178 protein-coding genes, 12 tRNA genes, 2 rRNA genes and 3 pseudogenes are annotated in these 198426 nt (G+C 38.5%); 68 read left to right on the top strand and 127 right to left on the bottom strand.

Annotated features, from left to right (window positions below; all coding sequences use genetic code 11):
• The 4 genes from GWJ05_RS01265 to GWJ05_RS01250 all read left to right on the top strand — a co-directional run.
• A partial coding sequence (locus GWJ05_RS01265) for an RHS repeat domain-containing protein (protein ID WP_202612549.1) occupies positions 1 to 1165 on the top strand: 1165 nt, incomplete at its 5' end.
• Positions 1166 to 1173: 8 nt separating this feature from the next.
• Positions 1174 to 1971 (top strand): hypothetical protein, encoded by a 798-nt coding sequence (locus tag GWJ05_RS01260; protein ID WP_161680918.1) that lies wholly within the window; start codon positions 1174 to 1176, stop codon positions 1969 to 1971.
• A gap of 234 nt (positions 1972 to 2205) precedes the next feature.
• A complete protein-coding gene (locus tag GWJ05_RS01255; RefSeq protein ID WP_141124218.1) occupies positions 2206 to 2562 on the top strand; it encodes a deaminase in 357 nt (118 codons plus the stop codon).
• On the top strand, positions 2559 to 3017 hold the full coding sequence (locus tag GWJ05_RS01250) for a hypothetical protein (protein WP_103005227.1): 459 nt from the start codon (positions 2559 to 2561) through the stop codon (positions 3015 to 3017). The genes GWJ05_RS01255 and GWJ05_RS01250 overlap by 4 nt, the downstream gene beginning before the upstream one ends.
• Positions 3018 to 3175: 158 nt before the next feature.
• Here the strand turns inward: GWJ05_RS01250 and GWJ05_RS01245 are convergent, their stop codons facing one another.
• On the bottom strand, positions 3176 to 3568 hold the full coding sequence (locus tag GWJ05_RS01245; RefSeq protein WP_161680916.1) for a hypothetical protein: 393 nt from the start codon (positions 3566 to 3568) through the stop codon (positions 3176 to 3178).
• 187 nt (positions 3569 to 3755) lie between these two features.
• Between GWJ05_RS01245 and GWJ05_RS18760 the strand changes: the two genes are divergently transcribed.
• The 3 genes and pseudogenes from GWJ05_RS18760 (at position 3756) to GWJ05_RS01230 (ending at position 5240) form a co-directional block, all read left to right on the top strand.
• The gene (locus tag GWJ05_RS18760) at positions 3756 to 3857 is read left to right on the top strand and encodes a hypothetical protein (RefSeq protein WP_158482385.1); all 102 of its coding nucleotides are present in this window, start codon (positions 3756 to 3758) and stop codon (positions 3855 to 3857) included.
• A gap of 40 nt (positions 3858 to 3897) precedes the next feature.
• Positions 3898 to 4005, top strand: a pseudogene (locus tag GWJ05_RS18650) (hypothetical protein); the annotation flags it as partial.
• 32 nt (positions 4006 to 4037) lie between these two features.
• Positions 4038 to 5240, top strand: a complete 1203-nt coding sequence (locus tag GWJ05_RS01230) for a S8 family peptidase (protein ID WP_337247512.1) — start codon at positions 4038 to 4040, stop codon at positions 5238 to 5240.
• 265 nt (positions 5241 to 5505) lie between these two features.
• Here GWJ05_RS01230 and GWJ05_RS18470 read toward each other — a convergent pair.
• From GWJ05_RS18470 to GWJ05_RS01215, 3 genes and pseudogenes are all read right to left on the bottom strand, one after another.
• Positions 5506 to 5721: pseudogene (locus GWJ05_RS18470) on the bottom strand (tyrosine-type recombinase/integrase); the annotation flags it as partial.
• A 13-nt stretch (positions 5722 to 5734) separates the two neighbouring features.
• Positions 5735 to 7006, bottom strand: a pseudogene (locus tag GWJ05_RS18385) (tyrosine-type recombinase/integrase).
• A gap of 175 nt (positions 7007 to 7181) precedes the next feature.
• Positions 7182 to 7266, bottom strand: a tRNA-Leu gene (locus GWJ05_RS01215).
• Positions 7267 to 8745: 1479 nt separating this feature from the next.
• Between GWJ05_RS01215 and ampH the strand changes: the two genes are divergently transcribed.
• The gene (gene ampH / locus GWJ05_RS01210; protein ID WP_036939234.1) at positions 8746 to 9975 is read left to right on the top strand and encodes a D-alanyl-D-alanine-carboxypeptidase/endopeptidase AmpH; all 1230 of its coding nucleotides are present in this window, start codon (positions 8746 to 8748) and stop codon (positions 9973 to 9975) included.
• A gap of 82 nt (positions 9976 to 10057) precedes the next feature.
• On the opposite strand, the gene lptG is transcribed toward ampH, so the two are convergent.
• Together lptG and lptF are read right to left on the bottom strand one after the other, a co-directional pair.
• Positions 10058 to 11137 (bottom strand): LPS export ABC transporter permease LptG, encoded by a 1080-nt coding sequence (gene lptG, locus GWJ05_RS01205; RefSeq protein ID WP_036939237.1) that lies wholly within the window; start codon positions 11135 to 11137, stop codon positions 10058 to 10060.
• Positions 11137 to 12234 (bottom strand): LPS export ABC transporter permease LptF, encoded by a 1098-nt coding sequence (gene lptF, locus GWJ05_RS01200; protein WP_036939240.1) that lies wholly within the window; start codon positions 12232 to 12234, stop codon positions 11137 to 11139. The genes lptG and lptF overlap by 1 nt, the downstream gene beginning before the upstream one ends.
• A 286-nt stretch (positions 12235 to 12520) precedes the next feature.
• Between lptF and pepA the strand changes: the two genes are divergently transcribed.
• The 4 genes from pepA to GWJ05_RS01180 all read left to right on the top strand — a co-directional run bounded on the left by pepA (position 12521) and on the right by GWJ05_RS01180 (position 18379).
• Positions 12521 to 14029 (top strand): leucyl aminopeptidase, encoded by a 1509-nt coding sequence (pepA, locus tag GWJ05_RS01195; RefSeq protein ID WP_115370507.1) that lies wholly within the window; start codon positions 12521 to 12523, stop codon positions 14027 to 14029.
• Positions 14030 to 14134: 105 nt separating this feature from the next.
• A complete protein-coding gene (locus tag GWJ05_RS01190) occupies positions 14135 to 14584 on the top strand; it encodes a DNA polymerase III subunit chi (RefSeq protein ID WP_023583544.1) in 450 nt (149 codons plus the stop codon).
• A 13-nt stretch (positions 14585 to 14597) separates the two neighbouring features.
• Positions 14598 to 17486 carry a valine--tRNA ligase gene (locus tag GWJ05_RS01185; RefSeq protein ID WP_036939248.1) on the top strand — a complete coding sequence of 963 codons (2889 nt, stop codon included), beginning with the start codon at positions 14598 to 14600 and terminating at the stop codon, positions 17484 to 17486.
• Positions 17487 to 17860: 374 nt separating this feature from the next.
• Complete coding sequence (locus GWJ05_RS01180) at positions 17861 to 18379, top strand: GNAT family N-acetyltransferase (protein ID WP_161680920.1); 519 nt, start codon at positions 17861 to 17863, stop codon at positions 18377 to 18379.
• A 72-nt stretch (positions 18380 to 18451) separates the two neighbouring features.
• Here the strand turns inward: GWJ05_RS01180 and GWJ05_RS01175 are convergent, their stop codons facing one another.
• From GWJ05_RS01175 to rfbB, 9 genes are all read right to left on the bottom strand, one after another.
• The gene (locus GWJ05_RS01175) at positions 18452 to 19732 is read right to left on the bottom strand and encodes an EpsG family protein (protein ID WP_161680914.1); all 1281 of its coding nucleotides are present in this window, start codon (positions 19730 to 19732) and stop codon (positions 18452 to 18454) included.
• Positions 19733 to 20797, bottom strand: coding sequence for a glycosyltransferase WbsX family protein (locus tag GWJ05_RS01170; protein ID WP_161680912.1), 1065 nt, complete (start codon positions 20795 to 20797; stop codon positions 19733 to 19735).
• Between the two features lie 54 nt (positions 20798 to 20851).
• On the bottom strand, positions 20852 to 21706 hold the full coding sequence (locus tag GWJ05_RS01165) for a glycosyltransferase (protein ID WP_161680910.1): 855 nt from the start codon (positions 21704 to 21706) through the stop codon (positions 20852 to 20854).
• Positions 21707 to 21736: 30 nt separating this feature from the next.
• The gene (locus GWJ05_RS01160; protein ID WP_161680908.1) at positions 21737 to 23146 is read right to left on the bottom strand and encodes a hypothetical protein; all 1410 of its coding nucleotides are present in this window, start codon (positions 23144 to 23146) and stop codon (positions 21737 to 21739) included.
• Between the two features lie 22 nt (positions 23147 to 23168).
• Positions 23169 to 24683 carry an O-antigen translocase gene (locus tag GWJ05_RS01155; RefSeq protein ID WP_161680906.1) on the bottom strand — a complete coding sequence of 505 codons (1515 nt, stop codon included), beginning with the start codon at positions 24681 to 24683 and terminating at the stop codon, positions 23169 to 23171.
• Positions 24684 to 24778: 95 nt separating this feature from the next.
• Complete coding sequence (locus GWJ05_RS01150) at positions 24779 to 25198, bottom strand: sugar 3,4-ketoisomerase (RefSeq protein WP_161680904.1); 420 nt, start codon at positions 25196 to 25198, stop codon at positions 24779 to 24781.
• Between the two features lies 1 nt (position 25199).
• The gene (rfbC, locus tag GWJ05_RS01145) at positions 25200 to 25745 is read right to left on the bottom strand and encodes a dTDP-4-dehydrorhamnose 3,5-epimerase (RefSeq protein ID WP_161680902.1); all 546 of its coding nucleotides are present in this window, start codon (positions 25743 to 25745) and stop codon (positions 25200 to 25202) included.
• Between the two features lie 107 nt (positions 25746 to 25852).
• Positions 25853 to 26746 (bottom strand): dTDP-4-dehydrorhamnose reductase, encoded by an 894-nt coding sequence (rfbD, locus tag GWJ05_RS01140; protein ID WP_161680900.1) that lies wholly within the window; start codon positions 26744 to 26746, stop codon positions 25853 to 25855.
• On the bottom strand, positions 26743 to 27819 hold the full coding sequence (rfbB, locus tag GWJ05_RS01135; RefSeq protein WP_161680898.1) for a dTDP-glucose 4,6-dehydratase: 1077 nt from the start codon (positions 27817 to 27819) through the stop codon (positions 26743 to 26745). The genes rfbD and rfbB overlap by 4 nt, the downstream gene beginning before the upstream one ends.
• A gap of 573 nt (positions 27820 to 28392) precedes the next feature.
• Between rfbB and GWJ05_RS01130 the strand changes: the two genes are divergently transcribed.
• The 3 genes from GWJ05_RS01130 to GWJ05_RS01120 all read left to right on the top strand — a co-directional run bounded on the left by GWJ05_RS01130 (position 28393) and on the right by GWJ05_RS01120 (position 30875).
• The gene (locus GWJ05_RS01130; protein WP_036914671.1) at positions 28393 to 28560 is read left to right on the top strand and encodes a YhfL family protein; all 168 of its coding nucleotides are present in this window, start codon (positions 28393 to 28395) and stop codon (positions 28558 to 28560) included.
• Positions 28561 to 28771: 211 nt separating this feature from the next.
• A complete protein-coding gene (locus GWJ05_RS01125) occupies positions 28772 to 29695 on the top strand; it encodes an SEL1-like repeat protein (RefSeq protein ID WP_036939252.1) in 924 nt (307 codons plus the stop codon).
• A 118-nt stretch (positions 29696 to 29813) separates the two neighbouring features.
• Complete coding sequence (locus GWJ05_RS01120) at positions 29814 to 30875, top strand: hypothetical protein (RefSeq protein WP_036939255.1); 1062 nt, start codon at positions 29814 to 29816, stop codon at positions 30873 to 30875.
• Here the strand turns inward: GWJ05_RS01120 and GWJ05_RS01115 are convergent.
• Entirely contained in the window at positions 30872 to 31351 is a 480-nt protein-coding gene (locus GWJ05_RS01115; RefSeq protein ID WP_036939258.1) for an Hcp family type VI secretion system effector, read from the bottom strand. The two genes, GWJ05_RS01120 and GWJ05_RS01115, sit on opposite strands and share 4 nt — an antisense overlap.
• Before the next feature lie 708 nt (positions 31352 to 32059).
• On the opposite strand from GWJ05_RS01115, the gene GWJ05_RS01110 reads away from it, so the two are divergent.
• Complete coding sequence (locus GWJ05_RS01110) at positions 32060 to 32929, top strand: pirin family protein (protein WP_103005230.1); 870 nt, start codon at positions 32060 to 32062, stop codon at positions 32927 to 32929.
• A 110-nt stretch (positions 32930 to 33039) separates the two neighbouring features.
• Here the strand turns inward: GWJ05_RS01110 and rraB are convergent, their stop codons facing one another.
• Positions 33040 to 33468: a ribonuclease E inhibitor RraB gene (rraB, locus tag GWJ05_RS01105; protein ID WP_036939263.1), complete on the bottom strand. Its 429-nt coding sequence runs from the start codon at positions 33466 to 33468 to the stop codon at positions 33040 to 33042.
• 184 nt (positions 33469 to 33652) lie between these two features.
• On the opposite strand from rraB, the gene argF reads away from it, so the two are divergent.
• The 9 genes from argF (at position 33653) to GWJ05_RS01065 (ending at position 40838) form a co-directional block, all read left to right on the top strand.
• Positions 33653 to 34657 carry an ornithine carbamoyltransferase gene (gene argF / locus GWJ05_RS01100; RefSeq protein WP_036939266.1) on the top strand — a complete coding sequence of 335 codons (1005 nt, stop codon included), beginning with the start codon at positions 33653 to 33655 and terminating at the stop codon, positions 34655 to 34657.
• Positions 34658 to 34835: 178 nt separating this feature from the next.
• Positions 34836 to 35006 carry a hypothetical protein gene (locus tag GWJ05_RS18380; RefSeq protein WP_163827130.1) on the top strand — a complete coding sequence of 57 codons (171 nt, stop codon included), beginning with the start codon at positions 34836 to 34838 and terminating at the stop codon, positions 35004 to 35006.
• Positions 35006 to 35941 carry an aspartate carbamoyltransferase gene (gene pyrB / locus GWJ05_RS01095; RefSeq protein ID WP_036939268.1) on the top strand — a complete coding sequence of 312 codons (936 nt, stop codon included), beginning with the start codon at positions 35006 to 35008 and terminating at the stop codon, positions 35939 to 35941. Before GWJ05_RS18380 ends, pyrB begins: the two co-directional genes overlap by 1 nt.
• Positions 35942 to 35954: 13 nt before the next feature.
• A complete protein-coding gene (gene pyrI / locus GWJ05_RS01090; RefSeq protein WP_036939271.1) occupies positions 35955 to 36413 on the top strand; it encodes an aspartate carbamoyltransferase regulatory subunit in 459 nt (152 codons plus the stop codon).
• Between the two features lie 324 nt (positions 36414 to 36737).
• Positions 36738 to 37124, top strand: a complete 387-nt coding sequence (locus GWJ05_RS01085; protein WP_006535650.1) for a RidA family protein — start codon at positions 36738 to 36740, stop codon at positions 37122 to 37124.
• A gap of 344 nt (positions 37125 to 37468) precedes the next feature.
• Entirely contained in the window at positions 37469 to 39607 is a 2139-nt protein-coding gene (gene nrdD / locus GWJ05_RS01080) for an anaerobic ribonucleoside-triphosphate reductase (protein WP_087803762.1), read from the top strand.
• Between the two features lie 4 nt (positions 39608 to 39611).
• Entirely contained in the window at positions 39612 to 40076 is a 465-nt protein-coding gene (gene nrdG, locus GWJ05_RS01075; protein ID WP_036939283.1) for an anaerobic ribonucleoside-triphosphate reductase-activating protein, read from the top strand.
• A gap of 26 nt (positions 40077 to 40102) precedes the next feature.
• The gene (locus tag GWJ05_RS01070; RefSeq protein WP_087803763.1) at positions 40103 to 40312 is read left to right on the top strand and encodes a hypothetical protein; all 210 of its coding nucleotides are present in this window, start codon (positions 40103 to 40105) and stop codon (positions 40310 to 40312) included.
• 163 nt (positions 40313 to 40475) lie between these two features.
• A complete protein-coding gene (locus tag GWJ05_RS01065; protein WP_036939824.1) occupies positions 40476 to 40838 on the top strand; it encodes a hypothetical protein in 363 nt (120 codons plus the stop codon).
• Positions 40839 to 40862: 24 nt separating this feature from the next.
• Here the strand turns inward: GWJ05_RS01065 and GWJ05_RS01060 are convergent, their stop codons facing one another.
• A complete protein-coding gene (locus tag GWJ05_RS01060; protein WP_036939289.1) occupies positions 40863 to 41303 on the bottom strand; it encodes a YhbP family protein in 441 nt (146 codons plus the stop codon).
• A gap of 114 nt (positions 41304 to 41417) precedes the next feature.
• Positions 41418 to 41669, bottom strand: a complete 252-nt coding sequence (locus GWJ05_RS01055; RefSeq protein WP_036939292.1) for a YdgH/BhsA/McbA-like domain containing protein — start codon at positions 41667 to 41669, stop codon at positions 41418 to 41420.
• A gap of 286 nt (positions 41670 to 41955) precedes the next feature.
• On the opposite strand from GWJ05_RS01055, the gene GWJ05_RS01050 reads away from it, so the two are divergent.
• Positions 41956 to 42246, top strand: coding sequence for a GIY-YIG nuclease family protein (locus GWJ05_RS01050; RefSeq protein WP_036939295.1), 291 nt, complete (start codon positions 41956 to 41958; stop codon positions 42244 to 42246).
• Positions 42247 to 42261: 15 nt separating this feature from the next.
• Here GWJ05_RS01050 and GWJ05_RS01045 read toward each other — a convergent pair whose 3' ends face one another.
• Together GWJ05_RS01045 and ubiT are read right to left on the bottom strand one after the other, a co-directional pair.
• Positions 42262 to 42768, bottom strand: a complete 507-nt coding sequence (locus GWJ05_RS01045) for a GNAT family N-acetyltransferase (protein WP_161680896.1) — start codon at positions 42766 to 42768, stop codon at positions 42262 to 42264.
• The gene (gene ubiT, locus GWJ05_RS01040; protein WP_036939302.1) at positions 42762 to 43295 is read right to left on the bottom strand and encodes a ubiquinone anaerobic biosynthesis accessory factor UbiT; all 534 of its coding nucleotides are present in this window, start codon (positions 43293 to 43295) and stop codon (positions 42762 to 42764) included. The genes GWJ05_RS01045 and ubiT overlap by 7 nt, the downstream gene beginning before the upstream one ends.
• Before the next feature lie 216 nt (positions 43296 to 43511).
• On the opposite strand from ubiT, the gene ubiU reads away from it, so the two are divergent.
• Entirely contained in the window at positions 43512 to 44507 is a 996-nt protein-coding gene (ubiU, locus tag GWJ05_RS01035) for a ubiquinone anaerobic biosynthesis protein UbiU (RefSeq protein WP_036939304.1), read from the top strand.
• A gap of 13 nt (positions 44508 to 44520) precedes the next feature.
• On the top strand, positions 44521 to 45399 hold the full coding sequence (locus GWJ05_RS01030) for a U32 family peptidase (RefSeq protein ID WP_036939307.1): 879 nt from the start codon (positions 44521 to 44523) through the stop codon (positions 45397 to 45399).
• 52 nt (positions 45400 to 45451) lie between these two features.
• Here the strand turns inward: GWJ05_RS01030 and GWJ05_RS01025 are convergent, their stop codons facing one another.
• The 3 genes from GWJ05_RS01025 to GWJ05_RS01015 are packed head-to-tail and all read right to left on the bottom strand — an operon-like array spanning position 45452 to position 48741.
• Complete coding sequence (locus tag GWJ05_RS01025) at positions 45452 to 46615, bottom strand: ABC transporter permease (RefSeq protein ID WP_087803764.1); 1164 nt, start codon at positions 46613 to 46615, stop codon at positions 45452 to 45454.
• Positions 46615 to 47760 (bottom strand): ABC transporter permease, encoded by a 1146-nt coding sequence (locus GWJ05_RS01020; protein ID WP_161680894.1) that lies wholly within the window; start codon positions 47758 to 47760, stop codon positions 46615 to 46617. The genes GWJ05_RS01025 and GWJ05_RS01020 overlap by 1 nt, the downstream gene beginning before the upstream one ends.
• Positions 47761 to 47769: 9 nt before the next feature.
• A complete protein-coding gene (locus tag GWJ05_RS01015; protein WP_036939314.1) occupies positions 47770 to 48741 on the bottom strand; it encodes an HlyD family secretion protein in 972 nt (323 codons plus the stop codon).
• Between the two features lie 234 nt (positions 48742 to 48975).
• On the opposite strand from GWJ05_RS01015, the gene GWJ05_RS01010 reads away from it, so the two are divergent.
• From GWJ05_RS01010 to GWJ05_RS01000, 3 genes are read left to right on the top strand one after another with little or no spacing between them, the layout of a single operon-like run.
• On the top strand, positions 48976 to 50679 hold the full coding sequence (locus GWJ05_RS01010) for a sensor histidine kinase (protein WP_036939317.1): 1704 nt from the start codon (positions 48976 to 48978) through the stop codon (positions 50677 to 50679).
• Positions 50680 to 50681: 2 nt separating this feature from the next.
• Positions 50682 to 51398 carry a two-component system response regulator BtsR gene (gene btsR, locus GWJ05_RS01005; RefSeq protein WP_036939320.1) on the top strand — a complete coding sequence of 239 codons (717 nt, stop codon included), beginning with the start codon at positions 50682 to 50684 and terminating at the stop codon, positions 51396 to 51398.
• Between the two features lie 25 nt (positions 51399 to 51423).
• The gene (locus tag GWJ05_RS01000; RefSeq protein ID WP_161680892.1) at positions 51424 to 51798 is read left to right on the top strand and encodes a YjaA family stress response protein; all 375 of its coding nucleotides are present in this window, start codon (positions 51424 to 51426) and stop codon (positions 51796 to 51798) included.
• A 141-nt stretch (positions 51799 to 51939) separates the two neighbouring features.
• On the opposite strand, the gene GWJ05_RS00995 is transcribed toward GWJ05_RS01000, so the two are convergent.
• The 3 genes from GWJ05_RS00995 to GWJ05_RS00985 are packed head-to-tail and all read right to left on the bottom strand — an operon-like array spanning position 51940 to position 54563.
• Complete coding sequence (locus GWJ05_RS00995) at positions 51940 to 53175, bottom strand: MFS transporter (protein ID WP_036939323.1); 1236 nt, start codon at positions 53173 to 53175, stop codon at positions 51940 to 51942.
• An 11-nt stretch (positions 53176 to 53186) separates the two neighbouring features.
• On the bottom strand, positions 53187 to 53564 hold the full coding sequence (locus tag GWJ05_RS00990; protein ID WP_161680890.1) for a RidA family protein: 378 nt from the start codon (positions 53562 to 53564) through the stop codon (positions 53187 to 53189).
• Positions 53565 to 53600: 36 nt separating this feature from the next.
• Positions 53601 to 54563, bottom strand: coding sequence for a sugar phosphate isomerase/epimerase family protein (locus GWJ05_RS00985; protein WP_036939327.1), 963 nt, complete (start codon positions 54561 to 54563; stop codon positions 53601 to 53603).
• A gap of 187 nt (positions 54564 to 54750) precedes the next feature.
• Between GWJ05_RS00985 and GWJ05_RS00980 the strand changes: the two genes are divergently transcribed.
• Positions 54751 to 55401, top strand: a complete 651-nt coding sequence (locus GWJ05_RS00980) for a helix-turn-helix transcriptional regulator (RefSeq protein WP_036939330.1) — start codon at positions 54751 to 54753, stop codon at positions 55399 to 55401.
• A gap of 195 nt (positions 55402 to 55596) precedes the next feature.
• On the opposite strand, the gene GWJ05_RS00975 is transcribed toward GWJ05_RS00980, so the two are convergent.
• From GWJ05_RS00975 to rlmE, 16 genes are all read right to left on the bottom strand, one after another.
• Positions 55597 to 57453 (bottom strand): DEAD/DEAH family ATP-dependent RNA helicase, encoded by a 1857-nt coding sequence (locus GWJ05_RS00975; RefSeq protein ID WP_036939333.1) that lies wholly within the window; start codon positions 57451 to 57453, stop codon positions 55597 to 55599.
• A gap of 171 nt (positions 57454 to 57624) precedes the next feature.
• Positions 57625 to 58512, bottom strand: a complete 888-nt coding sequence (gene nlpI / locus GWJ05_RS00970; RefSeq protein ID WP_036939335.1) for a lipoprotein NlpI — start codon at positions 58510 to 58512, stop codon at positions 57625 to 57627.
• Positions 58513 to 58624: 112 nt separating this feature from the next.
• Positions 58625 to 60754, bottom strand: coding sequence for a polyribonucleotide nucleotidyltransferase (gene pnp, locus GWJ05_RS00965; protein ID WP_036939338.1), 2130 nt, complete (start codon positions 60752 to 60754; stop codon positions 58625 to 58627).
• A 250-nt stretch (positions 60755 to 61004) separates the two neighbouring features.
• The gene (gene rpsO / locus GWJ05_RS00960) at positions 61005 to 61274 is read right to left on the bottom strand and encodes a 30S ribosomal protein S15 (protein ID WP_036939341.1); all 270 of its coding nucleotides are present in this window, start codon (positions 61272 to 61274) and stop codon (positions 61005 to 61007) included.
• Between the two features lie 124 nt (positions 61275 to 61398).
• Complete coding sequence (truB, locus tag GWJ05_RS00955; RefSeq protein ID WP_036939342.1) at positions 61399 to 62352, bottom strand: tRNA pseudouridine(55) synthase TruB; 954 nt, start codon at positions 62350 to 62352, stop codon at positions 61399 to 61401.
• A complete protein-coding gene (rbfA, locus tag GWJ05_RS00950) occupies positions 62352 to 62753 on the bottom strand; it encodes a 30S ribosome-binding factor RbfA (RefSeq protein ID WP_161680888.1) in 402 nt (133 codons plus the stop codon). Before rbfA ends, truB begins: the two co-directional genes overlap by 1 nt.
• A 308-nt stretch (positions 62754 to 63061) precedes the next feature.
• A complete protein-coding gene (gene infB / locus GWJ05_RS00945; protein WP_087803766.1) occupies positions 63062 to 65818 on the bottom strand; it encodes a translation initiation factor IF-2 in 2757 nt (918 codons plus the stop codon).
• A 22-nt stretch (positions 65819 to 65840) separates the two neighbouring features.
• Positions 65841 to 67349 (bottom strand): transcription termination factor NusA, encoded by a 1509-nt coding sequence (gene nusA, locus GWJ05_RS00940; protein ID WP_006535691.1) that lies wholly within the window; start codon positions 67347 to 67349, stop codon positions 65841 to 65843.
• A gap of 20 nt (positions 67350 to 67369) precedes the next feature.
• Positions 67370 to 67822, bottom strand: a complete 453-nt coding sequence (gene rimP, locus GWJ05_RS00935; RefSeq protein WP_036914691.1) for a ribosome maturation factor RimP — start codon at positions 67820 to 67822, stop codon at positions 67370 to 67372.
• 202 nt (positions 67823 to 68024) lie between these two features.
• A tRNA-Met gene (locus GWJ05_RS00930) sits at positions 68025 to 68101 on the bottom strand.
• Positions 68102 to 68161: 60 nt separating this feature from the next.
• Positions 68162 to 68251, bottom strand: a tRNA-Leu gene (locus tag GWJ05_RS00925).
• Positions 68252 to 68310: 59 nt separating this feature from the next.
• Entirely contained in the window at positions 68311 to 68655 is a 345-nt protein-coding gene (gene secG, locus GWJ05_RS00920) for a preprotein translocase subunit SecG (RefSeq protein ID WP_036939352.1), read from the bottom strand.
• A gap of 165 nt (positions 68656 to 68820) precedes the next feature.
• A complete protein-coding gene (glmM, locus tag GWJ05_RS00915; protein ID WP_161680886.1) occupies positions 68821 to 70158 on the bottom strand; it encodes a phosphoglucosamine mutase in 1338 nt (445 codons plus the stop codon).
• A complete protein-coding gene (gene folP / locus GWJ05_RS00910; protein WP_036939356.1) occupies positions 70155 to 70997 on the bottom strand; it encodes a dihydropteroate synthase in 843 nt (280 codons plus the stop codon). The genes glmM and folP overlap by 4 nt, the downstream gene beginning before the upstream one ends.
• Positions 70998 to 71079: 82 nt before the next feature.
• Positions 71080 to 73026 (bottom strand): ATP-dependent zinc metalloprotease FtsH, encoded by a 1947-nt coding sequence (gene ftsH, locus GWJ05_RS00905; protein WP_087803768.1) that lies wholly within the window; start codon positions 73024 to 73026, stop codon positions 71080 to 71082.
• A gap of 47 nt (positions 73027 to 73073) precedes the next feature.
• Entirely contained in the window at positions 73074 to 73703 is a 630-nt protein-coding gene (rlmE, locus tag GWJ05_RS00900) for a 23S rRNA (uridine(2552)-2'-O)-methyltransferase RlmE (protein WP_036939360.1), read from the bottom strand.
• A gap of 145 nt (positions 73704 to 73848) precedes the next feature.
• Between rlmE and yhbY the strand changes: the two genes are divergently transcribed.
• Complete coding sequence (yhbY, locus tag GWJ05_RS00895) at positions 73849 to 74142, top strand: ribosome assembly RNA-binding protein YhbY (RefSeq protein WP_036914752.1); 294 nt, start codon at positions 73849 to 73851, stop codon at positions 74140 to 74142.
• A gap of 121 nt (positions 74143 to 74263) precedes the next feature.
• Here the strand turns inward: yhbY and greA are convergent, their stop codons facing one another.
• Entirely contained in the window at positions 74264 to 74740 is a 477-nt protein-coding gene (greA, locus tag GWJ05_RS00890) for a transcription elongation factor GreA (RefSeq protein WP_036939362.1), read from the bottom strand.
• Positions 74741 to 75151: 411 nt separating this feature from the next.
• On the opposite strand from greA, the gene dacB reads away from it, so the two are divergent.
• On the top strand, positions 75152 to 76594 hold the full coding sequence (gene dacB, locus GWJ05_RS00885) for a serine-type D-Ala-D-Ala carboxypeptidase (RefSeq protein ID WP_036939365.1): 1443 nt from the start codon (positions 75152 to 75154) through the stop codon (positions 76592 to 76594).
• A 75-nt stretch (positions 76595 to 76669) separates the two neighbouring features.
• Here dacB and cgtA read toward each other — a convergent pair whose 3' ends face one another.
• The 3 genes from cgtA to rplU form a co-directional block, all read right to left on the bottom strand.
• A complete protein-coding gene (gene cgtA, locus GWJ05_RS00880) occupies positions 76670 to 77842 on the bottom strand; it encodes an Obg family GTPase CgtA (RefSeq protein WP_036939367.1) in 1173 nt (390 codons plus the stop codon).
• A 130-nt stretch (positions 77843 to 77972) separates the two neighbouring features.
• Complete coding sequence (gene rpmA / locus GWJ05_RS00875) at positions 77973 to 78230, bottom strand: 50S ribosomal protein L27 (protein WP_006535706.1); 258 nt, start codon at positions 78228 to 78230, stop codon at positions 77973 to 77975.
• A gap of 19 nt (positions 78231 to 78249) precedes the next feature.
• Entirely contained in the window at positions 78250 to 78558 is a 309-nt protein-coding gene (rplU, locus tag GWJ05_RS00870; protein WP_036939370.1) for a 50S ribosomal protein L21, read from the bottom strand.
• Positions 78559 to 78821: 263 nt separating this feature from the next.
• Between rplU and ispB the strand changes: the two genes are divergently transcribed.
• The gene (ispB, locus tag GWJ05_RS00865) at positions 78822 to 79793 is read left to right on the top strand and encodes an octaprenyl diphosphate synthase (protein ID WP_036939373.1); all 972 of its coding nucleotides are present in this window, start codon (positions 78822 to 78824) and stop codon (positions 79791 to 79793) included.
• A gap of 49 nt (positions 79794 to 79842) precedes the next feature.
• Here the strand turns inward: ispB and GWJ05_RS00860 are convergent, their stop codons facing one another.
• Both GWJ05_RS00860 and GWJ05_RS00855 read right to left on the bottom strand, forming a co-directional pair.
• Positions 79843 to 80259, bottom strand: coding sequence for a DNA-binding protein (locus GWJ05_RS00860; protein WP_036939375.1), 417 nt, complete (start codon positions 80257 to 80259; stop codon positions 79843 to 79845).
• Between the two features lie 82 nt (positions 80260 to 80341).
• The gene (locus GWJ05_RS00855) at positions 80342 to 80692 is read right to left on the bottom strand and encodes a DNA-binding protein (RefSeq protein WP_036939379.1); all 351 of its coding nucleotides are present in this window, start codon (positions 80690 to 80692) and stop codon (positions 80342 to 80344) included.
• A 186-nt stretch (positions 80693 to 80878) separates the two neighbouring features.
• Between GWJ05_RS00855 and GWJ05_RS00850 the strand changes: the two genes are divergently transcribed.
• Positions 80879 to 81145: a helix-turn-helix domain-containing protein gene (locus GWJ05_RS00850; protein WP_036939382.1), complete on the top strand. Its 267-nt coding sequence runs from the start codon at positions 80879 to 80881 to the stop codon at positions 81143 to 81145.
• Between the two features lie 101 nt (positions 81146 to 81246).
• Here GWJ05_RS00850 and mdh read toward each other — a convergent pair whose 3' ends face one another.
• The gene (gene mdh, locus GWJ05_RS00845) at positions 81247 to 82185 is read right to left on the bottom strand and encodes a malate dehydrogenase (RefSeq protein WP_036939384.1); all 939 of its coding nucleotides are present in this window, start codon (positions 82183 to 82185) and stop codon (positions 81247 to 81249) included.
• A gap of 446 nt (positions 82186 to 82631) precedes the next feature.
• Between mdh and argR the strand changes: the two genes are divergently transcribed.
• Entirely contained in the window at positions 82632 to 83102 is a 471-nt protein-coding gene (gene argR / locus GWJ05_RS00840) for a transcriptional regulator ArgR (protein WP_006535714.1), read from the top strand.
• A 63-nt stretch (positions 83103 to 83165) separates the two neighbouring features.
• Here the strand turns inward: argR and mpl are convergent, their stop codons facing one another.
• The gene (gene mpl / locus GWJ05_RS00835) at positions 83166 to 84545 is read right to left on the bottom strand and encodes a UDP-N-acetylmuramate:L-alanyl-gamma-D-glutamyl-meso-diaminopimelate ligase (protein ID WP_036939386.1); all 1380 of its coding nucleotides are present in this window, start codon (positions 84543 to 84545) and stop codon (positions 83166 to 83168) included.
• 165 nt (positions 84546 to 84710) lie between these two features.
• Between mpl and fbp the strand changes: the two genes are divergently transcribed.
• Both fbp and ppa read left to right on the top strand, forming a co-directional pair.
• A complete protein-coding gene (fbp, locus tag GWJ05_RS00830; protein ID WP_036939388.1) occupies positions 84711 to 85718 on the top strand; it encodes a class 1 fructose-bisphosphatase in 1008 nt (335 codons plus the stop codon).
• 199 nt (positions 85719 to 85917) lie between these two features.
• Positions 85918 to 86445, top strand: a complete 528-nt coding sequence (gene ppa / locus GWJ05_RS00825) for an inorganic diphosphatase (RefSeq protein ID WP_036939391.1) — start codon at positions 85918 to 85920, stop codon at positions 86443 to 86445.
• 62 nt (positions 86446 to 86507) lie between these two features.
• On the opposite strand, the gene GWJ05_RS00820 is transcribed toward ppa, so the two are convergent.
• The 6 genes from GWJ05_RS00820 to tamA all read right to left on the bottom strand — a co-directional run bounded on the left by GWJ05_RS00820 (position 86508) and on the right by tamA (position 95525).
• Positions 86508 to 87683 carry an MFS transporter gene (locus GWJ05_RS00820; RefSeq protein ID WP_161680885.1) on the bottom strand — a complete coding sequence of 392 codons (1176 nt, stop codon included), beginning with the start codon at positions 87681 to 87683 and terminating at the stop codon, positions 86508 to 86510.
• Between the two features lie 8 nt (positions 87684 to 87691).
• Positions 87692 to 88984, bottom strand: a complete 1293-nt coding sequence (locus tag GWJ05_RS00815; protein ID WP_115370512.1) for a dTDP-4-dehydrorhamnose 3,5-epimerase family protein — start codon at positions 88982 to 88984, stop codon at positions 87692 to 87694.
• 49 nt (positions 88985 to 89033) lie between these two features.
• Positions 89034 to 89297 (bottom strand): XRE family transcriptional regulator, encoded by a 264-nt coding sequence (locus GWJ05_RS00810; protein ID WP_161680883.1) that lies wholly within the window; start codon positions 89295 to 89297, stop codon positions 89034 to 89036.
• A 314-nt stretch (positions 89298 to 89611) separates the two neighbouring features.
• Positions 89612 to 89959 (bottom strand): gamma-glutamylcyclotransferase family protein, encoded by a 348-nt coding sequence (locus GWJ05_RS00805; RefSeq protein ID WP_036939401.1) that lies wholly within the window; start codon positions 89957 to 89959, stop codon positions 89612 to 89614.
• Positions 89960 to 89964: 5 nt separating this feature from the next.
• Entirely contained in the window at positions 89965 to 93786 is a 3822-nt protein-coding gene (tamB, locus tag GWJ05_RS00800) for an autotransporter assembly complex protein TamB (protein ID WP_115370513.1), read from the bottom strand.
• On the bottom strand, positions 93783 to 95525 hold the full coding sequence (gene tamA / locus GWJ05_RS00795) for an autotransporter assembly complex protein TamA (RefSeq protein ID WP_036939405.1): 1743 nt from the start codon (positions 95523 to 95525) through the stop codon (positions 93783 to 93785). The genes tamB and tamA overlap by 4 nt, the downstream gene beginning before the upstream one ends.
• Positions 95526 to 95651: 126 nt before the next feature.
• Here tamA and msrA point away from each other — a divergent pair, with 126 nt between their 5' ends.
• Together msrA and GWJ05_RS00785 are read left to right on the top strand one after the other, a co-directional pair.
• Positions 95652 to 96290, top strand: a complete 639-nt coding sequence (gene msrA / locus GWJ05_RS00790) for a peptide-methionine (S)-S-oxide reductase MsrA (protein ID WP_087803773.1) — start codon at positions 95652 to 95654, stop codon at positions 96288 to 96290.
• A 150-nt stretch (positions 96291 to 96440) separates the two neighbouring features.
• Entirely contained in the window at positions 96441 to 97823 is a 1383-nt protein-coding gene (locus tag GWJ05_RS00785; protein ID WP_036939410.1) for a hemolysin family protein, read from the top strand.
• Positions 97824 to 97902: 79 nt separating this feature from the next.
• Here GWJ05_RS00785 and GWJ05_RS00780 read toward each other — a convergent pair whose 3' ends face one another.
• A complete protein-coding gene (locus GWJ05_RS00780; protein WP_036939412.1) occupies positions 97903 to 98109 on the bottom strand; it encodes a DUF1107 domain-containing protein in 207 nt (68 codons plus the stop codon).
• 282 nt (positions 98110 to 98391) lie between these two features.
• Between GWJ05_RS00780 and GWJ05_RS00775 the strand changes: the two genes are divergently transcribed.
• Complete coding sequence (locus tag GWJ05_RS00775; protein ID WP_036939415.1) at positions 98392 to 98952, top strand: YtfJ family protein; 561 nt, start codon at positions 98392 to 98394, stop codon at positions 98950 to 98952.
• Positions 98953 to 99005: 53 nt separating this feature from the next.
• Here GWJ05_RS00775 and cysQ read toward each other — a convergent pair whose 3' ends face one another.
• Both cysQ and GWJ05_RS00765 read right to left on the bottom strand, forming a co-directional pair.
• Positions 99006 to 99746: a 3'(2'),5'-bisphosphate nucleotidase CysQ gene (cysQ, locus tag GWJ05_RS00770; protein ID WP_036939418.1), complete on the bottom strand. Its 741-nt coding sequence runs from the start codon at positions 99744 to 99746 to the stop codon at positions 99006 to 99008.
• A gap of 142 nt (positions 99747 to 99888) precedes the next feature.
• Positions 99889 to 100509, bottom strand: a complete 621-nt coding sequence (locus GWJ05_RS00765) for a peptidylprolyl isomerase (RefSeq protein ID WP_036939421.1) — start codon at positions 100507 to 100509, stop codon at positions 99889 to 99891.
• Positions 100510 to 100783: 274 nt separating this feature from the next.
• On the opposite strand from GWJ05_RS00765, the gene GWJ05_RS00760 reads away from it, so the two are divergent.
• From GWJ05_RS00760 to GWJ05_RS00750, 3 genes are all read left to right on the top strand, one after another.
• Entirely contained in the window at positions 100784 to 102232 is a 1449-nt protein-coding gene (locus tag GWJ05_RS00760) for an NAD-dependent succinate-semialdehyde dehydrogenase (RefSeq protein WP_087803775.1), read from the top strand.
• A gap of 503 nt (positions 102233 to 102735) precedes the next feature.
• Entirely contained in the window at positions 102736 to 103290 is a 555-nt protein-coding gene (locus GWJ05_RS00755) for a hypothetical protein (RefSeq protein ID WP_052038566.1), read from the top strand.
• The gene (locus tag GWJ05_RS00750) at positions 103283 to 103684 is read left to right on the top strand and encodes a DUF1240 domain-containing protein (protein ID WP_082239502.1); all 402 of its coding nucleotides are present in this window, start codon (positions 103283 to 103285) and stop codon (positions 103682 to 103684) included. Before GWJ05_RS00755 ends, GWJ05_RS00750 begins: the two co-directional genes overlap by 8 nt.
• Positions 103685 to 103884: 200 nt before the next feature.
• Here GWJ05_RS00750 and zinT read toward each other — a convergent pair whose 3' ends face one another.
• From zinT to GWJ05_RS00735, 3 genes are read right to left on the bottom strand one after another with little or no spacing between them, the layout of a single operon-like run.
• Positions 103885 to 104532: a metal-binding protein ZinT gene (gene zinT / locus GWJ05_RS00745; protein ID WP_036939427.1), complete on the bottom strand. Its 648-nt coding sequence runs from the start codon at positions 104530 to 104532 to the stop codon at positions 103885 to 103887.
• Between the two features lie 4 nt (positions 104533 to 104536).
• Positions 104537 to 104662 carry a type B 50S ribosomal protein L36 gene (ykgO, locus tag GWJ05_RS00740; RefSeq protein WP_006535739.1) on the bottom strand — a complete coding sequence of 42 codons (126 nt, stop codon included), beginning with the start codon at positions 104660 to 104662 and terminating at the stop codon, positions 104537 to 104539.
• Positions 104663 to 104675: 13 nt separating this feature from the next.
• Positions 104676 to 104924 (bottom strand): type B 50S ribosomal protein L31, encoded by a 249-nt coding sequence (locus GWJ05_RS00735; RefSeq protein ID WP_036939430.1) that lies wholly within the window; start codon positions 104922 to 104924, stop codon positions 104676 to 104678.
• A 237-nt stretch (positions 104925 to 105161) separates the two neighbouring features.
• On the opposite strand from GWJ05_RS00735, the gene GWJ05_RS00730 reads away from it, so the two are divergent.
• Both GWJ05_RS00730 and GWJ05_RS00725 read left to right on the top strand, forming a co-directional pair.
• A complete protein-coding gene (locus GWJ05_RS00730; RefSeq protein WP_052038567.1) occupies positions 105162 to 106856 on the top strand; it encodes a hypothetical protein in 1695 nt (564 codons plus the stop codon).
• Between the two features lie 53 nt (positions 106857 to 106909).
• The gene (locus GWJ05_RS00725; RefSeq protein ID WP_103005240.1) at positions 106910 to 107578 is read left to right on the top strand and encodes a LysM-like peptidoglycan-binding domain-containing protein; all 669 of its coding nucleotides are present in this window, start codon (positions 106910 to 106912) and stop codon (positions 107576 to 107578) included.
• Positions 107579 to 107665: 87 nt separating this feature from the next.
• Here GWJ05_RS00725 and rplI read toward each other — a convergent pair whose 3' ends face one another.
• The 16 genes from rplI to tsaE all read right to left on the bottom strand — a co-directional run bounded on the left by rplI (position 107666) and on the right by tsaE (position 124148).
• The gene (rplI, locus tag GWJ05_RS00720) at positions 107666 to 108115 is read right to left on the bottom strand and encodes a 50S ribosomal protein L9 (protein ID WP_023583606.1); all 450 of its coding nucleotides are present in this window, start codon (positions 108113 to 108115) and stop codon (positions 107666 to 107668) included.
• Between the two features lie 40 nt (positions 108116 to 108155).
• On the bottom strand, positions 108156 to 108383 hold the full coding sequence (gene rpsR / locus GWJ05_RS00715) for a 30S ribosomal protein S18 (protein ID WP_000135199.1): 228 nt from the start codon (positions 108381 to 108383) through the stop codon (positions 108156 to 108158).
• Between the two features lie 4 nt (positions 108384 to 108387).
• Positions 108388 to 108708: a primosomal replication protein N gene (gene priB, locus GWJ05_RS00710; RefSeq protein ID WP_036939458.1), complete on the bottom strand. Its 321-nt coding sequence runs from the start codon at positions 108706 to 108708 to the stop codon at positions 108388 to 108390.
• An 8-nt stretch (positions 108709 to 108716) separates the two neighbouring features.
• Positions 108717 to 109115 (bottom strand): 30S ribosomal protein S6, encoded by a 399-nt coding sequence (gene rpsF / locus GWJ05_RS00705; RefSeq protein WP_036939461.1) that lies wholly within the window; start codon positions 109113 to 109115, stop codon positions 108717 to 108719.
• Positions 109116 to 109278: 163 nt separating this feature from the next.
• A complete protein-coding gene (gene rlmB / locus GWJ05_RS00700; protein WP_036939464.1) occupies positions 109279 to 110022 on the bottom strand; it encodes a 23S rRNA (guanosine(2251)-2'-O)-methyltransferase RlmB in 744 nt (247 codons plus the stop codon).
• An 88-nt stretch (positions 110023 to 110110) separates the two neighbouring features.
• Positions 110111 to 112600: a ribonuclease R gene (gene rnr, locus GWJ05_RS00695; RefSeq protein ID WP_036939467.1), complete on the bottom strand. Its 2490-nt coding sequence runs from the start codon at positions 112598 to 112600 to the stop codon at positions 110111 to 110113.
• Positions 112601 to 112639: 39 nt separating this feature from the next.
• The gene (gene nsrR, locus GWJ05_RS00690; RefSeq protein ID WP_036939470.1) at positions 112640 to 113068 is read right to left on the bottom strand and encodes a nitric oxide-sensing transcriptional repressor NsrR; all 429 of its coding nucleotides are present in this window, start codon (positions 113066 to 113068) and stop codon (positions 112640 to 112642) included.
• Between the two features lie 428 nt (positions 113069 to 113496).
• Positions 113497 to 114795, bottom strand: a complete 1299-nt coding sequence (locus GWJ05_RS00685) for an adenylosuccinate synthase (protein ID WP_036939472.1) — start codon at positions 114793 to 114795, stop codon at positions 113497 to 113499.
• 454 nt (positions 114796 to 115249) lie between these two features.
• Positions 115250 to 116254: a protease modulator HflC gene (gene hflC, locus GWJ05_RS00680; protein ID WP_036939475.1), complete on the bottom strand. Its 1005-nt coding sequence runs from the start codon at positions 116252 to 116254 to the stop codon at positions 115250 to 115252.
• 2 nt (positions 116255 to 116256) lie between these two features.
• A complete protein-coding gene (gene hflK, locus GWJ05_RS00675; RefSeq protein WP_052038568.1) occupies positions 116257 to 117531 on the bottom strand; it encodes an FtsH protease activity modulator HflK in 1275 nt (424 codons plus the stop codon).
• A 92-nt stretch (positions 117532 to 117623) separates the two neighbouring features.
• The gene (hflX, locus tag GWJ05_RS00670; RefSeq protein ID WP_036939477.1) at positions 117624 to 118907 is read right to left on the bottom strand and encodes a ribosome rescue GTPase HflX; all 1284 of its coding nucleotides are present in this window, start codon (positions 118905 to 118907) and stop codon (positions 117624 to 117626) included.
• A gap of 94 nt (positions 118908 to 119001) precedes the next feature.
• On the bottom strand, positions 119002 to 119289 hold the full coding sequence (hfq, locus tag GWJ05_RS00665) for an RNA chaperone Hfq (RefSeq protein ID WP_036939480.1): 288 nt from the start codon (positions 119287 to 119289) through the stop codon (positions 119002 to 119004).
• 109 nt (positions 119290 to 119398) lie between these two features.
• Positions 119399 to 120340 (bottom strand): tRNA (adenosine(37)-N6)-dimethylallyltransferase MiaA, encoded by a 942-nt coding sequence (miaA, locus tag GWJ05_RS00660; protein WP_161680881.1) that lies wholly within the window; start codon positions 120338 to 120340, stop codon positions 119399 to 119401.
• Complete coding sequence (mutL, locus tag GWJ05_RS00655) at positions 120309 to 122321, bottom strand: DNA mismatch repair endonuclease MutL (RefSeq protein ID WP_036939486.1); 2013 nt, start codon at positions 122319 to 122321, stop codon at positions 120309 to 120311. Before mutL ends, miaA begins: the two co-directional genes overlap by 32 nt.
• A gap of 23 nt (positions 122322 to 122344) precedes the next feature.
• Positions 122345 to 123667, bottom strand: coding sequence for an N-acetylmuramoyl-L-alanine amidase (locus GWJ05_RS00650; RefSeq protein WP_036939488.1), 1323 nt, complete (start codon positions 123665 to 123667; stop codon positions 122345 to 122347).
• A gap of 13 nt (positions 123668 to 123680) precedes the next feature.
• Positions 123681 to 124148, bottom strand: a complete 468-nt coding sequence (tsaE, locus tag GWJ05_RS00645) for a tRNA (adenosine(37)-N6)-threonylcarbamoyltransferase complex ATPase subunit type 1 TsaE (protein ID WP_036939835.1) — start codon at positions 124146 to 124148, stop codon at positions 123681 to 123683.
• A 224-nt stretch (positions 124149 to 124372) separates the two neighbouring features.
• Here tsaE and queG point away from each other — a divergent pair, with 224 nt between their 5' ends.
• Positions 124373 to 125527, top strand: a complete 1155-nt coding sequence (queG, locus tag GWJ05_RS00640; protein WP_087803777.1) for a tRNA epoxyqueuosine(34) reductase QueG — start codon at positions 124373 to 124375, stop codon at positions 125525 to 125527.
• Between the two features lie 716 nt (positions 125528 to 126243).
• Here queG and GWJ05_RS00635 read toward each other — a convergent pair.
• The 4 genes from GWJ05_RS00635 to orn all read right to left on the bottom strand — a co-directional run bounded on the left by GWJ05_RS00635 (position 126244) and on the right by orn (position 127253).
• Positions 126244 to 126319, bottom strand: a tRNA-Gly gene (locus GWJ05_RS00635).
• 35 nt (positions 126320 to 126354) lie between these two features.
• A tRNA-Gly gene (locus GWJ05_RS00630) sits at positions 126355 to 126430 on the bottom strand.
• Between the two features lie 35 nt (positions 126431 to 126465).
• Positions 126466 to 126541: transfer RNA gene (locus tag GWJ05_RS00625), tRNA-Gly, on the bottom strand.
• A gap of 166 nt (positions 126542 to 126707) precedes the next feature.
• Complete coding sequence (gene orn / locus GWJ05_RS00620; RefSeq protein WP_036939493.1) at positions 126708 to 127253, bottom strand: oligoribonuclease; 546 nt, start codon at positions 127251 to 127253, stop codon at positions 126708 to 126710.
• 116 nt (positions 127254 to 127369) lie between these two features.
• On the opposite strand from orn, the gene rsgA reads away from it, so the two are divergent.
• The 8 genes from rsgA to GWJ05_RS00580 all read left to right on the top strand — a co-directional run bounded on the left by rsgA (position 127370) and on the right by GWJ05_RS00580 (position 139971).
• Positions 127370 to 128428, top strand: coding sequence for a small ribosomal subunit biogenesis GTPase RsgA (gene rsgA / locus GWJ05_RS00615; RefSeq protein ID WP_161680879.1), 1059 nt, complete (start codon positions 127370 to 127372; stop codon positions 128426 to 128428).
• Positions 128429 to 128516: 88 nt separating this feature from the next.
• Positions 128517 to 129413, top strand: a complete 897-nt coding sequence (gene asd, locus GWJ05_RS00610) for an archaetidylserine decarboxylase (RefSeq protein WP_087803778.1) — start codon at positions 128517 to 128519, stop codon at positions 129411 to 129413.
• A gap of 22 nt (positions 129414 to 129435) precedes the next feature.
• Positions 129436 to 132771: a miniconductance mechanosensitive channel MscM gene (gene mscM, locus GWJ05_RS00605; RefSeq protein WP_036939497.1), complete on the top strand. Its 3336-nt coding sequence runs from the start codon at positions 129436 to 129438 to the stop codon at positions 132769 to 132771.
• Between the two features lie 1309 nt (positions 132772 to 134080).
• Complete coding sequence (locus GWJ05_RS00600) at positions 134081 to 134956, top strand: LysR family transcriptional regulator (protein ID WP_036939500.1); 876 nt, start codon at positions 134081 to 134083, stop codon at positions 134954 to 134956.
• Positions 134957 to 135160: 204 nt separating this feature from the next.
• On the top strand, positions 135161 to 135682 hold the full coding sequence (locus GWJ05_RS00595; protein WP_036939503.1) for a fimbrial protein: 522 nt from the start codon (positions 135161 to 135163) through the stop codon (positions 135680 to 135682).
• 59 nt (positions 135683 to 135741) lie between these two features.
• Entirely contained in the window at positions 135742 to 136401 is a 660-nt protein-coding gene (locus tag GWJ05_RS00590) for a fimbrial biogenesis chaperone (protein WP_036939506.1), read from the top strand.
• A gap of 12 nt (positions 136402 to 136413) precedes the next feature.
• Positions 136414 to 138939 carry a fimbria/pilus outer membrane usher protein gene (locus GWJ05_RS00585; RefSeq protein ID WP_036939840.1) on the top strand — a complete coding sequence of 842 codons (2526 nt, stop codon included), beginning with the start codon at positions 136414 to 136416 and terminating at the stop codon, positions 138937 to 138939.
• 9 nt (positions 138940 to 138948) lie between these two features.
• Positions 138949 to 139971 carry a fimbrial protein gene (locus GWJ05_RS00580; RefSeq protein ID WP_036939509.1) on the top strand — a complete coding sequence of 341 codons (1023 nt, stop codon included), beginning with the start codon at positions 138949 to 138951 and terminating at the stop codon, positions 139969 to 139971.
• A 71-nt stretch (positions 139972 to 140042) separates the two neighbouring features.
• Here GWJ05_RS00580 and yigL read toward each other — a convergent pair whose 3' ends face one another.
• The 4 genes from yigL to pldA form a co-directional block, all read right to left on the bottom strand.
• The gene (gene yigL / locus GWJ05_RS00575) at positions 140043 to 140843 is read right to left on the bottom strand and encodes a sugar/pyridoxal phosphate phosphatase YigL (protein WP_036939512.1); all 801 of its coding nucleotides are present in this window, start codon (positions 140841 to 140843) and stop codon (positions 140043 to 140045) included.
• 12 nt (positions 140844 to 140855) lie between these two features.
• Positions 140856 to 141860, bottom strand: a complete 1005-nt coding sequence (pldB, locus tag GWJ05_RS00570; RefSeq protein WP_036939515.1) for a lysophospholipase L2 — start codon at positions 141858 to 141860, stop codon at positions 140856 to 140858.
• 18 nt (positions 141861 to 141878) lie between these two features.
• Entirely contained in the window at positions 141879 to 143708 is a 1830-nt protein-coding gene (gene recQ / locus GWJ05_RS00565; RefSeq protein ID WP_103005243.1) for an ATP-dependent DNA helicase RecQ, read from the bottom strand.
• 114 nt (positions 143709 to 143822) lie between these two features.
• Positions 143823 to 144698, bottom strand: a complete 876-nt coding sequence (gene pldA, locus GWJ05_RS00560; RefSeq protein ID WP_161680877.1) for a phospholipase A — start codon at positions 144696 to 144698, stop codon at positions 143823 to 143825.
• Between the two features lie 233 nt (positions 144699 to 144931).
• Between pldA and GWJ05_RS00555 the strand changes: the two genes are divergently transcribed.
• Entirely contained in the window at positions 144932 to 145399 is a 468-nt protein-coding gene (locus GWJ05_RS00555; RefSeq protein ID WP_036939522.1) for a thioesterase family protein, read from the top strand.
• Positions 145400 to 145544: 145 nt separating this feature from the next.
• Positions 145545 to 146438, top strand: coding sequence for an EamA family transporter RarD (gene rarD, locus GWJ05_RS00550; RefSeq protein WP_036939525.1), 894 nt, complete (start codon positions 145545 to 145547; stop codon positions 146436 to 146438).
• An 11-nt stretch (positions 146439 to 146449) separates the two neighbouring features.
• Here the strand turns inward: rarD and GWJ05_RS00545 are convergent, their stop codons facing one another.
• From GWJ05_RS00545 to lptM, 7 genes are all read right to left on the bottom strand, one after another.
• Positions 146450 to 146845: a hypothetical protein gene (locus GWJ05_RS00545; protein WP_036939528.1), complete on the bottom strand. Its 396-nt coding sequence runs from the start codon at positions 146843 to 146845 to the stop codon at positions 146450 to 146452.
• A gap of 145 nt (positions 146846 to 146990) precedes the next feature.
• On the bottom strand, positions 146991 to 149147 hold the full coding sequence (gene uvrD / locus GWJ05_RS00540; protein WP_036939531.1) for a DNA helicase II: 2157 nt from the start codon (positions 149145 to 149147) through the stop codon (positions 146991 to 146993).
• Between the two features lie 144 nt (positions 149148 to 149291).
• On the bottom strand, positions 149292 to 150008 hold the full coding sequence (gene yigB, locus GWJ05_RS00535) for a 5-amino-6-(5-phospho-D-ribitylamino)uracil phosphatase YigB (RefSeq protein WP_087803780.1): 717 nt from the start codon (positions 150006 to 150008) through the stop codon (positions 149292 to 149294).
• On the bottom strand, positions 150008 to 150931 hold the full coding sequence (xerC, locus tag GWJ05_RS00530) for a tyrosine recombinase XerC (RefSeq protein ID WP_115370518.1): 924 nt from the start codon (positions 150929 to 150931) through the stop codon (positions 150008 to 150010). Before xerC ends, yigB begins: the two co-directional genes overlap by 1 nt.
• Entirely contained in the window at positions 150928 to 151638 is a 711-nt protein-coding gene (locus GWJ05_RS00525) for a DUF484 domain-containing protein (RefSeq protein WP_036939539.1), read from the bottom strand. The genes xerC and GWJ05_RS00525 overlap by 4 nt, the downstream gene beginning before the upstream one ends.
• Before the next feature lie 25 nt (positions 151639 to 151663).
• On the bottom strand, positions 151664 to 152488 hold the full coding sequence (dapF, locus tag GWJ05_RS00520) for a diaminopimelate epimerase (protein WP_036939542.1): 825 nt from the start codon (positions 152486 to 152488) through the stop codon (positions 151664 to 151666).
• A gap of 41 nt (positions 152489 to 152529) precedes the next feature.
• Positions 152530 to 152697 carry an LPS translocon maturation chaperone LptM gene (gene lptM / locus GWJ05_RS00515; protein ID WP_036939545.1) on the bottom strand — a complete coding sequence of 56 codons (168 nt, stop codon included), beginning with the start codon at positions 152695 to 152697 and terminating at the stop codon, positions 152530 to 152532.
• 79 nt (positions 152698 to 152776) lie between these two features.
• On the opposite strand from lptM, the gene cyaY reads away from it, so the two are divergent.
• Entirely contained in the window at positions 152777 to 153094 is a 318-nt protein-coding gene (gene cyaY / locus GWJ05_RS00510; RefSeq protein ID WP_036939547.1) for an iron donor protein CyaY, read from the top strand.
• Positions 153095 to 153164: 70 nt separating this feature from the next.
• On the opposite strand, the gene GWJ05_RS00505 is transcribed toward cyaY, so the two are convergent.
• Positions 153165 to 155759, bottom strand: a complete 2595-nt coding sequence (locus tag GWJ05_RS00505; RefSeq protein ID WP_036939552.1) for a class I adenylate cyclase — start codon at positions 155757 to 155759, stop codon at positions 153165 to 153167.
• A gap of 996 nt (positions 155760 to 156755) precedes the next feature.
• On the opposite strand from GWJ05_RS00505, the gene hemC reads away from it, so the two are divergent.
• From hemC to hemY, 4 genes are read left to right on the top strand one after another with little or no spacing between them, the layout of a single operon-like run.
• Entirely contained in the window at positions 156756 to 157697 is a 942-nt protein-coding gene (hemC, locus tag GWJ05_RS00500) for a hydroxymethylbilane synthase (RefSeq protein WP_036939554.1), read from the top strand.
• Positions 157694 to 158431 carry a uroporphyrinogen-III synthase gene (gene hemD, locus GWJ05_RS00495; protein ID WP_161680875.1) on the top strand — a complete coding sequence of 246 codons (738 nt, stop codon included), beginning with the start codon at positions 157694 to 157696 and terminating at the stop codon, positions 158429 to 158431. Before hemC ends, hemD begins: the two co-directional genes overlap by 4 nt.
• A 20-nt stretch (positions 158432 to 158451) precedes the next feature.
• Entirely contained in the window at positions 158452 to 159693 is a 1242-nt protein-coding gene (hemX, locus tag GWJ05_RS00490) for a uroporphyrinogen-III C-methyltransferase (protein WP_161680873.1), read from the top strand.
• Between the two features lie 4 nt (positions 159694 to 159697).
• Positions 159698 to 160918: a protoheme IX biogenesis protein HemY gene (hemY, locus tag GWJ05_RS00485; RefSeq protein WP_036939563.1), complete on the top strand. Its 1221-nt coding sequence runs from the start codon at positions 159698 to 159700 to the stop codon at positions 160916 to 160918.
• Between the two features lie 68 nt (positions 160919 to 160986).
• On the opposite strand, the gene GWJ05_RS00480 is transcribed toward hemY, so the two are convergent.
• The 19 genes from GWJ05_RS00480 to trxA form a co-directional block, all read right to left on the bottom strand.
• Entirely contained in the window at positions 160987 to 161304 is a 318-nt protein-coding gene (locus tag GWJ05_RS00480; RefSeq protein ID WP_036939567.1) for a hypothetical protein, read from the bottom strand.
• Between the two features lie 914 nt (positions 161305 to 162218).
• A tRNA-Pro gene (locus GWJ05_RS00475) sits at positions 162219 to 162295 on the bottom strand.
• 28 nt (positions 162296 to 162323) lie between these two features.
• A tRNA-Leu gene (locus GWJ05_RS00470) sits at positions 162324 to 162410 on the bottom strand.
• 22 nt (positions 162411 to 162432) lie between these two features.
• Positions 162433 to 162508 (bottom strand) — tRNA-His (locus tag GWJ05_RS00465).
• Positions 162509 to 162572: 64 nt separating this feature from the next.
• Positions 162573 to 162649, bottom strand: a tRNA-Arg gene (locus tag GWJ05_RS00460).
• 226 nt (positions 162650 to 162875) lie between these two features.
• Positions 162876 to 163613 (bottom strand): lipopolysaccharide N-acetylmannosaminouronosyltransferase, encoded by a 738-nt coding sequence (wecG, locus tag GWJ05_RS00455; protein ID WP_036939570.1) that lies wholly within the window; start codon positions 163611 to 163613, stop codon positions 162876 to 162878.
• Positions 163613 to 164977, bottom strand: a complete 1365-nt coding sequence (wzyE, locus tag GWJ05_RS00450) for an ECA oligosaccharide polymerase (protein ID WP_036939573.1) — start codon at positions 164975 to 164977, stop codon at positions 163613 to 163615. Before wzyE ends, wecG begins: the two co-directional genes overlap by 1 nt.
• Positions 164974 to 166059 carry a TDP-N-acetylfucosamine:lipid II N-acetylfucosaminyltransferase gene (locus tag GWJ05_RS00445; protein WP_036939575.1) on the bottom strand — a complete coding sequence of 362 codons (1086 nt, stop codon included), beginning with the start codon at positions 166057 to 166059 and terminating at the stop codon, positions 164974 to 164976. Before GWJ05_RS00445 ends, wzyE begins: the two co-directional genes overlap by 4 nt.
• Positions 166056 to 167312: a lipid III flippase WzxE gene (gene wzxE / locus GWJ05_RS00440; protein ID WP_036939578.1), complete on the bottom strand. Its 1257-nt coding sequence runs from the start codon at positions 167310 to 167312 to the stop codon at positions 166056 to 166058. Before wzxE ends, GWJ05_RS00445 begins: the two co-directional genes overlap by 4 nt.
• A 2-nt stretch (positions 167313 to 167314) precedes the next feature.
• Entirely contained in the window at positions 167315 to 168445 is a 1131-nt protein-coding gene (rffA, locus tag GWJ05_RS00435) for a dTDP-4-amino-4,6-dideoxygalactose transaminase (protein ID WP_036939580.1), read from the bottom strand.
• Between the two features lies 1 nt (position 168446).
• Positions 168447 to 169160, bottom strand: coding sequence for a dTDP-4-amino-4,6-dideoxy-D-galactose acyltransferase (gene rffC, locus GWJ05_RS00430; protein ID WP_036939583.1), 714 nt, complete (start codon positions 169158 to 169160; stop codon positions 168447 to 168449).
• Positions 169138 to 170019: a glucose-1-phosphate thymidylyltransferase RfbA gene (rfbA, locus tag GWJ05_RS00425; RefSeq protein ID WP_036939585.1), complete on the bottom strand. Its 882-nt coding sequence runs from the start codon at positions 170017 to 170019 to the stop codon at positions 169138 to 169140. The genes rffC and rfbA overlap by 23 nt, the downstream gene beginning before the upstream one ends.
• 19 nt (positions 170020 to 170038) lie before the next feature.
• Positions 170039 to 171106, bottom strand: coding sequence for a dTDP-glucose 4,6-dehydratase (rffG, locus tag GWJ05_RS00420; protein ID WP_036939843.1), 1068 nt, complete (start codon positions 171104 to 171106; stop codon positions 170039 to 170041).
• A complete protein-coding gene (gene wecC / locus GWJ05_RS00415; protein WP_036939588.1) occupies positions 171103 to 172365 on the bottom strand; it encodes a UDP-N-acetyl-D-mannosamine dehydrogenase in 1263 nt (420 codons plus the stop codon). Before wecC ends, rffG begins: the two co-directional genes overlap by 4 nt.
• On the bottom strand, positions 172362 to 173492 hold the full coding sequence (gene wecB / locus GWJ05_RS00410) for a non-hydrolyzing UDP-N-acetylglucosamine 2-epimerase (RefSeq protein WP_036939590.1): 1131 nt from the start codon (positions 173490 to 173492) through the stop codon (positions 172362 to 172364). Before wecB ends, wecC begins: the two co-directional genes overlap by 4 nt.
• 129 nt (positions 173493 to 173621) lie before the next feature.
• The gene (wzzE, locus tag GWJ05_RS00405) at positions 173622 to 174680 is read right to left on the bottom strand and encodes an ECA polysaccharide chain length modulation protein (protein WP_082239503.1); all 1059 of its coding nucleotides are present in this window, start codon (positions 174678 to 174680) and stop codon (positions 173622 to 173624) included.
• Positions 174681 to 174704: 24 nt separating this feature from the next.
• Positions 174705 to 175793, bottom strand: coding sequence for a UDP-N-acetylglucosamine--undecaprenyl-phosphate N-acetylglucosaminephosphotransferase (gene wecA / locus GWJ05_RS00400; protein ID WP_036939595.1), 1089 nt, complete (start codon positions 175791 to 175793; stop codon positions 174705 to 174707).
• Positions 175794 to 176204: 411 nt separating this feature from the next.
• On the bottom strand, positions 176205 to 177464 hold the full coding sequence (gene rho, locus GWJ05_RS00395) for a transcription termination factor Rho (protein ID WP_036939597.1): 1260 nt from the start codon (positions 177462 to 177464) through the stop codon (positions 176205 to 176207).
• A 567-nt stretch (positions 177465 to 178031) separates the two neighbouring features.
• The gene (trxA, locus tag GWJ05_RS00390; protein WP_036939599.1) at positions 178032 to 178358 is read right to left on the bottom strand and encodes a thioredoxin TrxA; all 327 of its coding nucleotides are present in this window, start codon (positions 178356 to 178358) and stop codon (positions 178032 to 178034) included.
• A gap of 119 nt (positions 178359 to 178477) precedes the next feature.
• Here trxA and rhlB point away from each other — a divergent pair, with 119 nt between their 5' ends.
• Both rhlB and gppA read left to right on the top strand, forming a co-directional pair.
• Complete coding sequence (gene rhlB / locus GWJ05_RS00385; RefSeq protein WP_036939602.1) at positions 178478 to 179779, top strand: ATP-dependent RNA helicase RhlB; 1302 nt, start codon at positions 178478 to 178480, stop codon at positions 179777 to 179779.
• 3 nt (positions 179780 to 179782) lie between these two features.
• Positions 179783 to 181291 carry a guanosine-5'-triphosphate,3'-diphosphate diphosphatase gene (gppA, locus tag GWJ05_RS00380; RefSeq protein ID WP_036939604.1) on the top strand — a complete coding sequence of 503 codons (1509 nt, stop codon included), beginning with the start codon at positions 179783 to 179785 and terminating at the stop codon, positions 181289 to 181291.
• Positions 181292 to 181365: 74 nt separating this feature from the next.
• Here the strand turns inward: gppA and rep are convergent, their stop codons facing one another.
• Entirely contained in the window at positions 181366 to 183390 is a 2025-nt protein-coding gene (gene rep / locus GWJ05_RS00375; protein WP_087803782.1) for a DNA helicase Rep, read from the bottom strand.
• Positions 183391 to 183629: 239 nt separating this feature from the next.
• The gene (gene ilvC, locus GWJ05_RS00370; RefSeq protein ID WP_036939610.1) at positions 183630 to 185105 is read right to left on the bottom strand and encodes a ketol-acid reductoisomerase; all 1476 of its coding nucleotides are present in this window, start codon (positions 185103 to 185105) and stop codon (positions 183630 to 183632) included.
• Positions 185106 to 185279: 174 nt separating this feature from the next.
• Between ilvC and ilvY the strand changes: the two genes are divergently transcribed.
• Positions 185280 to 186167 (top strand): HTH-type transcriptional activator IlvY, encoded by an 888-nt coding sequence (gene ilvY, locus GWJ05_RS00365; RefSeq protein ID WP_036939612.1) that lies wholly within the window; start codon positions 185280 to 185282, stop codon positions 186165 to 186167.
• Here the strand turns inward: ilvY and ilvA are convergent.
• From ilvA to ilvL, 6 genes are all read right to left on the bottom strand, one after another.
• Entirely contained in the window at positions 186153 to 187727 is a 1575-nt protein-coding gene (gene ilvA, locus GWJ05_RS00360) for a threonine ammonia-lyase, biosynthetic (RefSeq protein WP_036939615.1), read from the bottom strand. The two genes, ilvY and ilvA, sit on opposite strands and share 15 nt — an antisense overlap.
• A gap of 3 nt (positions 187728 to 187730) precedes the next feature.
• Complete coding sequence (gene ilvD, locus GWJ05_RS00355; RefSeq protein WP_036939617.1) at positions 187731 to 189581, bottom strand: dihydroxy-acid dehydratase; 1851 nt, start codon at positions 189579 to 189581, stop codon at positions 187731 to 187733.
• 71 nt (positions 189582 to 189652) lie between these two features.
• Entirely contained in the window at positions 189653 to 190579 is a 927-nt protein-coding gene (locus tag GWJ05_RS00350; RefSeq protein WP_036939620.1) for a branched-chain amino acid transaminase, read from the bottom strand.
• A gap of 10 nt (positions 190580 to 190589) precedes the next feature.
• Positions 190590 to 190865, bottom strand: a complete 276-nt coding sequence (ilvM, locus tag GWJ05_RS00345; protein WP_036939623.1) for an acetolactate synthase 2 small subunit — start codon at positions 190863 to 190865, stop codon at positions 190590 to 190592.
• Entirely contained in the window at positions 190862 to 192511 is a 1650-nt protein-coding gene (ilvG, locus tag GWJ05_RS00340) for an acetolactate synthase 2 catalytic subunit (protein ID WP_036939626.1), read from the bottom strand. The genes ilvM and ilvG overlap by 4 nt, the downstream gene beginning before the upstream one ends.
• A gap of 130 nt (positions 192512 to 192641) precedes the next feature.
• A complete protein-coding gene (gene ilvL, locus GWJ05_RS00335) occupies positions 192642 to 192743 on the bottom strand; it encodes an ilv operon leader peptide (protein WP_071788577.1) in 102 nt (33 codons plus the stop codon).
• A 449-nt stretch (positions 192744 to 193192) separates the two neighbouring features.
• Between ilvL and GWJ05_RS00330 the strand changes: the two genes are divergently transcribed.
• The gene (locus GWJ05_RS00330; RefSeq protein ID WP_087803783.1) at positions 193193 to 194725 is read left to right on the top strand and encodes a YifB family Mg chelatase-like AAA ATPase; all 1533 of its coding nucleotides are present in this window, start codon (positions 193193 to 193195) and stop codon (positions 194723 to 194725) included.
• A gap of 46 nt (positions 194726 to 194771) precedes the next feature.
• Here GWJ05_RS00330 and GWJ05_RS00325 read toward each other — a convergent pair whose 3' ends face one another.
• Positions 194772 to 195110, bottom strand: a complete 339-nt coding sequence (locus GWJ05_RS00325) for a DUF413 domain-containing protein (RefSeq protein WP_036939631.1) — start codon at positions 195108 to 195110, stop codon at positions 194772 to 194774.
• A 115-nt stretch (positions 195111 to 195225) separates the two neighbouring features.
• On the opposite strand from GWJ05_RS00325, the gene hdfR reads away from it, so the two are divergent.
• On the top strand, positions 195226 to 196047 hold the full coding sequence (gene hdfR, locus GWJ05_RS00320; RefSeq protein WP_036939636.1) for an HTH-type transcriptional regulator HdfR: 822 nt from the start codon (positions 195226 to 195228) through the stop codon (positions 196045 to 196047).
• 251 nt (positions 196048 to 196298) lie between these two features.
• On the opposite strand, the gene GWJ05_RS00315 is transcribed toward hdfR, so the two are convergent.
• The 4 genes from GWJ05_RS00315 to GWJ05_RS00300 all read right to left on the bottom strand — a co-directional run.
• Positions 196299 to 196374: transfer RNA gene (locus tag GWJ05_RS00315), tRNA-Trp, on the bottom strand.
• A 7-nt stretch (positions 196375 to 196381) separates the two neighbouring features.
• Positions 196382 to 196458, bottom strand: a tRNA-Asp gene (locus GWJ05_RS00310).
• A gap of 51 nt (positions 196459 to 196509) precedes the next feature.
• Positions 196510 to 196625: ribosomal RNA gene (rrf, locus tag GWJ05_RS00305) — 5S ribosomal RNA — on the bottom strand.
• Positions 196626 to 196741: 116 nt separating this feature from the next.
• Positions 196742 to 198426 (bottom strand): 23S ribosomal RNA (locus tag GWJ05_RS00300); the annotation flags it as partial.

Raw genomic sequence — 198426 nt, 5'->3', positions numbered from 1 at the left:
CGCCAAAGGTTATCAAGACTATCACTACGACATTAATGGTCGATTAACCCAAAAAGTGGTTCATCAACACGGTTTTCGAGCAAAAACGTGGTATTACCAATGGAATACGCTTAATCAACTTATTGCCTGTTTTAATCCTGAAGGGGAATGCTGGCGCTACACGTACGATGCTTTTGGGCGACGCCTCAGTAAAAGTAAGGTAGTCGATAATCGCCCTATTTCACCGCCCAATTCACCGTTTAAAAATAAACGCATTCAGCGTGTCGATTACCTATGGTCTGGCGACCAGATGGTGCAAGAAACCCCTATTTATGCGGATGGCACACTGGCTTATGATTCTCAAATTCAGTGGCTCTATCAACCCGGTGAAATTACTCCAACAGCCCGTTATCAACGTGGAAAACTGCATTATGTCGTCACTGACCATCAAGGCACGCCACGCGAAATCTTTAGCGAAAAAGGGATTATCAGTTGGGCGGGTCGGTTAAATACCTGGGGACAAATGGCGTTTTGGCAATCTCATGATGATTATGCCGATAACGACCCTGAATATACCGAATGTCATTTTCGATTTGCGGGTCAATATGAAGATAAAGAAAGTGGCTTGTATTACAATCGCTTTCGCTACTATGATAAGGATACAGGGCAATATATTTCGCCTGACCCAATAGGATTATTAGGGGGCTTTAATCCGTATGGGTATGTGCATTGTCCGACTGGGTGGGTTGATCCGTTTGGGTTGGCGGGTTGTCCAATTAGAGAAATAAATGGTACAAAAATATATGGTAAAGGGCAAAAAGATGGAACTCCTGGTCACGATCAATTTTCTGAAGTAATAGCTAACAAATTAGCAATGAGTGGTCAATTTAAAGCTATTTATTTAAATAGATCATATTCTTTTGCTTTAGGAAAAAGAATATCAGCAAGACGCCCCGATGTTATGGCTATTGATATACACGGTAAAATTCATGCCATAGAATTAGCTTCCAAAACAGACATGGGAACAAAGTTACCATTGCTTACATCACGAAATCATGAGGTAATAAGTAAGTTACCAACTAAACAACAAGGAAAAATCCTTATTCTTGAGCATGAATATAAGCATAAAGATATAAAAGAGATATTAGATAAATTAATTCTGGATATATTAAGAAATAATAATTAGGAGAAAAGATGTACTCAGGAATCGCTTTATACAATACTGAAAAATTGAATTCAAAAAATGCTCTTGATTTAGCTGAAACCTTTTTTAAAATTTTCGATCTAATAATAACATCAGCAGGATATTACAAAAAGATAGAATATGGTGCATATAAAGGTGAGCATGATATAGTTATGGGCTCACTTTCAGATTTAAAAAAACAAATAGGAGAAAATAATACTATTTCATTTAGAATATATTCAGAAAAAAACGATATAAAACCATGGTATGCTTCTTTTGGTTATACAACAGAGCAACTTCTAGGGTTTTCTTATATTGATATCCAATACCCATCTATATGCAATGAATCCAAACTCATTACTAAATATATTAACTCATTCGACCCTAATATAACTTTTTCATATGGAATTAATTATTCTTGTGAAAAGGTTACTACAGCATTTTACTATGCAACAGATACTAATTTATCAAGCATATATCTTTATGAAAAAACGTCATTATTTGAAGAGGAATGTCCTGGTAGATTTAAAGGAAAAGCCAGATACAAAGCCTCTATGTTAAGAATGGTCTATCCAGTTAATATTATCAACTCAAATCACCTTGATATTATTATTAATAATATCACTTTAAAAAAATGGATATTCAATAATAAAAAAAATGGTTCTATAATAAAAATGAAGAATAATATGTGGTTATGGTTAGTTGATAGTAATCAAATTGACAGAATTAATAAAACTCTTGGTGAAACTGGAGTTTTAATATCATGGTCACCACTGCATTTAGAAAAGAAAAAACGAAAACTACCATAACTATAAATATTTAAAAGTATGTTATTTTAATTTTAAAAAATATAAATTAACTATCATAAATTATGGTTATTCCTATAAACACTATAAAAGACCTAATTAATATATTTTTTAAATCCTATTAAATTATTAGCAGGCTTTAATCCGTATGGGTATGTGCATTATCCTACTGGGTGGGTTGATCCATTTGGGTTGGAAGGGTGTCCCTGGGAAAAAATTGATAGTTTTAGAGCAAAGATGCAACTACCCGTTCTTGGAAGGAGAATTCCTACTTCTAATGATGGATTACAAACTGTTGCTTTTGTTTCTATTGAAAATAGTCAATTTTTTGGTATGAATAGACTAGCCATCCCAGGATTAGAATTCGCTTCTAAACGAAAAGAATGGTTTAGAAAAATATACAAAAGTACAGGCGTAGAACCATCAACAATTTCAAAAGTAGCTGCAGATGCTGAAGGACTTTCATTGGTCAGAGCATATAAGCGCATTACGAAGAATGGTGGGCAGATGCCAAAAGAAGTCACAATATTCGTTGAACGACCAACATGTGATTTTTGTAAGAACTACTTACCATTATTAAGAGAGTCAACGTGAATTACTTTGAGTTTAGCGATCCGGATGGGAAAATTTCTAAAAACTTTCACCTGGAAAAATATAGTCTTTTTTTTCTATCCTACCCAGAAAATAAACATATTTGGACTAAGTCTCACACAACTCTGGCTAGTCGTTACTTTTCTGAGAATGGAAAGATTATTTCCACTTTATTTTATTCTCATAATGTAGCACAAGGAAGTTTTTCATTACTTTATAGCCATGGTAGCTCAGGGTTCTACTCTTTAGGAGATAAAAGCAAAATGAATCAGTTAATTGATTTGGATGGGCAACTTGATCTTATATTTACAGGGGCTTGTATCTCCCCAGAAAAAGCATTCTTAGTAATAGAAGATTTTTCTAAAAACCCGTTAGAGCTATCAAAAAAAATTGATTGGATTAACACTAAAGATGTAGACATGACAGAAAAATATAAGTTACTAGGATTAGAAGACTAACATTAATGTTATCTGTAATTAAATTATTATTTAATTACAATGAAAATATAATTAACTCTCATATTTAACATCAAGAATATTAATATTTTCATTGCACTGTGTAACACAACCTCGGCTACATAAGCTATATAAGCCATAAATTTAATTCAGATCATCCTTTAAGGTAACTCAACTTCACTGATACTCGGTGTTGCATTCGTGCTACCTTGATAAATATTGGCATATCCTTGCTGTGGATAAATAACCACGGCATTTTTTTCAATATCAAAATCGCAGTTAGTCATCTTAGGCATAAAGACTGCTTGTTTATTCTTAGCATTAACAACCCAGATACCACCTGATTCACAGTCCCTTCCTAACTGAGTTTGTACCACGCTATATCGCCCTTCCTCAGCTAAAAGCTCACATGAAATAGACTCATTACACCCCTCAAAAGGTGAAAATCCCTCTGAAGTCTTTACCGTTTCCAATTCATCCCAAGTTACTGCATAAGCATTTATAGCTAACAGTGATAGACTTAATCCTAGTATCAATTTTAGCTTCTTGTTCATTACGACATCCTATTTTGTCAAATTTCAATGAAAAACATAAATTATCTTAATATTGTAGCCGTTTTTCTGATCTTTTTATCTCATTCACTCTTATAACTAACTTATAAAAATACTTTCTTTTCTTACCAATGAGCACTGAATTTAATCTATCACTTTATGGTATTACCTGAACAATGATTATACTTGGGTGAAAGAAACTGGAAAGATAAATAATAAAAAGCACTACCGCATCTTATTGATAATCAATAAGGATATTTATAAGAGACTGGGTCAACTTCAATCAAGATGACATCTGCTTAAGCATGTTAATACAATAAGCTTGGTGTAGTGCAATGAACATTACCTATCCTGAAAATCGTTATTTAGTTCATTTTCCAGAAAATCCAACATATTGGTTAAACGCCAATTCAATTGAAAATCAAATGGAGCTGATGTAAATCTACCAAACGTACATCCCTACGCTTCTGATATTAGAGTAGCCATTCTTGACAGTGGACTTCCTGATAGACATGTATTAGAACCATGGGTATCAAACTATAATCTTTCTGATCCGTTAGCAAATGATTTACCTGATGGGCCATCACATGGTTTGGGTGTAACTTCCGCTTTTCTTTTTGGCCCTCTTTGGCCTGATGAAGAAGCACCCAGACCATTTTCATATGTCGATCACTATAGGGTTTTAGACGAAAAAACTACAGAAGAAGACCCATATGAACTTTATAGAACACTTTCACACCTAGAAGACATATTATTATCTAGACAATATGAATTCATGAATCTAAGTTTAGGGCCTGATCTACCTATTGATGATGATGAAATTCATCCATGGACTTCATTAATTGATAATTATTTATCTGATGGTGAAACTTTTCTGACAATCGCAGCAGGGAATAATGGTAACAGTGACAATTCATTAGGGTTAGATCGGGTTCAGGTTCCGTCTGACTGTGTAAATGCTCTTTCCGTAGGAGCCACTGATCAAGTTGATTCTGAATGGAAACGAGCATCTTATAGCGCAGTGGGCCCTGATCGATCTCCTTGTTTAGTAAAACCTGATCTTGTTACTTTTGGTGGGACACCAAAACAATATTTCCATATACCAAGTTCTATTGATTTTGGAAAGTTAACACCTATTTGTGGAACAAGTTTTTCAGCGCCTTATCTTCTACGATATGCTGTTGGTATACGTGCAATTTTAGGGTATGAAATATCGACATTAGCAATTAAAGCTCTACTGATTAATTCAGCAGATCAATCAACGCATGAAAAAACAGAAGTTGGTTGGGGGAAAATACCCGATTTAATTAGTCAAATTGTCGAATCCCCAGATGGTACCGCTAAAATTCTATATCAAGGTGAACTCTACCCTGGCAAATATCTTAGGGTTCCATTACCAATACCGAAAAATGGAATAACTGGAAAGGTAAAAATTAAGGCAACCTGTTGTTTTTCTAGTCCAGTTGATCCTCAAGACACATCTATGTATACAAAAGCAGGTATAGAAATTACATGGCGACCAACACCTGATAAAACAGATACATTTTTTAAACAGAAAACAGTTGCGACTGAAGCTGAATTACGTTCGGATGCTGGAAAATGGGAGTCTGTTTTGCATGAAGAAAAAGGAAAGTTAGGAAGTAGTCTCAATGATCCGTGTTTTGAAATCCATTAAATGGCAAGAGATGGAGGTGATCGGATATCTGGTTCTAAAGCATCTATTATTAAATATGCTTTTATAGTATCTCTCGAAGCACCCAAAACACCGGATATCTTTACTAATATTCTTAAATCCAATACAAAATTAGTAGAAATACAGCCTAGACTTCCAATCCCTATCCCTGTAAAAATTTAACATACACCATACAACCATCTTTACGTTCAGAGATAAAGATGGCTTATTTTATTATTAGAAATTCACACTAACCACATTTCCTACTCTACACCTCCAACTCATCCATATAGTCCGCATACCACTGCATCATTTCTCTGCGTCCATCCATATACTGAGCATGGTTATAAGTTCCACGGATCGCGTTCTTATCGATATGTGCGAGCTGGGTTTCAATCCATGCAGAGTTATATCCCTTCTCATGCAAAATCGTGCTCATTGCGTGGCGGAGGCCATGTTCTGTTAGCCATTCTTTATACTCCAATCAATAACCTAATTTAAATTGCCTTTAATGGATTGCTCGACTTCGCAAAACTAAAAGGTGAAATCTCCCTCTCCCTATTCGCATCCAAATAATCTGCCCACCATTGCACCATCAGTCGCCTTTCTTCAATATGCTCCGCCTTATGAATATAAGCCGCCCTCACTGAATTACACTCTTGGTGGCTCATCTGCCTTTCTACTGCATCCTTAGACCACAAGCCTGACTCAATCAACGAGCTACACGCCATTGTTCTAAAACCATGCCCACACACTTCTGTCTTATTGTCATACCCCATCACACGTAATGCGTTGTTTACTGTATTTTCACTCATTGGTTTTCTTGGATTGTGATCACCGATAAAGATCAGCTCGTGGTTACCGCTGAATTGGTAGATCTGTTTTAAGATTTCAATAACTTGTCGGCTTAAAGAAAATAAATGAGGTGGTACGCATTTTTGATCCGCAATGGGAGTGTTTAACGCCTTCTATCGCTTCTCGTTCAGCGGGGATCGTCCACATGGAATTTTCAAAATCGATTTCATCCCAACGAGCAAAGCGCAATTCACTGGAACGAATGAAGACTAACAAGGTAAGTTTGACGGCAAGTTTAGTTAAAGGTCTTCCCTTATAATCATCAATGCGTTGTAAGAACTCAGGTAAGCGTTTAAGCTCTAATGTGGCCCTATGAATTCGTTTACCTGTCGCGACTGCGCCAGCCATGTCTTGCGCTGGGTTATAGTCGATTAAACCACTTTGTACGGCATAACGCATTATAGCTGTCACACGTTGTTGTAGACGTGCAACCACCTCAAGACATCTAGACATCTCTACGGCTTTAATAGGTTCGAGGAGATCACGAGTTTTCAGTTCCGCAATATTGCATTTACCAATAACTGAAAAAATATTGTCTTCAAGGCTTTTGAGTACCCGATGGCTATGCCCCTCTGATCACTTCTTATTGGTTGCATGCCAATCACGTGCAACCTTCTCGAATGTATTAAATTCCTTTTGTTGCTCTTCTTTTACTTCTTTGCGTTTTTCACTAGGATCTACTCCGTTAGCGACAAGTTTTCTTGCCCCATCTCGTTTTTCACGGGCATCGCTAGGGAGACATCAGGGTATACACCAAATGCTAGCATCTTTTCTTTACCGCTAAAGCGATAACGAAAGCGTCAATATTTAGAACCATTGGGGTGAACCAGAAGAAATAATCCTTTACCATCTGTCAGCTTATACGCTTTATCTTCAGGTTTTGCAGAACGGATCTTAGTATCGGAAAGTGCCATTTTAACTGTCTTCGCAACCGAATTGTGGGTGTATAACCTTATCGAATCGGCATACCCACATCATTCACCTCATATCGGATGAGTTGAGTATACGTGGTAAAATTAAAATACGAGGAAAAGCCTTATAAATCATGGAGTTCATGCATAAAAAAAGACGCTTTAAGCGTCTTGTTTTTGGTGCCGAAGGCCGGACTCGAACCGGCACACCCGAAGGCGGTTGATTTTGAATCAACTGCGTCTACCAATTTCGCCACTCCGGCACTGAAGTGTTTTTGGAAAACCTGCCCATTATACTTGTGTGAAGCCCCCTCGCAACAATTATTGTTAGTTTTCAGCTTGATTGGCGAAAAAAACTGCATTTGTGGTTTGTGGTTACAGTAAAAACACAATTGTTGCGTCGTTCAAAAACCGCTATCGTGTAGGTTTAAGTCGTATTGTATCAATCATCAAAACTTTTTGAGGCAATTCTATTCAGTTTCACTTTTATTTATTCTCTCTTCTCTGCTTCACCCTCTATTTTATTCTCACTTTTTAAAAGACAATTAATATTAAATATATTTATTTACTCTTCTATAGCAATACCTTATTTAAAATAAAATAGTCTTTAATTATTATTCAATATAAGTGATATATTTATTTTTATATAGCGATAAGTAAAAAAAGGATCAAAACTTGGGTTAGTGTTTTGATCCAACAGTACTACTAAACGAGGGCTTAGTTTTATTTTAATGACTATAAGTTATTTTTATAGCGTCACTGCCCTTTTCTTCCCTGGTGTGAGGAAGCAGGTAGTTATATTTTATATGATAAATACACGTCTTTATCTATACTGTGTTTTATTGATATAAAGGTACTTATTACTAAATTAATAAACTTAATTTTAAAAAAAAAGGGTCTAATCTTTAATATAATGATGTTGAAATATTACTAATAACATATAACTTATTTATTATTTATTATTTATTATTTATTATTTATTATTTATTATTTATTATTTATTATTTAAGAGGCTAGTTTATAATATACCTTTTATTACTCCACTCTATTATTGCTGTGTTATCTTTGCGCTGTCACACTTATATTTTCAGTCTCTCGACTTGATGAAGCTATAATAAGTTTAATTTCACAATCTCACAATCATTAAATTATTACAAAATATGACACAGACTAATATTATTTTTATAAAACACCAAATACAGATCAATTTAAGATAAAGATAAGATTAATAATTTATAAAAATCACCAAACAAAGAGCGAAACACCATTCGTTAACATTTTCTTGATATACATATCCTAACTTAATAATAAAGAAAAGCTAATAATAGGACTAAAAATGCACGATAAATGAGGAAGATTGTAACTTAACAGTAATACTTATCTCATTTTTAGATGAGAAATAAGAGAGAAATAGCTTTTTATAATGCAGTTTTTCTTCACTATCTTTATATCAGAGACAATTTAACACATTTAATGCCAACTTTTTGATAACCGGCTCTTGCACTGATAGACATTCTTATTTCTGATAATATAATCAAAATTTGGTTTAAATCTGATTAGAAGGTGTTGTTATGGGCATTGTTGGCTGGATTATTACAGGTATATTTGTTGGTATTATCTTAGGTGCCGTATTAAAAATGATAAAGAAAAAATAGCGCGATAAGAAAGGCACCAATTTAAAACATAAACCACTTATGTTGATCGCATTCCTTTCACCTCACTGACTTCTGTTGAAAGTAAAAATGAAAAAACATTTTCTAAAATATCTTATGATCCCGGTCGCTTTGCTGACATTGAATGCGTGTAGCCAGCGTTCATCATTACCACCAGCAACACAGCCTTCTATGTTAAATCAGCAGAATAATGTACCTGAACTAGCACAGTGGCCGACAGCATTAAGCCCCAATGTAAGCAATGCGCGTGTGTTGTTTGATAAATATGCATCGCAGATTTACCAAAAGAGTAATCCCCAAGGCATGGTTATTGTTATGATCAATAACTCTCAAACCTTAAACCGATCTTTTGGAACAACAACCCCAGAAAGCCGTCATGCACCATCAATGAACTCACTTATTCGCATTGCTTCGATTACAAAATTAATGACCAGTGAAGTCATGCTAAAGCTACAAGATGATGGAAAATTATTAGTTACTGATCCACTGCAAAAATATAGCTATTACGGCGTCGATATCCCATTAGTCAGTACTCAATCCCCTATCCGTCTTTATCATTTAGCAACCCATACTAGTGGTTTTCCACGAGAACAACCCGGTGGAAAATGGGGCAGACCTGTTTTTATTTGGCCGACCCATGGCGATCGTTGGAATTGGTTAAAAAAAGCGACATTAACATCGCCCGCAGGTGATCAAGCGTCATATTCAAATTTAGCCTATGACTTATTAGCGGATGCCTTAGTGAAAGCATCAGGTAAAAGTTATCCACAACTTTTAAAACACTATGTCACTCAACCCGCAGGTATGACCAATACCACATTGACGCCGACGCCCACACAGTGTCAGCGATTATTAATCGGATATAAACCAAGTCCATGTTCTGACACGATCGCAGCAGCGGGAAGTGGTGGCGTGTATTCAACGCCAGCAGATATGCAACGTTGGATGCAAGGCTTTTTGACCTCTCATAATGCGGTGAGAAAACCAACGGCGAGCAAAGAACAGTCTGTCTATTTTCCTCGTAATCAACTTTCTTCAATAGAAGGTATGGATGTTGCAGGGCGTGCCGATGGTATTGGTTTAGGTTGGGTCTATATGGCGCCAGCAAATGGAATTCCGGCTATTTACCAAAAAACAGGGGGTGGCGGCGGGTTTAATACTTATATGGCAACCATACCTGAATTAAATATTGGTGTATTTGTCGTTATCACTCGTAAGCCAAATGGCACTAAATTTAGTGAAGTAACTCAAGGCACAAATGCCCTTGTCCGCGCGCTGGCAAAAGATTTTTATCAGTGATCCATGCCCAATAGTAATAAAAAAGCGCCTTGTAGGGCGCTTTTTATTTTTCAGACTGACATTATTTTCTGGTTAATATGACTTAGCGATTACGCTTCATCAATAACCATAAACTCAACGTTAAGAAGAGGATCCCCGGCACCAATGCTGCAATCACTGCCGGTATACCATAAACCAGGCTTAATCGCCCTGACACCTCATTGACGATATAGAATAAGAAACCAAAAGAAATCCCGGTTAAGACTCTTAATCCCATTGGCACAGTACGTAGTGGGCCAAAGATAAATGACAATGCCATCAACATCATGACTGCAACAGAGATAGGTGCAAAGATTTTTTTCCAGAAGTTGAGCTCATAGTTTGCTGATTCTTGTCCACTCTGTTTTAGATATTTAACGTATTGATAAAGCCCACTGATCGATAATGCATCAGGATCTAACGCCACAACGCTTAATTTTTCTGGCGTTAATCGTGTTGGCCATTCAAGTGATACCTGTTTTTTACCGGTGATTTTTTGTGGATCAGTTAAATCTGACTGCTCAACCTGTTTTAACATCCACGTTTTTTTATCCACATCATAGGTTGCACTTGATGCATAACGTACTGTTTCTAGTTTTCTATCATTATTAAAATCATAGAGAGTGATGCCTTGCATCTCATTTTGGCTCTTTATTCTGTTGATATGAATAAATTGGTTGCCATCTTTAGCCCACATACCGCGGTTAGTCGAAACTAAAGAATTCCCCATAATTTTTTCTGCACGATAATTACGTGCGTATTGTTCACCTTGTGGTGCCCCCCACTCGCCAATCAGAACCGTTAGCAACACTAATGGAATCGCTGTTTTCATTACGGAGCCTGCGATTTGCAAACGGGTAAAACCTGATGCTTGCATCACCACCAGCTCACTGCGTGTTGCTAATGCGCCTAACCCTAATAATGCTCCGAGTAACGCGGCCATGGGGAAGAAGATCTGCACGTCTTTAAGGATATTTAAAATCGCATAAATACCCGCATCAAGTGTGGTGAAATCTCCTTGCCCTACTTTACGGAGTTGATCGACAAACTTGATAATGCCCGATAATGAAACAAGCAAAAATAGTGTCATCAAAATCGACTGTAAAATAGTACGCCCGATATATCTATCTAATACACCAAACATCAGGCAACTCCTTTCTTAAAGCGAGCTCGGAATTTACGCATAGGCAAGGTATCCCAAATATTTAATAAGATAGCTAAGCCAAGATAAACACCATTAACGCTCCACATCGCAATGAGGGGATCCACTTTTCCTTTTTCGCCATTAGAATGCAACGAACTTTGTAATAAGAAAAAGACCAAATAAAGCAACATTGCAGGTAACATGCTTAATACACGACCTTGGCGTGGATTTACCTCGCTTAAAGGCACCACCATCACAGCCATAATGACAACAGAGAAAATTAGAGTTAATCGCCAATGGAATTCAGCAATAGACTCTGTTTCATTAGAATGCCAAAGTTCAGTCATCGTTTTTTGCTCTACACGATTGCTACTAATAGTCGATTCACGATGTCCGATAACAGCTTGGTAGTCATTAAAATCAGTGATACGAAAATCACGTAATACAGCCGTACCTTCATAGCGAGTTCCCTCACTGAGTACAACAATCTGATTTCCGTTAGGCAATTCCTTGGTATAGCCTTTATCTGCCACCACAACAGACGGGCGCTGATCTTGTGTTGGGCGTAACTGTGCGAGGAACACATCTTGGAATTGGTTACCTTTCACGCTACCAAGATAAAGCACCATATTACGATCATTGGACATTTTAAATTGTCCTTCCATCAAGGCTGCTAAACTTGGGTTCGCCTTGGCATCTTCAAGCACTTGCTCTTGATGTGCTGATGACCATGGAATAAGCCAAATCACATTTCCTGCTGCTAATGCGCTAGTCAGTAATGAAAGCAACAGTGCGGCTTGCACTAAGGCTTTTTTACCTATCCCGCACGCATTCATGACGGTTATCTCACTTTCAACATAAAGTTTGCTGTAAGTCATCAGAAGCCCAAGAAAAAGGCTTAGTGGAAGAATAAGCTGTGCCATCTCGGGAATTCCCAGCCACAGCAGAGAAATCACAAGGTTTGTAGGAATGTTACCTTCTACAGCAGCCCCTAAAATCTCAACCAGTTTCTGGCTAAAGAAGATAAGCATCAGAATAAATAAGATGGCTATCTGACTTTTAAGGGTTTCCCGAGCTAAATATCGAATTATAATCACGCTAGTTATGCCTGTGAAAACTTGTCTTTTTGCAGGAAAATCGCTAACTTCGTTGTATATCTATCATTTGTGCATCTCAGTTAGACATTCTTGCAGCCCAAATGATATCAAAACATGCTATAAACAGGTTCCCAATAAGAACAAGCTTATAAGTTAGCTAAATTAGTTGTGTTCAATTAATGCATTTAGCTTAACATAAAAAGTAAACTTTCTATGGGGTAGATTAATGCGGATCACTATTCTAAACGATACTTTCCGTTTTTGTCTTTAATATTCAGGAGAACGCATGGAGTTTAATGTAAAAAGCGGCAGCCCAGAGAAACAACGCAGCGCTTGTATTATCGTGGGGGTGTTTGAGCCTCGTCGTTTATCTCCGATCGCGGAGCAACTTGATAAAATCAGTGATGGCTATATCAGCGCCTTGTTACGTCGAGGTGAACTGGAAGGCAAAGTTGGGCAATCACTGCTGTTACATCATGTACCTAATGTTCTCTCTGAGCGCGTTTTACTGATCGGTTGCGGTAAAGAGCGTGAGTTGGATGAACGTCAATATAAACAAATCATTCAAAAAACCATTAACACGCTCAATGAAACTGGCTCAATGGAAGCGGTTTGCTTTCTCACTGAGTTGCATGTTAAAGGTCGTAATAACTACTGGAAAGTACGTCAAGCGGTTGAGACTGCAAAAGACTGCCTCTATACCTTTGATCAACTAAAGAGCAATAAGACAGAACTACGTCGCCCATTACGTAAAATGGTCTTTAATGTACCTACTCGTCGTGAACTACCTAGTGGTGAACGTGCCATTGCTCACGGTTTAGCCATCGCATCAGGTATTAAAGCATGTAAAGATTTAGCAAACATGCCACCCAATATCTGTAATGCCGCTTATTTAGCTTCTCAAGCGCGTCAATTGGCAGACTCCTCTTCAAATGTTTCTACGCGTGTTATTGGCGAAGAGCAAATGAAAGAGCTCAACATGAACGCTTACCTTGCGGTAGGCCAGGGCTCTCAAAATGAATCTTTAATGTCTATCATTGAGTACAAAGGCAGTAAAGATCCTGAAGCTCGCCCAATCATATTGGTCGGTAAAGGGCTGACATTTGACTCGGGTGGTATTTCTATCAAACCTGCTGATGGCATGGATGAGATGAAATATGACATGTGTGGTGCCGCAACAGTCTATGGCGTGATGCGTGTGGTTGCAGAACTACAATTACCGATTAACGTTATTGGTGTACTTGCGGGTTGTGAAAATATGCCGGGTGGAAAAGCCTATCGCCCTGGTGATATCTTAACAACTATGTCCGGCCAAACCGTTGAAGTATTAAACACTGATGCTGAAGGCCGCTTAGTTCTATGTGATACGTTAACTTATGTTGAGCGCTTTGAGCCTGAGTTAGTTGTCGATATTGCAACATTAACAGGTGCATGTATGGTGGCTTTAGGGCATCACTACAGCGGATTAATGTCTAATCATAATCCGTTAGCACATGAGTTAATGAATGCATCAGAGCAAGCGGGTGATCGCGCTTGGCGTTTACCATTAGGCGATGAGTTCTATGAACAAATTGAATCTAATTTTGCTGATTTAGCCAATACAGGTGGCCGTTTAGGTGGCGCAATTACCGCTGGTTGTTTCTTAGCGCGTTTTGCAACGAAATATAACTGGGCTCACTTGGATATTGCAGGTACAGCATGGCGCTCTGGTAAAGCAAAAGGTGCAACAGGTCGTCCTGTTTCTTTACTGTCTCAGTTTTTACTTAATCGCGCGGGTTTGAATAGCGACGAGTAATACCGCATAATTATCAGGGTTAAGGTATTACCCTATTATTATGGTAAATAGAGCAGACTCCAAGAAGGGTATTGCAACGCAATACCCTTCTGTTATCGGGATATCATGAAAAACGCCACGTTTTATTTAATGGAACACCCATCAATACATGACGATTTACAGGCTCATGAGTGGCTTGCCTGTCAACTTACTGCTGAACATTGGCGATTAGGCAAACGAATTTTGTTAGTTTGTGAGTCTCAGGCTCAAGCAGAATTGCTTGATGAGGCATTATGGGCAAGAGAACCTCATCAGTTTGTTCCTCATAATCTTGCAGGTGAAGGCCCTCGTTATGGCTCTCCTGTTGAATTATGTTGGCCTGGAAAACGTGGTAATGCACCTCGTGATCTTCTGATTAATTTACAATCACAATTCGTAGACTTTGCCACAGCTTTCCATGAAGTGATAGACTTTGTACCTATTGATGAACAATTGAAACAGTTGGCGCGTGAACGATATAAAATTTATCGTAGCGTCGGCTTTACTTTGACAATGGCTACGCCGCCAACCTATTGAATACGTAAAAAATATGGAAAATAAATCCGCACCGAAAGAGCCATCGCTCGACACAACTTATAATCCAGCAGAGATTGAACAACCTCTGTATCAACATTGGGAAAAAAACGGCTACTTTAAAGCCAATGGCGATACAACGAAAGAAAGCTTTTGTATCGTGATCCCACCACCAAATGTCACTGGTAGCCTACATATGGGCCATGCTTTCCAGCAGACCATTATGGATACCATGATCCGTTATCAACGCATGCAAGGTAAAAACACCTTATGGCAGTCAGGAACTGACCATGCGGGTATCGCAACTCAAATGGTTGTTGAGCGTAAAATTGCTGCTGAAGAAGGTAAAAATCGTCATGACTATGGTCGTGATGCATTTATCGACAAAATTTGGGAGTGGAAAGCGGAATCAGGCGGTAATATTTCTAACCAAATGCGTCGTTTAGGTAATTCTGTTGATTGGGAACGTGAACGTTTCACCATGGACGAAGGTTTATCTAAAGCGGTTAAAGAAGCCTTTGTGCGTTTACACAAAGAAGACCTTATCTACCGTGGTAAACGCCTTGTTAACTGGGATCCTAAATTACACACGGCGATTTCTGATCTTGAAGTCGAAAACCGTGAAGTTAAAGGTTCAATGTGGCACTTGCGTTATCCTTTAGCGGATGGGGCAAAAACAGCTGAAGGTAAAGATTACCTCATTGTTGCAACTACTCGCCCAGAAACCATGTTAGGTGATACTGGTGTTGCGGTTAACCCAGAAGATCCACGTTATAAAGATTTAATTGGTAAAGAAATTATTCTACCAATCGTCAACCGCCGTATTCCTATTTTAGCGGACGAACACGCGGATATGGAAAAAGGTACTGGTTGCGTAAAAATCACCCCTGCCCATGACTTTAATGACTATGAAGTTGGACGTCGTCATCAATTACCAATGATTAATATCATGGATTTTGATGGTAATATCCGTGTTAGCGCAGAAGTATTAGACACCAACGGTGTTGAATCTGACGTTTATAGCACTGAAATTCCAAAAGCCTACCAAGGCATGGAACGTTTCGCAGCACGTAAAGCGATGGTTGCTGAATTTGAACGTTTAGGTTTATTAGAAGAGATCAAACCTCACGATTTAACCGTACCTTACGGTGACCGTGGTGGTGTTGTTATCGAGCCTTTACTGACAGACCAATGGTATGTTCGCGCGGCACCTTTAGCGAAACCCGCAGTTGAAGCTGTTAAAAATGGTGATATCCAATTTGTACCAAAACAGTACGAAAACATGTACTTCTCATGGATGAATGATATCCAAGATTGGTGTATTTCTCGTCAACTGTGGTGGGGTCACCGTATCCCTGCTTGGTACGACAATGAAGGCAATGTCTATGTAGGTCGTGACGAGGAAGAAGTTCGTCGTGAAAACAATATCGCCGCTGATGTCGTATTACGCCAGGATGAAGACGTACTCGATACATGGTTCTCATCCGCACTGTGGACATTTTCAACATTAGGCTGGCCTGAAAACACCGAAGCACTAAAAACATTCCACCCAACAAATGTGTTAGTCAGTGGCTTTGATATCATTTTCTTCTGGATCGCTCGCATGATCATGATGACCATGCACTTTATCAAAGACGAAGACGGCAAACCGCAAATTCCATTTAATACAGTTTATATGACAGGGCTTATTCGTGATGAAGAAGGCCAGAAGATGTCAAAATCCAAAGGAAACGTACTTGATCCTCTGGATATGATCGACGGTATTTCATTAGAAAATTTATTAGAAAAACGTACTGGCAATATGATGCAGCCACAAATGGCTGAAAAAATTGCTAAACGTACTAGCAAAGAGTTCCCAGAAGGTATTGAAGCACACGGCACAGATGCCCTACGCTTTACCTTAGCCGCACTAGCTTCAACTGGTCGCGATATTAACTGGGATATGAAACGTCTATCTGGTTACCGTAACTTCTGTAACAAGTTATGGAACGCAAGCCGCTTTGTTCTGATGAATACGGAAGATCAAGATTGTGGCTACCAAGGTGGTGAGATGACATTCTCACTGGCTGACCGTTGGATCTTAGCTGAATTTAACAATACCGTTAAAGCCTATCGTGAGGCGTTAGACAACTATCGTTTCGATATCGCTGCGGGTATTTTATATGAGTTCACTTGGAACCAATTCTGTGACTGGTATCTTGAACTATCAAAACCTGCGGTACACAAAGGTAATGATGCACAAAAACGCGCAGCACGTCATACACTGATTGAAGTGTTAGAAGGCTTACTGCGTCTTGCACATCCAATCATTCCATTTATCACAGAGACAATTTGGCAACGCGTGAAGGAAGTGAAAGGCATTGAAGGTGAAACCATCATGCTACAAGCTTTCCCAGAGTTCGATGCTTCACTGGTAGATGAACAAGCACTTAACGATCTTGAGTGGATCAAAGAAGTTATCGTTGCCGTTCGTAATATCCGTGCTGAAATGAATATAGCCCCAGGTAAACCACTTGATGTTATTTTACGTGGTGCGGATGACAATGCTAAGCGCCGTGTCAATGACAATATTGGTTTCTTAAAAGCCATGGGTCGTTTAGCGGATATTCGCCCATTAGCAGAAGGTGAAGAAGCGCCATTATCAGTGACTAAACTGGTTAGCGGTGCAGAATTGCTGATCCCAATGGCGGGCTTTATCGATAAAGATGCAGAGCTTGCACGTTTAGATAAAGAGCTGGAAAAAGTAGAAAAAGATATCTCAACTTTAGACAGCAAATTATCTAACGATGGCTTTGTAAACCGTGCGCCAGAAGCGGTTGTTGCTAAAGAGCGTGAACGCTTAGCGACATGCTTAAGTGCGAAAGAGAAGCTAATTGCACAGAAAGTCTCTATCGCCTCTTTATAAGCACTATCGCTTTAAAGACCCTGATATTGATAATGAAAACCCGCGTTTATCGCGGGTTTTTACTTAGTCTCTTTCAGTCAGAAAATAAAACCATTTTTCACTTAATTTCTTATTATTTACGGTTCTATTCTCGTAAATACGCCCTTTCATCCCTTATTTTCGCTTAAATTTAATCACTCACTAAAATATAACGCTAGAAATAAAGTGGAAAGTTAAGCAAAGAGGAGGGCTAACGGTTTACAAACACGCTTAATCAATTAAGATAGTTTTTGTAGCCATCCGTGCTACTTTCAATGAAGAAGTTCCTTTCCGGTGCTCTCTCAATAAATAATCAAAAAATATTCTACTAATAAGTGAAAACGATGAGTGCAACTATGACTGCAACCCAAACTATAAACTCAAATATTGTTATCCGAGCCATTGAAGAAAAAGACAACGCAGGTATTGCACGCGTTATTCGTGAAGTCTCAGCAGAGCACGGTTTAACTGCCGATAAAGGCTTTGCGGTTGCCGATCCAATTTTAGATACCCTCTATGAAGTTTATCATCAGCCACGCAGTGCTTACTGGGTTGTTGAAATGGATGGAGAAGTTGTTGGTGGAGGGGGTGTCGCACCACTTGCTGGTGGCGATGGCAATACTTGTGAACTACAAAAAATGTACCTTTCATCCAAATTACGTGGCAAAGGTATTGCGAAAAAAATCGTTCTGCAATCTCTTGAATTTGGTAAAGAGCAAGGCTTTAGCCGTTGCTATTTAGAAACCACTGATATCTTAAAAGCGGCTGTCGGTTTATACGAAAAACTAGGATTCGAATTTATTGATGAAGCATTAGGCAACACTGGACATAGTGATTGTGAGATCCGTATGGTGAAATCACTCAGATATTTATAAAATATAACGATACCCTGTCTAAATTATTTAAGATACTTAAGACATACTAAATAATTTTAGTATGTCTTACAACTATTTTGAAATAATATCCATTGTTCGTTGTATAGATTCTGCTTTTAAAATTTTAAACTCAGTATTACCACTGTGAATATCAGTTTTTGTATATATACAATCATTTAACATAAAAATAGGTTTTGATATTAGACAAACTGTGTTTTCGTTAACCAACATTATATTATCTCTGAGAATGATTCGTTGAAAATAAACCACCTGCACAGTAAAAAAGAAGAAAGAAAAAATAAAGAGTAAACTCAACCACATTTTATGAATCCGTGCAACTTCCCAGTTTTTTAGTAATAAAAAGAAACCATAGAGAAGGCAGAAATAACTTAATCTCAAATAAACAGAATAAAAATAAACAAGAGAAATACAGAAACAGAAAAAAACAAGAAAGAATTTAGTATTTTTACAATTATAATTTCCATATCTAATAAAATAATATACTAAACTAAATAATGGTAATTGTAATATAACATTATGCAAAGCCTGTTGAGGACTAGAGATCATTTTAGTAATAAGGCCATCATTACCAAGAAGATAACTAGCAACTTTTCTAGAGAAAATATTATTACCAGAAGAAATTATTATGGCAATATAGTTAATAATAGGTGGTAATAAAAAAATAAAAAATAAACTAAAAAATAATAATGTTAATACCTTTTTTCTATCTAATAAAACCACAAGTCTAGAAAAAAACATATATAGAAAAAATAATAAAATTGAATAAAAATGAGTTAGAGTTGCAATAATAATTATTATATAAAAATATAAATTTTTTCCTTTAAATTCTCTAAAAAAAATTGCCTGTAAAACTAATATTGTAGCAAAAGAATAACGCATATTATTAGCTAAAGAAATTAGATTAACAAGAAATAAAAGTATTATTAAGATTAGAAATCTGTCTTTATATTTAATATTTATAGTTAATTGCCGAAATAATGAAAATATAATCAGAAATCCCAAAAAGACAAAAGTAAATTGCATATATTGATAAGATATATCATTACTTTTAAAAAAGTAAGATAATGCATAAAATAGCACGTCCCCTTGTGCTATTCCATACTTCAAAAAACCCATAAAATCAAAATATTGTGATCTCTCAAAAGCAAGAAATCGTTCATAACCATCTCCCCAAGGGAAGATAGAAAAACCAATAATACCTAGAAAGAAAGCTAATAGAAAAAAATTTAACCTAGAATTATTAGATGTAGAAAATATACCAAAAGAAAACCAAAGTGTTGGATTTAAAATAAAAATAATTATAGAAATTAAAGATGTAATTACTTTATTCAACTACTTATCTCCAAATACAGTATTTTTTGCATTTTTTACAGCTTCTAAAAAGCCATAGCCATTATATTCATCAGGCTCTAAATAAGCTCCTTCGGCCCATTCGTTCCAAGCATTAATAAATAGAAAAGAATCAATGCTAGATTTTTTCATTTGTGTAACTAGATACTCATAAAAATTATCTGGATTCGCATTGTCAAAAACGACTCCTCGATTTTGTTTTCTTGGTGTATTATCCCATCCTGGGAAACATCCCAAATAACACTGTTTTCCATAATCACAGTTTCTTTGAGTGGATTTTTTTGTAAGAGACATATAATCCATGCGATACAATCCCTTATTAATCAACATTTTTATTTTATTTTTTAACCAGTAAATGCGATCGCTATTTAATCCTAAAGATAAACTAGGCTCAAATTCAACAACAGCTTTGGTAAAACTAGATATTGGTTGAGCTTGTTGACCGGCCATTGTTTCTACTATATGTAAACCTTTTTCAAATCCATGTTTAATAGCCAAATCATTCCAATACAATAACATGTCATCAAAATTAGGAATATTTTTAGATTTATATATCAATAACATGGGACTGCCATTGATTTTAATATAACGCTCATCTTTAAAATATTTCACTAAATAATTAAAATGTTTTTCCCAATCAGTAGAACTACCATAGTTCTGAGCAACTAATACATCCTTGTCTTTCCCATCCCACGTTCTTGCCCATGGTTCATTCGCCCAAGAAAGGCAAAAATCAATTTTGATATTTTTATTATCTAATAAATTTAATAATGGTTTCTCTAACAAAAGTTTACCATCAAACCAATAATGATAGAAACAAAAAGCATCAACACCATAACTTTTAGCCATCTCGGCCTGTTTTTCCATTACTTTTGTATCAGATAGATCATAGTAATTATTATTTAAAGGAATTCTTGGTTGAAGATGATCTTTAAATAATGGTTTTGCTTTTTTTACATTAGTCCATTCTGTAAACCCTTTCCCCCACCATTCATTGTTTTCAGGAATTTCATGAAATTGAGGAAGATAATATGCAATAACTTTCATCTAGAGCGTCCAATATATTGTATTAATGGTAAATTATAATCATCCAATTAAATATCAAGCTAAATAATTCTTACAAAAGTACTTAAAAGACTTATAGTTTTCTCTTAAAACAAACATTTTTTTTGAGAGTTTTTTATTTTTAAAAATAAAATTAGTTGATGAGTCTTCTTTATGAATAATAAAAACATTAGTATTTAATTTAGATATAAGATTTTTAGAACTTATTCTTTTTGCTAAAATTAACTCTTCAAAATATAAAAATGTATTTTTATCTAAATCAAAATAATATTTGAAATAACTAGGTGTTAATAAAAAAAATGAACCATGCAAGCAATAAACATCATCATTCTCAAGAATATTTAAATTTTTCTTTTTTTTATTTTCCATTAAATATTCTTTTAGAATCCCTCTAGAAAAATAAATAGCTTTACCAAAAAAAGGAATTAAAAGAAAAAACTTTATTAATTTTGTTTTTATTGTATCATTAAAAGGGTCATTAATATAAAGTGGATTCTGTTCATTTCCTGATAAATTTTGAATTCTTGGTCCAATCATTGCTACATTATTATCAGATAAATAAGGCTTTATTAAACTTGAGAATGAAAAATCCACGGGGAATAGTATGTCACTATTTGAGCAGATTATATATTCACATCCTGATTCTCTGGCATATTCAATACCAACATTCATTCCATTTGCAAATCCAATATTACTTTTTACTGGAATAAATATGATATCCAGAACTTCTGTTTTTAGAGCTAATTTCAAATTATCTAATTCACTTGTATTAGAATCATTATCTACAATAAATATCTTAATATTATAGTCAATGTTAACTTTCATTAATGAAAAAATTAACTCTTTTGTATCTATATATGTTTTATAATTTAATATAACTAAACCAAGCATTATTGATATACCTTAAATAAATTAAAAGTATTATCTGATTTTTTTCTTATTTAACTTCAAGATTTTAATAAGATAATAGTTTATGAACCCTAAACAATCAAAATCGAAAATAAAAAAATGTACTTTTTCATAAATACCTAAAGTACTTGAAAAAAATAATTTCTTAAGTAAATTTTTTGATATTACTTTTCTATGATTACTAGAGTACATTTTTAAATCATTATTTAATTTACTCAAGCAACTAGGAATTTCATGGCAGTTAAAATTTAATCCGTCTTTATATCTCTTTTTAACATTATTCTTACCATGAACTAATTCTAATTCTTTATACAAATCATTAAATACTAATTTCCCCTTACTCTCTGATTCTTTTAAAGTTTTACCACGAATACTATCCAAAGGCGTATAACCATATATGCCACTATAAATTGCTAGAGGTCTTAGACCATTTAGATACATTTCAGCAAATGCTGTACCACCCGTAGTTGGAGCTGTATCAATGCATGTATCACATTCTTTTAGTAAAGACATATAACGTGAATAATTTAAAGAATCATATAATTTAATGCGATTCCAATGCTTAATTTTAACACGCCACCACCAATAATCCGTACTTTTTACCCCAATCGCTATTAATTGTGAATGAATATTTTCATTCAAGTAGTTTTCTATTTCATTTTGTATTGATACTGTTCGATTAGGTTTCATTTTATAAGAAGAACCTGCAATAAGGATTTTTTTTACGTTATATGTTAATGCAGGTTCATTTTTGGTTTCAATCGGGATACCAATAAAACTTAATTTATATGAAATATTTTTATTCGATTTTTCTACCTCATATCCCCGATAAGAAATTAAAAACATTAAATCGATCACTGAGCGCCCAAAAAAGAATAAGTGATCTGCATGATTAATAAAGAATACATTAATATTTTTATACGTTTTTTTTAATAGTCCAACAGCAATTACTGTTAAGATATCATCAGGATGTATATAAAGAACTAAATTATTAAACTTACTTAAATGACTTATAATTTCTTTTATTTTTTCAATTGGTGCTACTGCTTCTGCTATTTCTATCGCAGTAAAATAATTATTTAATCTAATAAGTACGGAATTTTTAACACTTCTAGTTATAAATAGGTTTGCATCCTCTTTATTATCCATCTCTGCTATATTTTCACATAGCCTAGTATGCCCACCTTCCAAATAAGGTGTGCTAATTACATGGCAAATATTCTTTTTATCTCCCAAACTTAAATACTCATGTTCTGAAATAATAAATTCAAATGATGATATGACTTCTTTCTCTAGTTCTATTATCTCTGATAAATCATATTGACTTCCCATCATTAAATTAGCATATAATTCACATAGAGTAATCTTGTCTTCCAATATTTTTGTTTTTTTTATTTCTTTTCTTAGTTTATAAAAATTCATTATATTTACACCATAAATAAATTTACTTTAGAAGTTTCCAAAACTTAACCCTATTATAACACTCTAGAACCTTTTTTATTTTTCTATTATTAATATTTAACTTATTAATAGACTCAAGTGTAAAGAAAATTGAAATAATACTTATAATACCACCCAAAATCAAAGAGAAAACTTCAGAAATATATGTCGAGGAAAGAATTAAACCTAAAAACAAAATTAACAAAAATATAAATATAGTATTTTGTTTTGAAAAAACAAATTTATTACTTTTATTTACTATATATAAAACAATAATTGAATATATAACGAAACTAATAAAAAAAGCATACCCTACAATGTTTAGTCCAAAGTTATCAATACCTAAATAAACCAACCCAACATATAAGGCATTCCATATTAGTTCCACCATAAAAAAAACTTTACCCTTACCTTTAGCCAATAATACAAAACTTAATGGCCAACTTATTATTTTAAATAAGTCACCATATATTTGCCATCTAAGGATTACTATCGATTCTGAAAATTGTGAAGAATATAATAAATTTATAATTAAGGGTGAGATAGTTAAAAACAATAATAAAAATGGAGCTGAAAACACTAGAGAAATTTCTAATTGCTCATTTACCAATCTATTAGACTCTATCTTTCTATTAATTATACTACTTAATCTAGGGAAATAATCTGACGCCATAGCAATTAAAATAAAACTAATATAAGTCATAGATATTTGCCATGCAGCTTGAAAATATCCTAAGCTATTTAGATCAAGTTCCTTGCCAATTATAGAACGTACTATCAATTGAGATAGTATTGTTAATATTTGTGTTAACATAAAGGCAAACCCTAACAAAAAAAGGGAATGCCATTTAGCTATAAGAATACTGAATCTTGGAATTTTTGTCTTTCTAATAAAATAAAAAATATCTGAATAATAAAAACCAAATAATAAAGTAAAAAATGGTACTGATATTACAAATAAAGATAATGATAATGATGATTTATCATAAAAAATTATTAGAGAGACTCCTAATATAGCGGAAAAAATTGCTCCGAAAATCTTAGTTTTAGCTAATTCTATAATTTGTCTCTCTCCTTGCAATATTATTTGTGGAGAATTAGATAATATACTAAAAAGAATACCTAACCCTAAAATAAAAAGATGAATTTTATAGTTTTCACTGTTAAATAAAAAAACAGAAAAATAACTCATTGAAGGTAACATAATTATTATAGCTAATAACCCAAGAAATAAATTGATAAAAATTATTGAGTATTTGGTTATTATTAAATCACCATCATTATTTTTCTGAAATGCGATTTCTTTTACTCCACTATTATTTAATCCCATCCCAAAAATAGTTGCGCCTAATGACATAGTTGTAATCATTAATCCAAGTAGACCAATACCCTCAGGTCCTAAGAATTCAGCAACTACCTTATTTTTAATCAACCCAACCAATATCGTTATAATTGATGCTCCGCCTATTAATATACTAGATTTTAATATTTGTTTTTTTGATTCGGCAGTATCAATCATCATATCACCATAACTAAGCTACCTCACTAGAAGGTCTGTATTAATTTTAAAATTAAATAGCCAAGAAAATTTCATTCAAATATTCTTGACTATTTTTACATATCAGAAGAATATAAATTACTCTCAACCATTTCTAAAAATTTATCGTAGTCTCTTACATAATCAGCTTCATCATAATAAGAATCAGCCAAGACCAATAAGACACAATCTTCAGAGAAATCAAACATTTCTCTCCAAATAAAAGATTCTATATATAAACCTTGTGCAGGATTATCGAGTAATATATCTATTTTTTCTTTACCATCATCTAATTTAAAGCGACATGAACCTTTTAAAACAATAGCTAATTGTTTTAGTTTCTTATGTGCGTGATAACCTCTAATAACTTTTTCTTTTGTATCAAAAATATAATAAACTCTTTTTATTGTAAAAGGGATATTCTTATGATCTTCTAATGCAACTAAAGAGCCTCGTTCGTCACCATAACTTTGCAATTGTATGAGTCTAATATTCATATTAAAGAGTCTCAAATTTTTTTAAACTTATACCCAATTTATCTTTTTCTGACAAATTAGGTAGTGTCATATCTGGCCATACAATATTAATATCAGGGTCATTCCAGGCAATACATAATTCTGCCGCTGGATTATAATAATCAGTGCATTTATAAACAAATTCAGCTACATCACTTACTACATAAAACCCATGAGCAAAACCTTCTGGTATCCAAAGTTGGCGTTTGTTAGTGTCTGAAAGGTATACACCTACCCATTGACCAAATGTTGAAGAGTTTTTTCTTACATCAACAGCCACATCAAAAACTTCACCAGATATAACTCTAACTAGTTTTCCCTGTGTATTTTCAGTTTGAAAATGCAATCCTCGTAAAACTCCTTTTTTAGACTTTGAATGATTATCTTGAACAAAAAAAACTTCCCTCCTCCCTACAAGTTCATCAAAGCAATTCTGATTCCATGTTTCCATAAAAAAACCTCGTTCATCACCAAACACTCTAGGTTCTATGATTTTTATATCTTTTATTTTAGTTTCAATTACTTTCATTTTTTATAACTATCCTATAAAATATATATTTTAATTATGATATTTTTATCATTGAAAAAATCAAGAAAATCGCTTAAATATCTAGAGAAAATTATAATATCTTAAAATTAACTAAATGATAATTCTTTAATTAACCTAACAATTCCAACTTTCCAATCAGGCAATTCTACACTAAATGCTTTTTTAAATTTTTCATTATTCATTCTAGAATTATAAGGTCGTCTTGCAGGTAAAGGATAATTAATTGCAGGTATACCATCAATTTTATTTAAGACCAATTTAATACCATTGCTTTTAGCTTCTTTAATAATTAATTGAGTGTATTCATACCAATTTGTAGTTCCAGATGCAACTAAATGATATATTCCACATTTATCTTCATTATTAATTGTTTGCATTAACGCAATTACGGTACAATCAGCAATTAATTCTGCACTTGTTGGAGCTCCATACTGATCATTAATAATAGAAAGTTTTTCTTTATTTTTCGCTAAATTTAATATTGTCTTTGCAAAATTATGACCAAAAGTAGAATACACCCAACTTGTTCGTAAAATTAAATAATTAGAACAACATTCTTGTATATATTTTTCACCACTCAATTTGGTTCTGCCATAAGTATTTATTGCTGAAACTTTATCGTCTTCATTCCAAAAGTGAGTACCAACACCAGAAAAAACATAATCGGTTGAATAATGAATAAGCAATGCTCCAATCTCTTGTGCACATTTTGCAATCATTTTGACAGCATCACCATTTACTTGCTGAGCAAGTTCTTTTTCGTCCTCCGCTTTATCTACAGCCGTATATGCAGCAGCGTTAACAATAACATCAGGTTTTATACTTATTATTGTTCTAGCTAAATCAATGGGTTTAGTAAGATCACCACAGTACTCATTATTAGAAGCACGATCTAATGCAATCAATTCTCCTAGTGGAGAAAGGGCTCTCTGTAACTCCCAACCTACTTGTCCATTTTTACCTAATAGAACTATCTTCACTTTTTTTCCTCTCCATAATGCTGACTAACCCAACTTTGATAGCTTCTATTCCTAATATTATTTACCCATTCAGTATTTTCTAGATACCATTCTAAAGTTTTACGTAATCCTGATTCAAAAGTTTCTTCTGGTGTCCAATTAAGTTCATTTTTAATTTTAGTTGCATCAATTGCATACCGTAAATCATGACCAGGGCGATCTGTAATATAAGTTATAAGATCACTGTACTTTGTAATTGATAATGGTTTATTTGGTACTAACTCATCTAGCAGATTACAAATTGTTTTAACAACCTCTATATTAGTTTTCTCATTATGCCCCCCAATATTATAGGTTTCTCCTATTCTTCCTTCTATTACAACTTTATACAATGCTTTAGCATGGTCTTCTACATATAACCAATCACGAACTTGCTGCCCATTACCATACACTGGTAGTGGCTTTCCTTCTAACGCATTTAAAATCATTAATGGAATTAACTTTTCTGGATAATGATAAGGACCATAATTATTAGAGCAGTTCGTTACTATTGTGGGAAGACCATAAGTACGTAGCCAAGCTCTAACTAAATGATCACTAGATGCTTTCGATGCAGAATATGGAGATGAAGGAGAATAAGCAGTAGTTTCTGTGAATAAATCTTTTGTACCATCTAAATCACCATACACTTCGTCCGTTGATATATGATGAAAACGGAATATAGATTTCTGCACATTATCTAAATTTTGCCAATAAGTTCTAGCAACTTCAAGGAGTGTATATGTTCCAATTATATTTGTTTTTATAAATTCATCAGGTCCTTCAATTGAACGGTCCACATGAGATTCTGCAGCTAAATGCATTACTATATTAGGCTGGTGTTCTAGGAAAACTCTTAGCATTTCGTCATGATTACAAATATCTTTTTTTTCAAAAAAATAACGAGTATTTTTTTCAACACTAGATAAAGATTGAATATTGCCAGCATAAGTCAACTTATCGACATTAATAACTATATTATCTGTATAATTTATCAAATAACGAATAACTGCTGAACCAATAAAACCAGCTCCACCTGTAACAAGAATTTTCATATGACTCTTTCACTCTTTATATATTATATTGATTTTCTTTAATAAAAATGCGCTTGCTATCAATTAACATTGCCATCACGTATTAATACTTAGAAACACAGCTGACAGTTATCATAAACCGATGCCCACACTACCGCCCAAGCTCAACAGCTACTTGCGAACTGAATTTCTCCTTATAAATCAATGCATTACTTACACAAAACACCAAGTATTAGCCTTAATGATGAATTATACCATGTATAAAGAAAATTCATAAGATAGTATTTAACAAATAATCAATTGATGTTTCTAACCATACACATTTTAAAACTAACTAAATATAATTTCTAATTTATACAATCAATCACTAACTTAATTAAACTTTATTTTATGAAATCTTTTTTTTTAATATTAATTATTTAAAAAAAACTTATTTTAAAAATAAATTTTAATATAGACTAAAATAAAATAATTGTTTTTATGTTTTTATTTATGAAAAACACATTATTAATATTGAAAATATTATTATTTTTTTATATAGTTAAAGCATAAAAATCACATTCTATAACTCTAAAATTTAAAAGGAATTTTTTCATGAAAAACTTTGTTAAAATTGCACTTATTGCTTCTGTAATTACCGTAATGACTGGCTGTACTGGTAGCGTATACAATAAAGAAAAAGACTGTAACTACGACTACTTACTGCACCCAGCAGTTTCTATTTCTAAAATCATTGGCGGTTGTGGCGACACTAGCAAATAAAATTTAAGAAATAAACGTATTAATAAACTACATTCTGACTTATTGTTGCTAAGAAAGGATGTAGTTTTTTGTTTTATCATATCTTATATTTTTACTCGTTTTTTATGAGTTGCACTCCTCACCAACATAAGAAATCAGAGCTTAGTGTTTCCATTTTAATGGAAGATAGATTAAATTAACCATTAATAAAATCTATTTCAGGTAATTTTATATGACATTAAACTACAAGATTATTATCGTCACATTATTTTTATCTATTCCTATATTAGCTTATTCATTCCCCCAAGCTAAATGCATTCCCGAAGAAAAAAACTTTTCCGCATGTGAGATATTAGCAACGCAGGGAGATAATAAAGCATTATTAGTACTCGGACGTTTCTATGAAACGGGTACAGGAGTTGAAAAAAATGTAGAGAAAGCAGAACAAATTTATCAACTCTTAGCAGATAAAAATGATGCTGATGGATTTAATCAACTGGCAATGCTTAAACAAAATCATAATAAAGAACAAGAGGCTATATTACTTTACCAGAGAGCAATAGAACTCGGCTCATCATCTGCTAATTATAATCTAGGCATACTATACAAATATAATAATAATTATAAAAAAGCAAAAGAGATGTTTGAGATAGCAATTAAAAAAGATCACTCCAGTAGTGCTATGATGAGTTTAGGCGATCTATATCGTCATGGTAATGGGGTTGAACAAAATATAGAATTAGCCAAAAAATGGTATAACGCATCAATTCAAGCAGGTAATTATTTTGCATTTACTCGCTTGGGAATATTGTACAGTGAATTAGAAAAATATGATGAAGCGATAATATATTATCAAGAAGCGATCAAGAAAGGTGATCCCGCCGCAATGAATTCAATGGGATTACTATATCAACATGGTTTTGGTGTAAAACGTGATATTAGTCAATCTGTCAAACTATATCAAGATGCAGCAAATAAAGATGGAATTGGTGGGTTGATTAATTTGGGGCTGATGTATGAAGAAGGCCTTGGAGTACCTCAAAATTATGAAAAAGCCATCGAATTATATACAAGAGCCTATCAATTAGGTTATACCGATATTCAGTTACGAATTAATTTCTTAAATAAACACTTTATAAATAATAACAAAAATTAATATAACCATAAAAATTAACTTTAACATATTAGTTGCTACGGTAAATAATTCCAGATGTCTATTCATCTAGATGGGTTTATTTATAGTTTAACTATGAATAAATAAAAAGGAGATTTATATGCAGTGTGGTGATTTAGAGTGGTTTTACTGTAAAGATGGTGAAATATTAAATGCTAATGAGGCAATGGAAAAGCGACTTATTATTTACAAAAAAATAGGTCGAGAACTGAAAAGTGCACATAATCTTGCCCAAAAAACTTGGCAATATGAAGACTCTTCTAGTGCAAATCAAAGTCGCTCAAAGGGATGCTCGCCCAGTGGATTGGATGAATTTATTTATTATAAATGTGAAGGAAGTGCTCCTTCTGTTGAAGTAGCTCTAAATAATCCTTGGGTAAAATATATTGAAGATTTTGGTATTACTTCTACAAAAGGGGTAAACAGAACAATAGATACATTCATTGAATTGGGTATACTCCCACCAGCTCTTGAGGGTATGAATTATGTTCTTAAATCTCGGCTATCTAGAAAACCTCGGATCATACAAGAAAATATTGAAGCCATTTATCTACTGCGGTTTGTTTATAAACCTTATGAAAATATTACGGAAGTTGTCAATATTATTATTGATACAATAATCAATAACATATCTCCATCTAGAAAACAAAAACTATCCGATTATGTTAAAGTAGCAACCACTATTTCTAATATGAACAACCCAATCAATTTCCGTGATAATTTTGATATTGAAGAACAGGTTAATTCATCAGTTAGAAATTTTGCAACAGATGTTGGTGTCGACATTATGGCTGATTCTAAAATTCGAAAATTTATTGTATCCGCTATAATCACTCAAATGGTTGCAGGTATTATTACAAATTACCCATCCTTTTTTAAACCTTTTAGACCAACCCAAATTATCAAAAGGACAACTTTAGTTGCAACATTAATGTACAGTTACGGTACGATTGAAAAAATGTCGGAAGCAGCAAGAAGACTTGAAAATAAAAATAAAATGGTTTACGACGTAATGAATAAAAGCAAGATCACTATGGCCTATTATTTTGTTGAAACGGAATTAGGACCTTTAATTACTTTAGCTGCAAGCCCAAGTAGTGTAGCTAGTGATGATGCTTTTATTTCTGAGGTACGCCATTTAATTAATAAATATAAAAATTAGAATACATTCTCATCTGATATACTATACCCAGAAGTACCAGCCATGATTTGCGAGGTGGTAATATCACGATATCTAACAGTTAATTGCTCTTCAGGATCGATATCATTGCGTAAAATATTATTTGGACATTGATGTGAATAATCAATAATAGATGCTTCATTTAATTTCACTGTGAAATATTTTTCAATTCCACCATTTTGTGCGGTACGATAATAATCAAAAACTAAACTAAGAATTTCATTATTTGAAACCGCAACAAGTAACAGAGGGGAAGATTTATCAATCAGTTTGGTAAACTCTATTGGTTGATGAGCTAGATTTTGAGTTCTAGATACTGAAAAATTTAGTTCTGTAACAAATATTGCATTTTCTTTCCCTAATTGATAACGATTTCCTATTGAATCTAATGTTCCACAACCACGAGAAATCAGGCCTTGTTGCTGACCTTCTAATGTAAGGTAAATTAAATTAGCCATTAATAAAGTCCATTTTTAGATACGTTTATATAATATTAAACAATATGATTATTATCATCACGTTATTTCTATATTTATCTAACTTTATATTTTTATATTCAAATAATCAAATTAAATATATTCTTAAAGAAAAAATTTCCATATATGAAATATATAAAATTTACAGAGATAATAAAAAACATAACCCTCATAATTATCTAAAAATTTAACATACATACTAAAAAAATATAGAACTAACTAAAAGTTATATAACTTATTAATTAGGTTAAAGACTATTTTTCATTTACTCAACTGAAAATATTGTACAGTGAGTTAGAAAAATATGATAAAGCGAGAATATATTATCAAGAAGCCATCAAAAATAGAGGGGATCTAACTACAATGAATTCACTAGGTTTACTGTACTAATATGGTTTTAGTACAAAATACGATATCAGCCAAGCTATAAAACTCTACCAAGATTCGATAAATAAAGATGAAAAAATATTTAACCGCGTAGTCGCCAAATTACACATTCAATCAATATCCCTATTTATCTTCTTTTTAGAAATTCATTCATTTTTTTTGAATACCATCAACAAATTCCCCCTATTTTGTTCATCACGCGAACACTTTATGATCAGCCTCATTAAGAAATCGCAATAATCTGTATTACCTCCTTCTGTGTCTTGGTTATTGCGGTTTCTTTCCTTAACTCGGAGAACAATCATGACAATCAGACAGATTAATCATATTTATTCGGCGCCAAATTCACACTGGGTAGGTAATGGCTTTCCAGTCAGCACCTTATTTTCCTATCAGGAAAATGGTGAGAAACATAGCCCGTTTCTGCTGATGGATTATGCCGAGCCAACACTGTTTAAACCTGTTACCAATGCCCGTGGTGTAGGAGCGCATCCTCATCGTGGATTTGAAACCGTAACAATCGCCTATCAAGGTGAGGTTTCTCATCATGACTCTAAAGGTCACGCAGGAACCATTACCGCAGGTGATGTTCAATGGATGACTGCTGCTTCTGGCATTTTGCATAAAGAGTATCACTCTGAAAAAATGACCAAAGAAGGTGGTGTATTGGAGATGGTGCAACTTTGGGTGAATCTGCCGACAGCGTACAAAATGACACAGCCTCGTTATCAGGCGCTGAAAGCAGAGGATATCCCTCATGTTGAATTACCTAATGATCAAGGCTATGTCCGAGTGATTGCTGGTAATTATGCTAATACCCAAGGCATCGCAATGACCTACTCACCACTTAATGTGTGGGATCTACGTTTAAATCGCGCGGGGGTTTCACACTACAGTATTCCTGAAGGTCATAATGCAATGCTGTTTGTGGTGAAAGGTGCTGTACATATCAATGACAGTGAAATTGCACGTCAACATGACATGGTAATGCTAGATAATCATGGTGATACACTGACATTAGAATCAATGGGTGACACCATTGTTTTAATTCTCACCGGTGAGCCAATTAATGAGCCAATTGCAGGGCAAGGGCCTTTTGTAATGAACACCCAAGAAGAGTTACAACAAGCTTTTGATGATTATGACAATGGTAAATTTGGTGTAATGGATTAATGGCTCTCCCCTTAAAACCAATAACACCAGTCACAAAGCAATAATTTTGTGGCTGGTGCTATTATTTTGCACTGATAAATCAGGCACAAAGGGACAACATTTAGCAAAAATTAATGTAAGCGTGATGACTTATCAGACTCTTCGTCGTCTTCGTCTTCACCGTCTTCATCATCATACTCAGCGTCAGGATCTTCAAAGTAAGTTCCCCAACCATCGTAATAAACACCCATTTTTTCAGCTAAATTCATTAACTGTTCAACTTGAGCATCAATAAGCTCAGCATTTAAACCACTTTCACTCACAGCATCAAAGCAAACTAAAATTTCACCTGATTCTACTTCGATTTCTTCAGGTTCAGTCACTTCATAACCTAATTTAAATACTTCAACTGCAGCTTTTTCTAGTGTTTCGAAGTTTTCACAAGAGATGTGGTGCTCGATAGCATACAGTGCATCAGGATCACTACCATCTTCCAGTAATTCTTCAATAATAAGACGTGTTTCTTCACGTTGTTCTGCTAATTCTTTGCTGTCCGCCATAATCATGCTCCGCAATAGTCTGAAAAGGTATCTTGTTTATTCTCCCACAGGGCGAATCAACACTCCATACCTAATATGATGCGCTTATCGCAGACTGTCTAAATTAAAAGTTTTCCTTTAGGGGTTGATGATGAATATTTATTAATATAAATTGAATATAAATTCAATCACAGGATCTCACTCTATGAACCCTTTTTATCAAAAATCATTCTTACGTTTACTGGATTTTTCACCTGCTGAAATTCAACAACTACTTACATTGTCAGCACAATTAAAAAAAGCCAAAAAATCAGGTGAAGAAACTCAATATCTTGCAGGAAAAAATATCGCGCTTATTTTCGAAAAAGACTCAACACGTACCCGTTGTGCCTTTGAAGTTGCGGCTTTTGATCAAGGCGCCAGAGTGACTTATTTAGGGGGTGGAAGCCAAATTGGACATAAAGAATCAATAAAAGATACTGCACGCGTATTAGGCCGTATGTATGATGGTATTCAGTATCGGGGTTATGGACAAAAAACGGTAGATGCACTTGCACAATATTCAGGTGTACCTGTTTGGAATGGCTTAACCAATGAATTTCACCCAACCCAATTGTTAGCAGACTTACTGACTATCACAGAACATCAAACTAAGTCGTTATCAGAAACCATATTTGCTTACCTTGGTGATGCTCGCAATAACATGGGAAATACTATGTTGGAAGCAGCAGCATTAACAGGGATGGATTTACGTTTAGTTGCGCCTAAAGCATGTTGGCCTGAATCAGGTTTAGTTGCTCAATGCCAAGAGATTGCTAAGAAAAATGGCGGAAACATCACGCTAACTGAAAATGTAGCAGAAGGCGTTACAAATGCTGATTTTCTTTATACTGATGTTTGGGTTTCTATGGGCGAACCAAAAGAGGTTTGGAAAGAGCGTATCGCTTTACTTAAGCCTTATCAGGTCAATATGGATGTTATAAAATTAACCGGAAACCCAGACGTCAAATTCCTTCACTGTTTACCCGCTTTTCATGATGAAGAGACCACAATGGGTAAAGCATTAGCTAAAGAGTTTAATCTATATGGTGGTTTTGAAGTCACTGATGAGGTGTTCGAATCAAAACACAGTATTGTGTTTGATGAAGCAGAGAATCGTCTTCACACCATAAAAGCCGTGATGGTAGCGACCCTTGCCAATTCGTTCTGAAATACATAATCATGCAAAACACCTATTTTTTATTTATGAAAAAATAGGTGTTTTCTTCGTTTTATTCCAAGCTTATTGATTTTAAATTAAAAAATTTTTTTTTTGTAAAAAGTAAAAGCAAACGCTTGCGTGCAACGCTAGGATGCGTATAATGCGCCACAATTTGTCAGGAGGAAAGATGAAACAGCGCCTATTCCAATTTGTAACAAAAACAAGCACCTTAATGGGTCGCAAGCGTATTCTCTTTTTTCCAATAGCCCAATTTTTTAAAACCCCTCTTATTGAGGGGTTTTTTTTGGCCTATAAAAAACCACCTACCGCACAATTCATCGCCAAAGGAGAACTCTAATGACTAATCCGCTCTACCAAAAGCATATTATCTCCATCAATGATCTGGACAGGGAAGATTTGGAAGCTGTTCTTCGCGTTGCTAATAAACTAAAACAGCAACCTAACAACGAATTGTTAAAAGACAAAGTGATTGCGAGTTGCTTTTTTGAAGCATCAACACGTACTCGCTTATCATTTGAGACAGCTATTCACCGCCTTGGCGCGTCTGTTGTCGGTTTTTCTGATGGAAGCAACACATCATTAGGTAAAAAAGGTGAAACATTGGCGGATACCATTTCCGTTCTTCGCACTTATGCTGACGCCATTGTGATTCGCCATCCTCAAGAAGGTGCGGCGAGATTAGCATCTGAATTTGCTGGTGATATTCCTGTCCTCAATGCGGGTGATGGTGCAAATCAACATCCAACACAGACTCTACTGGATATGTTTACCATTCAAGAGACACAAGGCCGTTTAGATAATCTCAATATCGCAATGGTAGGTGACTTAAAATATGGCCGAACCGTACATTCATTAGCACAAGCATTGGCAAAATTTAAAGGCAATCATCTCTATTTTATCGCCCCGAAAGTGCTTGCTATGCCAGAACATATCCTCCATTTACTTGAAGAAAATGGTGTTGAATATAGCCAACATGAAACAGTAGATGAAGTCATGCCAGAGCTGGATATTCTTTATATGACGCGCGTACAAAAAGAACGTTTAGATCCTTCTGAATATGCCAATGTTAAAGCACAATTTGTTTTAACTAGCGCTGATTTAGTCAATGTGAAAGATAACCTCAAGATCCTACACCCACTGCCACGTATCGATGAAATCACGACAGATGTAGATAAAACACCTTACGCTTATTATTTCCAACAAGCAGGCAACGGTATCTACGCACGTCAGGCATTACTTGCCTTAGTTCTAAATAAAAACTTAGTTCTTTAATAAGGAGCACACCATGACACATGATCACAAACTAAAAGTTGAAGCTATCAAACGTGGGACTGTTATTGATCATATTCCAGCGCAGGTGGGCTTTAAAATTCTTTCACTATTCCGTTTAACTGAAACTGATGAAAGAATAACTGTAGGTTTTAATTTACCTTCTGAAAACTTAGGTAAAAAAGACTTAATTAAAATCGAAAATGTCTTTTTAACCTCAGAGCAAGCAAACCGTTTAGCAATGTATGCGCCACAAGCCACAGTCAATATTATCGATAATTATCAAGTGGTTAATAAGATGGCATTAAGTTTACCAGAATTACTTGAAGATGTAGTGCCTTGTCCTAATAGCAACTGTATTAGCCATAACGAGCCAGTGCAAAGTAGTTTCCGAGTCAAAAAACTGGCCTCGGATGTTGTATTAACCTGCAAATACTGTGAAAAAGAATTCGAACGCCACGCAGTTATTCGCTAATTCTTTTAACTATCTGCTCGAAAGAGCAGATAGTTTTTTGATAAGAATAGAATAATTCCCTCTCGATACACATAATATCCTCTCTCTAAAAAAGACTAATAGCTCATAATCTTTTTTTATAAAAAAATTTGCTACAAATTGGTCATTTTCATGGATTAAAAACCATGTAAAAACAAAAGAGAACTTTACGATTATTTTCTTTTTATACTTACAGACTTTATGATAAAGCCTGATATCTGTCATGTTGCTAACCTCAAGCGCTGGCTATAATAGCGCCGTGCTAATCAAGCGTTAGCGTTAATCTTATAAAAACAGGAGTTCTACATGTCTTACGAAATTAATACCGATAAAGCCCCTGCAGCAATCGGCCCTTATGTACAAGGCGTTGATTTAGGTAATTTAGTGATCACTTCAGGTCAACTACCTGTTGATCCGGCTACAGGTGAATTTGTTTCTGATAATGCAGCAGAACAAGCTCGCCAATCTTTAGAAAACGTAAAAGCAATTATTGAAAAAGCAGGTTTAACGGTTGCTAATATCATCAAAACCACTGTTTTCGTAAAAGATTTAAATGATTTTGGTACTATTAATGCTGCTTATGAAGCTTTCTTCAAAGAGCATAACGCGGCATTCCCTGCTCGTTCTTGCGTTGAAGTTGCACGTTTACCAAAAGATGCAAAAGTAGAAATCGAAGTTATCGCTATCCGTTAATTTGGTCTCAATAGTCAGTCATAAAAAAGCAAAGGTCTCTTTATGAGCACTTTGCTTTTTTTATGTTCTCACTTTTTGATGAATAATTTATCACTTCTGTTTTTGGCACAGATTTACAATTCTGCTCATCCCTCTTGATGCCTGATGTAGCAAAAATACCTTGATGTAGATCAGTTTTAATGAAGATTATTTCTCTTCCAATTACTACATATTGTGCTTTAATACATATCGACCTACAATATATAGTAATTATACACATCTTATCCACAATAAGCCTGAATACTGTGCCATCACCTGTTTTTATGGGATTTGAGCCTGTGGATAAATAGTTAAGGAGCAAGATTGTGAAAACCATAGTGATAAAACGAGACGGATGTAAAGTCTCTTTTGACCAAACCCGCATCAGCGATGCTATCAAAAGAGCAGCCGTAGCTTGTGAGATCACTGATGATGATTATTGCGATTCTGTCGCGCAATCCGTTTCACAATCTCTCGCAGGACGTTCGAATGTCGATATCCGTGAGATCCAAGACGCCGTAGAAAATCAGCTGATGGCTGGCGAATATAAAGATGTCGCCAGAGCCTACATTGAATACCGTCACGACCGAGATGTTGCCCGTGAGCAACGCGGAAGATTAACTCAGGAAATCCGAGGTCTTATCGAACAAAGTGATGTCTCTATTCTTCATGAAAATGCGAATAAAGACAGTAAAGTTATCCCTACTCAGCGTGATTTACTTGCGGGTATTGTGGCTAAACATTACGCAAAATTGCATATCCTGCCAAGAGATGTGGTACTCGCTCATGAGCGTGGTGAAATTCATTATCATGATCTCGATTACTCCCCGTTTTTCCCTATGTTTAACTGTATGCTTATTGATCTTAATGGCATGTTAAATAACGGGTTTAAAATGGGAAATGCCGAAATAGAACCCCCTAAATCTATTTCAACCGCAACTGCGGTTACTGCACAAATTATCGCACAAGTAGCAAGCCATATTTATGGTGGTACAACAATAAATCGTATTGATGAAGTCTTAGCTCCTTTTGTTAAAGCAAGCTACGACAAACACTACAAAGTTGCACAAGAGTGGCAAATCGCAGATAAAGAAGCCTATGCCAATGCACGCACTGAAAAAGAGTGTTATGACGCATTCCAATCTTTAGAGTATGAAGTCAATACACTGCATACGGCTAATGGACAAACCCCCTTTGTCACTTTCGGCTTTGGCCTTGGTACGTCAAAAGAAGCACGGTTAATTCAACGCGCTATTCTTGAAAATCGTATGGCTGGTTTAGGTAAAAATCGTAAAACAGCGGTTTTCCCTAAACTTGTTTTTGCTATTAAAGATGGTTTAAACCATAAGTTTGGTGATCCTAATTACGATATTAAACAACTTGCATTGGAATGTGCAAGTAAACGCATGTATCCCGATATATTGAATTACGATCAAGTCGTTAAAGTAACGGGATCATTTAAAACCCCAATGGGTTGCCGTAGCTTCTTAGGTGTTTATGAAGAAAATGGCGAAATGATCCACGAAGGTCGTAATAATCTCGGCGTTATCAGCCTTAACTTACCGCGTATTGCTATCGAAGCTCAAGGTGATGAAGCCACCTTCTGGTCACTGCTGGATGACCGCCTTGAATTAGCGAAAAAAGCACTGATGACACGTATCGCACGTTTAGAAAATGTTAAAGCGCGTGTTGCCCCGATCCTTTATATGGAAGGTGCTTGTGGTGTGCGCTTAAAAGCAGACGATAACGTGTCTGAAATCTTTAAAAATGGCAGAGCATCAATCTCATTAGGTTATATCGGTGTTCATGAAACCATTAATGCCCTATTTGGTACTCAAAAACACGTTTTTGACGATGAAACCTTAAGAGAAAAAGCGGTGGCGATCATCAATCGTCTACGCGAAGCAACAGACCAATGGAAAGCTGAGACAGGTTATGGCTTTAGCCTTTACAGCACACCAAGCGAAAACTTATGTGATCGTTTCTGTCGTTTAGATGCGGCTGAATTTGGTATTTTACCCGGTGTGACGGATAAAGGTTATTATACCAATAGCTTCCATTTAGATGTTGAAAAGAAAGTGAATCCATACGACAAACTGGATTTTGAAGCACCTTATCCACCGCTCGCGAGTGGCGGTTTTATCTGCTATGGCGAATATCCAAACTTACAACATAACCTTAAAGCGCTAGAAGATGTGTGGGATTACAGCTATACCCGAGTTCCTTATTACGGAACAAACACCCCAATTGACGAATGTTATGACTGTGGCTATACCGGTGAATTCTCTTGTACCAGTAAAGGTTTTACTTGCCCACGTTGCGGTAATCACAACCCAGCAAGAGTTTCCGTTATTCGTCGTGTATGCGGATATTTAGGTAGCCCAGATTCACGCCCATTTAATGCAGGTAAACAAGAAGAAGTTAAACGTCGAGTAAAACATCTGGCAAATGGCCAGTTAGGTTAAGAGTGTGAATTACCATCAATATTACCCTGTTGATGTTGTAAATGGCCCAGGTACACGTTGCACCCTGTTTGTTTCAGGGTGCATACACCAATGCCGAGGCTGTTATAACAAATCAACGTGGTCACTAACGTCCGGCAAGCCGTTTACACAAGAAATGGAAGATCAGATCATTACTGATCTTCAAGACAGCCGTATTAAACGACAAGGATTATCACTTTCAGGTGGCGATCCCCTACACCCACAAAATCTTTCTGCTATATTAAAATTGGTAAAACGTGTTAAAACGCAATGCCCCGAAAAAGATATTTGGGTTTGGACGGGCTATTTACTGGCCGATTTAACCCCAGAACAGCAAGAAGTCGTTAACTATATTAACGTGCTGATTGATGGGAAGTTCGTACAAGAACTTTATGATCCCGCATTACTGTGGCGTGGTAGTAGTAATCAGGTGATCCATAAATTGAAGTAATACACATTAAATTAACTGGAGGATGTATGCCTTTAAGTGATAATAAATATGTAAGCTTTTCTGAAGATCATGAACTGAACTACCATTTAAAAAAATGGGGTAAAAAGCAATCTAAAGCAAATCGAGAACAACTCGTGAAGCTAGGCGCCGAATTGAAAAAGAAACTCGGCGCTAAACATCTCCAGCATAAAGAAATAGATGCTGAGATAGAGAAAAACCTTTCATCGTTTGAGTAACACCTAAGAGCCCATTTTTATAATGGGCTTTTTTTCTTTCATCATTCTCATTTGATCACCTCCGTTATTAAATGTGAATCATTTTCAAAAAATATAGTCAAAGTGATTAGTTTTGTTTTATTATTAACTCAATTAACTATTCTTTTTTGTGATAATGTCTGATATGAAATTCACATTTTTTCCTTTATTTTCAATAATTTTACTTTCTGGCTGTAGTAGTACTTGGGAACCCAGAGGGGCATCAGATTACACACTACAGGAAGCGAAGATGCTTTGTGAATTTGATGCGAATACCCGCTATCCTATTCGCAAAGAAGTACTACAACGTACTGTTTACCATGATGTAGAAAAAAAGTGTCGTAAAGAAGATAAATACCACTGTGGTGATAATAAAACCTACACTGAGCGCGTTCCAATGACTGAAAGTTATGTTGAAGACATTAATCAAGATGACAGACACACTTTCTATACCTCATGTATGTCTTTAAAAGGATGGGAACGAAAAAATCATTATTTTTGGGAATAATAAGAAATTCTGAAAATAAGAAGCTTAATTACGTTGCCAATAAAGCTTCGTTCCGAAGCCCAGCCGATTATTGACCATCTTAATTTCTTGCAACTGTAGCTCCCATAAAGGCACATGGATAGCAGCTAATGCGACAGGAAAACGTAAACAATAATGTTTTCTTGCGTTGATGTCGTCCTTACCTGTGAGTAAAGAAACAGACCCAGTGAATTGAATACCTTGTAAATCAGATACAGCAATTTCTTGGGTACTAATACTTCCAGCAACTAATAAGTTTTCTTGCATCATTCTAGCATGGCGTGTTTTCTTTTCAGAAAGAAAAATAAGTCTCATCTGACTTTCATCAAACCAATAAAAACAATTAGCACACCAAATATCACCGACTGAACTCGTTGTACATAAGGTAAACACATGGTTATCACATATATATTGTTTAATTATTTTGAGAGAGTTCAAGGAAGACATAACATACCTGCATAGAAACAAAAAGAGACGCTGTTTAGATGATAATTATATCATCAAAACGAGCGTCTTACCGCGTGTCTCTTATTACAAGTTATTTATCGAAAATAGTTAAAATTAACGATAAATTTCAGCATTTACAGTGAGGTAATCTTCACCTGTCGCGCCAACAACTTTAAAGCCTTTTGCACCTTCATCTTTTGCGATTTGAGCAATTTTAGCTGTTAAACCATCTAAAGTATCACTACCAGTGATTGTGATATACTCACCATTAACAGAAGGACTTTTTGATATGCTATCAGATGCGATTGAACCGAATGAAATAGCACTTAAAGCTAATGTTGCAGCGATTAATGTAGATTTTTTCATAATAGACTCCAATTTAATTCTAATTTTGTGAGGTATCGCGGAGTGTGTCTCTGTGATGTGGATCATATTATGCACTTTAGCTTAACTTTAAAATTAGCAATAATTGCTGTTCATTTTCAAAAAATTTGAATGTTATTTTTTAAATCATAAAGTTTACTGTCACAAATATTTCACAACATATTGATATACTTAATAGATTTATTTTTGACATGCCTTAAATTACTCACTTTAAAAACTAAGAAATATTATTTATCAAAAGAAAAAGTAGCACGAAAAGGAAAAAATAATGGCTGACGCAATGTGGTCACTCTATATTGTTAGAAATCGTCTTGGCTCTCTTTATACCGGGATCACAACAAATGTTGAGCGCCGTTTTCAACAGCATCAGAATGGAACTGGTGCGAAAGCATTAAAAGGAAAAGGGCCTTTATTATTAGAGTTTCATTGTCAGGTAGGCGATAGGCAACAAGCATCTCAGCTTGAATACCAATTAAAGCAGTTAAAAAAAAGACAAAAAGAAAAGCTGATCACAGACCAGCCTTCAGACATTGCACTGTATTTAATACAGGATAAATAAATTTGGTTAAGCGGATCAACTAAACTGGTCAAACAAAGGTGAGTAGTTGACTAAACCGTGGATCTCTTCAACATTGCCATTCTCTAACGCATAAAGCTGAAATGTGTCTTCTGTATCAGGCCATTTGCAATGCAAGCCTTGAGATTTAGCAGGAATAAAACCCGATGCTTGATAGTATGTTGGATCTCCCAACACTACAACTGCGCCATACCCAAATTCATTTAGGCTATCTAGCCCTTCATTAATCAGTTGGCGTCCAATACCTTGGTTTTGGAGCTCTGGTGCAACAGCAAGTGGCGCAAGTCCAACCCACTGACAATCTATTCCATCAACATCAACTGGTGTAAAACCGATATAGCCAACTAATTGGCCTTCATCGCTAATAGCCACCATACCTAATGTTAATAGACCTTCTTCACGTAAATGCCCAACTAAATCAGCTTCAGCGCTTGTCGGAAATACTTGGCGTAAAAGGCTATCAATAGCAGGAATATCAACGGGAATTTCAACACGTATTAGCATGAAGTTGAGCTCAGTTCATGGCTGTGTATTTTGTCTTCAGTTTCTTCTTGAAGTCCACTTTTTACAAATTCAGCCAGTTGTAATAAACCAAAACGCAACACAGATGGCATTGAGTCTAATTCAATTGCATCCATCAGGTTCTTAACATATAACCCGAGTTCTGTATCACCCTCAATTTGTAGACGACGTTGGAAAAATAAGGTGTCAGGATCTTCTTTGCGAGCTGCAATTAAAATAAGATCATTCGCATTACCACTAAAGCTGACATCTTCTTTTTCTAAGCGACTAACCACTAATTTATCATCACGAACACTGATAAACCACTGTAAATGTAAGTCTCTTATCTCAACTTTTAGCCATTTATCTTCTAAAAAGTGTAAATCACCTTCAGCAAGGGATTCACGAAACTGCCAACTTAAAAACTGTTCTAAAATATCGCGTTGCAAAGCGAATGGGGTTACTTGTAAAGGGTAACGTAAAAAACGAGGCCCCTCTTTTACCAAATGGGTACGAATTTTATTAAACACTTTCGGACTCCTATAAATAAATTTAGGGGCTATTGTGCCAGAGATAAACAGATATTCTGCGATCCTATATCAATATTCCGTTAATCCGTTGCTCACATTTTGAGTTCTTTAATTTTACTTAAGTAAAAAACAAACTTCTCTGCCCTAAATCAAAACCTTTTTTTATCTTGTTTATTACAATTTCCGATCATTCTTAATTTCTAAAGGGAAGTGAAGATGGAATTGCTGTGCCCTGCAGGTAATTTACCTGCCTTAAAAGCAGCCATAGATAATGGTGCGGATGCCGTTTATATCGGCTTAAAAGATGATACGAATGCAAGACATTTTGCAGGTTTGAATTTTACAGAAAAGAAGTTACAAGAAGCCGTTAATTATGTTCATCGCCACCAGCGAAAATTGCATATTGCGATAAACACTTTTGCTCACCCTAATGGATTTGAACGCTGGCAAAAAGCCGTTGATATGGCTGCATCTTTGGGGGCTGACGCACTTATTTTGGCAGATATCGCGATGCTAGAGTATGCAGCTGAGCATTATCCTCATATTGAACGCCATGTTTCTGTACAGGCCTCAGCAACTAATACACAAGCAATTGAGTTTTATCGACGCAATTTTGATGTTGCACGTATTGTTCTTCCTCGTGTTCTATCTATTCATCAAGTTAAACAATTAGCACAAACTAGCCCAGTACCTTTAGAAGTTTTTGCCTTTGGTAGCCTATGTATTATGGCGGAAGGTCGATGCTATCTTTCTTCCTACTTAACAGGTGAATCACCCAATACGGTAGGCGCTTGCTCTCCAGCGCGTTTTGTACGCTGGCAAGAAACACCACAAGGGATGGAATCTCGCCTTAATGATGTGCTAATAGACCGCTATGCGCCTGATGAAAATGCAGGCTATCCAACACTGTGTAAGGGGCGATATTTTGTTGATGACCATTGTTATCATGCATTAGAAGAACCCACTAGCCTAAATACCCTTTCACTACTACCTGAATTAATGGCAATGAATATTGCCTCTGTCAAAATTGAAGGTCGTCAGCGTAGTCCTGCTTATGTCACTGAAGTCGCAAGAGTTTGGCGAACGGCGATTGATCAATGTAAGAAAGATCCCCAAGGCTTTAGCACAGATCCTCGTTGGATGAATGCGTTAGGAAAAATTTCAGAAGGAACACAAACAACGTTGGGTGCTTATCACCGTAAATGGCAATAATAAGGATAAGAAAATGAAATATGCATTAGGCTCTGTACTTTATTATTGGCCAAAAGCCACGCTAGAAACATTTTATGAAAAAGCAAAACAATGTGATGCGGATATTATCTATTTAGGTGAAACCGTTTGCAGTAAGCGTCGAGAAACTAAGCCTCAAGATTGGATAAATCTGGCAAAAGAAGTCGCTAAAAGTGGTAAGCAAGTGGTTCTTTCTACCTTAGCATTATTACAAGCGCCTTCTGAATTAAAAGAAATTGCTAAGTTAGTTGATAACGGCGAATTCTTAGTTGAAGCCCATGATTTTGGCGTTATCAATATGCTTTACGAGCGTCATCTACCTTTCATTGCGGGTCATGGACTAAATTGCTACAACGCTTACGCACTGCGTTTATTGCATAAACAAGGCATGATGCGTTGGTGTATGCCAGTAGAGCTTTCTCGTGAATGGCTAAGCAATCTTTTAAACCAATGTGAAATATTGGGTATTAGAGATAAATTTGAAGTTGAAGTGCTGGCTTATGGCCACCTTCCTTTAGCGTATTCAGCACGTTGTTTTACAGCTCGTTCTGAAAATCGCGCTAAAGATGATTGCGAAACCTGCTGTCAAAAATACCCTCAAGGCCGTGAGGTATTATCACAGGAAAATCAGCAAGTGTTTGTGCTCAATGGTATTCAAACGCAAAGTGGCTATTGTTATAACTTGGGTAACGATCAAACCTCAATGGCAGGGTTAGTGGATATTATTCGCTTATCGCCTGAGTCTGATGCTATTTTTGATACCTTGCAACAATTTCGCCAAAATGAACAAGGCCAACAACCACTGACCACAGTTCATCACCATGACTGTAATGGCTATTGGCGTAAGTTAGCCGGGTTGGAGTTAGTGGAATAAAAATATTTTAGCACATCATAATATGATTAAATAAAAAGCCCATATGGGCTTTTTATTTTGACTCACCGCGATGATGCAACCAATGTTTAAACTGATGCGTAATATGCCTTAACTCCCCATTGCGTAACATACCCACCAGCACACCTAACACTGTATAAATCACGCCTAAAACCAGCATCATCACAATATCACCCAATATACTTTGGAATGACAACCCCATTTGATTTATCCCTGCCATGGCGTTTACAGCCCATGTAGAAGGTAATGCGGATGAAATAGCAAACACCCAATCCGGCATTGCTTGCAATGGCCAGATCGTGCCAGAAATATAGAACACTGGCGTCGTCACAAAAGCTAGTGTCAGGTAAATCATCTCAACGCTGCGCAAGCATTCTGTAATTAATTTACCTAATCCTAAAACTGCCAATAAGAATGGAAATGTCAACATCCAGACTTGGTAAAGAGGAGCTTCTTGACGATACCCTAATACCCAAGGCCATAATGCGAAGAAGACAGCCGACAAAAATAACCAAATCGGAATAAGTGCAGATAAGGCCCCTAAATAAACAGCTAGCGGCGGCTTTCCTTTCGGCGTACTTCTCACTGCAATACTGACACGCACGCAAGCAATTAAAAGGGAGTGTTGCAATAACATCACTAATAATCCAGGGAAAATAATTGCGGCAAAACTTACCCCTGGGTTATACATCGCAATGGTTTCACCTTGGATAGGCTTTAACAGAATTTTCGATTGCTCAATACTGAATCCGGCATTTTGTAAAATACGGCCATTGTAAGAATCTAATAACTGTTGATAAGCCAACATCAATTCCTGCTGAATTTGTCCACTGGCAAGACGGTTTGTGGCATCACCAAAGACAGGAACCGTGACATCTTTACCATTCAGTAATTTTTTCTCAAAATCAGTTGGCACAATAATGATGGCAAAGAGCTCACGCATAATCATATCGTGGCGTGCTTCATCTAAATTATCATAATTTTTAATGCTTAATTTTGGTGTCGAGTTTAATGCCCGAATAAGTGAATAACTTGCAGGACTGTGATCTTGATTAATCACTGCAACAGGCAGATCCCATAAAACAGGTTTGGCATAAACTAAACTCATCACACATAGCGAAACAATTAACAACATCCACATAGGTTTTTCTAACATCCCCAGTAGAACGCGCTTAAAAGTTTGAAAATACATTTGCATCATGCAACACCTACCTGTAATTCCAATCGTTTAAAAATACGTTTGCGAACTAAGAAGGCAATAGCAAAAGGATAAATCAGCAAGAGTGAACAAACATATAAAATACCTTGTAGTGATACTTCTCTTAAGAAGATATCAAACATCGCATTTAAGGCATGAGTTAATGGCTCTAGATTAGAAATAATCTGAGCAGGTAAGATCATTGAAAGTTCAGGTACAGCCATGCCTGAAAATGCCAAAGCGATACTCACTAACATACCTATCATACTGTATGCAGTGATCGCACTATTGGTAAACGCAAAGAGTAACAGTCCAACACTTTGAGCTGCAATAATATAGAAGAACCCAACCAACACCATATATAGCGGATTGCCATTTACCTTAGCACCTGAAAAATGCACTAATGCTGCTAATTCAACAATTAATAAGGTTAAGAAAAACAGTGTATAGGGTGTCAGCTTACCAATAAGTGCAAACGTAAAAGGCTTAATATTCAGTAGCATATTACCGCGTGACAACGAATAAATAGTACAAGTCACGACAAATAATTGAAGCATATGAATAGTAGCAGCAAATTGCTGATAATAAATATAACTACCACTGGCATTAAATAAGCTGTCATAAGAGAGTGTCACTTTTGCTAATGGTGGTACGGGTTTATTCATCTCTTGCGCTAATACAGTACGGTATTGCACATTAAGCTCTGCAATTAATCCACTAAAGTCCTGTATTGCATAACTCCCTGCCGCATAATACAACCCGTTATAATACATTCGTGTTGTCGGTTGCTTTCCTGCTAATACGTTACTTTCAAAATGGCGTGGTATCGTGAGTATCGCATAATCTTTTGCGCTACCGAGTCGTTCCATTGCTGTTCGAGGATTACCGTCTAGTGTATTTAATTGCGCATGAGAGCCCGCATTTAAGTCGCGGATCAGCGTTCTCGATAATGGACTATTATCATTATTGATCACTGAAACTGGCAAATTCAGCAATGTACCTTCAGAAAAGTTAGCACTAATTAACGTGAACAACATCAATGGAAATAGCCAGCTTAGCCAGTGAAAAACGGGGCTACGAACTGCCATATGAGTTTCTCGTGAAAATGCGCTACTAAAGCCACGCCAAGCTGCTTTTACTCTCATTATTCGCCCTTATTTATCCCAGCGCCATAACGCACTCATACCAGGACGTAGCCCTTCAATAGGCGTCACAGGATACAGTCGAATTTCAAACGTTTTTAAATCGAAATCACCCGTTGCTCTTGTGGCTCTTTTTGTTGCGTAATCCCCCATTGGGGCGATATAGCGAATTTCAGCTTCGACTTCTTTATTGCCTAATGCAGGAACCATGATAGTAATACGATCACCTTTGCGAATATCCGCTAAGATATCTTCACGAAGGTTATAAACAAAATAGGCATCAGGAATACGAATAAGGGTAGCAAGCGGACTATTAGCATTAAAAAGTTCACCTATTTCCGCAGGAATAGGCCCAACTTCACCCTCAACGGGGGCTTTGACTTGTAAATCGTCTTGTTGGATCTTCAGCTCAATAAGCTGTTGTTCTGCTTGTTGTACTGCTGCTGTGTATTTATGACGTAATTCAATGCGATCACCATTTTTGGCTTCATCCAATTCTGCTTGTGCTGCTCTTACTCGCTGTGATGCAACATCACGGCTACGGCGTGCATTATCTAGTTCTGTTGCAGAGACATAACCTTGATTAGCGACAGCACTAATACGCTGATAATCTCGTGAAGCATTACTTGCTTCTACTTTAGCTTGGGATAACACCGCTTCTAAATTACGAATACTTTCTTCTCTTGTGCCATGCAACGACAAATCTAATTGTGCTTGTGCTTGTGCTTTGGCCGCTTCCAGAGCCGCAACTTGTGCGTTGAGTTCAGGGCTTTCTAAAGTGATCATTAATTGCCCTGCTTTGACATCATCACCGCGCTCTATATGGCGCTCAATAACGCGACCTTTCGCTTTTGAGGCAACAATCACTTCTGGTGCATCAACTTCTCCTTGCAATAATAAATATTGATTATGCGCGCGGAAAAGTACGGCTAATGCAATTAGTATTAGCATTAATAAAATAAGATAAATGGCTCTTTTTTTCATATAACGATTAGACCTTAATAGTGAAGTAGAACACTCACTGACAGAGTTATATTACACAATAACTCAGAATTTCTTTAAGAGTTTTGTGCGCCAGATCACTGAAGCGAAGGAATATTTTCTTTGAAAGCGCGATTAAGTTACTCTTATATCAAACTTTATCGCCTAATTAATAGCCCCGTTTTATCTGAGCTTTTTATATAAATCAGGTAGAAAAGAGAACGGTACTCTACACCTATGTATGAATTTGATCTTATTTTGCTGTTATTACAGCAAATGTGCGTTTATTTAATTATTGCATGGTTTTTAAGCAAAACGCCTTTATTTACGCCCCTATTACAGGTCACGATAAAGCTTCCCCATAAGTTAATGTGCTACGTTATTTTCTCTATTTTTTGCATTATGGGGACCTATTTCGGGTTACATATTAATGATTCTATTGCTAATACACGCGCGATTGGGTCAGTTCTAGGTGGCTTGCTTGGTGGCCCATATGTCGGCTTCCTTGTTGGCTTCACTGGTGGCCTACACCGTTATTCTCTTGGTGGTATGACTGCATTCAGCTGTATGGTTTCAACTATTGCAGAAGGATTAATAGGTGGATTAGTTCACCGTTATTATGTCAAACGCGGTCAAATGCATCGCATATTTAATCCGTGGACTGCAGCATCTGTGACATTCTTTGCCGAGATCATACAGATGAGCATCATCTTATTATTAGCGCGCCCATTTAATGAAGCTCTTGCCTTAGTTAAAGATATTGCAGCGCCGATGATTGTTGCAAACACCATTGGTGCGGCAATGTTTATTCGAATATTACAAGATAGACGGGCAATATTTGAAAAATACACCAGCGCTTTCTCAGCACAAGCATTAAAAATTGCCGTTTGCACAGAAGGCATTTTGCGTAAAGGATTTAATCAAGATAATAGTACTCGAGTGGCGAAAGTCATTTATCAAGAGTTAAGAGTCAGTGCTGTTGCTATTACTGATAGAGAAAAACTGCTCGCCTTTATTGGTATTGGTGCTGATCACCATTTACCAGGAACCCCCATTTCATCAGAACAATCGAAACAAGCCATTAATAATAATGAAGTTGTCTATGCAGACGGTAATGAAACCCCCTACCGTTGCACACTTTCCCCTCATTGCAAACTCGGCTCCACTTTGGTTATTCCGTTAAGAGGTGAAAATAACCAAGTCATTGGAACAATAAAACTTTATGAAGCTAAAAATCGCCTTTTTAGTTCAATTAATCGTACGTTAGGAGAAGGGATTGCCAGTTTATTGTCTGCACAAATTCTGGCCGGACAATATGAACGAAATAAGCAATCACTTTTAGAGTCAGAGATTAAACTCCTACACGCGCAAGTTAATCCACATTTTCTTTTTAATGCGTTAAATACCCTACAAGCAGTTATTCGCCGCGATAGTGAACAAGCAAAACAATTAGTACAATTTCTCTCCGCATTCTTTCGTAAAAATTTAAAAAGACCTGAAGCGGTTGTGACATTAAGTGATGAAATAGAGCATGTAACAGCTTATTTACAAATCGAAAAAGCCCGTTTTCAAGATCGTTTACAGATTGATATTCACATACCTGAAACCTTAGCTAATGCACGCTTACCTGCTTTCTCGCTTCAGCCGATGGTCGAAAATGCAATTAAACATGGAACATCACAGTTATTAGACACAGGAAAGATTACAATTAGAGCGCACCAAGAGCACCATCTGATCATTATTGAAATCTGTGATAACGCAGGGCTTTATCAACCTCAATGCCCTTCTCACGAATTAGGATTAGGCATGAGGCTGGTGGATAAGCGATTAAAATTACGCTATGGCGAGCTTTATGGTGTTTTAGTCGAGTGCCAAGCTGATGAATATACAAAGGTGAAAATTTGCTTACCTCTAGAAAAAAGTATGGATAACGTTACATAACAATGAATATATTAATCGTTGATGATGAGCCTCTGGCCCGTGAGAATTTACGTTGCTTACTTGAAGTTGAAAAGGATATTCATATTGTTGGTGAATGCAGTAATGCTATTGAAGCCATAGGAGAAATACATCGTAAAAAACCTGACGTTGTTTTTCTTGATATTCAAATGCCCCGCATTACTGGACTTGAAATGGTCACAATGCTTGATCCTGAACATCGGCCTTATATTGTTTTTTTAACCGCATTTGAAGAATATGCGATCCAAGCCTTTGAAGAACACGCATTTGATTATTTACTTAAGCCCTTAGAGCAAGAGCGCCTCACAAAAACATTAAACCGCTTACGCCAAGGTAATAAGCAAAATATTGATTTATTAACCCCTCCAGAAGAGCGTTTAAAATGCATTCCATGTACCGGACATAGTCGGATTTGGTTAATGCCAATTGATGAAGCTATCTTTGCTACCTCAAGACTTAGTGGTGTTTATGTCACGAATAATCAAGGACAAGAAGGGTTTACTGAATTAACACTACGTACATTAGAAACACGAACACAATTAGTTCGCTGTCACCGGCAATATTTAGTGAATATGGATTATGTTAATGAGATTATTTTTGGTGATAATGGACAAGCTGAATTGATATTACATAATAACAGCCAAATTCCTGTTAGCCGTCGATATCTAAAACCATTAAAAGAAGCAATTGGTTTAAGCTAAATCTTTATGAGAAAAGAGAAAGAGGATGGAACCTATTTATATTAAAATTTATAAAAACCACATCAAAATTCGTGATCTTCACAGCCAAAAAGAAGCATCAGTACAGCGTGATTTTTCTCATAGTCGAATGTTAATTGGAGATTTTTACCCTGCTATTGAAGCCATTCGTATCGCGCTTAAGGATCTCGGTATTCATCCATCCTCCTTTTTTTGTAAAAAAAGAAATGTGATTATTCACCCTTTGGAAAAAACAGAAAATGGGTTATCAAAGGTGGAAATTCGCTTATTTAACGAAATGATTGTGGCTGGGTTTAATCGTAAATATAAGAAAATAGTGATCAGTAAAAAACTCACACCGCTTATAGATGCAGAGGTAATTGAACTAATTAAAAACACCTAATAATAAAAATGCCATAAATAGAATAATACTATTAATGATGATTGTTTTTTAATCAATCTTCATTACATAAAATGCAGATAATGACATCCTTCTATTATCTGCATTTGTTTATTATAAAGAGTCTTATTTTTAAACGATATTCTAACTATTACTTATCATCTGAATACGCTTAGCTAATATTGTTGCACAAATAAAACCGAGAAAACTAAAAGCAACCATAATACTAAATACATAATTATATCCCTGAATACCCTCAAAATTATCTAATAATGAGCCATAAAGGGCATAAGCGAACATGGAAGGCATATAACCAATAATACACCCAAAGGCCATTGCAGAACCCGCATATTGTCTTGGCGTTCCAATTTCATCCATGGGTGCAAAGAAAATAGCTCTTTGTGAAAAAATAATGGCACCAAAACCTAATGTTGCAGCCATTCCCAAATATACATTCATTGAATCATGAGGCAACATAATGAAAATGCTCATTGCAATCGCAGATAATAAGAATGTCCACTTCAAATATATTGTTGGTGATTTTGCAACTTTATCAGCTAAAAATCCCCCTAATGGTCCCCCTACCATTTTTAGTGCATATTGATTAATAATACCGTAAGCACCAATGAGAGCTATTGGTAGTGCGTAAATGTCTTTTAAAAAAGGAATAAAATAAGTTAACCCACAATAAGCGGAATAGACAAAAAAGATACTCATTGATGCTAACCATAAGTTGGGACATTTTATGACATTTTTAATCCCTTCCAAAACTTGGCGATTAGCCTCGCTTGCTGAAGATGTTTCCTTCTTATCATCATTATCCACAATAAAATATGTAATTATACCTACCATTATTGTAGCAAGAGTATAATAAATTAATCCCGCTTGCATACCTGTTTTACCTTCACCAAATAAAACAAATATATAAAGAGCCCCCGAAGCGACGAGAACATCAACAACCCCACGCCCTGCTTCTAAAAAGCCAAACATGCGTCCTTGTTCTTCTTTATTTCCTAATAATCGTACCGATTTTAATAAAACCGGCCAATAAATAACTTCACCGAAAAATGCCATGACTCCAAATGCAATTAAATAGCCAGTAAAAGGAGGCAAGGTACTTAAATAAGCACCACATAGACCTACACCAATTAATCCTGCAGGCAATAAAATTTTCTTAGAGAAACGATCGGCAATATACAATGATGAAAATAATCCGATTGTTTGAATAATTGCATAAATAGTGAAGCCAAAACCAATCTGTGTATTAGATAACCCCCAATCATGTTGCATTGGTACATAAAATACATCTTTCATACTGGATAGTTTGAATATAGTTCCACCACCCAAAATAAGAAAACATAATTTAGTCCACTTGTTCATAATAATATTTCCTATTTTTTATAAGCAATGGCTTCTATTTCAACTAGAACATCTTTAGGTAAGCGAGAAACCTCAACACATGAACGAGCTGGATATTTTCCTGATGAGAAAAAAGAAGAATAAATATTATTAAAAACAGGAAAAGTTTCTATATTTTTAATAAAACATGTCGTTTTAACGACATCATTCATTGTTGCACCTGCTTCTTCTAAAATAGCTTTTAAATTATTCATAGCTCTTAGTGTTTGTGTTTCAATATCATTTCCCATAACAGAACCATCATTAGGATTAAATGGGCAACAACCTGAAATATAAATATGATTCTCAATTTTAATTGCTTGTGAATAAGGGCCAATGGCTTCTGGTGCTGATGTAGTATTAATAATCATGAAATAACTCCAATATTTGATAAAGATGTTTATATATTAATAACAATATTTTTTTCTTAATTTCTTTAATTCATTAACAGAAACTTGCACACAGCGATCTTGTGCCTCCATTAATGTTTCTAATGCCATGCGAGAAATTTTTGCTGGATAATAATATTCCAATGGTTTAATTAGCTTAGAATCAAAAGGAGGTGATTTAACTTCAAAACTTCCACTGAATTCAAATACTCCTCCCGTCCCTTTATCTCTAGCAAAATGAGATGTATATGGAAAACAGTTTTCTAAGTTAATACGTGTTACAGGCGAATGTTCAACTAATAAGCGAAAACATTCATCGATATTAATGCTCCCTTCACCAAGAGGCATTCCTGTAATCACTGGCGTTTCATCATGGTATGTAACAATATGATCTTTAAAATGGGTACTGTATGTATAAGGTGCCAGCTTACTCACTGTTACTATGGGATCTTCCCACGCCATCATGCCATTACCAATATCACAATGTGCACCCACCCAAGTAGAATCAATATTTTTTACAATATTCACTATTTCATCGGCGGTCTCATCTTCATGATTTTCTATTGCAAGACGTACACGATACTTTTTTAATAATGGAACAATAGACTTAATATCTTGAATAATTTTAGGATATTGTTTCGGATTATATTGTCCACGGCGGAACATATAAGTACGTATAACATCAGCACCAATACCTCGAGCAATATCAATTGCTTTTGTTAAAGCTTCTGGTGTTGTAAAGCGAGTGTCTAATTCACAGTAAAGATTTTTATCTTCAATTGCCTGGCGTATTTTGGCCAAATACTCAGGATTATCACTTGTTAATACACCAAATTCTGGATGTAACCCTTCATCAGGTATGATGTTTAATTCGACCCCATCTAACCCTAATTCAGCTGCTTTATTTATAAAATCAAAAACATCCATTACACCTTGTTGAAAAAATAGGTGGTATGACTCTGTTTCAATACCTAGCTTCATAATCTTTTCCTCGAATTTCTATGCCGTGTATTTAGCCATATTAGGGAAATAAAGTATGTGCTTAGGATCATAAAACTTAACTAAGTATAAAAATATTTTACTCAGTGTAATAAAAGTATACAAAGTATGGATTTAGATAACTTTTAACGTTAGAATTACTTAACTGTAATGATGGGTAAAATTTATTATGGACCTTCCTACAAACCAAAAAATTACTGAAGAAGATCGGTATTTACTTCATTCTTATATTCCTTTTCTTGATAATCTGGGGCAATTTTTAGGTGATTATTGTGAAATAGTGCTACATAGTTTTGAGGATTTACGCCACTCTGTTATCCATATAGTTAATGGGCATGTTACTGGCCGTAGCTTAGGCGCCCCCGTTACTAACATTGCCTTAGAGAAACTCTCAAAATTCAATCGAACAGATCAAATGTGGGAGGTTTATTTCAATACCAAAAGTGTTCGCCCCTTTAAATCATCATCAACCTTAATTGTTAATAATGCAGGTACACCCATTGGTATGATTTGTATGAATTTTGCTCTTGACATGCCATTAAATGCATTAATAGATAGTTTTACTGATACGAATAATTTAAAACATGAAAATTTCTCACAAGATGTGAATAATCTTGTACAAAACCATCTAGAGCCAATTAAGAAAAGAGTTTATGGAAATAAAAATATTCCAAGTAAATATAAGAACTTAGAGATAATTAAAGAATTAGATGAAAGTGGACTTTTTGAATTTTCAGCAACACATAAAATAGTGTCTACCGAGTTAGGTATAAGTTCAGCAACAATTTATAAGCATTTAAGAAATCTAAATAAGAAATAATAAAATTTACTTATCATGACTGCTTCTGATATAGGTTGATAACTTTTTTCATGTTGTCATCGAGGTGATGACTAAATCTCCTCATCGCGTCAACCATCAATAAGGCTGGTCATTACTATAAAAAAAGAAGCCAGTCCACTTTTTGTGGGCTGGCTTTTATCAATTCAACTTGAAATCAAATGAATCTCAAGTTTCTTATTGGTTATGAGAGCTACTACGACGACGCGGAGTCCCTTCGTTACTACGACCACGGAAATTGCTACGCTCACCACCACGATCGTTATTACCACGACGTTGTGGTTGATCACCATTGTTAAAACGACGACCGCCTTGTGGTTGACCATCACGGCGAGAGTTATTACGACGCTCACGGAAAGGCTGAGATTGAGCGTCTCCCACTAATTGCATATTCAGTGGTTTATTCATGATACGTGTACGAGTAAAGTGGCCTAATAAGTCCGTTGGCATACCTTTTGGTAACTCGATAGTTGAGTGAGAACCATATAATTTGATATTACCAATATAACGGCTACTAATATCACCTTCGTTAGCAATTGCGCCCACGATATGACGAACTTCAACACCATCATCACGACCCACTTCAATACGGTATAAATCCATCTCACCAGCATCACGACGTTCACGGCGAGGAGAGCGCTCACGATCATTATCACGACGACGATCATCACGATCGTTAAATTCACGACGAGGACGACGAACTGGATCTGGTGGTAGGATAAGCGCACGCTCACCTTGAGCCATTTTCAGCAATACCGCAGCTAGTGTTTCCATATCTAACGCTTCTTCACCTTGTGGCGCTAATTTAGGCAACAGAGCACGATATTGATCAAGGTTGCTCGTTTCTAATTGCTGAGCGATTTGCTGTGCAAATTTTTCCTGACGACGTTGGCTGATAAGTTCTGCATTTGGCAGTTCTACTTCAGGAATAGTCATCTTCATTGTACGTTCGATATTACGCAGTAAACGGCGCTCACGGTTATCAACGAATAAAATGGCACGGCCAGCACGTCCAGCACGTCCCGTACGGCCAATACGGTGAACATAAGATTCTGAATCCATTGGGATATCGTAGTTCACAACAAGGCTGATACGGTCAACGTCAAGACCACGAGCGGCAACGTCAGTCGCGATTAAAATATCTAAACGACCATTTTTCAGACGCTCTAGCGTTTGCTCACGCAATGATTGATTCATGTCACCATTTAATGCTGCGCTGTTATAACCATTGCGTTCTAATGCTTCTGCAACTTCTAATGTTGCATTTTTAGTACGAACGAAAATAATCGCTGCATCAAAATCTTCCGCTTCTAAGAAACGAATTAATGCTTCATTTTTACGCGCACCAAATGTCATCCAATAGCTTTGGCTGATATCTGGACGTGTCGTTACGCTGCTTTGAATACGAACTTCTTTAGGGTCATTCATGAAGCGACGTGTAATACGACGAATAGCTTCTGGCATTGTCGCAGAGAACAGTGCAGTTTGGTGTTCTGCTGGGATCTTACTTAAGATATTTTCAACATCTTCAATAAAGCCCATACGTAACATTTCATCAGCTTCATCTAAGACTAAACCTTTCAGTTTAGATAAATCTAATGTGCCACGATTTAAATGATCTAATAAACGACCTGGTGTCCCTACAACGACTTGTGGTCCTTGGCGTAATGCACGTAGTTGAACGTCATAACGCTGACCACCATACAGTGCAACGACATTTACTTTTGGTAAATGCTTAGAAAAATCTTCAATGGCTTCAGCAACCTGAACTGCAAGTTCACGAGTAGGTGCTAAAACTAAAATTTGTGGTGCTTTTAATGATTCATCAAGATTGTGTAATAACGGCAGGCTAAATGCAGCGGTTTTACCACTACCGGTCTGTGCCATACCTAAAACATCATTGCCGTTTAAAAGGAAAGGAATACATTGTTGCTGAATTGGAGAAGGCTTCTCGTAGCCTAAGTCATTCAGTGCAGTCAAAATTGGTGCTGATAAACCTAGATCAGCAAAAGTCATATCGGTTTCAGTAGTCATGTCACTGTGCCTCATTCATTATGGCAGCCAGTTGACATAACATACCGCATGGTTTGTCGGTCTTTATCATCTAAAATGTGAACTGGCTCAAATTATATTATTAAACGAACAAACAAGCCCTCATCCTATGTAGATGATGGCTTTCAAACTGATCAGAGAAATGTTCGTCAGCTATTGCTGGTCCGATTCCGCTAGGTCTTCTTGTTGGCCTAACAGCGCTAATTCCAACAATGCGTAGCGGTGCTCAACAAAGTTATGTGCATTGTTGGCAACCGTCAGCTTGAATAACGCTTCTGCGCTATCCATGTCCCCCAGACTTAGGTAATACTTACCTAAATAGAAGTTAGTTTCACTAAGATGCTCAGCGAGCGAAGTGTTATCGGTTGAGGCTTCACGTAGTCTTAACATTAACGCTTTTTCATTAATGTTGCCTAAATAAAACTCAACTATATTCCATCCCCATTGCCCCGTTTTATCCGCCTGCTGGTATCGCTGTTTTAGCTGTTGTTTAGCCAAATCAGCGTTTATCTCTTTTTCGACAAGATATAACCAAAGCGAACGAATGGGGTCATTTGGATCGACCTGATAAAACGCCTGCAGATCATCCTGCGCCAATTTCAATCGGCCACCGTAGTATAAAGCGATACCACGATTAAAACGCGCATTATTGTAAGTTGGATCAAGCTCTAAAACAGAATCAAACGCTTCATAAGCAGCATCATAGTTCGCCGCTTGCGTAAAATAGATACCTAGAAAATTAAAAATTTCTAGCATATCTGGTCTTATTGAGAGCGCCATTGAAAAATCATTGCGCGCTAAAGCTCGTAAACCGAGACTATCATACAGCACACCACGCTCATATAAAAGCTGTGCGTATTCATCTTCGGTTAATGAGCGACTCGCAAGAATTTGTTCTATGCGAGCCAATATCACTTCTTGTTGTAAAGAAGGTTGTAATGGAGTGGCGAAAATCGCATTCTGACGCCATTCTGGACTAGTGCTGCATCCGGAAATAAAGATGAAAACAGCAATAGAACAACCGCGCAGAAATGTTTTCATTTCTCACTCCCAAAGTCAGACCTTTCAACAAAAAGCGTTCTGGACGTCCTACTTGTCAGTCATAATAAGTCTCTACCGATACTTATGTCTAGATATCGGTAGTAGAATATCATTAATTCGCAGAATCTTCAGAAGAAGTTTCAGTTGCTTCCTGCTGATTAGCTTGAGCTTCTTTCATGCTTAAGCGAATACGGCCTTGACGGTCAATTTCCAGCACTTTAACTGGAACTTCTTGACCCATTTCCAAGTAATCACTCACTTTCTCAACACGTTTATCTGCGATTTGAGAAATATGAACCAGACCTTCTTTACCGCCACCGATAGCAACAAAAGCACCGAAATCGACAATACGAGTTACTTTACCATTGTAAATACGGCCCACTTCAACTTCAGCAGTGATTTCTTCGATACGAGCAATTGCCATTTTAGCTTGCTCATTGCTTGTTGCCGCAATCTTCACAGTACCATCATCTTCGATTTCGATAGTTGTGCCCGTTTCTTCCGTTAATGCACGGATTACTGAACCACCTTTACCGATAACGTCTTTGATTTTGTCTGAATTAATTTTGATAGTGTGAATACGCGGTGCGAACTCAGAAATATCAGCACGAGGTTGGCTAATTGCATCTTCCATAACACCTAAAATATGCAGACGTGCGCTTTTCGCTTGGTTTAACGCAACTTGCATGATTTCACGTGTGATACCTTCGATTTTGATATCCATTTGTAATGCGCTGACACCATTACGACTACCTGCAACTTTAAAGTCCATATCGCCTAAATGGTCTTCATCACCCAGAATATCTGAAAGAACAACAAAGTTATCGCCTTCTTTTACCAGACCCATTGCAATACCAGCAACAGATTCTTTAATTGGTACACCTGCATCCATCAGTGCTAAAGAAGCACCACATACAGACGCCATTGAAGATGAACCATTTGATTCAGTGATTTCAGAAACCACGCGAACAGTATATGGGAATTCTTCGATAGTCGGCATTACCGCTAACACACCACGTTTTGCTAAACGGCCATGGCCAATTTCGCGACGTTTTGGTGAGCCCATCATGCCTGTTTCACCAACAGAGTATGGAGGGAAATTATAATGCAATAAGAAGGTGTCAGTGTGCTCGCCCATGATGTCATCAATAGTTTGAGCATCACGTGCAGTACCTAATGTCGCAGTCACTAAAGCCTGTGTTTCACCACGTGTAAACAATGCTGAACCATGAGTACGTGGTAATAAACCTGTACGGATATCTAGTGCACGTACCATGTCCTTTTCACGACCATCGATACGAGGTTCGCCCGCCAATACACGAGCACGAACGATGTTTTTCTCAAGACCTGAGAAAATTTCGCTGATTTCAGCTTCATCTAAAGTTTCATCTTCAGCCACTAATGTCGCGATAACTTCATCGCGGATAGCTTCGATTTGTTCATAACGCTCTTGCTTTTCAGTAATACGGTATGCATCACCAATACGTGCTTGCGCTAATTGTGCAATACGATCGTGTAAAGTTTGGTTGATAGCTTCCGGCGCCCAATCCCATTTTTCTTTACCAACTTCTGCAACTAATGCATTGATATTTTCAATCACAACTTGTTGTTGTTCATGACCAAATACCACTGCACCTAACATTTCTTCTTCTGATAATAAATCAGCTTCTGATTCAACCATCAGTACTGCACCCGCAGTACCCGCAACCACTAAGTCTAATTTACTGACTTTTAACTCATCAACGGTTGGGTTCAGAACATATTGACCATCGATAAAACCAACACGAGCACCACCGATAGGGCCATTAAATGGAACACCTGACAGTGCTAAGACCGCAGAAGCACCAATCATTGCAACGATATCTGGGTTAACTTGTGGGTTAACAGAAACAACGGTAGCAACGATTTGAATTTCGTTTAAGAAGCCTTCTGGGAATAATGGACGTAAAGGGCGGTCAATGAGACGTGCAATTAACGTTTCGCCTTCACCAGGACGTCCTTCACGACGGAAGAAACTACCTGGAATACGACCAGCCGCGTATGAACGCTCTTGATAGTTCACTGTTAATGGGAAGAAATCTTGTCCAGCTTTAACTTTTTTCTTTGCAACAACAGTAACAAAAACAGCTGTGCCGTCCATGTCAACCATAACAGCAGCTGTTGCTTGACGAGCCATCATACCCGTTTCAATTGAAACCGTATGTTGACCGTATTGAAATTTACGAACTGTAGGATTCAGCAAAATAATATCCTTTATCTTATTGTCGCCAGATGCTTAGCGACGATGAATGATCTTTTCTCCGCTACGTCCCCTCGCGACTAATGAAAATATTTACCACTAAAACATAAACACTTTCATTAGCCGCGCGAATTGTCGTAACTAGAGAGATGAAATAACAATCACCACATTAAAACATAACGACTAATATTAAAAATAGCACTTTCTAGTAGAAAAGGGGCCAACTGGCCCCTTTTCACTGAAACTCGATTGATTAGCGACGCAGACCTAAACGTGCAATCAGTGCAGAGTAACGAGCAACATCTTTACGTTTCAGATAGTCCAGCAGATTACGACGGCTGGAAACTTTACGTAGCAGACCACGACGGCTGTGGTGATCTTTTTTGTGCTCTGAAAAGTGACCTTGCAGGTGGTTGATTTCTGCAGTCAGCAGTGCAATCTGAACTTCGCTTGAGCCAGTATCGTTAGCATCACGACCAAATTCAGCAACGATTTGTGCTTTCGCTTCAGTACTTAGAGACATAATAAACTCCAATTTAATTAAAATTTTTAGGGCAGCCAATCTCTAATTCAGCTACCCAGCTCAGCCACCTAAACAGATAGCCGCATTATTCTACGCTTCAAACACTTTTAGCGCAAGATTGCTATTAAGTGTTATCTTGGGCGTTATACTCAACAACGATTCTTTTCGGAGCAACTAACCCCTCTTTAATGATAGCAAGGCCGATAAATTTTTCTTCATTGCCTTCTGTCACCCTGACCCATTCGCCTTCATTAATATCATGATTAACACGAACAGGCTGGCCTAGCTTTAGGTAGCCTGCAATCACCGTAGTGAGATTAATAACAGGGAAATGTGCAACCGCCGTATCCATTGGTAATAGCAAAGCATCAAGTGCCAAGAAAGGATCTTCTTGTGCAGTTTGCGCATTATCTATCATCATGCTTAGCTGATCTAATGTGACCATCCGTTCTTTCGGATAATCAGCAACCTCTAATCGGCGTAAGAAAATAACGTGAGCACCACATTGTAATTTCTCACCCAGATCATCAATAATTGTGCGAATATAAGTCCCTTTAGAACAATGAATTTCCAGCTCTAACTCATTGCCTTCCCAGCGAATAAACTGGAGTTCATAAACGGTGATAGGCCTAGCTTCTCGCTCAATTTCAATACCTTGTCTTGCATATTCATAGAGCGGTTTACCGTGATGCTTTAAGGCAGAGTACATTGAAGGAACTTGCAATGTTTCACCACGAAAGCTCTCTAAAGCATCGTCTAAAGCTTGCTGTGTAAATTGCACTGGGCGCTCTTGGATAACTTCACCCTGTGCATCAGAAGTATCCGTTCGTTGACCTAAGCGGGCAATAACACGATAACGCTTATCCGAATCCAATAGAAACTGTGAAAACTTCGTCGCTTCACCTAAACAAATAGGTAGCATACCTGTTGCTAAAGGATCCAATGCCCCCGTATGCCCTGCCTTACTGGCATTAAACATACGACGGACTTTTTGGAGTGCATCGTTAGAGGAAATATCTTGGGGTTTATCGAGTAGCAATACGCCGTTAATCTCACGCCCCTTACGACGACGCCCCATTATTCTTCCTCTTTATGACGGCGCTCTTCGTCGTTTTTAACGACATTAGACACTAAATTGGACATACGCATCCCCTCAACTAATGAGTTGTCATAAGCAAATGTCAATTCAGGTACAATACGTAAGCGCATTGCTTTACCTAATAATGAACGAATAAAACCAGCAGCCTCATTCAATGCGGATAAACCATTAGCAACCATATCTTCTTCGCTTTCATCACCACCAGATAAGTTTAAAAAAGTAACGAATACCTTGGCGTAAGCCAAATCACGAGAAATTTCGACGCCCGATACAGTGGCCATTCCGATACGAGGATCTTTCACTTCACGTTGTAGAATGATGGCGATTTCTTTTTGCATTTCCTGAGAAACACGCTGACTACGGCTAAAATCTCTTGCCATTTTATCTCTCCCTAACAATAGGGGATTGCCCTTATTGTCACTGTTAATTCAGATCTAAAATCAATGATATCTAAAGAGTATACATGAAGTGGTATTGAACGACCGCTTTCTCTGATTTCTTTAGTAATAAAACTTTTCTTAATTGCTATTTTACCCTGTTATCTCACTTTCATAAATTACTGAAAGCCAATCTATTTCGGTTATGTTGAAATATGTTGAAAAATGAAGAAGGAAATAAAAAAGAATACAGCAAAGAAGGGAATAAGAAGGGAGCCGTTAAGCTCCCTTTTAAAACAAGACGTACTAGATTAATCAATAGAACGTTTGATTTCGATAACTTGGAAGACTTCAATCATGTCGCCAGCACGAACATCATTGTAGTTTTTCACACCAATACCACATTCCATGCCGTTACGAACTTCGTTAACGTCATCTTTAAAGCGGCGCAGTGATTCCAGTTCGCCCTCGTAGATAACCACGTTATCACGCAGAACACGAATTGGGTTATTACGTTTGATGTTACCTTCAACCACCATACAGCCCGCAATTGCGCCAAATTTAGGTGATTTAAACACATCACGGACTTCTGCAAGCCCCATGATTTCTTGTTTATATTCAGGTGCCAACATACCACTCATTGCCAGTTTGATTTCGTCAATCAGGCTATAGATAACGGAATAATAACGTAAATCAACACTTTCTTGTTCAATGATACGGCGAGCAGATGCATCAGCACGAACATTGAAGCCAAGAATAATTGCGTTAGAAGCAGCTGCTAATGTTGCATCAGTTTCAGTGATACCACCAACACCAGAACCGATGATTTTCAGTTTAACTTCGTTAGTAGACAGTTTAACTAATGCATCAGTAATTGCTTCACAAGTCCCTTGAACGTCTGTTTTCAGCACGATGTTTAGTTCAGAAACTTTACCTTCTTCCATGTTAGCAAACATGTTTTCCAGTTTAGATTTCTGCTGACGAGCCAGTTTAACATCGCGGAATTTACCTTGACGGTATAATGCAACTTCACGTGCTTTTTTCTCGTCACGAACTACCGTTGCTTCATCACCTGCTGAAGGCACATTAGACAGACCTAAAATCTCAACAGGCATTGATGGACCAGCTGATTGAACGTCTTGACCTAATTCGTTACGCATTGCGCGAATACGACCGTATTCAAAACCACACAGAACGATATCGCCTTTATTTAGCGTACCTTCACGAACAAGGATAGTTGCCACAGGGCCACGGCCTTTATCGAGGTAAGATTCGATAACAACACCGCTTGCCATACCTTCTTTAACTGCTTTCAGTTCAAGAACTTCAGCTTGTAAAAGGATCGCATCCAGCAGTTCGTCAATACCTAAACCTTGTTTTGCAGATACGTGCATAAACTGAGTTTCACCGCCCCACTCTTCTGGCAGAATGCCATATTGAGACAGTTCAGTTTTCACGCGATCAGGATCAGCTTCGTGTTTATCGATTTTGTTTACAGCAACCACAACAGGTACGTTTGCCGCTTTTGCGTGTTGAATAGCTTCGATAGTCTGAGGCATCACACCATCATCAGCCGCAACAACCAGAACAACGATATCCGTTACCTGAGCACCACGAGCACGCATTGATGTAAATGCGGCGTGACCTGGAGTATCCAGGAAGGTGATTTCACCTTTATCTGTTTTAACGTGATAAGCACCGATATGCTGGGTGATCCCACCCGCTTCGCCTGATGCTACTTTCGTTGAACGAATATAGTCCAGTAGTGATGTTTTACCATGGTCAACGTGACCCATGATAGTCACAACGGGTGCACGAGATACAGCGCTTTCTTCACCTGTATCACGATCGCTCATGACTTGTTCTTCTAACTCGTTTTCACGACGTAAGATAACTTTGTGACCCATTTCTTCAGCAACAAGCTGTGCAGTTTCTTGGTCTAAAACCTGATTAATGGTTGCCATTGCACCCATTTTCATCATAGTTTTGATAACTTCAGACCCTTTTACTGCCATTTTGTTAGCAAGTTCAGCAACAGAAATAGTCTCACCGATAATAACATCACGGTTTACAACAGCGGCTGGCTTATTGAAGCCTTGTTGTAGTGAGCTACCTTTACGTTTACCTTTCTTGTTAGTACGGCCAGCAGCACGAGCTTCTTCACGATCTGCTTTTTCAGAATGGCGGTTATTTTTCTTAGGACGAGGTGCCTTAGCATTGCGACCACGACCACGGCCACCTTCAACTTCAGCATCACTTTCATCTTCTGCATCACGAGCATAACGTGATGTGGTTACATGGTAGTCTGAGCCTTCAGTTTCTGGCGATTTAGGTTCAGCAGTCCATTTTTCAGCATTTTCTTCAGCTAAAAGGCGTGCTTTTTCTGCTGCAATTCGTGCTTCTTCTTCCGCTTTACGGCGCTGTGCTTCTTCCGTTTTACGCTTCAGTTCAGCTTGTTCAGCATTGCGACGTGCTTTTTCCTGATCTGCTGCTTTATCAGCTTTTGGTTTATCGTTTTGTTTCACTTTATCTTTTTCCGCTGCTTCGCGCTTAGCTAATTCCGCTGCTTCACGTTTTGCTTCTTCAGCTTCACGTTTCGCTTTTTCTTCGGCATCTTTCTTTGCCTTTTCAGCTTCACGTTTTGCTTTTTCTTCAGCTTCGCGCTGTGCTTTCTCTTGTGCTTCGCGCTGTGCTTTTTCTTCGGCTTCGCGATGCGCCTTTTCTTCCGCTTCACGCTGAGCTTGCTCATCCGCTTGCGCTTTTTCAACAGCGTCACGGTTCACATAAGTGCGTTTTTTGCGGACTTCGATGGCTACTGATTTACTTTTGCCACCTGTACCAGGAACACTTAACGTACTACGCACTTTGCGTTGTAACGTTAATTTTTCTGGTTGGTTGGTTGATACGTCTTTATCACGATTCAACCAAGCCAGTAAGGTTTCTTTCTCTTTTTGGGAGACAGAATCAGAGACGGTCTTCTTAATACCGGCATCAGCAAACTGCTGTACCAAACGTTCAACCGGTGTCTGAATCTCTTCTGCCAGTGATTTTACTGTTTCATCTGTCATTCTGTTCCTTCCTGCTCAGTTGTTACGCATCATTCCCAAACCAGCAGATATTACGTGCAGCCATAATGAGTTCGCCTGCGCGTTCACTATTTAAGCCTTCAATATCAGTTAGGTCGTCGATACCCTGTTCGGCAAGATCTTCCAGTGTGCAGATACCACGGGCAGCTAGATCAAATGCTAAAGAGCGCTCCAAGCCTTCGAGAGCTAATAAGTCCTCGGCTGGCTGGTTATCGCCTAGGCTTTCTTTTTGAGCCAATTCAATCGTTGTGAGTGCTGCTTTTGCTCTTTCACGTAAAGCTTCAACGGTGTCTTCGTCTAATCCGTCAATAGCCAGCAGTTCACTGATTGGCACATAAACTAACTCTTCAAGGGTAGAGAAACCTTCTTCAACTAAAACAGTTGCGAAGTCTTCATCAATGTCGAGATGCTTAGTAAATATTTCAATGGCTGCGTTTGCTTCTGCCTGATGTTTTGCATTCAGTTCATCCGCAGTCATGACGTTTAATTCCCACTTGTCATCACCACGATGTTTTTTCAGTAACTGAGCTGCCAGACGTACGTTTTGACCATTACGGCCAATTGCCTGAGCAAGGTTACTGCTTTCAACTGCAACATCCATTGTACATTTGTCTTCATCGACAACAATAGAAGCAACATCTGCCGGAGCCATTGCATTAATCACGAATTGTGCAGGATTATCATCCCACAAAACAATATCAATTCGCTCGCCGCCCAATTCGCTGGAAACGGCTTGTACACGTGCGCCACGCATACCAACACAAGCACCCACAGGGTCAATACGCTTGTCATTAGTTTTTACTGCGATTTTGGCACGAGAACCTGGATCACGCGCTGCAGCTTTAATTTCAATGATTTCCTCGCCAATTTCTGGTACTTCAATACGGAAAAGTTCAACCAGCATTTCAGGGCGAGAACGTGTCACGAAAAGTTGTGCACCACGAGTTTCTGTACGTACATCGTATAATACACCGCGTAAACGGTCACCTGGACGGAAATTTTCACGTGGTAACATATCTTCGCGTAAAATAACCGCTTCTGCATTATTTCCTAAGTCTAAGGTGATATTTTCACGATTTACTTTCTTCACAACACCCGTGATAATTTCGCCTAATTGTTCGCGGAATTGATCAACAACCATCGCTCTTTCTGCTTCACGTACTTTTTGTACGATAACTTGTTTCGCGGTTTGTGTTGTAATACGGTCGAAAGTAACAGATTCAATCTGATCTTCAATATAACCACCTAGTTCAATACTAGGATCTTCATATTGAGCCGCTTCAAGTGTAATTTCACGAGTAGGCTGAGTCACTTCATCTACAGCAACCCAACGGCGGAATGTATCAAAGTCACCTGTTTTACGGTCGATACATACGCGAACATCAATCTCTTGCTCGTATTTTTTCTTAGTTGCTGTCGCTAGTGCGGTTTCCAGTGCTTCAAAAATCTTTTCACGAGGAAGAGATTTTTCGTTAGAGACCGCTTCCACAACAGCCAGAATCTCTTTGTTCATCCTAGTTGCCTCTTCAAAACTTAAAAGTGGGGTACCAGGTTAGCTTTCTGGATGTTGCTCAGTGCGAACACTTCGTCTTTACCATCCACAGTAACCGTGATCATTTCGCCAGCGACAGACTTAATAATGCCCTGCCATTTACGGCGGTTTTGCATTGCAATTCGTAATACGATAGCGGCTTCTTCGCCGATAAATTGCTCATAATGCGTTGCAGTGAATAAAGGTCGTTCTAAACCAGGAGAAGAAATCTCAAGGTTATAAACTGTTTGAATTGGATCTTCAACATCCAGTACAGCGCTGACCTGGTGGCTAACATCAGCACAATCATCAACAGTGATACCGTCTTCACTATCAATATAGATGCGCAATGTTGATTCTCGGCCACGAATAAATTCAAGACCGACAAATTCAAAGCCTAATGCTTCTACTGGTGCTGAAACCATCGCTGTTAATTTTTGCTCTAATGTGGACAAACCCACCCCCAAGGCATAAAAAAAGGGCCTATAGCCCAGTATTCTATTCTCTGATAACAAAAAACCCCGAAATTCGGGGCTTTATGCAACTGGACCCTGTAACTTGCCATTCGAGAATAACCTCTTCTTACGGCACATTCCACTCAGGATCATAATCGGTTTAACAAGATGATTAATGAGAAAAGTGCTGTATTGTTAGAAGTGGTTGCGGGGGCCGGATTTGAACCGACGACCTTCGGGTTATGAGCCCGACGAGCTACCAAGCTGCTCCACCCCGCGTTCGAAAAACGTGGCAAATTTTACGCTGATAACAAGCAAAACGCAAGTTATCTGGAATAATGGTGCCGAGAACGGGACTTGAACCCGTACGCCCGTTTTATAGGCACTACCACCTCAAGGTAGCGTGTATACCAATTTCACCACCTCGGCACTTTAATGAGACTGTTATTGCGTAAATATTAACAACCTCATTTAAATCTTTACTTAGTTTACTGCGGAATATCTGTATTTGCTGGCGCTACAGGCGCTGCTAATTGCTCAGCTTTTTTAGCTTCTTCTGCAGTCTGCTCGATAGACATCCACTTACTGTCTTCACGTACAGTTTTATTGGCACTTAAATTACCTAAAATAAGTGCAAGTACAATAAATGCTGTCGCTAAAACAGCGGTCATACGGGTCATGAAGTTAGCTGAACCGCTTGAACCAAATACTGTACCGGAAGCACCTGCACCAAAAGAAGCGCCCATATCAGCACCTTTACCCTGCTGTAACAGGATCAGACCAACTAGCCCTGTTGCTACAATGATAAGAATAACAATGAGTGCCGTATACATTTGCGTTACCTTTTCTATGGAACTTATCGTATTAACGATAACCTTCGATTGCTTCACCCGCTTTAGTTCAAGACCTTACTAAGCGGGTGTGAATACTAACCAAAGCTGAACTGACAAGCAAGGTTATTTTTCTACAAAGTGATTGATTGAAGAAAAAATCATCAATTAACCTACGTGCTTCACGGCATCAGCAATACGATTTGCCATCGCCGTAACTTGCTCTTCATTTTCACCTTCGACCATTACTCGAATTAAAGGTTCTGTGCCTGATTTACGTAACAGCACGCGCCCTTTACCTGCGAGTTCATCTTCAACTGCTTTGGCAACTTTCTGAACTTCAAGGGTTTGTAATGGATCATGATTCCCGGTGAAGCGAACATTCACTAAAATTTGTGGTAATAGTTTCATGCCACTACATAAATCATGTAAGCTCATATGATTACGTACCATTGCACTTAAAACTTGTAGCCCTGCAACAATACCGTCACCGGTAGTCGTTTTATCCAGTAAGATAATATGACCTGAGTTTTCAGCACCTAAACGCCAACCTTTCTCTTGTAATTTTTCAAGCACATAGCGGTCACCCACTTTAGCACGTACAAAAGGAATACCCAGTTGTTTAAGAGCAATTTCCAATCCCATATTACTCATTAATGTACCAACGGCACCACCACGTAATTGACCTTGGCGTAGCGCTTCTCTCGCAATAATATAGAGAATTTGGTCACCATCTACTTTTAAACCTTGATGGTCAACCATAATGATACGGTCACCATCACCATCGAATGCTAAACCAACATCTGCACCTTCTTCGAGCACACGTTGTTGCAACATTCGGACATCGGTTGCACCGCATTCAGCATTAATATTAATACCAGTTGGCTCACAACCAATCGTAATCACTTCCGCGCCTAATTCACGAAATACATTCGGTGCAATGTGGTATGTTGCACCATGTGCACAATCAACAACCACTTTTAAGCCATTCAAATTATTTTCGTTAGGGAACGTGCCTTTACAAAATTCAATGTAACGCCCAGCGGCATCAACAATACGATTCGCGCGCCCCAGCTCTGCTGACTCTACACAAGTGATCGGTTTTTCCATTTCTGCTTCAATGGCTTCTTCAACTTCATCGGGTAATTTTGTTCCGTCAATAGAGAAGAATTTGATCCCATTATCGTAATAAGGGTTATGGGATGCCGAAATCACGATCCCTGCTTCTGCACGGAATGTACGTGTTAAATAAGCAACCGCAGGTGTTGGCATTGGCCCTGTAAATGAAGCCGATAACCCAGCAGCAGCTAAACCTGCTTCTAATGCAGATTCCAGCATATAACCTGAAATTCGTGTGTCTTTACCAATAATGATTTTACGAGAGCCATGACGTGCTAATACTTTGCCCGCAGCCCAACCCAGTTTTAATACAAAATCAGGTGTAATTGGACTATCACCTACTTTTCCACGGATACCATCTGTTCCAAAGTATTTACGTTCGCTCATTCATTATTTTCCTTTGCAGAAAGAGTCGCTTGTACGACTTTCATCGCATCAACTGTCTCTTTAACATCGTGTACACGAATAATTTGTGCGCCTTGCATTGCAGCAATGACAGCACAGGCCACGCTACCAGCAACACGCTCTTGTGGTGGTACATTCAATAATTGTCCAACCATTGATTTGCGTGACATCCCGGCAAGTATTGGTAAACCAAAGTGATGAAGTTCACTTAAGTGTGCTAATAATTGGTAATTATGCGCTAAATTTTTACCAAAGCCGAACCCCGGATCAAGAATAATTTGATTTTTTTCTATTCCAGCATCAACACAACGTTGGATATTTTCTCGTAAAAAATGATCAACATCTATCATCACATTCTCATAATGTGGTGATTGTTGCATGGTTTTAGGATCGCCTTGCATATGCATAATACACACAGGTAAACCTGTTTTAGCCGCGGCTTCAAGTGCTCCCGGTTCTTGTAAAGAGCGAATATCATTGATAATTGAAGCACCTACATTTGCCGATTCAGCCATTACTTGAGCTTTAGATGTATCAACAGAAATCCACACATCAAAACGCTGGCGAATAGCTTCAACAACAGGAACAACACGCTGTAATTCTTCATCAATAGAGACATCACTTGCGCCGGGTCTTGTTGATTCCCCACCAATATCGATGATAGAAGCCCCATCAGCGATTAATTTTGCTGCGTGGTTAACCGCATCATTAAGTGAATTATGAGTGCCACCATCAGAAAAAGAATCTGGAGTGACATTCAAAATCCCCATAACTTGAGGTGTTGATAAGTTAAGCTCTCTTCCTCTAGCAATTAATTTCATTTCATTGATACCTTCATAAAAAAACCCCAGAAGCCTGGGGTTTGTATTTATAGCTTACTCAATATGCATAACCCGATAAGGATTAGTGAGTATTTTTATCAGAAGGTGTATCACTTTCTGACTCAGGCTTATCTTTTGGCTCATTCGCTACATGTGTTTGTGTCGGCTGGGCAGTAGTTGTTGCATTACTATTGCCATTGCTGCCTTCCCAACCTGCAGGTGGACGGACATCGCGACGATTCATTAAATCATCAATTTGAGGCGCATCGATAGTTTCATAAGTCATCAGTGCATCTTTCATTGAGTGAAGAATATCAAGGTTATCCATTAAGATCTGACGTGCACGAACGTAGTTTCTATCAACGATAGCTTTAATTTCTTCGTCAATAGTACGAGCTGTTTCATCAGACATATGTTGCGCTTTCGCAACAGAACGGCCTAAGAATACTTCACCATCTTCTTCTGCATACAGCAACGGCCCTAATTTTTCAGAGAAGCCCCACTGTGTCACCATGTTACGTGCAATATTTGTTGCTACTTTAATGTCGTTAGATGCACCTGTAGAAACATGCTCGACACCATAGATGATTTCTTCTGCTAAACGCCCACCATACAGTGTTGAGATCTGGCTTTCTAATTTCTGACGACTTGCACTAATTTGGTCACCTTCAGGTAAGAAGAAAGTCACACCTAATGCACGTCCTCGAGGAATAATCGTCACTTTATGCACAGGATCATGTTCTGGTACTAAACGTCCAATAATCGCATGACCGGCCTCATGATAAGCTGTTGATGCTTTTTGTTCTTCCGTCATCACCATTGAACGACGTTCAGCACCCATCATTATCTTATCTTTAGCCTTTTCAAACTCGACCATTGAAACAACACGTTTATTGCCACGAGCAGCGAATAAAGCAGCTTCATTAACCAAGTTAGCTAAGTCTGCACCAGAGAAACCAGGTGTACCACGTGCTAAAATGGCAGGATCAACATCGGGCGATAAAGGTACACGACGCATATGGACTTTCAAGATTTGCTCACGTCCACGTACATCAGGTAAACCCACAACCACTTGACGGTCGAAACGGCCAGGACGGAGTAATGCTGGGTCTAAAACGTCAGGGCGGTTAGTGGCCGCAATAACGATAATCCCTTCATTTCCTTCAAAACCATCCATTTCAACAAGCATTTGGTTCAGTGTTTGCTCACGTTCATCATGACCACCACCTAAACCTGCGCCACGCTGACGTCCTACGGCATCAATTTCATCGATAAAGATGATACAAGGCGCAGTTTTTTTAGCTTGTTCGAACATATCACGAACACGAGAAGCACCAACACCCACAAACATTTCAACGAAATCAGAACCTGAAATAGTGAAGAATGGAACTTTTGCTTCGCCTGCAATGGCTTTCGCTAATAACGTTTTACCGGTACCAGGAGGCCCCACCATCAGAATACCTTTAGGGATTTTTCCCCCTAGTTTCTGGAAACGACCTGGATCACGTAAATATTCAACTAATTCGCTTACTTCTTCTTTTGCTTCATCACAACCTGCAACATCAGCAAAGGTTGTTTTGATTTGGTCTTCTGTCAACATGCGAGCCTTACTTTTACCGAAAGACATCGCACCTTTACCGCCACCACCTTGCATTTGGCGCATAAAGAAAATCCAAAGACCAATAAGTAATAGCATTGGGAACCAAGACACAAAAATTTGAGTCAGAAGACTTTGGCCTTCAAGTGGTTCACCCGTTACTTTTACATTACGGTTCATTAAAGTGGTCAGCAGGTTGTCATCACGCATAGGCATATACGTGCTGTACTTTGAGTTATCTGTTTTAGTTACATTAATATCATAACCACTTATGCTGACCTCGCGTAATTGGTTATTAGTTAACTCATTGATAAAGGTAGAGTAATCCACCTTACGACTATTCGAATCGCTGGGTCCGAAGCTCTGGAATAATGACATCAAAACGACTGCAATAACTAGCCAGAGGATCAGGTTTTTCGCCATGTCACTCAAGGGATTAACCTCATATTACAACTGTGTTAACAAATAGCTTTAGGGTACTAAAGTTTACGCCCTGTGGCTACAATATATACCTCACGAGAACGAGACCGCGAAGCGTCTGGTTTACGAACTTTCACTTTCGTAAACAGGGAGCGTATTTGCCCCAGGTATTCATCAAAGCCTTCTCCCTGAAACACTTTGACAATAAAACTTCCCCCGGGAGCCAGTACATCACGACACATATCAAGCGCTAACTCTACTAAATACATGGATCGAGGGATATCGACCGCGGGTGTGCCGCTCATGTTTGGAGCCATGTCAGACATGACAACCTGGACTTTATTTTCACCTACTCTATCAAGCAATGCCTTCAACACAAGTTCATCACGAAAATCGCCTTGAAGGAAATCGACTCCGACTATAGGATCCATAGGTAAAAGGTCACATGCGATGATTCGACCTTTGCTTCCTAATTGCTGTACAACATACTGAGACCACCCACCAGGAGCAGCTCCTAAATCGACAACGGTCATACCTGGTTTAAAAATATTGTCACTTTGCTGAATTTCTTCCAGTTTAAACCAAGCACGAGAGCGAAACCCTTTTTTCTTTGCTTGCTGAACATATTTATCACTAAAATGTTCTTGTAACCAGCGGCTAGAGCTTGCCGAACGTTTCTTATTGGCCATTGTGTTTTCCAACTATCATACACTTAGCTATCAAAATTTTTACTCTTTCACTCATTTAACCTCGTCGTAACGACATTTTATGGTGATAAGTGAGAGATGGCGTTAGAATAGTGAGTTTTCAATCCCAACAAAGCAAAAATTAATGATGACTCTTAACAAAAAACAAATTCAACACCTGAAAGGGCTCGCTCATCACCTGAATCCCGTCGTTATGATTGGTAACAACGGATTGACTGAAGGCGTTCTTGCAGAAATTGAACTCGCTCTGGCACACCATGAGCTTATCAAAGTCAAAATCGCAGGCGAAGATCGAGATGTTAAAAACTTGATCGTGGCAGCGATTGTACGCGAAAGCGGTGCACAGAATGTACAAGTAATCGGAAAAATTCTTGTTCTTTATCGTCCTTCAGAAGCACGCAAGATTATTTTACCGAAATAATACTTGTATCTTTATATAAAAATGCCATAACTAACTCTATGGCAAAAAAGGCCTTTTAAGGCCTTTTTTATATTACCACAGGATAGCAGACTAGTTTTCTATAGAAACGTAAAATTATAAATTAAATGTATTCTACGTTTAAAACTTCGTACTCAACTTGCCCACCCGGAGTTGTAATAACCACGACATCATCTAACTCTTTACCAATTAATCCACGCGCAATCGGTGAATTTACAGAAATTAAATTAGCTTTAATGTTCGCTTCATCATCACCCACAATACGGTAAGTCTGCTCTTCTTCAGTTTCAACGTTTAACAATGTCACTGTTGAACCAAAAATAATACGACCATTGTTATTCATCTTAGTAATATCAATAACTTGAGCATTTGATAATTTAGCTTCAATTTCTTGTACTCGTCCTTCACAGAAACCTTGTTGCTCTCTTGCTGCATGATATTCTGCATTTTCTTTTAAGTCTCCGTGCTCGCGTGCTTCTGCAATAGCAGCGATAATTTCGGGACGACGAACATTTTTTAAATACTCCAGTTCTTCACGTAATTTTTCTGCACCAAGAACTGTCATTGGGATCTGATTCATGTGTTAATACCTCAATACTATTCCTAATAAAAAATAGGTATCATCCTGATTTTTTATACTAACAACACAGAGAAAAGGATCTATTTACTCTTCTCAAGACAAAAAAAGACACAGGCAACCTTAAATTGGGCCTGTCTCTACATATATTCGGTGAATTAGGAAAGACGTTTATTCCCTTATTCATGTTGTTGGGAAGTAAACTTTAGCTCCCCCATACTTAAAACTAAATCTAACACAACAGACGCATTGCTTCACGCCTTATCTCTCTTTATAAATCAATAAACAGATATTTTCTGATAATGCAGTAATCACTCGGTATATCGTTTACTTTTGCCCTCATTGCCCTTTAGTATTAGTCTCTGGCAATCAATACTGTAACGTTATCACGCTATAGTCACGGACAGAGAAATTATGCGCTTATTATCAACATTCCGACGGATACTTTACACATTAAGTATCATCAGTTTTTCAACCCAAGCAATATCCGTTGAAAACTACATTGAGCATCTCCCTGAAGGAACACAAGTGGGTTTGATTACTCAACCTGTGGGCGCAACGTCTCCTAACCTCAATTATCATGCAGATCAATTAGCGCTTCCTGCCAGTACTCAAAAAGTTGTTACCGCCTTAGCCGCATTACTTCAATTAGGTGGTGATTATCAATTTACCACGACAATGGAGACGGAAGGTAAAATAAAAAACGATCAACTTAACGGAGATTTGATCTTTCGTTTCAGTGGTGATCCAACATTAACTCGCCAACAGTTAAGAGGAATGGTCGCAGTATTAAAACAATCTGGTATTACTAAAGTTCATGGTGATTTACTGATTGATACATCTGCTTTTTCAAGTCATGACAAAGCGCCAGGTTGGGTTTGGAATGATATGACTCAATGTTTTAGTGCCCCCCCTAGTGCCGCAATTGTTGATAAAAACTGTTTTTCTGTCTTATTGCAAAGTGGCAATAAAGATGGCGATATTGCCACAATACGCAAAGCTTCATTTTATCCTGTCACCGTTTTAAGCGAAGTTGAAACTTATGAGAAAGGCTCCACTCGCACCCGTTTTTGTGAATTAGATGTCACTGTCCGTGACTTAAATACCTATGTAATAACAGGTTGCATCCCTAAACGTGACGATGCAGTGCCTTTAATGTTTTCAATTCAAGACGGTGCGCATTGGGCTGGTACGATTTTAAAAGAAGAATTACAAAGATCCAATATTGAACTTGATGGTTATATAAAACGTCGTTCTCAAGTTAAAGCACCCGTTACAGTATTGGCGCAAACACAATCTAAACCCTTACATAACTTACTTACGACAATGTTAAAAGAATCTGACAATATGATTGCAGATACTGTATTTAGAACCATTGGGCGTGAATATTATGGTGTTGCCGGAACATGGCGTTCAGGTGCAGAAGCAACTCGCGCGATTTTAAAACAAAAAGCAGGAATTGATTTAGGCAATACAGTCATGGTTGATGGTTCGGGCCTTTCACGTCATAACCTCATTTCACCGGCAACAATGATGCAAGTCCTTCAATATATTGGCCAACATGATAATGAACTCAACTTTATGACTATGCTTCCCCTTGCTGGGCATGATGGAACATTACAATATCGTGGTGGCTTTCATGAAGCAGGCGTAGATGGCAAAGTTTCTGCCAAAACAGGTTCATTAAAAGGGGTTTATAATCTTGCTGGATTTATGACAACAGCAAATGGGCAAAAAGTTGCTTTTGTTCAGTATGTCTCATCCTATTCACCACCGACGAAAAATCGTAATGCAGGGCGAGCCTATTTAATACGCTTTGAAACTAATCTGTATAAAGATATGTACAATAACCGTTAAATTTACAATATTGAGATAAAAGAAAACGCCTGATCAATCAGGCGTTTTCTTATTTTTTCATGATAAGAATGAAAGTTAACGTTGGTAGATAAACTCTATACCATCATCATCTTCTTCATCCCAATCATCATCGTCATCATCTTCGAAATCAGGATTTTCAAGCTGTTCTTTGTGATAATCATCCCACATAAAGTCAACTTTTCCTGGCTCTGTAACTGTCGCCACTAAATCTTGTTCACGTGGCGTCACGTTCAAGAATTCCATGATGTTCCAGCAAAGTTTTTTCACACCTTCTTGGTTGATAGCCGCTATCATGTAATAGTTTTCATCCCAACCCAGTGCTTCAACAATCGCTTTTGCCTTCTCTTTTGCTTCTTCTGCATCAAGAAGATCCACTTTATTGAACACTAACCAACGCGGTTTTTGTGCTAATTTTTCGCTGTATTTCTCTAATTCAGAGACAATAATTTTTGCATTCTCAACAGGATCTGATCCGTCAATAGGATCAATATCGATCAAGTGCAATAACACACGACAGCGTTCTAAATGTTTTAAGAATTGGATCCCAAGACCTGCACCATCAGCAGCGCCTTCAATTAATCCAGGAATATCAGCAACAACAAAGCTTTGGTGATTATCCATACGTACCACACCTAAGCTCGGCACTAAGGTGGTAAAAGGATAATCGGCAACTTTAGGTTTTGCCGCAGATACTGCACGAATAAACGTTGATTTACCCGCATTCGGCATGCCTAACATCCCAACATCGGCTAATAACATTAGCTCTAAGAGAACTTCACGAGATTCACCCGGCGTTCCCATAGTACGTTGGCGTGGAGCACGGTTAACCGAAGATTTAAAGCGAGTATTACCTAAACCGTGAAAGCCGCCTTTAGCAACCATCTGTTTTTGGCCGTGAACAGTTAAGTCAGCAATGATTTCATTGGTGGCTAAATCACGGACACGCGTTCCAACCGGAACACTAATTGTAATGTCTTGACCACGCTTACCTGTGCAGTCACGGCTGTGACCATTTTCACCACGCTCAGCGCGATAAGATTTTGTAAAACGGTAATCAATCAGGGTATTTAGGTTTTCGTCTGCAATCATGTAGACGTCACCACCATCACCACCATCACCACCGTCTGGTCCGCCATTAGGGATATATTTTTCGCGACGAAAGCTCACACAGCCGTTACCACCATCACCCGCGACGATCAGGATCTTGGCCTCATCAACAAATTTCATGATTTTACTCCGTATAGTAGCCATTAACGTGCTGGATGGCCGAAATTACCCAGAGATGGCCTTTTTTAAATATAAAAAGCCCCGCAACAGATTTGCAGGGCTTTTGACTCGGTGATTAAAGGACCGGTAATTATTCAGCTTCGATGCTGATAAATTTACGGTTGTTTGGACCTTTAACTTCGAACTTAATTTTTCCGTCAGCTAATGCAAACAGGGTGTGGTCACGACCACAACCAACGTTAGTACCTGCATGGAACTTAGTACCACGTTGACGAACGATGATGCTACCTGCTAATACAGCTTCACCACCGAAACGTTTAACACCCAGACGTTTTGCTTCGGAATCACGACCGTTACGAGTCGAGCCGCCAGCCTTTTTATGTGCCATTGAACTACTCTCCTAAACCTTAAGCGATACCAGTGATTTTAACATCAGTAAACCACTGACGGTGGCCCTGTTGTTTACGGCTATGTTTACGACGACGGAACTTAACAATCTTAACTTTCTCGCCACGACCGTGAGCAACCACTTCCGCTTTAACTTTAACGCCCGCAAGAATTGGAGCGCCAATTTGAATGTCATCGCCATTAGCGACCATCATTACAGTGTCAAACTCGATTGTTTCGCCAGTAGCTACTTCAAGTTTCTCTAAACGAATAGTTTGACCTTCGCTGACTCGGTGTTGTTTACCACCACTTTGGAAAACCGCGTACATATAAACTCCGCTTTCCGCACACTCCCAATATGTATAATTTGAGTGCACAATTAAAATATTCACATAGGGCGCGAATTCTACGCAAATTTAGTGCCGATGACAAGTACAGATCGCAAACTAGCGTTAAAAAAAAGAGTTTTTTATGCGATATTTATTTCAGCCATTTTTAAAGTACAATCTAAATTATAAGAGAGTAAAATCTATGGCATGATCATTTTTTATTAATAATAACGCGCTCATTGGCGAGCCAAAGTCGAAAAAACATGAATTTAGAATCTATTATAAAACTAACATCCGCTGATATGGCTGCGGTAAATGAGGCAATCCTTTACCAGCTTAATTCAGATGTTTCTTTGATAAACCAACTTGGTTACTACATCATTAGTGGTGGAGGTAAAAGGATCCGACCAATGATCGCCGTGCTCACTGGACGAGCGTTGGACTATCAAGGTGACAAACATATCTCGGTCGCAGCGCTTATCGAGTTTATTCATACAGCAACGTTATTACATGATGATGTTGTTGATGAATCTGATATGCGCAGAGGAAAACAAACGGCAAATGCCGTCTTTGGAAATGCAGCAAGTGTACTTGTTGGTGACTTTATTTATACACGATCTTTTCAGATGATGACGGATCTTGATTCAATGCGTGTATTAAAGTTAATGTCTAGCGCCACCAATGTGATCGCTGAAGGTGAAGTCTTACAATTAATGAATTGTAACGATCCTAACATTTCTGAAGATGACTATATGCAAGTTATCTACAGCAAAACAGCGCGCCTATTCGAAGCAGCATCTCATGCGTCAGCAATCCTCGCTGGCGCAACGTCTGAGCAAGAAAAAGCATTCCAAGACTATGGACGTTACCTTGGGACCGCTTTCCAGCTCATTGACGATCTACTTGATTATGATGCAGACAATAACCAGTTGGGTAAAAACACAGGCGATGATCTTGATGAGGGCAAACCTACGTTGCCATTACTCCATGCCATGCATAACGGTAATGAAGAAGAATCTCAGTTAATTCGCCAAGCTATTGAGCAAGGTAATGGTCGCCATTTATTGGATACCGTTTTAAATACCATGAAGCAAAGTGGCTCTTTGGAATATACCCGCCAAAAAGCAGAAGAAGAAGCAGACAAAGCAATTGAAGCTTTATCTATTATACCTGATTCACCTTATAAAGAAGCGCTGATTGGGCTTGCTCACGTGGCTGTACAACGTCAATCGTAATCCTAATGGCACTACCCCATTAATAGTACAGTAAAGCCCGCCAGAGCGACTATGTCGACTCTGGTGGGTTTTTTAATTTATTGAGCACTTCTTCATTTTCTCGCTCAATGGCATCTTGATTATCGGCATCAATATAACTAATGAGTTTTGCTAGCCCTTCACGAAGCACGAACTTCACAATTTTTTCACGTTCTGATTTAGTTAATTGATAATATGCCTCAACCCAAATTAAAAAAGCATCCTGGCGCTTTGATAAATACTCAGCAGGAGGTTCATGTGCGGCTAATACACCAATCACCTCATCAGGCAAACTTTTCACTGAATACTCTACAGCTTTCCCTTGAACGCCACGTTTACGGCGGTTTTCCCAGCCTTCACGACGAGCCATCAAGTTAACTCCCTGCGGTGAGTTAGGTAACCCCGCAAGCCCCACTAATTCTTTCGCTGTATACCATTCTTTTTTCATGATCTCATCTCACATTCAACTAAGAGGTTAATCAGATAGATATCTGTTGCGGATAACGCAATAATAGATTCTTTAAAATCGTTTAATCATTGACGACTTTTTCTAAAAAACTTCTAATACCTTCCCGCAATATCAGCTCTGTTAATGTTTTTTGTTCACCATCATTTAGTTGTTGGAATGCTTTCACCCAGATAACGAGTGGCTCCTCTTTTTTATTTAGTTTGTAATGTGCTAATGGTTCATAAAGTTCCAGAGCAATTAGAGTTTCATCTGGTAAACAAGAATAATGATATTCAACACCACTACCTTGCTTATTCTTTATCTTTTGTTTTTGCCAAAATTCACGTTTAGCTTTTGCGTTTACACCTTGTGGTGATTTAGGTAATCCACCTATACCCGTCAATTCCTTTGCCGTATACCACTCTTTTTTCATTATGTTTCTCTAAAATTGTTATCAACTTCAAAAAAGAAATTATTAAGAAAAAAATCAGAAATATTTTTAGAAAAATAATGTTATTTTATTTTCTAAATAATCAGTTTAAATGCTTTAAGACATTTCTAATAAACTGTTATTTATACCACTAACACAGCAATTAATTTTATAGAAAAAGGATTAAAAATGATTTCAAGGAAATCTGATTGGCATCCTGCCGATATTATTGCCGCACTTAGGAAACGAGGAACAACACTTGCTGCCATCTCTCGTCAAGCAGGGTTAAGCTCTTCAACACTCGCTAATGCACTGTCACGCCCTTGGCCTAAAGGAGAAAAAATCATTGCTGATTATCTTAATGTTGCTCCTTCTGAAATTTGGCCAAGCCGTTATTTTCATCCTGAAACAGGAGAATTACTTGAACGAAAGATTCGTGACAAAACTAATAATTAACTAATAATTACATACATTATAATTAATAAAAAAAACCGCTGATACTATATCAGCGGTTTTTATTTAAATTTGCATTATTTTTATAGCAAAAAAGTATTTCTTTATTTATTAATAAATTCTTCACCAAGAATTATATCTTTTTTCAATACATCTAACATGCCATTAAGAGATTGTTTTTCAAAATCACTTAATTTACCAATAGATAAATATTCCTCTACACCGTTTTTGCCTAAAAGAATAGGTTGTGCAAAGAAACGGGCATATTCTCCGTCGCCTTCTGTATAGGTGCATTCAATAACATTTTTCTCGCCATTTAAAGCGCGAATTAATGAAAGACCAAAACGCGCTGCGGCTTGTCCCATTGATAATGTTGCTGATCCACCACCTGCTTTCGCTTCTACAACTTCAGTACCTGCATTTTGGATACGTTTTGTCAGCGCTGACACTTCATCATCCGTAAATGAGACCCCATCAACTTGAGAAAGCAGAGGAAGAATAGTGACACCAGAGTGCCCACCAATGACAGGAACATTGGTTTTCTGAGGATCTTGGCCTTTTAATTCAGCAACAAAAGTATTAGCACGAATGATATCTAGGGTCGTAATACCAAAAAGACGTTTTTTATCGTAAACACCCGCTTTTTTCAGTACTTCAGCAGCGATAGCAACTGTTGTATTCACTGGGTTAGTAATGATACCAATCAGTGCCTTAGGGCAATTTTGTGCTACTTTTTCAATTAAATTACGGACAATACCGGCATTCACATTGAAAAGATCAGAACGATCCATGCCTGGTTTACGAGCAACACCCGCAGAAATCAGAACAACATCAGCGCCTTTTAATGCAGGAGAAGGATCTTCACCAGCAAAACCTTTTACCGTCACTTGAGTTGGGATATGGCTTAAGTCAGCTGCGACGCCCGGTGTGACGGGAGCGATATCATATAAAGAGAGTTCACTACCAGCTGGAAGCTGGTTTTTAAGAAGAAGTGCCAGTGCCTGACCAATACCACCCGCTGCACCGAGAACTGCTACTTTCATTCTGATACTCCTTAGTTACAAGATAGTGGAACGCCTTAGAGAGATTCACTATTACGCAATACACCTTTTAAAAAACAATTATTTAACAGCAATATTGCATAATAAGGCATTTACAGTGGAAAATAATACTTTGGTTATTCTAAACAAATTGCTTATCTGTTAATGAGATAGTGGGCACTCTTTTGATAAATAATTCCAATAAATTGGGCAAAATGTTAAGTGGGTCTATCTCCTTATGACAATCATTTAAGCTTATCATTTAGTTAACAAATATTTTACTTCCCTTAAGTTACCACATTCAAAGTCGGTAAATGAAACTTTTTTGTAGTACATTCTACTTTACAATTTTCCGTAAATTATCTCTTACCTTTCATCGTCTTTTGTTGCATAAAAATTCACTTCTCCGCATAATACGCGGGTTATTGATAACTCACTAAAGGTGAACTATGCGCGTTCCTTCTAAGCAAGAAGACTTGGTTAAAGCGTTTAAAGCCCTGCTGAAAGAAGAAAAATTCAGTTCACAAGGCGAGATTGTGACTGCATTACAAGAAGCTGGATTTGATAATATTAATCAGTCCAAAATCTCTCGTATGCTAACAAAATTTGGTGCAGTAAGAACCCGTAACGCCAAAATGGAAATGGTATATTGCCTACCCACTGAACTTGGCGTACCGACAGCAAGTAGCCCATTAAAAAATCTAGTACTTGATATTGACCATAACCATTCGGTTGTAGTGATAAGAACGAGTCCAGGTGCGGCTCAACTTATTGCACGTTTATTAGATTCATTAGGCAAAGCAGAAGGGATCCTCGGCAGTATTGCGGGTGATGACACCATATTTTCAACACCTGCACCCGGGTTTTCAACAGAAGAGTTGCGAGATGCAATCCTAAACCTGTTTGATCAGGAATTATAATCGCTTTTCCATAGCGTCCAAAAATAAGCCACTAAACAGTCAGTGGCTTATTTTTATTTATTATTAATACTGATTCTCTGAGCCTTTAGGCTGCGCTAATTTTTTAAGCAGTTTTTCATGTATCCCACCAAAACCGCCATTACTCATAATTAAAATATGATCACCCGCTTGCGCTTCTTTCGCAATCATATCCACTAATGTATCAAGATCGGTACTCCAGCGCGCTGGTTGCACACAATGCTCCGCGATATCACTTACTAACCATTGAATATTCGGTGGCTGGAATAAAAACACCTCATCAGCTCGACCTAATGCGGGAGCGATATCATCCTTACTAATACCCATTTTCATCGTATTTGAACGGGGCTCTAACACCGCAATAATACGTGCAGTTCCACCAACTTTACTGCGCAATGCTTCAAGCGTTGCCAAAATCGCCGTAGGATGATGTGCAAAGTCGTCATAAACACTCACTTGGTTAACTTCACCACGTAATTCTAAACGACGACGCGCATTAACAAACTTATCTAATGCTTCACACGCATCTGAGGGTAAAACACCAACATGATGCGCAGCAACTATTGCCATTAAGCCATTTTGCATGTTGTGTTCACCAGAAAGCCCCCAACACACTTCTCCAACGCTTTCACCTTTATGAAATACCTCAAAATGGCGACTATCATTAGTGAGTTTTTTGGCCTGCCAATCGCCTGTTTCACCCGTGAATTCTTGTTCACTCCAACATCCCATTCCAATGGTCTGTTTTAAATTCATGTCGTTATCAGGCATGATGATTTTTCCACTACCCGGAACGATACGAACTAAATGATGGAATTGTTTTTGAATTGCCGCTAAATCATCAAAAATATCGGCATGATCAAATTCAAGGTTATTTAAAATCAGTGTTCGAGGAGAATAATGTACAAATTTAGAACGCTTATCAAAGAAAGCGCTATCATACTCATCAGCTTCAATCACAAAGAAAGGGCTTTCACCTAATTGTGCTGAAACTTGGAAATTACCAGGTACACCACCAATTAAAAAACCGGGTTTATAGCCACAATCTTCTAAAACCCAAGCTAACATACCCGCCGTTGTTGTTTTGCCATGGGTTCCTGCGACCGCTAATACCCAACGCTCAGGTAAAATATAATCGTGTAACCATTGAGGACCTGAAGTATAAGGTAGACCTTTTTCAAGTACAGCTTCAACACAAGGGTTTCCTCGTGTCATGGCATTACCAATAATGACCATGTCAGGAGCAGGTTCTAATTGTTTAGGGTCATATCCCTCAATCAGTTCAATTCCCTGATTTTCTAATAAGGTACTCATCGGTGGATAGACATTAGCATCAGAGCCTGTGACTTTATGTCCCTTTGCTCGAGCTAAGATGGCAAGACTTCCCATAAAGGTGCCACAAATACCAAGAATATGAATGTGCATGAATTTCTGTCCAATAGCATGAAGTTGGTCACTATTCTAACGATCAAAAAGCAGATAAGGAACGGATTAACCTTTGAATCATTCGATTCTTTGGCTAAACTTGCCACCACCAAGGAGATTTTCCTCCTTTTTTTACTTTACCCACTCACATTCAGGACCTGCGTCATGAAAACATTAGGCGAATTTATCGTCGAGAAACAACAAGATTTTCCCCATGCAACTGGCGAACTTACGGCATTACTTTCGGCTATTAAGCTTGGGGCTAAAATTATCCACCGTGATATTAATAAAGCAGGGTTAGTCGATATTCTGGGTACTAACGGGGTTTCTAATGTTCAAGGTGAAGCCCAGATGAAACTGGATCTTTACGCGAATGAGAAACTCAAAGCAGCATTAAAAGCACGTGGTGAAGTTGCGGGTATCGGATCAGAAGAAGAAGACGATATTGTTATCTTTGAAGGTGATCGCGCTGAAAATGCTAAGTATGTTGTACTAATGGACCCTTTAGATGGTTCGTCGAATATTGATGTAAACGTTTCCGTCGGCACAATTTTCTCTATTTACCACCGTATTACGCCTATTGGCCAACCTGTAACGTTAGATGACTTCTTACAACCGGGTCATCGTCAAGTTGCTGCGGGTTATGTCGTTTATGGCTCATCAACCATGTTAGTTTATACAACAGGTTGTGGTGTTCATGCCTTTACTTATGATCCATCTTTAGGTGTCTTCTGCCTATCTCATGAAAGTGTACATTTCCCACCAACAGGAAATATGTACTCGATCAATGAAGGCAACTACATCAAATTCCCATTAGGTGTCAAAAAATACATCAAGTATTGCCAAGAACAAGATGCTGCAACTAATCGCCCTTATACCACGCGTTATATTGGTTCTTTAGTCGCTGATTTTCACCGTAATTTACTAAAAGGGGGAATTTATATCTATCCAAGCACTGCGAGCCATCCTACTGGTAAATTGCGTTTACTCTATGAATGTAACCCAATGGCGTTTTTAGCAGAACAAGCTGGTGGTAAAGCAAGTAATGGTAAAGAACGTATTCTAGATATTGAACCCAAAGAGCTTCACCAACGTATGCCTTTCTTTGTCGGTACTAAATCGATGGTTGAGCAAGCTGAAAGTTTTATGGCGCAATATCCAGACGAAGAATAATTCATTGGTCTAGCATCAATATAGATAAACCGGGCTTCTTTTTCGTCCGGTTTTTTCATCTTTGAAAATAGGGCTTCTTTTTATTTACTGCTTATTCTTACGTCATAACGCAACATGTTCGGCAAAAAACGGGTATTGTTAAAAACTTTTCGCTATACTACAGGCCACGTAAAATTAATTTTTTTATAGGAAATTTTTTATGAGCCTGAATCATGTTCCTGCTGGTAAAGAACTACCAGAAGATATCTATGTTGTTATTGAAATCCCAGCAAATGCTGATCCTATCAAATACGAAGTTGACAAAGAAAGTGGCGCACTGTTTGTTGACCGTTTTATGTCAACTGCCATGTTCTACCCATGCAACTACGGTTACATTAACAACACATTATCTTTAGATGGTGATCCAGTAGACGTTCTGGTTCCAACGCCATACCCATTACAACCAGGTTCCGTTATTCGTTGTCGTCCTGTTGGCGTACTAAAAATGACTGACGAATCAGGTGAAGATGCAAAACTAGTTGCAGTGCCACACACTAAACTGAGCAAAGAATACGATCACATTAAAGATGTGACTGACCTACCAGAACTGTTAAAAGCACAGATCAAACATTTCTTTGAACACTACAAAGATTTAGAAACTGGCAAATGGGTTAAAGTTGACGGTTGGGAAGGTGTAGAAGCCGCTAAAGCTGAAATTCTGTCTTCTTTCGAACGCGCGAAAAAATAATTTTAATGCTATCAGAATAACTTACTGATAAAAAAGCTCTTCATTTTATTGAGGGGCTTTTTTTATGATGATATCACTCTTTGTTTCAAACGCATTACAAGCAATCCACCACTTATCAATGTGATAGCAATGGCAACTATCATTAACATATAAACTACTGAAACGTCTCCAGTCGAAAAAAACAAAAGCCCGCCCACAATCGGTAAGATCAGTTGATTCAATAGGATAATCAGAGATGACACACTTGCTAATTGATTGAAAGGGATAATCTCAATTCTAAGCATTCTTAAAATATTTCCCGAAAAAACTTTTCCAATAATTGAAATTGCATAGCTGATAAAAAACAAGATCATGGAACCTTGAAAAAATACTAGGAAAGAGGAACTGATAACAATAATCGAAATTGAAATAATAGTGAGTGGCCTTCTCCTTATACATTGACTTAAATAGCTATATAAGTATGTGCCTAATACACCGCAGATCCCCGCTGCAATATCAATAAAACCATAATATTTTATGGGTAATTTCATAGAGCGATCAATTAACGCCGTACCACTAGATTCAATTAAACCATCAAACATATTGTTACCAATAGCAATAAAAATAGAAAATAGAATTATCGGTGATGATAAAATGTAAAGAATCATCTTATTAAAACTAATTATTTCTTGCGAATTATTTTCGTGAATTCTCTTTTTTTCCTTATAAAAAAATAAAAAGAAAAGAGCATTAATAAAATAAAATATAACAGGTATAATAAGTAAATATTTATATCCATAATCAATAAAAAAAATGCCAATGAGAGGACCGATGATCATCCCTGAGAAATCCATTCTAGATATCATATTAATATGATGTTCTTTATTATTACTTATAGATGCAATCATTTTTTCATACGAAATAAGCGTTTGAGAATTTCCAATAGAAATTAAACTGCCAACTAATCCAAAACTGACTGCTATCATCATCTCAGACGTAAAATCAGCATATAATAAAAATAAACACCCTGTTATTTTAAAAACATCAGAAATAATCGATATAGGACGAACACCTAAGCCATCTATATATTTTCCAATAATAGGGATCAAGAAAACCCGAGGTAACCACCATAGTGCGTATGTCAATCCCGCATATTCAATACTTGTTGTTAACTGATAGACAATAACAGGCGTAAGAAATACCATTAATCCATCAGCCGTTAATACAAAAAAAAGCATATAAAAAAAGACAGTATGCATAATAAATATCAGACCTTTTCTTTAATTAACACTTTAATTGGATTATTATTTTCATCATAAACAATAATAGATTTGGGTGTATGATGTGTAGGCTGCTGTTTAATGATTTCCTCTTGTTTAGAAACAATAAATTGATAATAGTTTAAATCTGCCTCTATTTTATTAATAGAATAAGATTGATAGTTTTTATTCGCAATTTTCCAATCAATAACATCATGACCAGGAATATATTCTTTTTCTTTATCTAAATAAATAACAGGGCGATTAACCGTAATCACATTCGCCATATTAAATAAAGCATGAGCAACCCCACAAGGGATAACAAGTTCAAGGTTAGGTGTAGGGTTAAACGTTATCTCATCTTCATAAAATAAAGTAGGCGAGTTCTTTCTCATATCAACAAGCTTTAATGTTATATCACAAGAAGTTTCCCCTAAAAAAATCAAGTGATCTTCTTGCCCTAAATGTAAGCCATAAGAGTCAAAATCATAATCTTCGGGGCCATGGTCAACAAGATACATCGGTGATTTTCGTGTTAACGGAACAATCCCACTCTCTTTACCCGTTTGCATTGTCGGCATCTCACGAAACGCCACACCCATAATTGTCGAGAGTGGTAATTTCATTCTTTGATTTTTGGCTATTCTTTCTCTAAATCTTAAATTAACAGTATCACCATTATCTAAACGAATTTTTCGTGTTTCTGAATGCAAAAATTCATGTTTATTGAGAAGTTCAGACTGGATATCGGCAATGCGATGATAAACTAAATCGGAGGCTTCTTCTGTCATAGGTTCATAACCTTCAATATCATCAATGTTAATATCTTCAGGGAGATTAATAACATCATTATTCGGTGACCATGTAAGATCCTTACAGAATAACTTCTCTAGTGTAGGTAAAAATAAAGTATAACTATTTAAAGTAAATATATTCTCTAAATGATGAAAGGTATGAGCAACACCTGGAGGAATAATTAATGTTCTCGCTGAAGAAGGTGTAATATAAAAGCTTAATACTGACTTAAACGTCGGAGAATATTTACGACAATCAATAAATTTAGCCAATACTTTTCGATTTTCATCACCTAAAAAAGTCAATGTATCTTGTTGCCCGAGATGAATACCATATTGTCCATATTTAAACTCATCACTACCATGATAAATAATATTAATCGGATATGTCGTTGCAAAAGGAATAACATAAGAATCCTTTCTTCCATTGTTTACTCGCCAACGAGAAATCCAATGTAATCCAACGATATTAATATCTTTATTTAAATTAATAATATCCTTATTCATTATTTTATCCTTACGTTTAAAAGCAGCTAACAAGCTGCTTTTAAATTAATTAGATACCGACAACTTCAATGTCATAACCTAATAACTTTACACTTTCGAGGAGTGACGTTAAATTAGATGTATTCAATTTTTGATATTTATCATCAGCAGGTACATTTTTAATACCAGCAAGATAAGCCAATTTATCAACTGTCTCTGTTGCTGTTGTTTTTGTTTGAAATATCATATCAGTAAAAGAATTACTTGCTATATTTTGTTCAACTTCTACAGGTTTATTTTTATAAAGCAATGAGATGTTATTAGAATTGTTCATAAACCACCTTTAAAATTCATATTAAAAAATAATAAAATCTAATTTCATTGATTAACTTAAGTAGTCACTTATCTTTTTAGCATTAATTTAATTTTATTGTCAATAAGCTAAGCATTAATAAAATTCATATCTATAATCATAAGAAATAAAATAAATATTAGCTATTAAATTAAATAAAAATAATAACATTTAAATAAATTAAAGAGTCATTAATAATATAAATAAACTATTATCTATTTATATAAAAATAAAAACGGCTCGATATTCCTATCAAGCCGTTTTTGTATCATATTGAGTAAAAGGGAAATACTCAATTACTCTTCTTCATGACGCTTTAACCAATCACCACATTTTATTTCACGCAAACCATCAACAGGCTTTTGATAAAGGTAGATCCAAGCACTGCCATAAGGCGTTGAAATCAGTTGTCGCTTGTAATCCTGATCGTTCTTTTTCAATTCATCAAGCTCTGTCAAGATAGAAGGTGTTATCCGATAGACTTCACACTCTATCTCTCCTTCACCTTCAATAACCGCAGGGTAAAATCCTAAATCATAGAGTTTATATCCCACTAATTTATGCTCACCGAGAAGCTGAGCATAAGTCATCCAGTGATGGTTACCTTGGTTTCGCCGTAAACTACCATAAACAATAATTCGCATATAATTTAAAACTCAAATTGATAAAGCAGATCTATTGCCTGATTCATACCAGACACTGCTTGTAAATACAACCTGGGCATCAAGCGATAACGTAAGGTTAACGTCGCTAGCGAATCAAATATACCCACTCCATACTTCACTTGTAGGTCGTTCGTTATCTTACCGCTGACCACAACTTGTGAATTATCCCCCACACCTTGTGTATCAAGCGCTAGATCCGAAACACCAAAGGTTTCGCCTATGCGCCCTACAAGCTGACCACTTTGACCAACGCCTAATCCTATCAGCATTGCTGTCATTTGTGATGAATCAGCATCACCACTGTCTAGACCTTCACCTCTTAACAAGTAAGATAACGCTTCTTGTTGTGTTTTAGCTGGCTCAGAGAAAATTTCTACTTTAGGCTGATCAGCAAGCCCCGTTACCTTAACACCAGCAATAACATTGTCTGCGGTATTATCAGGGTTACGAATAGCCTCGATATTTAAATAAGGTTGATCAACGGGCCCAGAGAACAAGATTTGTCCCTTACGCACTTGTAAATCTTGCCCATAAGCTTTGAATTGCCCACGTGGAATATCAACTTGCCCATTTAAACCCAGTCCTTGTTTATTCTGATTGACTTTAAGTGCTCCCGTCAATCTGGCTTTAAGACCAAATGCGTCCAGTGTCACATCATCACCAATATTAATCGCTAAATTGCTTTGAATTGGAATCGATGTCTCTTTTGGCGCTATAGGCTGTAAGTTTTTATCCAGCATCACTTCATCTGAAGATGCCGATACCGCCGACTCCGGCAACTCTTGAACCACAATACGAGCCCAAGGGATATCAATACGGCCATCTAATTTCAGTAAATGAGGGCTAGCCTCAAAAACAAGGTCAGGATTAACATCAATACGCACCATTGGCGGTAACGACACCCTTAGTTTATTACCATTAGCGGCCACCACTGCGCGCCATTCATCTAACTTACGCCAATCGGCATTACCAGTAAGATTTAAGTAACCTTCTGGCGTTTCGATTCTACCGCTTAAATCGGACGTCGCACCATTGAATTGAACATCAACATTCCCTTTCGTAATATCAAACGGGATCCAGTGCCCAACCACTTTTAATTGATTGATACCAAATTGACCAAATAGCAGTGGCGATTGTGCATTTCCGCCTAAACGTAATTGTGCACCAACACGACCTTCAGCTATTTCACCTTTACCTAAGAACGGTTTGATTAAATCTAATGTCAGATTATCAATATCCACCGTACCTGATAATTGGCGTTTTTTCTCAAGATCGGCAACATGCACATTGCCTTTAAAATTACCATTACCTGCAATACTAATCAGCCATTGTAATGTTGCTTTACCATTATTCATGCCCGCATTTAACGTAATGGTATCGAAATCAATAGGTAAAATAGTGCCTTCGATATTCTGTTTTACTGCAACACCTTGCCCTTTTAAATTGACAGATGCTTTCGGTAATCCGCCTTTTGAACTCCATGTTGCAGTAGCATCCCCTGTAAACACACCACGAACAGACGTTTCAGGTGGTAAAAAAGGCTTTATCATTGCTAAATCAAAACGAGTTAACGTAATTCCAGCAGTTCCACTTTCACCAACGGTTATTGCTTTAGGAACACAGACTTGTGCATCAGGATTCACCCAGCAATGAGCACCGATCGTAATCTCTTGCTTTTCTGCCAATAAATTCAGCGTCATTGCTTTATTTAAACGCCATTCACCCACTGGGGTATCAAAAGCCGTATTATTTAACGTCCCTTTCCACTGCTGTTTTTCTTTATCGAATGAACCCGCTAATGTCAGTCCACCAGACACTGGCTCACCATCTACTTTCAAGGTGAGTTTATGTTGTTTTTCTGTACCAGCTGCATCTAACGTTAAATTACGAATAATTAAATCGGCTTGTTTTAACTGGCGTGCTGTAATAACCAGTTTGCCACCAATGTCTTTATCAGACTGAACATCGCCTTTAATCGTAATAGATCCAATACTCACTTGATCTTGCCATTTAATGCCCTGGGCATTGATATCAGCAATAATCTTTGGTGTATTAATATCACCTCGAATATTCACCTTACCTTTTACAAAGCCAGTGAGCCCTGGCACTAAACCATTTAATCCTGGTGCATTAATATTGGCATCTAATGCCCATTTATCGCCTAGGTGCCCTTCGATATCGAGCTTATTTTTCCCCAATATCAGATTTAATTGGGGAATATTCCATTGTCCTGAATCATTACCATAAGCATTCCCCCTCGCCTTGATAAGATTATTTTTGAGATCACCATCTAAAGTGATTTCAGGAACACGTAATTGCCAACTCCCGCCATACAGGCTCCCCGTTGTAGCAATACGTCCATCTAATTTAGCGGGCATATCAGGATACTGTTTTGCCGTATTAATTCCCGAAATAGTGAGCAATGCATTCCAACTAATCGCCTTACTCCAATCAGCAACACCAGTGATATCAGCATGACCCTGTAATGCGGCTAAACGCAGTCGTGTTAACTCAATTTTTTCTTCATTACCTTTTGCATCCAACATTAATTTAGCAGGCGGAATTTCCTGACCTTGGATATCAGAACGCAATGAAAGATCATAATTATCAGTCTGACCATTGAGACGTAATCGGGTGTCATTAAGTTGATACTGTACATCCCCAGTTAATGGCCAACGAACTTTTTGGCTCTCTAGAGTAAGTTTTAACGGAAGATGCGGTTTGGCGAGCTCTGCTTGTGCATCAAGCGTGGCTGTTACTGCACCAGTTAAAGAAAGTGCTAATTTAAGCTCTTCCAGTAATGCTCCTTGCAAAGAAAGCGTCGCTTTTTGATCTTTAAAATCTTCAAGCCCTGCGACATCACGGACAGTCGCATTCACATCTAAATTAACAGGCCACTGTTTATCTAGGGTAATTCCCCCATTTAAACTCACTTCACCTTCTGGTGCATCAATATTTAATTTAGTGAGATTAACCTGCTTACCTTGAGTCTTTGCCTCAAAAGAGAGTTGATTAATGGTAACGGGCGTATCCCCACTCACTTGTAATTGCTTACCTTCAATACCTTCAATATTGATATCAACAGGAATAATAATTTCAGGTAATTCAGCCAATAGTGGCTTAGCAAAAATCGTTTTAATCGTGTCTGCTAGCGCCTGCTCTTTTTCTTCTGGTGTTGTAGGTTCAGTTTTAGGTTTTGCAGTTACGACTTCTTTTACATCTTGGGCAACTGCTTGAACACTGCCTTCTTCTGGTGTTTTGGGTAACGCCACCAGCAAATCATTAATAACTGTTGGGTTTAATGTAACTTGATGCCCTTCCCACTGCGCACCGGTTTTAAACTTACCGAGCGAGATTGCTATATCGTCAATCTTCACATGCGTATTTTCTAATGAAAGCGAGTTTAAATAGAGAGGTAACGGCGCATTGAGCTCAGTTAAAGGCTCTGATGGTGGGGTTTCTTCAGAGGGAGGGAAAGCATTAGTATCAACATTAACAACCACATCGCGTGTCGCCAGTGTATCAACGCAAACTTGTTTATCCGTCAGGCATGCTAAACGTAGTCCTAATGATAACTCACCCACGTTCACATCAACTCCGGGCATTTGATATTCAACTCCCGTTAAACGCAGATCTTTCCAGTCACCATTAACATCTTTGATAACTAAGCCAGGAACCCAGCGAGCAGCACTATTAATGGCAAAATGCAAACCTGATTGTGTTCCTAAGATCCAAGCTACGGCACTGAACGTAAGCAAAATAATGATAAGAAGTGTTAGTGCAATCCATTTCAACCACTTGATCATAATTCTGCTCCTAACCCGATATAAAACTGAAGTCTACGTTTATCAACGTCGCTCACAGGTAATGCTAAATCAAATTTAATCGGACCAACTGGTGATGCCCAGCGCACACCCGCGCCAGCACCTGTTTTAAAATCACTGCGAGTAAAATCATTAACGGCTTCACCACTATCAATAAAGACAGCGCTCCACCAATTACCCGTGACATTATATTGATATTCTAGTGATCCGACTAACATCCTTGATGCACCGGTTAAATTACCTTTGCTATCTTCTGGTGAGATACTTTGGTATTTAAAGCCACGGACACTTCTATCTCCCCCCGCAAAGAAACGTAACTCAGGGGGAACTTGTTCAAAGGCATTAGTTTCAATCCAGCCGAAATTACCTCTTACAACAAATCGATGCCCATCCCAAGGCGTGCGTATCCAGACATGTTGTGCTTGGAACGCAACAAATTCTACATCTGAGCCCCATATTTTATTGGAGTAGTCTAATGTGTAACGTTGACTATCCCCCCAAGAAGGCATCATGCCCCCTCGTTGGCGTACGCGACTTGCTGTCACGCCTGGATAAAGCAACATCGTGGTATTTGTGACATCCCCCTGAGTAAAGTGGCTGAGGCTCCAACGTGTATTCACACTGTATTGCCAGCCAGTGGACATATCCCAGTTTCGAGACACATTTAACGTTGTGGTATCAGAACGAGTGTCATTTAAATCGGTCCGTTTAAAACCACCTTGAACACCATAATATTGCTCTAATGGGTTTACCTTAAGTGGAATTTTATAGTTTGCACCAATAGATTGTTCAGGTTGAGAAACGCTAATGTTGGAAGTTAAACTATGACCACGCGAATTCATCCATGGTTTATCCCACTGCATATTAAGGCGAGGACCAACATCGGTGGCATAACCACCACCAAGCTCTACATAGTTACGAGAACGCGGAGTGACAACCGCACTCATCGGTAAAAGATGAGAACCTTCAGCGCGTGCTTTAGCAATATCAGGGGTCACAACGGCAGAGTTAAACCAACCTGTTGCCGCTAAACGGCGATTAAATTCGGCTAGATCTTCAGAGGCGTAATATTGCCCTTCTTTAAAAGGAACAATATTTTGTAAGTAATCTTCCCGAATTTGGGAGCCTGTATAATTCACTTTGCCAAAGCGATAACGTTCACCACTATTAAAGACAAAATCCCAATACGAGGCATGGTTATCTAAAGAGACACCTAGCTGGCTTTTATCCATTTCAGCATCAAAGTAACCACGACGGATAGCAAGTCCTGTTAATGAACCTTTGAGCTTTTCATAATCACCATGATTTAAAACACTATCAAGAGGAGGGGTATTCTCTTTAATGACCTTTGCATATTGTTCGTCAGTTTTAGCACCGCCTTCAAGAACAATATCGACCCCTTTGAGTAAAATAGGAATACCGGGTTCAACTTTAGCCGTTAATACAGAACGCGCAGGTGGTGTGTTTTCTTGATAAGAGAATGTCACTGTTGGCTGATAATAGCCTAAAGGGCGAAGTCCTTCTTGAATTGCCTTTTCAACACGCGCACGAAAACGCCCGTCAGGTGCAACTTCTTCTGTTGTAATGTTTGATAGCTGGACTCGCGCATTTTTTTCGAGTTGCCCTTCTAAACCTTCCACTTTTAAACGCAAATTTGCCCCATAAGCAACGGGTGCGATAAAAGACAGACAGAGAACGTAGATAACGGAGTATCTCGGCACGTTTTCTCCTCAATATGATTTAATTCATGTGATAAATTGACGACAAACTGTTTTAAGCTTTATTGTAGATTTAGTTTATAACAATATTAAACCTTTACCATAGTAAAGCGTTTACAAATATAAAAAATGGAGTCTACCTTGCAACATCAAGCTTACCAACCTGAGAATGCCTTAAGGGGCACTTCGACGCCATTAGAAATATCTGCTAATCATGCGGTAAATGGGCATTCCATTAATGAGATCCCGGAAAAGATGAGTATCGCTTATTTTGCCATGGGCTGTTTTTGGGGTGCTGAACGTCTATTTTGGCAACAGCCTGGCGTTTACTCAACAAGTGCAGGTTATAGCGGTGGTGTAACAGAAAATCCAACCTACCAACAAGTTTGCCAAGGTTTAACTGGCCATAGTGAAGTGGTGAGAATTATTTTTGACCCCGCAATAATTAGCTACCAACAACTTCTGGCTCTTTTTTGGGAAAATCATAATCCATCACAAGGTATGCGCCAAGGTAATGATATTGGGAGTCAATACCGTTCTGCTATTTACACCGTCAACACTGAACAATATGCACAAGCTGTTGAGTCAAAGAAACGTTATCAACAAGCGATGAATGCCCAAGGTACTACTGAAAAGATCACCACTGAAATTCAGCCAGCGGGCCCATTCTATTTTGCTGAAGACTACCACCAGCAATATTTACATAAAAACCCAAAAGGTTATTGTGGGTTAGGTGGAATTGGTATCTGCTATCCCCCAGAAAAGTAACACTAGCAGAAAATAGTAGGGCGATGATATAATTACGCCCTCTTATCTATCTTTGTGAATAATTCCATCACAATATATTGATTTATCTTCTATTTTTAACACTCTAGTATTGCCCTTTGGATTAAATACTCGGGGTGATGTGAGCCTTATATGCTTAATAGTTTACTCATTGTGCTTTTGCTTTGTGCTATCAGCGCCTTTTTTTCACTGTCTGAAATCTCGCTTGCTGCTTCTCGTCGAATTAAACTCAAACAACTAGTCGATGAGGGCAATATTAACGCCGCTCGTGTATTAAAAATGCAAGAAATGCCAGGCATGTTTTTTACAGTCGTACAAATTGGATTAAATGCCGTTGCTATCTTAGCGGGTATTGTCGGTGAATCCGCATTTTCTCCTTCACTTAAAAGCTTTTATCTACAGTTTTTTGAAGAACCATTAGCTCAGCAACTTGGGTCTATTTGTTCTTTTATTATTGTCACATCAATGTTTATTTTACTGGCTGATTTAACCCCCAAACGTATTGGTATGATTAAGCCAGAAGCTATCGCATTACGAATTGTCAATCCAATGCGCCTCTGTCTTGCCTTTTTCCGCCCTCTGGTGTGGTTATTTAATGGTATGGCGGATCTCATCTTCAAGCTATTTAAAATCCCGATGGTCAGAAATGAAGATATTACTTCTGATGATATCTTCGCCATTGTAGAAGCCGGGGCTGTTGCTGGGGTTTTACGTAAACAAGAACATGAACTCATTGAAAATGTCTTTGAATTAGAATCACGCACCGTTCCTTCTGCAATGACGCCTAGGGAAGATGTGGTTTATTTTGATCGCGAAGAAACTGAAAACGACATTAAAGAAAAAATTGCCACCCAGCCTCACTCTAAATTTTTAGTGTGTGAAGGTGATATCGACCATATTATTGGTTATGTAGATTCTAAAGAGCTTCTTAATCGAGTTATCAATGGACAAAGCCTAAATCTTAATGAAGGCGTTCATATCCGCAAAGCTCTCATTATTCCTGATACATTGACACTCTCAGATATGTTAGAAAGTTTTAAAACATCAGGTGAAGATTTTGCCATCATCCTCAATGAATATGCCATGGTAATGGGCGTTATTACACTAAATGATGTGATGACAACATTGATGGGCGATTTAATTGGACCAGGGCAAGAAGAGCAAATTGTCAGTCGTGATGAACACTCATGGTTAGTTGAAGGTGGTACACCAATTGATGATGTGATGCGTGCACTTGATATTGATGATTTCCCTGATTCTAGTAACTATGAAACTATTGCAGGTTTTATGATGTACCGCTTGCGTAAAATTCCAAAACGCACTGATTACGTGAAGTTCTCGGGGTATAAGTTTGAAGTTGTCGATATTGATAATTATAAAATTGATCAATTACTTGTGACAAAAGTTGATGATATTCCTCCCGTTAAACCCGTCTTACAGGAGCATGTTCCTGTTACACAGACAACAACAACGGAAGTCGAAATCAAAAAAGATGAAAATAAAATTGCTGATTAGTTAGTAACTAAATGAAATTAATAACTGAGCCTTATCTGAAAACTCGAAGAGAAAGACTCAGTTATCTATCAGATAAAAGTTAACCCATTTCAGCCTTAAGTAAAATAACCTGCTGGTTTACTTCACTCATTACATTAAAATGTAGCTTATCTTTTATTTTAGGTAATAGAATTTTACCGTAATCGAATTCAAATGCACCCATTCCTTTGATATAAAACCGTCCACGAAATAACGTCTTAACGTAGAGAGCAATTTTTTCAGGGTTATAGCGATTGAAGATTTTCATCTTTCAGTTAGTCTCCCATGCTCGTTGTTGAGTTTAATAAGTCATAAAGACTTATCTTTATATATCAAATTTAAAGACCTAATTATAAGTACTAGGTTCAACTTATTTAAATTTCTTATCTATTTTTACATTTATTGACAGTAAAGAATGTAAATCAAGATAACGTAAGCAATATCTCACCCTCTCAATGTTAAATAAATGTATCAATAATGAGGTATTATTCTTCACTAGCTTCTATGCTTAAATAGAACCTAACGTGACCTCAATAATAGGACAATAGCTATGCACAAACTCACCTTAGCGACACTTTTACTTAGCACTTCAACGTGGGTATTGGCCCATAACATCACTGAAAATACGGTTCTCCCAGCGGTCACCATCAATGACAAAGGTGAGCTACTTTATGACACAGCCAAAGATAAGTTTAGCTACCAAAATTGGAACAGTGGTCTGCTGAGTGGGAAAGTACGTACTGTTCAGCATATAGCAGGACGGAGTAAAGCAAAGGAGATGAATGCGCCATTTATTGAAGCAGTTAAATTAGCCAAATTCCCGCAAGCGAGTTATCAAACAACAACCATTATTAATACAGATGATGCAGTATTTGGTACAGGTCCCTTTGTACGTGGCAGTGTCGAAGACAGTAAAAAAGAGTTTCCTTGGTCACAATTTATTGTTGATGCCGATGGCGTAGCATTAAAAGGCTGGGGGTTAGAAAAAGAGAGTTCAGCGATTGTTGTACTTGATAAACAAGGCAAAGTCCGTTTTGTCAAAGAAGGTGTGTTAAGTGGCTCGGAAATCACAACAGCCATCAATCTTATCAATGATCTCATTAAAGAATAATCTCTATATCAAAGCCCTTATTAAATAAAGGGCTCTGATCCTATAATATGATACTAAAATATAGAGACTCTAAATCCTGGATTTATCAATGATGCTTTAGGAGAATAATCTAGAGTTACCCCTTTCCAATCGGTAACATGCGCACCTGCTGCAATAGCGATAGCATGACCAGCTGCGGTATCCCATGTATGTGTAGGTCCAAAGCGGGGATAAAGCTGCGCTTTACCTTCCGCAACAAGACAAAATTTTAGAGATGAGCCGACGGCGACCGTTTGATGTTCACCTAATTGTGATAAATACTCTTTTAATTCATCATCTTGATGAGATCGACTAATTACAATCACAGGAGGGTCTGCTCGGCTTGCATGGATAGGTAATCGCTGACCACACTCCTCTTTCCACGCTTTTTTATTGGCAGCCGCATATAACACATTTTGCACTGGTGCATAAACTACACCTAAAACAGGAATGCCCTTTTCGATTAAGGCGATATTCACCGTAAACTCACCATTTTTACTGATAAATTCTTTTGTACCATCTAGTGGATCAATTAGCCAATACCGATCCCAATGACGGCGAACTTCCCATTCAGGTGGATCTTCTTCAGATAATTGTGGGATGTCAGGAGCAATAGAAGCAAGTCCTTGTTTGATAATTTGATGAGCTGCTAAATCTGCTTCCGTCACAGGTGAATGATCACTTTTCTCCTGCACTTGAATCGGCTCGGATTGCTGATAAATCTGCATTATCGCCATACCGGCTTGGCGAGCTAATTTGCTGACTTGTTCTAACATAATGCACCTCTCTTATTTCTATAAGCATGATCACTTCTCTTATAAAAATCAATTACCCTACTATCTCTTTATTTTAGTATAGAGACAACAATAGCCGGCAAAACCGGCTATTTTTTACTCTGATTTGCCGCAGAATAAGAAATTATAAAATTTCTAATAATTCTACTTCAAATACTAATGTTGCGAATGGAGGAATAGCCGCACCTGCTCCACGTTCACCATAGGCTAATTGATAAGGGATATATAATTCCCACTTAGAGCCTACTGGCATTAATGTTAATGCTTCAATCCAACCTGCGATAACACCATTTACAGGGAATTCCGCTGGCTGACCGCGTTGAACAGAACTGTCAAATACAGTGCCGTCAATTAAACGACCCGTGTAATGAACACGAACATGATCAGTACGTGCAGGGATCGCACCTTCACCCGCTGTCAGTACTTTATACTGTAAACCTGACTCTGTAACTTGAACGCCTTCATTTTTCACATTCTCTTCTAAGAAAATTTTACCCGCATCAGCCAGCTCAGCTTGGCGTTCTTGACGAACAGCTTCAGCACGCTCATGCATAGTACGTAAGGCATTGTGTAATGTTTCAACAGGTACAGAAGGCGCATTACCTTCTAATGCATCGGTCAAGCCAGCTAACAGTGCTGCGGGCTCTAATCCTTGAAGACCTGATTCTGTCAGTTGTTGACCGACTTGCAGACCAATACCGTAACTTGCCTGTGATTCGATAGAATCAAATGATGGTTTTGACATGAAAAATACCTGTTTTTTATGAAAGTTGATCCCAAGAATAACAGTGGTAAGGTACAGCGTAAACCTTCTGTCTTGAGTAATGGGGGTTATTCATTAAAAATAGAAGCAATTGACGCTATTTATCCTGTTTTTAGCACTTTTTTAGTGTGATTTGTCATACTTATTTTCACAACTCCGCAACACAGGCATATAATTATCAGTAGGCATAAAACAGCCTAGCCCTGTTAATTCAGCGCTAAATATCAATATACAGATATGTTCAGAGAGGTATTAAGTGAAGATAACGACAAATCCCTATTTCCGCGAACAAGGCTATATTGATGGTCTTTGGTGTAATGCTAAAAATAACGACACGATTGATGTCATTGATCCCGCAACTGGCACACAACTAGGTACAGTTCCTAATATGGGAACACAAGAAGCCATAATGGCGGTTGATGCCGCACAAAAAGCCTTACCGCAATGGCGTGCATTCACAGCACATCAGCGCGGAGCATTATTGCAAAATTGGTTTAGATTAATCACTGAAAATAAAAGAAAACTTGCTGAATTAATGACATTTGAGCAAGGTAAACCCGTTGCTGAAGCTGAAGGTGAAATTACTTATGCAGCCTCTTTTATTGAGTGGTTTGCCGAGCAAGGTAAGAGAACTAACGGTGAAATTATTCCCTCACCTTCTGCTGATAAACGCTTGATGGTGATCAAACAAGGTATTGGTGTCTGTGCTGCTATCACACCTTGGAACTTCCCGGCAGCTATGATCACCCGTAAAGCCGCACCTGCATTAGCGGCGGGTTGTACTATGGTGATTAAACCTGCCAATGAAACACCTTATACCGCATTGGCCTTAGCTGAATTAGCGACTCAAGCCGGTATTCCAGCTGGTGTTATTAATATTGTGACAGGTGATGCCATTAAAATTGGCGAAGTCTTTACCTCCGATAACCGTGTTCGCAAATTAAGTTTTACAGGCTCTACAGGTGTTGGACGTTTATTAATGCGCCAGTGCTCAGATAGCGTAAAAAAAGTCTCTTTAGAATTAGGCGGTAACGCACCATTTATCGTGTTTAATGATGCTGATATTAATAAAGCAGTTGAAGGTGCTATGGGAGCAAAATTCCGTAATGCAGGACAAACCTGTGTTTGCGCTAACCGTTTCTATATTCATAAGGATGTTTATCAACAATTTAGTGAACGCTTTGTTGCTGCTGTTAAAAAGCTCAAAGTAGGAAATGGTTTTGAAGAAGGTGTTACTATTGGGCCTCTCATTAACCGTAAAGCTGTTGAGAAATCACAATCATTGCTTGCTGACACACTAAAACGCGGTGCAACACTGCTTTGTGGTGGAGACGGTGATAAAGCTGGTGAAAACTTCTTCCAACCTACCGTTGTCGGCAATGTTCCTGCTGATAGCCATATCCTTGAAGAAGAGATCTTTGGCCCTGTAGCACCTTTAGTTATTTTTGAAAATGAAGATGAAGTGGTGCATTTAGCTAATAATACCATTTATGGCTTAGCGGCTTATTTTTATAGTGAAAATCCACAACGTATTTGGCGTGTTGCTGAAAATTTAGAATACGGCATGGTGGGCATTAATACGGGTTTAATTTCTAATGAAGTTGCACCATTTGGAGGAATTAAACAATCAGGTTTAGGTCGTGAAGGCTCTGAACACGGTATTGAAGATTATATGGAGATGAAGTATCTCTGCCAGGGATTATAAATAATCGTTAACTCAACTTATAAAAGTAAGTCAGCATGGATGCTACTGCTTTTTCCTTTACTATTTTCTCTTATTATCGAAAAATATTAAAAATTATATTTATATATCTTCAGTTTATTTATTAATTATATAAAAAAAATAAAAATAACTTCTTGTATAGCGAAGGATACTATCCACTTAAAGTAAATAATAAAAATAGAATATTACATAATAAAAAATAAAATCACCCTTGTTGTTAAGCTAACTTTCAATTAATTAATCTAACAGTGGATATTTTTAATTGCATAAAATCATAAATTTTATTAATCTAATTTAAATTTATAAAAAAAGAATTGAGCGGATCCTTAATGATACGGAAGATGATGAAAATGTTGCGGCACTTATCACCATTGAAGAAGCTGATGATGTTCTAAAAAACTTATCTACTCCAACACCTTACAAATCATCGAAAGACACTTTATTTAGTATTGGTGATATCGCTTCATCATATTCTGGAAATATCTATGATATCATATAGAGTCGAAAGGATTATTAATGAATTTAGAAATATTTATATAAGAATTTCAAGTCATGCGGGCGTTAGAGCTTATTTAAATGCGACTCGATATCTAGCAAATAATCCTCGTATTATATATATGGGAGTAGGAACTCAAGGAATGAATTCCGTTTCAGCTGGAGGAGTACGCTTTGCAATTGTATTTTCAGCAACTTATAGAATTGTAGAGCTCATATTTAGAGATGAATATGAGCTCACTAGTTTTTTCATAAATATAACTATGGATATGGCAAAATTGGCTATTGCAACACAAGTAATTACAACTATAGTCGGTGTTATAACAACATTAGGGATAATTTCAGGAGGAAGTGTCATTGTTGTATCTGTAGGAATATTTTTACTGAGTCTTGCAATTTCATATTTTCTCTATAAGTTAGATGATGAATTTAAGATCAGTGAAACCATTATTAAAAATCTAAAATCTTATCGGGAAAAGAAACCTGAAACGCCTTATCACCCTGATCAATTTTTCACACAATGGGGGAGACTTAGCCGTGGATAAAATAAGCCCACTGAAATTATTTTTAACTTCTTTATTTATTTTTTTATTATCTATTTTTTGTTTTTATTTTTCAATATCATATTACATTGAATATTTTTCAATGAAAGAGCGTATATTATTCTCTTTCCAGACTGCATTATTATGTTTTGGCTCACCCTTACTAATATATTTTTCTTATTTAATTTTTATTTGTGCATATAAGAAAAAAATAAAAAAAATGAATAATAAAATCGCCGGTTATCTTGCTATTATTGCAATAGCTGGAATTGTTTTTAGTTTCTTTTTTTCATTTTATGTCAGATATGATTTAGTCTCTAAGGGATATTATATTTGCTATAAACAGTCAATCTTTGCACCAAGCGAATATGTTATATTAAAAGATATGTGTAAATAGCATATATATTTTATATGATGTGATAAAGCCTATGTAATCATACCACTGTTAATACTATAACTTGATGTATTACCAATCAAATAACTTTCACATGAATTATTTTATTGTTCTTTTGATATCACATAATTAATTAAAAAAAATCTAGCATTCCTTTGCTAAAGATTTTTTTATTATTTTATTTTCTATTTATTTTACTTAAATCAGTGATAAAGCATTTCATGAACAATATCATCTGCTTTCATGGAATAAGGGTAATACGTTGGCCAGTTACTTAGTTCTTTAAGTAATTCATCTTGCGATATATTGCCCATATATAAATGGAAGTGCCCTGCTTTCTCTGGCGCAATAATATGGTCGCTAAATTGAATAAATTTAGGTGCTTGGCTTTTAGCATCATCGCAACGGAAAAGATAACGTACGCCTTTTTTACCAGACTCATAATGTAGAATACGATAACCATCATAATGATATTCACAGCTATCGACGTTCTCGCCTCTATGGAACTCAATAATATTGTTTTCAATGCCAACCATATCCACATCAGTTTTATAGCCTTGTGCATAATAGGCTCGGTACTCTTCAACCGTTTTATCTTTTTTCGTTTCTGCTTTCTTTTGTAAAACCTCATCTAGCTCGCCACTAACCAGATAAGGCTCTACAGATTGCCATACGCCATCCCAATCACTAAGCTGGCGATTGAGAACGTCCTTGTCCTCAAAAATACCATTAGCAGCATCTCGTTGTGCTTGTGTTTGTACTTTTTCATGATGATGCCCATGAGCCAAAACAGACATCGCACTACTCAACAAACCCATAATCAAAAAACAAGAAAATATCGGTCTTTGCATGATCTTACCCCTGAACTGCTTTAAAACGTGGATTTGACTTACAAATTACATAAAGACGACCACGGCGACGCACAACCTTACAATCAGGATGGCGCTGTTTTGCACTTTTTAATGAGCTTAATACCTGCATTTTTCTTTCCTTCTTACTTAACAAAACGGCCAAAACGTTTATTAAAGCGCGCCACATTACCTTCTTGAGAATGTGTTTTTTGCTTACCGGTATAAAATGGATGAGATTGAGAAGAGACATCTAACGTGACATAAGGGTAAATTGCCCCTTCATACTCTATCGTTTTTTCCGTCTTAATGGTTGAACCAACTTTAAAGTAAGCATCTGCACTAGTGTCATGAAAAATGACAGTTCGATATTGTGGATGAATACCTGGTTTCATATAAAACTCCAATCATACTTGTAATGTTATAATATAACAATATTGAATTACAGTAATGTAGCGCTTTTTAATTTCCTTGACCAGTTTTTTTTAATCTGTTTTCAATCTTAGAAAAAAGGAGGCTGTTTTAGGCGTGACTTTTTAAGTGATATAAGTGGATTTTCTGACCTTTTTTTATCCAGTTTATCTATTTTCCGCTAAAGTTATACTAAGACGGCAAAACAAATAGGACATATTATGACTCATTGGCGCGATAAGCTTTTCAGTAAGTCACCTCTGTCTATTGATCTTAATATAGACTTTCCTAATGTTTTTCCTACTTCTACTCCTTCGCTTTTTTCACTGTTAATTCCTTATGAAATAGGCGATGAGCCTTTACCTGATGAATTAAATCTATTGTCAGAAAACCACTTAAAAGAAAAATCAAATAATGAATCTATTCCTTTCAGTTGGTCAGCAGGCGCTCGCGAAGGTATTATTCTGCATCAACGGATAGGTCGCGCGATCGAACAGCAACCTTCACAGCAATCATGTGAGGAATTTATCCTATCACTCTATAACGCAATCAAAAATGTTGTGCTTTTACCCGATAAAGATCATATCACTTCTTTTTATGCAATAGTCTGTCAGGATAAACTCGCCCCAATAACTTATCTTTCCCAGTTGATCGACCAAATAGAACAAGATGAAGCATTGTTTAAAAATAAGATCTATTTTCAGTTGATCTTATGGATCTTAAAACTGAGCCCTGATAAGAATCCCGTTAAAATCGCTTTAGGGTTGTTAAGATCATTTCGTGATAATACTTCTCAACGTTTACTTTTATTGTTCGCCCTCCACCCTGAATTTACACTTTATGCGATTCGTTCGCTAAAACAGCGCCTTTCTTGTGAAGAGTTTGAGCCTTTTTTACACGCCCTCGGTCAACGAACTAAAGGCTGGGGACGAATTCAGTTTATTGAACATCTGCCATCAACTCTTTCGGTAAATAATCGTTATTGGTTACTCACTGAAGGGTATAAAAATAATGTAATGACAGAATATGTCGCCTATGACTGTGTAACGAAAGGCAAACTATTAGAGATACTCCATACGCATCCTTTAGATAACACACTGCTACTGGGTTGTAGTGATTTATTACGTGCATTGCTTAATGGTGGCCCAGCAAAAGATATTTATGATTACAGTGAGGGTGCTCAAGTTTGCAAAGCGTTTATTTCACAAGTCGATGCACTGCCACCAAAAGAGCTAAAATTACTTTATTGCGTTTGTGAAATCACTGATTTTGTACAAAATAGTGGTGAAGATTGGTTATTACTCGAAACATTAGGGTGGGATGACCATGGCCAACAGCAAATTATGTCTGTTTCACAAAATATTATTCAAAAACCAGAGTGGTCAACACTCATTATTGAAGCATTACAACATCCCTCTCGCTCAAAAAATTACCAAGCAAGTCTGGTAGCAAAGTCTCTTCGCCTTGATATTTGGGAATTACTCTTTTCACTACAAAAAGATAATCCAAATGCAGACTGGTGGTATCAATTAATGCAAACAGATGCTTCTCATAAAATAGAAAGAGTAGTCAAACTTGCAGAACAACAAATTGAATTAACACAATTAGGTAGCACAGATGATCCATTAATAACTACCTACTCTGAATATCAGCCCCATCATGCCGTTGAATATATTATGCAAGATCTTGGTGGTTTTCCCGGTATCGGCTGGTCACTCATCAAACGGCAATTACGTAGCCCGATATTACGTGATAGAAATATGGCGCTGAATGTTCTTTCAACTTGGTCTGATACATTATTGCCTCATGATCTTTATGGTGAATTAACACAAGCCTTAACCATAGAAACCGATAAAAATGCTTATCAACGTATAAAGTTATTTTTAGTTAATCATCAAGGAAATGAAGAACATTAATGGTTAGAGAAAATAGATAATTCTGAAAAGAATTCAGGGAGCAGGTTAGGATCATGGTTCGTGCTAGTATGGCTACAAGGAATAAAAAAGATGTTACAGCAATTCATAATACTGATTCACAGATCAATAATGAGGTGAATATGGGCAAATTCCCTGGCTTACATCGTCGAGCAATACTGGTTATTGCCGTAGTTTTGTTGGTCGTGTTTTTTTGGCCGACAAGTGAAAATAATGGTGAGCCACCTCAACCGTCATCATCAACACAAGATCTTCCTGTGCCAATTGCACCCTCAGTCACTAACGAAACGCCAATTTATCAGGCACCGATCCCTCAAGCTCAAGATAGCTTAGATGCCGATCAAGGAACAGAGAGCCCCAGTGAACACTCAACGGCAAACAATATAGATGAAAACGTTGATCAAACAGCGCAACCACAAGAGTCTGCTTCAACATCCACACAAAAATGGCAAACATATACCATTAAAGAAGGGCAAACCTTAGCGCAGCTCTTTAGAGATAATCAACTTCCAGTAAATGATGCTTTCTCTATGGCAAAATCAGAAGATCAACAGAAATCATTAAGCCAATTACGTTCAGGGCAGGCGATTCGATTACAGCGTAGTCCACAAGGTGATGTCAGTATGCTAGAAGTGACAAACAGCGCAGGTACCGTCATTACTTATACACGCTTAAGCGATGGAAGTTATTATCGCACGCCATAGACTATGGTAAAAAAACTTAAATTTATTCAAAAAAAACGCCAGCTAAGCTGGCGTTTTCCTTATCAACATTCACTGTTTAATCAAAGATTATTCAGCAACGATGATAACATTCAGTTCAGCGAATACGTCACTGTGAACTTGGAAGTGAACTTCGTGGTCACCAGTAGTACGCAGAACGCCATTTGGCAGGCGAACTTCGCTTTTGCACATTTCAACGCCAGCTGCAGTTACTGCATCAGCGATGTCACGAGTACCGATTGAACCAAACAGTTTACCTTCGTCACCCGCTTTAGAGCTGATAGTGACAGAACCCAGTGCATTGATTTTCGCTGCACGAGCTTCAGCTGCTGCTAAAGTTTCAGCTAATTTAGCTTCTAACTCAGCACGACGCGCTTCGAAAAACTCAATGTTTTTCTTAGTCGCAGAAACAGCTTTACCCTGTGGGATTAAATAGTTACGAGCATAGCCCGATTTTACGTTAACCTGATCACCCAGGCTACCCAGATTCGCTACTTTATCAAGCAGAATAATTTGCATTACCTTATCCTCTACAAGTCATTAATGGACTATATACCTATTACTGATGACGATCAGTATAAGGTAATAAAGACAGGTAGCGTGCGCGCTTGATAGCACGAGCCAGCTGACGCTGGTATTTTGCACGAGTACCGGTGATACGACTTGGTACAATTTTACCACTTTCAGTGATATAGTTTTTCAGCGTAGCGATATCTTTATAATCGATCTCTTGTACGCCTTCTGCTGTGAAACGGCAGAACTTACGACGACGGAAATAACGTGCCATATGGCTAGTCTCCAGAATCTATCAATTCAATCTGCTCGGCATGAAGCACCAATTTAAACAGTCCATTTCGCGCCTGATGGCTACTAATGAATCCTGAAACGGTGATTTGGCTGCCGACCGTTATACTGTGAGTAACTGCTTGTAACGCTTTCCCGCTAGCAATAATGGGCATTCGACACCATGATTGTCTCTTTAATCCCGCCTCTTCTTGCATTGAACGATGTTCAATAACAAATTGACAGTGCGGGATCCCTGCGGGGCTAACTTTTCGTATTAATGCTTTGCACACTGTGCCAGTTAGCACCAAATGATTATTAGCCGTCACAGCACTAATTACTCTGCAGAATCCTCTGCTACATCATCAACTTCATCTTCATCATCAAGGTCATCAGCGATATCACGACGGCGTTCGTCTTTTGCTTTAACCATTGGAGAAGCTTCAGTTACTGCGTGTTTAGTACGCATGATCATGTTGCGGAGAACGGCATCGTTGAAACGGAAAGTAGTTTCCAGTTCATCAATCACTTCCTGCGGAGCTTCAACGTTCATCAGAACATAGTGTGCTTTGTGCAGTTTGTTGATTGGATAAGCTAATTGACGACGACCCCAGTCTTCTAGACGGTGGATCTGACCATTTGCATTAGTGATAGCGGTTTTATAACGCTCGATCATGCCCGGAACTTGTTCGCTCTGGTCAGGATGAACCATAAAAACGATTTCGTAATGACGCATTTGATATTGCTCCTTACGGATTTATCAGCCTCCTGTCAGGGTCAGTCACCACCCATGGAGGCAAGGAACTTGTTTAAGTTGTGACTGAAAAAATTGACGCGTAACTATACCCCCGCGGTCAATAAAACTCAAGGGAGTATAGACAATAAAATAAATTAAGCAGTTATTTCACAGAAATACGCTGACGCATTGCTTCAAATAAGCACACACCCGTTGCGACAGAAACGTTGAGCGAGGACACCGTTCCAGCCATTGGAATACTAATCAACTCATCACAATGTTCACGTGTTAAACGGCGCATGCCTTCACCTTCTGCGCCCATCACCAGAGCCATAGGGCCTGTGAGTTTGCTTTGATATAAGGTGTGATCTGCTTCCCCTGCTGTGCCAACAATCCAAATGTTCTCTTCTTGCAGAAAACGCAATGTACGGGCTAGGTTAGTCACTTTAATTAAAGGAACACTTTCTGCCGCACCACAAGCCACTTTTTTAGCCGTTGCATTTAACTGTGCTGAGCGATCTTTCGGAACGATAACAGCATGCACACCAGCCGCATCTGCGCTACGTAAACAAGCACCTAAATTATGGGGATCAGTAACACCATCTAGCACTAATAAGAAAGGTGTACCAACTGTAGCTAATAAGTCTGGTAAATCTTGTTCTTGATACTGACGACCTGGTTTTACTTTAGCAATAATTCCTTGGTGAACAGCCCCCTCTGTTTGGCTATCTAACCACTGACGATTAGCGACTTGAACTAAAACCCCTTGGGCTTCCAATTCATGAATAACGGGGGTTAAACGGCGATCTTCACGCCCTTTTAATACATAAACTTCTTTGAATCGTGCAGGATCACGCTCAAGCAATGCTTTTACTGCGTGAATACCATAAATAATTTCTTCGCTCATAGCGGTGCTTACTCATTAAAAAATAAAAGGCACAAAACAGATAAAAGGCGGAGTTTCCGCCTTTTAACAAGAACCAGAAAAACAAATCTTATGCTTTATCGCGTTTGGCTGCGCGCTTAGCTTTAAGTTTTGCCTCTATCTTTTTGGTTTGTGATGATGCTTTCTTACGTTTGCTACTCGCTTTATCTTTCGCAACTTGGTCTTTTACAGCTTTGTCTTTGCTCGCATGACTTCGAGCTGATTTGCCTTTTTTAAAGGCGCTATCAGGCTCAAAGTTTTTATCTTTACTTGCATCACGACGTCGAGACTTGCTAGAACTTGCGTTTTTCTTGTCTTTTTCGCCTTTTAACCCACGAACTCGTGCTGTTTTACCTGGGTTACGTGCGGTGCGTGTTGTTGAAATTAAGGAGAAGTCGATAGTACGTTCATCCATGCTCACAGCTTCAACTTTAACTTCAACTTCATCACCAAGACGATAGACTTGTCCTGAAGACTCACCAATCAAGCGTTGCCCTACATTATCATACTGATAATAATCATTATTTAATGTAGAAACATGCACTAAACCATCGATAAACAGGTCATTTAAACGAACAAAGAAACCAAAGCCCGTTACGCTGGTGATAATACCCGTAAATTGTTGACCTATTTGATCCAGCATAAAATCACATTTCAGCCAATCAGCCACATCTCGTGTGGCCTCATCAGCACGGCGTTCTGTTAAAGAACAGTGCTCACCTAATTGCAACATGGTGTCCATATCGCTATGGTAACCCCCTGTTGGCGTCCAACGCTGTGATCCATGACCTTCTTGTTTTGCAATTTGATATTTAATTGCTCGGTGCAAAGCTAAATCAGGATAACGACGAATTGGTGAGGTAAAATGTGCATAAGATTTTAGCGCTAAGCCGAAGTGCCCGCGATTTTCAGGATCGTAAATCGCCTGTTTCATAGAGCGTAAGATCATCGTTTGTAGCATTTCACGGTCAGGTCTGTCTTCAACCTCTTTCATGACACGCGCATAATCTGCAGGCTCTGGTGTTAATCCACCCGGCAATGTTAAACCTAATTCATTAAAGACTGAACGTAGATTCAATACGCTCTCTTCTTTTGGTTTATCATGAATACGGTATAACGCAGGTTCTTCGTTTTTCTCAACAAATCGAGCAGCCGCGATATTCGCTAAGATCATGCACTCTTCAATTAATTTATGTGCATCATTACGAATAACAGGCTCAATACGCTCAATACGGCGCTCTGCATTAAAGATAAATTTCGCTTCTTCTGATTCAAATCCAATCGCACCACGCTGTTGACGTGCCTTATCAAGCGCTTGATATAATTCATAAAGATGCTCAATATCTTGAACAATAGGCTTATAGTGTTCACGTAGCTCTTCATCACCTTGAATAATTTTCCATACTTTGGTGTATGTCATTCGTGCATGAGAGCTCATCACTGCTTCATAGAATCTATAAGAAGACAGACGACCTTGCTCAGAAACGGTCATCTCACAAACCATACATAAACGGTCAACTTGTGGGTTTAGTGAACACAGTCCATTGGACAGGACTTCTGGCAACATGGGGACAACTTGAGAAGGGAAATAAACAGAGTTTCCTCGACTACGCGCTTCTGTATCTAATGCCGTTTGTGGACGTACATAGTAACTAACATCAGCAATTGCGACCCATAAACGCCAACCACCGCCTTTTTTACGTTGGCAGTACACCGCGTCATCGAAATCTCGTGCATCTTCACCGTCAATGGTAATTAAAGGCAAGCCACGTAAATCAACACGGCCTTCTTTGGCTGATTCAGGCACTTCTTCTTTTAAATCAGCAACTTCTTTTGTGACTTTTGCTGGCCATGTATACGGAATTTCATGAGTACGTAATGCGATTTCTACTGCAATACCTGTTCCCATCGCCTCACCTAAAATTTCGACAATACGACCTACGGCTTGAGTCCGTCGCGTTGGTCTTGTAGTGACTTCAACCACTACCACATTCCCCATACGCGCACCCATGATATCTTCTTTAGGAATAAGAATATCAAAACTTAAACGACTGTCATCCGGTACAACAAATCCCATACCAGATTCAATAAAATAGCGACCAACAATTTGGTTATTTCTTGGTTCAATAACACGTACTACGCGACCTTCACGACGACCTTTTCTATCCATCCCTAAAGGTTGGGCCAGAATAACATCGCCGTGCATGGTTTTTTTCATTTCATCTTGAGAAAGATAAAGATCATCTTTTTGACCTTCTGCGCGTAAAAAACCATAACCGTCACGGTGACCAATTACTTTGCCTTTCCATAAATCAAGACGTTCAGGTAATGCATAGCACTGGCGACGAGTAAAAACTAATTGACCATCACGCTCCATCGCTCGTAAACGACGACGTAACGCTTCTAGATCTTCTTCACTCGAAATTTTTAACGCCTGTGCTAAATCTTCACGGCTCATTGGTGCCGTGCGCTTTTTCATTTCTTCTAAAATATATTCGCGACTAGCAATTGGAGAGGCGTATTTTTCTGCTTCTCTATCCTGAAAAGGATCTTTTGACATTATGACCTCCAAGCTATCAGATTTGATGAAATAGTAGACTCAAACATCTTCTAATAACAATTTATATAAGGAGCTATTGTTTTCAACTAGCTCTGCGAGTGTGTGACGGTCTAACTCTTTCAAAAACTGCTCAATCGCCTGATTTAACACCAGTTTTAATCGACAAGCTGGGGTAATGTGACAAAACTCAGCGCTACAGTTTACTAATGAAAGTGGCTCTAAAGCACGGACAACATCACCAACAATGATGTCTGTTGCAGGCTTTCCTAAACGGATCCCTCCATTTTTACCACGAATAGCCTCAACAAAACCTAAATGGCTAAGTTGATTGATAATTTTCACCATATGGTTACGTGAGACACCATAGACTTGCGTCACTTCTGTGATACTTGTCATTTTGCCTTCTGGCAGTGAAGCCATATATATCAATGCTCGCAATCCATAATCTGTAAAACTGGTTAATTGCACAATGACCTCTGAAAAGTGGTTTTCCCTATTAAGTTCATTAAGGGATAAGTAATTATTAATGAGAATATCATTTTATTAAGCAATATTATGTTTAATTTTTGGACATTTAGCAAAGATATACTCAAAAGCGAGTTATTTCCGTCTCTCACTTGACTATTCACAAAATAATAGCGACATCACAAACAAAGAAAAAGCGATACTGTCGGTTTTCAACAGATCGCTTTTTTATTTTTAGCATTTCAACAATAATATTGTCTTATTGTTTTTACTCGTTACCAATAAAACAGAAGCAAAACCGAGTGTAAAGCTGTCTTATCTTAATGTATGTAACGCGTATTTTTATCTTCAATTCACTAACGAATAGATACGAAAAAATCGCCCCTGTCATTTTCAGGGACGATTTTCACATCAAACCAATTTAATACAGATTATGCATCAAATGGATGACGGAGAATGATAGTTTCTGAGCGATCTGGGCCCGTAGAAACGATATCAACAGGAACACCTGTTAACTCTTCTACACGTTTGATGTAGTTCAGCGCAGCTTGTGGCAGTTGAGCGTGATCTTTCACACCAAAAGTGCTTTCGTTCCAACCCGGCATGGATTCATAGATAGGCTCGATCCCTTCCCAATCATCAGCTGCTAAAGGTGTTGTATCGATCACTTCACCATTGGGTAAGCGGTAACCTACGCACAGTTTCACTTCTTTTAAACCATCTAACACATCCAGTTTAGTCATGCAGAAACCAGACAGTGAGTTGATTTGAACAGCGCGACGGATGGCGATGATATCTAACCAACCAGTACGACGGCTACGACCTGTTGTAGCACCAAATTCTTGGCCTTTCTCACGTAGGAAGTCACCCACTTCATCAAATAATTCAGTTGGGAATGGACCTGCACCAACACGAGTAGAGTAAGCCTTGATGATCCCTAATACATAACCCACATAGCGAGGGCCTAAACCGGATCCCGTAGCCACACCACCTGCTGTTGTGTTTGAAGAGGTTACATACGGATAAGTACCGTGGTCGATGTCTAATAAAGTACCTTGTGCCCCTTCAAACATCACTAACTCACCGTTTTGCGTTGCTTTGTACAGTAAGTCAGAAACATCAACAACCATACCTGTCAGAATATCAGCAATTGCCATGATATCATCTAAGGTTTTTTGGTAATCAACAGGTTCAACTTTATAGTAGTTCACCAGTTGGAAGTTATGATATTCGATGATTTCTTTGAGTTTTTGTGCAAACGCTTTTTTATCAAACAGATCGCCTACACGTAAACCACGACGAGCCACTTTATCTTCGTAAGCAGGACCAATACCACGACCTGTTGTACCAATAGCTTTCTCGCCACGCGCTTTCTCACGCGCATTATCTAATGCGATATGATAAGGAAGGATTAATGGGCAAGCTTCAGACAGAAGTAAACGTGAACGAACAGGAATGCCACGTTCTTCAAGTTGAGTCATTTCCTTCATCAGCGCTTCTGGTGATAAAACGACACCGTTTGCTATGATGCTAACAACATTTTCACGGAGAATGCCTGATGGGATTAAATGAAGAACGGTTTTTTCACCGTCGATGACTAGAGTGTGACCTGCGTTATGGCCACCTTGGTAGCGAACAACATATTTAGCGCGTTCTGTCAGCAAATCGACTATCTTGCCTTTGCCTTCGTCACCCCACTGGGTGCCCAATACGACAACGTTATTACTCATTTCAAAATACACTCGGTTGCTTAAAAAAGGATTCTACCATCTCAAATCAAGAGTTACAGTAGATTTTATCTAATTATGTCATCCCCGCTTTTAAGCAATAGGTTATCTTGCCATTGTCAATATTTTTGCCCGAAAAATCTGCACCACAAACGTATTGTGACTTTTATCAACGATTTTGATCGCAAAAATAGGAAGCAGAGTGACATAAAAGTGAAAATGGCGAAGAAGACGCTTCGGAATTGCCGAAGGTTTATCTTGAAATGCAATTTTCACTTTATACTATCCCAGCTAAAACCATTTTGGAAACCATTAAGCATAAATTTTCATCTTTTTATGTACAGTTTTTTATTTCTTAAACAATTTATTAGTTTTATCTTATTGATTTCAAAAAAAATCCCCCACTTTTTAAGGTGGAGGATTTTATTATTTATCTAAACGGTTTAACGTATTTAGCTTACTCTTCAAGCGCTCTCGCTTTTGTTGGAGCTTTCATATAGCGTAAGAAATCGCTATCTGGGCTTAGCACTAAGACGTCATTACCGTCTTGGTTAAAGCTCTTCTCATAAGCACGTAAGCTACGAATAAAGGCATAGAAGTCAGGATCTTGACTGAACGCATCAGCAAACAGTTTTGTTGCTTGAGCATCACCTTCACCGCGAAGGCGTAACGATTCACGCTCAGACTCAGCTAACGTTTCTGTAACGGTCTTATCAGCCGCTGCGCGAATTTTCACTGCTTGCTCTTGACCTTGTGAGCGGTGGCGACGAGCGACAGCTTCACGTTCTGCACGCATACGTTGGTAAATCGCCTCAGAAACTTCCATAGGCAGGTTGATTTGCTTAATTCGAACATCAATGACTTCAATACCTAATGCCGCCATACTGTTCATATTGATAGCAGGAGCTTGACCTTTAGTTTCTTCAGCCACTTTCTTCGCAGCAATGGCAATCGCATCATCAGCAGCACTTGTGTCGCGAGAAGGTGTACCTTCATTCAGTGCATTACGAACATCAATAGTTAAACGACCTCGAGAATCCGTAATAATTTGGTTTACGCTCATACGACCAATCTCAGAACGTAAACGGTCACTGAATTTACGACGCAGTAAAGTTTCAGCTTGTGTTGTATTACCACCCCCCGTTGCCAGATAGTAAGTACTGAAATCACTGATACGCCATTTTAGATAAGAATCGACTAATAAGTCTTTATTCTCACCTGATAAGAAGCGGTCTTGCTGGATATTCATAGTTTGAATACGCGCATCCAGTTTTTTCACATTCTCAATGAATGGGATTTTAAAATGAAGACCTGGCTCATAAACAACAGGTTTATTTTCAGCATCACGTACAACTTTGGCAAAGCGTAAGATGATACCACGCTCATATTGTTGGACGACAAACACAGAGGAGTACAACAACGCTAAAATAATAACTGCAACAACAGCGATAACTTTACGCATGATTATTGTCCCCCTTGATTATTGCCATAAGGCTGACCATAACCGCCATTATTACTACCATATCCACCATTACCATAAGTCGTTGTTGCAGGTTTTTGTGTTGGTGCTGGATTTACAGTTGGAGCAGGTGCAGGCATACGAGTTGGCGCCTCATGGGTATTTGATACTCCCGATTGAGATGGCTGACGTAACATTTGCTCTAAGGGCAACACTAACATGCTGTTACCTTTATCATTAGCAATGACCTTACGTGTTTTCGATAGCACTTTTTCCATTGTTTCAATGTACAGACGCTCGCGAGTAATATCGGGAGCTGCACGATATTCAGGTAAGATTTTAGCGAAACTCGCCACCTCACCTTCAGCTCTCATCACCACACTGGTTTTATATGCTGTTGCTTCTTCAATCATACGTTGAGCGTTACCTTTAGCGAGCGGTAACACTTCGTTTTTATAAGCTTCAGCTTGACGAATTGTTTTTTGTTCTTCTTCACGAGCGGCAATTACGTCATCAAATGCCGCTTTTACAGCTTCTGGTGGGCGAGCAACTTGGAAGTTGACGTCCACAATCGAGATACCCATGTTATAAGGGCGGATAGTCTCTTCTAATTCTTGACGCGTCTGGTCACGAATTTCTGAACGGTTTGAAGTCAGAATTTTTTCCATTTCTGAACGACCAATCACTCCACGTACAGCACTGTCAGTTGCTTGACCTAAGCTGTTAATAGGTGTAGTGAGGTTAAACAGAAATGTTTCTGGATCAGAGACAACGTACTGCACGTTTATCTCAACTTGAACCATATTTTCATCTGACGTTAACATCATGCCACCCGTCGTTAAATCACGGATAGTTTTCACGTTAACAGGCTGAACTTCATCAACAAAAGTCGGCTTCCAGTTCAGGCCAGGTTCAACGATTTGGTAAAATTTACCAAAACGAGTTACTACACCCTGTTCTGCTTCTTTAATGGTATAAAAACCACTTGCAGCCCAAACTACGACAACCGCACCTAATGCAAGAGAAATCAGAAGATTTCCAGCATTACCACGAGGTCCGCCATTTTGCCCAGAAGAGGAGTTCCCACCTTTTTTACCGCCGAAACCACCGAGTTTTTCACTCAGTTTACGGAACATATCATCGAGATCTGATGCTCCACGATTCCGACCTCCTTGATTGCCGTTGGAGTTACCGTTACCATCGCCATTATTATTGCCGCTGTTTCGGTTACCCCACGGGTCGCGGTCTTGTCCGTTGTTACCGGGCTGATTCCACGCCATGTTCTAGCTCCATTATTATGATTAGATTTATCAGGCTTAAGAGCCGATTTCGTCGCCAGCTCTCAGTTAATGTTCTTTTTTATGGCCGAATATCAGACCACGTAATCCAATAAATTGGGTTCCTGCTTGCAAAGGCGATGCCAGTCTACCATAGGCATACGTATGATTAGCCCAACTTTACCGTCTTTTTCAATCCATTCGCGTTCTATGGACTGTAATTGATAAAAACGACTACGCAAGCGCCCTGTCTCTTCTGGCGGTAAACGTAATTCAAAGTGTGCGATCTCACCTGAAAGACGTTCTGTCAACGCCTGATATAACAGAGGAATACCTTCGCCTGTTTGTGCTGAAACCCAAACCCTAACGGGTAAGTTTTCTTCATTTCGATCAATTCTTGGGGTGAAGTTTTCAAGAAGATCAATTTTGTTCATGACATGCAGTGTCGGTATTTCTTGAGCATCTATCTCTTCTAATACACGCTCAACTGCATGAATATTATCCTCAAAACGACTATCAGCTGCATCAATAACATGAAGAAGTAAAGTAGCTTCTCGTGTTTCTTGTAAAGTAGCTTTAAAAGCAGCAACAAGATCATGAGGTAAATGTCGAATAAAACCAACAGTATCCGCTAATACAACCGTACCCACATCATCGACTTGAATACGTCTTAGTGTCGGATCCAATGTTGCAAAGAGCTGATCTGCCGCATACACATCTGAACAGGTAATATGATTAAATAAACTCGATTTCCCTGCATTCGTGTAGCCAACAAGGGATAATGTTGGAATATCAGCTTTACTTCGCGCTTGTCGTCCTTGTTCACGCTGACGCTCAACCCTACCCAATCGCATTAGAATTTGACTAATTTTACCTCGGAGTAAGCGACGGTCTGTTTCTAGCTGAGTTTCACCTGGTCCTCGTAACCCAATCCCCCCTTTTTGTCTTTCAAGGTGAGTCCACCCTCTGACTAAACGAGTTGATAAGTGACGTAACTGGGCGAGTTCTACCTGTAGTTTTCCTTCATGGGTTCTTGCTCTTTGTGCAAAAATATCCAGGATAACTCCCGTACGATCAACCACACGGCATTCACAAAGTCTTTCCAGATTTCGTTCTTGTGCAGGTGTCAGTGCATGATTAAATAAAACAACATCTGCACCACTTGCTTTTACAGCTTCGGCAATTTCTTCTGCCTTACCTTCACCCACATAATATTTAGGATGAGGCGCTTTACGATTTCCTGTAATAATTTGAACTGGCTTAACACCCGCAGATGTCACCAAAGATTCAAATTCTTGCAAATCATCAATGTCCTTTTCTTGAGAAAAGAATACGTGCACTAAAACGGCTAATTCGCCACCTTCATAACGATCAAACAAAGGCGAAACCTCTTGGACTTTATAAAAACAGGAAAAAACATAGGTAAAGTCTCCCTACCTATGTTTTTCTTATATCAAGAATAATATTAGATAATTATTCCGCAACATCATCCTGCTGAGTAGCACTACCAGTGTAATTTGTGCCTGCTTGGTTAGTACCTGTATTACTATGATGAGAAACAGGACGCGAAGGCACCACGGTAGAGATAGCATGTTTGTATACCATCTGACTTACTGTGTTTTTCAGCAAAATAACAAATTGGTCAAAAGATTCGATCTGACCCTGCAATTTAATACCGTTTACCAAATAGATAGAAACGGGAACCCTTTCACGACGTAATGCGTTCAGGAAAGGATCTTGCAAAGATTGCCCCTTAGCCATTCTATGTTTTCCTTATTTTGTTGTTTTATATTAGAACCCAATTGGTTCGAAAAATGAACTACTCAAAAATTGCGCTTTGGCAACTATCAATTTTACACAAACCTACCATCTATGCACTAACTACCTGCAAAACAATGTCAAGAGATTGTTTCTGATCTTCACTATCAAGCCAGTGAATATTATTCCAGCCTCTTAACCAGGTGATTTGTCGCTTTGCTAATTGCCGGGTAGCACAGATCCCTCGATAAACCATCTCATCATAATCTATTTCACCAGATAAATATGACCACATCTGGCGATAGCCGACACAACGTACAGAAGGTAGATCTTCATGCAGATCGCCCCGTTCATATAATGATCTTACTTCATCTTCAAATCCACACGTTAACATCTGTTTAAAACGTGCTTCAATGCGTTGGTGAAGAACATTTCTATCTTTCGGAGCAATCGCAAATTGATAAACATCATAAGGTAAAGATTCACCTGATATTTTAGTCAACTCTGTCATTGTCTTACCTGAAATCAGGTAAACTTCTAATGCACGCGAAAGCCGTTGAGGGTCATTAGGATGTATCCGTTGTGCTGCTACGGGATCCACTAATGATAACTCTTTATGTATTGCTTCCCATCCTTGCTCCGTTGCTTTTTTCTCTATTTCAGCACGAACATCTGGATTAGCGCTGGGTAAAGGCGATAGGCCTTCAAGTAACGCTTTAAAATATAGCATAGTCCCACCCACTAATAGTGGAATTCGCCCAGCGGCCGTAATTTCTTCCATTGCATTTAATGCATCTCGGCGAAAATCTGCTACTGAGTAGGGTAATGCCGGGTCTAGAATATCAATTAATCGATGTGGCGCCAGCGATTGCTCTGCCACATCTGGCTTTGCTGTGCCAATATCCATACCACGATAGATAAGAGCTGAATCCACGCTAATAATATCTACAGGCAGTTTTTGTCTTAGTGCAATTGCTAATGCTGTTTTACCTGATGCTGTAGGTCCCATTAGAAAAATTGCTTTAGGTTTTATTTGCGTGTTTACTTCGCTCATTATTTAGTGCCGCTACCACCGGTTGTAATTCGATTAATTGTAATAAGTTTTTTGCTGGCTGTCTGACATATTGAGGACAAAGCCTTTCAATATCAGCCAATAATCCTACTGCTTGAGCTTGCGACCATTGCGTCTGCTCTGCACCTATTTGTTTTGCAAACCATTGTCCGAGTTGTTGCTCGGTACAAGATTGTTCAACTGACAAATAGCCTAATAATGCTGTCAGTAACACAGGTAAATTTTGCTGGCGCAAAGGCAACGACACTGCATGTATTGTTGCTTTACCGTGAGAAATTTCGATAACGATCCCGAAATGACTGATTAGCGATTGAAACTGATTGAATATTCTTATTTCTTCTTTGCTCAATGCTAATTTTAACGGCACTAACAAAGGTTGAGGTTTCAATGTTTCATCTTTAGGCAGTAATTGCGCACATTTTAGCAGAAAATCAGCTTCTTCCAATGATAATAGCCCAAGACCTTGTGAAGACTCTATTAACGCATATTTCTGCTGATAAATTGCCAATACTCGCCCAAAAGTATAATCAGTTTGCCCCTCTTTCGTATTGACAGAATAAGGCATCACCGACATCACATCTTTTTCAATAAGATTAGTTGTATGAACGATTTCACCTAAATTCAATGGGGCGCGTTCAGGAAATAACGGTATTTTCTCTTTATTCTTTGATAAGGATGCACTTTCTTGCATCATTTTTTGATAAAGAGCGCCTTGTGTGCGTTGATAACTTTCACCAAACTGACGACGCTCTCCAACTTGAGAGGTCTGTTTTTGATGATGATTGCTATTACACTCTCGTGCACGGTGTTGGTATGAAGATGACTTATTTGAGCTAGGTTGAACGTCGGGCGTTTGATATGGCTGAGAAAATACGTTTTCGCCTGCAACTTGACGGTTTTCAGGAAAGTTTAACGCAATTTCGTTTTCTTCTTCGTTATCTGATATCAGTGATAAAGGTTCTTGTGTCACTTGTCTTAAAACACTCAATACACCTTGATAGATAAAATCGTGCACTAGGCGGGACTCATGAAAACGAACTTCATGTTTAGCGGGATGGACGTTAACATCAACTTGGTGAGGGTTAACGCTGAGATAGAGAACATATGAAGGTTGTTGCTCTCCTTGTAAATACCCTTCGTAAGCTTGGCGAATAGCATGGTTAATCAACCTATCACGCATCATTCGCCCATTAACATAGCAATATTGAATTTCACTACTTTGCACTGGAGATAAAGGGTGTTCCACCCAACCTTTTATTGCCAAATCACCATGTTCCCACGTTAAATGCATTGATTGGTTAACAAAGTTATTACCACAAATTGCACTCAAACGCCGATTTTGCTGACTTTCATCTTTTACTGCTCGGTATTGACGAACACGTTTGCCATTATGAGTAAGATTAATAGAGACATCAAAACGTGATAACGCAATTCGGCGAACCACTTCATCAATATGTGCAAATTCTGTTTTTTCAGTGCGTAAAAATTTACGTCTTGCTGGCGTGTTATAAAATAGATCAAGCACTTCAACCGTGCTTCCTACAGGATGAGCGGCAGGTTTAATGGTAACCGCCATCTCTCGGCCTTCAGCATAAGCTTGCCACGCTTCATCTTGAGATTGGGTACGTGATGTCAGTGTTAAACGAGAAACAGAGCTGATACTGGCTAATGCTTCTCCGCGGAACCCCATACTCATTATGGCTTCGAGATCATCAAGACTCGATATCTTGCTTGTTGCATGGCGAGCAAGTGCTAACTTCAAATCATCGCGATTGATACCGCACCCATTATCACGTATACGGATAAGCTTGGCACCACCTTTATCAATATCAATATCAATTGTGGTCGCACCTGCATCTAAACTGTTTTCCAGCAACTCTTTGACGACAGAGGCTGGTCTTTCAACAACTTCCCCTGCGGCAATTTGGTTTGCAAGCTGAGGAGGTAATAAATTTATCGCCATTACCTTTATTCCATTTTACTCAATCACTTAGGAGCATTTTGTAAAGGGTGGGCCAGAAAATAATTTCTTAACCCTGCATGAATAGAAGTGGCCAGTTTCTCTTGATAAGCATCAGAAATTAGTAACTGCTCTTCAGAAGCATGACTAATAAACCCCGTTTCAACTAAAATCGAAGGGATATCCGGTGAACGTAACACGCCTAAACTCGCATGTTCTGGTGTCTTTTTATGTAGTGAACCGACTTTCCTAAGTTCAGATAATACTGCAACCGCGACGTCATAACCTACTCGCTGTGAATTACCAAACTGCAAATCAAGTACTGTTTGACTTAAATAAGGATCAGCCCCCTCGGATAACGCATCACCTGCACCACCGAGTAATTCTGATTGTTTTTCACTTTGTTCAAGCCACTTACCTAATTCACTATTTGCACGGCGATTAGAAAGTACCCACACGGAAGCCCCTCTTGCACTACGATTTGGCGCCGAATCTGCATGAATAGACACGAGCATATTTGCACTTTGCTTGCGTGCAACTTCAGAACGCCCCGCAACCGAAATAAAATAATCACCGTTACGCGTTAAAACAGGTTTAAACATAGGATCATTATGTAAACGAGCTTCTAATTTTCTTGCCACACTCAGCGTTACGTCTTTCTCACGATTACCTTTTTGACCAATCGCGCCAGGATCTTGTCCACCATGGCCAGCATCTATCGCAATAATAATTTGGCGAGAGCCCGTTTGTGGTTTTGATGGTGTAGAGCGTGGTTTTGCAATAGGGACAATTGGCGTCTCATCTGTTTTTGGCTTGGTAACTAATGGTGCCATTTCCCTATTGGAATTTGATGCGGTCACTGTTGTTGGCGGTGATAAGGCAATTACACTTACAGTTGGTTGAGCATGACTATTTTGTCGAGCACTCATCGCCTTGATAGTAAGTACTAACTTATAATTACCACTTGTATTCTTCAAGCTCTCCGTGACCATAACAGGTTGAGCGAGCTCCAGCACTATACTTTGGTATTGGTTATCTTTAGATTGCGTTGAGCGAATCTTATGAACTAATTGCTCACTCCCTAATGTTGCAGGTAAACCAGTGATTTTTGTACTCTGCTTAAAATCCATCACTAAACGATCAGGGCTTTTTAATGAATAATATCGATAACGAGGCTTCCCATCACTAAAAGAGAATGTAAGGGTTGTTACTGAACGACCATTTTCTGCTTTTACTTCTGTCACAGTGGAAGCTTGTGCCACTTGCACAAAAAACAAAGAAAAAACAACCAACAGAAAGGCAACCAAATAGCGCTGACTTTGACTCACAATGGTGATGAGGCTCGACATAATCAATATTCCTTTATGCGGACTGAATACGGGATAAAACAGTATTCCCTCTCTGTGAAAGGGCAACAAAACGCGCTTTTCGACCTTCATCTTCGTAGCTTAAATGAAGTTCTAAATCTGCGTTAGGCAAAAAACCTTCACCTTGAGATGGCCATTCAATAAGGCATAATGCATCTTGCTCAAAATAATCCCGTATTCCCATAAATTCTAACTCTTCAGCGGATGCTAAACGATAGAGATCAAAATGATAAACAGGGTTTGGCGAGAGCATATAAGGCTCAACTAATGTATATGTTGGACTTTTAACATGGCCTTTATGTCCAAGAGCTTGCAAGAACCCTCGACTAAAGGTTGTTTTTCCAGCGCCCAGATCGCCATATAAATAAATGATCAATCCACTCTGGTTAGTCGCCGTGGCAACAGTGCGCCCAAGTTCAACTGTTGCCGCTTCATCTTCTAATGTAACAACCCATTCTTTCATATTTATATAATCTATTGTTAATTTATAACAGCTTAGTAAAGTAAGATCGTTGGAAAACATCAAATACTAAGCTTTTTATATTTTCCTAAGGCAAATAGTTATCGAAATCACTATCAAATAACCATACCATAAATCTATTTATTGCGAGGATTTTTCCTATAGCCTCACTATGATACACTGCGCGCTCTTAGGACTCACCTCTTACCTATTGATTCGGTTTATTCATGTCATCACTCGATCTTAATCTTCTTGCTCAAAACATTAAATTATGGGGTTCTGAGCTAGGTTTTCAACAAACTGGGATATGTGATACTGACTTATCACTTGAAGAGCCTCGCTTACAAGCTTGGTTAGATAAGCAATATCATGGCGAAATGGCATGGATGGCTAAATATGGCATGACACGCGCAAGACCCCATGAACTGGTTCCTGGTACATTACGTGTTATTAGCGTGAGGATGAATTACCTCCCTACAGACGCCGCTTTTGCGCGGACATTAAATAACCCAGAACAAGGCTATATCAGCCGTTATGCACTTGGTCGAGATTATCACAAAGTATTAAGGCAACGTCTTAAAAAACTCGGTGAGAAAATTACACAATATTGCCAACAATATGAATATCAAGGGGTCGTCAATTTCCGCCCTTTCGTTGATTCAGCGCCTATAATGGAACGCCCTTTAGCAGTTAAAGCTGGGCTTGGTTGGGTTGGTAAACACTCACTTGTTATCAATAATCAAGCTGGCTCTTGGTTCTTTCTGGGCGAATTACTGATTGATTTACCTTTACCCACAGATAGCCCTGTCGAAGAGCAATGCGGTAAATGTGTCGCCTGCATGACAACGTGCCCGACTGGCGCGATTGTTGCTCCTTATACTATCGATGCACGGCGATGTATTTCTTATCTCACTATTGAGCTTGATGGCGCTATTCCTGAAGAATTTCGTCCATTAATGGGTAATCGTATCTATGGTTGTGATGATTGCCAGCTTATCTGCCCTTGGAATCGTTTCTCATCATTGACAGATGAAGCTGATTTTTCCCCCCGTCGAGCACTTCACACTCCTGAATTACTCGATCTTTTTCAATGGAGTGAAGATAAATTTCTGCGTATCACAGAGGGTTCACCGATCCGTCGTATTGGCTATTTACGTTGGCTTAGAAATATTAGTGTGGCGTTAGGAAATGCACCTTACCAAGATAAAATTATACTTGCTTTGCAAGAACGCTTTGGATTGAGTGATGTTTTAGATGAACATTTAAATTGGGCGATTGCACAACAGACAGCGAAGCGAAATGAAAAAGAGGTAAAAATACAAACTTCACAACAAAAACGTCTAGTAAGAGCAATAACTAAAGGTTTACCTAGAGATGCTTAAGTTTTAACAGAATAAACATATAACGAGTAATCTTTAATTTCATCTGTGAATAAAATAAAAATCCCTTGCCTATCAACATGAAAAAAAAATTCAAGCGAACTAAGACCCAAATTTAAAAAAATTAAAATAAACTTATTTATCAAATAGATATAAAATCCTATTGATTTATTAAAGAGAACAATATCCTTATCACTTAATGATAGGTACTTGTGGATAACTCTGTGCAGTAAAAAAATAAATAGCGCTCGGATGCGGTGGTTATTAGTATCTCACTGTGGATAAAGTGATTCAGGAAGATTTTAAGAATAGTAGAATATATATCAGTTTTTTTTAGAGAAAAGCCTGAAAAACACTTTTCTTTTTCTAAAATACTATTCAATACATGTTTAACAGTATAAAGGTCTAAAACCTAAAAAATGAACTTGCCTCTAGTCTCCCCTCTAAATGAGGAAAGGCGCACATTCTAGTGCTGTCAAAATAGAAAAGCAAGCAAAGATCAAAGATAGATCACAAAAAAATAGCTTGATCTTACATGCAGTAACAGTATTTTCTTTTTTGAGCAAAAATCCCCCACACTCCTTTTACGTGTATTAAGTAAAATGCCTTAATCTGCATCCTAAAACAGTGTAGTCCATATTTAAAAAAGCGAGAGAAAAAACTTAAAATTTCTTTATGAGGATTAAAAATGAGATTTGGTAAAGAAGAAGAGAAAAATTTGGAGCGGGAAACGAGACTCGAACTCGCGACCCCAACCTTGGCAAGGTTGTGCTCTACCAACTGAGCTATTCCCGCATTTGGTAAGTTTTGACAATGATGAGTGAAAGATTTGGAGCGGGAAACGAGACTCGAACTCGCGACCCCAACCTTGGCAAGGTTGTGCTCTACCAACTGAGCTATTCCCGCATCACATAATACTACTCACCATTGTTAAGAAAGATTGGAGCGGGAAACGAGACTCGAACTCGCGACCCCAACCTTGGCAAGGTTGTGCTCTACCAACTGAGCTATTCCCGCATCTTTCTTATACCTGTACAAACGAAATTCTTCATCGGTACGGGAAGCGCATTATACGAGAAAAATGCTTAACCGCAAGCCCTTATCAACAAAAAAATACGTTTTTTTGATTGCATGCCGATAAAATCATCATAATGATGCAATATCAATCATGAGTGCATATTTTTTACTCTTTAATAAAGGTCTTACGGTAATAGTCTAGCTCTGCAATAGATTCACGAATATCATCTAATGCTTGATGCGTATTCTTTTTCTCAAAACCGTCTAAAATTTCAGGCTTCCAACGACGCGCTAACTCTTTTAATGTACTGACATCAAGATAACGGTAGTGAAAATATTGCTCTAGCTCCGGCATATAACGGTACAGAAAACGTCGGTCTTGGCCCACACTATTACCACAAATAGGTGACACCCCTTTTGGGACCCATTTTTCTAGGAATTCAATTGTCGCTTTTTGTGCTGAATTATCATCATATTGACTGGCTCTCACTCGCTCAATCAAACCACTGCCTGTATGAGTGCGAGTATTCCATTCATCCATTAAACTCAGTTGTTCATCAGATTGGTGTACAGCAATTACGGGACCTTCGGCTAAAATATTAAGTTGAGGATCTGTCACAATGGTGGCAATTTCGATGATACGGTCACATTCAGGATCAAGACCGGTCATTTCCAGATCTATCCAGATCAGATTGTTCTCGCTTTTTGACATAATATATCCTAGCTGTTTCTAAGTGTGAGACATGATATTTTAGCGTTTATCATAGCGCGTTTACTCAATAAGCACGACAGAAGAACATCTAACCGAATAAATACAAGTGAGGATCGGTGACAAAACGTAAATTATCTAAAGGCCAGCAACGCCGAGTACAAGAAAATCATAAAAAGCGTTTGCAGAGCAAAGAGAAAAAAAATCACGTTGAATTAGACGATACGCAATTAGGCGAAGCGTCCGAAGGTTTAGTGATCAGCCGTTTTGGTCAACATGCTGACATCGAAGCGACTGACGGCACGATTACTCGATGCAATATCCGGCGCACAATTTCATCACTGGTAACAGGTGATAAAGTTGTTTGGCGTCCTGCGCTACAAACACAAGAAAATGTCCGCGTAAATGGTATTGTTGAAGCAGTACATGAACGTACCTCTGTACTAACACGCCCTGACTATTATGACGGCATTAAACCTATTGCGGCTAATATTGACCAAATTATTATTGTTTCCGCTATTTTGCCTGAGCTTTCTTTAAATATTATTGACCGTTACCTTGTCGCTTGTGAGACTTTAAATGTTGAACCGCTGATTGTGCTCAATAAAATTGATATGTTAGATGAAGAAAGTCGTAAAACAGTCAGTGAATGGATGCAAACTTATAAAGATATTGGTTATCGTGTTCTGGAAGTCTCTAGCTATAGCAAAGAAGGATTAGACGCACTGACTCAAGAACTTATTGGACGTATTTCTATTTTTGCAGGGCAATCTGGTGTTGGAAAATCAAGTTTACTAAATACTCTTTTACCACCAATGGAAGAAAGTATTGTTGTTAATCAAGTCTCTGATAACTCTGGCTTAGGCCAACATACCACAACTGCATCGCGCCTTTACCATTTCCCACAAGGCGGAGATATCATTGACTCTCCAGGTGTACGTGAATTTGGCTTATGGCATTTAACACCCGACCAAGTAACAAAAGGGTTTATTGAATTTAGGCCATACCTTGGGGGATGCAAATTCCGCGATTGTAAGCACTTAGACGATCCGGGTTGCTTAATCAGTGAGGCTGTAAATAACGGAGAAATATCAGAAACACGCTTTGAAAATTATCATCGTATTTTAGAAAGTATGAGTCAGGTGAAAGTTCGTAAGAACATTAATTTAGACTCTTAATAATTGATTCACTGACAACCCTATTAAGGGTGGGTACAATAGACCCCTTTTGTCTATTTTTTATCGTTTAATCCCAGAGGTTGCCATTTTGGACAAGCTAAAAATTAAACTACAGTATTTATTGCCTAAATTATGGCTCACACAGCTAGCAGGTTGGTTTGCAAACAAAAAAGCGGGTGCAATCACCCAGTTTGTTATTAAAGCCTTTGCAAAAGCCTACAAAGTCGATATGAATGAAGCGAAAGACAGTCAGTTTCATGCTTATTCAACCTTCAATGAGTTCTTTATTCGAGCTTTAAAAGACGGTGTTCGCCCTATTGTTGAAGGTGATGATAAACTTGCATTACCCGCAGATGGCGCTGTCAGTCAACTTGGTCTTATTCAAGACGATCAAATTCTGCAAGCTAAAGGGCATCATTATACCCTTGAAGCGTTACTTGCGGGTAATTTTATGTTGGCAGATAAATTCCGTAATGGTCAATTTATCACCACTTATCTTTCACCTCGTGATTACCACCGTGTTCACATGCCTTGTGATGGTTTATTAAAAGAGATGATTTATGTTCCGGGTGATCTCTTCTCGGTTAATCCATTAACAGCAGCTAATGTGCCTAACTTATTTGCACGCAATGAACGCATTATTTGTCTTTTTGAAACACAATTTGGCCCAATGATACAAATTCTGGTCGGTGCAACCATTGTGGGTAGTATTGAAACGATCTGGTGTGGCATGGTAACACCTCCTCGTGAAGGTATTATTAAGCGTTGGACTTACCCTCAAGCAGACAAAGCAGGAGCGATATTCTTGAAAAAAGGGGAAGAAATGGGCCGATTTAAGTTGGGCTCAACGGTCATCAATCTTTTCCCTGAAAATACCGTTCAGCTGAATAAAGATCTTATGAATGGTTCCATTACATTAATGGGGGAACAACTTGGTTCCATCATCAATGTCGTGGGCAATGACAACATGGCCATCAGTGAATAACACGTAATTCGGAGTAACCTTTGTGCGCCTGATAATCAGTCTTTTCTTCTCGCTTTTTTTGACGCTTTCATTAAGCACATCTGCAATATCAGCGGATGTGGAAAAATTACGTCAAGATATTAAACAACTTGAAGGAAGCACTAACCCTCAAGATATTGAGGCCGTTCAGGCGCTACAAGGTACGATTAACTGGATTAATGATGGCGAGAAAGCACAAGTAAATGCGGATAATTATCAAAAAACGATTGATGATTATCCACAAATAACACAAGAGCTAAGAACTAAGCTTCTTGCAGAAAGTCATGCTGTTCCGACTATCCCTGAAAAAATTAGCATTCCTGATTTAGAACAAAAAATTATTCAAGTCAGTAGCCAATTAATGGAACAAGCAAGACTTCAACAACAGGAACAAGATAAAAGCCGTGAAATTAGTGAATCTTTAAATTTATTGCCCCAACAACTCTCTGAAGCGCGCCGTTTACTGAGTGACGCGACAGCACGACTGGCCTCTGCCAGTGCCTCAACAACCCCTTTAACAGAAGCTCAAAATAAGCTAACTCAAGCTGAAGTCACGGCACGTAAAGCGATGGTCAATGAGCTAGAAATGGCACAACTATCAGCAAATAATCGCCAAGAAATTGCACGCCTTCGCTTAGAGTTATTTAAAAAACGCTATCAGCGCCTTGATGTACAACTACAACAATTACGTAGCTTATTAAACATAAAGCGCCAAGAAGTCGCCGATCTTGCGTTAGAAAAAACAGAAATGTTGGCCGAGCAAGGTGGCGAATTACCCGAGTTTCTGACAAAACAGATCCAAACTAACCGCGAACTCTCTCAAATTCTGAATAAACAAACTCAGGAAATGAGTGAGCTATCAGAAAAACAGCGCATCACCACACAACAAACCCAACAAGTCCGTCAAACACTCACAACGATTCGAGAGCAGGCACAATGGTTAAGTGGATCAACCGCATTAGGGGAAGCGTTAAGAACACAACTGTCCCGTTTACCTGAAATGCCTCGTTCACAAGAGCTTGATAGAGATATCATTCAATTACGTGTCGAACGTTTAGGTTATGAAGATATGCTGGAAAATTTAAGTAAGATCCAGCCACCAGAGACGGCAGATGGCTCTAAACTGCCAGAAGCTCAACAATATATCTTTGATTCACTAATTCAAGCACGTCATGAATTACTAAATTCATTGCTATCAGGCTATGATTCTCAAATTCTTGAGTTAACAAAATTAAAAGTTGCGACGACACAACTAGCGGATGCATTAAAAGAAACAAAAGATGCGACAAACCGTTATATGTTCTGGGTTGCAGACATCAGCCCAATCAAGTTCAATTACCCAGTTTTATTAGTCAAAGATATTACTCGACTACTTTCGCTAGATACCTTCTCACAATTAGGCCATGCCGCTGTGAGCATGCTTAAAAACCAAGATACGTTCTTATTCCTATTTGTGACCTTATCCATTGTCGGTTTTAGCCTTCGCACTCGAAAACACTACAACGCCTTTCTTGAAAGAGTCAGTAACCGTATTGGAAAAGTCACACAAGATCACTTTTCACTGACAATTCGCACCGTTTTTTGGTCTATTTTAATTGCGCTACCGTTACCTCTTTTATGGTCTGCTGTCGGTTATGGCTTACAAAGTGTTGAATGGCGTTATCCAATGGCGGGTGCAATTGGTTATGGTGTAACCGCAGCTGCTCCCGTGTTATGGTTATTTATGATCAGCGCCACCTTTGCACGCCATAACGGTTTGTTTATCGCCCAATTTAAATGGAAAGAGAGCCGAGTCAAAAAAGCAATGCGCTTTTATCAGCTTTCTATTTTTGTCATCGTTCCGCTAATGATGTCATTAGTCACTTTCGAATATTATAGTGATAGAGAATTTGCCCCAACGGTGGGTCGCTTCTGCTTTTTATTACTTTGTGTTGCCTTAAGCTTTATTACTTCTAGCCTTAAAAAAGCACATGTCCCGCTTTACCTTGATAAGCACGGCTCTGGCGATAATATTATCAATACCATTTTATGGTGGTTATTACTGCTTGCCCCTGTAATTGCTGGATTAGCCGCTATTTTAGGTTACCTTTCGACCTCGATTGTCTTGCTTGGTCGTTTAGAAATGTCCGTAGCAATTTGGTTTGCTTTACTGATTATCTATCACATTATTCAGCGATGGATGCTTATTCAACGCCGTAAATTAGCCTTCGAACGCGCGAAACAAAAACGAGCTGAAATTCTCGCTCAGCGAGCGAAAGGTGAAGATGAAAATACTATTGTAGGGAGTAGTGGTGAAAGTACAGTAGGATTAGAGATTGAAGCCCAAGAAATAGACCTTGATGCAATCAGTGCACAATCTATTGGTTTGGTTCGCTCTATTCTGACCATGATTGCATTAGTGTCGATGATCTTACTGTGGTCTGAATTAAACACCGCATTCTCTTTTGTCGATAATATTCGACTTTGGGATGTAACGTCATCAGTGAATGGGGTTAATACTATACAACCCATCACTATGGGCTCTATTTTAGTAGCGATCCTTGTAATTATTATCACCACACAATTGGTGAGAAACTTACCGGCTTTACTTGAACTGGCTATTTTACAACATCTCGATTTAACACCAGGTACAGGTTATGCCATTACTACCATGACTAAATACAGTATCACGTTAATTGGTAGCATCGTGGGCTTCTCTTTATTAGGAATTGAATGGTCAAAATTACAATGGTTAGTGGCGGCAATGGGTGTCGGACTCGGTTTTGGTTTACAAGAAATCTTTGCCAATATCATTTCAGGATTAATGATCTTATTTGAAAAACCAATCCGTATTGGCGATACCGTGACAATTCGTAATTTAACGGGGAATATTTCTAAGATCAACACACGAGCGACCACGTTGACCGACTGGGATAGAAAAGAAATTATCGTCCCCAATAAAGCCTTCATTACAGAACAATTTATTAACTGGTCACTGTCAGACTCTGTTACCCGTATTGTGATGACTATCCCTGCTCCAGCAGATTGCAACAGTGAACAGGTAACAAATGTGTTATTAGAAGCCTCAAAACGCTCTACGATGATTTTAGAAAATCCAGCACCAGAGGTTTATTTAGTCGATTTACAACAAGGTATTCAAATTTTTGAATTGCGTGTTTATGCAGCAGAAATGGGGCATAGAATGCCGGCAAGACACGAAATCCATCAAAATATTCTCTTAGCCTTTGCAGAACACGGTATTCCATTACCGTTCCCGCCATTTCAAGCAAGAGTGGATATGATGGGTAATACAATTCGTAGCTCAATGCGAGCGACACCAAGAGAGGTGGGGGGATTATAAATACCATTTCAATTAATTTGATGAAAAGTCATTATTTTGTCGAAAAAAAATGAAAGATAATGGCTTGATTCTTTTTTCTATTTTCTTTTTTCCACATTTTTATCCCTCCCTACGCTATGTATCTCTTTCTCTTATAGCTTGTTGATTGTATAAAATATATCCATATTTTCGTCCTAATTTTTTATTTCTAGAAAAAAGGAAGATTATTTTTTGATTTTTTGATTAATAAAACTGATAAATAATAACACATAGAAACTATCTATCACTCGATAACAATATAAAGATAATAAAATGAGCATCATAAAAAGATTGCCATTTTTCGGATAAATAATTTTAAAGCAGTATATTTTTCTAACAAAATACCTATTTAACAAAAGAAAAAAATGCCATTTTGGATAAAGCGTTTCATTCACCTTAAGATAAAATCTATTTTGCCTTACCTTTATTACTTTGCTTCACTATTACGAGTAGCGGATGCTTAACCAAAATCGACCTACAATTATTTAATTAGATCATATTTTTACGTTTTTATACTTAACTTCACTCTCTATATGAGTGATGATGACTGTTCTATTGGCGTTTAAATTTTAATTTGATGTCTATAATAGCACTTACTTCTTCCTTAAATTAAAATATGCTAAGTCATTTATAGAGCACCGGACTTAATATTATAATTTAAAATATCAATAGTTTTACATAGCAAGATCCAATCCCGTTTCAAAATTTAACACTACACACAGTCTAATTTAGATTACTAGGTAGTATTTACCATCAAAAACAGTTTCTTTTATTTTAGTATAATTATCTAATCTAAATACGGAATATTTTATTTTTTTAACTTTATACTAAAAAAAGAATAAGAATAAATTAAAGATAAATAGCAAAAAAATGATAAAAATAAAAACAAGATAATTATAAAAATAGTAATTTTAGAAAAATATCACTTAAATCTTATAATTCAATAAAAACAAAAAAAGAAATAAAAAAAATAAAAATATAAATATAAAGTTTTCACTTATTATAATAACCAACATATTTTATGTTATATAAATTAAATCAATAACAAAGAGTAAAAAAGATTTATCGCAATCGTATAAAATAAAATACAGAGAATAACAAAAATAAAAATTAATAAATATTTTCCCTAATGACTGAACTACTTATTAATTAATAGCATTACAGCTTATAATGTTAATATTTTTTAAACTTGTTTAAAAAATGAGTATTACTACCTATTAACAATGCTAAGATATATTGCTAGCTTCATTTTAAATGAGTATTAAATAAACAATAATAAGAAGGTTCCATTATGGAAAAATCCCGAACGACTCTCGATCAGTGGATTACCTTACAAGCCGTCGTTGATTATGGTGGTTTTGCTCAGGCAGCAGATGCCTTACATAGAACACAATCATCAATTAGCTATACAATCAATAAATTAGAACAAACATTGGGCATTGAAATTCTCTCTTTAGAGAAAAGACGAGCAGTACTTACGCATGAAGGTAAGCTCTTACTCGAATTATCGAGAGAATTGACTGAAAAAGCCATTTCACTGGAGAAAGAAGCAAAAAAATTAATACTTAACAATAAGTTAAAAATAAATATACTGATTGATCCTTTATATATTTCAGACTTGTTTTTAGATAAAGTCTCGCAATTTATTAAAGAGAATAAACATTATGATATTAATATTCATAAAATTTCACTCAGCCAATCGGACGTATTATCTCAAAAAAATCAGGATTTAGTAATAACGCACCACAATATAAAATCATTACAACCTATTGATTTAGAAAGTATTAAAACGGTGTTGGTGACACACCCTGAAAGTGCATTACAACAGATCCCAAATAGTGATTTATGTAAGGAGTTACAAAAACATACATATATTTCATTATTTCGCAATAATACTGACATCGATCATAATAACCAAGTAATTCATGTTGGCTCAGTGGAAACCGCAATAAGCCTTGTTAAACATGGTCTTGGCTATTCTCGACTCCCCTTAGCTGTCATTCAGGAAGAATTGAATAAAAATTCGATTAAACAATTAAATACGCACAACAACGATAAAGAATATAATTTTTATCTTTATTTGAATAAAAATTCATTCCCTATAGAGGATATAGAGAAACTATTATTAGCAATAAACAGTTCGCCTCGTGATTTAATTAATGACTAATTAAACATTATTCTTAATTAAAAAAACAAACATTAAACATTTTGATATTAAGACAAAAAAACTCATGTAAATCTTCATTAACTTAAATTTTTTGTAATGCTATATTTTATTGGCATATCTCCTATGCGGATAAATCTATACTTAAATCTATACTTATAAATAAATTAAAAAGTAAAAATAATTACTTTTTATACAGGACTGATCATGAGCAAATTAAATAAATCACTCTATTTATTAGGGATGAGTTTCTCTCTACTTTCTGCACCTGCAGCTTTTGCATCGGGCACGATTAATTTTACTGGAGAAATAACAGACCAAGCTTGCACCGTAGATAGCTCTTCTAAAAATCTGACTGTAGATTTAGGAAAAGTATCTTCAAAAAGCTTAACCACTAAAGGTGAAATCGCGGGCCTTAAAGATTTCACAATTAAACTAATTGATTGCCCTATTGATACCACTGTTGCCGTACGCTTTGGCGGTACTCGTGATGCAATTGATAGCGATATTCTAGCTATTGACCAGGTTTCTGGTGGTGCAACAAATGTCGGTATTGCATTATTTGAGAAAGATGCCGTATCTCAAATTAATCTCTATGACGACTCTAAAGAGGTCGAAATTAATGGTACTGAAATTAACTTAGATTATGTTGCTCGTTATAAAGCAACAGCACAAGCAACACCAGGTCCAGCTAACGGCTCAGCCGTCTATAGCATCCAATACAAATAATAAAAAATGAGGGTAATACTTATTACCCTCTTATTTCTTCTTAACTTTATGGCACCAATATGAAAAAGAATATTTTTCTCACATTATTTTTTTACTTTTCTCTCATAACGGTATGCCATGCTGCAGGGATAAGTGTGGGTGGAACACGGTTTGTTTATAACGATAATGCTCGTGAAATCAGTATCCCAGTTCTAAATACCGATAAAGAAAAACCTTATTTGATCCAAAGTTGGGTTTCAGCTTTTCAAGGTAATGACAAAACACCTTTTATTGCGACTCCCCCTCTTTTTCGTATTGAGCCAGATAGCACTGGTACGGCACGTATTTCTTATACAGGAGCCCCCTTAAACTCAAATACCGAAGTTGTCTATTGGCTTAATATAAAATCTATTCCTCCCGTTGAAAAAAGTCCTGAAAATCAACTTCAGTTGGTGATTAATTCTCAATTTAAGCTCTTTTTACGTGCTCATGATATCGAGCCACTTAATTTTAATAACGTCGAACTATCAAAACAAAATCAAGGCTTAGTACTTAAGAACAACACACCTTATCACTTAACCATTAAACATATTTTTATTGATGATAAACGCCACCCTTACGATCCTTTAATTCAGCCACATCAAGAAGTTGTATTACTAAAAGAAACACCTACTTCTCAGAAAGTTACAGTGCAGTTTATTAATGACTACGGTGCAACTGTAGATAAAGTATTAAACTAAGAGCGTATGGCGATGACTTTATCCATAATAGCGTTATCAACAAAACGATTATTCGTATTTTCTACCAATAATCTCAATCGCCACGGTTTGCTGACCATGGCGATCGCCACTATTTTATATCCTTATCAGGTAACGGCTGAAGAGCAATTTAACCCTGATGCACTCAATTTAGGAATAGAAAATCAAGTTGCGGATATTAATAGCCTTGATTATTTTTCTTATGCCGGAGGTCAACTTCCTGGCGTCTATTCTGTTGATATTTATCTCAATAATAAATTAATTGATAACCGCCAAGTACGTTTTATTTTTAACGAAGAAAAAAAGACACTTACACCAGAGATAACTAAACAAGACTTATTAAATTGGGGTGTCAAAGAGTCTGTAATACCACCATCTAATCAACAAATTAAAAATGAAACGATCACTGATATTGCTCGAGTTATTCCAAATGCAACATATCAGTATGATTTTTCACGAGCACGCCTGTCATTTTCTATACCACAAATTGCTTTATATAATTATGGGCAAGGCTATATTCCCCCCACACAATGGAATGATGGCATTAATGCGGCTTTTGTGAATTACACCTATCGACAAAATAAGTATTGGTATCATGATCAACATAATAGCGACTCTCTTTTTTTAGGGTTACGCAGTGGTGTTAATGTCGGTGCTTGGCGTTTGCGTAATCACAGTAACTATAATAAAAACAGTGATAACTCTTCACAGTGGAAGAGTTTGCAAACTTATGTTGAGAGAGATATTCGTAGTTTAAAAAGCCGTTTAACCCTCGGCGAAACTGCCTCTGATAATGATGTATTAGAGAGTATTCCATATCGTGGTATTAAACTTGCTTCTGATGAAAGTATGTTGCCACAAAGCCAACGAGGATTTGCTCCCGTTGTGAGAGGAATTGCTCAAAGCAATGCCGTGGTTACTGTTCGTCAAAATAACAGTGTGATTTACCAAACATCCGTTCCACCAGGTGAATTTGCTATTTCAGATTTATATCCCACCTCTTACAGTGGTGATTTACAAGTCACGATTGAAGAAGCGGATGGAACAACTCGTACTTTTTCACAACCCTTTTCAGCTGTTCCCATGATGCAACGTGCAGGTAGCTTAAAATACAGTGTAGATATCGGTAAGTATCATGCTGATACAGCTGCGAGAAAGCCTAATTTTTTTCAAACCTCTGCTATTTATGGGCTCCCTTATAATTTATCCATTTATGGTGGCACATTAATCTCTGCTGATTACCAAGCTTATGCATTAGGTACTGGGGTTAATCTTGGCTATTTAGGTGCCGTTTCTGCCGATATTACTCACGCGAAAACAACCTTAATAAATGATGATGAAGTTCAAGGACAATCTTATCGTATTCAATATTCTAAATATTTACCTGACACCCAAACAGGTTTTTCACTGGCATCTTATCGCTATTCAACAAAAAATTATTATGATTTCTCGGCAGCTAATGAGCGTTTTTCTCATCTTTACCGTAAGAAAAAACAGTTTCAGTTATCTGTATCACAATCTTTAGGAGATATAGGTTATCTCTCATTAAATGGTTATCAACAATATTATTGGTATCAAGACAGAGTCGATCGTAATGTCAATCTCAGTTTTAACTCTAACTACCGTGCTTTAAGTTATAGCGTCTCTTATGCGTATAACAAGCGCCAGGAAAGTGGGCTAACCGATCAGATTTTATCCATTAATTTAAGTCTACCGTTTAATTTTACTCAAAATAATAATTGGTTAAGTTATCGCTACAACACCAGTCGACAAGGTGATTCGATTAGCTCAGTGAGTGTCAGTGGAACACAGCTAGAAGACAACAATCTGCAATATGATGTATCACAAAATTATAATCATACTCGCCAAGAATATAGTGGGTCAGTCAATGGTAATTACAGTGCATCCGGTGGCGAAGTAAATGCAGGTTACAGTTATGATAAACGTTATCAATCAATGAATTGGGGAGTAAATGGTGCGCTCTTAATTCATCAAGGTGGTATAACGCCATCTCGTACAATCTATGATTCTGCAATTTTAATTAAAGCGGAAGATGTTGGTAACTTAAAAGTCAGTAGTGCGCAGAGCCTTTATACCAATAACCAAGGCTATGCGGTTATTCCTAATGTTTCACGTTATGAACGCAATAAAGTCACCGTCGATCCTGCCTCTTTAACGGGTAATAACGATGTTGAATTAACATCAACGACGGTTATACCGACCAAAGGAGCAATTGTTTTAGCTGATTTCAAAGCAAGAAAAGGGGCTCGTGTGCTTGCAAACTTACACTACAATGGAACACCATTGCCATTTGGTACTCAAGTTGAGATTTATCAACACGGACAAGTGCTTTCAAGTGGGATTGTTGCCAATGATGGTGAAGTTTTCTTAAATGGCGTACCTGAGCAGAGCCAGTTACGTGCTAAATGGGGTAACAGCGCCGTTGAACAATGCAAAACATCTTTAAATGCGGATCTCTCGTTAGAAAAGATCCAGTTTTTACAACTTGATTGCAGATAGGTGATAACAATGAATAAATATATAACACTAGGTTGTCTGTCTGCTTTTTTGTATACATCAACCACTATGGCTGAATTTAGGGCAGAGCTCACTACTAAGACAGTAACTTATTCAGCACCTATTTACGTATCGCGTTCAGCACCAATTTTAACGGAAGTCGCCACAATCCCGTTAGGAACAATGAATGCATGGACATGGTGGAACCTTTCTGGAGGCGAAGTTAGACCAGGGATTTATTTACCTGGTTCGTTTAATGCTTCCAGTCCTAGAGTGAATGGGGCTTATGTCAAAGAACTTAACAACAGTGGTATTGGCTATACGTTACATGGCACGATTAGCGGAAGTTGTAGTGGGTCTGCTTATGTCGATGGTCAGCAAAATATTGATGGTAACTATAGCAACAGGCTTATTTGTTCATCCAACGCCACCAGTGGTAATTACTCCGTTACATTAGAAATGAAGCTGTATAAGCTACGTGATAATGTGAAATCACAAACCATTCCAGGTATATGGGCTGCGATGTTAATTGTCTATAACAATGGTTTTATCACCAGTGACTATACAGGAAAAACAGAGCCACGAATTAATCTTTCACCATTGACCATTATTTCTAGTGGTTGTGATGTCATGAATAACAATATTAATGTACCGCTTGGAGCTGTCCCTAAATCCAGTTTTAATGGTGTTGGATCTGTAAGTCCTGAGAGTATTAAAGATTTCAATATTGATTTGAGTTGTGATCCTGTTTCACCGATTAAAATTCGCTTCGATGGTGTTGCCGATAGCCAACAAACCTCAGGCACCATTGGCTTAAGTAATCCAACAGACAGTAATACAGCCAAAGGTTATGGTATACAGATTAAGTATCAAAACCAGCCAATAAAGCTGGGACAATTAATTACAGTAAGTGAAAAAAACAGCAGTTCCGGAAGTTATTCTATTCCTTTGGAAGCGGGTTATATTCAAACATCCGATACGACAAGTGCGGGAAAAGCAAACGGTACATTGCAATTTACAATGCAATATCACTAACGAAATTTAGGCTGATTTAAAAAGATAAGGCGAACAATATTATCTTGCTCGCCTTTTTTCTTTAGAGAAGATCACACTTGATATAATTTACGTAAATAATGAGGCACAGCTTCATCGGCGTTAGTTCCAATCACTTCCATATTGGGGAGGAGATCTTTTAATGCTTGATGGGCATTTTTCATAATGCAACCTTTACCCGCTATCTTTAGCATCTCTTTGTCATTCATACCATCACCAAACGCGATCGCATCTTTCGCAGAATGTTGCATCAGTTCGGCCACTTTCTCTAACGCTTCACCTTTAGATACGCCTCCTGCCATCACTTCTAAGCAATTACGCAGTGAGAAACTCACATTAACCTTATTACCCCAGCGCTGATTAATTTCACTTTCTAGTTTCAACAAGAGCTCATGATCATCAGAGGTGAAGAAAACCTTACACACATTGGTGGTCGGGAATCCCGTTTTACAATATAGTTCATAGCCAAAGTCTGATTCTCTAAAAAACTCACAAGCCCCTGGCATCTCTTTATTAACATACCAATAGTCGCCAGCATAAATATTCGTTTCAATTTCAGGGTGATCAAAAACCATAAGGGACAAGTCATAAGCAATTTCAGGTTCAAGATCTTGGCTAAAAATAAGATCCCCATGCGTGTTATGCACTCTTGCACCATTAGAGGTTATCATATAAGCGTTAATGCCTAATCCATCACGAATTTGAGCAACATCAACATGATGACGACCTGTTGCGAATACAAAATGCACCCCTTTATTAATAAGTAGGTGTAGTGTTTCTTGCGTATAGGGGGTTAATACATGATTAGGTGATAACAACGTGCCATCAAGATCTGAAGCGACTATCGAATACATACACATTCCTGATTAAAATAAATGCTTATCATAAAACTCACAGATTTCATTCAATGCTTGTGAGCGTAGCTTATCTATTTCGAACAAGATTTCATGATGCGCACCCTTAATCACCAGTGGCAATTTTTGCTTTTCTTCTCTTGTTCTGGACTGACTATAACGTTCACAGAAAGCCCTTAGCTCTTGATTATCTACCACCTTGTCATGCTCAGCCTCAAGCACTAATAAAGGGGTATCAATCTCTCCCGCATGTTCAATTAACCAATCTCCTGTTTGTAGGCTTTCGCCCATCCAATGATAAGTAGGGCCACCTAATCGTAGCTCAGGGAAATCAGCGTAATAACGTAAATAACGACGGTATCGTTCATGGCTATGTGTTAACACATTTAGAATAAAAGGTAATGGAAACCATTTACCTGTTGATACTGCGTAGTTATTTCTTTCAGATTGACTTTGTTCTGCTCGATTGACTAAAAAATTAGCCACCCAGCGAGGTATCGGTAATTTAATACCAAACATCGGCGCACTTAATGCGGCTGCTTTAAAAACATGAGGATGTTTTAGAAGATACCCCGCTAAGATAGCACCGCCCATTGAATGGGCTAATGCAAAATAATGTTGGTATTGATAAGGCAACACTATCGTATCAATGAATGTTGAGAAGTCATCAATATAATCACTGAATTTTTCCACATGACCTTTTTGTGAGTCTTCTAATAGTCGGTCAGACAGGCCTTGCCCTCGATGATCAAGCAAAAAAACATCGTAGCCAGTATGGAAAAAATCAAATGCAACTTCAGGATACTTTACATAGCTTTCACTACGGCCTGAAGCAATTACTAGTGCTTTATTGTGCGATGGCGAACGCCAATGAACATAACGAATCTTTGCTCCATCAACACCCGTAAATTCACCTTCTTCACGTTGGTTCCAAAAATCCAATAAAGCGCCATTCGTAAAAGCAGAAAACTGCTTTTCACGAGATAACCACGAATGTTTAAAAAGAGTGGTTGTCATTGGCTCTCCTTGTTGGCGTTATTCGAAGCCCTCAATATGGTCACGGATCAGTGTCATAAAAGCGGGTCCAAATCGTTCTAATTTTCGTTGGCCGACACCGTTTATTAATAACAACTCATCAGGATAAACAGGACATTGCTCGGCCATTTCTATCAACGTGACATCATTAAAGACCACAAAAGGCGGAATATTCTCTTCATCAGCAATAGATTTACGTAATTTACGTAGTTTCGCAAATAGTTTTCTATCGTACTGTCTGTGCGCATTTTTTGTTTGTTGATTACGGCTTTTTGTTGGACTTAATAATCTAGGCACAGCTAATTGTAAGGGGACTTCACCTCGAAGGATAGGCCTCGCCATTTCCGTAAGCTGTAATGCAGAACGGTGTACAATATTTTGTGTCACCATACCTAAATGAATAAGTTGCCGTATCACACTCACCCAATGTTCGTGACTTTGTGCTTTTCCTATGCCATAAACAGGTAACGTATCGTGTCCCGAATCTCGAATACGCTGATTATTCGCGCCTCTTAAAATTTCAACAATATAACCAATACCAAAGTGCTGACCAGTACGATAAATACAGGATAAAGCCTTTTGTGCATCCACCAATCCATCATATTGCTTAGGAGGATCAAGGCAAATATCACAGTTGCCACACGCATTTTGTCGATGCTCGTCGAAATAATTAAGAAGCACGAGTCGTCGACATGTTTGTGCTTCTGCAAAAGCGCCCATTGCGTTGAGCTTATGCATTTCAATCGCTTTTTGGTCGCTTTCAGGTTTTTCATCTAAACAACGACGCAACCACGCCATATCAGCGGGATCATAAAATAATACCGCTTCTGCAGGTAATCCATCTCGCCCTGCACGCCCAGTTTCTTGGTAATAAGACTCAATATTACGAGGTATATCGAAGTGAACCACGAAACGCACATTAGGTTTGTTTATCCCCATTCCAAACGCAACGGTTGCAACCACAATTTGCAAATCATCACGCTGAAACGCCTCTTGCACTTTGGCTCGCTGTGTCATTTCCATTCCAGCATGATAGCCCGCAATACTTAATCCACGCTTACTCAGTCGCTCTGCAGTTTCTTCTACTTTACTGCGACTGTTACAGTAAATAATGCCTGACTTTCCTTTTTGGCCACGAATAAAGAGCCAAAGCTGATCAAGAGGTTTGTATTTCTCGACTAAAGTGTAGCGGATATTCGGTCTATCGAAACTGCTGATATGTATTAAAGGATCACGCAACACTAACTGATTAATAATGTCATAACGCGTTGTGTTATCTGCCGTAGCTGTCAGTGCAACAATAGGCACATCGGGAAGATATTGTCTTAATAATCCAATTCCTCGATATTCAGGGCGGAAGTCATGCCCCCACTGTGAAATACAGTGTGCTTCATCAACGGCCAATAATACGGGTTTCCACTGTACCAATTGGTGCAAAAAACTTTCCATCATCAAACGTTCAGGAGCAATATACAGCAGTTTTATTTCACCCGTTTGACAACGCATTTGAACATCGAGTTGCTCTTCACGTGTTTGTGTGGAATTTAAATAACTAGCTTCAATGCCATGAAGACAAAGCTGATCGACCTGATCTTTCATTAAGGAGATCAGAGGCGACACAACAACGGTTAATCCATCTAACAATAATGCGGGGATTTGATAGCAAAGGGATTTTCCACCCCCTGTCGGCATCACAACAAGGCAATCACGTCCTGTTGTAATGGTATGGATGATTTCTTGCTGACCAGGACGAAACTGCTGATAACCAAAGGTTTCTCGCAAAATAGTCTGTGCTGATGGCATTGAATTAAGAACTTCTGCTGTGGACACGCCGTTCCTCTGAAAAGCTACTGATAAAAACTATGATGAGGAGCCAAAGAAAAGGCACCAATATGAAGGTGCCGTCATCATTTATAGCGTTATGCTACCTCAGAACGAGGAAAATTACAGCATATCATTCAGCATCACACCCACACCAACACGTGTCTGGCGAAAATTATAGTCAATCATCGATTCACCATAACCACTAAATACTTGGGTATAAAAGCGGACATGCTTAGTAATTGGATAGCTCCAACCTAATTCAGCCGCCCCATAGCCACTGTTCCAGTTATAGCGACCCGTCACCGTGATCACACTTTCACCTAATCGGTAACCTGCTTTTAAACGATAATAGCCCATGTAACGATTAATATCTGGATTATCATCACGTTGTGCACTTTCACTAAAGCGATACCATGGTTTTAAATCAAGTTGTAAATTACCTTTTTGTGCCATAAAGCGTGCATAAACTCGATTCCAGCTACGAGATGTGGGATCTGAACGCCCATTGGATTCATGGTTAAAACCCGTTTCAACTTCACGAAGTGTCCAACCCGCAAATTTATAGTCAGTAGCCCACCCTAAAAAGAGTTGTGGCTCATAGCTTGTCTCCCGAAACGGAGCTGACTCTTTTTTATTACTTAATTGCCACCAAGAGCGCTGAGTATAAGAAGCTGCTAAAACGGAATTTTCACCCGCTATACCACGCCATAAAGGGAAAGCAAGACTAAGTTGAAATTTCACCTCATCTTTTCTAGCCTTATTGCCCCAATCATAACTTTCAATAGCCTCTTTATTCATATCCGAGGTATCAGTATAAATAATGTAATTGGATTCATAAGGATAAAGAACAAAAGGTGAATCATATTCTTGTAATAAACCAGAAATGATACTGCCCTGAACAAGCGGTGCCGGAGACGACGATATTTGTACTTCGGATGCAAATCCCCATGCTGGATAGAATAAAGCCACCGCGAGTAAAGAACGGATGTAACACATAGTTAATTATCCTGTCTCATTATTGAATAATATATAAAGTTAGTACTTACTTTGGAATTAGTTCTTATAAATGTGCTTTATTACACTTAAGCGACCATATTTTACACGTAATTGCCATTAAATCTCGTATATTTTCACGCCATTATATTTATAGCACGAATGTGCAATTACGGTTTCGTCATGTATCATTAACATAATATTAACTTTATGACGTGATATCGGAGGTTTTAAAAATGGAAAAACAGCTAACATTAGAAGAAGCTCAAACATTAATTGGTCATGTTTTTGTGTATAAAATGCCATTTAACCAATTGATTGGCTTAGAGTTAGTTCGTTTTGAACAAGATTATGCAGAAATTCAATTCCGCTACCAAGATAAATTGGTTGGTAATATTGCTCAACGCATTTTACATGGTGGGCTCATTGCGTCGGTACTTGATGTCAGTGCAGGATTAGTTTGTGTAGGTAACGCATTAACACGTTTAGCACCAATATCCCAAGAGCAACTCGAACAGAAACTCGCTAAAATGGGTACAATTGACTTACGAGTTGATTATTTACGACCTGGACGTGGGGAGTGTTTTACTGCAAGTAGTCATATCTTACGCAGTGGCAATAAAGTCTCTGTTGCTCGTGTTGAATTACATAATGAAAAGCAAGTCCATATTGCAAGTGGAACAGCAACTTATATTGTGGGTTAAATCTTTGTTAAAATTCATTGCGCACTATGATACTTAGAATATTATTAATTACTTGTAAAAATACATGCCTAATGACACATTAGATAATGTCATTGGGTATGATAACCCCGTCACACATTTCCTTTCCATCAATTCCAGAGATAGCATGAGCCAGAAAAACACGATGAAAGGCGTTTTATGTGCCTTAGGCGCCTATTTGATCTGGGGTATTGCCCCTGTCTATTTTAAAAGCATTCAAGAAGTGCCCGCTGAAGAGATCCTCACACACCGTATTCTATGGTCATTCTTTTTTATGTTGATTTTAATGACTCTCAGTCGTCACTGGCCTTATTTACGCCAATTAATACGTCAACCTAAAAAAATTCTACTCTTAGCACTGACAGCCGTGATTATCGCAACTAACTGGCTTACCTATATATGGGCCGTTAACCATGGTTATATGCTAGAAGCTAGCCTTGGCTACTTTATTAACCCCCTTGTTAACGTACTTTTTGGCATGCTTTTCTTGAGCGAACGTTTCCGTCGTATGCAATGGGTAGCCGTAGGTTTAGCTTTTACTGGTGTCTTTATACAACTATGGCATTTTGGTTCAGTGCCCGTCATTGGGCTCAGTCTCGCGGTTACTTTTGGCCTTTATGGCCTACTGCGTAAAAAATTAGGGGTCGATGCACAAACCGGGATGCTAGTAGAGACTTTATGGTTATTCCCAGTAGCATTAGTTTACATTTTATTTTTCACCCATTCGCCAACAAGTAATATGCTTGAAAATAGTTGGTCATTAAACACCTTGTTAATTGCAGCAGGTATTATTACAACCGTACCGTTATTACTCTTTACAGAAGCAGCACACCATCTGCGTTTATCAACATTGGGTTTTTTCCAATATATTGGCCCAACCTTGATGTTTATCCTTGCCACAATGGTGTATGACGAAAAAATTGATGCTGAACGATTAGTCACCTTTGGCTTTATCTGGGTTGCACTGATCCTCTTTACTCTCGATGCACTTTATACTCAACGTCGTTTAAGACGTAGTTAGTTATTTAAAGCTCACTCTTCCGCTAAATTACTAATTTGAGTAAAAGCGGAAGAGAATTTTTTCTTCTTATTTTTCTTTAGCAAAGATGTCCCCTTCGATATCTCTTCCACATAACGATGTGAACGCCTAAATAACGTTGATATTGTGTTATTAATCACTTGAATATGGTTAATCACAATACTGTAATAGAGATTGATACGAGGAACAAAATCACGCTGATGCCTCAATAATTTACAATACAGATCTTCTTCAAATTCATTAATCGGCTCACTAGGGTGATAACGATCACGAAGAACTTCCTCGACATTTTCGACTCTAATATCATTATTAGAAAAAGAGATAAGAGAAATTTGCGTAGCAGAAGAGACAAAAAAATAGGTATGAAAGAAGGTGCTAGAAAGTTTCATCAATAGATCTCATTAGTAAGAATAGGTAACGAGATTATTAAGTAACCAAATCGTATTTCCCTTAAAAAAACACCCCTACTTGCCTATCCAATCAGTAAGGATGTTTTTTATATAAGATAGTGACTACCTACTTTAAATGGCGACCTTACTCTAGTCGAGCAAATGCCGCGACTAGCCATTTAATACCTTCACCATTAAAGGCAATTTGTAATCGACAGTGCTCACCACTGCCTTCAATATTGATAATTGTCCCATCACCAAACTTAGGATGTTTCACTCGTTGCCCTAGCGAATAACCGGTGTCATTGCTAATAATTGGGGTACCTAAACGGCTATGATTAACAGGACGTGAAACTGTTGCTCGTAAACGGACTTCTTCGACACACTCTTTAGGTAATTCACCAATAAAACGAGATGGTCGATGACTCACTTCTTTTCCATATAGACGGCGGTTTTCAGCGTAAGTAAGTGTTAACTTTTTCATCGCGCGAGTTACACCAACATAGGCCAAACGACGCTCTTCTTCTAAACGCCCACCTTCATCTAATGACATTTGGCTTGGGAACATCCCTTCTTCAACCCCCACAATGAAGACTTGTGAAAACTCAAGCCCCTTGGCGGAGTGAAGCGTCATTAATTGAACCGCATCTTGATATGCATCAGCCTGGCTTTCACCTGATTCTAATGCGGCATGTGAAAGAAATGCTTGCAGAGGCATTAAATCTTCGTCTTCATCTTGATAACTAAATTGGCGGGTCGCGGTGACCAACTCCTCTAAGTTTTCGATACGGGCTTGGGCTTTTTCGCCCTTTTCTTGCTCATACATCGCTTTTAAACCTGAATCACGAATAATTCGGTCTGTTTGTACATGTAATGGCATATCTGCTGTTTCAGAGGCGAGTGTTTCAATCAGTTCTAAGAATCGTTGAATTGCAGCAGTTGCACGTCCTGCCAACATTTTATGTTCGATAACCTGTAATGCGCTTTCCCATAAGGTAATTTGGTTATCTCTCGCGACTTGGCGAACAATATCTAATGTTCTATCACCAATACCCCGTGTTGGTGTATTCACAACACGCTCGAAAGAAGCATCATCATGGCGATTAGCCGTTAATCGCATATAAGAAAGCGCATCTTTAATTTCTTGGCGTTCAAAGAAGCGTTGCCCGCCGTAAATACGGTATGGCATTGCCGCTTGTAATAGTGCCTCTTCCATTATACGAGATTGAGCATTACTACGATAAAGAATGGCACAGTCTGTCAATGCCCCCCCTTCTTCTTGCCAGCGCTTAATTCTGCCGACAACATAACGCGCTTCATCTAAATCATTAAAAGCACAATAAAGCGAGATAGGTTCGCCTTCTGCACCTTCTGTCCACAGATTTTTACCTAATCTGTCACTGTTGTTTGCTATTAGCGCATTGGCAGCTTTTAGGATATTGCTTGTAGAACGATAATTCTGCTCTAATCGGATAGTCTCTGCGCCAGGAAATTCATTTAAGAAGTTTTGAATATTCTCAACTTGCGCCCCACGCCAACCATAAATGGATTGGTCGTCATCGCCTACAATCATCACTTTACCCGTTTGACCTGCCAGCATTCTTATCCATGCATATTGAATACGGTTAGTATCTTGAAATTCATCAACCAAGATATTAGTAAAGCGATTTTGGTAATGTTCTAAAATTTGAGGTTTATTAAGCCAAAGTTCGTGGGCTCGTAATAAAAGCTCCGCAAAGTCCACCAGCCCCGCACGATCACATGCTTCTTGATATGCCTGGTACACTTTTAACCATGTTGTTTCTACAGGATTACCATAGGTTTGAATATGCTGAGGACGTAATCCTTCATCTTTTTTACCGTTGATATACCACATTCCTTGTCGTGCAGGCCATTGTTTATCATCAAGGTTCATCGATTTAACAATGCGACGAATAAGGCGATATTGATCGTCACTATCAATAATTTGAAAATCTTGTGGTAGGTTTGCATCAAGATAATGTGCGCGTAATAAACGATGAGCCAAGCTATGGAAAGTCCCAATCCACATACCGCCTTGACTGGTACCAATTAAATCTTCAATACGATGACGCATTTCTGCAGCCGCTTTATTGGTAAACGTCACAGCCATAATAGAAAAAGGAGACGCTTGCTCAACAGATAATAACCAAGCGATACGATGTACCAATACGCGTGTTTTACCACTACCTGCGCCAGCAAGCACCAACATATTTATACGAGGTGCGGCCACGGCTTCGCGCTGTTTATCATTAAGGCCTTCTAGCAGATATGAGACGTCCATAATTACCAATCATTTAGTGAGGAAAATACTGTGGATATATACAGAAATAGTCAATAAGCAACAAACTAACAGGATTTCATCCGTGATGCAAAGTAAAGCCTTTTTCAATTGCGTTTATCTCTGCCATTTTGACCTAATATTACGTTAAACCAATTCTATCAGTTTACTTAAATCTGTAATTTCAATATGTGGCATCACGCGAGTTTCACCTTCTTCAAACAAACTACGGTTATCAAGGTTAATCCAGCAAGCTTGTAATCCACTATTAATAGCACCCTCAACATCCGTCACAAGATGATCACCCACATGTAAAATTTGTTTATGAGGTACTTTTAAAAGCGTTGCCGCTTTATCAAACATATCAGAATAAGGCTTAGAGCGACCATCAGGGCCAGCTTTTAAAATATGTGAGAAATACTGCCCTAAACCACAACTTAGCGGGTTTGCATTACCATTTGTAATGGCGATTAAAGGAATTTTTTCTGCTAATTGAGTGAGGACTTGATGTGTATTTTGAGGCACGTTAATACGACTACGCCAATAAGCAAAGTGCGCCATAATTTCATCTGCACCTTGCTTTGCTTTAGCTTCACTGTAGTTGTAATCTAACAACATATTTCTAGCAGCAAGCCAACGCCACTGTGTAATATCGTGAAATATCTCTGGATTATTTTCTATAAGTGGCTTTTTATAGGCATTCACATCTTCTTTTGTGAAATGATTAAAACGCAGATCATATTGACGAATAAAAGCCAGTGTCTCTTTTTCCGTTCTGTCCATCACGGGCACATTGTCATACAGCGTGTCATCTAAATCAAAAGTCATCGCTGCAATTGGCGTCAGAGTTCTGTAAAAGCGCATTATGATTTTTCTCTCTTAGCTCTCGGATGAGCAGCATCATAGACTTTCGCTAAATGCTGAAAATCTAAGTGGGTATAGACTTGGGTAGTCGATAAATTAGCGTGCCCTAATAACTCTTGTACGGCACGTAAATCACCACTGGATTCCAGTAAATGCGTAGCAAACGAGTGGCGTAATTTATGAGGATTCACATGGCTATTTAGTCCTTGCTTTACCCCCCAAAGTTCAAAACGTTTTTGTACACTGCGCACGGATAAACGCTTACCACTTTGAGTTGAGATAAAAACAGCCTTATCTTCTGGTGCATAAAGTTCTCGCATCGGAAACCAATTTTGTAGCCATTCTATCGCTTTTCTTCCTAGAGGAACTTTACGCTCTTTACTTCCTTTACCTAATACACGAACTTCACCTTCATTCAGATCAATATCGTTAATATTGAGATTGGTCAGCTCAGATAAACGCAAACCCGCACCATACATAACCTCTAGCATGGTTCTATCTCTGACAGAAAGGGGATCGTTTAAATCGATATTCATTAATTGGTTTACTTCATCTACATCCATATTTTTAGGAAGATGACGACCTGATTTAGGTGTGCGAATACCTTTCGCTGAATTAACATCCAGCATACCTTGTGCTACTTGCCAATCAAGAAAGCTACGTAACGCAGAAAAGCGCAAAGCCAAGCTGGTCGGCTGTAACCCGCTTCGATGACTTTTTGCCAATAACATACGTACATGTTGGCTTTCAAGTGATCGCCATTGCGTTATTTTTATCTCGACCATCATTCGCACTAAGGCCATCAATTGGCGATGGTAATTTTCTACCGTTACAGGACTTAATCTGCGTTCAACTTGAATGTAACGCAGAAATTGCTCGATAACCGTGGTGAGTGTTTCTGGAAGATCACTTGGTTGGCTCATTGTCTTGCCACCCAACGTGTTAATAATTCCGGTAAGATATGGGCTAATTTATCCAACATGACGGTTCCCATTCCTTCCTGAAAATGTTGATTATCTCGGCTATTAAAAATAATCACCCCTAAATCACCGTAATGGCCTAATAATGAGAGTGCAACAGAGCCTGAATGTCGTACATTAGGCATCAACAACATGATCTCTTGCCCATTTAGCGTGCCTAAGTAGTGATTATCATCCCCCATACGCTGAATACGGAAATGTTCAAAGGTTTGACGAGAAAGTGCAAGTGCTTGGGCGTCTAAAGGCGGTTGTAATTGCCAGCGATCAGTAAATAGACGTAATTGAACAGAATACAACCCCAACCCTTTAGCCCAGAGGTTTAAACGCTCTAGCATTTCATTGAGGGAATCACTACGGGATAATTCAGTAATTAATAATAACAGCTGACTAAACAGCGATTCATTTTCTGAAGCTTGCTCTATCAGTAAACGCATATCTTCTTCAAGATAGTGAATACGATTACGTTGGCGTGACATTATCCACTCAACTAATGAGACTGTTCCTCTTATGGGATGAGGAACTTTCATTTGCTCAATGTAGCTTGCATTACGGATAAAAAAACCAGGATGCTCTGTGAGGTAACGAACCACTTGTTGATCATTAAGTTCGTTTGTTTCAGGACAACAGAACTGCTCATTTTTATCCGTCATACAGATAGCCTCTCAAAAAATAAAATTATAGCTGGATGATCCCATCATAAATATGTGTCGCAGGCCCTGTCATATAAAGAGGGTTACCCGCTCCTTTCCATTCGATAAATAGCGATCCTCCTGGTAACGTGACTTTCACTCGTTTATCTAATAAACCTTGAGCAATACCGATCGCAACAGCGGCACAAGCCCCGCTACCACAGGCATTTGTTTCACCTGCTCCACGCTCAAACACACGCAAATGAAGGTTATTTCTATCTACGATTTGCATAAAACCAATATTAGCACGTTCAGGGAAACGTTCATGTTGCTCTAACACGGGTCCTAATAATTCAACTTCGGCTGTTTGAATGTCTTCAACTTGAATAACACAATGAGGATTTCCCATTGAAACTACACCGCATAAAACAGTCCGTTCCATTGTCCTGATAATATAGGTCTTTTCCATTTTTTGTGCACGGAAAGGGATTTTTTGAGGATCAAATTCAGGTTCGCCCATGTTGACACACACATCGTCATTATCCATAACATGTAAGGTCATTCTGCCGGACTGCGTACTGACTTTTATCTCTCTTTTATTTGTAAGTCCTTTTAGTCTCACAAATCGAGCAAAACAACGCGCACCATTCCCACATTGTGCAACTTCACTTCCATCCGCATTAAAAATGCGATAATGAAAATCAAGTTCAGGATCATAAGGTGCTTCAACCACCAATAATTGATCAAATCCAACACCAGTGTGGCGATTCGCTAATCGACATATTAATTCTGGTGAAAAATAAACATTTTGGGTCACAGCATCGACCACCATAAAGTCGTTGCCAAGACCATGCATTTTTGAAAATTGCATTTTGCCCCTGCCTGAAACGAAATTACCGTTTCTAAGATTGACTAATTGGTCTGAGTTGAGGCGCCCTCAACTTGCTGGGTTGGCTGGGATGACTGGGTCATTTTTGCCTGAGTATCTTCAGGAGGGAAATAAAGAGGGCCTTTCAAGCCACAACCCGAAAGAGAAATCAGTGTTATTATAGCAAGAGTGCAACGTAAATACGTTTTCATTCGAAATCTGCCTATCAATTATTTGGTTAATATCCTCTATAATCGCAGTTAGATCTCGAAAAGCAAATAGGAAATGAAGATGAACGACAGTGAATTTCACCAATTAGCTGATGAACTCTTGTCAGAAATTGAACAATCTATTGATAATTATGAAGGTGATGCAGATATTGATTGTGAAATCAATGGTGGTGTAATGACCTTAACCTTTGAAAATAATAGCAAAATTATTATTAATCGTCAGGAAGCGTTTCATCAAATTTGGTTAGCGACACGCTCTGGTGGTTATCACTTTGATTGGAAAGATGATCAATGGATTTGTGATAGAAGTAGCGGTGAATTTTTAACCATGCTGGCACAAGCAATAACAGAACAAAGTGGTGATGCGTTTTCTTTTTGAGAAAAACGATTAATCATCATAATGGGAGCTTTTTATGGCTCCCATTTGGGGTTTATTGGCTTGTACTTAATTAAGAATGTTGTACAGCTTTATAATCTGTAAATCCATGCGCAACTAAACTCATCTCAGGTTGTACTTCTTTATTACCCAGATCGGTCAGTTTACCAAAAGATCCTCCTGCAAAAGGCAACACTTGTGTTGATCCTTCCACTTTCACAATTTGATAAAACTGTGGCAAGTTAAAATTAATAAAGCTTGAACCATATGTGAATCGATCATGAGATGAAGAGTAAAAACGGCTAACATCTTTCACTAACTCTTCTTTACTTCCTTCACAATGGGAATAAATTTCGACGCGATTTGCTTCATCTAATATATAGATATTAAAGACATTATTATCTTCTGTTGTTTCAAAGAAAAATTGGATAATCCCTTCACACGCAAAGCCATCAATGACTGCAGGTAAATAACGAGCATCTTTGTCCAGCTTAACAGGCAATCCATGAAGCTTGTTATAAGAAATTGCACCATAAAACTCGATGGCATTTTCTAATTTTTGTACCGACACATTGAGACGTTCAAAAAACAATCCCCACGTTTGCCCCGCAATACGTAACGCTTTAAACCGACCCGGTTCTAAACGATTCGTTGATAAACGCAGTTCAATACATTCCGATACTAGCTGTTGCACACGAGTACGAATTAAACCTCGTAGATGTTGACTATAGCAGAACACTTCAACTGAAGCGGGAGGAGCTGCATCTTGGTGCATTTTACCTAAAATCGTTTTTAACGATTCCAACATAGATTGTGTCCCGCTGAAATGAAGAGTTCTGACTTCATTCCATGAATTACGGTATAACAAATCAATACTACCAATAAGACACTGCTCTTCTTCACCAAAACTAAAAACATCAAGTTTTCTAAAATCAAAGTGAACCACTTGATCAGAAAAACGCTCGGTTGGATCTGTTTCCAAATTGACAATAATGGCTAGATGCCTGATTTCGCAAGGGCTATACAATGCTTTTGGCGTTGGTGCAGGTAAACGAATTGGGAAATGGCTTGACATATCCCTGACTAATTCATTCAGTTTAATTTCATCACAAGAGGATCCCCCTTGATGAATATAAACACGAGAATCTTTCGTTAACAGTCCATTAAAGTAAGACCACGCGACTAATTTATTTAAATAGCGGTTATATTCTAATGGTTGATGTCCAACGATATTTTCAAAATCAGGCGCACGATTATATAAATACCATCCACTACGATTCGCTCGGCCTTGTGGCACATAGATAAAGGTTAAATGTGATTCTGATAAATCAGGTGATATTTGCGGGTTAACCAGGGTGACTTTACCAGGCAATGCTTCAAATGCTGCGTAAAGTTTGCGTGTTAATACACCAATATCCTGTGGACTTGCACTGACACTTAAGTTATTACGACGCGCAAAGCGAATAAGATTGCGATAGCTTTGCATCATTGTATCTAACAGTTCGTTATGCGCATCACGCACCCGCTCGATTTTCCAACTATCACGGGTATCGAGTATCGTTAAACGTTCGTTATCCCATTGCCACTGAGTCACTAATTGCGATAAGACTTGTCGTCTCCAACCTTCGGATTCATTTTGTGTTTTTTCGTTAGATAATTTTTCACACACTTTTAGGTAGAAACAGCGACGAATAAGATCAAGACGAGTTAAATCATTGATAGATAATAAATAGCGAGTAACACGCTCAAGCATCATACAATAAGCATCTAAACCATAATTGACAATTTCGCCACGGTGAAGGTGTTGCTTCATCTCTAATGCTAGCAGTTTTCCATTAGGATAATCCGCTGAATAAGCTTCTAATAAAATACTTTTTAATACTGCTTTATAAGGTGAATCGACACTTTTATAAAGTTGCCATAAACTCGCACCGAAATACTCTTCGGCTGAAAGTTCACCTAATCCCCCTAAATCTAACCACTCATTAGGTGTTAATACACCTTGGGCATAAAGGGAGTTAACGTACTCATCATAATGATGTTCTTCTTCTACTGGCACCATCGTCCATAGCAAGCGTTTACCTGCAAGGCGTACCGCGGTACGGTAAAATTCATCAAGTAAAAGAATATGTTGAGTAGAACCACAATCTTCTCCACCTAAGCTACCGCTTGCATGGTGGCGAAATCTATTTTCATCGATTAAAAAAAATGTAACATCAATACCTAGCTCACCAGCCCACAGTTCAATCAGTTGGCATTTGCGTTGTAAAAGCGCACGCTCACCCTGATCCAGCCATGATTGATGGCAGACCCAAATATCAATATCGGAGCAGTGACTTTGCCCAATAGAAGAAGTACTCCCCATCGAGTAGATGCCCGTAATTGGCAACTCTCCGCTGGCATACCCTTCCATTGGCTCATCACATAATGCGTTAACCAGCTTATTGGCCCATTGACGTTGCATGTCATCAGGTTCAAAGAAACATGTACCGTGAGGAACATTTCCTTGTAGGTAGCCGGGTAACTCAGGATGGTGGTAATGCAATAAAACAGGAATTAAACCATAAACCTGTTTAAAAACATCACACATCGATGCAAATGCTCGTTCCAGTCTGAGTTGATTAATCGCATCCAGCCGTTGCTTCAGTGTTTCAATATAAAGATACAAGAGTTTCGCCTGAACAATACTAAGAAGATAGTAGAATCTGAGTTTATAAGTGACCGAGCTTGAGTTATTCCATTATTAATAGATAAAACTTTACTAACAAAATCTCGGAAACGTGATCAATTTAACACCTTGAGCGCAAGGCGTAAAGAGGAACTCAAAATATAGCACCAAGATCTAAAAATGATATTTAAGAGCTTAATCGTGTAAAGCTTTACGATTAATATCTTTATAATCATATAGATGAATCATTTTATTTGTACAAAAAATGACAAGAAAAATATTCCAATCCATCATTTAGCCTACAAAAACCCCTGCTTACTCGATGATGAAACACAAAATAAATTCTAACAAAGCTTAAAAAATAGATAAAAAAGGAAAATAAAGATAACTTATTGATAAGTTTTATTTTTTCTATCTTTTTTTGTTTTTTTACTTTTATATTTAAAATAATAAAAATTTTTTATTATTAATAAAAATGATATTTAAATAATTAATCAATATTCATTAATTAATTATTTAATTTAAAACTCAATTTGTTTTTTTATTTTTATTATTCATCTTTCTTTTATTTAATAATATTTTTGTTAAAATTTATCGTGTTTTTATATATCGGGAGATAATTGCTAAAAAAAGATTATTTAAAATAATAGTTGTTTTATCAATATGTTCAGATTAGGCATTATGCTTATCTTACTTACTGACAAACAAATGTTAACAATCGTATGTTAATGTTTTATATTTGTAAATAACCACACTCTTTATATAGATATAAAAAGAATAAATCTTAGAAAATAAATAAAGCCATTACAATGGATCTCTATTTTGCTTATTTTTTATTTCCTTTTTCTTTTTTTCTTTTTCGATTAATACCTAATTTCTTTCATTGTTATCACCACTCAAAGTGCCTTAACTGGAAAATTGAGCTTTAAAGTGTTAAAACAATGCCTTATTTCTAAACAAAAATATCGCTAATCGCTCGGAAGAGATAATACTATTATGTCAAAAAGTACCATCCGTATTGCTACCCGCCAAAGCCCTCTTGCTATGTGGCAGGCGCTTTATGTGAAAGAACAACTACAACTTGCTCATCCAGGTTTAGTCGTCGAATTAATACCGATGGTCACTAAAGGTGACATCATTTTAGATACACCTTTGGCTAAAGTGGGTGGTAAAGGACTCTTTGTCAAAGAGTTAGAACTTGCGCTACTTGAATCTCGTGCAGATATTGCCGTTCACTCCATGAAAGATGTTCCCATTGATTTTCCTGAAGGTCTAGGGTTAGTAACAATTTGTGAACGCGAAGATCCTCGAGATGCCTTTGTCTCTAATCATTATGATTCGTTAGAGCAACTTCCAGCAGGTAGCATTGTAGGTACATCGAGCTTACGTCGCCAATGTCAGTTAAAAGCACAACGTCCTGATCTGATTATTCGCGATTTACGAGGTAACGTAGGTACTCGCTTAGGGAAATTAGATAACGGCGATTACGATGCCATTATTCTTGCTGTTGCTGGTTTAAAGCGTCTTGGTCTTAATGAACGTATCCGCACACCGTTATCCGCAGAGCAGTCATTACCTGCCGTTGGACAAGGTGCAGTGGGAATTGAATGTCGTTTAAATGATAATGGAACTCGCCAATTATTAGAAGCCCTCAACCATTCTCGTACCGCCATTTGTGTTAAAGCGGAGCGAGCAATGAATACGCGCCTTGAAGGTGGTTGCCAAGTGCCGATTGGAAGCTATGCAATTTGGCAAGATGACAAAATTTGGCTACGGGCATTAGTCGGTTCACCCGATGGCGAAACTGTTTTACGTGGTGAGCGTTTAGTTTCCCCACAAGAAGCTGAAACTGCGGGTATTTCACTGGCTGAAGAGCTTTTAGATAAAGGTGCCAGAGCCATTTTAACAGCAGTGTATCAAGGCAACGCACCCGCATGAGTATTTTAATCACACGCCCTGATCCCGCAGGAAAAGAATTAACCCAGCGTTTAATTGATGCTGGAAAAATAGCGTTTCAGGCCCCCTTAATAGAGATTATTGCGGGTCGAGAACTCTCTTTATTAGATGCTAAACTAAAAAGCTTAAGGGCGGGTGATTGTGTCTTTTTACTTTCTAAAAATGCGGTGTCGTACGCAAACTGGCAACTAAATCAATTACAACAATCATGGCCAGATACGCTATCCTATTATGGGATAGGTAAAAGCACAGCGAAAGATTTCCAACATTTAAGTAGTTTTCCTATTTGCTATCCTGAGCAAGGAGAAACCAGTGAAGATCTTCTTGAGCTTCCTGCTCTTCATCAGGTGAAAAATAAGCGAATATTACTACTTAGAGGTAATAGTGGTCGTGACTTACTCGCAACAACATTGCGTCAACGAGGTGCAATCGTTGATACATGCGAATGTTACCAACGCCTATTTATTCATTATCCTCCTGAGGCTTTTGCGCTTCAGTGGGAAAAAGCACAGGTTGATACTCTTGTTGTCACTAGTGGTGAAATGTTACAACAGCTCTTTGATCTGGTGGCTGAACCTAAGAAAGCATGGCTATTAAACTGCCATTTACTTGTGGTGAGTGAACGATTAGCAACAATAGCAAAAACATTAGGGTGGGAAACCGTCACCGTTGCTGAAAGTGCCAATAATGATGCTTTATTTCGTGCATTAATATAGAACCTAAATGAGACACCGATATGACGGAACAGAAAAATACGAATGACAATAACTTGCCAAAAGAGGCAGCTAAAGCTGATGAGACTGTCCGCTATCAGGAAGTCAAACCTGTTAATAATAAGCGCTCAGGTCTAATTGGAAGTGCTGTTGCTATCCTGGTTATTTTAGCGATAGGTGGTGGTCTTTACTATTACACCAATCAGCAAGCCTCAAAACTAAGTTTAGAAAATCAATCACTAAAATCAGAACTTGCTCAATTACAGCAGTTACAGAATACCTATCAACAACGTTTTGATAATATTGATAGCTTGTTTAACTCACAAAAACAAACTATTGAAAAATTACAAAACGAGCGCCAAGCCACAGAGAATCAAATTCAAGATCTGCAAACTCGATTTGCTGCGATTTCCAGTGCTGATGTCAAAAGTTGGCTATTGGCACAAGCCGATTTTATGGTGAAAATGGCGGGTCGTAAATTATGGAATGACCAAGATGTGGTGACAGCCGTTAGTTTACTGAAAGGCGCTGATAGTAGCTTGGCAGAAATGAATGATCCAAGCTTGCTTGAAATTCGCCGTGCTATTAATGAAGATATCAGTCATCTAGCCGCACTAACCAAAATTGATAACGACGGTACTATTTTACAAATAAATCAATTAGCTAATCAGGTTGATAATCTGCGCTTAGCAGATCTCGAGCGTAATGGCTCACCAATGGATAAAGATGACGAAACCATTTCTGGTTCGCTGTCAGATTGGAAGCAAAACCTCAGTAAAAGCTGGAAGAGCTTTATGGACGACTTTATTACTATTCGTCGTCGAGATACTGAAGCCGTACCTTTATTAGCACCAAACCAAGATATTTATTTACGTGAGAATATTCGTTCACGTTTATTAATTGCTTCCCAAGCTGTTCCTCGCCATCAAACTGAGATTTATCAGCAATCACTTGAAGCAGTATCCACTTGGGTTCGTGCTTATTTCGATACCTCGGATCCTAGTACAACGGCATTTTTAGATACGGTATCTGAATTAGAGAAACAACCTATTACACTGACAATGCCTGCTGAATTAAAAAGCCCGGTACTGTTAGAAAAACGTGTCGAAAAACAGATCCGTAATTTACTGGCGAAAAATGAGTATACTCAACCGCAAGCTGTTGAAGCTCAAGATGCACAAGCAGTAGTAGAAGCTGAACAGAGTACATCAGAAAGTGCACAAGATGCAGCAGCTGATGCACCAGTAACACAACAAGGAGAATAAGCTTATGTTAAAAATACTGCTCCTTTTTGTGGTGCTTATTGCGGGTATCATCTTTGGCCCAATATTGGCAGGGCATCAAGGCTACGTGCTTATACAAACAGATAATTGGGATATTGAAACCAGTGTTACCAGCCTCGTCATTATGTTTATTTTACTGCAATTGGCGCTGTTGCTAATTGGTTGGAGTTATCGCCGTTTTATTGGCACAGGCTCAAAAGCCTACAGCTGGTTTTCTTTCCGTAAACGTAATCGTGCTCGTAAACAAACCAGTATGGCGTTAATGAAATTAGCAGAAGGCGACTTTAAAGAAGTTGAAAAACTGATGAGTCGCAACGCAGACTATGCGGAACAACCCGTTGTAAACTACCTATTAGCAGCAGAAGCAGCACAACAGCGTGGTGATGAATTCCGAGTTCAGCAACACCTTGAACGAGCAGCTGAACTTGCCGATACCAATCAGCTTCCAGTTGATATTACACGAGTGCGTATTTTATTAGCGCAAAATGAAAATCATGCGGCGCGTACTGGGGTTGATGAATTATTAAATCAAGCACCTCGCCATCCTGAGGTTTTACGTTTAGCTGAAACGGCTTATACCCGAACCGCTGCTTGGCAAGCATTACTTGATATCATTCCATCAATGCAAAAAATTGCGTTGCATACGGATGATGAATTAGAACAATTACGCCAAAAAGCCTACATTGGCATTATGGGACAAAAAATGTCCGAAAGTGGCTGTGATGGGCTAAAAAATTGGTGGAAAGCACAACCACGTAAAGTACATCATGATAATGCATTACGTGTTGTTTTGGCTGAACATCTTATTGAGTGTAACGATCCTATTACGGCTCAAACGATCATATTAGAAGGGATCAAACGTCAATATGATGAGCGTTTGATCTTGCTGTTGCCACGCTTAAAAAATACAGACGCTAACGTGATTTTAAAAGTGCTTAATACATTGATTAAACAACATGGACCAACACCATTACTCAATAGCACATTAGGTCAAATTGCCATGCAACAAGGGCAATGGGCACAAGCAGAAACGGCATTTCGTAATGCGCTAAAACAACGTCCTGATGTTCATGACTTTGCCTGGCTTGCTGATGTCTTAGATAAACAGAAAAAATCTGAGGAGTCGGCCAAAGTACGTAAAGATGCTTTGTTAATGACACTGAAAAAAGATTCTGTCATTTTTGAAGAGCCGAAAAAAAGCCAATAAACTCACAATAGATATCATTTGATCCACAATGTTAAAAACCCTCTTTATGTGAGGGTTTTTTATTTAATTTAAAAGTCATGTTGAAATAACAACACAAGTTCTACACATAAAGTTAAAAACAGATACACCCAAGCGATACGATAAAAACGACAGGGTATTCCTTTCATGTTTTCTTGAACAAACGATAAGTAATATTTTCTTGCTTGGTAAAATACCACAATATAAATCAGTGCGATCCCCTGGCAAAGAAAAGCCACATATTTAGCCCATGATTTTCCACCAATAATCAGCATGATCAAGGGGAGCAAAAAAAACAATAATGGGCCAAACTTTTCAATAAGAAAGAGCCTCTCCTGTGCAAGGTACGCTTTTTGTTTATTTATCATGATACGGCTATCTCCTATCTACCCTCGCACTGGATGATAACGTGATAACGCGATGAACACAAAACGGATAGGCTATATATAGCGTGTAAAAAAGCACATAAAAAAACGCCTGTATAAAACTATACAGGCGTATAAATATACAATCAGGTCTACAGACGGATGGTGCCTCACTCAACGTTTCGTCCTGTTGATGATGAATGATGTTCATCGTTAACCTGGACGTAGGCACCGAATAATCGGCTCTGCATCATTCCTAGGTTTATGAAGCCAATGCTATCATAAGGAGTGGAATGAGCATCTACGATATAAATAATGCATTTAGCGTGCCAATTTTTATTTTCTGATAACAAGAATTACCTGCTACAAAAATATAAGATAACTCATTGAATTTTCGTTTCCCTTTTCTGTTTCACTCTTTTTTTATGATAAAAAGTACATTGTCTGTACTTTCACACAGCGATTGCTAAATAGAAAAGAAAATATAAAGCCAAACGTACGTCTCTTTTTCACGACAAGAAAAACACACAACATATTTAAGACCAATAAATCAAGATGTTAAATGTCACCTATTGGCGACATTAAAAATACCAAGTGTTGGCATTTACCGACACAAAAAATAAAATTCTTATATTTCATATAATTAAAATATATTTTTTTATTAATTTACCTATTCTTTTTATGAAGATAAAAATAAGGTAATAAATTAAATTATTAATAAACCTTAAGTGATAAGACCAGATATCACTTATAAAAAGTGACGTTCTTGTTTACGCTCAATTAAGAATAAGCACTAGAAAAGATAGCCGAAGCTAGAATTGGATATGGATATAGAAAAATAAATATACTTAGTTTAAATATAAGATTATAAATCGCAGATACGAAAAAGCCCCGATAAAATCGGGGCTTTCTCTTATTGGTCGGCGAGAGAGGATTCGAACCTCCGACCCACTGGTCCCAAACCAGTTGCGCTACCAGGCTGCGCTACTCGCCGTCTGAATGACTGCTCTTATCTTGTTTATTGGTGCGAAGGGGGGGACTTGAACCCCCACGTCCGTTAAGACACTAACACCTGAAGCTAGCGCGTCTACCAATTCCGCCACCCTCGCATAAACAATAACTAAGATAAGATGGGGTGGCTAATGGGACTCGAACCCACGACAACTGGAATCACAATCCAGGGCTCTACCAACTGAGCTATAGCCACCATAACAGCTATCTTATTACTTCTTACAACAACGCTCTTCACCGTAACTCTTAGCACGCTTTAATGGCGCGCCCGACAGGATTCGAACCTGAGACCTCTGCCTCCGGAGGGCAGCGCTCTATCCAGCTGAGCTACGGGCGCTTCACGCCGTTGCGGGAGAGGATAGTACGGATTTACACACTGTCTGTCTAGTGCTTTTTGAAAAAAAAAGTTTGTTTGACGATACTTTGTGCATTTCGTCGATAAATGGAGCGTTTTTACGCACTAAACGTCCCGCTAGTATAATAATTAAACAATAAAGATGCTAGGTGAAAGCGTGAATAAATTCTTGATTCAGCCACGCCTAGCAAAAAAGATGTTATTCTTATTACAATTTATTGGAATAGTAATACCCAACAAACTTTAACAGCTTAAATTGACGCTTAATTCGGCTTGGTTGTGATAACAGGCGGTATAACCACTCTAAACCAAGATTCTGCCATGCTTTAGGAGCTCTCTTAACATGACCTGTAAATACGTCATAAGTCCCCCCCACGCCCATATATAATGCATCAGGGTAAATCTCACGACATGCACGGATAAATAGCTCTTGCTTAGGTGAACCCATAGCAATAGTCACTATCTTCGCACCAGAGGCCTTTATACGCTCAAATAACCCCTCTCTATCTTGGGGAGTGAAGTAACCATTTTGACTCCCCACAATATTCACATTCCATTGTGCTTTTAGCTTATCTTCTGTTTGAGCAAGAACTTCTGGTTTGCCACCCACAAGAAAGACGGGGGTTTTTTCTTTACCCGCTCTTTCCATCAGGGCTTCCCATAGATCAGCACCGGCAATACGAGAAACATGTGCATCTGGATATTTACGGCGAATACCGCGCACAACACTGATCCCATCCGCATAAAGATAATCGGCTTCGTTAAGCAACTCATTCAAGGCCGTATCGGTTTCTGCGGTAAGGATTTTTTCTGCATTTATGGCAATCAGAGATCCACTTTTTATTTGTGTTCCTTCATAAAGATAATCCAGAAAATGAGCCATATCGCGAAATCCCCAGATATTATGTCCACGGATTGAATACTTCGGAATTGAATTGGATCCCATTACTTTTCCTTTTTCTCTAAACGAGGTTCACTTTGTATTTGACGAGTCACGTAATTACGCACTAATCCCGCACTTTCAAATAACCAATAAAGCAGTTTTGCAACAACCAAACATAAGCCAAAAACCAAACAGAAAAACACAACACGAGAGACAAAGGAATCAACCCCTTCTCGTGCTAAAACAATCATATTAAAAATTGCCCCAAAGCAGAATGCTTGTAAAATAGCGGATTTATAACGATTGCTTTCATTCAACCCTTGCTGATACAACCAATCAAACCACTTAATAATTAATCCCACCACAATTGCACCTAATGGGATAAATACAACCCCTCCCATCACCACCAAAGAACCAATTAAGGTTGGTGAAATTGCAAGACCTGCATGGTAATTAAGGACTTCCCATGTAAAGTAGTTTGCAGAATTGAGTACAACATCCGGACGCTCAGGCCAAACCCACGAAGGAATAAAAACATAAAAATCACGAATAATTGGAGCAAGCCCTTGAAACTCAATCTTGTCATAATTATCAATTAATAACGCTAAGTTTTCCCAAGGGGAGAACGTATCACGGGTTAGGTATAAGAAAGTATAGAAAGCCTCAGCGCCACTGACATCAAGTCCATAGCGTTTTAATGCCAACCAGAACATGCCGACAATACTCATCACCCCTGCAGTAACCAGCATCCACAACGTTATCCAACCACGAACAATGCCGATAAATAGAAACAGAGCAAAAGCGATAATGATATTCGCGCGAGTTCCACCCACAATGATATAAGTTAAAACTCCGAAACCGACCGTTGCACACAAGAAGAAAATCCAACGCTGTTGTGTCGGTTTTAAAAAATAAACCACCAGCATGGCGGGAATAAAGAAATAGAAAAAGCGCTTAAGCGCCACTCCTGATACTTGGCTCGAAAAAATTTGGCTATATGTTTTCAGCTTAAAGAGTAAAAAACCATTTTGTAGGAAAAAAATCCCCACTGTCACAAATGCAATTAATGCCAATAAGATCCAAGTAAGATTGGTTTCTACCCTATTCATCGTAAATAACGACCTAGAAGGGCCACTAACGGGCTTTCTCAACCTAACCTTATAAGTCACATAATAAATCGCATAGAAGCAGGTAGAGGCTAATAATGCGTATAATAATGAATCAACAGAAACAACCGCGACATCAAATTGGAACACCAACATACAGGTCAATGGAAAACCAAAATAGAATGTCAGCAAATAGAGCATTGAGAAAAAAACATTAAAATTAAAGCGAACTCGACGAAACTCTTGATAAGTCAGTAATAAAATAAAACTTAAGGAGATAAAATAAACGAGTGTTAAGCCACCCAGTTCCGCCAATGTCATTGGGGTTCTCCTGTACTTATCTCAATCAACTGCTTCCAACCTTCAGTAAAATTAGGTGCAAAGAAGGCAATATTTTTACGATCAAGCATCAATAATTGACGTTTAGCCTCTTCAATCAGCGCAATATCTAATTTATCACCCGAGAAAAAAACAGGAACATTCTGTTCAGTTAAATCCTGCCAAAATGGGTTTTGACGGCTGATAACAAAAGGAATAGCAAATTGGATAAGCAGGCAAAGTGTGCCAATACCTTGTTGACGATGAAAAATAAAATAGCCTAAATCACATGTTTTTAATAAGGCCAAATAATCATCAAATGCCAGTTTATCACGTAAAATTTCAACCTGATTATCAGGAAGTAACTGATTAACAGCGTGAGAAACTTCGTCAATATAGTTGTGATTATTCTCAGGATATCCCATTGGGATAATCACTTTTGCACGTGATCCATATTGTTCTGCTATTGATTGTAATGCTTCAATATGGCGATTTGATCTGTCTCCTGAATTTCCCACAATAATGGTGATTTGTTGTGCATCAATAGGTGACTTTTCTGCCACCGTCAGTGCAGGATCCATTCTTGTTGGAAAATAAAGCAAACTTGCTGGAATATTAACGTTAAACTGCGCGAAATAGTTAAGATCACCTCGTGTGCCAAATACTCGCCCTACCCGTTTTTGTGCCAACTTGCGAAGAAGATAAAATAGTCTAAATTTGAGTTGCTTAGCATCCTGATACAGATCAGCCCCCCAAATGTGCCACCAAAACTGATGACGCTTAATTTTACCTGTCAGTAATGCCAGCCAAATAGGCGCATTAAATTGGCCTAAAAAAAGGAATCGTTGGTGAATATCGGCTTTTGCCAATGTAATCACTCTCTGCGCAACCTGCTTTTTATCTGCTAAACACTCGATGTCTAAAGCAGAGTAGCTTTCTTGCAGTGAAGTATCTTTACTGGCAACGATAAAACGAGGTTTATACGTTAATCTCGCCTCAGTGACGAGATGGTCGTTAAAAAACCGTAACATTGTGTTGTTATGATGCACAATGTCTGAACCTAGTACGTAAATCAAAGTTGTCATTTGCGCCTGCAATAAATAACGAAAACAGAACTACAGAGAAGGAAGTAAATAATATAGGTTGCCATATAGGCTTGAGCAGCACCCAATGCGCCATATTCAGGAATAAGCCAACGGGAAAATAGTGTTAATAAAGCAAACTGGCTGACTTCGGTGAGAATATAAAAACGCAACGCCGCTTTTGCAATGACCAAATAGCCAAAGACATAAGCGCCTACTTTTAAAACATCACCGACAAGTTGCCATGCAAATAAATCACGCATAGCGACAAATTTATCTGAAAACAGTAACCAAATCGCAAAATCACGCAATAACCACACCATAAAACTGGCAACGGCAACCGCAGGAAGTACAAACTTCAGTGATTTCACGATCTCTTTGGTAATGTCACTCTTTTGCGTTAATCGAGAAAGTGTTGGCAACAAATAAACAGAAAAAGAGGCTGTAATAAACTGTAAGTAAGCATCTGAAATGCTAGTTACACCTTGCCAAATACCAACATCATCCCAGCTATAGTGCTCAGCAAGTAAATTACGCATCATAATATAAGCGACTGGCAACGTAATCGATGTCAGTATCGCCATAATCGTAAATTTACCAAGATGGCTTGCTATTACCTTATCCCAACGAGGTTTAAGCTCACTTAACGCAAATCGTTTACGTTTTAATACTATTACTGTAGCAGGAAATAAGATCAGCGCAGGGACTAATGCTAGCCCAATCAACGCACCGTGATAGCCCGCAAATAAATAGCATAAATAATAAGCAACAACACCAATGATACTACCGGTAATAATTGATAATGCATTACCAGCCGCATCACGATACCCCTTTAATATCGCCAGGAAATAATTGCTATACGCTATTCCCATTTGAATAAAGGCGACGGCTCTTACAATATCTTGATATTGCTGATAATTATCACCAAATAGCACTTGGCTTATCGGTGCTGAGAAAATAAGAAAGACAATAGCTAACAGTGTGGAAAACAGCAGGATCATAGATGATGATGTGCCCAACACATTTTTGCGTTGGCTGTCATCATCTTGATATTGTGCGATTAACTTCGTTACACCATTAAAAATCCCCGCACCAGATAATACGCCGAGTACGGTAATTAATTGGCGAAAATTACCCGCTAATCCTACGCCAGAAGGACCAAAGGAGACAGCGAGTAACTTAACGACAAGCAGACCAGCCCCGATTTTTATCAGGGTTGATCCTGCTGTCCAAATTGATGCTTTAGCTAATGACATAATTAAGCAAAGAAATCGCGAATATGGCTAATAACGGTTTGCTGTTCTTCTTCTGTCATATTGTAGAACATTGGTAAACGCACTAAACGCTCACTTTCTTGTGTAGTGAAAATGTCTTCGCCATCAAAACGACCAAATTTCATACCTGCTGGGCTGGTATGCAATGAGACATAGTGGAAGACAGTTAAAACTCCATGCGCTTTCATATAGTCATTAAACGCCGTACGTTGCTCGATATTGTTCAGTTTGATATAGAACATATGCGCATTGTGTTCTAATCCTTCAGGAACGATTGGAAGCGCTAATAAGCCTTTCTCTGCTAATGGCGTCAATGCATCATAGTAAATCTGCCAAAATGCTAAGCGGCGTTCATTAATCTTTTCAGCTTCTTCAAGCTGTGCCCATAAATAAGCAGCTTGTAAATCTGACATTAAGTAACTAGATCCAATATCACGCCAAGTGTATTTATCTACCTGACCACGGAAAAACTGACTACGATTAGTGCCTTTTTCACGGATAACTTCTGCACGATTGATTAAATCAGGATCGTTAATGAGCGTTGCACCACCTTCACCACCCGATGAATAGTTTTTGGTTTCATGGAAGCTATAGCAACCAATATGACCGATAGTGCCTAATGCCTTACCTTTATAAGTTGACATAACACCTTGTGCAGCATCCTCAATCACAAATAGATGATGCCTTTTTGCAATCGCCATTATCGTGTCCATTTCACACGCAACACCTGCATAATGAACAGGCACGATAGCACGGGTTTTATCTGTAATTGCTGCTTCTATTTTTGTTTCATCGATATTCATAGTATCTGGACGAATATCAACAAAAACAATGGTTGCTCCACGTAATACAAACGCATTAGAGGTCGAAACAAAGGTAAAACTCGGCATAATGACTTCATCGCCTGGTTTGATATCTAATAAGATAGCTGCCATTTCAAGCGATGCTGTACAAGATGGCGTTAACAGCGTTTTATGACAATGAAATTGTTCTTCTAACCACTTTTCACATTTTTTTGTGAAATTGCCATCACCACAAAGCTTGCCACTTTCCATAGCCTGTTTCATGTATTCTAATTCGGTGCCGACAACGGGTGGTTTATTAAACGGAATCATATTATCCCCTGTATAACCAATAAGTGGTGCTCTCTATTAAGCCTCCACTATGTGTGTATAAACGCGAAGCAGCAATATTGCTGATTTGTGTTGCAACATATAGGGTTGAAATACCTTGCTGTTGACACCAAAGCTTCGCGGCCGACATCAGTTGTTTACCAATGCCTTGTCCTGTTCTATTGGGCATTACGGCAAGTAATCCCACTCTTGCTTCACTTTCAGATATTCGACGTAAAGTGACAAAACCACTTACCTTGTTTTCATTATCATAAGTCAACAAACAAAGATCATCGAACGTGCCTAATACCGCTTTTTTCACCCATAATGCATAAAAGCGACTACTATCGTCTTCTTGATACCATGGCGCTCGAAAACGACTTTGTGCAAAAGCCTCTGATGCCGTTTTCATCAGTAAATGAATATCCGCATCATTGGCTTTTCTAAAACATAGTTCGGGCGCTTTCTTACAAGCATTTTCTATGCCAATTGGAAGCTTAAAATCAATCTCACCTTCCGCAAATTGAAAACCTAATTGACTGAGTTTATCGATGAGTGAAAGCTCATGAGATGCGACTTTAGCTTGAACTAGCGCAAATGCATCAAGCTGTTTGTCTGTTAATACAGGCGCTTGAGCGTCAAACTCAAGGCGCCCTGTTTTGAGTGAGAAAAATTCACTTTCCCACTCAAGATAATTAATATTGGCGAGGACGGACATGTAATAAATCCAATAGATAGCGACCATAACCCGTTTTAGACAGTGATTTTGCACTTTCTCTTACTTGGTCATCATTGAGCCATCCATTACGCCAAGCAATCTCTTCAAGGCATGCCACCTTAAATCCTTGGCGTTTTTCAACTGTTTGAACGAAAGTGCTGGCCTCAATTAAACTGTCATGAGTACCCGTATCTAACCATGCAAAACCACGCCCCAACAGCTCAACATTCAGCTCGCCACACTCAAGATACATTTGATTAATCGACGTAATTTCTAATTCACCACGAATAGACGGTTTTACTTTTTTAGCAAAATCAACCACACGGTTATCGTAGAAATAAAGCCCTGTTACTGCCCAATTAGATTTTGGTTGTTCCGGTTTTTCTTCAATCGACAAGACTTTGAAATTATCGTCAAATTCAACAACACCAAATCGTTCAGGATCCATCACTTGATAACCAAAGATTGTCGCTCCACGTTCACGTTGAGCAACTTGTTTTAGTTTAGGACTAAATCCTTGACCAAAGTAGATATTATCGCCTAACACTAAACAGCAATGATCATCACCAATAAATTCTTCACCCAAAATAAACGCTTGAGCTAAGCCATCTGGCGATGGCTGAATTTTATATTGAAGATGAACACCAAATGCAGAACCATCACCTAATAAACGTTGGAATGAGGTCATATCATCAGGTGTTGTGATGATCAAAATATCTCGAATACCAGCAAGCATCAGAACTGAAAGCGGATAATAGATCATGGGCTTATCGTAGATAGGCAACAACTGTTTCGATACCCCTTTGGTTATCGGATGTAGTCGTGTACCAGAGCCACCCGCTAGAATAATACCTTTCATCATTTATCCTTTTACTTAATCAGTTTCCAAGCCCTAAACGTTCACCTGCATAAGAGCCATCAAGTACGCGTTTCCACCAAGTTTCGTTATTTAAGTACCACAAAACAGTTTTACGAATACCTGATTCAAATGTCTCTTCGGGCTTCCAACCTAATTCAGCTTCAATTTTCGCAGCATCAATGGCGTAACGCAGATCATGCCCCGGTCTGTCTTTTACATACGTAATTAAGTCAACGTATTGAGCAACACCTTCAGGTTTTACTGGATACAACTCTTCTAATAGCGCACAAATTGTTTTAACAACATCAATATTACGGCGCTCATTATGACCGCCAATATTGTAGGTTTTACCCGGTGTTGCTGTTGTGGCGACTAAATAGAGTGCACGAGCATGATCTTCAACATAGAGCCAATCACGAATTTGCTCGCCTTTACCATAGACAGGTAATGGTTTTCCTGAAATCGCATTTAAAATAATTAAAGGGATTAATTTTTCAGGAAAATGGTAAGGCCCATAGTTATTTGAACAATTTGTGATCACCGTGGGTAAACCATAAGTCCGTAACCATGCACGTACTAAATGGTCACTTGATGCTTTAGACGCTGAATAAGGACTACTTGGCGCATAAGGTGTGGTTTCAGTAAAGAAATCATCTGTACCTTCCAAATCACCATACACTTCATCTGTGGAGATGTGATGGAAACGAAATGCCGTTTTCTTCTCTTCTGGGAGAACTTGCCAATAATGGCGAGCAGCTTCCAATAAAGTGTAAGTACCAACAATATTGGTTTCAATAAACGCAGCAGGGCCATCAATAGAACGGTCAACATGGCTTTCAGCCGCTAAATGCATCACAATATCTGGCTGATATTGAAAAAATAAACGGTCAAGTTCTGCCCTATCACAGATATCAACTTGCTCAAAGGCATAGCGTTCACTGTTAGCAACGGGCGCTAATGACTCTACATTACCGGCATAAGTCAGCTTATCCACCACAACAACGCTGTCATTGGTATTTTCAATAATATGTCGAACAACAGCAGAGCCGATAAAACCGGCTCCACCTGTCACTAGAATGCGTTTCAACGCCATACTCCTTTAGTATCTACAATCCATCTTTGAGTGACTTTACTACCTGGGATAGCTTTAAACTGTTGATGATCAACGAGCATTAAGACAATATCAGCGTCTTTCAATGCTTGCTCTGTTGATACTAATTCAGTGATCCCTTTTAGTTTCGTTGGTAACTCATGAATATTAGGTTCAACCGCTAATGTCGTTCCGCTGTGCCAATCTGCCACCTGCTTTGTGATATTCATGGCTGGGCTTTCACGTAAATCATCGATATTCGGTTTAAAAGATAAACCAAAACAAGCAATTTTAATTTCATTGGCACGCTTACCTGTTTCTGTCAGGCAATCTGCAACCGCGGCTTTGACTTGATCAATAACCCATACTGGTTTGCCATCATTAACTAAACGCGCGGTGTGAATTAAGCGGGATTGTTTCGGGTTTTGAGACACGATAAACCAAGGGTCAACCGCAATACAATGTCCCCCAACACCTGGACCTGGTTGTAAAATATTGACGCGAGGGTGGCGATTCGCCAAGCTAATCAGCTCCCAAACATTGATACCTTGATCCGCACAGATAAGCGATAATTCGTTAGCAAATGCGATATTAACATCGCGGAAGCTGTTTTCTGTCAGCTTACACATTTCTGCGGTACGTGCATTAGTGATAACACATTCACCTTCAAGGAAAATTTTATATAATTCGCTCGCACGCTCCGACGATTTACGGTTCATTCCCCCCACAACACGGTCATTGCGAATAAGCTCAATCATGACCTGACCCGGTAATACACGCTCAGGGCAATAAGCGATATCAATATCGGCATCTTCACCTTGTTGGTGAGGGAACGTTAAATCTGGGCGAGATTCTGCTAACCATTCGGCCATCTGTTCTGTAGAGCCAACCGGTGAGGTTGATTCCAGAATAATTAGATCACCTTTTTTCAGTACAGGTGCAATAGAGCGCGCCGCTGATTCAACATAAGCCAAGTCAGGCTCATGTTCGCCTTTAAAAGGTGTTGGTACTGCAATAAGGTAAGCATCTGCTGGCTGTGGCGTGGTGTAGGCTTTTAAGTGACCTTCTTCAACAGCTTGTTTAACAACTTTATCGAGATCAGGCTCAACAATGTGAATTTGACCTTTGTTAATTGTATCAACTGCATGCTGATTAACATCAACACCGATGACGCTTTTTTTACGAGAGGCAAAAGCTGCCGCTGTAGGTAAACCAATGTAGCCGAGGCCGATAACAGAAATAGTTTCAAAACTCATAATGTCACCTGATTTTTTTTCAATGCTTCAAGAATACGTTGGCAGGCATGTCCATCACCATAAGGATTTATCGCCTTACTCATTTGGTGATACGCGTTTTCGTCTGTCAATAAAGAGGTTACTTCGCTAACAATACGTTTAGTGTCTGTTCCCACCAAACGAACAGACCCCGCTTCAACCGCTTCTGGGCGTTCTGTCGTGTCTCGCATTACAAGAACGGGCTTGCCTAATGAAGGGGCTTCTTCTTGAATTCCACCAGAATCAGTCAAAATAAGGTAAGCATGGTTCATTAGATAAACAAATGGGAGATAATCTTGTGGTTGTATCAATTTAATATTATCGATACCGTGAAGAATACGTTGGACAGGTTCACTCACATTAGGGTTTAAGTGAACAGGGTAGACAACTTCAACATCAGGGTGCGCTAATGCGATTTCAGCTAATGCTTGGCAAATACGCTCAAACCCCCCCCCAAAACTTTCGCGACGATGTCCCGTCACAAGGATCATTTTTTTGCCTGGTTGAATAAAAGGATAGTTTACAGCGAGTTCATTTAAGAGTGTTTGATTGCCCATGACTCTATCACTTACCCAAAACAACGCATCAATCACCGTATTTCCTGTGACAAAAATATTTTTATCAGCAACTGCCTCGCGCACTAGGTTTAATTTTGCCGTTTCTGTCGGGGCGAAATGGTACATAGCAAGATGCCCTGCTATAGTACGGTTTGCTTCTTCAGGCCATGGTGAATAAAGATTGCCAGTACGCAATCCAGCCTCCACATGACCAACTGGAATTCGTTGATAGAATGCAGCTAAACTTGCTGCCATCGTTGTCGTTGTATCACCATGCACCAAAACAACATCAGGTTGGAATGATGCTAATACCGGTTTTAACCCTTCTAAAATACGACAGGTAATATCCGTTAAATCTTGTCCTGGTTTCATAATATTGAGATCATAATCTGGTTTGATCTCAAAAAGATTTAATACCTGATCAAGCATTTCTCGATGTTGGGCCGTAACACATACCTTCGCTTCAAACGAATCATCATTTGCTAAAGCGTGCACTAAAGGTGCCATTTTTATCGCTTCAGGGCGTGTGCCAAAAACAGTCAACACTTTCACAGTGGCTCTCTTTTTTTCATTGTTATATCGCTTATTTTTGGGAAAGCAATATGCCCTTATACTCATTACATCAGGTGTCGAAACACCTGATGTTTCGTTATTGTCATCAATGACAACATTTAATAATTATTATTTTTTTAATGAGCTACGTCTTACTAATGCAACACCTGCGCCGACTAACACGCCAATTGCTCCCCAAAGCACCATCATAAAGGCACGGCGAGGGCTATCACGTTTTACAGGATCTTCAGGAGTTCGTAAGAAACGATAAGTTTGGAAGTTATCTTGCAATTTTGCCCCCACAGCGAGGGTCGCTAACATTGCTGTATTTTGATCATAATCGCTATCAAAATCAGCACCTGTCGCCACTAAAGTTTCTAGCTGTGATTGCAATAAAGGAACACCTAGTAAAAACAATTTAGAGTCTGGTAACTCATCAATCGCAATAGATGTCTGTTTTTGAGAAATACCTTGTTTCTCAGCGACTTTTATTGATTGCTCTAATAAGTTAATTTGACGTTGATAAGCCGCTTGAGCCGCCATTTCTTGGCGTTTAACTAACGCTTTCATTGACTGTGTTCTTGTTGCCCATGCTGTTATCACCTCATCATTAAGATGGGTAGATGCTCTTTTATTAGCAAAAGCAATATACTCATTTAATAACTGGCTCGCCTCTTTTGAGGATTCGGCAATGAGTTTAAGTTGATCATTAACCAACTTTTTTTCATCAGCAGGCGTAAATTGAATATTGTTAATTAACTCATCCAATAACGCAGCATTAGCTTGCTCATCACTTTCTTTACGTTGTTTGAAATAATCCGTCTGTAGCCAAAACTCACGACGAGTATCAAACGCAGCAATTTGAGTCACAAACTCTTGATAAGCTTCATCTGAAATAGTTAAGCCTGGGGTTTGTGCTGAGGGATTAATTTGTGTATCAAGATTACGTAAAAACTGAGATTGCGAATAATAACTGCCTAAGTTATTTATCGTTGGTTTCTCTGTCATTGCGATTGCACTCCATTTAGGTTGCATCAAATAAGATGCCCCTAGTGCAATCACAGCAAAAAGCAGAGCGAACCCTATAATCCAGCTTTTTCCTGACCAAAGCGCACAACAAAGACCTCTAATATCGAGTTCATTATCTGGCTGATTACCCTGTCGGGAGGCGTTATTTTCCGAGTTCATCACGTTAAAAAACCTCTGCTTATATTAATGCTGTTGTGTTGCCCTACGTAAGCGACGCTTATGTCGTTTAATAAAACGAGCGACTCGCCACGCGCGTTTAATGCAATAACCATACATAACAAATGCAAGCAAGAATAATGCCAACATGAACCATTCAGGAACAAAAGACAGGTTCTGGCCAATAATACCAATTGCAGCTAATAGTGCAGCTGCCACAGTAATTAAAATAAAGGCTTGGCGAGAGGTGAAACCCGCTCGCATAATCAAGTGATGAATATGTTGACGATCTGGTGAGAAAGGACTCATGCCTTTACGTAAACGACGATACATAATGGCCACCATATCCATAAGCGGAATAGCAATGATCCATAATGCAGTGACTGCTTTTACAGGACGAGGTTGAGTTTGTGTTGAGGCAACTAATAGCCAAATAATAGTAAATCCGATGAGTGTACTCCCCGCATCACCCATAAAGACTTTGAATTTTTTACCGCAAACTCCTAAATTTAACAGGATATAAGGTAAGATAGCCGCAATAAATGAGAAACACCAAAATGCGAGTGCAGAATTACCGCCTTGATATAATAAAATACCAAGAGCACCAAAAGAGACACAAGAAAGACCACCTAATAACCCATCAATACCATCAACCATATTGAAGGCATTAATTGCGGCCCAAACAGCAAATAGTGTAACAATGTAGCCAAAAGGCCCTAAATGCATTTCCCAAGGACCAAAAGCATGGCCCAATGTGTCTAGTTTTAACCCAGCTCCCACCATCATTACAATCCCAACAAAGGCTTGGATTGTTGCTCTAATCTTGACACTAATATCGAAGCGATCATCTAACGCACCGATAAAAACAAGAAGTCCCGCACATGCCAGATACAATTCCTTATGAGGAATATAGATATCTGAAATATAAAATGCGAAAACAATACCAAAATAGACTGAAATCCCGCCCACAAGAGGGATCAATCCATGATGTTTTTTACGATAATTCGGTTTATCCACGAGTCCTATTTTCTTTGCAATTTTACGAGCCAAAAATAAAAATGCGAAAGAAAATAAGAACACATAAAAAACGCTTGTGCTCATTTTTAGTATATCCACAGTACTGTTCTCTATAATAAATATAGCTGGTTATTTTACCCTTCCCTGTGTTTTTATTCTTTTTCCAGCTCACCACGACGAGTTCATTCGAAAACCCACCACCCTTCATCAATTATAAGTTTTCCTTAACTATGTTTATTGATGCCATCGCTATTTTTATCAATTATTAACTCATGCAATATATATACCAACTTCTCATTAAGATATCGCACTCAAAATTTAATTAACCCATCAAAAATAAAAACAAAAAACGCCACAAAGAGTGTGGCGTTTTGTATCATATCGTCATTCCAACAAAGTAAATGGACTTAACAGCATATAAATTGAGGTGATATTACTTACTTCTGTAATAGAGCACACTCTTTTAATATTTTAACTTTGTTATCAGCCCAAGAACGTTATTAACAAATTTTATGAGCGTTTCATAAAGTCGAAGAATTCTTCATTTGTCTTCGTCATCGCTAATTTATTAATGAGGAATTCCATTGCGTCGATCTCACCCATTGGGTGAATAATCTTACGCAAGATCCACATTTTTTGTAGCTCATCTTGCGTTGTTAGCAATTCTTCTTTACGTGTACCAGAACGATTATAATCGATCGCTGGGAAAACACGTTTTTCAGCAATTTTACGAGACAGGTGTAATTCCATATTACCTGTACCTTTAAATTCTTCGTAGATAACTTCATCCATTTTAGAACCCGTATCAACGAGTGCTGTAGCAATGATCGTTAAGCTACCACCTTCTTCAACATTCCGCGCTGCACCAAAGAAACGTTTAGGACGATGCAATGCGTTTGCATCCACCCCTCCCGTTAACACTTTGCCTGAAGAAGGTACAACAGTGTTATAAGCTCGCGCTAAACGAGTAATAGAGTCTAACAGGATGATAACGTCTTTTTTATGCTCAACTAAGCGTTTTGCTTTTTCAATGACCATCTCTGCAACTTGTACGTGCCGAGAAGCCGGTTCATCAAAGGTCGATGCGATAACTTCACCTTTTACCAATCGTTGCATCTCGGTTACTTCTTCTGGACGTTCATCAATCAGAAGTACCATCAATACGCAATCAGGGTAATTATGAGCAATATTTGCTGCGATATTTTGCAACAACATTGTTTTACCCGCTTTTGGTGGAGCAACGATAAGACCACGTTGACCACGACCAATTGGAGCCGCTAAGTCAAGAACTCGCGCAGTTAAGTCTTCTGTTGAACCATTACCACGTTCCATGCGTAAACGATTATTAGCATGTAAAGGTGTTAAGTTTTCAAAGAGGATTTTACTGCGGGCATTTTCTGGTTTATCAAAGTTAACTTCATTAACTTTTAGGAGGGCAAAATAGCGTTCACCTTCTTTAGGAGGACGAATTTTCCCGGCAATGGTGTCACCAGTGCGAAGGTTGAAACGGCGAATTTGGCTTGGAGAAACATAGATATCATCGGGACCAGCAAGGTAGGAACTGTCTGCGGAACGTAGGAAGCCGAAGCCATCCTGCAATATTTCCAGCACACCGTCACCGAAAATATCTTCTCCACTTTTCGCGTGTTGCTTCAAGATAGAGAAAATAATGTCTTGTTTTCTCATTCGAGCCAGGTTCTCTAGCCCCATATTTTCGCCAAGTGCTATCAGTTCTGATACCGGCGTATTTTTTAATTCGGTAAGATTCATAATGGTGGGTTCTTAATAACTCGGGGTAACTCTCGAACTATGAACGTGAATAGTATAACAGCGAATCGCTGTCAGTTTCGTCATGTGTAAAATTACAGATTATAACTTTCTAACATAAGGGTATAACTAAAATGATAATGTTAGAGAGTATTAATACTATTAGACCAGCCTGCTTTATCTCCAAAGAAGTGACATTCATTATTACGATGCTATGAGCGTACTTTCAACTTATGGGTTAGGAACATATTTGGAAAAATTTATATTCCCTGAATACTATAGATTATTCTAAGGCAACTTGACTGGTTAGATGAATTCAGATTACTTATATTAAATATCATATTAGATTGAATATCATATCATGTTATTCAATTCTATTACTTAGTACACTTGATATTCAATATCTCAGACTTATTTAATCGTGTCTAATCATATTGACAAGAAGATCCGATATATTATGTAAGTAAGTGGCGCTAACTTATCATGCTTCGAAGCGGACGTCTAGCGGTCAATAACAGAAATACTGACAAGGTCTAAACGTCCTACTTTATTTTTGATATCTAAATCAAATTAGATATTTTCGTCTAAAAACTCTTTCAGTTGAGTTTTTGACAACGCACCAACTTTAGTTGCAGCCACTGCACCGTTTTTGAATAAAATGAGGGTAGGAATACCGCGAATACCGAATTTTGGTGCTGTTAGCGGGTTTTGATCGATGTTTAGCTTCGCAACTGTTAATTTACCAGCGTATTCTGTTGCAACTTCATCTAGAATAGGAGCAATCATTTTACAAGGGCCACACCATTCAGCCCAGAAATCAACGAGCACGGGGCCGGTTGCTTTTAATACATCAGCATCGAATTTGCTGTCAGATAAGTGAAGGATTTTATCGCTCATTGTTCTACTCCAAAGAATAATATTGACCGTACCAGTGTAACATTAAATAACAAAAGTCCGTCTGCATTTCAGCGGATAAACTTTTGTAATGCAACCCATAACTGATATTCTATTACATTATGAGCAAAACATATTTGACAGAAAAGAAGTTTTCCGACTTCGCCTTGCATCCAAAAGTGATAGAAGCCCTTGAGAAAAAAGGGTTCTCTAATTGTACACAAATTCAGGCATTGACGTTACCTATCACTGTGAAAGGTCAAGACATTGCCGGGCAAGCCCAAACAGGAACAGGAAAAACGTTGGCGTTTTTAACTTCAACGTTTCATTATCTTTTAACTCACCCTGCAAAAGAGGGGCATGAAACTAATCAACCTCGTGCTCTTATTATGGCACCCACACGCGAATTAGCCGTACAGATTTATTCTGATGCTAAAGAAATTGCGCAAAATACAGGGATAAAAATGGGTCTCGCTTATGGTGGCGATGGCTATGATGAACAACTAAAAGTATTAAGTAAGGGTGTCGATATTGTTATTGGCACAACTGGGCGATTAATTGACTACGTTAAGCAAGGCCATATCAATCTTAACGCAATCCAAGTTGTAGTACTTGATGAAGCTGACAGAATGTACGATCTCGGCTTTATCAAAGATATTCGTTGGCTCTTCCGCCGTATGCCAGTTGCAGCTGAACGTATGAACATGTTGTTCTCTGCGACACTCTCTTACCGTGTAAGAGAACTTGCTTTTGAACAAATGAATAATCCAGAATACGTTGAAGTTGAACCTGAACAAAAAACAGGTTTTAGTATAAAAGAAGAGCTTTTTTATCCTTCAAACGAAGAAAAAATGCGTCTTCTTCAAACGTTAATTGAAGAAGAATGGCCTGATCGCTGTATCATTTTTGCCAATACAAAACATCGTTGTGATGATATCTGGGCGCATCTTGCTGCCGATGGACATCGTGTTGGTTTATTAACAGGTGATGTTCCTCAGAAAAAACGTCTGCGTATTTTAGACGATTTTACCCAAGGTAATATTGATATTCTGGTTGCTACTGATGTTGCAGCTAGAGGTCTTCATATTCCATCAGTAACACATGTTTTTAACTATGATTTACCTGATGATTGTGAAGATTATGTTCACCGCATTGGTAGAACAGGACGTGCAGGTAATAGTGGTAATTCAATCAGTCTTGCATGTGAAGAATATGCGCTAAATTTACCAGCGATTGAGACGTATATTCAACATGCTATTCCTGTGAGTAAATATAATAGTGATGCGTTATTGACAGATCTTCCTGAGCCTAAACGTCGTCACCGTCCTCGCCAAGGTCAGCCTCGTCGCAATAATGCGCCGTCGCGAAACAGAGGAAATAATACTCAACGTAACAACCGAAATAAACGCCCGAGTCATCCATAAATTATGCTGAAATCTTCATCACTTTATGCTGCTATTGATTTAGGTTCTAACAGTTTTCATATGTTAGTCGTTCGAGAAATTGCGGGATCAATACAAGTACTTTCTCGCGTAAAACGTAAAGTTCGACTCGCTGCTGGCCTAAACAGTGAAAATGAATTGTCAGAACAGGCAATGGAACGCGGTTGGCAATGTTTACGACTTTTTTCTGAATATCTACGTGATATTCCAGCTGAACAAATCAGAATTGTCGCAACAGCCACATTACGTATTGCCAAAAATGCAGATATTTTTGTCGCTAAAGCGTCTGAAATACTTGGTAATACGGTTCATGTTATTAGTGGTGAGGAAGAAGCGCGCCTTATCTACCGTGGTGTTGCACATACTACAGGTGGTGCAGAGCAACGTTTAGTGGTCGATATTGGCGGTGGAAGTACAGAGCTAGTTACAGGTACTGGCGCTAAAACAACGCAATTAATGAGCCTCAGCATGGGGTGTGTGACTTGGTTAGAGCGCTATTTTACTGATCGCAGTCTAACTCACGAAAATTTTGCCAAAGCTCAAGATGCAGCTAAAGCGATACTCGCGCCTGTTGCTGAGAAATTAATTGAACAAGGCTGGCAAGTCTGTGTGGGAGCATCAGGCACTGTTCAAGCCCTGCAAGAAATTATGATTGCGCAAGGAATGGATGAATTAATTACCTTGCCTAAATTAGAACGACTTAAACATAAAGCCATTGAATGTGGAAAATTAGAAGAGTTGGAAATTGATGGGCTCACCTTCGAGCGAGCCTTAGTGTTTCCAAGTGGGCTAGCTATCTTGATCGCTATATTTGAAACCTTGCACATTGAAAATATGATCCTCGCAGGAGGCGCATTACGAGAAGGTTTAGTCTACGGTATGTTACATCTGCCTATTGAGCAAGATATTCGCCAACGTACTCTACGTAATATCCAACGTCGTTTTCAAATTGATATTGAGCAAGCACACCGCGTACAACAACTGGCTGAACACTTTTTTATTCAAGTCAGTAAAAGTTGGCAGTTAGATAATCGCTGTCGTGAATTACTTAATAGTGCCAGTGCATTACATGAAATTGGCCTGAGTGTTGATTTCCGCCAAGCATCATCGCATGCAAGCTACCTGCTTTCTCACCTTGATTTACCAGGATATACACCTGCACAACGACGTTTATTAGCGTCGTTGTTAAAAAATCAAACAGGTATTATCGATCTTGGTCCTCTGAATCATCAAAATGCATTGCCGATGAATCAAGCTAATCGATTGGTACGTTTACTACGATTAGCCATTATTTTCGCTAGCCGTCGTCGCGATGATACACTCCCCGCATTACGATTACGTACCGAGGACGAAACGCTCATTATTACTCTACCTTATCAATGGCTTAGTGAACATCCGTTACGTGCTGAAAATCTCCAAGAAGAGATCCAGCTACAGAGTTATGTGCATTGGTCATTAATGGTTGAAGAACAAAATAGCTCTCGTATAAGTTAACCACATTTTACTGAGGCAAAATAAAAACCCCTTGAACATTAAGGTGTCAAGGGGTTAATAATTAATAATAAGACTTATTCAGGTTTATGCTTTGCCAGCATCGCTCTTAACCCCGCCACACCCCGCTGCCCTTTTTCTTGCTTTTCTTCTGCACTTAACACTTTCTTTTTATTCGTATCCCAATTTAAATCATCTTGAGGTAATTCGTACAGAAAACGACTCGGATCAGGTCGAATTAATTCACCATATTGGCGTCTTTCTTTGCATAATGTAAATGTTAGTGTTTTTTGTGCACGAGTAATACCCACATAAGCCAGGCGTCGCTCTTCTTCTACATTATCTTCGTCAATACTACTTTGATGAGGTAAAATCCCTTCTTCCATTCCCACTAAAAACACGTGTGGAAATTCAAGGCCTTTAGAAGCATGTAGAGTCATTAACTGAACTTGATCTAGCTCTTCTTCTGTTTCACCTCGCTCCATCATATCGCGCAAAGTAAAACGGTTAACCACTTGAGAAAGCGTCATAGGTTCATGTAATTCATCACCTTCTAGCATTTCACTCATCCATGAAAATAGCTGATTAATATTCTTCATCCTCATTTCAGCCGCTTTTGCACTACTTGAGGTTTCATATAACCAGCTTTCATAATCCATTTCATGAAGTAAATCACGCACCGCTAATAAAGGTTCTCGTTCTGCCTTTTGTACAATTCGCGACATCCATTGTGAAAAAGCATGCAATGAATTTAAACCTCGCCCAGTTAGCGTTTGGCTTAATCCTAAATCAAAACAGGCATTGTATAAGCTTTTATCTCGAACTTTTGCCCATTCGCCTAATTTTTGGATTGTCATCGGTCCAATTTCACGACGAGGTTTATTCACAATACGTAAAAATGCCGCATCATCATCAGGATTAGTAATGACTCGCAAATAGGCAAGAATATCTTTTATCTCCTCTCGCGAGAAAAAGGAGGTTTCCCCCGAAATACGATAGGGAATACGATTTTGCATCAAGTATTTTTCGAAAATACGAGACTGGTGGTTACCACGATAAAGTATCGCGTAATCTTTATAATTCGTTTTATTAATAAAATGATGAGCAATTAATTCACCCGCAACACGTTCAGCTTCATGCTCTTCATTATTGGCGGTTAAAACGCGAAGTTCATCACCATAACCTAATTCTGAAAATAACCGTTTTTCAAAAACATGGGGATTATTTTCAATCAAGATATTCGCTGATTTTAAAATACGCCCTGAAGATCGATAGTTTTGCTCAAGTTTGATCACATTCAGTTGTGGAAAGTCTTTTTGTAACAACGCTAAATTTTGAGGACGAGCGCCACGCCACGAATAAATAGATTGGTCATCATCACCTACAACGGTAAAACGGGCTCTTTCACCCACCAACCATTTTACCAATTCATATTGGCTTGTATTAGTATCTTGGTATTCATCCACCAGCAAATAACGGATACGTCTTTGCCAGCGTTCTCTGACTTCTTCATTTGTGCGCAGTAATAAAGTTGGTCGGCAAATTAAGTCATCAAAGTCGAGCACGTTACAACTACGCAGATGTTGCTCATAACGTCGAAAGCATTCAGCAAATGTATGGTCTTGTTGCGATCTCGCCATTCCGATTGCTTGCTCTGGTGTGAGCATATCGTTTTTCCAGTTAGAGATTTGGCTCTTTAACTGAGAAAGTAAATCTTTATCTTCTTCTAATAAATCTGCCGTTAATTCTTTGAGTAGTGCAGATTGGTCTTGATCATCAAATAATGAAAATTTAGCTTTAATCCCTAATACTTTGTATTCGCGTTTAATAATTTCTAGTCCCAATGTATGGAACGTTGAGATCATTAATCCCTTCGCTTCTTGGCGACCTAAAGTTTGAGCAACACGCTCTTTCATTTCACGCGCAGCTTTATTGGTAAACGTAACAGCTGTAATTTGTTTTGCTGGGTATTGGCATTGACGAATAAGGTGCGCAATTTTATTAGTAATAACCCGTGTTTTACCCGACCCTGCTCCTGCCAAGACCAAGCAAGGGCCTGACACATATTCTACTGCTTTTTGCTGACCGGGATTTAATCGCATACTTTTTCCAAACTTCATTAACTAAGAACATAACGGGGGATAATTGTAGCAGAAAGCGCTCAAAGTCTTGAGTATTCCCTCTTTCAATTTTCCTCATACTATAAAAAACAAAAAACCGCATTCCATTAAGAAATGCGGTTTAAAATAAAATTTAATCTTCAATCTTCGCTTATTTTTCTAAGCTATTTGCGTGAGAAGAAGGCGACAACGGAGGTTATCGCGTAAATAGCGACGAAAAATTAATTACCAACTGCAATCTTCTTCATATCCGTCATATACCCACGCAACGTTTTACCTACGGCTTCAATGGGGTGCTGACGAATGGCTTCATTGATATCACGTAACTGTGCGTTATCTGTCCCATTATCTTGAACTTTCTTCGCTAAATCGCCAGGTTGCAGTGTTGCCATAAACTCTTTCAACATCGGCACAACGGCAAATGAAAACAGATAGTTACCATATTCTGCGGTATCTGAGATAACCACATTCATTTCATATAAACGCTTACGAGCAATAGTATTTGCGATCAATGGTAATTCATGCAGTGATTCATAATAGGCTGATTCAGCAAAGATCCCCGCTTCAATCATCGTATCAAAGGCTAATTCAACACCAGCTTTCACCATCGCAACCATTAATACACCGTGATCAAAGTACTCTTGTTCGCTGATTTTACCCTCATATTCAGGGTAGTTTTCAAAAGCACTTGCGCCAGTCTCTTCACGCCATGTCAGCAAGTTTTTATCATCATTTGCCCAGTCTGCCATCATGGTTTCAGAGAATTTACCTGAAATAATATCATCCATATGCTTTGCAAACAGTGGCGCCATAATTTCTTTCAATTGCTCTGATAACGCATAAGCACGCATTTTCGCTGGATTAGATAATCTGTCCATCATTAAGGTGATACCACCTTGCTTCAATGCCTCTGTAATGGTCTCCCAGCCAAACTGAATTAACTTACCTGCATAACCTGGCTCTACACCATCAGCAACCATTTTGTCATAACATAACAGTGAACCTGCTTGTAACATACCACACAGAATAGTTTGCTCACCCATTAAGTCTGATTTTACTTCGGCTACGAATGATGACTCTAAAACGCCAGCACGATGTCCACCAGTTGCTGCAGCCCATGCTTTGGCAATAGCCATACCTTCACCTTTTGCATCGTTCTCTGGGTGAACTGCAATCAGTGTCGGAACACCAAAACCACGCTTATATTCTTCGCGCACTTCGGTACCAGGGCATTTCGGTGCAACCATCACAACGGTGATGTCATCACGAATTTTTTCGCCCACTTCAACGATATTAAAACCATGAGAATAGCCTAATGCAGCACCTGATTTCATCAGCGGTTGAACCGCTTGAACAACCGCTGAGTGTTGTTTGTCTGGCGTTAAGTTAACGACTAAATCTGCTTGTGGGATCAGTGCTTCATAAGTTCCGACTTCAAAACCGTTTTCAGTCGCTCGACGCCATGATGCACGTTTTTCATTAATTGCTTCTTGGCGTAATGCATAGGCGATATTCAAGCCAGAATCACGCATATTTAAGCCTTGGTTAAGACCTTGTGCGCCACAACCAATGATAACGACTTTTTTGCCTTTCAGATAATTTGCTTCATCAGCAAATTCTTCACGCGACATAAAACGACATTTACCTAATTGCGATAACTGCTGACGCAGATTCAATGTATTAAAATAATTTGCCATAGAAGACTCCAAAATCGTTGTGTATATGTTTGCTATTATTATCCTCACTCTCCGTGAGGTGTTGCATGACTTTACTATAGGGGATGAAAGCCATTGCTTAAATTGATATATTTACAAGATAATGTTGCAAAAAATGCAACGTTCTTTTTCTTTACTTCAAATAGGTGGCTGACAATGGATATTCGAGATCTCAAGCTTTTCTTGCATTTAGCGGAAAGTTGTCATTTCACCAAGACTGCACATGCCATGCATGTCAGCCCTTCTACGCTATCTCGTCAAATTCAACGTCTTGAAGAAAGCTTAGGCCACCCACTTTTTTTACGTGACAACCGACAAGTCACTCTTACTGATGCTGGCGAACAATTAAAGCGCTATGCCCAACAAACCTTGTTGCAATATAAGCAACTTAAACACACGCTAAATCAAAATAGCCCTAGCCTTTCTGGTGAGTTACGCCTATTTTGTTCTGTTACTGCCGCTTACAGTCATTTACCCCCTATTCTTGACCGTTTTCGAGCTGAAAACCCATTAGTCGAAATAAAACTCACGACAGGTGATGCCGCTGATGCTGTTGATAAAGTGCAATCTGACGAAGCGGATTTAGGTATTGCAGGGAAACCGGAAAAACTACCGGAAAATATTTGCTTCGAAAAAATAGGCGAAATCCCATTAGTGCTAATTGCACCAGCGCTACCTTGTAATGTTCGCCATCTTGCCACGCAAGAGAAACCCGACTGGCTCAATATTCCGTTTATCATTCCTGAACATGGTCCATCACGACAACGAATTGCGTTATGGTTTAAGCGACATCGTATCCATAACCCTTTAATTTATGCGACGGTTTCAGGACATGAAGCAATTGTCTCAATGGTCGCATTAGGTTGTGGTATTGCGCTTATTCCACAAGTTGTCGTTGATAACTGCCCAGAGCCCGTTCGTAATCGCATCTCGTTGCTCGATAATATTTCAATGGTAGAGCCTTTCGAGCTAGGCGTTTGTGGATTAAACAAACGCCTTAAAGAGCCTGTGATCAGCGCGTTTTGGCGATTACTCCACGACTAAACTTTTTGTTTGTGGTGACAGGAACAACTGAAAAGAGGGATTTCCTGTCTCATCATGATATTCATACCCCAAGTCATCTAAATGCCGTTCAAAGCGCCCTTCGGTCTCAGGTAATTCAAATGCCACCAGCACTCGTCCATAATCAGTACCATGACTACGATAATGGAATAGTGTGATATTCCAGTAAGTCCCTAATGTTTTTAAAAACTTCATTAAAGCACCTGGCGATTCAGGGAACTCGAAACTAAAAAGACGCTCTTTAAGCGGTTTATTAGGACGACCACCCACCATATAACGCACATGCAATTTTGCCATTTCATCATCAGATAAATCAGCAACTTGATAACCAGCGACTGTCAGCTCGCGTAAGATTTCTTTACGCTCTTGTAGCCCTTGACTTAAACGCACTCCGACAAAAATACGTGCATTTTCAGGATCAGCATCGCTATAACGATAATTAAATTCAGTGACAACGCGTTGACCTAAAATTTGGCAAAAACGTAAAAAACTGCCTTTTTGTTCAGGAATAGTCACCGCAAACAGGGCTTCACGTTTCTCACCCAATTCACAACGCTCAGAAACATAACGTAAACCATGAAAATTCACATTTGCACCAGAAAGTACATGGGCTAAACGTTCCCCTTTTATTTGATGCTCTTCAACGTATTTTTTAAGTCCTGCTAATGCCAATGCGCCTGAAGGCTCTGCAATTGCTCTCACATCTTCAAATAAATCTTTTACTGCGGCACAAATAGCATCGCTATCAACAGTGATCACATCATCAACATATTTTTGGCATAAACGGAAAGTTTCATCGCCAATACGTTTAACCGCAACACCCTCTGCAAATAATCCAACTCTTGCTAATTCAACGGGATGTCCTGCCTCTAAAGCCGCTTTTAAACATGCAGCTTCTTCAGCTTCCACACCAATCACCTTAATCTCTGGCATAAGTTGTTTTATTAATACCGCGACACCTGCAATTAAACCACCGCCACCAACAGGCACAAAAATACGGTCAAGATGAACATCTTGTTGTAAAAGTTCCATTGCCAATGTTGCTTGTCCTGCAATTACCGCAGGATGATCAAAAGGCGGGACAAAGGTGTATCCCATCTCTTCAGATAGCGCGATAGCTTTTGCTTTGGCTTCATCAAAATTAGCACCATAAAGCAACGCTTCTCCACCAAATTGGCGAACAGCATCAACTTTGATATCTGCTGTTGCCACTGGCATCACAATGAGTGCTTTTACTCCCATTCGATTGGCTGACAACGCAACACCTTGTGCGTGGTTCCCCGCTGACGCCGTCACGACACCTTTCGCTTTTTGCTCAGGCGTTAATCCAGCAATCATGGTATAAGCACCACGTAATTTAAAGCTATGAACTGGTTGTCTGTCTTCACGCTTAACTAAAATCGTATTTTCTAAACGTTCAGAGATTTTTGTCATCTCTTGAAGCGGAGTTACTATTGCGGCTTCATAAACAGGTGCGCTCAGCGCCGCTTTTAAATATTCAGCGCTACTTGGCGCTGAATTTAAAGGTCTAAAGGCAGCCATTTCTTAGCCCCCTAATTTAGATTTATCACGCACCGCACCTTTATCGGCACTGGTGGCTAAAGAGGCATAAGCACGTAAGGCAAACGAAACTTGGCGCTGTCTATTTTGTGGTGTCCATGCTTTATCACCACGGGCATTTTGTGCATCACGACGAGTTGATAACGTTTTATCATCTACCTTTAATGAGATCTCTCGGGTTGGAATATTGATAGAGACAATATCGCCTTCTTCCACTAAACCAATGACGCCACCATTTGCCGCTTCAGGTGAAACATGCCCAATAGATAAACCTGATGTTCCACCAGAGAAACGACCATCGGTGATAAGTGCGCAAGCTTTTCCTAATCCCATTGATTTTAAATAAGAGGTTGGATATAGCATCTCTTGCATACCTGGACCACCTTTAGGTCCTTCGTAGCGAATAATTACCACATCGCCTGCCACTACTTTTCCACCTAAAATAGCCTCTACCGCATCATCTTGGCTTTCATACACTTTAGCAGGACCACTAAAGATTAAATTATCTTCATCAACACCGGCAGTTTTAACAATACAACCATCTTCCGCTAAATTACCGGATAACACCGCTAATCCACCATCTTGGCTATAAGCATGCTCTTTACTGCGGATACATCCATTTTCACGATCGGTATCTAAGGTCGGCCAACGACAATTTTGAGAAAAAGCTTTTGTTGTACGAATACCTGCAGGACCTGCTTGGAACATGGATTTTACTTGCTCATCTTGAGTTAACATCACATCATATTTCGCTAACGTTTCTGGCAAGCTTAACCCTAAGATATTACCCACATTGCGATTGAGTAATCCGGCTCGGTCTAATTCACCTAAAATCCCCATAACTCCCCCCGCACGGTGAACATCTTCCATATGATATTTTTGCGTACTTGGTGCCACTTTACATAAATGAGGAACTTGGCGAGAAAGTCTGTCGATATCTTCCATAGTGAAATCAACCTCACCTTCTTGTGCGGCTGCTAATAAATGCAGAACCGTATTTGTCGAGCCTCCCATTGCAATATCTAAGATCATCGCATTTTCAAAGGCTTCTTTTTTAGCGATATTGCGCGGTAATGCAGATTCATCATCTTTTTCATAATAGCGCTTAGTTAATTCAACAATACGCTTACCAGCATTGATAAACAGTGTTTCACGATCAGCGTGTGTCGCTAATAATGAACCATTTCCGGGTTGAGATAATCCCAGTGCTTCTGTTAAACAGTTCATGGAGTTTGCAGTAAACATACCTGAACACGATCCGCACGTTGGGCAAGCCGATCGTTCGATTTGCTCACTATCAGCATCACTCACATTTGGATTTGCGCCTTGGATCATGGCATCCACCAGATCCAGCTTGATCAGTTGATCTGAAAGCTTCGTTTTCCCCGCTTCCATAGGGCCACCTGAAACAAAAATAACAGGGATATTTAAGCGTAAAGACGCCATTAACATACCTGGGGTGATCTTGTCACAGTTTGAGATACACACCATTGCATCAGCACAGTGCGCATTAACCATATACTCAACAGAATCAGCAATAAGTTCACGCGATGGTAAAGAATAGAGCATACCACCGTGCCCCATTGCGATACCGTCATCAACTGCAATGGTATTAAATTCTTTAGCAACACCACCCGCGGCTTCAATTTGCTCAGCAACCAGTTTTCCTAAATCCCGCAGGTGCACATGACCAGGTACAAATTGCGTAAATGAGTTCACAACTGCGATAATGGGTTTACCAAAATCAGCATCAGTCATACCCGTTGCACGCCATAAGGCACGGGCTCCAGCCATATTACGGCCATGTGTCGTTGTTGCTGAACGGTATTTAGGCATTTTTCACACTCCTGCGATAAAGAAAGCGAGTAGGGAACATCTACCCGCTAAACAAATTTATTTGATTATGTTTATGAATTGATTGGATCTAACCAGCCGTATTTATCTTCTGTTTCCCCCGTAAATAGACCAAAGAACGCTTTTTGAATCGCTTTGGTCACAGGACCACAACGTCCGATACCTACTTGGATACCATCAACGCTACGTACCGGTGTAATTTCTGCTGCTGTACCGGACATAAAGACTTCATCTGCAAGATAAAGTGATTCCCGAGAAAGTACTTGCTCACGGACTTCATAACCCAGAGCTTTTGCCAGTTTAATAATGGCATCACGAGTGATCCCTGGCAGAGCTGACGACGTAAATGGAGGCGTAAAGATAACCCCATCTTTTACCTCAAATAAGTTTTCACCCGCACCTTCAGATAAATAGCCATGAACATCTAACGCTATCCCTTCTTGATAGCCATGACGACGCGCTTCACTACCCACTAATAATGAAGATAAATAGTTACCACCGGCTTTTGCTGCAGTTGGGATCGTATTTGGAGCTGCACGATGCCAAGAAGAAACCATCGCATCGATGCCTTTATCTAAGGCTTCTTCACCAAGGTAGGCTCCCCAAGGGAATGCAGCAATAATCACATCTGTCTTATAACCCGCTGGTGGATTCACCCCCATACCAACATCACCAATGAAAACTAATGGACGAATATAAGCACTGACCAATTTGTTTTTACGTAAAGTTGCGCGACATGCTTCCATTAATTCGTCAACACTTTGCTCAACAGGCATACGATAAATTTTTGCTGAATCATGTAAACGTTGCATATGTTCACGATGGCGAAAGACCACAGGACCCTTATGAGAATCATAACAACGCACACCTTCAAACACAGAAGTTCCATAATGTAATGCGTGAGACATAACATGTACTTTTGCCTCAGCCCATGGAACCATTTCACCGTTAAACCAAATATAATCAGCTTGCTTTGTCATTCTTTTATCCTTACATGGCACTGAGTGCACTAATGAATCTTATTTTTTCTTTCTGTTGATGTGATACTTGAATACCTGCAACATCAGCTAATTTTGTTAACTGACTGCACAGAAGTTCTAATGGGCGCTGGCTACTTACTGTCAGACTTAAATTGATATTATTACTTTCCGTGATACTCATGTTCATTGAGCATATATGAAAACCACGATGGCGGATAACTCTCAGGATACGTTCTAAGATCTCTGGACAAAAACGGGCTTCAATTGTGATATTGTGTTGGTTCATTTTGATTTCTCCATCATCTCATCATTACTTGCGCCCGGCGGAACTAAAGGCCAGACATTTTCAGCGTCATCGATAGATACCTGTAGTAAATAAGGGCCATCGCTCTCTAATAAACATTTTATTGCATCAGCAACTTGTGCTTTTTCTGTAATGCGTTGCCCCGGGATATCAAAAGCTTTGGCTAAGGCAACAAAGTCTGGATTGTCTGTTAAAATGGTTTCGCTATAACGTTGTTCAAAAAATAGCTCTTGCCATTGGCGAACCATGCCAAGGCGTTGGTTATCTAATAACACCAATTTGATTGGTAATTGTTTACGTTTGATTGTGCCCAGTTCCTGCACATTCATCATAAAAGAGCCGTCACCTGAAACGCAGATAACACAAGCATCTGGTCTAGCTATTTGAGCACCAACAGCAGCTGGGATACCAAATCCCATGGTACCTAAACCACTCGAGGTGATAAAATTTTCAGGTACATCAAATGTCATATGTTGCGCCGACCACATTTGATGCTGGCCAACATCTGTTGTCACAACGGTATTTTTAGGTTTCGCATCTGATAATTGTTTTAATAATAATGGTGCATAAATTGCAGAGCCCGGATGATCATAACGCCAAGCGTGCTCTGTTTTTAATTCTTGTACTTCTTGTTGCCAAGATGCGATAGATAATGACTGAGACAAAACAGGCAACAACGCCTTAGCATCTCCCAATAACGCAACATGCGCCTGTTTCAATTTATTTAATTCTGCATGATCGATATCGATATGGATAACCTTGGCATTAGGTGCAAAAGTATTTAATCGCCCCGTGACGCGATCATCAAAACGCGCACCAACAGCAATTAATAAATCACTACGCTGAACAGCATAATTTGCCGCTTTAGTGCCATGCATACCTAACATGCCTAAATAGTTAGCATCTAACGCATCAGCACAACCCAATCCTTTTAAAGTGGAAACAACTGGCATTTCTGTTTGCTTCACAAACTCTCTTAACGTTTCCACGGCATTGCTCATGGCAACACCACCACCGACATACAAAATAGGTTTTTGTGCTTGTGATAACATTTGCTTAGCTTGTGCTAGCTCTTGTGTTGGGTAAGGAAATTCTTGTTCTTCAGGTAATTCATAGCTTGATAAATGGGAAGCATCAGCCAATTGAACATCTTTAGGAATATCAATTAAAACAGGTCCTGGGCGACCTTGAGAGGCTATAGAGAATGCCTCTGATAATACTCTTGGTAACTCATCCACCGATGAGACTAAAAAACTGTGTTTAGTACATGCCAACGAAAGACCTAAAACGTCAATCTCTTGAAATGCATCAGTCCCAATTAAATCAGAGGCAACTTGCCCCGTGATGGCAACAACAGGCACAGAATCTAACAATGCATCAGCAAGTCCAGTGATAACATTAGTAGCGCCTGGGCCTGATGTCGCAATACAAACACCCGTTGTGCCAGTAGAACGGGCAAAACCAATAGCAGCAATGGCAGCACCTTGTTCATGACGACATAAAATATGTTCAACCCCACCATCATAGAGTGCGTCATAAACAGGCATGATCGCACCACCAGGATAACCAAAGACGGTTTCAACTTGCTGTTTTCGTAATGCCTGTACTAACCACTGTGCTCCATTCATCCTCTCACCCTGCTATCTTAACTTCTTGTTTAATTTAAATTTATTTTCAATTTAATCTCTTTTTCAAACTCAGGCTCAAAAAAAACCCCCGCGCCTTTCGGTGCGGGGGTTTTTAAGAGATCCGGCTAGTTTAGTTAGCCTTTCTTCGTCCTAGTGCAGCCCCGCACGGTGGGTTAATAATCACCACCACGCTGACAATAATTAGGCTAATCACTAGGACGATAGTATTCATAGTTTTATAACTTCTTTTCTTATTTAAAATGTATGTTTTTATGTTGTGTTGTGTTTTCTTTCACTCTGTCCTTTTAGAGTTATCATGATATTTTAGAATTGACAACGTTTATTTTTAAAATAATTATAACTCAATGAATTTTATATGTTTTTTATATCACAAACATTCATCGGAATATTATACTGAAAAATATTTATTTTAAAGTTATTAATACTAATAAAGAACAGGTTATTTTATTTTTTCTACTATTGCATTTTATTATTTTAAGTTAAAAACCAATTATACTTTTTATTATATTCATATTAATTTAATTAATTGTCTATTAAATTATTTATTTATTGAATTTCAATATCTTATGTTATTTTCGAGATATCTCACATTTATTTACCTCTCTATTTAACACAAAAAGAAAAATAATTTAAAAAGAAAAAAATAATGGAGAATAAAAAATGGCATTAGCAATAATATATACCCGTGCCTCTTTAGGAATATCAGCTCCGCTTATTACTATTGAGGCTCATATTAGTCAGGGATTACCCGGATTAACATTAGTTGGATTACCTGAAACTGTCGTAAAAGAAGCAAAAGACAGAGTAAGAAGTGCATTAATTAATAGTGGGTATATTTATCCTGCCAAAAGAATAACAATTAATCTTTCGCCCGCTGATTTACCCAAAGAAGGGGCACGTTATGATTTACCTATTGCACTTGCAATATTAATTGCATCAGAACAGTTAATTTCAGATAAATTAGAACGTTATGAGTTTATAGGAGAGCTTGCACTTTCTGGAAAATTACAACGAGTAAACGCCATTATTCCTTCAATTCTTAGTGCTTCAAAAGATCGTCGAATATGCATTGTATCAACAGAACATCAGACTGAAGTTGCATTATTACCAAATAGATCTGTGTTATTAGCCTCTCATCTTTTAGAAATTTGTCATCATCTAGAAAATAATACGCCATTAATTGAAACGGAAGAATTTATTATTAATGACGCAATTGAAAGTCAAGATAATAAAGATATGAGCGATATAATTGGTCAAAGCAATGCCAAAAGAGCTGCAGAAATTACAGCAGCAGGAAATCACAACATTTTATTTCTTGGCCCACCGGGAACAGGGAAAACAATGTTAGCGCAAAGGATAAGTACGCTTCTTCCACCTTTAACTGCTAAAGAAGCACTTGATGTATTAATCATTAGTAGTTTAAGAGGAATAACATTTGATGAAAAAAAGTGGCCTACAAGACCATTTAGAGCCCCACATCATACTTCCTCTGCTGTTGCTTTAACAGGAGGAGGGGCTCTTCCTAAACCAGGAGAAATTACATTAGCACATCACGGTATTTTATTTTTAGATGAACTGCCTGAATTCGAACGCCGTGTACTCGATGCACTACGAGAACCTCTAGATGCTAGAGAAATTACTATTTCACGAGCAAAAGCCAAAATAAGCTACCCAGCCAACGTATTATTGGTCGGTGCATTAAATCCAAGCCCAACAGGGCACTATCAAGGTAATCACAATCGAGCACCAATAAAACAGATCCTGCGCTATTTAAGCAAGGTTTCTGGACCTTTTTTAGATAGGTTTGATTTATCTGTCGAGATGCCCCTTCTTCCTCAAGGCGCACTTATTCATCCCTCATTTGCGACAGAAAACAGCATGACAATTAGAGCACGAGTTTTAAAAGCAAGAGAACAACAATTTGCGCGATGCGGAAAAGTGAATACTTATCTAACAGGAAAAGAAATTGAATGCTATTGCGCATTAACTACCAGTGATGCAACTTTTCTTGAAGATACACTCAATAAATTAGGATTATCTATACGAGCATGGCATAAAATTTTAAGAGTATCGAGAACAATTGCAGATCTTGCTGGTGAAGAGAAAATACAGAGAAATCATTTAATTGAAGCATTAAGTTTTCGCGCAATGGATAGATTAATGATCTACTTACAAAAGCAATTAGATGGATAAATAAAAAGGAGCGAAAAAACGCTCCTTTTTACTAAAACTAATGATATTAATCATCAGAGTCGGTATAGTCATCAGATGGATCGAGCTGTGGCTTTCCACCCGATAATGTATGAAAACGTTTTGGACGACTTATACGACTGGTGTATTTCTTCCAAATTTTTTCTTCAACCGTTGCTGCTTCTCGTTCGCCACGACACATGGCAACAAATAATTTTTCCGCTTCAGTTGTAGGTTCTCGTTTACCTAGATCAAGTTCATTAAAGGCTTGACCATGACGTTCCAATATCTGGGATTCCTTGATAGTGAAATCGCCATGACGAGAAAAACCACGCGGATAATGTTTATTGTCAAAAAAACGATTAGTCGTGATAAAACTTTCTGCCATCTGACACACTCCTAATTCTCTATCGTCATACTTATGGCGCGGAGTATTAGATAGTCATGCGGTTCTGTAAAACAAAATATTTAAATCGTAACGACAAATTTTTTTGGAGATAGATGTGGATACCGAATTACTGAAAACCTTTTTGGAAGTCAGTAAGACTAGACACTTTGGCCGAGCCGCTGAATCTCTTTATTTAACGCAATCTGCGGTTAGTTTTAGAATACGGCAATTAGAAACACAATTAGGCACAAATCTGTTTACCCGCCATCGCAATAATATCCGCCTCACAGTCGCCGGTGAAAGGCTTATTCCTTATGCTGAATCGTTAATGAATACATGGCTTTTAGCTAAAAAAGAAATTAGCCATGCTTCTCAACATTCTGAACTATCAATTGGCGCCACAGCATCACTCTGGGAAGCCTATCTAACATCTTGGTTACAGGAATCTTATCTAGAAAGAAAAGAGCTCAGAATCGAATCTAGAGTCTCTACAAGGCAATCTCTTGTAAAACAACTTCATGCAAGAGAACTTGATCTTCTTTTTACAACTGAAGCACCTAAGATGGATGAATTAGAAAGCAAAATTATTGGTGATATTACTTTTCAGTTGATGAAAATAAAATCAGATAAAATAGAAGAAATAGCACAATTTATCAAAATAGAGTGGAGTGCTGATTTTCAGTCTTTTCTTCCTAATGGAACAGAACCGAAAATTGATCCTATTTTAACCACTAATTCAGCAATAATTGCCTATCAATTAATGAAAACAACACATGCTGTCGCTTTTCTCCCCACACATTGGCGTGATCTTTATTCTGATCTTACGCCAGCCTCAACAGATATTATTCAAAAACCTTTATTTGCTGTTTGGTTAAATACCAGTGATCAACAAGCATTAATACAACAGCTATTAAAACAGCCTATCAACCATGAATAAAGTTTAGATTTCTTTATGGTTATCAATAAATAACGCTAGAACTTAAGCATTATTTTTTTCATTAATGAGAATAAATAACAATAGTATCATACTGATATATTGGTATAGGAAAATGTATGTTGTCGATTTGTTAGGCTAGAGCATAATCAATGCTTAGGAAGGAAGATTTAGAGAATGATAGATAACAAAAAGCCCAGTTAATTAACTGGGCTACAAAGAAGTATAAATTTTGTTATTACTTAATTGGTAACTGGCAGGGGCGGAGAGGCTCGAACTCCCAACACCCGGTTTTGGAGACCGGTGCTCTACCAATTGAACTACGCCCCTAAATAGTTGGCGGAACGGACGGGACTCGAACCCGCGACCCCCTGCGTGACAGGCAGGTATTCTAACCAACTGAACTACCGCTCCGCGTATTCTTTTCGCACTTAATGTTTTACAACACTAATGCTTTAATTTAATGCCTGGCAGTTCCCTACTCTCACATGGGGAGACCCCACACTACCATCGGCGCTACAACGTTTCACTTCTGAGTTCGGCATGGGATCAGGTGGGACCGCTGCGCTATGGCCACCAAGCAAATTCGGTTTTATTACCCGCTTCTTTCCTTTCGGTCAGTCGCCAGTAATATCAATCTTAAACAAGCCTACTTTATCTACTCTTCGTCTCTCAGACAAAACACCTTCGGTGTTGTCAGGTTAAGCCTCACGGTTCATTAGTACTGGTTAGCTCAACGTATCGCTACGCTTACACACCCAGCCTATCAACGTCTTAGTCTTAAACGTTCCTTTAGGTCACTCAAGGTGACAGGGAAGACTCATCTCGAGGCAAGTTTCCCGCTTAGATGCTTTCAGCGGTTATCTCTTCCGCACTTAGCTACCGGGCAATGCCATTGGCATGACAACCCGAACACCAGTGGTGCGTTCACTCCGGTCCTCTCGTACTAGGAGCAACCCCTCTCAATCTTCCAACGCCCACGGCAGATAGGGACCGAACTGTCTCACGACGTTCTAAACCCAGCTCGCGTACCACTTTAAATGGCGAACAGCCATACCCTTGGGACCTACTTCAGCCCCAGGATGTGATGAGCCGACATCGAGGTGCCAAACACCGCCGTCGATATGAACTCTTGGGCGGTATCAGCCTGTTATCCCCGGAGTACCTTTTATCCGTTGAGCGATGGCCCTTCCATTCAGAACCACCGGATCACTAAGACCTACTTTCGTACCTGCTCGAGCCGTCACTCTCACAGTCAAGCTGGCTTATGCCTTTGCACTAACCGCATGATGTCCGACCATGCTTAGCCAACCTTCGTGCTCCTCCGTTACTCTTTAGGAGGAGACCGCCCCAGTCAAACTACCCACCAGACACGGTCCCCGATCCAGATTATGGACCTAGGTTAGAACATCAAACGTTAAAGGGTGGTATTTCAAGGTTGACTCCATGCAGACTGGCGTCCACACTTCATAGTCTCCCACCTATCCTACACATCAAGGCTCAATGTTCAGTGTCAAGCTATAGTAAAGGTTCACGGGGTCTTTCCGTCTTGCCGCGGGTACACTGCATCTTCACAGCGAGTTCAATTTCACTGAGTCTCGGGTGGAGACAGCCTGGCCATCATTACGCCATTCGTGCAGGTCGGAACTTACCCGACAAGGAATTTCGCTACCTTAGGACCGTTATAGTTACGGCCGCCGTTTACTGGGGCTTCGATCAAGAGCTTCTCCCTAAGGATAACCCCATCAATTAACCTTCCAGCACCGGGCAGGCGTCACACCGTATACGTCCACTTTCGTGTTTGCACAGTGCTGTGTTTTTAATAAACAGTTGCAGCCAGCTGGTATCTTCGACTGGCTTCGGCTCCGTCCGCAAGGGACTTCACTTACCGCCAGCGTGCCTTCTCCCGAAGTTACGGCACCATTTTGCCTAGTTCCTTCACCCGAGTTCTCTCAAGCGCCTGAGTATTCTCTACCTGACCACCTGTGTCGGTTTGGGGTACGATTGTTGGTAACCTGAAGCTTAGAGGCTTTTCCTGGAAGCAGGGCATCAATTGCTTCACCACCTTAGTGGCTCGTCATCACACCTCAGCATTAAGTGACCGGATTTGCCTAATCACTCTGCCTACATGCTTGAACCGGGACGACCGTCGCCCGGACAACCTAGCCTTCTCCGTTCCCCCATCGCAGTTACCACCAGTACGGGAATATTAACCCGTTTCCCATCGACTACGCTTTTCAGCCTCGCCTTAGGGGTCGACTCACCCTGCCCCGATTAACGTTGGACAGGAACCCTTGGTCTTCCGGCGTGCGGGTTTTTCACCCGCATTATCGTTACTTATGTCAGCATTCGCACTTCTGATACCTCCAGCATACCTCACAG

Source organism: Proteus sp. G2626 (assembly GCF_009915985.1).
Taxonomy (GTDB): Bacteria; Pseudomonadota; Gammaproteobacteria; order Enterobacterales; family Enterobacteriaceae; genus Proteus; species Proteus vulgaris.
The sequence above is the reverse complement of the archived record's forward strand: the minus strand, read 5'-3'. Positions and strand labels throughout refer to the sequence as shown.

Coding starts and splice junctions, on each gene's coding strand:
- GWJ05_RS01260 (WP_161680918.1), top strand. CDS start 1,174: ATGTACTCAGGAATCGCTTTATACAATACTGAAAAATTGAATTCAAAA.
- GWJ05_RS01255 (WP_141124218.1), top strand. CDS start 2,206: ATGCAACTACCCGTTCTTGGAAGGAGAATTCCTACTTCTAATGATGGA.
- GWJ05_RS01245 (WP_161680916.1), bottom strand. CDS start 3,568: ATGAACAAGAAGCTAAAATTGATACTAGGATTAAGTCTATCACTGTTA.
- ampH (WP_036939234.1), top strand. CDS start 8,746: ATGAAAAAACATTTTCTAAAATATCTTATGATCCCGGTCGCTTTGCTG.
- lptG (WP_036939237.1), bottom strand. CDS start 11,137: ATGTTTGGTGTATTAGATAGATATATCGGGCGTACTATTTTACAGTCG.
- pepA (WP_115370507.1), top strand. CDS start 12,521: ATGGAGTTTAATGTAAAAAGCGGCAGCCCAGAGAAACAACGCAGCGCT.
- GWJ05_RS01190 (WP_023583544.1), top strand. CDS start 14,135: ATGAAAAACGCCACGTTTTATTTAATGGAACACCCATCAATACATGAC.
- GWJ05_RS01185 (WP_036939248.1), top strand. CDS start 14,598: ATGGAAAATAAATCCGCACCGAAAGAGCCATCGCTCGACACAACTTAT.
- GWJ05_RS01180 (WP_161680920.1), top strand. CDS start 17,861: ATGACTGCAACCCAAACTATAAACTCAAATATTGTTATCCGAGCCATT.
- GWJ05_RS01170 (WP_161680912.1), bottom strand. CDS start 20,797: ATGAAAGTTATTGCATATTATCTTCCTCAATTTCATGAAATTCCTGAA.
- GWJ05_RS01165 (WP_161680910.1), bottom strand. CDS start 21,706: ATGCTTGGTTTAGTTATATTAAATTATAAAACATATATAGATACAAAA.
- GWJ05_RS01160 (WP_161680908.1), bottom strand. CDS start 23,146: ATGAATTTTTATAAACTAAGAAAAGAAATAAAAAAAACAAAAATATTG.
- GWJ05_RS01155 (WP_161680906.1), bottom strand. CDS start 24,683: ATGATTGATACTGCCGAATCAAAAAAACAAATATTAAAATCTAGTATA.
- GWJ05_RS01150 (WP_161680904.1), bottom strand. CDS start 25,198: ATGAATATTAGACTCATACAATTGCAAAGTTATGGTGACGAACGAGGC.
- rfbC (WP_161680902.1), bottom strand. CDS start 25,745: ATGAAAGTAATTGAAACTAAAATAAAAGATATAAAAATCATAGAACCT.
- rfbB (WP_161680898.1), bottom strand. CDS start 27,819: ATGAAAATTCTTGTTACAGGTGGAGCTGGTTTTATTGGTTCAGCAGTT.
- GWJ05_RS01130 (WP_036914671.1), top strand. CDS start 28,393: ATGAAAAACTTTGTTAAAATTGCACTTATTGCTTCTGTAATTACCGTA.
- GWJ05_RS01125 (WP_036939252.1), top strand. CDS start 28,772: ATGACATTAAACTACAAGATTATTATCGTCACATTATTTTTATCTATT.
- GWJ05_RS01120 (WP_036939255.1), top strand. CDS start 29,814: ATGCAGTGTGGTGATTTAGAGTGGTTTTACTGTAAAGATGGTGAAATA.
- GWJ05_RS01115 (WP_036939258.1), bottom strand. CDS start 31,351: ATGGCTAATTTAATTTACCTTACATTAGAAGGTCAGCAACAAGGCCTG.
- GWJ05_RS01110 (WP_103005230.1), top strand. CDS start 32,060: ATGACAATCAGACAGATTAATCATATTTATTCGGCGCCAAATTCACAC.
- rraB (WP_036939263.1), bottom strand. CDS start 33,468: ATGGCGGACAGCAAAGAATTAGCAGAACAACGTGAAGAAACACGTCTT.
- argF (WP_036939266.1), top strand. CDS start 33,653: ATGAACCCTTTTTATCAAAAATCATTCTTACGTTTACTGGATTTTTCA.
- GWJ05_RS18380 (WP_163827130.1), top strand. CDS start 34,836: ATGAAACAGCGCCTATTCCAATTTGTAACAAAAACAAGCACCTTAATG.
- pyrB (WP_036939268.1), top strand. CDS start 35,006: ATGACTAATCCGCTCTACCAAAAGCATATTATCTCCATCAATGATCTG.
- pyrI (WP_036939271.1), top strand. CDS start 35,955: ATGACACATGATCACAAACTAAAAGTTGAAGCTATCAAACGTGGGACT.
- GWJ05_RS01085 (WP_006535650.1), top strand. CDS start 36,738: ATGTCTTACGAAATTAATACCGATAAAGCCCCTGCAGCAATCGGCCCT.
- GWJ05_RS01070 (WP_087803763.1), top strand. CDS start 40,103: ATGCCTTTAAGTGATAATAAATATGTAAGCTTTTCTGAAGATCATGAA.
- GWJ05_RS01065 (WP_036939824.1), top strand. CDS start 40,476: ATGAAATTCACATTTTTTCCTTTATTTTCAATAATTTTACTTTCTGGC.
- GWJ05_RS01060 (WP_036939289.1), bottom strand. CDS start 41,303: ATGTCTTCCTTGAACTCTCTCAAAATAATTAAACAATATATATGTGAT.
- GWJ05_RS01055 (WP_036939292.1), bottom strand. CDS start 41,669: ATGAAAAAATCTACATTAATCGCTGCAACATTAGCTTTAAGTGCTATT.
- GWJ05_RS01050 (WP_036939295.1), top strand. CDS start 41,956: ATGGCTGACGCAATGTGGTCACTCTATATTGTTAGAAATCGTCTTGGC.
- GWJ05_RS01045 (WP_161680896.1), bottom strand. CDS start 42,768: ATGCTAATACGTGTTGAAATTCCCGTTGATATTCCTGCTATTGATAGC.
- ubiU (WP_036939304.1), top strand. CDS start 43,512: ATGGAATTGCTGTGCCCTGCAGGTAATTTACCTGCCTTAAAAGCAGCC.
- GWJ05_RS01030 (WP_036939307.1), top strand. CDS start 44,521: ATGAAATATGCATTAGGCTCTGTACTTTATTATTGGCCAAAAGCCACG.
- GWJ05_RS01025 (WP_087803764.1), bottom strand. CDS start 46,615: ATGCAAATGTATTTTCAAACTTTTAAGCGCGTTCTACTGGGGATGTTA.
- GWJ05_RS01020 (WP_161680894.1), bottom strand. CDS start 47,760: ATGAGAGTAAAAGCAGCTTGGCGTGGCTTTAGTAGCGCATTTTCACGA.
- GWJ05_RS01015 (WP_036939314.1), bottom strand. CDS start 48,741: ATGAAAAAAAGAGCCATTTATCTTATTTTATTAATGCTAATACTAATT.
- GWJ05_RS01010 (WP_036939317.1), top strand. CDS start 48,976: ATGTATGAATTTGATCTTATTTTGCTGTTATTACAGCAAATGTGCGTT.
- btsR (WP_036939320.1), top strand. CDS start 50,682: ATGAATATATTAATCGTTGATGATGAGCCTCTGGCCCGTGAGAATTTA.
- GWJ05_RS01000 (WP_161680892.1), top strand. CDS start 51,424: ATGGAACCTATTTATATTAAAATTTATAAAAACCACATCAAAATTCGT.
- GWJ05_RS00995 (WP_036939323.1), bottom strand. CDS start 53,175: ATGAACAAGTGGACTAAATTATGTTTTCTTATTTTGGGTGGTGGAACT.
- GWJ05_RS00990 (WP_161680890.1), bottom strand. CDS start 53,564: ATGATTATTAATACTACATCAGCACCAGAAGCCATTGGCCCTTATTCA.
- GWJ05_RS00985 (WP_036939327.1), bottom strand. CDS start 54,563: ATGAAGCTAGGTATTGAAACAGAGTCATACCACCTATTTTTTCAACAA.
- GWJ05_RS00980 (WP_036939330.1), top strand. CDS start 54,751: ATGGACCTTCCTACAAACCAAAAAATTACTGAAGAAGATCGGTATTTA.
- GWJ05_RS00975 (WP_036939333.1), bottom strand. CDS start 57,453: ATGACTACTGAAACCGATATGACTTTTGCTGATCTAGGTTTATCAGCA.
- nlpI (WP_036939335.1), bottom strand. CDS start 58,512: ATGAAAACATTTCTGCGCGGTTGTTCTATTGCTGTTTTCATCTTTATT.
- rpsO (WP_036939341.1), bottom strand. CDS start 61,274: ATGTCTCTAAGTACTGAAGCGAAAGCACAAATCGTTGCTGAATTTGGT.
- truB (WP_036939342.1), bottom strand. CDS start 62,352: ATGGGGCGTCGTCGTAAGGGGCGTGAGATTAACGGCGTATTGCTACTC.
- rbfA (WP_161680888.1), bottom strand. CDS start 62,753: ATGGCAAGAGATTTTAGCCGTAGTCAGCGTGTTTCTCAGGAAATGCAA.
- infB (WP_087803766.1), bottom strand. CDS start 65,818: ATGACAGATGAAACAGTAAAATCACTGGCAGAAGAGATTCAGACACCG.
- nusA (WP_006535691.1), bottom strand. CDS start 67,349: ATGAACAAAGAGATTCTGGCTGTTGTGGAAGCGGTCTCTAACGAAAAA.
- secG (WP_036939352.1), bottom strand. CDS start 68,655: ATGTATACGGCACTCATTGTTATTCTTATCATTGTAGCAACAGGGCTA.
- glmM (WP_161680886.1), bottom strand. CDS start 70,158: ATGAGCGAACGTAAATACTTTGGAACAGATGGTATCCGTGGAAAAGTA.
- folP (WP_036939356.1), bottom strand. CDS start 70,997: ATGAAATTAATTGCTAGAGGAAGAGAGCTTAACTTATCAACACCTCAA.
- rlmE (WP_036939360.1), bottom strand. CDS start 73,703: ATGGCCAATAAGAAACGTTCGGCAAGCTCTAGCCGCTGGTTACAAGAA.
- yhbY (WP_036914752.1), top strand. CDS start 73,849: ATGACTCTTAACAAAAAACAAATTCAACACCTGAAAGGGCTCGCTCAT.
- greA (WP_036939362.1), bottom strand. CDS start 74,740: ATGAATCAGATCCCAATGACAGTTCTTGGTGCAGAAAAATTACGTGAA.
- dacB (WP_036939365.1), top strand. CDS start 75,152: ATGCGCTTATTATCAACATTCCGACGGATACTTTACACATTAAGTATC.
- cgtA (WP_036939367.1), bottom strand. CDS start 77,842: ATGAAATTTGTTGATGAGGCCAAGATCCTGATCGTCGCGGGTGATGGT.
- rpmA (WP_006535706.1), bottom strand. CDS start 78,230: ATGGCACATAAAAAGGCTGGCGGCTCGACTCGTAACGGTCGTGATTCC.
- rplU (WP_036939370.1), bottom strand. CDS start 78,558: ATGTACGCGGTTTTCCAAAGTGGTGGTAAACAACACCGAGTCAGCGAA.
- ispB (WP_036939373.1), top strand. CDS start 78,822: ATGAATTTAGAATCTATTATAAAACTAACATCCGCTGATATGGCTGCG.
- GWJ05_RS00860 (WP_036939375.1), bottom strand. CDS start 80,259: ATGAAAAAAGAATGGTATACAGCGAAAGAATTAGTGGGGCTTGCGGGG.
- GWJ05_RS00855 (WP_036939379.1), bottom strand. CDS start 80,692: ATGAAAAAAGAGTGGTATACGGCAAAGGAATTGACGGGTATAGGTGGA.
- GWJ05_RS00850 (WP_036939382.1), top strand. CDS start 80,879: ATGATTTCAAGGAAATCTGATTGGCATCCTGCCGATATTATTGCCGCA.
- mdh (WP_036939384.1), bottom strand. CDS start 82,185: ATGAAAGTAGCAGTTCTCGGTGCAGCGGGTGGTATTGGTCAGGCACTG.
- argR (WP_006535714.1), top strand. CDS start 82,632: ATGCGCGTTCCTTCTAAGCAAGAAGACTTGGTTAAAGCGTTTAAAGCC.
- mpl (WP_036939386.1), bottom strand. CDS start 84,545: ATGCACATTCATATTCTTGGTATTTGTGGCACCTTTATGGGAAGTCTT.
- fbp (WP_036939388.1), top strand. CDS start 84,711: ATGAAAACATTAGGCGAATTTATCGTCGAGAAACAACAAGATTTTCCC.
- ppa (WP_036939391.1), top strand. CDS start 85,918: ATGAGCCTGAATCATGTTCCTGCTGGTAAAGAACTACCAGAAGATATC.
- GWJ05_RS00820 (WP_161680885.1), bottom strand. CDS start 87,683: ATGCATACTGTCTTTTTTTATATGCTTTTTTTTGTATTAACGGCTGAT.
- GWJ05_RS00815 (WP_115370512.1), bottom strand. CDS start 88,984: ATGAATAAGGATATTATTAATTTAAATAAAGATATTAATATCGTTGGA.
- GWJ05_RS00810 (WP_161680883.1), bottom strand. CDS start 89,297: ATGAACAATTCTAATAACATCTCATTGCTTTATAAAAATAAACCTGTA.
- GWJ05_RS00805 (WP_036939401.1), bottom strand. CDS start 89,959: ATGCGAATTATTGTTTATGGTAGTTTACGGCGAAACCAAGGTAACCAT.
- tamB (WP_115370513.1), bottom strand. CDS start 93,786: ATGATCAAGTGGTTGAAATGGATTGCACTAACACTTCTTATCATTATT.
- msrA (WP_087803773.1), top strand. CDS start 95,652: ATGGAGTCTACCTTGCAACATCAAGCTTACCAACCTGAGAATGCCTTA.
- GWJ05_RS00785 (WP_036939410.1), top strand. CDS start 96,441: ATGCTTAATAGTTTACTCATTGTGCTTTTGCTTTGTGCTATCAGCGCC.
- GWJ05_RS00780 (WP_036939412.1), bottom strand. CDS start 98,109: ATGAAAATCTTCAATCGCTATAACCCTGAAAAAATTGCTCTCTACGTT.
- GWJ05_RS00775 (WP_036939415.1), top strand. CDS start 98,392: ATGCACAAACTCACCTTAGCGACACTTTTACTTAGCACTTCAACGTGG.
- cysQ (WP_036939418.1), bottom strand. CDS start 99,746: ATGTTAGAACAAGTCAGCAAATTAGCTCGCCAAGCCGGTATGGCGATA.
- GWJ05_RS00765 (WP_036939421.1), bottom strand. CDS start 100,509: ATGTCAAAACCATCATTTGATTCTATCGAATCACAGGCAAGTTACGGT.
- GWJ05_RS00755 (WP_052038566.1), top strand. CDS start 102,736: ATGATATCATATAGAGTCGAAAGGATTATTAATGAATTTAGAAATATT.
- zinT (WP_036939427.1), bottom strand. CDS start 104,532: ATGCAAAGACCGATATTTTCTTGTTTTTTGATTATGGGTTTGTTGAGT.
- ykgO (WP_006535739.1), bottom strand. CDS start 104,662: ATGCAGGTATTAAGCTCATTAAAAAGTGCAAAACAGCGCCATCCTGAT.
- GWJ05_RS00735 (WP_036939430.1), bottom strand. CDS start 104,924: ATGAAACCAGGTATTCATCCACAATATCGAACTGTCATTTTTCATGAC.
- GWJ05_RS00730 (WP_052038567.1), top strand. CDS start 105,162: ATGACTCATTGGCGCGATAAGCTTTTCAGTAAGTCACCTCTGTCTATT.
- GWJ05_RS00725 (WP_103005240.1), top strand. CDS start 106,910: ATGGTTCGTGCTAGTATGGCTACAAGGAATAAAAAAGATGTTACAGCA.
- rplI (WP_023583606.1), bottom strand. CDS start 108,115: ATGCAAATTATTCTGCTTGATAAAGTAGCGAATCTGGGTAGCCTGGGT.
- rpsR (WP_000135199.1), bottom strand. CDS start 108,383: ATGGCACGTTATTTCCGTCGTCGTAAGTTCTGCCGTTTCACAGCAGAA.
- rpsF (WP_036939461.1), bottom strand. CDS start 109,115: ATGCGTCATTACGAAATCGTTTTTATGGTTCATCCTGACCAGAGCGAA.
- rlmB (WP_036939464.1), bottom strand. CDS start 110,022: ATGAGCGAAGAAATTATTTATGGTATTCACGCAGTAAAAGCATTGCTT.
- rnr (WP_036939467.1), bottom strand. CDS start 112,600: ATGTCAAAAGATCCTTTTCAGGATAGAGAAGCAGAAAAATACGCCTCT.
- GWJ05_RS00685 (WP_036939472.1), bottom strand. CDS start 114,795: ATGAGTAATAACGTTGTCGTATTGGGCACCCAGTGGGGTGACGAAGGC.
- hflC (WP_036939475.1), bottom strand. CDS start 116,254: ATGCGTAAAGTTATCGCTGTTGTTGCAGTTATTATTTTAGCGTTGTTG.
- hflK (WP_052038568.1), bottom strand. CDS start 117,531: ATGGCGTGGAATCAGCCCGGTAACAACGGACAAGACCGCGACCCGTGG.
- hfq (WP_036939480.1), bottom strand. CDS start 119,289: ATGGCTAAGGGGCAATCTTTGCAAGATCCTTTCCTGAACGCATTACGT.
- miaA (WP_161680881.1), bottom strand. CDS start 120,340: ATGAGCGAAGTAAACACGCAAATAAAACCTAAAGCAATTTTTCTAATG.
- mutL (WP_036939486.1), bottom strand. CDS start 122,321: ATGGCGATAAATTTATTACCTCCTCAGCTTGCAAACCAAATTGCCGCA.
- GWJ05_RS00650 (WP_036939488.1), bottom strand. CDS start 123,667: ATGTCGAGCCTCATCACCATTGTGAGTCAAAGTCAGCGCTATTTGGTT.
- tsaE (WP_036939835.1), bottom strand. CDS start 124,148: ATGAAAGAATGGGTTGTTACATTAGAAGATGAAGCGGCAACAGTTGAA.
- queG (WP_087803777.1), top strand. CDS start 124,373: ATGTCATCACTCGATCTTAATCTTCTTGCTCAAAACATTAAATTATGG.
- orn (WP_036939493.1), bottom strand. CDS start 127,253: ATGTCAAAAAGCGAGAACAATCTGATCTGGATAGATCTGGAAATGACC.
- GWJ05_RS00600 (WP_036939500.1), top strand. CDS start 134,081: ATGGAAAAATCCCGAACGACTCTCGATCAGTGGATTACCTTACAAGCC.
- GWJ05_RS00595 (WP_036939503.1), top strand. CDS start 135,161: ATGAGCAAATTAAATAAATCACTCTATTTATTAGGGATGAGTTTCTCT.
- GWJ05_RS00590 (WP_036939506.1), top strand. CDS start 135,742: ATGAAAAAGAATATTTTTCTCACATTATTTTTTTACTTTTCTCTCATA.
- GWJ05_RS00585 (WP_036939840.1), top strand. CDS start 136,414: ATGACTTTATCCATAATAGCGTTATCAACAAAACGATTATTCGTATTT.
- GWJ05_RS00580 (WP_036939509.1), top strand. CDS start 138,949: ATGAATAAATATATAACACTAGGTTGTCTGTCTGCTTTTTTGTATACA.
- yigL (WP_036939512.1), bottom strand. CDS start 140,843: ATGTATTCGATAGTCGCTTCAGATCTTGATGGCACGTTGTTATCACCT.
- pldB (WP_036939515.1), bottom strand. CDS start 141,860: ATGACAACCACTCTTTTTAAACATTCGTGGTTATCTCGTGAAAAGCAG.
- pldA (WP_161680877.1), bottom strand. CDS start 144,698: ATGTGTTACATCCGTTCTTTACTCGCGGTGGCTTTATTCTATCCAGCA.
- GWJ05_RS00555 (WP_036939522.1), top strand. CDS start 144,932: ATGGAAAAACAGCTAACATTAGAAGAAGCTCAAACATTAATTGGTCAT.
- rarD (WP_036939525.1), top strand. CDS start 145,545: ATGAGCCAGAAAAACACGATGAAAGGCGTTTTATGTGCCTTAGGCGCC.
- GWJ05_RS00545 (WP_036939528.1), bottom strand. CDS start 146,845: ATGAAACTTTCTAGCACCTTCTTTCATACCTATTTTTTTGTCTCTTCT.
- uvrD (WP_036939531.1), bottom strand. CDS start 149,147: ATGGACGTCTCATATCTGCTAGAAGGCCTTAATGATAAACAGCGCGAA.
- yigB (WP_087803780.1), bottom strand. CDS start 150,008: ATGCGCTTTTACAGAACTCTGACGCCAATTGCAGCGATGACTTTTGAT.
- xerC (WP_115370518.1), bottom strand. CDS start 150,931: ATGAGCCAACCAAGTGATCTTCCAGAAACACTCACCACGGTTATCGAG.
- GWJ05_RS00525 (WP_036939539.1), bottom strand. CDS start 151,638: ATGACGGATAAAAATGAGCAGTTCTGTTGTCCTGAAACAAACGAACTT.
- dapF (WP_036939542.1), bottom strand. CDS start 152,488: ATGCAATTTTCAAAAATGCATGGTCTTGGCAACGACTTTATGGTGGTC.
- lptM (WP_036939545.1), bottom strand. CDS start 152,697: ATGAAAACGTATTTACGTTGCACTCTTGCTATAATAACACTGATTTCT.
- cyaY (WP_036939547.1), top strand. CDS start 152,777: ATGAACGACAGTGAATTTCACCAATTAGCTGATGAACTCTTGTCAGAA.
- hemC (WP_036939554.1), top strand. CDS start 156,756: ATGTCAAAAAGTACCATCCGTATTGCTACCCGCCAAAGCCCTCTTGCT.
- hemD (WP_161680875.1), top strand. CDS start 157,694: ATGAGTATTTTAATCACACGCCCTGATCCCGCAGGAAAAGAATTAACC.
- hemX (WP_161680873.1), top strand. CDS start 158,452: ATGACGGAACAGAAAAATACGAATGACAATAACTTGCCAAAAGAGGCA.
- hemY (WP_036939563.1), top strand. CDS start 159,698: ATGTTAAAAATACTGCTCCTTTTTGTGGTGCTTATTGCGGGTATCATC.
- GWJ05_RS00480 (WP_036939567.1), bottom strand. CDS start 161,304: ATGATAAATAAACAAAAAGCGTACCTTGCACAGGAGAGGCTCTTTCTT.
- wecG (WP_036939570.1), bottom strand. CDS start 163,613: ATGGGATCCAATTCAATTCCGAAGTATTCAATCCGTGGACATAATATC.
- wzyE (WP_036939573.1), bottom strand. CDS start 164,977: ATGACATTGGCGGAACTGGGTGGCTTAACACTCGTTTATTTTATCTCC.
- GWJ05_RS00445 (WP_036939575.1), bottom strand. CDS start 166,059: ATGACAACTTTGATTTACGTACTAGGTTCAGACATTGTGCATCATAAC.
- wzxE (WP_036939578.1), bottom strand. CDS start 167,312: ATGTCATTAGCTAAAGCATCAATTTGGACAGCAGGATCAACCCTGATA.
- rffA (WP_036939580.1), bottom strand. CDS start 168,445: ATGATTCCGTTTAATAAACCACCCGTTGTCGGCACCGAATTAGAATAC.
- rffC (WP_036939583.1), bottom strand. CDS start 169,160: ATGTCCGTCCTCGCCAATATTAATTATCTTGAGTGGGAAAGTGAATTT.
- rfbA (WP_036939585.1), bottom strand. CDS start 170,019: ATGAAAGGTATTATTCTAGCGGGTGGCTCTGGTACACGACTACATCCG.
- wecC (WP_036939588.1), bottom strand. CDS start 172,365: ATGAGTTTTGAAACTATTTCTGTTATCGGCCTCGGCTACATTGGTTTA.
- wzzE (WP_082239503.1), bottom strand. CDS start 174,680: ATGAACTCGGAAAATAACGCCTCCCGACAGGGTAATCAGCCAGATAAT.
- rho (WP_036939597.1), bottom strand. CDS start 177,464: ATGAATCTTACCGAATTAAAAAATACGCCGGTATCAGAACTGATAGCA.
- trxA (WP_036939599.1), bottom strand. CDS start 178,358: ATGAGCGATAAAATCCTTCACTTATCTGACAGCAAATTCGATGCTGAT.
- rhlB (WP_036939602.1), top strand. CDS start 178,478: ATGAGCAAAACATATTTGACAGAAAAGAAGTTTTCCGACTTCGCCTTG.
- gppA (WP_036939604.1), top strand. CDS start 179,783: ATGCTGAAATCTTCATCACTTTATGCTGCTATTGATTTAGGTTCTAAC.
- rep (WP_087803782.1), bottom strand. CDS start 183,390: ATGCGATTAAATCCCGGTCAGCAAAAAGCAGTAGAATATGTGTCAGGC.
- ilvC (WP_036939610.1), bottom strand. CDS start 185,105: ATGGCAAATTATTTTAATACATTGAATCTGCGTCAGCAGTTATCGCAA.
- ilvY (WP_036939612.1), top strand. CDS start 185,280: ATGGATATTCGAGATCTCAAGCTTTTCTTGCATTTAGCGGAAAGTTGT.
- ilvA (WP_036939615.1), bottom strand. CDS start 187,727: ATGGCTGCCTTTAGACCTTTAAATTCAGCGCCAAGTAGCGCTGAATAT.
- ilvD (WP_036939617.1), bottom strand. CDS start 189,581: ATGCCTAAATACCGTTCAGCAACAACGACACATGGCCGTAATATGGCT.
- GWJ05_RS00350 (WP_036939620.1), bottom strand. CDS start 190,579: ATGACAAAGCAAGCTGATTATATTTGGTTTAACGGTGAAATGGTTCCA.
- ilvM (WP_036939623.1), bottom strand. CDS start 190,865: ATGAACCAACACAATATCACAATTGAAGCCCGTTTTTGTCCAGAGATC.
- ilvG (WP_036939626.1), bottom strand. CDS start 192,511: ATGAATGGAGCACAGTGGTTAGTACAGGCATTACGAAAACAGCAAGTT.
- ilvL (WP_071788577.1), bottom strand. CDS start 192,743: ATGAATACTATCGTCCTAGTGATTAGCCTAATTATTGTCAGCGTGGTG.
- GWJ05_RS00330 (WP_087803783.1), top strand. CDS start 193,193: ATGGCATTAGCAATAATATATACCCGTGCCTCTTTAGGAATATCAGCT.
- GWJ05_RS00325 (WP_036939631.1), bottom strand. CDS start 195,110: ATGGCAGAAAGTTTTATCACGACTAATCGTTTTTTTGACAATAAACAT.